This window comes from Mycobacterium appelbergii (genome assembly GCF_032883035.1).
In the GTDB taxonomy this organism is placed as follows: Bacteria; Actinomycetota; Actinomycetes; order Mycobacteriales; family Mycobacteriaceae; genus Mycobacterium; species Mycobacterium appelbergii.
The window spans coordinates 1-170,927 of sequence record NZ_JAMQTH010000019.1 but is presented as its reverse complement, the minus strand read 5'-3'; the positions used below and the strand labels follow the sequence as shown (position 1 = coordinate 170,927).

158 protein-coding genes, 1 tRNA gene and 1 pseudogene are annotated in these 170,927 nt (G+C 66.8%); 67 read left to right on the top strand and 93 right to left on the bottom strand.

Annotation, left to right across the window (positions count from 1 at the left end; genetic code table 11):
* Window positions 1–296 precede the first annotated feature (296 nt).
* Together tyrS and M1247_RS33020 are read right to left on the bottom strand one after the other, a co-directional pair.
* A complete protein-coding gene (gene tyrS, locus M1247_RS33025; protein WP_317160651.1) occupies window positions 297–1,580 on the bottom strand; it encodes a tyrosine--tRNA ligase in 1,284 nt (427 codons plus the stop codon).
* 36 nt (window positions 1,581–1,616) lie between these two features.
* The gene (locus M1247_RS33020; protein ID WP_317160650.1) at window positions 1,617–2,228 is read right to left on the bottom strand and encodes a DNA-3-methyladenine glycosylase; all 612 of its coding nucleotides are present in this window, start codon (window positions 2,226–2,228) and stop codon (window positions 1,617–1,619) included.
* A gap of 68 nt (window positions 2,229–2,296) precedes the next feature.
* Here M1247_RS33020 and M1247_RS33015 point away from each other — a divergent pair, with 68 nt between their 5' ends.
* The 3 genes from M1247_RS33015 to M1247_RS33005 are packed head-to-tail and all read left to right on the top strand — an operon-like array spanning window position 2,297 to window position 4,465.
* On the top strand, window positions 2,297–3,070 hold the full coding sequence (locus M1247_RS33015) for an ABC transporter ATP-binding protein (protein WP_317160649.1): 774 nt from the start codon (window positions 2,297–2,299) through the stop codon (window positions 3,068–3,070).
* Entirely contained in the window at window positions 2,995–3,822 is an 828-nt protein-coding gene (locus M1247_RS33010; RefSeq protein WP_317160648.1) for an ABC transporter permease, read from the top strand. The genes M1247_RS33015 and M1247_RS33010 overlap by 76 nt, the downstream gene beginning before the upstream one ends.
* A gap of 7 nt (window positions 3,823–3,829) precedes the next feature.
* Window positions 3,830–4,465 carry a TetR/AcrR family transcriptional regulator gene (locus M1247_RS33005; RefSeq protein ID WP_317160647.1) on the top strand — a complete coding sequence of 212 codons (636 nt, stop codon included), beginning with the start codon at window positions 3,830–3,832 and terminating at the stop codon, window positions 4,463–4,465.
* Here the strand turns inward: M1247_RS33005 and M1247_RS33000 are convergent.
* From M1247_RS33000 to M1247_RS32935, 14 genes are all read right to left on the bottom strand, one after another.
* On the bottom strand, window positions 4,439–4,648 hold the full coding sequence (locus M1247_RS33000) for a Trm112 family protein (protein WP_317160646.1): 210 nt from the start codon (window positions 4,646–4,648) through the stop codon (window positions 4,439–4,441). The genes M1247_RS33005 and M1247_RS33000 overlap by 27 nt on opposite strands.
* A gap of 9 nt (window positions 4,649–4,657) precedes the next feature.
* A complete protein-coding gene (locus M1247_RS32995) occupies window positions 4,658–5,152 on the bottom strand; it encodes a hypothetical protein (protein WP_317160645.1) in 495 nt (164 codons plus the stop codon).
* 66 nt (window positions 5,153–5,218) lie between these two features.
* The gene (locus tag M1247_RS32990; protein WP_317160644.1) at window positions 5,219–8,206 is read right to left on the bottom strand and encodes an acyl-CoA synthetase; all 2,988 of its coding nucleotides are present in this window, start codon (window positions 8,204–8,206) and stop codon (window positions 5,219–5,221) included.
* Between the two features lie 73 nt (window positions 8,207–8,279).
* Window positions 8,280–9,470 (bottom strand): alpha-D-ribose 1-methylphosphonate 5-triphosphate diphosphatase, encoded by a 1,191-nt coding sequence (locus tag M1247_RS32985; protein ID WP_317160643.1) that lies wholly within the window; start codon window positions 9,468–9,470, stop codon window positions 8,280–8,282.
* Entirely contained in the window at window positions 9,455–10,117 is a 663-nt protein-coding gene (locus tag M1247_RS32980; protein WP_317160642.1) for an ATP-binding cassette domain-containing protein, read from the bottom strand. Before M1247_RS32980 ends, M1247_RS32985 begins: the two co-directional genes overlap by 16 nt.
* Window positions 10,114–10,989, bottom strand: coding sequence for an ATP-binding cassette domain-containing protein (locus tag M1247_RS32975; RefSeq protein ID WP_317160641.1), 876 nt, complete (start codon window positions 10,987–10,989; stop codon window positions 10,114–10,116). Before M1247_RS32975 ends, M1247_RS32980 begins: the two co-directional genes overlap by 4 nt.
* Complete coding sequence (locus M1247_RS32970; protein WP_317160640.1) at window positions 10,986–11,867, bottom strand: alpha-D-ribose 1-methylphosphonate 5-phosphate C-P-lyase PhnJ; 882 nt, start codon at window positions 11,865–11,867, stop codon at window positions 10,986–10,988. Before M1247_RS32970 ends, M1247_RS32975 begins: the two co-directional genes overlap by 4 nt.
* Window positions 11,864–12,877 carry a carbon-phosphorus lyase complex subunit PhnI gene (locus tag M1247_RS32965; protein ID WP_317160639.1) on the bottom strand — a complete coding sequence of 338 codons (1,014 nt, stop codon included), beginning with the start codon at window positions 12,875–12,877 and terminating at the stop codon, window positions 11,864–11,866. Before M1247_RS32965 ends, M1247_RS32970 begins: the two co-directional genes overlap by 4 nt.
* Entirely contained in the window at window positions 12,877–13,440 is a 564-nt protein-coding gene (locus M1247_RS32960) for a phosphonate C-P lyase system protein PhnH (protein WP_317160638.1), read from the bottom strand. Before M1247_RS32960 ends, M1247_RS32965 begins: the two co-directional genes overlap by 1 nt.
* Window positions 13,437–13,853 carry a phosphonate C-P lyase system protein PhnG gene (locus M1247_RS32955; RefSeq protein ID WP_317160637.1) on the bottom strand — a complete coding sequence of 139 codons (417 nt, stop codon included), beginning with the start codon at window positions 13,851–13,853 and terminating at the stop codon, window positions 13,437–13,439. Before M1247_RS32955 ends, M1247_RS32960 begins: the two co-directional genes overlap by 4 nt.
* Window positions 13,850–14,584, bottom strand: coding sequence for a GntR family transcriptional regulator (locus M1247_RS32950; protein ID WP_317160636.1), 735 nt, complete (start codon window positions 14,582–14,584; stop codon window positions 13,850–13,852). Before M1247_RS32950 ends, M1247_RS32955 begins: the two co-directional genes overlap by 4 nt.
* Window positions 14,577–15,407, bottom strand: coding sequence for a phosphonate ABC transporter, permease protein PhnE (phnE, locus tag M1247_RS32945; RefSeq protein ID WP_317160635.1), 831 nt, complete (start codon window positions 15,405–15,407; stop codon window positions 14,577–14,579). Before phnE ends, M1247_RS32950 begins: the two co-directional genes overlap by 8 nt.
* Entirely contained in the window at window positions 15,404–16,240 is an 837-nt protein-coding gene (phnC, locus tag M1247_RS32940) for a phosphonate ABC transporter ATP-binding protein (RefSeq protein ID WP_317160634.1), read from the bottom strand. Before phnC ends, phnE begins: the two co-directional genes overlap by 4 nt.
* Window positions 16,212–17,093 carry a phosphate/phosphite/phosphonate ABC transporter substrate-binding protein gene (locus M1247_RS32935; RefSeq protein WP_317160633.1) on the bottom strand — a complete coding sequence of 294 codons (882 nt, stop codon included), beginning with the start codon at window positions 17,091–17,093 and terminating at the stop codon, window positions 16,212–16,214. The genes phnC and M1247_RS32935 overlap by 29 nt, the downstream gene beginning before the upstream one ends.
* A gap of 148 nt (window positions 17,094–17,241) precedes the next feature.
* Between M1247_RS32935 and M1247_RS32930 the strand changes: the two genes are divergently transcribed.
* Window positions 17,242–19,014 carry an ABC-F family ATP-binding cassette domain-containing protein gene (locus tag M1247_RS32930; protein WP_317160632.1) on the top strand — a complete coding sequence of 591 codons (1,773 nt, stop codon included), beginning with the start codon at window positions 17,242–17,244 and terminating at the stop codon, window positions 19,012–19,014.
* Window positions 19,015–19,061: 47 nt separating this feature from the next.
* Here the strand turns inward: M1247_RS32930 and M1247_RS32925 are convergent, their stop codons facing one another.
* From M1247_RS32925 to M1247_RS32880, 10 genes are all read right to left on the bottom strand, one after another.
* Entirely contained in the window at window positions 19,062–19,925 is an 864-nt protein-coding gene (locus tag M1247_RS32925; protein WP_317160631.1) for an EamA family transporter, read from the bottom strand.
* Between the two features lie 96 nt (window positions 19,926–20,021).
* Window positions 20,022–21,431 (bottom strand): argininosuccinate lyase, encoded by a 1,410-nt coding sequence (argH, locus tag M1247_RS32920; RefSeq protein ID WP_317160630.1) that lies wholly within the window; start codon window positions 21,429–21,431, stop codon window positions 20,022–20,024.
* Window positions 21,432–21,444: 13 nt separating this feature from the next.
* Complete coding sequence (locus tag M1247_RS32915; RefSeq protein ID WP_317160629.1) at window positions 21,445–22,644, bottom strand: argininosuccinate synthase; 1,200 nt, start codon at window positions 22,642–22,644, stop codon at window positions 21,445–21,447.
* Complete coding sequence (locus M1247_RS32910; protein WP_317160628.1) at window positions 22,644–23,135, bottom strand: arginine repressor; 492 nt, start codon at window positions 23,133–23,135, stop codon at window positions 22,644–22,646. The genes M1247_RS32915 and M1247_RS32910 overlap by 1 nt, the downstream gene beginning before the upstream one ends.
* Window positions 23,132–24,055, bottom strand: a complete 924-nt coding sequence (gene argF, locus M1247_RS32905) for an ornithine carbamoyltransferase (protein WP_317160627.1) — start codon at window positions 24,053–24,055, stop codon at window positions 23,132–23,134. Before argF ends, M1247_RS32910 begins: the two co-directional genes overlap by 4 nt.
* A complete protein-coding gene (locus tag M1247_RS32900) occupies window positions 24,052–25,212 on the bottom strand; it encodes an acetylornithine transaminase (protein WP_317160626.1) in 1,161 nt (386 codons plus the stop codon). The genes argF and M1247_RS32900 overlap by 4 nt, the downstream gene beginning before the upstream one ends.
* Window positions 25,209–26,090 carry an acetylglutamate kinase gene (argB, locus tag M1247_RS32895; protein ID WP_317160625.1) on the bottom strand — a complete coding sequence of 294 codons (882 nt, stop codon included), beginning with the start codon at window positions 26,088–26,090 and terminating at the stop codon, window positions 25,209–25,211. The genes M1247_RS32900 and argB overlap by 4 nt, the downstream gene beginning before the upstream one ends.
* On the bottom strand, window positions 26,087–27,304 hold the full coding sequence (gene argJ, locus M1247_RS32890; protein WP_317160624.1) for a bifunctional glutamate N-acetyltransferase/amino-acid acetyltransferase ArgJ: 1,218 nt from the start codon (window positions 27,302–27,304) through the stop codon (window positions 26,087–26,089). The genes argB and argJ overlap by 4 nt, the downstream gene beginning before the upstream one ends.
* Window positions 27,301–28,335, bottom strand: a complete 1,035-nt coding sequence (gene argC, locus M1247_RS32885) for an N-acetyl-gamma-glutamyl-phosphate reductase (protein ID WP_317160623.1) — start codon at window positions 28,333–28,335, stop codon at window positions 27,301–27,303. Before argC ends, argJ begins: the two co-directional genes overlap by 4 nt.
* Before the next feature lie 184 nt (window positions 28,336–28,519).
* Window positions 28,520–29,359 carry an IclR family transcriptional regulator gene (locus M1247_RS32880; protein WP_317160622.1) on the bottom strand — a complete coding sequence of 280 codons (840 nt, stop codon included), beginning with the start codon at window positions 29,357–29,359 and terminating at the stop codon, window positions 28,520–28,522.
* 144 nt (window positions 29,360–29,503) lie between these two features.
* Here M1247_RS32880 and M1247_RS32875 point away from each other — a divergent pair, with 144 nt between their 5' ends.
* Genes M1247_RS32875 through M1247_RS32820 form a run of 12 tightly spaced genes read left to right on the top strand, consistent with a single transcriptional unit; the run spans window position 29,504 to window position 40,595 of the window.
* Window positions 29,504–30,727: a CaiB/BaiF CoA transferase family protein gene (locus tag M1247_RS32875; RefSeq protein WP_317160621.1), complete on the top strand. Its 1,224-nt coding sequence runs from the start codon at window positions 29,504–29,506 to the stop codon at window positions 30,725–30,727.
* On the top strand, window positions 30,724–31,545 hold the full coding sequence (locus tag M1247_RS32870; protein ID WP_317160620.1) for an enoyl-CoA hydratase-related protein: 822 nt from the start codon (window positions 30,724–30,726) through the stop codon (window positions 31,543–31,545). The genes M1247_RS32875 and M1247_RS32870 overlap by 4 nt, the downstream gene beginning before the upstream one ends.
* Window positions 31,542–32,006, top strand: coding sequence for a PaaI family thioesterase (locus tag M1247_RS32865; protein ID WP_317160619.1), 465 nt, complete (start codon window positions 31,542–31,544; stop codon window positions 32,004–32,006). Before M1247_RS32870 ends, M1247_RS32865 begins: the two co-directional genes overlap by 4 nt.
* Before the next feature lie 10 nt (window positions 32,007–32,016).
* Window positions 32,017–33,009, top strand: a complete 993-nt coding sequence (locus M1247_RS32860) for a Bug family tripartite tricarboxylate transporter substrate binding protein (RefSeq protein ID WP_317160618.1) — start codon at window positions 32,017–32,019, stop codon at window positions 33,007–33,009.
* The gene (locus M1247_RS32855) at window positions 33,006–33,587 is read left to right on the top strand and encodes a tripartite tricarboxylate transporter TctB family protein (RefSeq protein ID WP_317160617.1); all 582 of its coding nucleotides are present in this window, start codon (window positions 33,006–33,008) and stop codon (window positions 33,585–33,587) included. Before M1247_RS32860 ends, M1247_RS32855 begins: the two co-directional genes overlap by 4 nt.
* Before the next feature lie 8 nt (window positions 33,588–33,595).
* The gene (locus M1247_RS32850; protein WP_317160616.1) at window positions 33,596–35,170 is read left to right on the top strand and encodes a tripartite tricarboxylate transporter permease; all 1,575 of its coding nucleotides are present in this window, start codon (window positions 33,596–33,598) and stop codon (window positions 35,168–35,170) included.
* Entirely contained in the window at window positions 35,170–35,670 is a 501-nt protein-coding gene (locus M1247_RS32845) for an AbrB family transcriptional regulator (RefSeq protein ID WP_317160615.1), read from the top strand. The genes M1247_RS32850 and M1247_RS32845 overlap by 1 nt, the downstream gene beginning before the upstream one ends.
* Window positions 35,667–36,830, top strand: a complete 1,164-nt coding sequence (locus tag M1247_RS32840) for a CaiB/BaiF CoA transferase family protein (RefSeq protein WP_317160614.1) — start codon at window positions 35,667–35,669, stop codon at window positions 36,828–36,830. Before M1247_RS32845 ends, M1247_RS32840 begins: the two co-directional genes overlap by 4 nt.
* Window positions 36,827–38,038, top strand: coding sequence for an L-2-hydroxyglutarate dehydrogenase (lhgO, locus tag M1247_RS32835; RefSeq protein WP_317160613.1), 1,212 nt, complete (start codon window positions 36,827–36,829; stop codon window positions 38,036–38,038). The genes M1247_RS32840 and lhgO overlap by 4 nt, the downstream gene beginning before the upstream one ends.
* Window positions 38,035–38,916 (top strand): dihydrodipicolinate synthase family protein, encoded by an 882-nt coding sequence (locus tag M1247_RS32830; RefSeq protein ID WP_317160612.1) that lies wholly within the window; start codon window positions 38,035–38,037, stop codon window positions 38,914–38,916. The genes lhgO and M1247_RS32830 overlap by 4 nt, the downstream gene beginning before the upstream one ends.
* 15 nt (window positions 38,917–38,931) lie before the next feature.
* The gene (locus tag M1247_RS32825; protein ID WP_317160611.1) at window positions 38,932–39,720 is read left to right on the top strand and encodes an SDR family oxidoreductase; all 789 of its coding nucleotides are present in this window, start codon (window positions 38,932–38,934) and stop codon (window positions 39,718–39,720) included.
* 29 nt (window positions 39,721–39,749) lie between these two features.
* Complete coding sequence (locus M1247_RS32820; RefSeq protein ID WP_317160610.1) at window positions 39,750–40,595, top strand: fumarylacetoacetate hydrolase family protein; 846 nt, start codon at window positions 39,750–39,752, stop codon at window positions 40,593–40,595.
* A gap of 2 nt (window positions 40,596–40,597) precedes the next feature.
* Here M1247_RS32820 and pheT read toward each other — a convergent pair whose 3' ends face one another.
* The 4 genes from pheT to M1247_RS32800 are packed head-to-tail and all read right to left on the bottom strand — an operon-like array spanning window position 40,598 to window position 45,910.
* On the bottom strand, window positions 40,598–43,078 hold the full coding sequence (gene pheT, locus M1247_RS32815; RefSeq protein WP_317160609.1) for a phenylalanine--tRNA ligase subunit beta: 2,481 nt from the start codon (window positions 43,076–43,078) through the stop codon (window positions 40,598–40,600).
* Window positions 43,078–44,115, bottom strand: a complete 1,038-nt coding sequence (gene pheS / locus M1247_RS32810) for a phenylalanine--tRNA ligase subunit alpha (RefSeq protein ID WP_317160664.1) — start codon at window positions 44,113–44,115, stop codon at window positions 43,078–43,080. The genes pheT and pheS overlap by 1 nt, the downstream gene beginning before the upstream one ends.
* Complete coding sequence (locus M1247_RS32805; RefSeq protein WP_317160608.1) at window positions 44,112–45,014, bottom strand: rhomboid-like protein; 903 nt, start codon at window positions 45,012–45,014, stop codon at window positions 44,112–44,114. The genes pheS and M1247_RS32805 overlap by 4 nt, the downstream gene beginning before the upstream one ends.
* Before the next feature lie 8 nt (window positions 45,015–45,022).
* On the bottom strand, window positions 45,023–45,910 hold the full coding sequence (locus tag M1247_RS32800) for an adenylate/guanylate cyclase domain-containing protein (RefSeq protein WP_410506982.1): 888 nt from the start codon (window positions 45,908–45,910) through the stop codon (window positions 45,023–45,025).
* A gap of 169 nt (window positions 45,911–46,079) precedes the next feature.
* Between M1247_RS32800 and M1247_RS32795 the strand changes: the two genes are divergently transcribed.
* A complete protein-coding gene (locus M1247_RS32795; RefSeq protein WP_317160607.1) occupies window positions 46,080–47,117 on the top strand; it encodes an oxygenase MpaB family protein in 1,038 nt (345 codons plus the stop codon).
* A gap of 9 nt (window positions 47,118–47,126) precedes the next feature.
* Entirely contained in the window at window positions 47,127–48,380 is a 1,254-nt protein-coding gene (locus M1247_RS32790; RefSeq protein ID WP_317160606.1) for an acyl-CoA dehydrogenase family protein, read from the top strand.
* Here M1247_RS32790 and M1247_RS32785 read toward each other — a convergent pair.
* From M1247_RS32785 to M1247_RS32775, 3 genes are read right to left on the bottom strand one after another with little or no spacing between them, the layout of a single operon-like run.
* Complete coding sequence (locus M1247_RS32785; RefSeq protein ID WP_317160605.1) at window positions 48,363–48,767, bottom strand: RidA family protein; 405 nt, start codon at window positions 48,765–48,767, stop codon at window positions 48,363–48,365. The genes M1247_RS32790 and M1247_RS32785 overlap by 18 nt on opposite strands.
* A 36-nt stretch (window positions 48,768–48,803) precedes the next feature.
* Window positions 48,804–49,553 carry an IclR family transcriptional regulator gene (locus tag M1247_RS32780; protein ID WP_317160604.1) on the bottom strand — a complete coding sequence of 250 codons (750 nt, stop codon included), beginning with the start codon at window positions 49,551–49,553 and terminating at the stop codon, window positions 48,804–48,806.
* A gap of 3 nt (window positions 49,554–49,556) precedes the next feature.
* Window positions 49,557–50,594: a sugar kinase gene (locus tag M1247_RS32775; protein ID WP_410506985.1), complete on the bottom strand. Its 1,038-nt coding sequence runs from the start codon at window positions 50,592–50,594 to the stop codon at window positions 49,557–49,559.
* Between the two features lie 134 nt (window positions 50,595–50,728).
* Here M1247_RS32775 and M1247_RS32770 point away from each other — a divergent pair, with 134 nt between their 5' ends.
* The 4 genes from M1247_RS32770 to M1247_RS32755 are packed head-to-tail and all read left to right on the top strand — an operon-like array spanning window position 50,729 to window position 55,680.
* Entirely contained in the window at window positions 50,729–52,018 is a 1,290-nt protein-coding gene (locus tag M1247_RS32770; protein ID WP_317160602.1) for an amino acid deaminase, read from the top strand.
* Between the two features lie 11 nt (window positions 52,019–52,029).
* Window positions 52,030–53,637 carry an N-acyl-D-amino-acid deacylase family protein gene (locus M1247_RS32765; protein ID WP_317160601.1) on the top strand — a complete coding sequence of 536 codons (1,608 nt, stop codon included), beginning with the start codon at window positions 52,030–52,032 and terminating at the stop codon, window positions 53,635–53,637.
* Window positions 53,634–54,263, top strand: a complete 630-nt coding sequence (locus M1247_RS32760; RefSeq protein WP_317160600.1) for a bifunctional 4-hydroxy-2-oxoglutarate aldolase/2-dehydro-3-deoxy-phosphogluconate aldolase — start codon at window positions 53,634–53,636, stop codon at window positions 54,261–54,263. The genes M1247_RS32765 and M1247_RS32760 overlap by 4 nt, the downstream gene beginning before the upstream one ends.
* A 25-nt stretch (window positions 54,264–54,288) precedes the next feature.
* Window positions 54,289–55,680: a GntP family permease gene (locus M1247_RS32755; protein ID WP_317160599.1), complete on the top strand. Its 1,392-nt coding sequence runs from the start codon at window positions 54,289–54,291 to the stop codon at window positions 55,678–55,680.
* Between the two features lie 68 nt (window positions 55,681–55,748).
* Here the strand turns inward: M1247_RS32755 and M1247_RS32750 are convergent, their stop codons facing one another.
* The 4 genes from M1247_RS32750 to infC form a co-directional block, all read right to left on the bottom strand.
* Window positions 55,749–56,510, bottom strand: a complete 762-nt coding sequence (locus tag M1247_RS32750; protein ID WP_317160662.1) for a TrmH family RNA methyltransferase — start codon at window positions 56,508–56,510, stop codon at window positions 55,749–55,751.
* 62 nt (window positions 56,511–56,572) lie between these two features.
* Window positions 56,573–56,962 carry a 50S ribosomal protein L20 gene (rplT, locus tag M1247_RS32745; protein WP_317160598.1) on the bottom strand — a complete coding sequence of 130 codons (390 nt, stop codon included), beginning with the start codon at window positions 56,960–56,962 and terminating at the stop codon, window positions 56,573–56,575.
* A 42-nt stretch (window positions 56,963–57,004) separates the two neighbouring features.
* Complete coding sequence (gene rpmI, locus M1247_RS32740) at window positions 57,005–57,199, bottom strand: 50S ribosomal protein L35 (protein ID WP_317160597.1); 195 nt, start codon at window positions 57,197–57,199, stop codon at window positions 57,005–57,007.
* A gap of 28 nt (window positions 57,200–57,227) precedes the next feature.
* A complete protein-coding gene (gene infC, locus M1247_RS32735) occupies window positions 57,228–57,839 on the bottom strand; it encodes a translation initiation factor IF-3 (RefSeq protein WP_458695275.1) in 612 nt (203 codons plus the stop codon).
* Between the two features lie 242 nt (window positions 57,840–58,081).
* Between infC and M1247_RS32730 the strand changes: the two genes are divergently transcribed.
* The 3 genes from M1247_RS32730 (at window position 58,082) to M1247_RS32720 (ending at window position 63,185) form a co-directional block, all read left to right on the top strand.
* Window positions 58,082–58,441, top strand: a complete 360-nt coding sequence (locus tag M1247_RS32730) for a DUF1844 domain-containing protein (protein ID WP_317160596.1) — start codon at window positions 58,082–58,084, stop codon at window positions 58,439–58,441.
* A gap of 44 nt (window positions 58,442–58,485) precedes the next feature.
* Window positions 58,486–61,782 (top strand): bifunctional lysylphosphatidylglycerol synthetase/lysine--tRNA ligase LysX, encoded by a 3,297-nt coding sequence (gene lysX, locus M1247_RS32725; protein ID WP_317160595.1) that lies wholly within the window; start codon window positions 58,486–58,488, stop codon window positions 61,780–61,782.
* Between the two features lie 86 nt (window positions 61,783–61,868).
* Window positions 61,869–63,185: an alpha/beta hydrolase gene (locus M1247_RS32720; protein WP_317160660.1), complete on the top strand. Its 1,317-nt coding sequence runs from the start codon at window positions 61,869–61,871 to the stop codon at window positions 63,183–63,185.
* Between the two features lies 1 nt (window position 63,186).
* Here M1247_RS32720 and M1247_RS32715 read toward each other — a convergent pair whose 3' ends face one another.
* Entirely contained in the window at window positions 63,187–64,275 is a 1,089-nt protein-coding gene (locus M1247_RS32715) for a hypothetical protein (protein WP_317160659.1), read from the bottom strand.
* Window positions 64,276–64,280: 5 nt separating this feature from the next.
* Window positions 64,281–65,609 (bottom strand): hypothetical protein, encoded by a 1,329-nt coding sequence (locus M1247_RS32710; protein WP_317160594.1) that lies wholly within the window; start codon window positions 65,607–65,609, stop codon window positions 64,281–64,283.
* Between the two features lie 72 nt (window positions 65,610–65,681).
* On the opposite strand from M1247_RS32710, the gene M1247_RS32705 reads away from it, so the two are divergent.
* Together M1247_RS32705 and M1247_RS32700 are read left to right on the top strand one after the other, a co-directional pair.
* Window positions 65,682–66,134 (top strand): hypothetical protein, encoded by a 453-nt coding sequence (locus M1247_RS32705; RefSeq protein WP_317160593.1) that lies wholly within the window; start codon window positions 65,682–65,684, stop codon window positions 66,132–66,134.
* 125 nt (window positions 66,135–66,259) lie between these two features.
* A complete protein-coding gene (locus M1247_RS32700; protein WP_317160592.1) occupies window positions 66,260–67,222 on the top strand; it encodes a LacI family DNA-binding transcriptional regulator in 963 nt (320 codons plus the stop codon).
* Window positions 67,223–67,248: 26 nt separating this feature from the next.
* Here M1247_RS32700 and M1247_RS32695 read toward each other — a convergent pair whose 3' ends face one another.
* The 7 genes from M1247_RS32695 to M1247_RS32665 form a co-directional block, all read right to left on the bottom strand.
* The gene (locus M1247_RS32695; RefSeq protein ID WP_317160591.1) at window positions 67,249–67,971 is read right to left on the bottom strand and encodes an SDR family oxidoreductase; all 723 of its coding nucleotides are present in this window, start codon (window positions 67,969–67,971) and stop codon (window positions 67,249–67,251) included.
* Between the two features lie 68 nt (window positions 67,972–68,039).
* Window positions 68,040–68,834: an HpcH/HpaI aldolase family protein gene (locus M1247_RS32690; RefSeq protein WP_317160590.1), complete on the bottom strand. Its 795-nt coding sequence runs from the start codon at window positions 68,832–68,834 to the stop codon at window positions 68,040–68,042.
* Window positions 68,831–69,694 carry a dihydrodipicolinate synthase family protein gene (locus M1247_RS32685; RefSeq protein ID WP_317160589.1) on the bottom strand — a complete coding sequence of 288 codons (864 nt, stop codon included), beginning with the start codon at window positions 69,692–69,694 and terminating at the stop codon, window positions 68,831–68,833. Before M1247_RS32685 ends, M1247_RS32690 begins: the two co-directional genes overlap by 4 nt.
* 60 nt (window positions 69,695–69,754) lie before the next feature.
* The gene (locus M1247_RS32680; RefSeq protein WP_317160588.1) at window positions 69,755–71,092 is read right to left on the bottom strand and encodes an MFS transporter; all 1,338 of its coding nucleotides are present in this window, start codon (window positions 71,090–71,092) and stop codon (window positions 69,755–69,757) included.
* Between the two features lie 212 nt (window positions 71,093–71,304).
* Window positions 71,305–72,510 (bottom strand): CHAT domain-containing protein, encoded by a 1,206-nt coding sequence (locus tag M1247_RS32675; protein ID WP_317160658.1) that lies wholly within the window; start codon window positions 72,508–72,510, stop codon window positions 71,305–71,307.
* Window positions 72,507–74,243, bottom strand: coding sequence for a hypothetical protein (locus M1247_RS32670; RefSeq protein WP_317160587.1), 1,737 nt, complete (start codon window positions 74,241–74,243; stop codon window positions 72,507–72,509). Before M1247_RS32670 ends, M1247_RS32675 begins: the two co-directional genes overlap by 4 nt.
* 59 nt (window positions 74,244–74,302) lie before the next feature.
* Window positions 74,303–74,812 carry a lipoprotein LpqH gene (locus M1247_RS32665; RefSeq protein WP_317160657.1) on the bottom strand — a complete coding sequence of 170 codons (510 nt, stop codon included), beginning with the start codon at window positions 74,810–74,812 and terminating at the stop codon, window positions 74,303–74,305.
* A 112-nt stretch (window positions 74,813–74,924) separates the two neighbouring features.
* Between M1247_RS32665 and M1247_RS32660 the strand changes: the two genes are divergently transcribed.
* Entirely contained in the window at window positions 74,925–75,170 is a 246-nt protein-coding gene (locus tag M1247_RS32660) for a hypothetical protein (protein WP_317160586.1), read from the top strand.
* A 3-nt stretch (window positions 75,171–75,173) separates the two neighbouring features.
* Window positions 75,174–76,349, top strand: a complete 1,176-nt coding sequence (locus tag M1247_RS32655; protein ID WP_317160585.1) for a winged helix DNA-binding domain-containing protein — start codon at window positions 75,174–75,176, stop codon at window positions 76,347–76,349.
* Here M1247_RS32655 and uvrA read toward each other — a convergent pair.
* On the bottom strand, window positions 76,346–79,243 hold the full coding sequence (uvrA, locus tag M1247_RS32650) for an excinuclease ABC subunit UvrA (protein ID WP_317160656.1): 2,898 nt from the start codon (window positions 79,241–79,243) through the stop codon (window positions 76,346–76,348). The genes M1247_RS32655 and uvrA overlap by 4 nt on opposite strands.
* A gap of 72 nt (window positions 79,244–79,315) precedes the next feature.
* Here uvrA and M1247_RS32645 point away from each other — a divergent pair, with 72 nt between their 5' ends.
* Window positions 79,316–79,996, top strand: a complete 681-nt coding sequence (locus tag M1247_RS32645) for an MBL fold metallo-hydrolase (protein ID WP_317160584.1) — start codon at window positions 79,316–79,318, stop codon at window positions 79,994–79,996.
* Between the two features lie 3 nt (window positions 79,997–79,999).
* Here M1247_RS32645 and M1247_RS32640 read toward each other — a convergent pair whose 3' ends face one another.
* The 5 genes from M1247_RS32640 to M1247_RS32620 form a co-directional block, all read right to left on the bottom strand.
* Window positions 80,000–80,443: a universal stress protein gene (locus tag M1247_RS32640; protein WP_317160583.1), complete on the bottom strand. Its 444-nt coding sequence runs from the start codon at window positions 80,441–80,443 to the stop codon at window positions 80,000–80,002.
* A 260-nt stretch (window positions 80,444–80,703) separates the two neighbouring features.
* Window positions 80,704–81,564, bottom strand: a complete 861-nt coding sequence (locus tag M1247_RS32635) for an acyl-CoA thioesterase (RefSeq protein ID WP_317160582.1) — start codon at window positions 81,562–81,564, stop codon at window positions 80,704–80,706.
* A gap of 64 nt (window positions 81,565–81,628) precedes the next feature.
* Window positions 81,629–81,699 (bottom strand) — tRNA-Cys (locus tag M1247_RS32630).
* 61 nt (window positions 81,700–81,760) lie between these two features.
* Window positions 81,761–82,519, bottom strand: a complete 759-nt coding sequence (locus M1247_RS32625; protein ID WP_317160581.1) for a DUF899 domain-containing protein — start codon at window positions 82,517–82,519, stop codon at window positions 81,761–81,763.
* Between the two features lie 59 nt (window positions 82,520–82,578).
* Window positions 82,579–83,796, bottom strand: coding sequence for a PucR family transcriptional regulator (locus tag M1247_RS32620; RefSeq protein WP_317160580.1), 1,218 nt, complete (start codon window positions 83,794–83,796; stop codon window positions 82,579–82,581).
* Between the two features lie 216 nt (window positions 83,797–84,012).
* Between M1247_RS32620 and hydA the strand changes: the two genes are divergently transcribed.
* The 4 genes from hydA (at window position 84,013) to M1247_RS32600 (ending at window position 89,208) form a co-directional block, all read left to right on the top strand.
* Entirely contained in the window at window positions 84,013–85,422 is a 1,410-nt protein-coding gene (gene hydA / locus M1247_RS32615) for a dihydropyrimidinase (protein WP_317160579.1), read from the top strand.
* A 26-nt stretch (window positions 85,423–85,448) separates the two neighbouring features.
* Window positions 85,449–86,468: a TIGR03842 family LLM class F420-dependent oxidoreductase gene (locus M1247_RS32610; RefSeq protein ID WP_317160578.1), complete on the top strand. Its 1,020-nt coding sequence runs from the start codon at window positions 85,449–85,451 to the stop codon at window positions 86,466–86,468.
* 31 nt (window positions 86,469–86,499) lie between these two features.
* Entirely contained in the window at window positions 86,500–87,348 is an 849-nt protein-coding gene (locus M1247_RS32605) for a nitrilase-related carbon-nitrogen hydrolase (RefSeq protein ID WP_317160577.1), read from the top strand.
* Between the two features lie 252 nt (window positions 87,349–87,600).
* Complete coding sequence (locus M1247_RS32600; RefSeq protein WP_317160576.1) at window positions 87,601–89,208, top strand: NCS1 family nucleobase:cation symporter-1; 1,608 nt, start codon at window positions 87,601–87,603, stop codon at window positions 89,206–89,208.
* 31 nt (window positions 89,209–89,239) lie between these two features.
* On the opposite strand, the gene M1247_RS32595 is transcribed toward M1247_RS32600, so the two are convergent.
* Both M1247_RS32595 and uvrB read right to left on the bottom strand, forming a co-directional pair.
* Window positions 89,240–90,634 carry an MFS transporter gene (locus M1247_RS32595; protein WP_317160575.1) on the bottom strand — a complete coding sequence of 465 codons (1,395 nt, stop codon included), beginning with the start codon at window positions 90,632–90,634 and terminating at the stop codon, window positions 89,240–89,242.
* 45 nt (window positions 90,635–90,679) lie between these two features.
* Window positions 90,680–92,839, bottom strand: coding sequence for an excinuclease ABC subunit UvrB (uvrB, locus tag M1247_RS32590; protein ID WP_317160574.1), 2,160 nt, complete (start codon window positions 92,837–92,839; stop codon window positions 90,680–90,682).
* A gap of 59 nt (window positions 92,840–92,898) precedes the next feature.
* On the opposite strand from uvrB, the gene M1247_RS32585 reads away from it, so the two are divergent.
* On the top strand, window positions 92,899–93,420 hold the full coding sequence (locus M1247_RS32585) for a ribonuclease FAU-1 family protein (protein WP_317160655.1): 522 nt from the start codon (window positions 92,899–92,901) through the stop codon (window positions 93,418–93,420).
* A complete protein-coding gene (locus tag M1247_RS32580) occupies window positions 93,417–93,956 on the top strand; it encodes a hypothetical protein (protein WP_317160573.1) in 540 nt (179 codons plus the stop codon). Before M1247_RS32585 ends, M1247_RS32580 begins: the two co-directional genes overlap by 4 nt.
* Here the strand turns inward: M1247_RS32580 and glsA (M1247_RS32575) are convergent.
* Window positions 93,953–94,858: a glutaminase A gene (gene glsA / locus M1247_RS32575; protein ID WP_317160572.1), complete on the bottom strand. Its 906-nt coding sequence runs from the start codon at window positions 94,856–94,858 to the stop codon at window positions 93,953–93,955. The genes M1247_RS32580 and glsA (M1247_RS32575) overlap by 4 nt on opposite strands.
* A 203-nt stretch (window positions 94,859–95,061) precedes the next feature.
* Here glsA (M1247_RS32575) and M1247_RS32570 point away from each other — a divergent pair, with 203 nt between their 5' ends.
* Window positions 95,062–96,597, top strand: a complete 1,536-nt coding sequence (locus tag M1247_RS32570) for an APC family permease (protein ID WP_317160654.1) — start codon at window positions 95,062–95,064, stop codon at window positions 96,595–96,597.
* A gap of 91 nt (window positions 96,598–96,688) precedes the next feature.
* Here the strand turns inward: M1247_RS32570 and M1247_RS32565 are convergent, their stop codons facing one another.
* Window positions 96,689–97,420, bottom strand: coding sequence for a FadR/GntR family transcriptional regulator (locus M1247_RS32565; RefSeq protein WP_317160571.1), 732 nt, complete (start codon window positions 97,418–97,420; stop codon window positions 96,689–96,691).
* 172 nt (window positions 97,421–97,592) lie between these two features.
* On the opposite strand from M1247_RS32565, the gene M1247_RS32560 reads away from it, so the two are divergent.
* The 9 genes from M1247_RS32560 to M1247_RS32520 all read left to right on the top strand — a co-directional run bounded on the left by M1247_RS32560 (window position 97,593) and on the right by M1247_RS32520 (window position 107,351).
* On the top strand, window positions 97,593–98,324 hold the full coding sequence (locus tag M1247_RS32560) for an SDR family NAD(P)-dependent oxidoreductase (RefSeq protein ID WP_317160570.1): 732 nt from the start codon (window positions 97,593–97,595) through the stop codon (window positions 98,322–98,324).
* A complete protein-coding gene (locus tag M1247_RS32555) occupies window positions 98,321–99,604 on the top strand; it encodes a YlbE family protein (RefSeq protein WP_317160569.1) in 1,284 nt (427 codons plus the stop codon). The genes M1247_RS32560 and M1247_RS32555 overlap by 4 nt, the downstream gene beginning before the upstream one ends.
* Window positions 99,601–100,368 (top strand): SDR family NAD(P)-dependent oxidoreductase, encoded by a 768-nt coding sequence (locus M1247_RS32550; RefSeq protein ID WP_317160568.1) that lies wholly within the window; start codon window positions 99,601–99,603, stop codon window positions 100,366–100,368. The genes M1247_RS32555 and M1247_RS32550 overlap by 4 nt, the downstream gene beginning before the upstream one ends.
* The gene (locus M1247_RS32545; RefSeq protein WP_317160567.1) at window positions 100,365–101,423 is read left to right on the top strand and encodes a hypothetical protein; all 1,059 of its coding nucleotides are present in this window, start codon (window positions 100,365–100,367) and stop codon (window positions 101,421–101,423) included. The genes M1247_RS32550 and M1247_RS32545 overlap by 4 nt, the downstream gene beginning before the upstream one ends.
* Before the next feature lie 2 nt (window positions 101,424–101,425).
* Window positions 101,426–102,718, top strand: coding sequence for a type I glutamate--ammonia ligase (locus tag M1247_RS32540; protein ID WP_317160566.1), 1,293 nt, complete (start codon window positions 101,426–101,428; stop codon window positions 102,716–102,718).
* Complete coding sequence (locus tag M1247_RS32535; RefSeq protein ID WP_317160565.1) at window positions 102,715–104,097, top strand: glutamine synthetase family protein; 1,383 nt, start codon at window positions 102,715–102,717, stop codon at window positions 104,095–104,097. The genes M1247_RS32540 and M1247_RS32535 overlap by 4 nt, the downstream gene beginning before the upstream one ends.
* A 31-nt stretch (window positions 104,098–104,128) precedes the next feature.
* Window positions 104,129–105,073, top strand: a complete 945-nt coding sequence (locus M1247_RS32530) for an alpha/beta hydrolase (protein WP_317160564.1) — start codon at window positions 104,129–104,131, stop codon at window positions 105,071–105,073.
* Window positions 105,070–105,798: an SDR family NAD(P)-dependent oxidoreductase gene (locus tag M1247_RS32525; protein WP_317160563.1), complete on the top strand. Its 729-nt coding sequence runs from the start codon at window positions 105,070–105,072 to the stop codon at window positions 105,796–105,798. Before M1247_RS32530 ends, M1247_RS32525 begins: the two co-directional genes overlap by 4 nt.
* A gap of 89 nt (window positions 105,799–105,887) precedes the next feature.
* Window positions 105,888–107,351 carry a flavin-containing monooxygenase gene (locus M1247_RS32520; protein WP_317160562.1) on the top strand — a complete coding sequence of 488 codons (1,464 nt, stop codon included), beginning with the start codon at window positions 105,888–105,890 and terminating at the stop codon, window positions 107,349–107,351.
* Here the strand turns inward: M1247_RS32520 and coaE are convergent.
* Window positions 107,348–108,475, bottom strand: a complete 1,128-nt coding sequence (gene coaE / locus M1247_RS32515; RefSeq protein ID WP_317160561.1) for a dephospho-CoA kinase — start codon at window positions 108,473–108,475, stop codon at window positions 107,348–107,350. The two genes, M1247_RS32520 and coaE, sit on opposite strands and share 4 nt — an antisense overlap.
* 103 nt (window positions 108,476–108,578) lie before the next feature.
* Entirely contained in the window at window positions 108,579–110,033 is a 1,455-nt protein-coding gene (gene rpsA, locus M1247_RS32510; RefSeq protein ID WP_317160560.1) for a 30S ribosomal protein S1, read from the bottom strand.
* A gap of 246 nt (window positions 110,034–110,279) precedes the next feature.
* Here rpsA and M1247_RS32505 point away from each other — a divergent pair, with 246 nt between their 5' ends.
* The 6 genes from M1247_RS32505 (at window position 110,280) to M1247_RS32480 (ending at window position 118,094) form a co-directional block, all read left to right on the top strand.
* On the top strand, window positions 110,280–111,245 hold the full coding sequence (locus M1247_RS32505; protein WP_317160559.1) for a LacI family DNA-binding transcriptional regulator: 966 nt from the start codon (window positions 110,280–110,282) through the stop codon (window positions 111,243–111,245).
* 121 nt (window positions 111,246–111,366) lie between these two features.
* Window positions 111,367–112,686 (top strand): oxamate carbamoyltransferase subunit AllG family protein, encoded by a 1,320-nt coding sequence (locus M1247_RS32500; protein ID WP_317160558.1) that lies wholly within the window; start codon window positions 111,367–111,369, stop codon window positions 112,684–112,686.
* A gap of 147 nt (window positions 112,687–112,833) precedes the next feature.
* Window positions 112,834–114,399 carry a purine-cytosine permease family protein gene (locus M1247_RS32495; RefSeq protein WP_317160557.1) on the top strand — a complete coding sequence of 522 codons (1,566 nt, stop codon included), beginning with the start codon at window positions 112,834–112,836 and terminating at the stop codon, window positions 114,397–114,399.
* Between the two features lie 105 nt (window positions 114,400–114,504).
* Window positions 114,505–115,875, top strand: coding sequence for a glutamine synthetase family protein (locus M1247_RS32490; RefSeq protein ID WP_317160556.1), 1,371 nt, complete (start codon window positions 114,505–114,507; stop codon window positions 115,873–115,875).
* 88 nt (window positions 115,876–115,963) lie between these two features.
* On the top strand, window positions 115,964–116,941 hold the full coding sequence (gene glsA, locus M1247_RS32485) for a glutaminase A (protein WP_317160555.1): 978 nt from the start codon (window positions 115,964–115,966) through the stop codon (window positions 116,939–116,941).
* A gap of 40 nt (window positions 116,942–116,981) precedes the next feature.
* A complete protein-coding gene (locus M1247_RS32480) occupies window positions 116,982–118,094 on the top strand; it encodes a PrsW family intramembrane metalloprotease (RefSeq protein WP_317160554.1) in 1,113 nt (370 codons plus the stop codon).
* Here the strand turns inward: M1247_RS32480 and polA are convergent.
* Complete coding sequence (gene polA / locus M1247_RS32475; RefSeq protein WP_458695274.1) at window positions 118,091–120,823, bottom strand: DNA polymerase I; 2,733 nt, start codon at window positions 120,821–120,823, stop codon at window positions 118,091–118,093. The genes M1247_RS32480 and polA overlap by 4 nt on opposite strands.
* An 11-nt stretch (window positions 120,824–120,834) precedes the next feature.
* Window positions 120,835–121,725 (bottom strand): LysR substrate-binding domain-containing protein, encoded by an 891-nt coding sequence (locus M1247_RS32470; protein ID WP_317160553.1) that lies wholly within the window; start codon window positions 121,723–121,725, stop codon window positions 120,835–120,837.
* Window positions 121,726–121,795: 70 nt separating this feature from the next.
* Between M1247_RS32470 and M1247_RS32465 the strand changes: the two genes are divergently transcribed.
* From M1247_RS32465 to M1247_RS32450, 4 genes are all read left to right on the top strand, one after another.
* The gene (locus M1247_RS32465) at window positions 121,796–122,926 is read left to right on the top strand and encodes an FAD-dependent monooxygenase (protein WP_317160552.1); all 1,131 of its coding nucleotides are present in this window, start codon (window positions 121,796–121,798) and stop codon (window positions 122,924–122,926) included.
* Window positions 122,927–123,074: 148 nt separating this feature from the next.
* A complete protein-coding gene (locus M1247_RS32460; protein WP_317160551.1) occupies window positions 123,075–123,515 on the top strand; it encodes a Zn-ribbon domain-containing OB-fold protein in 441 nt (146 codons plus the stop codon).
* Window positions 123,512–124,714: a lipid-transfer protein gene (locus M1247_RS32455; protein WP_317160550.1), complete on the top strand. Its 1,203-nt coding sequence runs from the start codon at window positions 123,512–123,514 to the stop codon at window positions 124,712–124,714. Before M1247_RS32460 ends, M1247_RS32455 begins: the two co-directional genes overlap by 4 nt.
* 9 nt (window positions 124,715–124,723) lie before the next feature.
* A complete protein-coding gene (locus tag M1247_RS32450; protein ID WP_317160549.1) occupies window positions 124,724–124,951 on the top strand; it encodes a DUF167 domain-containing protein in 228 nt (75 codons plus the stop codon).
* A 6-nt stretch (window positions 124,952–124,957) separates the two neighbouring features.
* Here the strand turns inward: M1247_RS32450 and M1247_RS32445 are convergent, their stop codons facing one another.
* The 3 genes from M1247_RS32445 to M1247_RS32435 are packed head-to-tail and all read right to left on the bottom strand — an operon-like array spanning window position 124,958 to window position 130,489.
* Window positions 124,958–126,952, bottom strand: coding sequence for a DUF7064 domain-containing protein (locus tag M1247_RS32445; protein ID WP_317160548.1), 1,995 nt, complete (start codon window positions 126,950–126,952; stop codon window positions 124,958–124,960).
* A gap of 45 nt (window positions 126,953–126,997) precedes the next feature.
* Window positions 126,998–128,935 carry a primary-amine oxidase gene (locus M1247_RS32440; protein ID WP_410506981.1) on the bottom strand — a complete coding sequence of 646 codons (1,938 nt, stop codon included), beginning with the start codon at window positions 128,933–128,935 and terminating at the stop codon, window positions 126,998–127,000.
* Between the two features lie 48 nt (window positions 128,936–128,983).
* On the bottom strand, window positions 128,984–130,489 hold the full coding sequence (locus M1247_RS32435) for a carboxylesterase/lipase family protein (protein ID WP_317160546.1): 1,506 nt from the start codon (window positions 130,487–130,489) through the stop codon (window positions 128,984–128,986).
* 76 nt (window positions 130,490–130,565) lie between these two features.
* Between M1247_RS32435 and M1247_RS32430 the strand changes: the two genes are divergently transcribed.
* Window positions 130,566–131,264, top strand: a complete 699-nt coding sequence (locus M1247_RS32430; protein WP_317160545.1) for a hypothetical protein — start codon at window positions 130,566–130,568, stop codon at window positions 131,262–131,264.
* Here the strand turns inward: M1247_RS32430 and M1247_RS32425 are convergent.
* From M1247_RS32425 to M1247_RS32405, 5 genes are all read right to left on the bottom strand, one after another.
* Window positions 131,261–132,373, bottom strand: a complete 1,113-nt coding sequence (locus M1247_RS32425; protein WP_317160544.1) for an LLM class flavin-dependent oxidoreductase — start codon at window positions 132,371–132,373, stop codon at window positions 131,261–131,263. The genes M1247_RS32430 and M1247_RS32425 overlap by 4 nt on opposite strands.
* Before the next feature lie 11 nt (window positions 132,374–132,384).
* The gene (locus M1247_RS32420; protein WP_410506984.1) at window positions 132,385–133,407 is read right to left on the bottom strand and encodes an ABC transporter substrate-binding protein; all 1,023 of its coding nucleotides are present in this window, start codon (window positions 133,405–133,407) and stop codon (window positions 132,385–132,387) included.
* A 35-nt stretch (window positions 133,408–133,442) separates the two neighbouring features.
* Window positions 133,443–134,180: an ABC transporter ATP-binding protein gene (locus M1247_RS32415; protein ID WP_317160542.1), complete on the bottom strand. Its 738-nt coding sequence runs from the start codon at window positions 134,178–134,180 to the stop codon at window positions 133,443–133,445.
* Window positions 134,177–134,998, bottom strand: a complete 822-nt coding sequence (locus tag M1247_RS32410) for an ABC transporter permease (protein ID WP_410506980.1) — start codon at window positions 134,996–134,998, stop codon at window positions 134,177–134,179. Before M1247_RS32410 ends, M1247_RS32415 begins: the two co-directional genes overlap by 4 nt.
* An 80-nt stretch (window positions 134,999–135,078) precedes the next feature.
* Window positions 135,079–135,420, bottom strand: a complete 342-nt coding sequence (locus M1247_RS32405; RefSeq protein ID WP_317160541.1) for a hypothetical protein — start codon at window positions 135,418–135,420, stop codon at window positions 135,079–135,081.
* 125 nt (window positions 135,421–135,545) lie between these two features.
* Between M1247_RS32405 and M1247_RS32400 the strand changes: the two genes are divergently transcribed.
* Window positions 135,546–135,890, top strand: a complete 345-nt coding sequence (locus M1247_RS32400) for an RNA polymerase-binding protein RbpA (RefSeq protein WP_317160540.1) — start codon at window positions 135,546–135,548, stop codon at window positions 135,888–135,890.
* 12 nt (window positions 135,891–135,902) lie between these two features.
* Here the strand turns inward: M1247_RS32400 and M1247_RS32395 are convergent, their stop codons facing one another.
* The 10 genes from M1247_RS32395 to M1247_RS32350 all read right to left on the bottom strand — a co-directional run bounded on the left by M1247_RS32395 (window position 135,903) and on the right by M1247_RS32350 (window position 145,470).
* Window positions 135,903–136,697, bottom strand: coding sequence for a polyprenol monophosphomannose synthase (locus M1247_RS32395; RefSeq protein WP_317160539.1), 795 nt, complete (start codon window positions 136,695–136,697; stop codon window positions 135,903–135,905).
* Window positions 136,694–138,574: an apolipoprotein N-acyltransferase gene (lnt, locus tag M1247_RS32390; protein WP_317160538.1), complete on the bottom strand. Its 1,881-nt coding sequence runs from the start codon at window positions 138,572–138,574 to the stop codon at window positions 136,694–136,696. The genes M1247_RS32395 and lnt overlap by 4 nt, the downstream gene beginning before the upstream one ends.
* Window positions 138,567–140,156: an amidohydrolase gene (locus tag M1247_RS32385; protein WP_317160537.1), complete on the bottom strand. Its 1,590-nt coding sequence runs from the start codon at window positions 140,154–140,156 to the stop codon at window positions 138,567–138,569. Before M1247_RS32385 ends, lnt begins: the two co-directional genes overlap by 8 nt.
* 18 nt (window positions 140,157–140,174) lie before the next feature.
* Window positions 140,175–140,672 carry an FxsA family protein gene (locus tag M1247_RS32380; protein WP_317160536.1) on the bottom strand — a complete coding sequence of 166 codons (498 nt, stop codon included), beginning with the start codon at window positions 140,670–140,672 and terminating at the stop codon, window positions 140,175–140,177.
* A gap of 6 nt (window positions 140,673–140,678) precedes the next feature.
* Window positions 140,679–141,068 carry a PPOX class F420-dependent oxidoreductase gene (locus M1247_RS32375; protein ID WP_317160535.1) on the bottom strand — a complete coding sequence of 130 codons (390 nt, stop codon included), beginning with the start codon at window positions 141,066–141,068 and terminating at the stop codon, window positions 140,679–140,681.
* Window positions 141,069–141,334: 266 nt separating this feature from the next.
* A complete protein-coding gene (locus M1247_RS32370) occupies window positions 141,335–141,811 on the bottom strand; it encodes a hypothetical protein (protein ID WP_317160534.1) in 477 nt (158 codons plus the stop codon).
* 3 nt (window positions 141,812–141,814) lie between these two features.
* Window positions 141,815–143,068, bottom strand: coding sequence for a DUF58 domain-containing protein (locus tag M1247_RS32365; RefSeq protein WP_317160533.1), 1,254 nt, complete (start codon window positions 143,066–143,068; stop codon window positions 141,815–141,817).
* Entirely contained in the window at window positions 143,061–144,038 is a 978-nt protein-coding gene (locus tag M1247_RS32360) for an AAA family ATPase (protein ID WP_317160532.1), read from the bottom strand. The genes M1247_RS32365 and M1247_RS32360 overlap by 8 nt, the downstream gene beginning before the upstream one ends.
* Complete coding sequence (locus M1247_RS32355) at window positions 144,035–144,535, bottom strand: hypothetical protein (RefSeq protein WP_317160531.1); 501 nt, start codon at window positions 144,533–144,535, stop codon at window positions 144,035–144,037. Before M1247_RS32355 ends, M1247_RS32360 begins: the two co-directional genes overlap by 4 nt.
* On the bottom strand, window positions 144,532–145,470 hold the full coding sequence (locus M1247_RS32350) for a DUF4129 domain-containing protein (protein ID WP_317160530.1): 939 nt from the start codon (window positions 145,468–145,470) through the stop codon (window positions 144,532–144,534). The genes M1247_RS32355 and M1247_RS32350 overlap by 4 nt, the downstream gene beginning before the upstream one ends.
* Window positions 145,471–145,533: 63 nt before the next feature.
* On the opposite strand from M1247_RS32350, the gene cobG reads away from it, so the two are divergent.
* The 5 genes from cobG (at window position 145,534) to M1247_RS32325 (ending at window position 150,592) form a co-directional block, all read left to right on the top strand.
* Window positions 145,534–146,667 (top strand): precorrin-3B synthase, encoded by a 1,134-nt coding sequence (gene cobG / locus M1247_RS32345; RefSeq protein WP_317160529.1) that lies wholly within the window; start codon window positions 145,534–145,536, stop codon window positions 146,665–146,667.
* 4 nt (window positions 146,668–146,671) lie between these two features.
* A complete protein-coding gene (locus M1247_RS32340) occupies window positions 146,672–147,298 on the top strand; it encodes a precorrin-8X methylmutase (protein ID WP_317160528.1) in 627 nt (208 codons plus the stop codon).
* Entirely contained in the window at window positions 147,295–148,794 is a 1,500-nt protein-coding gene (locus M1247_RS32335; RefSeq protein ID WP_317160527.1) for a precorrin-2 C(20)-methyltransferase, read from the top strand. Before M1247_RS32340 ends, M1247_RS32335 begins: the two co-directional genes overlap by 4 nt.
* An 86-nt stretch (window positions 148,795–148,880) precedes the next feature.
* Window positions 148,881–149,531, top strand: a complete 651-nt coding sequence (locus tag M1247_RS32330) for a TetR/AcrR family transcriptional regulator (RefSeq protein ID WP_317160526.1) — start codon at window positions 148,881–148,883, stop codon at window positions 149,529–149,531.
* Window positions 149,528–150,592, top strand: coding sequence for a phosphotransferase family protein (locus M1247_RS32325; RefSeq protein ID WP_317160652.1), 1,065 nt, complete (start codon window positions 149,528–149,530; stop codon window positions 150,590–150,592). The genes M1247_RS32330 and M1247_RS32325 overlap by 4 nt, the downstream gene beginning before the upstream one ends.
* Here the strand turns inward: M1247_RS32325 and M1247_RS32320 are convergent.
* Window positions 150,582–151,340 (bottom strand): SDR family NAD(P)-dependent oxidoreductase, encoded by a 759-nt coding sequence (locus M1247_RS32320; RefSeq protein ID WP_317160525.1) that lies wholly within the window; start codon window positions 151,338–151,340, stop codon window positions 150,582–150,584. The two genes, M1247_RS32325 and M1247_RS32320, sit on opposite strands and share 11 nt — an antisense overlap.
* 35 nt (window positions 151,341–151,375) lie before the next feature.
* Between M1247_RS32320 and M1247_RS32315 the strand changes: the two genes are divergently transcribed.
* Window positions 151,376–151,801 (top strand): F420-dependent biliverdin reductase, encoded by a 426-nt coding sequence (locus tag M1247_RS32315; RefSeq protein WP_317160524.1) that lies wholly within the window; start codon window positions 151,376–151,378, stop codon window positions 151,799–151,801.
* Here M1247_RS32315 and M1247_RS32310 read toward each other — a convergent pair.
* Complete coding sequence (locus M1247_RS32310; RefSeq protein WP_317160523.1) at window positions 151,798–152,943, bottom strand: M24 family metallopeptidase; 1,146 nt, start codon at window positions 152,941–152,943, stop codon at window positions 151,798–151,800. The two genes, M1247_RS32315 and M1247_RS32310, sit on opposite strands and share 4 nt — an antisense overlap.
* A gap of 72 nt (window positions 152,944–153,015) precedes the next feature.
* Here M1247_RS32310 and M1247_RS32305 point away from each other — a divergent pair, with 72 nt between their 5' ends.
* Together M1247_RS32305 and M1247_RS32300 are read left to right on the top strand one after the other, a co-directional pair.
* A complete protein-coding gene (locus M1247_RS32305) occupies window positions 153,016–153,876 on the top strand; it encodes a hypothetical protein (protein ID WP_317160522.1) in 861 nt (286 codons plus the stop codon).
* A complete protein-coding gene (locus M1247_RS32300; RefSeq protein WP_317160521.1) occupies window positions 153,873–154,829 on the top strand; it encodes a 5'-3' exonuclease in 957 nt (318 codons plus the stop codon). The genes M1247_RS32305 and M1247_RS32300 overlap by 4 nt, the downstream gene beginning before the upstream one ends.
* Before the next feature lie 2 nt (window positions 154,830–154,831).
* Here the strand turns inward: M1247_RS32300 and M1247_RS32295 are convergent, their stop codons facing one another.
* The 9 genes from M1247_RS32295 to M1247_RS32255 form a co-directional block, all read right to left on the bottom strand.
* Window positions 154,832–155,638 (bottom strand): DUF4333 domain-containing protein, encoded by an 807-nt coding sequence (locus M1247_RS32295; RefSeq protein ID WP_317160520.1) that lies wholly within the window; start codon window positions 155,636–155,638, stop codon window positions 154,832–154,834.
* Between the two features lie 83 nt (window positions 155,639–155,721).
* The gene (tnpB, locus tag M1247_RS32290; RefSeq protein WP_317160519.1) at window positions 155,722–157,176 is read right to left on the bottom strand and encodes an IS607 family element RNA-guided endonuclease TnpB; all 1,455 of its coding nucleotides are present in this window, start codon (window positions 157,174–157,176) and stop codon (window positions 155,722–155,724) included.
* 141 nt (window positions 157,177–157,317) lie between these two features.
* Window positions 157,318–160,071, bottom strand: coding sequence for a DEAD/DEAH box helicase (locus M1247_RS32285; protein ID WP_317160518.1), 2,754 nt, complete (start codon window positions 160,069–160,071; stop codon window positions 157,318–157,320).
* Complete coding sequence (gene tatC, locus M1247_RS32280; protein WP_317160517.1) at window positions 160,061–161,011, bottom strand: twin-arginine translocase subunit TatC; 951 nt, start codon at window positions 161,009–161,011, stop codon at window positions 160,061–160,063. Before tatC ends, M1247_RS32285 begins: the two co-directional genes overlap by 11 nt.
* An 88-nt stretch (window positions 161,012–161,099) precedes the next feature.
* A complete protein-coding gene (gene tatA, locus M1247_RS32275; protein WP_317160516.1) occupies window positions 161,100–161,372 on the bottom strand; it encodes a Sec-independent protein translocase subunit TatA in 273 nt (90 codons plus the stop codon).
* Between the two features lie 30 nt (window positions 161,373–161,402).
* Window positions 161,403–162,359, bottom strand: coding sequence for a helix-turn-helix transcriptional regulator (locus M1247_RS32270; RefSeq protein WP_317160515.1), 957 nt, complete (start codon window positions 162,357–162,359; stop codon window positions 161,403–161,405).
* Window positions 162,356–163,351, bottom strand: a complete 996-nt coding sequence (locus M1247_RS32265) for a helix-turn-helix transcriptional regulator (RefSeq protein ID WP_317160514.1) — start codon at window positions 163,349–163,351, stop codon at window positions 162,356–162,358. Before M1247_RS32265 ends, M1247_RS32270 begins: the two co-directional genes overlap by 4 nt.
* Window positions 163,352–163,367: 16 nt before the next feature.
* Window positions 163,368–164,726 carry a Pup--protein ligase gene (gene pafA / locus M1247_RS32260; RefSeq protein WP_317160513.1) on the bottom strand — a complete coding sequence of 453 codons (1,359 nt, stop codon included), beginning with the start codon at window positions 164,724–164,726 and terminating at the stop codon, window positions 163,368–163,370.
* 70 nt (window positions 164,727–164,796) lie between these two features.
* The gene (locus M1247_RS32255) at window positions 164,797–165,456 is read right to left on the bottom strand and encodes a TetR/AcrR family transcriptional regulator (protein WP_317160512.1); all 660 of its coding nucleotides are present in this window, start codon (window positions 165,454–165,456) and stop codon (window positions 164,797–164,799) included.
* An 83-nt stretch (window positions 165,457–165,539) separates the two neighbouring features.
* Between M1247_RS32255 and M1247_RS32250 the strand changes: the two genes are divergently transcribed.
* A complete protein-coding gene (locus tag M1247_RS32250) occupies window positions 165,540–165,974 on the top strand; it encodes a hypothetical protein (RefSeq protein ID WP_317160511.1) in 435 nt (144 codons plus the stop codon).
* On the opposite strand, the gene M1247_RS32245 is transcribed toward M1247_RS32250, so the two are convergent.
* The 4 genes and pseudogenes from M1247_RS32245 to M1247_RS32230 all read right to left on the bottom strand — a co-directional run.
* On the bottom strand, window positions 165,971–166,759 hold the full coding sequence (locus M1247_RS32245) for an IclR family transcriptional regulator (RefSeq protein WP_317160510.1): 789 nt from the start codon (window positions 166,757–166,759) through the stop codon (window positions 165,971–165,973). The genes M1247_RS32250 and M1247_RS32245 overlap by 4 nt on opposite strands.
* Before the next feature lie 25 nt (window positions 166,760–166,784).
* Complete coding sequence (locus M1247_RS32240; RefSeq protein WP_317160509.1) at window positions 166,785–168,341, bottom strand: GMC family oxidoreductase; 1,557 nt, start codon at window positions 168,339–168,341, stop codon at window positions 166,785–166,787.
* Window positions 168,334–169,857: an APC family permease gene (locus tag M1247_RS32235; protein WP_317160508.1), complete on the bottom strand. Its 1,524-nt coding sequence runs from the start codon at window positions 169,855–169,857 to the stop codon at window positions 168,334–168,336. Before M1247_RS32235 ends, M1247_RS32240 begins: the two co-directional genes overlap by 8 nt.
* A 10-nt stretch (window positions 169,858–169,867) precedes the next feature.
* Window positions 169,868–170,863: pseudogene (locus M1247_RS32230) on the bottom strand (aldehyde dehydrogenase family protein); the annotation flags it as partial.
* Between the last annotated feature and the right edge of the window lie 64 nt (window positions 170,864–170,927).

Genomic DNA, 170,927 nt, shown 5'->3' with positions numbered 1-170,927 from the left:
CCCTAAACGGGAAAAAGAATGTGGCCAAAAACAACAAACAAAAACCACCAAACACACTATTGAGTTCTCAAACAACACGCCCGAGCTGACCGCGCAAAAATCCAGCGGCTAAAAGCCGCTGCTAGTTACTGCGGGCAGTGAGGTAGACCCACCTAAGCGGGATTCTCTCTCGGATTTTGTCTTCGCTCTCCGGCTGGGCCGTGTCGCTCTGACCTGGAATAAGTTACGGCAGGGAAAACTTGGAGTCAAATCCCCAGGTGGCTGCGACGTTTTACCTGGTCAGCGCGCCCCACGCACTAGCCCACAGCGGCGACGCGTTCGACGCCGGCAATGTTGCGCTTGCCACGTCGCAACACGAGCCATCGCTCATGCAGAAAATCCGACGGCTGTGGTATCCACTCGTCGCTTTCAATCCGCACATTGTTGACGTAGACGCCGCCCTCGGCGACGGTGCGCCGGGCCGCGCCTTTACTGGCCGACAGCCCGGTCGCGACCAGGAGATCGGTGATTCCGTCGGCGCCGCCCGGTTTCAACTCGGCGACCGAGGCCTCCCGCAGCGCCGCGGCCAGCGTGGAGAGGTCGAGTTCGCCCAGCTCCGCCCTGCCGAACAGGGCCTGGCTGGCATGTTCGACGGCCTTGGTCGCACCGTCCCCGTGCACCAGGGTGGTGAGCTCGCGGGCCAGCCGCCGCTGCGCGGCCCGTTCGTGTGGCCGGGTCCGCGTTGCGTCGTCGAGTTCGGCGAGTTCGTCGGCGGACAGGAAGGTGAACCACCGCAGGTAGCCGATGACATCGGCATCGGCGGTGTTCACGAAGTACTGGTACCAGGCATATGGGCTGGTCATCTCGGGGTCGAGCCAGAGATTTCCGCCGCCGGTGGACTTGCCGAACTTCTTGCCCTCGGAGTCCGTCACCAGCGGAGTCGTCATCGCGTGCACGGTGGCGCCGAGTTTCTGGCGCACCAACCGGGCGCCTGCGACGATGTTTCCCCACTGGTCGGAGCCGCCGATCTGCAGTGCGCACCCATGCCGTTGATGCAGTTCCACGTAGTCGTTCGCCTGCAACAGCATGTAGCTGAACTCCGTGTAGGAGATGCCGTCACCGTCGAGGCGTCGTCGTACAGTGTCGCGATCGAGCATCACGTTGACCGAGAAGTACTTGCCGACGTCGCGCAGAAACTCGATCGCCGACAGCTCCCCCGTCCAAGACAGGTTGTTCTCGATGATGGCCCCGGTCGGAGTGTCGTCGAACTCGACGAACCGTTCGAGCTGGCCACGGATCCGCGAAGCCCAGTCGGCGACGGTGTCGGCAGTGTTCAGGGTCCGCTCACCGGTGTCGCGCGGATCGCCGATCATTCCGGTCGCCCCGCCGGCGAGCACGATCGGCCGGTGTCCGGCCTGTTGAAACCGCCGCAAGGTCAGTAGTGGCACCAGGTGGCCGGCATGCAGGCTCGGCGCTGTGGGGTCGAAGCCCGAGTAGAGGGTCATGGGTCCCGTGGCGAGGTCTGCCGCCAACGCGTCCCGGTCGGTGGATTGTGCGATCAGCCCACGCCAGTCCAGCTCGTCGAGGATGCCTGTTGCCATGACGACGATCATGCCGCATCGGCAGATCACCGCTGATCAGTCACTGCGGCCGGGCGACGGCGCCCGTGGGCTGCGCCGGTAGGCCGACACTTCCCGTCGATCGGCCAGCCACAACCGCCAACGCCGATCGGCCGCCTTGCTGACTCCCACGCGCGGGCCATCGACGGCGGCGCCGGGCTCGCCGAGCCGCAGCCGGATCGGACTGTCGGCCGCGAAGAGGTCGATTCCGTTGTCCTCCATCGAAATTCCGAGGGCCGAGCACAGATTGCCCGGGCCGCGGGCCAGCGCCCGCGGCAGCACCGTCGGCCCGCGTCGCTGTTGAGCGCGGTCACACCCGTCCACCACCGCCGCGGCACGCAGCAGCACCGCGCCCGCGACGCCGTCGTAGCCGCACACCACGTTGGCGCAGACATGGATCCCGTGACTGCGATAGGTGTAGAGCCGTCCCGGCGGACCGAACATCACCTCGTTGCGCCCACCGGGACCACGGAACGAATGCGACGCGGCGTCCGGCCACGGGCCGTCGACGGGACCGCCGTACGCCTCGACTTCGACGATGGCGGCCCGGACCCCGCGACCCACGAGCTCGGCCCCCAACAACCGGCGGGCCGCCACCAGCGGATCCCCCGTCAGCAGCTCAGCGCCCATCCGAGCGATTGTGCCCGCCACGGTGTCAGCCATTGACACCGGTGGGCAGCGCGCGCAGTATTCATCATATGATGACTTCATCACGCGATGAATTGCCATGGCCATCCGGTGAACCGGCCATCGCCATCGATGGGCTGCGCGTGGTCCGCGGCAGCCGCGTCGCGGTGCGCGATGTGAGTGTGCAGATCGCACGCGGCACCATCACCGGGCTGCTGGGTCCTTCGGGCTGTGGAAAGACCACGTTGATGCGCGCCATCGTGGGCACCCAGATCGTCGCGGCCGGCACGGTCACCGTGCTGGGACATCCCGCCGGTTCGGCGCCGTTGCGCAGCAGGGTCGGCTATGTCACGCAGGATCCGACCATCTACGACGACCTCCGGGTGATCGACAACGTCCGCTATTTCGCGTCGCTGTACGGCACCTCGGGCGAGTCTGCGGTGAGCGCCGTGCGTGCGGTCGGACTCGACGAGCACCAGAGGGCCTACTGCGGCAATCTCTCCGGTGGTCAGCGCACCCGCGTCTCGCTGGCCTGCGCGTTGGTCGCCGAACCGGATCTGCTCGTGCTGGACGAACCGACCGTCGGTCTCGACCCGGTGTTGCGCGTCGACTTGTGGGAGCAGTTCGGGGAGCTGTCACGGCGCGGGGTCACGCTGCTGGTCTCCAGCCATGTCATGGACGAGGCCGACCATTGCGGCGATCTGCTGCTGATGCGCGAAGGAGACCTGCTCGCGCACACCACCCCGGAGAAGCTACGAGAGGACACGGCATGCACATCCCTGGAGGAAGCGTTTCTGACCGTCATCCGGCACAGCACCACCACCCCGGACAGCGAAGCCGGCTGAACCCGCAGGCCTACCTGGCCACCACCGGCCGCATCCTGCGGCAACTGGCGGCCGACCACCGCAGCGTGGCGATGATCCTGGTGGTGCCGAGCCTGATCATCACGCTCATGTATTTCATGTTCCAAAACGCGCCGCACGCCCCGGGCGGACCGACACCGTTCAACAGTGCCTGCCTGATCATGCTCGGCGTCTTCCCGCTCGTCGTGATGTTCCTCATCACGTCGATAACCATGCAACGCGAACGTGTTTCGGGAACCCTCGAGCGCATTCTCACCACGCCGCTGCGCCGGTTCGACCTGCTCGCGGCGTACGGGACCGCGTTCTCGATCGCCGCGGCCGCACAAGCCAGCCTCGCCTGCATGGTGGCGTTCTGGCTCCTCGGGTTCGACACCGCCGGCAGTCCGTCGCTGGTGTTCCTCATCGCGATCATCAACGCCGTGCTCGGGGTCGGACTGGGCCTGCTGTGCAGTGCGTTCGCCCGCACCGAGTTCCAGGCCGTGCAGTTCATGCCGGTCGTGATCGTCCCGCAGTTGCTGCTGTGCGGCATCATCGTCCCGCGCTCCGCGCTGCCCGAGTGGCTGCAGTGGATCAGCAATGTGCTGCCGGCCAGCTACGCGCTGGAAGCCCTGCAACAGGTCGGCGCCTATCCTGATCCGACGGCCATCGCGGTTCGCGACATCGCGGTGGTGATGGGTTTCGCGGTGCTGGCACTGTGCCTGGCCGCTGCGACGCTGAGACGACGGACACCCTAGGGGCACCTTGACCACCAACGCTGATCCTCCCCGTGAGCGCAAACGGCCCGGCAGACCGCCGGGCCAGTCCGACACCCGGGACCGCATCCTCGTCTGCGCACGAGAATTGTTCGCCCGCAACGGTATCGACAAGACATCGATTCGGGCGATCGCGGGTGCCGCAGGTGTGGATCCGGCCCTGGTGCATCACTACTTCGGCACCAAAACGCAACTGTTCGCCGCCGCCATTCACATCCCTATCGACCCCATGGCGGTCATCGGCCCGCTGCGGGAAGTACCGGTCGACGAGATCGGCTATACGCTGCCGTCAATCCTGTTGCCGCTGTGGGATTCCGAGATGGGCAAGGGCTTCATCGCCACGCTGCGCTCGATCCTGGCCGGCAGCGAAGTCTCGTTGGTGCGGACATTCCTGCAAGAGGTGATCACCGTCGAGGTGGGCTCACGCGTCGACAATCCCCCCGGCAGCGGCAAGATCCGCGTGCAGTTCGTGGCCTCGCAACTGGTGGGTGTGGTGATGGCGCGCTACATCCTGGAACTCGAGCCGTTCAGTTCGCTGCCGGTCGATCAGATCGCCGCGACCATCGCGCCGAATCTGCAGCGCTACCTCACCGGTGAGCTACCCGGACTCGGCCCGGTCCAGTAGCCGCTGGTGCTCGGCATCGTCGTCGATGGCCACGGCTTCGTCGACGAGAAGCACCGGGATGCCATCTTCGATGCGATACGCGCGCCGCAACCGGGGGTTGTAGAGCCACTCATCACGCACCAGCAGTAGCGGCCCGCGATCCTGCGGACAGACCAGGATGCTCAGCAGTTTGGTGTCGACCACGAGGCGACGCTAACCGACTGGCAGCACGATGCCGCCGCCGCCATTCGGCCCGCCGAAGATGCCGCCGCCCCCGGGATAGGGCACCTGCCCCGGTGCGTTCTGGTTGATACCGATGGTGCCCCCGCCGCCGCCGCCACCGCCTGCCTGCGACTGAGCCTGGATCTTGCGCTGGTAGGCGACGGTTTCCTTGAGCGCCTCGACCAGCGGAGTCTGGTTGGGCTTGTACTTCAATGAGCTCTGGAGGTCTTCGATGTTGCCCTTGGAGGGTTTGAAGCCGAGCGCGCGCAGCTGCATCGACTCCTTCGCCCAGTTCGACACCTGACCGCCGCCTGCGCCGGTGGCGTACTCCGAGTACACGTCGTCGAGCACGTCAGCATGCGCCGTGGCCGAACCGAACCCCACCAGCAGCCCCAGCGCCAGTGCGCTGCCCGCCACCGAGCCGGTCACCGCGCGACGCCAGCCGGAGCGGTCCCTGCTCGCCTGCATCCCAGAACGCGAAGTCATCCATCCTCCAGTCACTAGCCGCCAGCGGGAGCCTAACAGCGCAGGCGCCCCCCGGCACGGTCGTCGTTATCCCTGCGGAGCGGGCGGCGCCAGCAGTTCGGTACGCACTGCCGCGGTCAGTCTCTTGTACGTATTCGTATCGGCATCGAGGTACCAGGAGTTACGTCGAGACGGCTTCGGGACGCCCGCCGCCCGCAGCGGGGTGATCAGTGGGCGATAGGCGGGGCCGAGATCCATGTCGGCCACCACGTGCACGATGTCCGGCGGGCCGCCCACCGGCAGGTCGACGAGCGCATTGGACAGATCGGCAGTCGGGACGCTGCCGCCGGGGCGCAGCGCCAGGGCTGTCACCGCGAGCTGCCGTCCGCCCGCCTCCACCCCGTAGGTCACCGCCATGTCGACCGAACCGAGGCGCCCGACCGCATCGTTGACCGTGGTGGCGAACACCGGGCCGCGCTCGGTGCGGATGACCGCGCTGCGGTTGTCCACCAGCCAGTAATCGCCGTCCTCGTCGCGGCGGAACAGGAACTCCGTGGACACCCAGGTGTCGGCGGGGGCGAACACGCCCCTTTTCACCGACGCGGTCGGATCGACCGGACCACGCGGATGGGCCAGCAGCACCCCGACCTCGTTGGCCTCGGCCCTGCGGACGAATCCCTGGTCGTCTTCCAGGATCAGATCGTCCTCGGTGTCGTAGGCGGCCAGTTCGATCTGACCGCCGCCGGGCAGCGGGCGGCCCTTGCTGCCGATCTTGGCTCCCGCCACGTTGGCGAGAACGGCCTGGCCGTCGGTGGTGGTGAAGAACTCGACCACCTGGGCCGGCTCGAACACGTCGAGCACCCGTTTCCACAGTCCGGCGGGCATTCCCGATCCGATGAACAGGCGCACCGGATGGCTGCCGGTCAGCGAGAAGGACGGATCGTCGATGACCTCGCGCAGCATCGTCCACGTGTAGGACACCACTGTGACGCCGTACTGGCGGATTTCCTGCAGGAACCGGTCCGGCTGCAGCCCGCGGGACAACGCGATGCGGGCGCCGCCGACGACGGCGCCGCCAAGGCTGACCAGCAGGCCGGACTGGTGATGCAGCGGGGTGAGGCAGTACACGGTGTCCCCGCGGCCCAGGTTGGCCGCCGACGCGGTACCGAAGGCCGACAACGCCCAGCGGTAGTTGGTGATCTGTCGGGCCACCAGTTCCCCACCGACGTTGCTGAATGCGATAAACGCCAGGTCGCGGGCCAGCCCCGGATTGGGCCGGTACCAGCCGGACAGTTCGACCACGTCGGGGTCGATCTGCTCCATATCGACAACAGATGCGACGTCGTCGAACTGCTCCACGTCGAGGTTGCGGCTCTCGCCGCCACCGAGGACCAGGACGCGGGTCCCGAGCCCGCGGGCTGCGGACAGATGGCTCGGGTCGGCGATGATCTCCGATACCCGGCCGAGCCGGGCAGCCTCGGGAAGGTCGACGTCGGGCGGCATCAGTACCGCCACCGCTCCGAGTCGCGACAACGCGGCGATGGCGACAAGTGCGCTCGGCCGGGTATCCATCAGGACACCGACATGCGCGCCCTGGCGCACCCCGACGTCGATGAGCCCGCGCACCACATTGTTGATGCGCCGGTCCACCGCCTCGTAGGTGTGGACGCGACCGTCGAACAACAGCGCTTCGCCGTTGGGCGCGCTGCGCGCCTGCTCACTCATGATGCGGCCGAGGGAGATCCGCGTGTGGTCGTTGACCTGGCCGAGCCGGGCCAGCCTCGGCAGGGTGCGCGCGGTCTCGACCACCAGCGTCCGCGCCGACTTGTTGGCGGCCACGAGCGTGTCGGCGGCCGTTCTGGCCACCCCGAACGCCATCTCGGTGGCGGCGGTCGCGCCGTGCGCGACCCGGGACGTCAGCGAAACGCCGCCCTCGGGGTGATCGGCCGGCTGCAGCTCCATGGGGGTGACGCCTTCGGGCATCTCGGCGCCACTGTCGAGCCATTTCACCCACTGCCCCACCGTCGGCCAGGTCTGGTTGGACGCCTTGGATCCCACGACGAGACCGAAATGGCCTGCCCTGATGAGGTATTCGTAAGTATCTGCCTTCGGGGCAGCCCGCTTGATGCCGCGGACCGCCGCAGGCTGGCCGATATCGTCCACCTCCCCGACCACCGCGAGCACCGGGCAGTCGATGTCGGAGAGGGTGACCAGGTCACCGTGGATGGAGAAGCCGCCGCTCATCATCCGGTTGTGCGAGATGAACTGCTTGAGCAGCTCGGCGATGGCGGGACCCGACCAGGCGATCCAGCCGTCCGAGGCCAGAAACCGCCGCTGCTGCTCACGGGGCAGCAGCGCCTCGCGGTCATGCAGCTGGCGCAGGAAGTCCAGTCGCGATTGGGCCGTCTTGATCGGGTCGAGCATCTGGAATCCGGTGCGGGCCAGCCAACCGGGGATATCGATCCGGCTGAAGACGTGGTCGGCCATGAAATCCGCGGCGCCGGCGGCGATCCCGGCGGGCAGGTTCATCGGCAGCGCGGCCAGGGTGTCCACCGGCGCTCCGAATGCGACGATGCTGGCCAGGTCTTTCGAGCGCCGGTAGGCCGCGGTCTGGTAGGCGAACATGCCGCCCTGCGAATAGCCGGCGAGGTGGACGTCCCGGCCGGTGACTTCCTTGACCGTGTCGATGGCTTCGGACAGTGCCACCACGTGGTCGGCGAGGTTGCGCTGCATACCGCCCTCGACCTTGTCCGGCGAGCCGAAGTCGATCACCCATGGATCGATACCGGCGCGGTGCAGAATGCCCACGGCACCGTCATCGCGGGTCACGTCCCACATGTCGGCCGACATCATCATCGGGTGCACCATCAGCACGGGCGGCCCCGCGGCGACCGCACCCGGCCTGGCATCGGGCGGGAAGTACCGCCGCAATCGGTACATCGGAACGCTCTGGATGATCTGGAATGGTGACGGCACGGCGCCGGTCTCCAGACCGCCGTACCGCAGCACTTCCAAACCATTCTGTGCAGTCGCCAGCAACCGCTCCACCGGTTTGGTCATCGCCGAGAAATCCACCAACGCCCTCTCCCCTACATGACGACTTCCAATCCCCCGATTGTCGAGGTCATCATGGCACGCCCGGTGTTGGTTAACGTCGCGCGAGGCAAAACCGACCCGTGAGTTCGCGGCCGAAGACCAGGCGGCCGTCACGCCACAGGGCCATCCCCAGCTGCGCATCGGGTCCGGACAGTTCGCACTCGACGGACCGCATCCGTCTCAGCGACGCGGTCAGCGCCTTGCCGACCTCGATGGTTGCCCCCGGCAGACCCAACACGGCCGCAGGATTGGTGGAGATCAGGTCGATACCGTCGACCAGGCCGATTCCGTGGTCGCGATCCAGCACCACCGGCGCGGATTGCAGCGCTGACGGCAGGTAGTCCGAGCACAGCACGTCACAAACTCCAGCAGCGACCGCATCGGCGGCCAGCACGTTGCCCGAAGATGTGGACCGGCCGCGTACGGCGTTGGGAGCGCCGAGAACCACATGCATGCCGAGTTCATGTGCCCGCACTGCGGCGGCCATCGTCAGCGGGAACTCGGCGACCCGGGCACCGAGCGCGTAGCCCTCCTCGACGTGTTCGGCGGTTCTGTCGTCGTGGGTGGCGAGCACGATGCCACCCGCCGCTGCGAGTGCGGCCACCTGCTTGCGCCGTTCGGCGATGCGGCCGATCTGGTCGGCATCGACGGTGAACACCTCCTCAACTTCTGCCTCGGTCACTCCCCAGTCCTGCGCGTAGAACGTCCGGGTCTCTGCCAGTGATGCGAATCTGCTGCGCTGGACCGATGTTTCGATCATCGAGATCAAGGCGACCCGCGAAGATGCGGCCAGCACCTCTTGCAGGGCGTCCACCGATCCGTCGTCGGTCAATTCCACCCTGGCGTGAATACGCCAGTCACAGCACAGGTCTGACGCCAGCGCCTCCACCACGCCGGCCAGCACCGGGGCGTCGGCGATCGCGATGCCCTTCCTGGGCGAATCCTCGCAACGGGCCGCCAGGCAGACGGTTCCGATTCCCGCGGCCGCACACTCGGCGTCGAGTACCGCGAGCACTCCGGCGTGGTCGAGGGACACCGTTGCACGAGGTCGGCGTCGCTGTTGCAGGTTGTCCAGATGCAGGTCGACCGCGGCGGGCACCAGGAACAAATCCCCTGCCGCAGCGGCATCGGGTCGGATCTCGCTGACGCATCCGCCGTCGTCGAGAACTACAACGGCATCCGGGATCGCCGGCCGTTGCCCTCCCGGTATCACTGTCACGCCCTCGATCACGGTGTGTGCCATACGATCCTTCCTTTGTGTAGTTCGCCGGTGGTCGCAGCGATGGCGCTCAGTGCGCACCCCGGCGGTCCGGTCGCCACGACTGCGGCTCCGGCTTCAGTGGCGCGCCTCACCGAGCGCGTCAGCTGGTCTGTGCCGACGATCCACCGGCCAGGGTCGTCGAGCACGACGATCGGGCGCTGCGCAAGCAACGCGGCGGCCAGCGCGACCGTCATCCGGTCGGCGGTGCGTAACCGTCCGATGGGCACCGTGGCGAGATGCGCCACGTTCAGGCGGTCCAGCCCGACAGCGGCCGAGGCACGACTGCACCCGGCCGACCGTGCGATGGCCACCGCCGCGGGTAGTCGGGGTGGTGCTGCCAGCGGCCCGTCGAAAGAGGCGATGTGCTGACCGCGCAACCACGCGACCACCCGCGGGCCCGCATCGCAGAGACTCACCTCCGCATTGCCGCCCAAGCGCACGATCACCTCACCCGTATCGGGTCGGTACACCCCCGTCAGGCACCGGAGCAACGTCGACAGACCTGCACCGGGCTCCCCGGTGACCAATGTGAGTGTGCCCCCGACCGCGTTCAACTCCACGTCGCAAAGCACAGGATCTGCGCCGGGGAACCGCTTCGACACGCCGCCGACGCGGATGGCGGCCGTCACGACAACCTCGATGACACCAGCAGCTGGGTGTAGGGATGCTGGGGATCCTCGAGGATCTGCTCGGTGACGCCGTGTTCGACGATTCGGCCGTGGTGCAGCACCAGGATGCGCGAAGCCAGGATCCGCACCGCGGCCAGGTCGTGGGTGACGACGACGGTCGCCGAGTCCAGCGTCTGGGTCACCCGCTGCAGGACGTCGAGCAGGTCCGCCTGAACCGACGGATCGAGTCCGGTGGTTGGCTCGTCGAGCAGAAGCAGCTGAGGTGGGTCGACGAGTGCCCTGGCCAACTGAACCCGTTGTTGCATGCCACCGGAAAACGTGTGCAAGGCGTCGGTATGCCGCTCGGCACGCAAGCCCAGCTCTTCGAGCAGTTCGGCTGTCCTGCTGCGGATATCGGCGAAGTTCCGCAGGCCTCCACCGAGCAACCGTTCAGCCACGTTCGTGGTTGCGGCCAGCCGCGGGTACAGGCCCGCGGCAAGGGCATTCTGATGCACCATCACGATGATCGACCGTTTGAATGCGTTGCTGCCGCCGCCGGTTCGGAACAGATCGCCGATGCCCGCAACCGTCATCGACCCGGCGTCGGGCGTCAGATCCAGGTGCAGACAGCGCAGCAGCGTGGTTTTCCCCGAGCCCGACTCGCCGACGATGCCGATGACTTCCCCCGGGCCGAGCTCGAATGACGCGTCGTGCACCGCGACAACCGATCCGCATGCCGCGCACCGGTTCGTGCCGGACCGCTCACCGGTGAGGTCGACACACCGGCCGCAGCCCGGGCCGAACCGGTGCGACAAGCCTGCCACGCATACCACGGGCTCTGGCGGGACGAGGTCCGGTCTGATGGTCCCGTCGGTGACCGCGTCGGCCGTCATGATCCTCCCGCCTGGAGCCTGCTACGGCAGGCGTCGACGTCGCTGCAGCACCAGACCCGAGTTGCCGCAGCACCTTCCGTGGGTACCCGGTACGAGGTCGTAGAACCGCACCGCTCGCACGGTCCGCCGGCCCGCTCCGGTTCGAGCGAGCTGTCATCGAAGGCCAGCGGTTGGACCGACGTGTACGGCGGTAGTGCGGTCACCCGTGCCCGCCGACCGGCGCCGAGCAGGATCGGGTGAGGCCGCCGGCTCAGCCGCAGGACGTCATGGCGCGGTATCGGGCTCGGGCTCATCAGCCGCGAACCATCCACCAGCACAGGATGATCAGCGCCGGTGAGAGCGCCGCCGAACCGCGCGTGTGCGTCATAGAGATCCAGCCACGCCGGGGTGTAGTCACGTTGGGCGTGACACGCGAGCGCCGCCACCTCGCCGGACACCACGCGGCGCAGCGGCTCCGGGTGCGGCACCTGGAGCACCAGGAGCTGGTCGTGCCGCAGGTCGAGCTCCGGGATCCGGTGACGGCTCTGGATGATGGTGGCCTCGGTGGTGCTGGTGGTGGCACCGCATCGCGCCGATGTGCTGATCAGCGTGCGCATTCCGACCGCGTTGACCGACTGGTCGTCACCCTGGTCGATCACCTTGACCACATCGCCAGGACCGACCAGGGACAAGGTCACCTGCAACCCACCACTGCCCCAACCTCGTGCCACCGGCATCTCCCGCGAAGCGAACGGAACCTGCCAACCCGGGATGGCCAAGGCCTTCAGGATCGCTCGCCGCACATTGCGTTTGGAATCCTCGTCGAGGTAGGCGTAAGCCTCCGGGCTGCCGTGGGCGGCCGCGAGCGCGGCGACCGTCGGCGCGGGCGTAGATGTCATACTCTTTCCTTCGCAACGGTCTGAGCAAGGTACGCGGTGAAGCTGGCGTAGTGCGGAAGCCTGAGATGCTCGACGAACCCGTTGGTGGCCGGTCCGTCGGTGGCGGCGATGACAGTCTGTTCGTCGAGTAGCAGGGGCTCCGCCAACTCGCCGTCAGCCTGGATGGCGGCATCAAGTAGCGCCAGGGCGATCGCCCGCCGCTCCACGGTGCCCACGGTTGCCCCCCAACCCATCACCAGGCCCGGGCGCCCATCGACGTGTGTGTCGAGCACGACCTCGACGTCCGTGATCGGCACGTCGGCGACTGCGCACGCCACACCGGTTCGGGGATGCGGAATCCGTACCGTGGCCAGATTGACGCTCAGTTCGACCAACACGGCTTCCTGTCTGCGCCCCAAGATCAAGGCGGCCAGCGCCACCAACGCACCCGTCTCGCCGCGGGCGAGCATCGCCAGCCGATTCGCCCGGTGCAGCGGCGGTGTCAGAACGGTGTCCGCCGGATCGTCTCCTTCGCCGTCCTGGGGTGGGTCCACCAGCGGTACGTCGTCGATGAGATCCCGTACCCGGGGCACCTCGGTGCGCCGCGGCGCCTCGTCGGCCGGCGACTGTGGTGCTGAGGCCGGAGCAGGTTCGGGTGCCGGGCGTTCAGACCAGTCCAATTGGCGGGCACGGAGTTCCGGCGCAAACCCGAGCCACTGGCCGCCGGGAACCTGAGGGAAGGCCGAGGACAGCCGTCTGATCAGCACGGTGTCTTCGAATCTGATCGCCGGTGCCCCAAGGTGTGGTTGGGTGGCCGCCCAGACCCGCAGCATCGACACCGCGTGTGCAGTGTCGCCGTGTGCCTGGTCCAGCGCCCGGCGGGCGGCGGCCGGCTCCCACAATCCTGCTTCGGCACATACCTGCTGTTCCAGCAGCGCGATGTTGACCCCGCCACCCTGCCCGTCCGGAACCGCGTGGGCGATCACCCGGGCCGCTTCGAGAGCATCGTTGTGGTGCATGCTTGCGTACATCAGCGGACTCCGTGGATGGCGACGCTGCGGGGTAGCCCGATCACCGATCGACCGCTGACCACCAGAAGATCCACGCCCGCAGGCGGTTGCGCGTTGACCGTGGTGAACGCCTGTGCCGCCACCGCGTCCAGCGCTACGAATGCCGTTGTGGTCCCGGATATCCCCGGACCGGACAGACTCATCGGTTGGGCGTCGCCGGATGCCGCGATCACCAGGGTGGCACCTCGCTCGGGTGTGAGCGGACCTCCGCGGCGTGCCCGCGCAATCGCTTCGGCAGCAGGGCCGTGAACCAACACCCAGTCAGCGTCGGCGACGTCACCGAATTCGGCGCCGGTTCTGCCTGCGACCACTGCGGCCACCCGGTTGGCGGCGCCGTCACCGGCGACACCGAGTTCAAGCCCACGGTCGAGCAGTGCCAGCAGAACAGCGGCCGCCCCATCGAGCTCGGTGTCCTCATTCAGCATCGGCACGTCGGGCAATTCGATCGGTGTGCCAGGCGCACACAGTGCCCGCATGCAGGCCAGAAAGGCTGTGCGCCCGCCGTGCACGGGATCCCAGTTCATGACTGCTCCAGCCGTGTGGTGGCCACCAATCGGGCCCGGTCCCGGCCGCGTTGATCCCGCGCTTGCATTGCGTTGTGGCACAGTGCTTCTACTCGATCGGACAGCGGCCCGCGCCGGTGACACTCGGCGTCACAGATCGCCGCGGCGACAGCGCCGGCAAGGTCGTATCCGGTTCGCACCCCGTCACCCCTGCTGCCACCCAGGATGACGGTGCACCTGGTGAGCGAAACATGCCCGAGGACCACCGACGTGTCTTCGGTGCCTGGCACCGGGACTCTGATCGGCGCGCTGACCGACTCCGGTCCCGCCGTCACCGACACCTCGGACCCGCTCTTCAGGATCTCGTCGGCAAGCAGTTCCAACTCGTCCGGATCAGCGCACGCGAGCGCCTCCAACCGCAGTTCGGCGGTCACCGCAGGTCTACCGTGAACTTGACTCGGTCGCCGCGGAACCGGTGTGCGACAACAGCTACCGGCACCCCGCGCTGGTCGACGTTGAGACCCCGCATCTCCAGGATCGGGGCGCCCACCCGTAGGTGCAGCTGCTCGGCTTCCGCCGGTTCTGCCAGGGTGGCGACGAACGTCCGGTAAGCGCGTTGCATTCGCACTCCGTGGGTGTCGAGCAGGAAATCGAACAGTGAGGTGTCACCGGCCCACTGTTCGGTCAGTCCGGGAAATCTCCCGGTCTGGATCGAGGTGACCGAGACCGACCACGGCTCGTCATCCACCAGCCGCAAAGTGGTCGCCACCAAGACCGGCCCGGCAGTGTCCAGTTCGGCCTGCAACTCGCCATCCTCGATGATGTTGCACGCGAGAAGCTCAATGCCGACGCGGTGGCCGAGGTCGCGCATGCTCCTGGTGAAGCTGGCGTCGCGACCGGCGGACACGTCGTAACGCAGCCGCGGCTCCGCGACGAACGATCCCTTCCCCCGCACCGTCTCGATCAGGCCCCGCTGGTTGAGCTCGTCGAGCGCGCGCCGCACGGTCAGCCGGTTGACATCGAATTCCTGCGACAGCTCGGCCTCGCTCGGCAAGCGGTCGCCGGGCGAGGACTGGGTCGCCAGTCGGGTCTCCAGAAGATCGCTCAGTTGCCGGTAGATCGGCCTCCCGCCGTAGCGGTTTATCAGCTGCAGCCGGTTACCCACCTACCCCACCCCCAACTCCCAGGACGCGCCGACGGATGGCAGACGAAACCCGTTCGAAGACAACGACAACACCGAGGATGGCCAGAATGATGGTCGCCGCCTCGTCATAACGCAGCAGCGTCATCGATGTGGCAAGCTCTATCCCGATCCCACCCGCGCCCACCAGCCCGAGCACCACCGAGGATCGCGCCGAGGACTCCATCGCGAACATCGACGTTGTCACAAACGACGGGATGCAGGCCGGGATGACGCCGCCGGCAAGCACACCGAACCGAGGTGCTCCGACCGCACGCAGGCCTTCGATGCGGCCCGGGTCGATGTCCTCGATGCTCTCGGCGAAGAACCGTCCACAGAAGCCCATCACATCGACGGCGATCGCCAGCACCCCCGCCTCGGGCCCCAACCCGACGGCAATCACGAAGATCAAACCCCACACCAGGTCGGGAACCGTCCGGCTGACCGTGATGACGCCGCGGCTCATCGCATACAGCGACCAATGCCCAGTGGTGTTGCGGGCCGCCAGCACGGCAAGCGGCAGGCTGAGCACGACTCCGATAATCGTTCCGAGCAGCGCCATTTCGACGGTCACGAGCAGTGCCGCCAGAATCGGACCCAGCCGGCTGACATCGGGTGGGACGGCGTCGGAGACGAACCCACCCAACCGCAGTGCCCCGGTGACCAACGAGTCTGGCCGCACTGCGGCGCCCTGGGTCCAGCCATGGACGAGCAGCCCACCGACGACCAGCACGATCACCAGGGTCAACATGCTGGGGCGCCGGAACCGTGGCGGCTGCTCGGCGGCGCGGGTCAGCACCGGCGTCACGGCGTGGCTCCGGCATAGATCGGATTCAGTTGCCGGGCATCGCAACCCGATGATGGCCGGTCGAACTCCACCGCGCCGTTGCGAAGGCCGACCACCCTGTCTGCGTATTGCAGCGCCAGGTCGATCTGGTGCAGGGCCATGACAACGGTGACACCGCGTTCGGCGGCGATCGAAGACAGCAGTTCCATGACGGCGTTGGCCGATACCGGATCCAGACTGGCCACCGGCTCGTCTGCCAGCACGATGCGCGGGCGCTGCATCAGCATGCGTCCGATCGCGACCCGCTGCTGCTGTCCACCCGAGAGGGTGTCCACCCGACGGTCTGCGTGTTCAGCGAGGCCGACCCGCTCCAGGCATTGCATGGCCTCACGCCGAACCTCACGGGGGCTTGTCAGCGGCCAGGCGCACCGGGAACCGTTCCGGCCCATCGCGCCGTGCACCACGTTGTGGAAGGCGCTCAGTCGCGGGATGAGGTGGAACCGTTGGAAGACGAAGCCGACGTCCCGCCGTATTCCGCGCAACGCGCTGCGCGACGCGCCCGTCACCTCGGTCCCGGCGATCGTGATGGTGCCATCGGCGGGTTCGATCAACCGGACCAGACACCGCAGCAGCGTGGACTTCCCGGCGCCGTTGGTTCCGATGAGCGCCACGGATTCCCCGTAGCCGATGCTCAGATCGAGACCTGACAAGGCGTCGGCATCGCGCCGTCGGTAACGCACCCGAAGATCTTTGACCTCGATCGCGGTGGGCCCCTGGGCCTTACCCGGCTGTCGGTATGTGGCTTGCGCGGTGGTCAACCCCATGTCAGTGGCCCAGGAACTGCGAGAAGTCATTGACGCCGACAGCCTGGTACATCGCCCGGACCTCGTCGTAGTCCTTGTCCGACACCGAAACCAGCTTCGCGTTCTCGTATTTCGCGTTGTCCTTCCCCTCCAACATCGCCGTCAGAAGCTCGTCGAAGTGTTCGGTGAAGGTGTCAGCGATCGTGGTACGCGTGGCCTCGTCGATGCCTGCCCTCCCCACCAGCAGATCCGGCGGCAGCACCGGGCCCTCGGCGACCAGCCGGAACTGGGCGGGGTCATCGCCGGCCATGAACTCCTCGTAGTCGTGGCAGCCGATGCCGACAGCATCGACATCTCCGCGTTTGAGCGCTTCGTGCACGGCATCCCCGACGGTCAGCACCTGCACATCCGTCGTCGGCTGCAGTCCGGCGTCGACCAGCATTTGCGACGGTCCGAGGTGACCACTGGTCGACCCGACATCGGACATCGCGACCTTCTTGCCGCGCAGCTGCGGCAGTGCGGTGACCTCACTGTCGGCGCGGGTGTAGACACAGGACCGGTAGCCGTCCCGTTCGATCGCGACGATCGGTTCGGCACCGGTCCGGTCGTGGATCACGACATATTCGGCGGGTCCGGTGAACACCACGTCAACGCGGTCGGCCTGCAGCGCAGCGGCGGCGGCCGATCGATCGGTGACCGCGAAGAACTCCATGTTCAGCCCGGACTGCTTCTCGAATGTCTCCTGGAAAGCCCCGTATTCGCGCTGCAGTTCCTCCAGACCCTGCAGATCTGTGACAGCCATCCGGACAGTGCCGGGGTCCGCATCCGTCGAAGCACTGCTGCACCCGACCGCGGCCGTACACAACAACGCGACAGCTCCCGCCAGCACCTTGAGTCCGTACATCGGTGATCCCGTCTCTCGCGTATTCCTGGACAGCTACATATCTAGACAGGCAGGACCAACTGCGGGTTAACGGTTGTGAATGACAGACGCAACGTCTGATGTCAGGCACCGGCAGCCCCATTCCCGGTACGCGCTAAGGTCGGCGGCGATGGCACACCTGCTCGGGGGCGAGACCCTGCATCTGGAGTACCCCACCGGGGTGGTTTTCGACTCCGTCACCGTCGGCATCAACGAAGGCGCACGGATCGGCATCGTGGGCCGCAACGGCGACGGTAAATCGACCCTGCTGGGCCTGCTGACCGGCCGGATCGCGCCGCATTCGGGCCGCGTCACGCGGCGCGGCGGATTGCGCGTCGGCTCACTCGACCAGGCCGACACGCTGGATTCCGGCCACACCGTGGGCTGGTCGCTGGTCGGCGACCGTGCCGACCACGAGTGGGCAGGCGATCCGCGGGTGCGCGACGTCATCGGCGGGCTGGTGGCCGATATCGCGTTCGACACTCCTATCGGGACGCTCTCGGGTGGCCAGCGCCGCCGGGTGCAACTCGCGGCGCTGCTGATCGGCGACTGGGACGTGATCGCGCTCGACGAGCCCACCAACCATCTCGACATCGAGGGCATCACCTGGCTGGCGGCCCACCTCAGGCAACGCTGGGCCCGCGGCACCGGCGGACTGATGGTGGTCACCCACGATCGCTGGTTCCTCGACGAGGTGGCGACCACGACGTGGGAGGTGCACGACGGCATCGTCGAGCCGTTCGAGGGTGGCTACGCGGCCTACGTGCTGCAGCGGTTGGAACGCGACCGTCAGGCGGCGGCCGCGGAAGCCAAGCGGCAGAACCTGTTACGGAAGGAACTGGCGTGGCTGCGCCGTGGCCCGCCTGCCCGCACCTCCAAGCCCAGGTTCCGCATCGACGCGGCCAACGCCTTGATCTCGGATGTGCCGCCGTTACGCAACACCGTCGAGCTGTCCCGGTTGGCGACCGCCCGGCTCGGCAAGGACGTCATCGACCTGCTCGACGTGTCGGTCGCCTATGACGGTCGCGAGGTGCTGCGCGATATCGAGTGGCGTATCGGGCCCGGTGAGCGGACCGGGATTGTCGGCGCCAACGGCGCGGGCAAGTCGACGCTGCTCGGGCTGATCGCCGGGACCGTCGCACCGACGTCGGGTCGGGTGAAACGCGGAAAGACCGTGCGGCTGGCGATTTTGGATCAACAGTCCACCGAGCTGGACGAGATTGCCGGGGACATGGTCCGCGAGGTGCTCGGACGGCTGCAGACCACGTATCAGATCGACGGCAAGGACCTCACCCCCGCGCAGCTGCTGGAACGGTTGGGGTTTGACCGGGACCAGCTCTCGGCCCGCGTCGGCGAACTGTCCGGTGGGCAGCGTCGGCGCCTGCAGTTGCTGTTGGTGGTGTTGTCGGAGCCGAACGTGCTGGTGCTCGACGAGCCGACGAACGACGTCGACACCGATATGCTCACCGCCACCGAGGATCTGCTCGATTCCTGGCCGGGCACGCTGATCGTGGTCTCCCACGACCGGTACCTGCTGGAGCGGGTGACCGATCAGCAGTACGCCATCCTCGACAGCCGGCTGCGGCACCTGCCCGGTGGTGTCGACGAGTATCTGAAGCTGGCGGCGCAACGACCCACGAGGTCGGCGCCGAGAGCCGAAACCTCTCCTGCCCAAGGCATGTCGGGCGCCGAGTTGCGAAACGTCGAAAAGGAGATCTCGTCGATCGACCGGTCCCTGGCAAAACTAGCTGACCGCATCTCGGCCAAGCACGACGAACTGGCCGCCCATGACCAGTCGGATCATGTGGGGCTCGGCCGGCTCACCGGTCAGTTGCGTGAGCTGGAAAACCAGGTGGCCGAGCTGGAGTCACGCTGGATGGAGTTGTCCGAGCAACTGGAGTGAGACTGCGCGGGAACCGTTTCGACGCAGCAGGCCCCGCATTCCCACCGTCATGCGGCGAGCAGCGCGATGGCCGCCCCCGCCCCGACCACACCTGCCGCCTGTCGGCGACTGAGGCGTTCGTGGAGCACGGTGATCCCGAGAATCACAGGAATAACCGGGTACAGCGACGACAGCACCACCGCGATGGCCGTGATCTGATGGTGGGTCGCCACCAGATATGCCGCGAGTGCGGCCGCCGCCGTCACGCCCGCGGCCGTCGCCAGGGCGAACGGGGTCGCCGGCATCCGCAACTGAGCCGTCCCAACTCGGTCATCCGTTCGGCGTAACGCGAGTACCAGAAAGAGCGTGAAAAGAACACCGACAGCACTGACCCGCCCAGTGGCGACCGGCCAGAGTCCAGCGGCAGACGAAGCGTGCGCGAGCGCCAGATACTGGACTGCGATTCCGATACCGGCGATCAAACCGTCGCCGACTCCACCACTGCTGCTGCCCGTACGGGACAGACTGCCGGAAACCAGCCACAATGCCGGGACCGCGAGTGCGATACCGGCCCACGCAGGCACGGAGGGACGTTCGTGCTCTACGACGACACCGACGAGCACCGGCAGCAGTATGCCGGTCACCGCGCTGGTGGGAACAATCACGGACATCGCTCCGCGGCTGAGACCGCGAAACAGAAACACCATGCCTGCCGCGGTGCCCAGCCCCGACAGCGCTCCCCACCAGAGATCGGCGTGGGAGGGTGACTGCGCTTTGATCAGCGGGCCGGCTGCGGCGGAAACCAGCAGTCCCGCGCATTGTCCGAGCAGAGCTACGACGACGAAGTGCGCGCGCCGGGAAGCCAGGCCGCCGACGAAATCGGACACGCCGTACAGCACGGCCGAGCCCAACCCGCACAACCACCCGATCACGGGTTCCCCAACCGCTGTCCACGCATGAGGTACCCATACCCAACTTGTGCATCACGCCAACCGCTCACGTCGCGGGTCGGCCGCGCCGGAATCGTGTCAGCGCAGGCCGGCCCGCAGTCTGTCCGCCGTCTCGCGGACCACACCGAGCTGCTTGGCCACCTGGGTCGGGGCCGTCCCGCCTCTGGCGTCGCGCGAGTTCACCGAGCCGTCCACGGTCAGCACCTCGCGTACCTCGGCGGTGAGCTCAGGATGAATGCCGGCAAGTTCGGCGTCCTCGAGATCCTCCAATCCGACCCCACGGGCCTCGGCGGCCCGCACCGCCGCGCCCGCGGCCTCGTGCGCGACGCGGAACGGTACCCCGCGCCGGACCAGCCATTCGGCGACGTCGGTGGCCAGGGTGTAGCCCAACGGCGCCAGTTCGGCCATGCGGTCGGTGTCGAAGGTCAGCGTGCCGACCAAGCCTGCCATCGCCGGGAGCAGCAGCTCGAGCTGCGCCACCGAATCGAAGACGGGTTCCTTGTCTTCCTGCAGATCCCGGTTGTAGGCCAGCGGCTGGGCCTTGAGTGTGGCCAGCAGCCCGGTGAGGTTACCGATCAGCCGACCCGATTTGCCGCGCGCCAGCTCGGCGATGTCGGGGTTCTTCTTCTGCGGCATGATCGAGCTGCCGGTAGACCACGAGTCGTGCAACGTGGCATAGCCGAATTCGGTTGTGCTCCAGAGGATGATGTCCTCGGACAAGCGGGACAGGTCGACGCCGATCATCGCGAGCACGAAGGCCGCCTCGGCTGCGAAATCCCGGGCTGCGGTGGCGTCGACGGAGTTGTCGGCCGCGGCAGTGAACCCCAGTTCGGCGGCGATGGCGTCGGGATCGAGTCCCAGCGACGAACCGGCGAGGGCCCCCGAACCGTACGGCGAGACCGCGGCACGGTCGTCGAAATCGATGAGCCGGTCCACGTCGCGCAGCAGCGGATGGGCATGCGCCAGCAGATGATGCGCCAACAGGATCGGCTGCGCCGACTGCAGGTGGGTCTTGCCGGGCAGGATGGCCGCCGGATGCGCGGCGGCCTGGGTGGCCAGCGCATCGACCACCTCGAGCGCACCGAGGGCCACGCGGCGCACGGCGTCGCGCAGCCACATCCGGAACAGCGTCGCCACCTGGTCGTTGCGCGACCGGCCCGCCCGCAACCGGCCGCCGAGTTCCGGGCCGACCCGGTCGATCAGGCCGCGTTCCAGCGCCCCGTGCACGTCCTCGTCGGTGACCAACGGTCCGAAGCTGCCGTCCGCGACATCGGAGCCGAGACTGTCCAGCCCGGCCAGCAGCCCGTCGCGCTGCTCGTCGGTGAGCAGCCCGGCGCGGTGCAGCACCCTGGCGTGCGCCTTGGACGCCGTGACGTCGTACGGCGCCAGCACCCAGTCGAAGTGTGTGGACTTGCTCAGGGCGGCAAGGGCTTCCGAGGGCCCGTCAGCGAATCGACCGCCCCATAGTGAACCTTCGTTGGTACTCATGTCACCCTCACTGTTAGAGGCCCAGGTCGCGCTTCGCCGAGATCTTGGAACTCAGCCCGTGCACGTGTACGAATCCCTTGGCACTCGACTGGTCGAACGTGTCGCCCTCGTCGTAGGTGGCCAGGTTGAAGTCGTACAGCGACTCGGCGCTGCGGCGTCCGTTGACCGCGATGTGCCCACCGTGCAGCACCAGCCGGATCTCCCCGGTCACATGCTCCTGGGTGTTGGCGACGAACGACTCCAGCGCGGTCTTGAGCGGCGAGTACCACAGCCCGTCGTACACCAGCTCACCCCACTTCTGGTCGGTGTGCCGCTTGAACCGGCCCAGCTCACGCTCGAGGGTGACGTGTTCGAGCTCGGTGTGCGCGGTGATGAGCACCATGGCGCCGGGAGCCTCGTAGATCTCGCGGCTCTTGATGCCGACCAGCCGGTCCTCCACCACGTCGAGGCGGCCGACGCCCTGGGCACCGGCGCGCCGGTTGAGTTCCTCGATGGCCTGCAGCACGCTGACCGGCCGACCGTCGATCGATACCGGAACACCCTTGTCGAAGCCGACGATGACCTCATCGGGGGTGCTCCAGTTGACCGTCGGGTCTTCGGTGTAGTCGTAGACATCCTTCGTGGGGGCGTTCCACAGGTGCTCGAGGAACCCGGTTTCCACCGCGCGGCCCCACACGTTCTGGTCGATCGAGAAGGGTGAACGCTTGGTCACGTTGATCGGGATCGCGTTCTCCTCGGCGAAGGCGATCGCCTTCTCTCGCGTCCAGGCATAGTCCCGCACCGGGGCCAGCACCTCCAGATCCGGTGCCAGCGAGGCGAACCCGACCTCGAAACGCACCTGATCGTTGCCCTTGCCGGTGCAGCCGTGGGCGACGATGCCGCCCTTGTGTTCCCGTGCGGCGGCCACCAGATGCTTGACGATCAACGGCCGGCTGATCGCCGACACCAGCGGATAGCGGTCCATGTAGAGGGCATTGGACTGGATGGTCGGCAGGCAGTACTCGTCGGCGAACTCGTCACGGGCATCGACCACGACCGCCTCGACGGCACCGCAGTCCAGCGCGCGCTGCCGCACGATCTCCATATCCTCGCCGCCCTGGCCCAGATCAATTGCCACGGCGACGACTTCACGGCCCGTTTCCTTGCCGATCCAGCTGATCGCGACCGAGGTGTCCAGGCCGCCGGAATACGCCAGAATGACGCGCTCGGACATTAACTGATCTCCTTTTGTTGAACGTTCTCGAAGGTGGCCGCGAGCTCGGCACCGGTCATCGGTTCGCGGGCCAGTACGAAGATGGTGTCATCACCGGCGATCGTGCCGACGACGTGGGGTAACGCAGCCCGGTCGATCGCGCTGGCCAGGTAGTGCGCGCCACCGGGCGGGGTGCGCAGCACGGCAAGGTTAGCGCTGGCGTCGGTGGACACCAGCAACTCCCCCAACAACCGGGTCATCCGCTCCGTGCCGCCCGAGACTCCCCGCACGGGGCTGCCGTCCTCGGGCACCACGTAGACGCCGACCCCGCCGTCGGCGCCACGCAGTTTGACCGCGCCGAGTTCCTCCAGGTCCCGCGACAGCGTGGCCTGGGTGACCTCGATGCCATCGGCAGCCAGCATGGCCGCCAACTCGCTCTGACTGCTCACCGCATTCGATGACAGCAGGGCGATGATGCGGGCCTGCCTGCCGACACGGGTCGGAGTGCTCATGCGCGTTCCAGCAACCAGGCCAGCAGCGCCTTCTGGGCATGCAGCCGGTTCTCGGCCTCGTCGAACACCGCGCTCTGTGGGCCGTCGATGACCTCGTCGGTGATCTCGTGACCGCGGTGAGCCGGAAGGCAGTGCAGCACAACGGCTTCGGGGTCCGCAATGCCGAGCAGCTCGGAGTTGAGCTGGAACGGCCGGAACGGCCGCACCCGGTCCAGCCCGTCGTTCTCCTGACCCATCGACGTCCAGGTGTCGGTGACCAGAACGTCGACGCCGTCAGCGGCGGCGCGCGGGTCACCGGTGACCGTCACGGTGGCGCCGGTCTCGGCGGCACGGCGCTTGGCGGCGTCGACGAACTGCGGGGCGGGTTCGAAACCGGTGGGCGCGGCGATCGTGACGTGGATCCCCGCGGTCGCCCCGCCCAGCATGAGCGAGTGCGCCATGTTGTTGGCACCGTCACCGAAGTAGGTCATGTGCAGGCCGGCCAGCTTGCCCCGGCGCTCGGCCAGCGTCTGCAGGTCGGCGAGCACCTGGCAGGGGTGGAACTCATCGGACAGGGCGTTGACGATGGGCACCGTCGAGCCGGAGGCCATGGCGGCCAGCCGTTCCTGGGCGAAGGTCCGCCAAACGATCGCATCGACGTAGCGCGACAGCACCGCACCGGTGTCCTCCAACGTCTCCTCACGGCCCAGCTGGGTGCTGCGGCCGTCGACGACGACGGCATGGCCGCCGAGTTGGGCGATGCCCATCTCGAACGAGAACCGGGTGCGGGTGGAGTTCTTCTCGAAGATGACCGCGACGCCGCGCGGGCCTTCGAGCGGGCGGCGCGAGAACGGGTCCTTCTTGAGCTCGGCGGCCAGGGCCAGCACCTCAGCCTGTTCATCGGGCGACAGGTCGTCGTCGCGCAGGAAATGTCGTGTCATGGGAGCTCCAGAATTCTGGGGAGAGCGGCGAGGAGATCATCGATCTGGGATTCGGTGATGATCAGCGGCGGAGCGAGCCGCACCACGTCGGGTGCGGCGGCATTGACCAGGAATCCGGCGTCGCGGGCTGCGGCTTCGACGGCCTTGGCGCTCGGCGCGGTCAGCACCACCCCCTGCAGCAGGCCTTTGCCGCGGACATGGTCGACGAGCGGGTGGTGCAGTTCCTCGATGCCGTGGCTCAGCGTCTTGCCGAGCACTCCGGCGCGGCTGATCAGATCCCCGTCCGAGAGCGCCTTGAGCACTGCCAAACCGGCCGCGGTGCACACCGGGTTGCCACCGAAGGTGCTGCCGTGCAGCCCAGGCGTCAGCAGGTCACCGGCGTCGCCGATGGCCAGGCACGCCCCGATCGGCAGACCGCCGCCCAGCCCCTTGGCCAGGGTCACGACATCCGGTGTGATGCCGTCGTGCTGGTGGGCGTAGAACGCGCCGGTGCGCCCCACCCCGGTCTGCACCTCGTCGAGCACCAGCAGCGCACCGTGTCGGGCGGTGATCTCGCGGGCCGCGGCCAGGTAGCCGGCCGGCGGGACGACGACGCCGCCCTCCCCCATGATCGGTTCCAGGAACACTGCCGCGGTCGTATCGTCGACCGCTGATTCCAGCGCCTGGACGTCGCCGTACGGCACATGGGTGACGTTGCCCGGCAGCGGCTCGAACGGGGCCTGCTTGGTGGGCTGACCGGTCAACGCGAGCGAACCCATCGTGCGGCCGTGGAATGCGCCTTCGGCGGCAACGAGGTTCGTGCGCCCGGTGAGTCGGCTGATCTTGAAGGCGACCTCGTTGGCCTCGGTGCCGGAATTGCAGAAGAACACCCTGGCCTGCGAGCCGAGATGGCTGACGAGTGCCTCGGCGAGCGCGATGCCCGGCTCCGTGGCGTACAGGTTCGAGGTGTGACCGAGCGTGTTGAGCTGGGTGGTGACGGCGTCAATGACCGCCGGATGCCGGTGTCCCAGCAGGTTGACGGCGATACCACCGAGCAGGTCCAGATAGTCCTTGCCGTCGGAATCGGTGACAACGGCACCGTTTCCGCTGACCAGTGCCAGCGGCGGAGTGCCGTAGTTGTTCATCATCACCGCATCCCAGCGGTCTTGCAGGCTCATGATTCGACCACCTTCGTTCCAGTCCCCTCGTCGGTGAAAAGTTCAACCAGCACACAGTGTTCGACCCGGCCGTCGATGACGTGCGCGCTGGGCACCCCACCGGTCACCGCACGCAGGCAGGCCTCGATCTTGGGCACCATGCCCGCTTCCAGGGAAGGCAGCAGTTGTGTCAGTGCACCCGTATCGATCTCGCTGACCAGCGAGTTGCGGTCGGGCCAGTTGGTGTACAGCCCTTCGACATCGGTCAGCATCACCAACTTCTCCGCGCCCAGAGCCTCGGCCAGGGCGGCCGCGGCCGTGTCGGCGTTGATGTTGTGCACCACCCCGTCGACATCGGGGGCGATGGTCGAAACCACCGGAATCCGGCCCGCAGCAATGAGGTCCAGCAGCGATCCGGCGTTGACCTGTTCGACGTCGCCGACCAGGCCGATGTCGGTGGCCACCCCGTCCACGGTGACGCTGCGCCGCACCGCGGTGAACAGCTGGGCGTCCTCACCGGTGACACCGACCGCATACGGCCCGTGGGCGTTGATCAGGTTGACCAGTTCGCGTCCCACCTGACCGAACAGCACCATCCGGGCGACGTCGAGCACCTCGGGGGTGGTGACCCGGAACCCGCCCTTGAAATCGCCTGCGATGCCGAGCCTTTTGAGCATCGCGCTGATCTGTGGACCACCGCCGTGCACCACCACCGGATGGATCCCACAATTGCGCAGGAACACCATGTCCGCGGCGAATGCGGCTTTGAGCGTGTCGTCGGTCATGGCATTTCCGCCGTACTTGACCACGACGATCTTGCCGTGCAGTTGCTTGAGCCACGGCAGCGCCGCTGCGAGTACGCCGGCGCTGACCCCGCGCTCGACGGCCGGGGTGCTCATGAGCTGTAGGCCGAATTCTCTTCGACGTACGCGTGCGACAGGTCGGTGGTCCGGATGGCCGCCGACGCACCGCCCACCGCCAGGTCGACGACCACGTCGATGTCCTCGGCGGAAAGATCCACCTCACGTGCACCCGGAGCGCCCGCACCGTCGACACAGACCGGTGATCCGTTGAACGACACACTGATTCGTTCGGGATCGAGCTTCACCGGGGCGATCCCGACGGCGGCCAGCACGCGGCCCCAGTTGGCGTCGGAGCCGAACAGTGCGGTCTTGACCAGGCTGTCGCGGGCAATCGTTCTGGCGGCTACCAGCGCGTCGTCCTCGCTCGCGGCGCCGGTCACGGTGACCGTGATGCGTTTGGTGACACCCTCGGCGTCGGCCTGCAGTTGAGCGCACAGATCGTCACATACCCGCAGCACCGCGTCGTCGAGATCCTGTTGTGTCGGCGTGATCTCGCTGGCGCCCGACGCCAGCAACAGCACGGTGTCGTTGGTCGAGCAGCTGCCGTCGACATCGAGCCGGTCGAAGGTCTGCGCGGCAGCCCGGCGCAGCGCCCGGTCCAGGGCCGCCGCGTCAGCGACGGCATCGGTGGTGAGCACCACGAGCATGGTGGCCAGTGACGGGGCGAGCATCCCGGCGCCCTTGGCCATCCCGCCGACCGTCCAGTTCTCCTCTGATTCCGGGGAATGATGCAGGGCAACCTGTTTGGGCACCGTATCGGTGGTCATGATGGCCCGTGCGGCATCCTCACCGCCGGCCAGGCCGCCGGCCAACTCGTGCACGATCTCAGTCACGCCGGCCTTCACCTTGTCCATCGGCAGCCGGTCACCGATCAGGCCGGTGGAGCAGACCGCGACCTCCACGGCCCCGGTGTCGGTGCCCCAGTCGCTCAACGCAGCGGCCACCGCTTCGGCGGTCGCGTGGGTGTCCTGGAACCCCAGTGGGCCGGTACACGCGTTGGCCCCACCCGAGTTGAGAACCACCGCACGAAGCCGGCCGGTGGTCAGCACCTGCTTGGTCCACTGCACCGGTGCGGCCTTGATCTGGTTGCGGGTCAACACGCCCGCGGCGGCATGGTCGGGGCCTTCGTTGAACACCAGCGCAAGATCCGGTGCGCCCGAGGCCTTGATCCCGGCGGCGATCCCGGCGGCGCGAAACCCGGCCGGCGCCGTGACGCCTTGGGTGCGCAGCAGTTTGGTTGTCTCGTTCACGGCGCCACTCCCACGATCGACAGTCCTTCGGTCTCCTGCCAGCCCAGCGCCAGGTTCATCGACTGCACCGCAGCGCCGCCGGTGCCCTTCACCAGATTGTCGATCGCGGCGATCGCCACCAGCGTCTGCGCCTCCACGTCAACGGCGACCGCGATCTGGGCGGCGTTGCTGCCGATCACCGATCCGGTCTTGGGAAGCTGCCCTTCGGGCAGGAGATGAATGAACGGCTCGGCGTCATATGCCTTTTCATAGGCAGCGCGGATCACCGATTCCGGTGCCGTGGTGCGCGCGGTGCAGGTGGCCAGGATGCCGCGTGAGGTCGGAATCAGCACCGGCGTGAAGGAGACGGTGACGTTCTTACCGGCGACCGCGCGCAGTCCCTGTGCGATCTCGGGGGTGTGCCGATGCTTACCCGCGATGTTGTAGGCACGTGCCGACCCGATGACCTCAGACCCGAGCAGGTCCACCTTGGCGGATCTGCCCGCACCCGAGGTGCCGCTGACCGCGACGACGGTCACCGCGGGCTCAACCAGGTCGGCAGCCACCGCGGGCAGCAATGCCAGCAGCGCCGCGGTCGGATAGCAACCCGGCACCGCGATCCGTTTCGCCCCGCGCAGCTGCTCACGGCCGCCGGGCAGTTCGGGCAGACCGTACGGCCAGCTTCCGGCGTGCTGCGAGCCGTAGAACTTCTCCCAGTCCACCGGATCGGTCAACCGGAAGTCCGCGCCGCAATCGATGATCAGCGTGTCGGGTCCGAGCTGTTCGGCCAGCGCCGCCGAGTGCCCGTGTGGTAGCCCGAGGAACACCACATCGTGGCCGGCCAGGATCCCCGGTTCGGTGTTTTCCAGCACCCGGGATGCCAGCGGCAGCAGGTGCGGATGATGTTCAGCCAGACTGGTCCCGGCACTGGATGCGGCCGTCAGAGCACCGATGGTGAGCCGTCCGTCGGCGTAGGCGGGGTGACCGAGAAGTAAGCGCAGGATCTCTCCACCCGCGTAGCCGCTGGCACCGGCCACCGCTACAGAAGTCATCCCCCGATTCTGCATGGTTATGCAGGCGGGTGCAAATTCATTTACCGCGAGCAGACGCGCCGGTACCCTAGAACGCGCCTCACCGGGTACCAAAGTGTCTGCTCGCCGGGAGAAATCAGCCCCGCTGCCCCGCCTCAGCGGAGAAGGGGCGGCGATTTTGGCCGGTTCGTGATCGGCCGACTCGTCAGCCCAACGCGATATCCGGCACGATCGCATGCACTCCATCCTCGGTCGCACCCAACGCGGTGGACAGCTGCCAGGCCACTTCCCTGAGGCGGCAGCCGATTTCGGCCGCGCGCTCCGGGTTCATGCGGACCGCGGGAACCGAGGCGCCGAGGGCGCCGATGACTCGTTGGGTGTGATCGAAAACCGGTGCGACCACCGCCCAGATGCCGACCGTCCGTTGCCCGTTGGACTCGGCATAGCCACGAACCCGCGCCTCCGCCAGTTCACGCTCGATTGCGACCGGGTCGACGACCGTGCTGGGCGTCACCGCATCGATCGGTTCAGCGAGGAAGTGGGCCCGCTCCCCTTGGGTCATCGCGCACATGATCGCCTTGCCCGGCCCGCCGTGTGTCAGCAGGATCGGCACCCCGATGTCGGTGTAGGTGCGGCGCAGTTCCTGGTGGCTCTCGACCTGGGCGGCCACGATCCGCTGACCGGTCTGCAGCAGCTCATGCAGGCCGATGGTCTCGTCGAACTCGTCGCGCAGTTCGGTCATGAACGGCAGCGCGGCCTCGCGCAATGTACGCGGCATCGCACCCGAGTTTGCCAACTGCAGCAGGAACGACCCAAGGCCGTAGCGCTTGGCACCCGTCTGTCGGACCAGATGGTTCGCCTGCATCGCCCCGAGCAACCGGTGCACAGTGCTGGTGGAAAGACCTGTTGCCCTCGATAATTCGCTGATACCGAGCTCGGGCCTGCGCCCGTCGAAGCATCGCAGTATCGCGACCGCGCGGTCAATCGACTGCACACCGTTACGCCGCGCCTCTGACCTGCCCTCACCCGTTTCCACGCTGGACATCTTCCACTCCTCCCACGGTGCGCCGAGAGGCGCTTCACGATTTGCGCGGTGACCCACATCGCATATCGGGGTTGACGTGACTCCGATCACGGACTTAGTGTTTCCGCATTGCGTAAACCATATCCCACAATGCGGGAAGGATCAATGAGACCACTCAGCGGATTCCGGGTACTGGATCTGACCAGATTCCTATCGGGCCCCTACTGCACGATGGTGCTGGCCGAGCTCGGCGCGGACGTCATCAAGATCGAGCAGCCGGGCACCGGCGACGATTCACGCCGCATGGCGCCGAAGGTGAACGGCGAGAGCTATCCGTTCGCGATGCCGAACCGCAGCAAGCGTTCGGTGTCCGTGGACCTCAAGTCGGACCGCGGGCGGGAACTGTTCCTCGAGCTGGCCGCCGAGGCCGACCTGATCATCGAGAACTTCCGGCCCGGTGTCACCAGCCGCCTCGGCATCGATTACGACGCGGTCCGAGCTGTGCGGAACGACGTCCTGTACTGCTCCATCAGCGGCTTCGGCCAAACCGGTCCATATCGTGACCGTCCGGGGTTCGACATCATGGCCCAGGGCATCGGCGGCTTCCTGCGGATGACGGGTCAGCCCGACGGCAAGCCGACCAAGGTCGGGATCGCGATCAACGACATCGCCGCGGGCGCCACCGCGATCTACTCGATCCTGGGCGCCGAACTCCATCGCCGGCAGACCGGCGCCGGCCAGTACATCGACATCTCACTGATCGACGCCGGCCTGGCATGGACGGTGTGGGAGTCAGGCGCGTACTTCGGTGACGGAGAGATGCCCGCGCAGACCGGAACCCGGCACCGCCGCTCGGCGCCCTACCAGGCCTACCGGACCGCCGACGGCTACGTCACGATCGGCGCCAACACCGACCGACTGTGGTCCCGCCTCATCAGCGACGTGCTCAAGCGACCCGACTGGGCTGACGATCCACGCTTCACAGACCTGCCCTCCCGGATGGCCAACATCGACGACCTGGAAAAGGAGATCGAGGCCATCACCACGACCCTGCCGACCAGCACCTGGGTCGACCTGCTCGATTCGGCGGGTGTGCCCGGCGGACCGGTGCTGACATACGACGAAACACTCGACGATCCGCACGTGCAGGCCCGCGGCATGATCGTCGACCTCAATCACCCGATCATCGGCCCGATGCGGACCATCGCGCCTCCGACGAGGTTCTCCGACCTCGAATTCAGCGTCCGCTCACCGGCGCCCTGGTTGGGCCAGCACACCGCGTCGGTACTGGCGGAGCTGGGCATCGACCGCGCCGAGATCGACCGTCTGTTCAGCGACGGCACCCTCTACGACGCCCACCCGGAACTACAGGAAGGACGCAGTGCATGAGCGACGCTTGCGAGCGAATCACCGATATGAGCGGGCACATCCTGGTCGAACGCGACGACGAGGGCACCGGCATCGCCACCGTCGTGCTCAACAAGCCCGACAGTCACAACGCGATCTCGTTGGCCATGTACCGACGCATCCCCGAGGTGATCACCGAGCTCGATGCCGACCCGGCCGTCAAGACGATCGTGGTGCGGGGCGCGGGCACCCGCAGTTTCGCGTCGGGCGCCGATATCAGCGAGTTCGAACAGGTTCGCGGCAACAGCGAATCCGCCAAGGCCTACAACGAGCAGGTCGCTGCGGCCGAGCACGCCGTGGAGGGGTGCGCCAAACCCACCATCGCGATGGTGCACGGCTACTGCATCGGCGGCGGCTGCGGCTTGGCGCTGGCCTGCGATCTGCGCTTCGCCGACGAACGCTCGCGGTTCGGGATCACGCCGGCCAAGCTCGGCCTGGTCTACAGCCTCGAGTCGACGAAGCGGCTCGTCGACGTGGTCGGCCCGTCCCGGGCGAAGTGGATCCTGTTCTCCGGTCAGCACGTGTACGCCGAGGACGCGCTGCGCCTCGGACTGATCGACGAGCTGGTTCCGGCCGACGATCTGGAGAAACACACCTACGAGTTCGCCCGCCTCGTCGCGACCCGCGCGCAGTTCAGCGTCCGGTCGTCGAAGCGGATCGTCGATCTCGTGCTGGGCGGCCAGACAGTCGATGACGACGTCACCGTCGAGATCCGCAATTCGTCTTTCGACACCGACGACTACGCGGAGGGCGTGCGATCGTTCCTCGAAAAGCGCCCCCCGAGGTTCACCTGGTCATGACCACCACCAATCACGCCCGTGGCGCCGATCGCGCTGCCGACGATCCGGTCGAGGCCGCCCGCCACGCCGCCGAAGTCTCCGAGCCGGAGTTCGGGCGGTACTTCCTGATCCACTTCCTCGGACTGTCGATCGCCTATGACGACGACGAGCAGACCTGCACCGTGCAGCTGCCGTTCGCCGAGCACTTGTGCAATGCCGGTGGAGGTGTGCACGGCGGCGTGCTGTCCACCGTGCTCGACATCTCGATGGGTCACGCCTGCCGGCGCTACCTGTCTGCGGGTTCGACCATCGAGATGCAGATGCGGTTTGTGCGCCCGGTCCGCACCGACGTGACGTGCACCGGCCGGATCATCCACGGCGGCAGGCGCGTCGTTCAGCTGGAGTCGCGCATGTACGACGACTCAGCGCAGCTCGTCGCCGTCGCGAACGGTTCCTGGTTCCGCCACCCCACCACTCGATGAGGAGAACACCATGCGTCTGAAGAGTCGGCCGACAAGCATTCTCACCGTGCTGGTCGCCATCACCGCTCTGGTCCTGTCGGCCTGCAGCGGCGCGGGGAACACCGGCGGATCCGCCGAGGACTACCCGTCCAAGAACCTCGACTGGACAATCGCATTCGGCCCCGGCGGCGGAAACGACCTGATGGCGCGCAAGCTGGTCCAGATCATCGGCGAGGAGAAGCTCTACCCGGCCGACATCGCGGTGGAGAACCGCGAAGGTGGTAGTGGAGCGACAGGGTGGGGCTACCTGCTGAGCAAGCGCGGCAGCGGCTACGACGTCTCGACCACGTCGGGTTCGTTCCTGACCACACCGCTGCAGGCCAATCCCGGCTGGACCTACAAGGACTTCACCCACGTCGGCCTGCTCGCCACCGACGACGCGCTGTTGCTCGTCGACGGCAGCAAGAACATCAAGAACTTCGACGACTGGGTCGGCTACGCCAAGAACAAGGGCAGCGTGGTCGTCGGCGGCATCGGCACGGTGAACGTCGATTTCATCCTGCAGTCCATCATCGCCGAGCACGCCGGCTATGAGATCGAGTATGTGCCCTACAACGAAGAGGGCCAGGTGCAGACCTCGCTGTTGTCCGGAGCGCTCGACGCGATGATCTCGAACCCGGGTTCGATCCTGGGTCAGGTCGAATCGGGTGACATGACACCACTGCTGTTCACCGGCAAGGAGCGGCTCGCGGCGCTGCCCGACGTGCCGACCGGTGAGGAGAAAGGCATGCCCGGACTGCCCTCGATGCCACGCGGATTCATCCTGCCTCCCGACGCACCGGACTACGCCCGCGACTGGTGGATCAAGACGATGCAGCAGGTGGTGAAGAGCGATCAGTGGGGCAAGTTCCTCGAGGACAACTACCTCACCCGCGACGAGCGCTGGGGCGCCGACTTCACCACCTACCTCGACGAGACCACCGCTGAGTTCGAATCCACTCTCAAAGAGCAGGGGGCACTGTGACTTCGACGTCTCCGGCGGCAAGCCCCGCGAAAGTGGCAGTGAACGTGGCGGCATCGGCAGTCCCGGTCTCGCGGCCCGAGCGAAACATCAGCTGGCCCAAGGTCACCTTCCTGGGGGTGGTGTTACTGGTCTTCGCCGGCTACACCGAGATCGCGATGGGCATGGAGTGGCGCACCGTGGCCGGCCGCATCGGTCCGGGTTTCTTTCCCCGGATTCTCGGCTTCACCGCCATGGCCGTGACCGTGCTCATCCTCGCCCGTGAATTCATGATGCGGCCGAGCGACAAGCCGGTCGACCAGGTCGAAGCGGCCGAGGAGGCTGCCGAACCCGATCTCGGGAGGCACCCAGTCGCACTGGCCACTTTCCTCGTGGCCGCTACAGCATTCGTCGCGCTGTTCGGCATTCTGGGCGCTGCACTGGCGGGCGTGCTGTTCCTCGGTGCCACCCTGTGGTTCCTCGACCGTGAACATCACATCCGTGGATTGATCATCGCGGTCACGGTCCCCATCCTGTTGTACCTGGCCTTCGAGACCGGCCTCAACGCCGGTCTGCCACAGGGCATCCTGCCGATCGGCTGAGGAGCATCATGACGCAACTGTTGGACGGCATCGCCACCATACTCACGATGCAGAACCTCCTGCTCCTCATGGGCGGAGTGATGATCGGCATGATCGTCGGGGTCATCCCCGGCGTTGGCCCGTCAGCCGGCCTGGCGATCCTGTTGCCGCTGACATTCGGACTCGACCCCACGGGTGCGATCGTGATGCTGGCAGCCGTCTATTACGGCTCCATGTACGGCGGCACCATCACCTCGGTACTCATCAACACCCCGGGCGAATCGGCCACGGTGGCAAGCACGTTCGACGGCTACCCGCTCGCAAAGCAGGGCCGGGCCGGGCCCGCGCTCGTGATGGCGGCGCTCGCCTCGTTCGTCGCGGGCACCATCGGGGCGATCCTGCTGACCTTCGCCGCGCCGATCACCGCCGACTTCGCCAAGACGTTCGGTCCGCCGGAGTACTTCCTGATCGTCATCGCCGGACTGCTCACGGTCATCGTGATCCTGCGCGGCAACAAGCTGCTCGGCGCCTTGTCGGCATTGATCGGCTTCGCGATCGGCACCGTCGGAATCGACATCGGCGGCGGTGAACAGCGCTACACATTCGGGTCGGTCGACCTCATCAACGGTGTCGACTTCATCCCCGTCGCGATCGGACTGTTCGCGGTCGGCGAAGTACTGCACACCCTGTGGCAGGGTGGACATCTCGAGAAGCTGGACTTTTTCGGGGTATCGGCGCGCCAGCGCGGATTCTGGCCGACCCGCCAGGACTACCGCGAATCCATCGGTCCCTCACTGCGCGGCTCGTTCCTCGGGTTCGGTGTCGGCGTCACCCCCGGCGCGGGCGCGACGATCGCCTCGCTGATGGCCTACAACGTCGAGAAATCGATCTCCCGTACGCCCCAGAAATTCGGTAAGGGCGCGCTGCCCGGACTCGTCGGCCCCGAGGCCGCCAACAACGCGGCCTCCTCGGGCGCGATGGTGCCGCTGCTCACGTTGGGTATCCCCGGCGGCGGTGCGACCGCAGTGCTGCTGGGTGGCTTCTTGATGTGGGGCCTTCAGCCGGGACCGTTGCTCATGCAGCAGAACCCCGAGTTCGCCTGGGGTCTCATCGCCAGCATGTTCCTGGGCAACGTGATGCTGTTGCTGGTCAACGTCTTCTGCATCCCCGGCTTCGCCAGCATCGCGCGGGTGCCGTTCCGGATCCTCGGCCCGATCGTCATCGTGCTGTGTGTCCTGGGTACCTTCGCCGTCAACAAGAGCCTGCTCGACGTCCAGATCATGCTCGCGTGCGGGGTGCTCGGTTTCTTCATGCGCCAATACGGTCTCTCCCCCGCCGCGCTGGTCATCGCACTCGTCCTGGGACCACTGGCAGAAGAATCGTTGCGCCAGACCATGGTGATCTCCCACGGCAGCCTCGACGTCTTCCTGCAGCGCGGCACCTCGCTCGCCATCCTGTGCTTCATCGTATTCCTCTTCGCGATCCCGTTCATCAAGGATCCACTGCGACGGGCCGGCCAGAGTGCGCTGCAATTGGTTTCGACCCGCACCCGGGGAGCCAGAGCCGAGGACGTGCGTGACGACAACGATCGCGAGCAGGTGTGATGAACCTCAGCACCCTGTTACTCACCGCCCTCGCGGCAGTGGCCGGTGCCGCGGTCGCCACGCTGCTGCACCTGCCCGCCGCACCGCTGCTGGGGGCGATGGTCGGTGTGGCGCTGCTGAACATCCTGAGCACCTCCGCCTTCGAGATCCCGGCCGCAGGCAAGTGGATCGTCTACGTGTGCGTCGGCTGGCTGCTGGGCACCGGCGTCACCCACGAGACGTTGACCCAGTTGCGGGCCGCGGTCGTGCCTATCGTGGTGACGGTGGTGGCTTTCCTGGTATTCGGATTGGTTGCGGCACTGCTGTTGTGGAAATTCACATCGTTCGACTCGACAACCGCGCTCCTGGCCACCGCTCCCGGCGGCATCGCCCAGATGGGCGCACTGTCCGCCGGTGCGGGCGCCAATGTTCCGATCGTGCTGACCGTGCACGTGCTGCGGATCACCTCGGTGATCGTGCTCATGTCGGTCGGCCTGAAAATGATGGGAGGCCGCGGATGACCAAGCGTCGACCGCTTGCCGATATCCGCGTCGTCGACCTCAGCCGGGCGCTGGCCGGCCCGTACGCGACGATGATGATGGCCGATGCCGGAGCCGAGGTGATCAAGGTGGAGCCGCCTGGCGGCGATGACAGCCGCGGCTGGCTGCCCTACGTCGAACGCAACGGCCACCGGGAGTCCGCGTACTACATGAGCACCAACCGGAACAAGCAATCTGTGGTGCTGGACCTCAAGGCAGCCGCAGACGTCGACCGGTTGCGGTGGCTCGTCGCGCAGGCCGACGTGGTCGTCGAGAACTACCGCCCCGGTGTCCTGGACCGGTTGGGGCTTGGCCTGGAGCACCTACGTGAGCTCAACCCGCGGCTGGTCACGTTGTCCATCACCGGATTCGGCAAGGGCGGCCCCGACGGCGAACGGCCCGGCTTCGATCAGATCGTGCAGGCCGAGGGCGGCCTCATGTCGCTGACCGGCAGGCCCGGCGGGCCACCGCAACGAGTGGGCCTTCCGATCGCCGACATCCTCGCCGGCCTGTTCGGCGCGTTCGGCGTGATGACCGCGCTGCGGGCTCGTGAACGCACCGGCGTCGGACAACACGTCGAAACCTCCCTGCTCGCCGCCGTCGTCGGGGTGCACGTCTTCCACGGCGTCGGCTGGCTGGCCGCCGGTGTCGAACCGGTGCTCACCGGTAACCGACATCCGTCGATCGCGCCGTACGGCGTATTCGGCTGCGCCGACGCCGATATCGTGATCGCTGTCGGGTCGGAAGCGTTGTGGCGCAAGTTCGCTCCGATCGTGGGGCTCGACGCCGACCGGGCCGACATCGCCACCAATATCGAGCGGGTCGGTCGGGCCGATGAGCTGCAGAAGGAGATCGACACGCTGCTCGCGGAGCGATCTGCCGATGAAGTGCTGGCAGCCTTGGGCGCGGCCGGCGTGCCCGCAGGGCGGATCCGTACGGTGCCGGAAGTCTATGACTGGGAACAGGTTCGTGCCTCGATGGTGACGACGTTGCCACATCCCACGCTGGGCGAGGTTGACGTTCCCGCGTCACCGCTGCGCCTGTCCGAGCAGGACGAACCGCGCGGCGAGGCGCCGCCTGCTCTCGGAGCGGATCAGGATGTGGTGTTCGCCGATTACGCCCCTGCCGGCGGTGGCCGATGACCCGACGGATCGCGGTGATCGGTGGCGGAATTGTCGGGGTGGCCGTGGCACGGGAACTCCTGCAACGTGAACCCGACGCCGAGGTGACGGTGTTCGAGAAGGAGGATCGGCTCGCCGCACATCAGACCGGCCGCAACAGCGGGGTCGTGCACGCCGGGCTGTACTACCAGCCGGGTTCGGCGAAGGCGTTGTTGTGCAGGCGCGGCGTCGGCCTGTTGGAGGACTACTGCGCGCAACGCGCAATCCCCCGGATCGCGTGCGGCAAGGTGCTTGTCGCCCTCGACGAGGCCGAACGCGCCCGCCTCGGCGAGATCGAGAACCGCGCCCGCGCCAACGGGGTACCGGGGATCCGCCTCATCGGGGCCGGCGAACTGCGCGAACTCGAGCCGCACGTGCGCGGTATCGCGGCATTGCATTCACCGTCGACGTCAATCGTCGATTTCGCCGAGGTGACCCAGGCGCTGGCCGGTGATGCCGTGGGCGCCGGGGCGAAGATCCTGCTGGGCCATGAGGTCATCGGGATGCGTACCACGACCGCCGAGGTCGTGATCACCGTGCGAACCGGGGGCAGCAGCACCACGACGGCTGCCTTCGACCAGGCGATCGCGTGCGGCGGTCTGCAGAGTGACCGGTTAGCCGAGATGGCAGGCGACGGACCCGATCCGGTGATCATGCCGTTCCGCGGCGAGTACTACGCCCTCAAACCTGAGCGTCGGGATCTGGTCAACGGCCTGGTATACCCGGTGCCCGATCCGCGCTACCCGTTCCTGGGCGTGCACGTCACCCCCCGGGTCGACGGCGAAGTGCTGATCGGTCCGAACGCTGTCCTGGCTCTCGCGCGGGAGGGCTACAGCTGGAAGAACATCTCCGTTTCGGACCTGCTCGGCGTGGCCCGTACGCCCGCATTCTGGCGGTTCGCGCGCCAACACTGGCGTACCGGTATCACGGAGATGTACGGCTCGCTGAGCAAACGGCGGTTTGTCGCGGCCGCGCGGGCCTACGTGCCGGAACTCGACGACGACGACGTGGTGGCAGGTAACGCCGGGATCCGGGCACAGGCGCTGGACGCCGACGGTGGACTCGTCGACGATTTCCGGATCAGCATGCGCCACCGGATCGTGGTGCTGCGCAATGCGCCCTCCCCGGCAGCCACCTCCGCGCTCGCGATCGCAGAACATGTCGTCGCCACGATCGCAGACGAAACGTGAACGACATTCTCGGCCAGGGCCTTTGGGGAGTACTGGCCACCCCGTTCGATGAGCACCTCGACCTCGACCTCGACTCGCTGCGCAATGAGGTGACGTCGTTCGCCGGCGACGGTTGCGACGGTCTTGTCGCGCTCGGCGTGTTCGGTGAGGCGGCATCGTTGCGGCCGCACGAGGCTGACGCGGTGGCGGCGACTGTCGCGGCGTCGACTGACCTGCCCTACGTACTCGGGCTCTCCGAACGCGAACCGGACGCCGTGGTGGCGCAGGCACAGCGCCTGCTCGCCGCGGTGCCGCGCCTCCCGGCAGCGTTGATGGCCCAGATCGGTGATGTGGATCCGGCCGTGGCCGCCGAGTCCCTGGGCCGTCTGCACGCGGCGACCGGAATCGGCGTCCTCGTCCAGGACTACCCCGTCGCATCCGGCGTCCGCGTCACCGATGAGCAGGTCATGGCGCTCATGGGTGCCTGTCCCTTCGCGGCCGGGGTGAAGTCCGAGACACCACCCACCTCGTCAGCGATCGCGTCCCTGGCTCCCCACCTCGACGTGCCGGTGTTCGGTGGCCTCGGTGGTGTCGGGTTGCTCGACGAGTTGGCCGCCGGTTCGGCGGGGGCGATGACGGGTTTCAGCCACCCGGCGGCGCTGGCCGCGGTGCTGCAGGCCTACCGCGACGGCGGATTTCGGGCCGCACGGGCGGTCTGGGCGCCGTGGCTGCCCCTGGCCAATTTCGAGGGGCAGGCGCGCATCGGACTGGCCATCCGCAAGGAGATACTGAGTCGGCGCGGGGTGATCGGGTCCGGCCGGGTCCGGCCGCCCGCACTGCCACTACCCGATTCGATGGTGCCACTGTTGGATCAGCACCTCGCGACCATTCCCGTCTGAAGGAGACAACAACCCATGGATCTCGGAATCGCCGGACGCACCGCACTCGTGCTCGGGGCCAGCGGTGGACTGGGTGGCGCGATCGCCGTGCGACTCGCCCAGGAGGGCGCCAACGTCGCCGTCGCGGGCCGGTCGGCCGAAGCACTCGATGTCGCCGGACGCCACATAAAGCAGGCGGGCACGACGGCGCTGCCGCTGATATGGGACCTCGGTGACCCGGACGGGATGGAGCCCAGCGTCGCCGAGGTGGAACGGACCCTCGGTCCCGTCGACATCCTGGTCAACAACACCGGCGGACCACCACCGACTCCGGTCGCCGGGCAGGACGGCGCCACCTGGCGCGACAGCTTCGAGAAGATGGTGCTGGCCGTGATCGCACTCACCGACCGCGTCGTGCCCGGTATGCGCGAACGTGGTTGGGGCCGCATCCTCACCTCGACGTCTTCAGGTGCGCTCAGCCCGATCCCGAACCTCGGGCTGTCGAACACCCTCCGCGCGAGCCTGCACGCCTGGTCGAAAACCCTGGCCGACGAAGTCGGCCGTGACGGAGTCACGAGCAACGTGATCGTGCCCGGCCGGATCGCCACCGACCGCACCCGCTTCCTCGACGAGCGACGGGCCGAGCGCGAACACCGCAGCGTCGATGAGGTCGCGCGTGCCAGCGCCGCCACGATGGCGCTGGGCCGCTACGGCACGCCCGACGAATACGCCGATGCCGCGGCATTCCTGTGCAGCGACCGGGCCTCCTATATCACCGGCACCGTGCTGCGGGTCGACGGTGGCCTGATCCGCAGCGTCGTCTGACCCGAACCTTCTACCCGACAAGGAGTTCCATGCGTCTTCGTACTGTTGAACTGGACGGCCGAGCGATCGCGTGCGTCGCGCTGGCGGACGGCCGGCTCGCCCGGGTCGACAAGGTGATGCCCGGTGCGCCTACCGCGCTGATGGCGCTGCTGGAGGCCGACGGGCTCCGCGCGCTCGATACCGCGGTCACGGCAGGAGTCGCCGACGATGCGTGCGTGCCGTCCGACGCGCCGATACTCGCACCGTGGACACGTCCGCGCAAGATCCTCGGGATCGGCTTGAACTACGGCGCCCACGCAGGCGATCTCGGTGAACAGGCACCGCGAACCACGCCGGCATCGTTCATCAAGGGCGACCACACCGTCGTCGGCCCCGGTGAACCGATCGTGGTACCGCAGCGCATCGGCAAGGTCACCTCAGAGGCCGAACTGGGCCTGGTGATCGGAAAGCCTTGCTATCAGGTGAATGTCGAGGATGCCATGTCCTACGTCGCCGGTGTGGTGGCAGTGCTCGACCAGACCGCCGAGAGTGTGCTCCTGGAAAATCCGCGTTATCTGACCCGCGTCAAGAATTACCCGGGCTTCTTCGCCTTCGGTCCGGACCTCATCACCCTCGACGAGGTGCTCACGCACGGACCGCTGGACGACCTACGGGTGGCCACCATCCACAACGGCGCGGTGCACCGCAAGGACACCGTGGCCGGGATGACGTTCTCCCCTGCCGAACTGCTGAGCTTCCACAGCCAGGTGATGCCGTTTTATCCGGGCGACATCCTCTCGACCGGCACGCCTGGGGCGGTCGGCATCGAACCGGGTGACATCGTCAGCTGCGAACTGGGTGACGGGCTGGCCACGCTGACCAATCCCGTGAGCTGACGCTAGCCCCGCTGCACGGCCCCGACCCGGTCGGCCGCCGCCGCCACGGCAGCCGCACGCGCCGCGCTGGCCTCGTCCTCGGTCAGCGTCCGGTCGACGGCGCGGAACCGCAGCGCCAGGGTGAGCGACTTGCGCCCCTCGCCGATCTGCGGACCGGTGTACACGTCGAACAGCCGGACATCCTCGAGCAGTTCACCGGCGCCGTCACGCACCGCGTCGATGACGCTCTGCGCCGCGGTGTCGGCATCGACGATCACGCTGACGTCCTGGAACACCGCGGGGAACGGTGACACCGACGGCGCAGGCAGCGCCTCGACAATCGGTAACGCATCGAGGTCCAGTTCGACCGCGCAGGTGCCCTTCGGCAGCCCGGTGCGCTCGATGACGGCCGGATGCAACTGCCCGGCATGACCCACCACCGTCCCGCCGAGCAACACCTCAGCGCACCGACCCGGGTGCCAGGGCAGCTGCTGTGCGGCACGCAGAGTCAGGTCGACACCGGCCGCACGAGCGATCACCCGTACCGCCTCGAACGCATCGGCGGCTTCCACCGAACGCCCCGGTCCCCATGGACCCGCGGGCTCCCGCAGCCCCGCCAGCACCGCACCGACGTGCTGGGGTTGCCGCGGCAGCGACGCATCCAGCATGGCGATCTCGTCGGCGGTGGGGCGCCGGTCGGTCGGGATGCGCTCGACCGCGCGAGTCTGCTCCGTCGGCTCCACCACCTGTGCGATGGCGAACAACGCGACGTCAACAGTGCCGCGGGAAACATTGCGCGCCATGGCTTCCAACAACCCGGGCAGCAACGTGCTGGCCAACTGCGGCCGGTCGGCCTCCAGCGGGTTGAGCACAGAGGTGACGCGTCGACGTTCATCGTCGGCGTCCAGTCCCCAGGTGTCGAACACCCCGGCAGGCAGGAACGGACTGGGCAGTATCTCCACAAATCCCGCGAGCGCCAGGGACTTTCCGATGGCGCGGCGCCGCTTCTGGACACCCGAGAGCCCGCGCCCGGCCGGTGCCGTCGGGAGCACCGAGGGAATGATCTCCAAGCCCTCCAGCCGCAGCACTTCCTCGACCAGGTCTGCGGGCTGGCGAATGTCGGGACGCCAGCTCGGCGGGGTCACGGTCAACGGGTCCTGACCCGTCACGACGGCGCCGATCTGGGTCAGCCGGCGGGCTGTGGTGCCTGGGGCATACTCGACACCCGCGATGCGGTCCGGCAGGTCGACCGCAATCTCGATCGGGGGCTGGCTCCACTCGGTACGGTCGTCCGCGCGCCAATCGGTGAGCTTCGGTTGCACTGTGCCACCGGCGATTTCGGCCAGCAACGTCGCGCAGCGATCCAGCGCGGCCACCGAGATCGCGGGGTCGACCGAACGTTCGTAGCGGCGGCCGGCCTCGCTGGCCAGGTGTAGACGCCGCTGGGTCCGCGACACCGCGGCCGGATCCCAGACCGCGGCCTCCAGCAGCACATCGGTGGTGCTCTCGCGTACCTCGGTGGTGCCCGCACCCATCACGCCACCGATCGCGGCGGTCGCGACCTCGTCGACGATGAGCACGTCGCCCGAGTTGAGCGTGCGCTCCACATCGTCGAGGGTGACCACGGTTTCCCCGTCGCGGGCGAACCGCACATCGAAGCCGCCGGTGATCAGGCTGCTGTCGTGCGCGTGCATCGGGTGACCGAGCTCGAGCATGACGTAATTGGTCACGTCGACGGCAGGCGAAATGGCGCGGATACCGCTCAGCAGCAGTCGGCGCTGCATCCACCACGGCGACACCGCGACCGGGTCGATCCCGGTGACCGGGCGCAGCCCGAACCGCTGCACCCCGGTGCCGGGTTGCACGGTCAGCGGCCAGGCCTCTCCCTCGGCGGGCAGCGGCGCGACGTCAGCCGGATCGACATAGTCGAGGTCATAGGCACACGCGATCTCGCGGGCCAGCCCGCGCACCGACAGGCAGTAGCCGCGGTCCGGGGTGATCGCCAGGTGGAACACGACGTCGTCCAGCCCCAGCACCTCGGCTGCCGCCGCACCCGGTTCGGCAGTGCCCGGCGGCAACACCAGAATGCCGGAATGGTCGACGCCGAGGTTCATCTCGGCCGACGAGCAGATCATGCCGTCCGACACCCGACCGTAGGTCTTACGTGCGGCGATGGTGAAGTCCCCAGGCAGCACCGTTCCGGGCAGGGCCGCCACCACCAGGTCACCGACCGCGAAGTTGGTTGCCCCGCAGACGATGTCGCGATGTTCGGGCTCGCCGACGTCGACTTTGCAGGCTCGGATGGGCTTCTTGAACTCGGTGAGTTCCTCGATCTCGACGACCCGACCCACGGTGAGCGGCCCGCTCACCGGTCCGATCGGGATGATCTCCTCGACCTCATGGCCGATTCGGATGAAGGTCTGCTCGAGCTCGTCAGCGGACGCCTCCCAGTCCGGCACACCGGCCCGGACGATTTCGCGCAGCCAGGTGTAGGGAATACGCATCAGGCGCCGACTCCGAAGGGCAGGGAGAAGCGGACGTCGCCCTCGACCATGTCACGCATATCAGGAATCCCGTTGCGGAACTGCAGGGTTCGCTCCAATCCCATACCGAAGGCAAATCCGGAGTAGATCTCCGGGTCGATTCCACAGGCCCGCAAGACATTCGGGTTGACCATGCCGCAGCCTCCCCATTCGACCCAGCCGGGGCCGCCCTTCTTGTCGGGGAACCAGATGTCCACCTCGGCCGACGGCTCGGTGAACGGAAAGAAGTGGGGCCGGAACCGGGTACGTCCCTCGGGGCCGAACTGTGCGCGTGCGAACGCGTCCAGGGTGCCCCGCAGATGCGCCATGGTCAGGCCCTTGTCCACCGCCAGGCCCTCGACCTGGTGGAACACCGGGGTGTGGGTGGAGTCGAGTTCGTCGGTGCGGAAGGTACGCCCGATCGAGATGATGTAGACGGGCAGCTCGCGCTCGAGCAGCGCCCGGATCTGCACCGGTGAGGTGTGGGTGCGCAGCACCTGGCGGGATCCGACCTGGGCGGGCGAAGCGTCGGGAGAGGACACCGGAGCGATCTGGAAGGTGTCCTGCTCGCTGCGGGCGGGATGGTCGGGCGGAAAGTTCAGTGCGTCGAAGTTGAACTGCTCGGTCTCGACCTCGGGCCCTTCGGCCAGCTCCCAGCCCATTGCCACGAACGTGTCGGCCACGTTCTCGGCCAAGATCGTGATCGGGTGCCGCGCGCCGAGTGGTTGCCGCGTCGAGGGCAGTGTGACGTCGATCCGTTCGGATACCAGCACCGCGGCGTCACGCTCGGCGCGGAGCACGGCCAGGCGCTCGTCATAGGCGCGCTGGGCGTCGGAGCGGGCAACGTTGACGCGCTTGCCTGCGTCGGCCCGCTCGGCCTTGGGAAGCGACGCCAATGCCTGGCGGGCCAGCGCGATCGTGGCCCGGTCACCGAGATGCTCGGTCCGCGCGTGCGCCAGCGCATCAAGGTCACCGGCCAGTTCAAAAGCATGCCGGGCCGCACTGACGGCTTTTGTCAGGGCTTCTTCGGAGAGATCACTGGGCTGCTCAGCGCCCGTCTGTCCTCCTCGCGTGCGGGCGCCTGTTTCTCCTCGCGTGCGGGCACCTGTTTCTCCTCGCGTGCGAACCACCCGGCGATCATAAGCGATGGGTTGGTCGCGCTTCGAATCCGTTTACCAGCGGCGACCCCGGCCACTGCGCCGAGTGCGCCCACGCCGAGCATGACGGGCATCATGGGACCACTGCCGGCGAACAGCATGAGCCCGAACAGTGCCGCCACGGCCAGCAGCGCCACGTATCCGCGGGGCAGGCGATCGGGGCGGTTCAGGCGAGTCGACACCACCATGCCCAGCAGCAGCGCGATGAGGTGTCCGGTGGCCGTGAAGTCACGGCTCAGCGCGGCCGCGGTCAACCCGGCCGCCAACCACCACCCGACCCAGGCCGGGAGCCGACGCAGTGGGATCGCGGCGGTGAGCGCACCCAGTACGGCCGCCGCGCCGTAACTCATGCCGACGTCGATGTCGCGACCGACCGAGGCCGGCACCCATCCGAGCTTCACTTCGACGGCCAGGCCCGCCGCGACCAACAGGGTCGCACCGATATGGCCGACGGTGAATGTCAGCACCAGCGGTCGGCTGCGCCACAGCAGTTCGGCGAGCGCCAGCAGACACACCAGGCCGGGCAGCCACGCGTACACACCGTCCGACTCGGTGACGAACGCACTTGCCAACAGCGTGCCGAAGTGCCCGTGTCGCAAGTTGTGCAGGTTGGTACTGGCCGCGGCGGCGATCCGATCGGAGACCGACGGGTCCAGCCTCGACAGCGCGGTGGTGACCGCCGTCAGGACGGCGGCGTAGCACAGCGTGACCCGGATGCGGGCCACGCTGATCAGCACTGCCGAAACACCACGTGGGAGCACTGTGCCAACTATCCGCTCGACATACCCTCGTCGCGCGGTTGCACGCCTGGCAACTGACTGAGAGTTTTCACCCGGTACATCACCAGATCGTCCGGCACACCTTCGGGTTTGGTGGAGAACACCTGTCGCCGTTGCCTTTTGGCAATCGCCCCCAGCGCTGCCAGCTCATCGTCACCGATGCGTTCCAGCGTGGTGTGCGACACCATCAGGCCGCCCCTGGTGGCGCGTTCCATCACCCGCGCGGTGATGTTGACGTCGACCCCGAGCCAGTCCGACCCGATCCGCTGTGGACGGCCGGTGTGCATACCGACCCGCATCCGGGGCGTATATCCGTCCATGTCAATTGATTTCACCGCGGTGAGTGCGGTGATGACAGCACCGATCGCGGTAACCGGGTCGGCGAAGACCGCCATCGTCCCGTCACCCATGCGTTTGACGATGTGGCCGCCCGCCTCCAACAACGGCGGCTCGAACACCTGGGCCACCCGTCGGAGCAGCCGCAGGGTGGCCTCGTCACCCACCCGGAGCGACCACGAGGAGAATCCCACGAGGTCGGTGAAGACCAGCGTCACCTCGGGGTTGGCCGGGGTCCCGGAGACCCGTTCGGTCAGCGCCTGCCATACCTGCAATGCGCCGAGGCTCACCTCGCGCGATGCCGCGTAACGGTCGAGTAGCCGGTCGGCCACTCGCGCGGCCGCACGCGGGCCGCCCTCACCTGCCGCGGAGAGCGGATCGCCGAAGTCGGGATCGCCGGGTAGTGCGCGACGCATGCGCCTGACCATGGCAATCACCGCAGGGCTGTGGTTGGTTCGATACAGCCACCCGAGCGGTCCGGGCAGGCCCTGGTCGATTTGCTCTGAGGGGCCGGATCGTTCATCGAACGATTCGCCATCCACCGCGCAAGAGTATCGCTACACGCCCGGTCACACCTGTGCGGCAGGGTGATTGCCGCCCGGTAACACCTGTCAAGAGTGCGGCGCGCGCTGATAGACAACGTATGTTGTCACTACTATCGTGGAACTCAGACCGTGAGGTTTGCAGTCATTCAATGTCGATGGAGACGCGATGACCACGAGATCGGCGACCACCGCAGTCCGGGATCCGTTGGGCCCGGACTCCCTGACCTGGAAATACTTCGGCGATCTTCGTACCGGAATGCTCGGCGTCTGGATCGGCGCGATCCAGAATATGTATCCAGAACTGGGCGCGGGCGTCGAGGAGCACTCGGTTTTGCTGCGGGAGCCGTTGCAACGGGTGGCACGGTCGGTGTACCCGATCATGGGGGTGGTCTATGACGGCGACCGGGCCGCGGAGACCGGCGCCCAGATCAAGGGCTTCCACAACACGATCAAGGGTGTCGACAGCCAGGGCAGGCGCTACCACGCGTTGAACCCCGAGACCTTCTACTGGGCGCACGCGACCTTCTTCATGCTCATCATCAAGACGGCCGAGTACTTCTGCGGCGGCCTCACCGAGGCCGAAAAGCGCCAACTTTTCGACGAACACGTGCAGTGGTACCGGATGTACGGCATGAGCATGCGCCCGGTTCCCGCGACCTGGGAGGAATTCCAGGAGTACTGGGATGCGAAGTGCCGCGACGAACTGGAGATCAATCGCGCCACGCTCGACATCTTCACCATCCGCATACCCAAGCCCTGGTTCGTGCTGATGCCGACACCGATCTGGGATCAGCTGTTCAAACCGCTCGTGGGTGCGCAGCGCTGGATTGCCGCGGGCCTCTTCGACCCGGCGGTACGCGAAAAAGCCGGAATGCATTGGACACCCGGCGACGAGGTGTTGCTGCGGATCTTCGGGAAAATGGTCGAACTGGCCTTCGTCGCGGTACCCGATGAGATCCGGCTGCATCCCCGGGCACTGTCGGCCTACCGCCGCGCCTCCGGCCGGCTGCCTGCCGACGCACCACTGGTCGAGGCACCCGGATTCATGGCTCCCCCGCGCGACCGGCGCGGCCTGCCCATGCACTACCTGCCGAGGCGTAAGACGCTGCTGGACCGGGCGGGCGCGTTGGTGCACACCACGTTCTCGCTGCCTGCCCTGCGGCCGGCTCGACGGCCGGCACAACGCGCCGAGCCCGCGGCCTAGGCTGTCGGGATGCTTGAGTGGTCTGACGTCGACCTTGCCGTGCGCGACGCCGTGCGCGAGTTCGTCGACAAGGAAATCCGCCCCCATCTCGACGCGCTGGAAAGCGGTGAGATGGAGCCCTACCCCATCGTCCGGAAGTTGTTCGCGACGTTCGGAATCGATGTGATGGCCAAGGAGGCGCTCGACAAGCGGCTGGCCCGGTTGCGCGACGGCGCCAATGGTGACGCGAAACCGTCGGGCTCCGGCTCGGGCGGCATGTTCGGGGGCGGCAGCGCCTCGGCCGGCATGGGATTCGTCGTGGTCAGCGAGCTGTGCCGGGTATCGATGGGCCTGGTCACCGGCATGGGCGTGAGTCTGGGCCTGACGGTACCGACCATCCAGAGCCGGGGCACCCTGGCGCAGCAGGAACGCTGGCTGCCCGGGCTCGTGACCTACGAGAAGGTCGGTGCCTGGGCGATCACCGAACCCGATTCGGGCTCGGATGCGTTCGGCGGCATGAAGTCCTATGTGACCCGGGACGGTGAGGACTACATCCTCAACGGCCAGAAGACGTTCATCACCAACGGCCCCGACGCCGATGTGGTGGTGGTCTACGCCAAGTTGGATGAGGGTCAGGAAGTCGACAAGCGGGACCGCAAGGTGCTGACGTTCGTGCTCGACCGCGGCATGGAGGGCTTCGTGCAGTCGAAGCCGTTCCACAAGATGGGCATCCACAGCTCACGCACCGGTGAACTGTTCTTCAACAACGTGCGGTTGGGCCGGGACCGGCTACTCGGCGAAACCGAACACAATGACGCGGGTGATGGCAGGGACAGCGCACGGTCGAGCTTCTCCACCGAACGTATCGGCGTGGCGGCGATGGCCCTCGGGGTCATCGAGGAGTGCCTGCGGTTGAGCGTGGAATACGCCAAGAGCCGGACCCTGTGGGGGCAGGAGATCGGCCAGTTCCAGCTGATCCAGTTGAAGCTGGCCAACATGGAAGTGGCCCGGATGAACGTGCGCAACATGCTGTTCCGCGTCATCGAGTCCGCTCAGGAAGGCAAGTCGATATCGCTTGCCGAGGCTTCGGCCATCAAGTGGTACTGCTCGCAGGCAGCCACCGACGTCGCGATGGACGCGGTGCAGTTGTTCGGCGGCAACGGCTACATGACCGAGTACCGGGTGGAGCAGTTGGCCCGCGATGCCAAGTCACTGATGATCTATGCCGGCAGCAACGAGGTTCAGATCACCCACGTGGCGCGCGGGCTACTCAACGGCGGCTAGCGCATCGATCTCGACCAGCATGACCTCATGTGGCAGGTCTACGAACACCGTTGTCCGGCACGGTAGTTCGCCCGATGGCACGTTTTCGGCGATGAACTGGCCGTACACCTCGTTCATGGCGGCGAAATCCTCGCGCTTGGTGAGGTAGACGCGGAACATCAGCACGTCATCCACACCGGCGCCACCGGCGGTCAGGATTGCCTTCACATTCTCCAGCGTCCGCCGGGTTTGGGCCCCGACATCCCCCTCGCCGATATAGGTGTTCGTCGAGGGGTCCATCGGGCCCTGTCCGGACACCTGCAGCAGACCGCCCTTCCGGATGCCCTGGCTGAAGGTGTGCGCGGGTGCGGGTGCGGCGTCGGTACGGATCACCTGGGACTTCGACACGTTGGACTCCTTTTGTGTGGTGGGTTTCTCGGTGGATCAGGCCTGCGGCCGGTAGCCGCAGTCGCGCGAAATGTTCTCGCCGACGGCGAGCAGTGGTTCGAGCAGGGCGACAACTTGGTCGAACGGCAGCACCACGTCGGGCACCGACACCGACACGGCGGCGACGACGCGTCCGGAGGCGCCCCGGATAGGCACGCCGAGGCAGTTGATCGACGGCTCGTTCTCCTCGCGGTCCCGGGCCCAGCCCTGGGCCCGTACCGTCTCGATCTCGCGGAGATAAGCGTCGCGGGTCGTGATGGTATTGGGGGTGCGCCGGGTGAAATCCATTGCGGCGACGATGGTGTGCAACTCGGAATCCGGCAGGTCGGCCAGGATGACCTTGGCCACCGCGGTCGAGTTCAGGTTCGCACTCAATCCGATCCGCGAGAACATCCGGATCTGGTCATGTGATTCCAGCTTGTCGATATAGACCACCTCGCCGCCCTCCATCGCCGCGAGGTGAGTGGTACGGCCATAGGTGCGATTGAACTCAACGAGATGAGGCGAGGCGATCCGGCGGATTTCTCGTTGATCGGTACCCTGTGCCGCCAGTTCGAAGATCCGCGAGCCCAGGTGGTAGCGGTTGCTGTGGTCCCGAAATGTGAAGCGCTCGTCGGACAGTGTGCGTAAGAGCCGCAGCACGGTGGTCTTGTGCACGCCGGCCGATTCCGCGAGTTCGTCCAGGCTCGCCGGCCCCTTCCCGAGGTGAATCAACAGCTGCAGCGCACGTGCGACACTCTGACTCATCGCTCAGTTCCCTTCTGGCGGCGCGAAACCCGCGGCAGTCACGACCGTCGCCGACCAGCTGCGTTCTGAGCAGCGCAGCAATCCATCCAGCACGGCGTCCGGCGGTGGCGGCGCCCAGTCCGAGGCTACGGTGAGCGTTGCGGCCGCACCGATGTGGCCACGCCGCAGGCAGGTCGCGACATCGTCGCCCCGCACCAGGCCACTGAGATATCCCGCGGCGAAGGCGTCGCCTGCACCAACCGGTTCGACCACCTCGACGCGTAGTGCGGGTACCACGGTTGTCCGGCCGTCGGCGTCGATGGCCGTGGCGCGCCGGGCTCCGTCCTTGACCACGACCGTCGCGGGGAGCGGCAGGATCCGTCGCAGCTCGACCGGATCGTCGGTGCCCATGACGCGGAGTGCTTCGTCGGCGCCCACGAGGACCAGGTCGGCCTGGTTCGCCAACTCGACCACGACGCTGGGATCACCGTCCGGCCATAACTGCTCCCGCCAGTTCACATCGAAGCTCATCACCCCGGCGATTCCGGGCCGATCGGTCAGCAGGCGGCGCATCAACGCCCGGCAGGAGTCCGACAGCGCCGCGGTGATTCCGCTGCAGTGCACCACCGCTGCCCTCCCGAGTGCGGCTGCGACCGAGGGGGTTTCGAGGAATTCCGGCCCCATCGCCGAGGCGGCCGATCCTGAGCGCCGGTAGCGGCTCGTCGTCCTGGGCTCCCCTGCGTGATCGGTCGCGGTGTGCTTCGAGTAATGCCCGGTGGGCCGTGTTGCGTCGATCTCGACAGCGGAGACATCCACACCCCGCGCCCGAAGTTCCGAAGCGACGAGGGCTCCGTACTCGTCATCTCCGAGCCTGCCGATCCATGCCGCGGGCACTCCGAGGGCGGTGAGGCCGGCAGCGACGTTGGCTTCCGCACCGGCCAGGTGCAATTCAGCCGGAGCACCGGCCAGGTGCAATTCAGCCGGAGCACCGGCCAGGTGCAATTCAGCGGCGCTTTCGAGCACCAGCGCCTCCCCGAGACACGCGACAGAGCGGGTGCACATAGGTGTTTCCTGCACTGCCCTCCTTCAGGTGCGGGTATTGACGTGGTGCCGGTGTCATGTTAAACAGATCACAACATATTTTGCAACCTAGATTGCACTAGACGCAACATAGCAGATAGAACGTGGAGAAGAGCGTGACGACGACAACGGAAATCCTTCGCGCCGAGCGCCTGTCCGAACTGGACAAGGCCCTGCCGGCCGGGGCTGACGGTCTGACGACGGCGGAGTTCCTCGCCACCAAGCCCCGCCTGTCGTCGTTCAGCACGCCCGTCATGACGTTGGACAACTCGGCCATCGACCACAACCTCGCAGCGATGGCGTCGTGGTGTACGGCGCACGGCGTGGAACTGGCACCACACGGCAAGACGACCATGTCACCGACTTTGTGGGAGCGTCAGCTCCACAGCGGGGCGACGGCGATCACGCTGGCCACCTTCAGCCAGGTACGCGTCGCGGTGCGGTTCGGTATCGACAAGATCCATCTGGCCAACGCGCTGGTCGACCCTGCCGCGCTGCGCTGGCTGGGCCAGAAGATCACTGAGCACCCCGACCTGGAGGTACTCACCTGGGCCGACTCAACCGACACGGTGGACGCCATGGTGGCGGCGCTCGCCCACACACCGATGGCGCGGCCGATCCCGGTGCTGGTCGAACTCGGCGCACCCGGCGGACGGACCGGCGCTCGGTCGATATCCGAGGCGATGACCGTGGCCGCACGGATTGCTGCGAGCGAGAAGCTGCGCCTGACGGGCGTGTCCGGCTATGAAGGCGCCTTGGCGCACGACGCGACCGGGCAGTCGTTGTCGCGGGTCCGGACATACCTCGAACAGCTGGCCGAGCTGCACCACCGGATCCGGTCGGAGGACCTCTACCCCACCGACGGCGATGTAGTGGTAACTGCCGGTGGCAGTGCGTATTTCGACGTGGTGGCCGACGTCCTGGCCCCGCTGTCCGACCAGCGCACCCGCGTCGTCATCCGCGCAGGCGCCTACCTCATCCACGACGACGGGTTCTACACCGGTATCACGCCGTTCGGCCGTGACGAGTCCGGTCAACAGACCGGCGGGCTTCGCTCGGCCATGCACACCTGGGCGCGGGTGGTTTCGCGGCCGGAGCCGGGCCTGGCCCTGCTGGACGCCGGTAAGCGCGATGTGCCGTACGACGAGGGACTGCCGACGCCGCAACGTGCCGCCGCGCAACTCGGCTCGCCTGCGCGTCCGCTGGCCGACGCGCAGATCACCGCGGTCAACGACCAGCACGCTTTCATGACCATTCCGCCCGACAGCGATCTGCGGGTGGGCGACGTGGTGAGGCTTGGCCTTTCCCACCCGTGCACGGCTTTCGACAAGTGGCGCGCCATCCCGCTGGTCGACGGCGACGGGGATGATCCGCTCGTCGTCGATGTGATCCGCACCTACTTCTGATCGGTACCGGCATGCGCACCCTGATCCGCTCCGCCACCGTCGTCGACGGTACCGAGACCCCGCGCTACCGTGCCGATGTACTGGTCGACGGTGACCGCATCACCGAAATCCACACCGATGCGGCGGATTCGCCCTCAGCTGACCGGGTGATCGACGCCGACGGTCTCGTGCTCGCACCCGGATTCATCGACATGCACGCGCATTCGGACCTCCAGATCCTGCTCAATCCGACGCATCCGTCCCGGCTCACCCAAGGTGTCACCACCGAGGTGCTCGGGCAGGACGGGTTGTCCTACGCGCCGGTCACCGATGACGTGCTGTCGCACGTGCGACGCAAGATCGCCGGCTGGAATTCCGATCCGGAGGATTTCGATTTCGACTGGCGCTCGGTCGGCGAATACCTGGACCGACTCGACCGCGGAATCGCCACCAATGCAGCCTATCTGGTGCCACACGGGGTGGTCCGCGCACTGGTTGTCGGATGGGACGAGGTGGCGGCGAACCCCGCGCAGATCGCCGAGATGCAGCGCATCGTGGGCCGGGGCATGGCCGAGGGAGCGGTCGGCCTCTCCGCCGGATTGACGTACACGCCCGGGATGTATGCCGACAACGAGGAGCTGCTCGCACTGTGCCGCACCGTCGCCGGGCACGGCGGCTACTTCTCCCCGCACCACCGCTCCTACGGTGCGGGAGCGCTGCAGGCGTATGCGGAGATGGTCGATCTCGCAGTCCGCTCGGGCTGTGCGCTGCACCTGGCCCATGCCACGCTCAACTTCGGCCCGAACAAAGGGCGGGCGCCGGAACTGTTGGCGCTGTTGGATTCTGCGATCGAAGCGGGCGCCGACATCAGCCTCGACACCTACCCCTACCTGCCCGGGGCCACCACCCTGTCGGCGATCCTGCCGAGCTGGTCCTCGGCAGGAAGTACCGAGGAGACACTGGCCCGCCTCGTCGATCCCGTGGCACTCTCGCGGATCCGTGAGCAGCTGGACGTCACCGGCTCCGACGGCTGTCACGGCGTCACCGCCGAATGGCACACCATCGAGATCAGCGGTGTACAGAACCACGGGCTCGACCAGTACGTGGGACGGACCATCGCCGAGATCGCGACCGCCGAGAATCGCGACCCGTTCGAGGTGTGCATCGACATCCTGCTGCGGGACCAACTGGGCAGCGGAATCCTCCAACACGTCGGACACGAGGAGAACGTGCAGGCCATCATGCGACACCCCAAACACACCGGCGGCAGCGACGGGCTCCTGATCGGGGCGAAACCCCATCCCCGCGGCTGGGGTACGTTCGCCCGCTATCTCGGTCATTACACCCGCAAGCTCGGCTTGATGTCGCTCGAGGAATGTGTCGGCCACCTCAGCGGGCGGGCAGCTCACCGTCTGCGACTGGCCGACCGCGGCTTCATCCGGCCCGGGTTCGCCGCCGATCTCGTGTTGTTCGACCCCGACACCGTGGCCGACACCGCCACCTACGATCACCCCCGCCGGGCCGCGACAGGGTTCACCCACGTGTTCGTCCGCGGCCAATTGGCACTCGACGACGGCGAACTCACCGGGGTGACCGCCGGCCGGTCGCTACGGCGCGACGCGGACGGAGCGGTGCGATGAGCGGCCTCGCCGTGTTGCGGTCCGACCGGGTGCTCAGTGTCGTCCGCGCCGACGACATCCCCGACGCCACCGATCTGTGTCACGCGCTGGCAGCTGGCGGAATCCGCACTGTGGAACTGACGTTCACCACGCCCAATGTTCTCGACCACGTTCGATCGTGTGCTGACGCGGTCTCGCGGTCGGGCGTGGTGCTCGGCGTCGGCACGGTGCAGACCGCGGACCAGGCCACTGCGGCGATCGATGCCGGTGCGCAGTTCCTGGTCACACCGGGGCTACGGCCCGAGGTGGCCGCTGTCGCGGTGGCCAATGGGGTGCCGGTCTTCCTCGGCGCCCTCACCCCGACCGAGGTGGCAACAGCGGTCGATCTCGGATCCGCGGCGGTGAAGATCTTCCCGGCCCACAGCATGGGCCCGAAGTATCTGTCCGATCTGCACGGGCCATATCCCGAAGTGGAGCTCCTACCCTCGGGCGGCATCAACCCCGACAACGCCCGTGCCTACCTCGACGCCGGCGCGCTCGCGGTCTGCGCAGGCACCGGAGTCGTCCCACCCGCCGCGGTAGCCGCGGGGAACTGGGAGGAAATCACCGCTCGTGCACGAACTTTCGTCACCGCTCTGACGTCCTGATTCCCCGCCTCCCCCTGGAGCTGCTATGACCTCGTTTGTCGCCTGGCTGCAACACGACACAGCCGGACTGTTGGCCCTGGCCGCGGTGTCTATCGCAATCCTGTTGTTGCTGATCATCAAACTCAAGGTGGAGCCGTTCATCGCGTTGATCGTGGTGAGCGTGGCCGTCGCGCTCGTCGCCGGGATCCCGGTCGCCGAACTGGTGGGCACGCCCACCAAAGCCTCAGAATCGCTCTTGGAAAAGGGATTCGGCGGAATCCTCGGCCACATCACCGTGATCATCGGCCTCGGCACGGTGCTGGGCGCGATGCTGGAGCGCTCGGGTGGGGCCGATGTTCTCACCACCCGGTTGTTGAACCTGTTCGGGCCCAGGGGCGCACCGCTGGCGATGGGCGTGACCGGTCTGGTGCTGGGTATCCCCGTCTTCTTCGACATCGGCATCTTCATCCTGGCACCGCTGGTCTACGTGGCAGCCAAACGCGGCGGGAAATCCCTGGTGCTGTATGCGATGCCGATGCTCGCCGGCCTGTCGATGACGCATGCCTTCCTGCCCCCGCACCCCGGGCCGGTCGCCGCGGCCGGACTGCTGAGCGTCAGCCTCGGCTGGATCATCATCATGGGGCTGGCATGTGGCATCCCGGCGTGGTTGGTCAGCGGCGTGGTGTGGGGATCGTGGATCGGCAAGCGTATCCAGGTCGAGGTACCCGAGGAGTTCGTCCCCGAGGAGGACGAGGCCGACACCGCCAATCCGCCCGCACTCAGCCTGATCGCGTTCATCATCCTGGCGCCGATGCTGCTGATTCTGGCCGCCACCATCGCCGACGTGGTGCTCGACGGGGGTGCGCTGCTGTCCGTGCTGACCCTCGTCGGCAATCCGGCCATCGCCCTGACCATCGCGGTGATGCTGGCCCTGTATCTACTCGGTATCCGGCGCGGCATTTCGGCTCAGGAGCTCGCCAAGATCTCCGGGGTGTCGCTGCGCCCGGTGGGGATGATTCTGTTGGTCGTGGGTGCGGGCGCGTTCTTCGGAGCGGTGTTGCGCGCCACCGGGATCGGGGATGCGCTGGCCGATTCGATGGCCGCGATCGGGCTGCCGGTGATCGTGTCGGCATATCTGATCAGCTGCGCGTTGCGGGTCGCCCAGGGCTCGGCGACGGTGGCCATCGTGACCACGGCCGGCATCATCCAGGCCTCGGTGGCCGAAGGAAACTACTCACCCGCCCAGGTCGCCCTGATCGTGGTGGCGGTGTCGGCCGGTTCCATCATCGCCAGCCATGTCAACGACGGCGGATTCTGGATCGTCTCGCGCTACTTCAACATGTCGGTCAAGGACACCCTGAAAACCTGGACCGTGCTGGAGACCATCCTGTCGGTCGTCGGGTTCGCGATGGCCGGGCTGATCTGGCTGGCCGTTTGACCCGCGAGCAGACACTTATGCACCCGAAAATGGGCGTTATCGGGTACCGGCGCGTCTGCTCGCGGTGATTAGTTGGCAGGACTGCGGTGGGCCGTGGCGCTCTGATACAGGCAGATCGAGGCGGCCGCGGCGATGTTGAGGCTTTCGGCGTTCCCCCGCATCGGGATGTGGACCCGATGATCGGCCTTGGCGGCCAGCTCCACAGGCAGACCGTGGGCTTCCGGCCCGAACAGCCATGCGGTCGGCGCGGCCAGGTCAGCGGCGTCGAGACTGACTTCGCCGTCCACGGTGGCCGCCAGCACCTGCAACCCGGCGGCCTGCAGTCTGTCGACCACGCCGGCGGAATCGGGCTCGCTGACCACCGGGATGGCGAAGATGCTGCCTGCCGAGGCCCGTAGGCACTTGCTGTTGTACGGGTCGACGCTGTGCCCGGCCAGCACCACGGCCACGGCGCCCATCGCGTCGGCAGCGCGGATCAACGTGCCGGCGTTGCCTGGCTCGGACATCGCCACCGCGACGGCGATCAGCCCCGGCGGGGTGGGCGTATCCGCCAGTACGTCATCCAGGGTGGTCTCCGGCAGGCTGCACACCGCCACCAGGCCGACCGGGGTCACGGTGTCCGACAGGGCTTTTGCCGCGCGCTCGGTGACCAGCTGCACGGGGACGTCGGCCAGTAGCGACCGGAACCGCTCCAGCGCGGCTTCGGTCGCGAACACCTCGGAGACAACACCGCGCCGCAGCGCTGCCTCGACAAGGTTGTGCCCCTCGGCGAGGAAGCGCGCGGCGCGGCGACGCCCGACATGACGGTGCAGCTTGACCGCTGCGGTCACCCGGGCAGAGCGCTCGGTGAGCGGCGACATTTCTTCAGTGGTCGCTTCGCTCCGGCTTTCCGTCAGGCAGCCTCGCCGGCAGGCGCATTCACGTCGGCAGGCAGAGCGGCCTTGGCCACCTCGGCCAGCGCGGTGAACGCGGCCGGGTCACTCACGGCGATCTCCGCGAGGTTCTTACGGTCCACCTCGACACCGGCGGCCTTCAGACCCTGGATCAGGCGGTTGTAGGTGATGTCATTGGCGCGGGCCGCGGCATTGATACGCGAGATCCACAGCTTGCGGAACTCGCCCTTGCGGGCGCGACGGTCCCGGTAGGCATAGGTCAGCGAATGCAGCTGCTGCTCTTTGGCTTTGCGGTACAGCCTGGACCGCTGACCGCGGTAGCCCTTGGAGGCCTTGAGTACGGTGCGCCGCTTCTTCTGGGCGTTGACTGCGCGCTTCACGCGTGCCATGGGATGTTCCTATTCTCGATCGGGTTCGGGGAGCGGGCTGTACTAGCCGTTGAGCAGCTTCTTCACGCGGGCGGTGTCGTTCGCCGCCACCACGGTGCGGCCGTCGAGCCTGCGGGTGCGCTTGGTGGGCTTGTGCTCCATAAGGTGGCGGCGGTTCGCCTTCTGCCGCACGATCTTTCCGGTACCGGTGCGGCGGAACCGCTTGGAGGCACCGCTGTGGGTCTTCGCCTTGGGCATGAGTCCTCAGTTCTGTCTTGATCTGGTACTACGTATTGGGTTCTTCGGGGGCGGCTGGCGGCCCGCCGGGGCGCTCGGCCTGCTCTGCCGCCTTGGCGCGGGTCTTCGCGCCGCGGTGCGGTGCCAACACCATCGTCATGTTGCGGCCGTCCTGCTTGGCGGACGTCTCGACGAAGCCGTACTCGGCCACGTCGGCGCCCAGCCGCTGCAACAGCCGGTAGCCCAGTTCGGGCCGCGACTGCTCGCGTCCGCGGAACATGATCGTCACCTTGACCTTCGATCCGGCTTCGAGGAAGCGGACGACGTGACCCTTCTTGGTCTCATAGTCGTGCGGATCGATCTTTGGTCGCAGCTTCTGTTCCTTGACGACGGTCTGCTGCTGGTTCTTGCGAGACTCGCGCTCCTTGAGAGCCGTCTCGTACTTGAACTTGCCGTAGTCCATGATCTTGCAAACCGGGGGTTTGGCGTCAGGGGCTACTTCAACGAGGTCGAGATCGGCGTCTGCGGCGACGCGGAGTGCGTCTTCGATACGCACAATGCCTACCTGCTCACCACCTGGTCCAATCAGGCGGACTTCGGGTACGCGGATGCGCTCGTTGACACGGGTCTCAGTGCTGATGGGGCCTCCTATGTTGTCCATTTACGGAGACCCACGCCATCAGCGCTCTGCCCTGAAGAGCAGAAAAGCCCTGCTCAAAGCAGGGCCCGATGCCGACCGATCACGGCTTTCAGCCGCCTGCAGCCCGGTGTCGGGCGCAGAACCGGCATCCGTAGGATGCCGGTGACCGGACCGTTGATCCGGTGTGGTCAACGGTGGGAGCGGGACTCCACTTACTGTCCCTGGCATACGCCGGGACGGTCGCGCATGACAGTCTAGCAGGCATGTCCGATCCGACTGTAACGCCAGATGCAGGTCAGCCGCCGGTACGCGATCTCGCCGAGGTTCCTGCGGTCGAGGTGATCACCCGGGCCGCGGTCATGTTGATGAGCGCCGCGGCCGAGAAGATCGGGTTGTCGGCCCCGGACCCCGAGGACAGCCCGCACCGTGACCTCGACGAGGCCCGACGGTTGATCACCGCACTGGCCGGTCTGGTGAACGCATCGGCGGAATATCTGGGCCCGCACGCCGGGCCGGTGCGTGACGGGCTCAAGAGCCTGCAGCTGGCATTCCGCGAAGCGAGTGCGGCACCGGACGAGCCGGGTAAAGGGCCAGGCGAGAAGTACACCGGCCCGGTCTGGTAATTCATCCACCACATTGGCGGGTTGAGGGCCTATTCTCCGGCCCTATGACCGTTGTGAGCCGCACCGTCGCGCGGCAGACCGGCTTCTCCTGGGTCCCTGCGGCGGCGGGCTGGACCGTCGGCATCATCGCGACCCTGTCCCTCATCGCCAGTGTGTCGCCGCTGGTGCGCTGGATCATCAGGGTGCCCCGCGAATTCGTCAACGACTACATCTTCAATTTCCCCGATACCAGCTTCGCGTGGGCGTTCGTGCTGGCGTTGCTCGCGGCCGCGCTCGCGGCCCGCAAGCGCATCGCCTGGTGGATCCTGGTGCTCTACCTGGTGGGCGCCGTCGGCTGGAACCTGGGCGACCTGGTCACCGGCGGCGAGCCGGTGGCCGAGGACATCGGCGAAACCATCGGCATGGCGTTCCACCTCGCCGGGATCGCATGCCTGGTGCTGGCCCGCAAGCAGTTCTGGGCCAAGGTCCGACGTGGCGCCCTGCTCAAGTCCGCACTGGTCCTGGTGGCCGGCATGGCGGTCGGCATCCTGGCCGCCTGGGGCCTGCTGACCCTGTTTCCCGGCACCCTGGAGCCCGACTGGCGGCTGCCCTATGCGATCAACCGGGTGAGCGGGTTCGCAACGGTGCCCACCGAGGTCTTCGAGGGCTACTCACACCCATTCCTCAACGCCATCTTCGGCTTGTTCGGCGCCCTGGCCCTGATCATCGCGGCGATCGTGCTCTTCCAGTCCCAGCGCGCCACCAACGCGCTGACCGGTGAAGATGAATCCGCGATCCGGGGACTGCTGGAGCTGTACGGCAAGAACGATTCGCTGGGCTACTTCGCCACCCGTCGCGACAAGTCCGTGGTGTTCGCGCCGAACGGTCGCGCGGCGATCACCTACCGCGTGGAGATCGGCGTCTGCCTGGCCAGCGGCGACCCGCTCGGCGATCCCAAGGCGTGGCCGCAGGCCATCGAGGCGTGGCTGCAGCTGTGCCAACGGTACGGGTGGGCGCCGGGGGTGATGGGTGCCAGTTCGGGCGGCGCCGAGGCGTTCCGCGCCGCGGGGCTCAACGCACTGCAACTCGGTGATGAGGCGATCCTGCACCCGGACCGCTTCCGGCTGTCCGGTCCCGATATGCGCGCGGTGCGCCAGGCCGTCACCCGGGCGCGGCGGGCCGGCGCCACGGTCCGTATCCGGCGCCACCGCGAACTGTCCGAATCCGAGATGACCGAGGTGGTCCGGCACGCCGACGCCTGGCGGGACACGGACACCGAACGCGGATTCTCCATGGCGTTGGGCAGGCTCGGCGACCCCGCCGACAGCGACTGTCTCCTGGTCGAAGCGGTCCAGGACGAAACCGTTGTCGCGATGCTCTCGCTGGTGCCGTGGGGCACCAACGGTGTGTCGCTGGATGTGATGCGGCGTTCCCCACAATCGCCCAACGGCACCATCGAGCTGATGGTCAGCGAACTGTGCATGCAGGCCGAAGGCATTGGGGTCAGCCGCATTTCGCTCAACTTCGCAATGTTCCGCTCGGCGTTCGAGCAGGGTTCGCAACTGGGCGCGGGACCGGTGGCCCGGCTCTGGCGTGCCCTGCTGGTGTTCTTCTCACGCTGGTGGCAGCTGGAGACCCTGTACCGGTCGAACATGAAGTACCAGCCCGAGTGGGTGCCCCGGTATGCGTGCTACGAGGACGCCCGGCTGGTGCCACGGGTCGGGGTGGCCTCGGTCATCGCCGAAGGCTTCCTGGTACTGCCGTTCTCGCGACGCAACAAGCAGCACACCGGCGCGCGGGTGGCCGCTCCGGCCAGCCTTCTCGACAGTGGGCGGTTACACCGCGACGGCAGCGCCCCGGACCTGACCGGGATGTCGACGCAGCTGGCCGCCGATGATCAACCGCGACTGCCTGAGCAGGTCAGGGTGCGGATGGCGAAGCTCAAGGCGCTGCAGGACAACGGGGTTGACGCCTACCCGGTCGGCCAGGCACCCAGCCACACCGTCGCGGCTGCCCTGGAAACCGAAGGCGCCCAACCGGTGACCGTCGCGGGCCGGGTGATGCGGATCCGCGACTACGGCGGCGTGCTGTTCGCCCAACTGCGGGACTGGTCCGGCGAAGTCCAGCTGCTGCTCGACGAGTCGACACTCGCCGCAGGCAGCACCGTGGATTTCACCGCGACCATCGATCTGGGCGACCTGGTCGAGGTGACGGGCGCCATGGGGCTCAGCCGCAATGGCACGCACTCGCTGCTGGTCGGCCAATGGCGCCTGATCGGGAAATGCCTGCGGCCGCTGCCGGACAAGTGGAAAGGGCTGACCGACCAGGAAGCCCGGGTGCGGGCCCGTTACGTGGACCTCGCCGTCAACACCGAGGCCCGTGACCTGATCCGGGCCCGCAGCGCCGCCCTGCACGCCATCCGGGAAACCCTGTACGGCAAGGGCTTTCTCGAAGTCGAAACCCCGATCCTGCAGCAGATCCACGGCGGCGCCAATGCCAGGCCGTTTCTGACCCACATCAATGCCTACGATCTGGATCTGTATCTTCGGATCGCTCCCGAGCTCTATCTCAAACGGTTGTGCGTCGGCGGGGTGGAGCGCGTGTTCGAGCTGGGACGCGCGTTCCGCAACGAGGGTGTGGATTTCAGCCACAACCCGGAGTTCACGCTGTTGGAGGCGTATCAGGCGCACGCCGACTACAACGTCTGGATCGACGGCTGCCGCGAACTCATCCAGAACGCCGCCCAAGCCGCCAATGGCGCACACGTCTTCATGCGGCCCCGCGCGGACGGTGTGCTGGAGCCGGTCGACATCTCCGGGCAGTGGGCGGTCAAAACCGTGCACGACGCGGTGTCGGAGGCACTCGGCGAACACATCACCGCCGACACCGACATGAAAACCCTGCGCCGGCTGTGTGATTCGGCCGAGATCCCGTATCTGACGCACTGGGACGCCGGCGCGGTGGTGCTGGAGATGTATGAACACCTGGTCGAAGACCGCACCACCGCACCCACCTTCTACAAGGATTTCCCGACCTCGGTGTCACCGCTGACCCGCCCGCACCGCAGCATCGCCGGGGTGGCCGAGCGTTGGGACCTGGTCGCCTGGGGCGTCGAACTCGGCACTGCGTACAGCGAGCTCACCGACCCCGTCGAGCAGCGCAGGCGTTTGCAGGAACAGTCGTTGCTGGCCGCAGGCGGCGATCCGGAGGCGATGGAGCTCGACGAGGATTTCCTGCAGGCCATGGAGTACGCCATGCCGCCGACGGGCGGCCTCGGCATGGGCGTGGACCGCGTGGTCATGTTGATCACCGGACGCAGCATTCGCGAGACCCTGCCGTTTCCGTTGGCCAAACCGCGTTAGCAGCGCTTTCACAGCGGATCACAAGGATCGGCGGCCACGATGAAGCGGTGAGCTTCGCCGAGGCCCTTCGCCACCACCTGTCGTTGATGCACGGCTGGATTCCGATCACCGTACAGCTGCTCACCGCGGCGGTGGTGATCGCGGCGGTCGGCTGGCGCACCCGGCGCTGGCGGTTGCTGTGGCTGCCGTGGGCAGCGCTCGTCGGTGCGGCGTTGGCGGCGTGCGTCTACTGGTACGTCGACGCACAGGGACTCGCCGGAAACCCTGCTCCCAACTCACTGTGGGTGTGGGTCGCGCTCTTCGGCGCCTCGGCGGCGGTGTTGGTGGCCGGCTGGCGGCGCAACCCGTGGTGGCGGCGTGGCGCGTCACTGCTTGCGGTGCCGATGTGTCTGTTGTGCGCCGCGTTGGCGCTGAATCTGTGGGTGGGCTATTTCCCCACCGTGCTGACCGCCTGGAATCAACTGACCGCCGGCCCGCTGCCCGATCAGGTTGACGCGGTGACCATCACCGCCATGCAGAAGCAGGGCCGGATACCGGTCAAGGGCACGGTGGTTCCCGTCCAGATCGCGAACTCGGCGTCCGGGTTCCGCCACCGCGAGGAACTCGTCTATCTGCCGCCCGCCTGGTACGCGACCAATCCCCCACCGCACCTGCCGACGGTGATGATGGTCGGCGGCGAGTTCAACACCCCGGCGGACTGGGCGCGCACCGGAAATGCGATCAAGATCGTCGACGACTTCGCTGCAGCGCACCACGGGAACGCTCCGGTGCTCGTGTTCGTCGACCCGGGCGGGACCTTCAACAACGACACCGAATGCGTCAACGGCAGCCGTGGAAATTCGGCCGACCACCTCACCAAAGATGTGGTGCCCTACATGGAGTCGCACTTCGGGGTCAGCCCGGCGGCGGCGAACTGGGGCATCGTCGGCTGGTCGATGGGCGGCACCTGCGCGGTGGATCTCACTGTCATGCACCCGGAACTGTTCAGTGCCTTCGAGGACATCGCAGGCGATCTCACCCCCAATTCGGGTAACAAGGCCCAGACCATCAGCCGCTTGTTCGGCGGCAGTACTGCGGCGTGGGACTCGTTCGACCCGACCACGGTGATCAACCGGCACGGCCCGTACCGTGGCGTGGCGGGGTGGTTCGACGTCAACGGGACGGGCACCGCGCCCAATGAACAGGCGGCCGCGGCGAACTCGTTGTGTGCGCTCGGCTCGGCCAAGGGCATCTCGTGCGCGGTGGTGAGCCAACCCGGCAAGCATGACTGGCCGTTCGCCACCCAGGCATTCAGTGCGGCCCTACCGTGGCTGGCCGGACAGATCGGGACACCTTCGGCGCCGGTCACCGGTCTCCCGACGGCGCCGACGTCGGCTGCCTACATCCAGACCGCGGCGAAATGAATCAGTAATCCGATTCTGCAGCCAGCACTTCGGCGAGGTAGGCATCCTCGCCGGGGGTGGCCAGGCGGGCACGGGCCAATTCCCTCACCCGGGTCCGCGTGTGCTCTGACTCGCCTGCCCCGGAAACCCCGACGGAAACCACTGCCGCCGACCAATCCTGGTTCCACGCCGGGGTCTCATCGAGTGGCTGCCCGCCGGCATCGAGGACCTGAAACACCGCGCGACCCGCGGCATCGAGAACGGCGGCGCCGTGATATTCGCCGCAGCGCAGGTTCACTGCGATGCCATCGGGCTGACCGGGGCCTGCCAGGGCGACCTGCACGTGGGCATTGACCGCCGACCCGGCCGGGACGACAGTCCAGCCGACGGTGTCCTCGGCCGCGTCGAAGACCCCCGGCGGCACCGCCGACCAGTTGACGGTCGCCACTCCCCGACCGATGACGGCATCTGCGACCGATGCGTCAGCCGCACCGGCCGCGAGTGCATAGTCTGCCCGCCGGGGTGCCCGCGCCGATTCCGTCCAGGCCAACCCTATCTCGTCGGCCAGCTCCCGGCAGCGCTCCACCAGCTCGGTGATACGTGGGTCGCCTTCGGCGGCAAGCGTATTCAGCGTCGCGACATGGGGAAGCAGCAGGCCGTGAACATCGGAGTCGATGGTGTCGTCGGAGAAGTAGTCCTCGGCGCCCACGGTCAGCAGGGCGATTTCGGCGTCGAGCACCGCGCGGTCGAGGGCGAGGATCCCGTCACGTTCACTGGCCGGCCACCATCGGCGCAACCAGTGTCCCATCGCCAGCCGCCGCAACGCGGCCACCGGCACCGGCAGCGTTGCCACCCCGGCCATTTCGACCGGCTGCTTCGAATCGCGCTGGGCCAGCGCCTCGACGACGGCCACGTGCCCGGCCTCCCCGACAACCCGCCACAGCCAGTCGGCGCGCCGGTGATCGGTGAACGTGATGACCGGATCCCCGGTTCCGGGGTCGCCGACGGGCCACGCCAACACCGCGCCGCTGACCTCGAGCACCGCCACCAGCGGGGGCGGCGCGGTGAGGGAACCGGTGCTCCACAAGCCGGATTCGGCGGTCAGTTTCATCCCGGTCATCCGGCGGCCTGCACTTCCAACATCGCCTTGATCCGCTGCCGGTGATCAAGGCTCACCGACCGCGCCACGCCCTCGAGCAGAGCGCGCACATCTTCGACGTCGACACACGGTTCCTGCCAGACGTCGCGTCCGTGCAGCCGAGCCCACAGTCGGCTGAGGTAGGGCCGGGAGAAGGCAGCGAGATCGGCGACGACCTGTTCTTGCCTGGGATGGATCGGCCCGCCGTCGGCCAGATACCTCCTGGCGTGCAGCACGTAGGCCTCTTTGGCCAGACGGGCCTGCATGCGGGCGGTCAGTTCATAACGCGCCTGCGCCGAATCGGCCAGCGGGCACAGATCGGTGGCCACCTCGATGCCGGCCAGCAGGCCGGCCTGCTTGTCCTCGGCGAGGAGCCCCCATGGCGCACAGGCCCGGTCGACCTCCTCTGCACAGAGCAGCGGGACGTCGGGCAGTTCGTCGCGGTCCAGCGCCCGCCGCAACGTCGCCCGCACGCGGTCCACCACGCTGCGGTCCAACGGCCGGTCACCGCCGGCCGCCTCGTTGACGGTGGGTGGCTGCTGGGGCGCAACGGAACTCAGCCCGAGGTCGACGATGGACCACGGTAGCTCGGCGGACGGCGTACGGGCTTTGGCGCCGAGGTTGTAGGGGGTGGCATCGGCGATCAGCGCCGACCACACCCGCTGGCGGGCCATCTGCGCACCATGGCTGTCCGCAGGGCCGAGCACGGTGGCCAGTCCGGCGAAGAACGGGCCGGTGATGGTGTCGGCCGGGCGCACGTCATGCCAGCTGTGCTCGAGCTGCCGGGTCAGCTTGACCACCACCGCGGTGTCGTCGACGTACCGGTTGAGCACCTCGATCGCCGTGCGGTCACGACCATGGTGAATGTCGTGCAACACGGTCGCCGCCGCCTGGTGGTCATCGGGTCGCGGTGCACCCTTGGTCACCGCCAGCTCGAAACAGACCGGGAAGTAGAGTTCCTGGGCGTTGCCGGTGGTGATGCGTGCTCGTCGCCGCTCGGCTTTGAGCAGCACGAACCAGGCTGCCGCGGCACGCAATTGCGGCGCCTGCGCGAGGATCGCGTCGTGCGCCGCCCCGGCCACCTCGGCGGTCAGGACCACGGCAGAGAACTGGGTGTTGTTGCGCAGCCGCAGTACCAGAGGATCGATGATCCGCTTCACCGTGCGGCGCAGCGGCCCACCGTCCTCCCCGCTGAACACCTCGACGCCGGGCCCGATCGCCCGCCACGCGCGGTCGATGACCGCACGGCGTGGCTGAGCCGATTCGACGCCGGCGCCCGCCGTCGCTGTCTCAGACCCGATGCTCACCGGCACCAGGATAGAGAGCCGCGCAACACAAAGTTGGGTTCGGTAGCGATCGGCCGCGCGGACCCTTGTCCAATGACCGCTGCCCTGACCCTCACCGTCGTCGGCTTCATCTGCGGTGGCGCCCTCGGGGCAGTGCTGACGTACCGCCGTCCCAGGCGGCTGGGCCCGGACCACGATGAAGCCAGCGAACGCCTGGTCACGATCGAGGAACTGGTGGCCGAGTTCGACCACATGCTGATCCGCAAGGGGCTGATGACTGGTGCACAGCTGGCGCTGATCCGCCACGGCACCCGGTCGCGCGGGGTGGTCACCGGCATGCGCACCACCGGTGGGCAACGTGAGGACTTTCGTGAAGTCGAGCTCGATCTGATGGTCAGCAGGCGAGGCGGCGGGCAGTTCCCTGCCCGCGAAACCGCGTTGATCCCGGCGTCCTCGCTGGCGAAGGTGACACCGGGCAGCGTCATCGACGCCTACTACCGGCCGGGCGACGAGACCACCATCGCGGTGTGCGTCTCGCCGGCCTGATTCGATCCCGACGACGGTGTCGCGGGTCGTGGACCAGATCCGTTGGGCCGGTATGATCAAGTCTCCGCAACCGCAACCGGTCACGACCCAGGAGACGATGACGCTCAATGGTCCGCCCGGCACGTGTGACGATCCAACAGGTCGCCGATGCGGCTGGGGTGTCGACCGCCACCGTGTCCCGTACCCTCGCCGGGCTCCCGGGTGCCGGCGCCGAGGTACGCGACCGGGTGATCCGCACCGCTGACTCCCTGGGCTACCGGGTCGACCCGATCGCCCGATCGCTGCGCAGCCAGCGCTCGGGCATGGTGGGCCTGGTGGTGCCCGACATCGTGAACCCTTTCTTCCCAGCGCTGTTGCGCGAACTCGAGGATTCCCTGCAAGGCGCCGGCACCGGGATCCTGATCGGGGACGCGCAAGGGTCCGCGGAGGTCGAGCGGTTGCGGGTGCAGGCCCTGTTGGAGCGTCGCGTGGACGCGCTCGTGATCAGCCCGGTGCACACCCGAAAGTCCCGCAGGACAGTGCAGGACGCGGCCATCGACACCAAAGTGGTGCAGGTGGACCGACGCGCCAGCACCAGACTGCCCTACGTGGGTGCCGACCATCACGGTGCGATGGTGGCGGTGTATGAGCTTCTGCGGCAACGCGACTGCCGTCGTTTCGCCTTCCTCGGCTACGACGACGGGGTGTCCACTTCGGCCGAACGACTCAAGGCGTTCGAGGCCGTGACAAAGGACGTCGATCCTGGGGCGGCCGGTCGCACGTTGCACGAGACCCAGTTGGCCGCAGCCGAAGTGTCGTCGGAGTGGCTCGATGCGCACATCCGAGACGTGGACGCGGTGGTCACCACCAGCGACCTGCTCGCCGTGTCCTTGCAACTGGCCCTCACCGAACGGGGACTCCTCGTCCCCGACGACGTCGCGATCGTGTCTTTCGACAACACCCGGTTGGCCGCCGTGGCGGGCCTGACCAGCATCCAGCAACCGCTGCCCGAGATGGCCAGGCTCGTCACCCAGTTGGTCCACGACCCCGACGACGTACGCCACCACGACGAACTGCCCTGCACGCTGGTGCGGAGGGCATCAGCGTGAGGGCAGTACGTCACTGATCGGGGCGATCAGCCCCAGCTGGCCTCACTCATCGGGCGCAGCGCCACCTCGAGAATGCGGTAATGCTTCGGACGGGTGAGCACGAACTCGGTGAGGTCGGCGATGTCCTCGGCCTGCATCATCTGCTGCAGGGCCTCCGACCCCTCCTCGCGTCCCCGTCCGTCGCCGACCGCGAACGCGGTGGCCACGCCACCGGGGCACAGGTTGGTGACTCGGATCCCCTCCTCGCGGAGTTCGTTGTCCAGTCCCTTGAAGAGGCCGACCTGGCCGAACTTCGAGCCGCTGTAGGCGGCTTCGCCGGGGAGTCCGCGACGCCCGGCCTCGGACGCGATCGCCACCAGGTCACCACCGTTGCCTGCTGCCCGGACGTGCGGCAGGGTGGCGCGCACGGTGTTCACGGTGCCGGTGAAGTTCGTGTCGATCATCTCCTGGACCCGATCCTCCGGGACGTCCAGGAAGTTGCCGTAGTGGCCCACTCCGGCGTTCGCGATCACGATGTCGATGGTGCCGAACCTCTCCACGGTCGTATCCGCGAAGCTCTTGGTCTGCGCAAGGTCTCGGACATCTACCTTCTGGACGTGGGACCCCTCGATCCCCAGGTCGGTCGCGTTGCGCGACCCCAGGGCCAGCTTGACGCCGTGATCGGCCAGCCGGGTGGCGATGGCCCGACCGATTCCGGACGATGCGCCGGTGATCAGGGCCACCTTGCCGGACAGGACTTGTGCAGGCATGTAGTCAGTTCTCCTCTTGGTTGTCGATCAGGTTGTCGATCATTCGGTTTCGTAGCTCACTTCCGCGTTCACTTCCGCGCGAGCGCCCGGAAGGCGTCGATGCCACCGCGCAGGGCTGCCTGGAAGACCTTCACGTCGTTGCCGAAGGCGAGGACCCGGTAGCCCCGGTTGAGCATGTCCTCGGCCACGGCGGGATCCGCCGTGGTGAACCCGGCGGCCTTGCCTGCCGTGGCCGCTGCCGCGGCGACCCGGTCGAGGGCGGCGAGATAGACGGGGTGTGCAAAGTCGCCGGCCACACCGAGGGAGGCCGCCAGGTCGTTGTCCCCCACCCACAGCACGTCGATCCCGTCGACTGCGGCGATCTGCTCGACCCGGTCGAGCCCGCGGGCCGTCTCGATCTGGACGAACACCACCACATCGTCGTTGGCCGCCTCGAGTTCGGCGGCCGCGTCCGTGGGCGGTCGGAAGTCATCCCAACCGAAGTTGAAGGTCACCGGACGGATGCCGTCCGGGGTCGTCGCGGTGGGATACCGGGTCGCACGGACGATCTCGGCCGCGGTCTCGGGCGACTCGACCGCCGGGACCATGATCAAACTGGCTCCGGCGTCCAGTGCCTGGCCGATCAGCCACGGCACCGCCTGGGGCACCCGAACCCCTGCTGCGATGGCGCGGCCGTGGACGGCTGCGATCCCCGGAGCGACCTCGGCCGTGGACCAACCGGTGTGCTGGAGGTCCCAGAACACGAATTGCGAACCAGCACTGTCGGCGAGTCGGGCCACCCCGGGGGTGGCGAACTCCATCAGGAAAGTCCCGAATACTGCAGTGCCGTCTTTCAGGCCGGTCCGGACCGGGTTCGGCCTCACTTGGGGCTCCGCCACGGAGCGGTGAGTTTCCCGTTGCCGAACCCGTCAGCGGCGAGGCGGCGCTTCACCGCCCCGATGAACTCACCTTCGTTGGTTGCGGCCGCGGTGCCGACCTCGACCAGGTAGTCGTTCACCGCGGCCTGCTTCTTCCACGCCGCAGGTACGTCGCCCGCCTTGGCGGTGTTGATGAGATCGACGAACAGGGCGGGGTTGGACGCGCTGACCACGGACACGATGGAGGTGACCCCCACCAGGATGCTGGCGGCGATCAACTCCTCCTGGCCCTGGAAGACGATGAAGTCGTCCGGGGTGTCCCACACCAGCCGCTGGGTCTCGGCGATCGAGGTGGTGGAGTCCTTGGTGCCGGCGATCCCTTCGGTGTTCGCCAAGGTGATCATCGTGTCGATCGACAAGCGGTTCTTGGTGAAAAAGGGGTTGTGGTACGGGAACACCGGCTTCTGGGTGAGGTCGACCATCGAGACGAAGTAGTCGATCAACTCGTCCTGGGAGTATCCGTAGTACGTGGGCGGAACAGCGAAGGTGCCCTTGATCGGCAGGTCCGCGATCGGGCGGAACCGCTCCATCGCGCGGGCCGTGCCCTCGGCGCTGATCCCGGCCAGCACCGGGAAGTCGGCGCCGAGTTCGTCGAACAGCACCTCCAGCGCCCGGCGCCGTACGTCATCGGTGAGGGTGAGGCCCTCTCCCCCGGAGCCGAACATCCAGAAGCCGGAAGCCCCGGCGTCCGCGTTGGCCCGGTAGAGCGCCCGCTGGGCGGGCTCGTCCAACTTCTCGCCGTCGGTGATCAAGGTCGGGCAGGCAGGGAACAGGCCGTGGAAGTCGGCCGGGTTGTGGGTGACCATGGGATTCTCCTTCTACATTCGAAAACGATGGGCTACACGTGATTCGCGGATGGCCGCCAGTCAGCAGGTCTCGGTGAGTTCGGCGGACGCCCCCTTCCGGTCGCGGCCGGACCTGTCGCCCAGGACGCGCCGGGCGAGCAGGGCCATCACGGCGGCGAACACCAGCCAAGCGGCCAGGAACCACATTGCCGGGGTGATCGAACCGGTCGCGTCAGTGATGGCGCCGACGGCATACGGTCCGATGAAGCCGCCCAGGTTGCCGACCGAGTTCACGCAGGCGATCCCGACCGCCATGGACGAGGCGGCGAGCACCTTGGTCGGCATCGAGAGCAGGATCGGCTGACCGGCCATCAGGCCGACCGCGGCGAGCGAGATCAGAGCCATCTGAATGACCGGGTTGCTGGTGGTACCGATCAGCAGGAAGGCGACCGCGCCGAGCAGCGGCGGAATCGCCATGTGCCAGTACAGTTCCTGCTTGCGCTGGGAGCGCCGCGGCCAGTACCACAGCGCCAGCACAACGAAGACGTACGGGATCGCGGTGATCACGCCGGTCATGGTGTTACCGGTGCCGAAGTTGCTGACGATGGTGGGCAGCCACAATTGCAGGCCCAGGGTCGCAACGGGGAAGGCCAGCCAGAAGGCGGCCAGGAAGAGAACGCGCTTGTCCCGCAGGGCCGAAAGGGGATTCCTGTGCTCGGTGGTTTCGGCCTGACTCCCCGCCACTGCGGCCAGCACCTGGTCCCGCTCCTGCGGTGTGAGCCAGCGTGCGTCGGCAGGCCCGTCGGGCAGGACCTTGAGCACAACGAGTGCGAGCACTACCGCGGGCAGTCCGGTGAGGATGAACATCCACTGCCAGCCAGCGAGGCCGAAGGCGCCGTCCGTGGCATCGATGATCCAACCGGAGACGGGTGCACCGATGATCACCGCCATCGGGTTGCCGAACATCAGCAGACCGATCATGCGGGACCGGTGCTGGAACGGGAACCACGAAGCCAGGTAGAAGATCAAGCCGGGCATCAGGCCTGCCTCGGCGACACCGAGCAGAAAGCGGAAGGTGTAGAACATCCACTCGTTGGTCGTGAGGAAGGTGAGGATCAGCACCACTCCCCAGGTGATCATGATGCGGGCGAACCATTTACGAGCACCGAACTTGACGACCATCAGGTTCGACGGCACCTCGAACAGGAAGTAGCCGATGAAGAAGACGCCTGCGCCGAATCCGTACGCGGCATTCGACAGATCCAGATCGGGTTGCATGGTCAGCTTGGCCACGCCGACGTTGCTGCGATCGATGTAGGCGACCAGGTAGATCACCACCAGGAACGGGATCAGCCGCCAGGTGATCTTGCGGAGCAGATTCGGGTCCAGGCCCTGCGCGGAGTTCGCGGTGTCAGCCACAGCTCCCCTTCCCTGTCTCGTCGCCGGTGACGCGCTGTTCCATGTTGCTACCTCCTCGTAGTCCCGACGGAACGCATATCGGAGTGCGGTGTGACGATCGACACCCAACGTAATCGATTACGTAGTTGTGCACAAGGGATCAGAAGGATCTACCCCCTGCAGAAGGCAGATCCCTTGGTTGCAGCGATAATTGGAGCGTGCGCCGGCCTGATTCAGCGGGCGCCGTCGACCGCGAAGGTAGCCAGCGCGGCCCAGTACACCGGGCTGGCCGTGGTGTCACCGTCGCGCCAGCGACGCATCTGGACGCGCTGCCAACGGTTCACCGCGCATCCCGCGTCGGCTTCTCGGTGCGCGAGGTCCACGCCGATGACGGTGTCGGCCATCGGGTCGTGAGCCAGATCCGTTGGCCCGGGGGTGAATCGACGGTAGCCCGCGGTCGTCGGCAACGGCCACAGCGTCGCGGTGACCAATTGGGCCCCACCGAGCACCATGGCGGCGACCAGCCCCGTGGCCTCGTCGAATCGATAGTCGCCGCCGGAGGCACAGGCCAGCAGCGCCACCCGCGGCGGGACCGCCAGCCCGGCGGCCATGATGTCGGCCGCGGTCAAGGGCCGGTCCTCGGCCAGGTGCAGCGCGGCCCGGTCGGCATGTCCGACACCGTCTTCGGCGGCGCTGGCGTGCCCGACGTAGAGCAACCGGGCCGGGCCGCCGGCACACGCCTCGGCCAGCCAGTGCCGGTCGGTGTCGGTGCGCCGGAACAGCTCCTCGGGCGCGGCGGCCGCGGGCAGCACCTGCCCGGCTGCCAGTGGCTCCGCGAAATGGCGCGCCAGCGGGGTCTGCGGTGACGGGCGGCCCAGCACCGAGCCCAGGGCCGAGTCCGGGCGCTGGCCGGGGATGCGCGGATCGAGTACGGCCACCGAGGCGGCGTGCGGATGGTCCGACCAGCTCCTCGCGGGCCGCGGCGAGTGCACGATGTTGGGTGGCACGGCCATCAGCACGTCGACCATCTCCATCAACCGGAACTTGTGCAGGCCCGGCATGGCCAGCTGACCCCACGGCACCCGGCCCAGCTTCGGACTCGGCGTGATGAACAATGTGGCCCGCGGTGATGCCACACAATCGGCCAGCAGATCCCAGCCATCCGGCCCGATCAGCCGGACGCCGAGTTCCCGTGCCAGCTCCAGCTCACGTTTCGGCGTGGCGAAAGGCCCTGCGGTCAAGGCCCTTTCGATGGCGTCGGCGGGGGTTTCGGCTGCCCGCGGGTCCGGCAGGGCGTTGTCCAGTGCATCGTAGATCTGCTGCAGGAAGGGTTCTTCGATCACCCAGCTGACCGAGCGGGTCGGCTGACCCACCACCCGCAGGCTGGCGTAGGTCACGATGCCGACGTCGGCGAAGCGCAGCACCAACGTTTCGGTCATGGCCAGGTCGTCCATTCCGGCTCCGCCGAGGTGACCTCGCGGCCGTAGCGTTGCAGGGCCAGTTCGCGGTATCGGCTCAGGATCGGCGTGGTCTGCGGATCCATCCGCAGCGGCGGCAGCGGGCCCAGCCGGGTCAATCCACCCGCACCGACCGGTGGCCCGGCGGCGGCCACGGCCAATTCGGGGGCAAGTTCGGCCTCCACCGGGACCGGCGCGGTGGCCGTGTCGGTCCAGTCGCCTGCCCCCTGAGTAACCGGCTCGGCGCTGAACGTTCCTCTGGCGCTGTGATACTCGACCAGTTCACAGATCAGCTCGGTGTTGTCCCACTCCCACGCCACGGCGAAGGCACCGGCCAGCATCGGCGCGGAGACACAGTTGGCCCAACGGGTCCGGGCACCGGCGTCGTCGATCGTGTAGCGGACCGAGTCCACGGCAAGCGCTGCAGGCACCTTGAGATCGGCAGCCTGCTCCAGCTTCGCCATTCCGCGCAGGTACTCCGGACTCCCGGGGCGGCAGTTGAAGACCCCTTGGCCCGAGGCGTGCGCGGCCTCGACCTCCTCCCAGCTCTGCTCGGGCCGGCCGAAGCCGTCAAACCCCATCTCGGCCAATCCCTCGGCCCGCCGGATGCTGCCCAGGTGAGCGTCGAGCCGCGCGTACTGCAGCCAGCTGTGCCGGGGCGAGGAGTCCAGCAGTTCCCGCGCCTCGGCGACCCGCTGCGCGGCGTCGTCGAACGCCCCGCGGAACACCGAAAGCCAGCTGCGCTGCAACAGGATCCGATGGATGTGCAGCGGCTTGCCCAGCTCGCGCCAGTGCCGTTCGGCATGCTCCCAGCACTGGTCGGCCTCTTGTAACCGACCGAGGCCCAACCGGATCAGGCCGAAGTACAACCAGCTCCTGGACACGTCGTGGGCGCGGGCGTGCTCGGCGATCACCGGGTACGCCTCGGTGACCAGATCCTGGGTCTCGGCGTATTCGCCGGCCGTCCAACAGGCCGCGGCCCGTTCCAGCTGGGTACGGGCACGGGGCAGGGGCCACCCGCGGGCCTCGGCGCGGGCTCCGGCCCGGCGCAACCACGGTTGCGCCTCGTCCAGCCGTCCGGACTCCACGCAGAACCGGCCGTAGCCCAGCGCACCCGCGACAAACAGGTGATCATCCTCGGCGTCGGCACCGGCCGGCCCGGCCTCGGTCAGGGCTTCGACGACCGTGTCCCACAGCGAGGCCGACCGGGCATACAGGTCGTCGTCACAGAGGCCTGTGGCGACCAGAATGCGTGCGTGGGTGATCAGGCGGGCATGCTCCAAGTCGAGATCGGCTGGGCCGTGCTCGAGTTCGGTGAGCGTCTGCAGATGCGCCGCGGCCTCGTCGTGGTCGCCTCGTGCCGCCGCCAGTCCGGCCCTGAGAAATTCCGCGCGCCTGCCGTAACGGCAGATCATCCGGTCGATGTCGTCGTCGGACATGGTGACCTGGGTTGCGGCCTCGGGCTTGTTGCCGGCGCGGATCGCGGTGTAGATCGCCAGGCAGTCATCGATGCGCTGAATGCCTTCCACGGTGCCCTCGTAGGCACTGCGGACCAGATACATCTCGCCCAGCTGGGCGAACACCTCAAGGGCGTAATCGTCGCGGTCGGCCTGCTCGATACGGGGCATCAGCGCAACCAGCAGTTGGTGCGCGGCCTCCTCGTCGGCGGCCAACGCCAGGTGACGGGCGCGGTCGAGCTCCTCCACGATCGTCACCCCAGCATCATAGGAAAGCGGCGGGCGTCATCGTGACGCCCGCCGCCGTTCGGGGATTCTCAACTGCAGGTCACCGTGATCGTGAACGGCTTGTTGATCATCCCGGCCGCCGGGTTGGCCATATCGGCGCCGGAGGCCTCGCCGGTGATCGTGTAGGTGTCGCCGTCGACCGTGACCTCGGCAGATCCGACTTTCATGCCCATGCTCTCGCTGACCGCCAGGGCACTGCCGTCGACCACCAGGCCCAGCGACTCGACCTTCGGCGTGGCCTCATCGGTCATCACCACGCCGAGGCCCTGCTGGCCGCCGATCGCGGCGCTGCCGACGTTGATCTTGCCGGCCTGCTTGACGCAGGTCACCGAGTTCAGGTCCAGCCCGGCCAGATCCTTGCCGTCCACCTTGACCGTGGTGTTGCCGCCGGTGCTGACCTCGGCATCGGCCGCTGCGGCCGGCTGCTCGGCCGAAGCAGCGGGTTTGTCGTCGGAAGCGGCGGGCTTGTCTTCCGAGCAGCCCACCAGCACCGTGCCGACCGCGAGCAGTCCCACGGCGCCTGCGATAACTCGATTCATCATCTTCCCCTTTGTCCGCGTCGCCCCGATGGCTCCGTCGTGTCCACAGTCAAAGGCGTCCTGGCCGCTACCGATCCCAAGAACTGTCGGTCGTCGCAGGTACGGTGGGTGCATGACGGAGCAGTCCGATCAGCCCGAAGAGTCCGGCTATACATCCGAGGGCGTGCCGACGTTCGATTCGGTGCGCGAGAAGATCGAGACGCGGTTCGGCACCGCGGTCGGGGCTTCCGAGCTCGCCGGTGAGACGCCCGAGGGGCGAGCCGCCGAGGAGCAGTACGAGCAGCGCCAGCAGTCGGCGGCGGACCGACTCAAGGAAATCCGTGAAGCCATGCGCGACGAGAAGAATGACAACTCCTGACCGGTGCGGAGTTTTACTGTCGAGCAGCGACGGGCCCGGCTGGCGCGACGGCATTTTCTGAGCCGGCCGGCCTCCTCGGTCGCCGAAACCACAGCCGCCTTCGTCGGCCTGCACGCCACCGACCCGTCCACGCCGTATCTGTCGCTGCAGGCCCGGATCCCGGGGTTCACCGTCGCCGATCTCGACACACAGCTGTACGACCGGCGCACCGTGATCAAGCACCTCGCCATGCGCCGCACGCTGTGGCTGGTGCGCACCGCGGATCTTCCACTGGTCCAGTCCGCAGCCAGCGAACGGGTAGCGGACAACGAACGCCGCAAGCTGATCAGCGACGCGCAGAAGTCGGCGGTCGCCGCCGATGCCGAGAAATGGTTGGAGGCAGCGTGCGCAGCGGTGCTGGGCCACCTCAAGGCGAACGGCCCCACCAGCGCCAAGGATCTGCGCGCCGCGCTGCCGGAGTTGGCGGGTCGCCACGACCCCGCCCCGGGTAAGCGCTGGGGTGGCGAAACACCTTTGGCACCAAGGGTTTTGACGGTACTCGCGGTGCGCGGTGACATCGTCCGCGGCACCAACGAGGGTGCCTGGACCACCTCGCGGCCCCGCTGGGCGAGCATGGCGGACTGGCTGCCCGCGGCGCCGGACACCGTGGCGCCCGAGGTTGCGCGCGCCGAACTCGTCGGGACCTGGCTGCGCACCTTCGGGCCCGCCACGATCACCGACATCAAGTGGTGGTTCGGCAATACCCTCACCTGGGCGCGGCATGCGGTGCGTGACATCGGCGCGGTCGAGGTCGAGTTGTCCGGATCGACGGGAGCCGCCGCCGTCGGCTATGTCCTGCCCGACGATCTCGAACCGGAATCCGATGTCGAGCCCTGGGCCGCGCTGTTGCCCGGCCTCGATGTCACCACGATGGGCTGGTATGACCGGGACTGGTACCTCGCCCCGCATCGCGGCCGGGTGTTCGACACCAACGGCAACGGCGGCCCGACCGCATGGTGGAACGGCCGCATCGTGGGTGGGTGGCGTCAGGACCAGGACGGCCGCGTGGTGCTGCACCTCCTCGAAGAGGTCGGCCGCGATGCCACCCGGGCACTGCAGCGTCGGGCCGACGAACTCACCGAATGGCTGGCCGGTGTGCGCGCCAACCCCAGATTCCCGTCGCCGCTGTCGAAGGGTTAGGCGCTGACCTTGCGCCGTTTGCGCCGCGGTTTCGGCACCACCTCCAGCAGTTCAGCGAGGAACTGCCCGGTGTAGCTGTCCGGGTTGGCCGCCACATCTTCGGGGGTGCCTTCGGCCACCACCGTGCCGCCACCGGCCCCGCCCTCAGGTCCCATGTCGACGATCCAGTCCGAGGTCTTGATCACGTCGAGGTTGTGCTCGATGACGATCACCGTATTGCCTTTGTCGACAAGGCCGTTGATGACCTTGAGCAGCTTGCGGATGTCCTCGAAATGCAGGCCTGTGGTGGGCTCGTCGAGGATGTATACCGTGCGCCCGGTGGAACGCTTCTGCAGTTCGGCAGCGAGCTTGACGCGCTGCGCCTCACCGCCGGACAGCGTCGGCGCGGGTTGCCCCAGCCGCACGTAGCCCAGGCCGACATCCACCAAAGTCTTCAGATACCGGTGAATCGAGCTGATCGGTTCGAAGAACTCGGTCGCGTCCTCGATGGACATGTCGAGCACCTCGGCGATGGTTTTACCCTTGTAATGCACCTCGAGCGTCTCCCGGTTGTACCGGGCCCCATGGCACACCTCGCACGGCACATACACGTCGGGCAGGAAGTTCATCTCGATCTTGATGGTGCCGTCACCCGAACAGGCTTCGCACCGACCGCCTTTGACGTTGAACGAGAAGCGGCCGGGCTGGTAGCCGCGCACCTTGGCCTCGGTGGTGGCTGCGAACAGCGAGCGGATCTTGTCGAACACCCCGGTGTAGGTGGCCGCATTGGACCGCGGAGTACGCCCGATCGGCGACTGGTCGACCCGCACCAATTTGTCGAGCTGATCCAGGCCGTTGACCCGGGTGTGCCGGCCGGGCACCTGCCGGGCCTTGTTGAGCTTGTTGGCCATGACCGACGCGAGGATGTCGTTGACCAGGGTCGACTTCCCTGACCCGGACACCCCGGTCACCGAGGTGAGCACGCCGAGCGGAAAAGCGACGTCGATCTCGCGCAGGTTGTTCTCCCTGGCCCCGACGATCGTGACCTGACGACGCCGGTCCGTGGGCCGCCGGATCGCCGGAATCTCGATACTCTCTTTACCGGAAACGTAAGCACCGGTGAGTGATTCGGGGTTGAGCAACAAATCGTCGTACGAACCGCTGTGCACGATGCGGCCGCCGTGTTCGCCGGCCGCCGGACCGATGTCGACGATCCAGTCGGCGTGCGCGATGGTGTCCAGATCATGTTCGACGACGATCAGCGTGTTGCCCAGATCGCGCAACCGCACCAGCGTGTCGATGAGCCGGCGATTGTCGCGCTGGTGCAGGCCGATCGACGGCTCGTCGAGAACGTACAGCACGCCGACCAGCCCGGAGCCGATCTGCGTCGCCAACCGGATACGTTGCGCCTCGCCACCCGAAAGCGTCGCCGCCGCACGTGACAGCGACAGGTAGTCCAGCCCGACATCGAGCAGAAATCCGAGCCGTGACTGGATCTCCTTGAGCACCTGGCCGGCAATGGCCTTCTCGCGCGGACCCAACGTGAGCGCGTTGAGGAAATCGGCACAGTCGGCGATGGACAACTCGGCCACTTGCGCGATCGACTTGGAGCCGGACTGTCCGGCGGCCATGGTGACCGCCAGGATTTCCGGCTTGAGCCGGGTGCCGTTGCATTCCGGGCACGGAATGTCACGCATGAACCCCTCGTAGCGTTCCTTCATCTGCTCCGAGTCGGTCTGCTCCATACGACGCTGCAGGAAGGCCATCACGCCTTCGAACTCCGCGTAGTAGGACCTCGTACGCCCGTACCGGTTCTTGTAGCGGACGTGCACCTGCTCGTCGCACCCCTCCAGAATCGCCCGGCGGGCCTTGACCGGCAGCTTCTTCCACGGGGTGTCGACATCGAAGCCGAGGGCATCGCCCAACCCGGACAGCATCCGGGTGAAGTACTCCGCGGTCTGGCCCATCGACCACGGCGCGATCGCGCCCTCGGCCAGGGTCAGGTCCGGGTCGGGAATGACCAGATCGGGGTCGACCTCTTTGCGGATACCCAGGCCGGTGCACTCCGGGCAGGCCCCGTACGGCGAGTTGAAGGAGAACGACCGTGGCTCCAGGTCATCGACCGCCAGTGGATGACCGTTCGGGCAGGCCAGCTTCTCGGAGAAGCGCTGCTCACGGTGCGGATGATCATCCTCCCGGTCGACGAACTCGAGCACCACGATGCCGTCGGCGAGGTTCAACGCGGTTTCCACCGAGTCGGTGAGCCGCTGTTTCGCGGTGGCCTTGACCGTCAACCGGTCCACCACCACCTCGATGTCGTGCTTCTCCTGCTTCTTGAGCTTCGGCGGATCGGTCAGCGGATGCACCACCCCGTCCACCCGGACGCGGCTGTAGCCCTGGGTGTTGAGCTTGTCGAACAGGTCGACGAACTCCCCCTTGCGGGTCCGCACCACCGGCGCGAGGACCTGGAACCGCAGCCCCTCGTCCATCGCCAGCACCTGGTCGACGATCTGCTGCGGTGTCTGGCGGGCGATCCGCTCACCACACACCGGGCAGTGCGGGGTGCCGGCCCGGGCATACAGCAGGCGCAGGTAGTCGTACACCTCGGTGATGGTGCCGACCGTTGACCGCGGGTTGCGGTTCGTGGACTTCTGGTCGATCGACACCGCAGGCGACAGGCCTTCGATGAAGTCGACGTCAGGTTTGTCCATCTGCCCCAGGAACTGGCGCGCATACGCCGACAGCGACTCGACATAGCGACGCTGTCCCTCGGCGAATATGGTGTCGAACGCCAGCGAGGACTTGCCCGAGCCGGACAATCCGGTGAACACGATCAACGCATCGCGCGGCAGGTCGAGGTCAACACCTCGCAGGTTGTGCTCGCGAGCACCCTTGACAATCAGCCGGTCAGCCAACATTTTCCTTCCAGGTCGGCCCATCGTCCCCATGCTATGCGCCGGTACCGACAAGCCCGTTACCGTGGCGATATGACAACCGTCGCAGACACCTACACCGGCCACGTCGAGCCGGGGACCGCAGCCAGGCGCACTGTCGCCGGAGCATCGATCATCAAAACGTCGGTGGGCCCGATGGACAACAATTGCTATCTGGTGACCTGCACGTCAACCGGCGAGACTCTGCTCATCGATGCTGCCAACGACGCCGAGATCCTGCTCGAGCTCATCGCCCAACAGGCGCCGAAGCTGTCCTTGATCGTCACCAGCCATCAGCACTTCGACCACTGGCAGGCGCTGTCCGCTGTGGCAGAGACCACAGGCGCCCCGACCGCGGCGCACGCGCTCGACGCGGAGCCGCTGCCGGTCACCCCGAACCGCATCCTGGCCGACGGCGACACCATCAGGGTCGGCGAGCTGTCATTCGACGTCATCCACCTGCGTGGGCACACCCCCGGATCGGTGGCGCTGGCGCTGGCCGTGCCCGACGGGGACAGCACCACCACGCACCTGTTCACCGGCGACTGCCTGTTCCCGGGGGGTGTCGGCAAAACCTGGCAGCCCGGCGACTTCGAACGACTGCTCGGCGATGTGAGCAGCAAGGTGTTCGACGTCTACGCGGACACCACGATCGTGTACCCGGGCCACGGCGACGACACCACGCTCGGCGCGGAGCGGCCCAACCTGCCCGAGTGGCGCGAACGCGGCTGGTAGGCGCTAGCTGGTGTGGACGATGAGCACGTCGGTCTTGGACCGACGAGCCACGTTGGCGGGGACCGATCCGAGCAACCGACCCGCAATCGTGCTCAGGCCCACGTTGCCGACGACCAGCAGGTCGGCATTGACGTCGCCGGCCAGCTCGACGAGCGCGTCGACCGGGGCGCCGACGATCGGGCGCTCCTCGATGTCTGTTGCGCCTGCCTCCCGCGCGCGGTCGCTGGCCTCCCGCAAGATGGCGTAGATCGGGGCATTGCCCGCCATCTTGTAGCCCTCGTCCTTGAGGACGTCAGCGGCACGTTGGTCTTCACTTTGAGGGAAGTACGCGGTCGCCACGATCAGCTTCGCGTTCGACCCGGCGGCAATCTGACCGGCGCGGTCTACTGCACGCAATGACGAATCAGATCCGTCCGTGCCGACCACCACGGTTCGATAGGCGCTCATCCATACCCTCCCACTGTCAGTTGCAACGCCACCGAGACAGTAACCCCTCGCCAACTGACCAGTGGGGTGATTGACGACACCCGCACATTCAGCCGGCAAAAGAGTCCACATTCCCGGACGGCGTCTACCGCGACTGATGGTAACCGCCACAGCATTCAAATCGGTCGCATCCGTGATGGACGTGACGCCGGCGGCGTGATCCAGCTCATCACGCCCGGCGGCACCCGCTCAAAAACCGTCCGGAACGGAACCTTTCGCGGTCACCGATCGGAGCGGCGGTCACGACCGAAGTAAATCTCCTGTGTGGCCGTACAGGCCAGCTCCCCGGATCGGTTGTACATGGTGGCACTGGCCAGACCGCGACCGTGAATCCCACTGGGCGACACCTGATCGGTCAGCACCCAGTCGGACAGGTCCGCCGGCCGGTGGAACCAGAGCGCATGGTCGATCAACGCCGAGAATGCACTGATCTGGGTGGCCCGCCGCATCGTCACCGCGGTCTCCAGCATGGTGGTGCCCGAGACATACGTGAGAAGACAACTGTTCACGATCAGGTCGGCGACCACCGGTTCGATTGGGCGCCACCACATCCGGGTGCGTTCCGGGGGCGCCGGCAGGTCCTGGGCCAGCCGCGGTGGAGCATCGACATACCGCCGCTCGATCCACTGCGGGCGTACCCAGAACCCTTGGTGCTCATCGGCGTACGGCCGCAGCAACTCGCCAACCGTCGGCAGCGTATCCGGGGCAGGCACATCGGGAATCGGCTGGTGGTAATCAACGGCATCCAACGGCGCGCTGAGCGAGACCAGCGCCTCCAACAACACCTCGTCACCTTGACGGGCGATCACGCGCCGGGTGGACAGTGCGCCACCGTCCCGCAGGTTCGTCACTTCCATGTCCACGGGATGCCGGGCATCACCGGCCCGTAGCAGATAGACGTGCACACTGTGCGGCAACCGGCCCGCCGCCGTCCGACTCGCCGCCATCAACGCCTGCGCGGCGATGTGCCCACCGATGATGTGGTGCGCGGCATTGTCGATTTGGGTGGCGACGAACGTGTTGTCGCCGGTCTGCTCGATGTCGAGGGTGGTCAGGATGTCAGCGATTTGCGGCAGGGGCACCGCCGCATTATTCGGGGTCAGCCACGGCGCGCAAAATCGACTGCGCGCCGTGGGCGTTCACCCGAGCGAGTGACGGGATTCGAACCCGTGTAAACGGCTTTGCAGGCCGGTGCCTAGCCACTCAGCCACACCCGCGTCAGGTGTAGACCTTGCCAGCAGCGCGGACCCCCGCCCAGTATTTCGATCGCGGTGATCGCTACTGCTCGACGGGCATCCCGGCGGCCGCCCCGCCCTGGGGCCACCCCGCGGGCGAATCCTCCCAGGGCTCCTGGCGTCCGTACGGGGTCAGGTCCAGGAACGGATATCCGACAGCGGAGTGGTCCAAACCGCGCGCGTAGGCCGAGTAGGTGTGGAACACCTCGTCGCCGCGCCGCAGGAACACGCTGGCGCCGGGCCAGTCACCTCGCAGATCGTCATCGGTGAAACCCGCAGCGCGCAGCTCGTCGACGGACTGGTAGTTGTACTCGATCGGGGCCCGGTCAGGATTCAGTGTCACGTGGTAGTCGTACGTGAAGTCGCCGTCACGCGAGGAGTACCAGGGAAACGTCCAACCGTGCTCGTCGCGGTAGCGCGCGATGCTGGCATACGGTGCCCGCGATACGCAGGCGAAGGTGACATCTTTGCCTTCCAGCAGTGCCCGATCTTGTTGAGTGAACGTGAGATCCGCCGCGGCGGTGCAGCTCGGGCAGCCTGCATCGATGGCGTCGATCCACATGAAGTGGTGGATGTAGAGCTGGCTTCGACCTTCGAACATGTCGAGCAGCCGGGTTTCGCCGGCGGGGCCGTCGAAAACATAGTCCTTCTCGACTTTCACCATCGGCAGCCGACGCCGCTCTGCGTTGACTGCGTCGCGCAGGTGGGTGACCTCCCGTTCGCGGGCCAGCAGCTTCTTGCGGGCGGCGAGCCACTCGTCGCGGGTGGCGATGTCGGGATAAGCGGTGGGATGGGCGGACATGTGTTCCCTCCTCGTCGGAAATGGGTCTCACACATTCCGACTCGTTCACTCCCCGGAATTCATCGCACCCGCCCCCGGTCGGCCTCGACGGCCGCCAACTCCGACGCCAGCACCACCAGGACGCGGGCGGAGTCCCTGGGCACAGTCATGTCCAGCCCGGTGAGCTCCTTCAGCCTGCGGATCCGCTTCATCACCGTGTTGCGGTGGCAGAACAGCTGGGCCGCAGTCGCACTCGCATCGCCATTGTCGGCGAAAACCTTGATGGTCTCGATCAACGCGGCCAACTCGGCCGGCCGACACCCGCGCAACGGGCCGCGTACCGACTCCTCCAATGCGGGCATCCGCGTTTGGAGGGCGGCTCCGGCGACCAGCGGCCAGACGTCAGCGATCGTCGCCGGTCCCACGTGTTCGGGATGCATCGACAACGCGATCTCGCAGGCGACTTCGGCGGCCGAGCGCAACTGCGAGACACCCCGGTACAGCGGCGAAACGCCGCACCGCACCGATTGCAGATCGGCATACTCCGGACTCGACGTGACGCCATCGAGCCCGGCATCGTCAACGCCGGACACCCACACCACCACGATGCACTCCCCCATCGCAAAGGTGTAGGCCGAGCGGCCGCGACGACGCAGACTCTCGGCGAACTGCTGCAGAGGTATCCCCTCGGGAATCAACGCCGCGGCCACCCAGATGCCGTCGGTCTCGCGGATCGAAAGCGCCTGCCCGGCGCGGGCGATGAAGGTCACCGACGGGTATTCGTCGGTGATCAACTGCGCCAGCAACGATTGCACGCCCAGCGACCGCTCCTGGGCGATCGCAATCATTTCGTCGACGTAGGCGGCGTGGATACTTCCCGCAAAACGGTCGACGACCCGCCACACGTCTTCCGCGTGCACTGCCAACACCGCGGCATCGTCGTCTTCGGACGACTCCAGGAACGCAGCCCACAGGACCGAGAAATCTCGATGTATGGCGGCCGTGAGCTTCTCCGACTTCACGCCCTGACGGGCACGTCGCACCCCGAGCTCGCGGGTGATGCGGAGGTCCTCTTCGCTGAGACGTGAACCACCCAGCTGCCTGAGCAGCATCGTGAATGCCGTGTGCGCACTGGCCCGCAGATCGGCGGTCTCCACGCGCGATTCGTAGAAGCGGCGTCCGCCGTCGATCTGGGCCATGTACGCATCGACAAGACGTTCCCGCTGACCGGTGACGTCATCGATCAACTCCATCCAGCGGACGTGCGACCACTGGCCCGGCTCCGACGCCTTGCGCATGACCGTCACGGTAGTCACCTGTGGCGCCGCACACACATCGAGGGTGTGCACATGCACACCGATATCGGGGTTTTTCGGTGCGTCACGTGCTGGTTCCGTGCCACTTCGTCACCTACATTTTGATTGTGACCCGGGCCACAACAGGAGCGTTCAGGCGCAACATGGCCCTGTGAGAATCACAGGCATCACGCCACAACGAGAGTGAATGAATTGCCAATGAGCAGAACCCTGATCACCGGCGGCACGATCGTCAACGCCACGGGCACGTGTACCGCAGACGTCCTGGTCGACGATGAGCGGATCGTGGCCGTCCTCGACCCCCACACGTCGCTGGGTGACGGCATGACCGCGGACCGCACGATCGACGCGACCGGCAAGTACGTCATCCCGGGCGGCGTCGACGCCCACACCCACATGGAGATGCCGTTCGGCGGGACCAGCGCGTCGGACACGTTCGAAACGGGAACGCGGGCCGCCGCATGGGGTGGCACCACGACGATCGTCGACTTCGTCGTGCAGAAGTCCGGCGAGAATCCGCTCACGCAGTACGAACTGTGGCATGAGAAGGCCGGCGGCAACTGCGCCATCGATTACGGATTCCACCAGATCCTCAGCGACGTCAACGACGCCTCGCTCGACGCCATGGACGAACTCATCCACGAGGGCGTGACAAGTTTCAAGTTCTTTATGGCCTACAAAGGCGTCTTCTTGTCCGACGATGGTCAGATCTTGCAAGGAATGCAGAGGGCGAGCGACAACGGCGCGTTGATCATGATGCACGCCGAGAACGGCAGCGTCATCGATGTGCTGGTCCAGCAATCCATCGCCCGCGGCGACACCACGCCCTACCACCACGGGCTGACCCGTCCGTGGCAGGCCGAAGCCGAGGCCACCCACCGCGCCATCATGCTCGCCGACCTCACCGGCGCGCCGCTCTACATCGTGCACGTCAGCGCCAAACAGACCGTCGACCAGATCGCCGCCGCGCGTGACAACGGGCGCAACGTCTTTGCCGAGACGTGCCCGCAGTACCTGTACCTGTCCCTGGAGGAGCATCTCGGGGCGCCCGGTTTCGAGGGCGCCAAGTGGGTGTGTTCGACGCCCCTGCGCGCACGCGCCGAAGGCCACCAGCAGCACATGTGGCAAGGGCTGCGAACCAACGACCTGCAGGTCGTCTCGACCGATCACTGCCCGTTCTGCATGAAGGGCCAGAAAGAGTTGGGGCTCGACGATTTCTCCAAGATTCCCAACGGAATCGGTTCGGTCGAGCATCGGATGGACCTGCTCTATCAAGGCGTCGTACTGGGCGAGATCTCACTGCCCCGGTGGGTGGAGATCTGCTCGACGACACCGGCACGAATGTTCGGAATGTACGGCAAGAAGGGCGTGATCCAGCCCGGCGCCGACGCCGACATCGTCGTGTACGACCCGAACGGCAAAACAAGCATCAGCGCCGAGACCCACCACATGAACCTCGATTACTCGGCATGGGAGGGCTTCGAGATCGACGGCCACGTCGACACGGTGATGTCCCGGGGGCAGGTGGTCATCGACCGAGGTTCCTTCCACGGCAGGACGGGCCACGGCCAGTACATCAAGCGCAGTCTCAGCCAGTACCTCATCTAGTCCCGCCGCAAACGAAAGGTCTATCAATGGATTTCGGCATCGTGCTGCAGCCCAATCCGCCAGCTTCGCGCGTGGTGGAGTTGGCGGTCGCCGCAGAGAACAGAGGGTTCGACTACGTCTGGACGTTCGACTCGCACGTGCTGTGGCAGGAGCCCTACGTCATCTACAGCCAGATTCTGGCGGCCACCCGCAAGGTCATCGTCGGCCCCATGGTCACCAACCCCGTCAGCCGCGATGCGACGCTGACCGCGTCGTCGTACGCGACGTTGAACTCGATGTTCGGCAACCGGACGGTGTGCTCGATCGGCCGCGGTGACAGCGCCGTGCGGACGCTGTCCGGAAAGCCCGCGACGCTGGCCACTCTGCGGTCGGCGGTCAAGGTGATCTCCGATCTGGCCAACGGACGCTCCACCGAGGTCAATGGAACCACCGTGCGCCTGCCGTGGGCGTCGAAGTCCACACTCGACGTCTACGTCGGCGCCTACGGCCCGAAAGCTCTCGACCTGTGCGGTCAGGTCGCCGATGGATTCCTGCTGCAGCTGGCTGATCCCGACATCACCAAATGGATGATCGAACGGGTCAAGAACGCGGCGGCCGACGCCGGACGTAACCCCGACGACATCAAGGTCTGTCTCGGAGCACCGGCGTACATCGGCGACAACCTCGACCACCAACGCGATCAATGCCGCTGGTTCGGCGGAATGGTCGGCAACCACGTCGCCGACATCGTCGCGAGGTACGGAAACAGCGGCGCGGTACCCCAGGCGCTCACCGACTACATCCTGGGCCGCGAAGGTTACGACTACAACGAACACGGACGCGCAGGCAACTCACACTCGGACTTCGTGCCCGACGAGATCGTCGACCGCTTCTGCATCCTCGGGCCCGCCGAAGCTCACATCGCCAAACTGCAGGAACTGCAGAAGCTCGGCGTCGACCAGTTCGCGATCTACCTCCAGCACGACGACCAGGACCACACACTGGCCGAATACGGCAACCGGATCATCCCGGCGATCAACCGCGCCGGCGACGCCGTGCTGGCCTGACAACATCATTCAACGAGAAAGGCACCACCCAATGACCACCATCAAGGCAGCCATCACCCAGGTGGCATGGACCGGAGACGAAGAGTCGATGGTCGCCAAGCACGAGGACCTTGCCAGACGCGCCGCCGGCGCCGGCGCGCAGATCATCTGCTTTCAGGAGCTCTTCCACGGACCCTACTTCGGCATCGTGCAGGACCAGAAGTACTACGAGTACGCACAAGCGGTTCCCGGTCCCCTCACCGAACGGTTCTCAGTACTCGCCAAGGAACTCGGTGTCGTACTCATCCTGCCGATCTATGAAGAGGAGATGGCAGGCGTCTACTACAACACCGCGGCTGTGATCGATTCCGACGGAAGCTATCTCGGCAAGTACCGCAAGAACCACATCCCCAACCTCGATCGATTCTGGGAAAAGTTCTACTTCCGGCCCGGCAATCTCGGTTACCCGGTCTTCGACACCGCAGTGGGCAGAGTGGGCGTGTACATCTGCTACGACCGCCACTTCCCTGAAGGTTGGCGCGAATTCGGCCTCGCCGGCGCCGAACTGGTCTTCAACCCGTCGGCCACCAAACCCGGCCTGTCCAATCGACTCTGGGAGATCGAACAGCCGGCGGCCGCCGCCAACAATCAGTACTTCGTGGCGGCAAACAACCGAATCGGCACCGAGACCGGCGAATTCGGCGAGCAGGCCGTCACCTTCTACGGAAGCTCCTACTTTGTCGATCCACGCGGCAACTACGTCGGCGACGTGGCATCCGAAGACGGCGAGGAAATCGTCCTACGCGACCTCGATCTGTCCCTGGTACGCGCCGCCCGCAACGACTGGCAGTTCTACCGCGACCGCCGCCCCGAGTCCTACGAGGCCATCCCCGCCCGATAGATCGCACGTGGCGTCCCCGCCGCACGGCGCGAGTGTGCAGGTGCACTATATGTCGCGGAAATATGGTTGCATCCTGCCATCGCCGCCGGAACGTCAGCGGCCTAATATGGGCAACCAGCACACAGTGGGCGACGTCACATCTCGCGGGCAATCGTTACCTGTGCCACCGACCACGCTCCACGAACCGATCCGGCCGGCACCCGACCCAATACGCCACCTCGATCACGATCCCGCTCACAGATGGAGTCGCCAATGCGCTCGAAGGCACCTGAAATCCCGACTGCGGCCGAGTCGCCGTCGATTCCGCTGGATGCGCACGGACACACCCTCGAAGCCGCGCTCTACAACGAGGACCTGCGGCCCATTCATCCCCGCATGCGTACCTGGAAGAGCCGCGTCTATCTGACGCTGTGGGTGGCGATGTGCATGAACCCCGCCACGTGGACGCTGGCCGCGTCCCTCATTGCGTTGGGCATGAACTGGATTCAGGCGCTCTTCACGATCGTGCTGGCCAACCTGATCGTGCTCATCCCGATGCTGCTCAACAGCCACGCCGGCGCCAAGCACGGGATCAGTTTCCCCGTGTTTGCCAGGGCAGCCTACGGTGTGCGCGGCGCGAATCTGCCCGCGGTGATGCGCGGACTCGTCGCCTGCGGCTGGTTCGGCATTCAAACGTGGTTCGGCGGTCTGGGCCTCAACCTCGCACTGGGCGCGGCGATCGGACCGTCCTGGTCGCAGGTTCAGCCGGTCGATCTCGGCCTGATCGGGATGGTGCCGATAACCACCTTGGCCTGCTACGCCGTCGTGCTCGCCATTCAGGTGGCGGTCATCTACAAGGGCTTCGAATCCCTGCGCCGCTTTCAGACCATCGCTGCGCCGACCATGGTGGGCGCCGTGGTGATTCTCATCGTCGTACTCCTGTTCAAGACCGGCGGGGATCTCGGACCGGTGGTGTCGCAGCCCTCGGCGCTGGGGTGGGGATCGCACTTCTGGCTGGCGGTGTTCCCGATCAGCCTCATGGCCAATATCGCGTTCTGGTCGACCCTGTCGCTCAACATGCCCGACTTCACCAGGTTCGCCGAGAACCAGCAGGCGCAGCGCCGGGGCCAGGCGTGGGGTCTGCCGGTGACCATGCTTGTCGTGTCCCTGATGGCGATCCTCGCCACATCGCTTGCCGCACAACATTACGGCGTGCCGCCCGGCGAGCTGTGGAATCCCGATGTCCTGGTGTCCCATTTCGGTAGTCGGGTCGCGGTTTTCGTCGGCGCCCTGGCCATCGTGATCTCCAGCGTGCAGACCAACATGGCGGCCAACCTCGTCAGCCCCGCGTTGGATTTCGCCAACGCGTTGCCCAAGTTCATCAACTTCCGTCGAGGCGTGCTGGTTTCGGTGGCGCTCGGCACGCTGGTACTGCCGTGGAAGCTGCTGGCCAGCCCCGAGACCTATGTGTTCGTGTGGCTGGGATTCTATGGCGGCGTGATGGGCGCCGTGGGCGGTGTCATCGTGGCCGACTATTGGCTGGCCCGCAGAACCGAACTGCGGGTCCCTGAGCTGTTCACGTTCGGCGGCCATTACTACTTCACCAAGGGGTGGAATGTCCGGGCGGTGATCGCCACGGCCGTCGGAGCGTTCGTCGGGGTGGGCGGAGCCTATTCGGCGGTCGGAGCCGACGGAGTCAAGAGCGGCCCCTTCCCCGCCGACGGCGTCGTCCCGCTACTGCGGCCGCTGTACGACTACAACTGGGTGGTGGCGTTCTTCGTCGCGATGGCCACCTTCTGGGTGTTGGCGTCGCATCGACGGCACAGCCACGAAACGGTCCCCTTCGACGCGACGGCGGCACCGGCACCAGCGGGCGCATGATGCCGGTGCCGCACGGGCGTGGCGCGCAACGCTAGGGGCGGCCCGAACGGAACGACGCGACCGCACCGACCACCGCCAGCCCCGCGAAGACCCCGAAGAGCCAGGGCGTCGCGGCGGCGCCACCGGTGTCGCTCAGGTTGACGACGACACCGGCCAGGCCCGCGCCGAAGGCCCCGCAGATCAGCTGCACGGTGTTGATCGCCGCGGCCGCTGCCGGGCCCTCCGCCGGATCGTTCACATTGGTCATCGCCCACGCGGACAGGTGAGGCCACGCGATGCCGATCCCTGCGCCGGTGATCAACAGGGCCAGCGCCCACAGCGCCACCAACCACAGCGGCATGCCGTCGCGCACCAACACCGCGCCCGCCGCCAGCCCGATCGCCATCACCAGCGGTGCCACCGCCACGGTTCGCACGATCACCCGACGGCTCTGCACCGATGCGCTGACGATCTCCCCGACGGTCCAGCCGACCGACAGCACCGCCCCGAAGAAGCCGGCCGCCACCGGCGTCATGTGCGCGAGCCGCTGCCCGAACAGCGGCACGTACATGTCGACCATGGTGGCGGCCATCAGCACACCGAGCGTCAGGTAGATCCATTTGAGGGGGCCGGGACCGAATGTGCTGGGCGGCAACACCGATGCGGGTACGCGACGGTCGACCATGACGAACACGGCCACCAGCACGACGCCGAGGGCCAGTAGTGCGGCCGTGGCCCGCGGATCGTGCGGTATGCCCGCGACACTGACGGTCATCGCTGCCGCTCCCAGCAGCATCAGGGACCACACCGGTATGGCAGGCGGCGACCCCCGGTGCGCGGCGCCGTCACGGCCCGGCAGCGCGATCGGCACCAGCACGGCCATCGCCACGGTCAGCACCACCAGCACTCCGAAGGCCCAACGCCATTGCCCGAACTGCGCGAACAGTCCACCCGCCGCCGGACCCACCAGCGTGCCAACCCCCCACATCGCCGACACCAGAGCAGATGCCTTGGTCCACAAGGTGTTCGGAAGCGCAGTGTTGATCACGGCGTAACCCAGCCCGGCCAACAATCCGCCCGCGAAACCCTGCACGAGGCGCCCGACCAGCAGAACCTCCATGCTCGGCGCCAGGGCACAGCCGAGGCTTCCGGCACCGAAAACCGTGAGCCCACACAGATAAGCCAGCCGCGGACCCAGACGCATCAGCACGGAGTGCACGGTGGTGGCGGCGACCACCGAGGCAACCAGGTAGACCGCGGTGACCCAGGCGTAGAACCGCTGACCGCCGATGTCGGCAACAGCGGTGGGCAGCAGGCTGATTGTCAGGAATTCGTTGGTGGCATACAGCAGGATTCCGCCGGCCAACACGGTCGACGCACCGAGGTGTGCCGGACCAAGTAGCTGGCGCCAGGTTCCCGTGGCATCGGACGTCGCGGTGTCGGTCACGACGGTGACGCTAAGTCCTCAACAGCAGTTGAGGTCAAGGCCGGCTCACTTGAGCCCGGCGGCATCCATGCCACGTAGTTCCTTCTTCAGATCGGCGACCTCGTCGCGGATCCTTGCCGCCAGTTCGAACTGCAGATCTCGGGCTGCGGTCATCATCTGCTCGGTCAAATCCTTGATGAGGTCGGCCAACTCGGCCCTGGGCATGTTCGCGGTGTCACGGCCCTCGACGATGCCCGCACTGACCGCGCGGCCCGGCTCGCCCTGCGCGCGACGCCCCCGCGACGCGTTGCGACCCGACCCGCCGATGTCGACGGTCTCGGTATCGTCGGCCTCCCGGTACACCTGGTCGAGGATGTCGGCGATCTTCTTGCGCAACGGCGTCGGGTCGATACCGTTGGCCTCGTTGTAGGCGATCTGCTTGGCGCGCCGCCGCTCGGTCTCGTCGATGGCCTGACGCATCGAATCGGTGATTTTGTCGGCGTACATGTGCACCTCACCCGAGACGTTCCGGGCGGCGCGGCCGATGGTCTGGATCAGGCTTCGGGTCGAGCGCAGGAAGCCTTCCTTGTCGGCATCGAGGATCGAGACCAGTGAGACCTCGGGCAGGTCCAGACCCTCGCGCAGCAGGTTGATGCCGACCAGCACGTCGTACTCTCCGAGCCGCAGCTGCCGGAGCAGTTCGACGCGGCGCAGCGTGTCCACCTCGGAGTGCAGGTAGCGCACCCGGATCCCGAGTTCGAGCAGATAGTCGGTGAGGTCTTCGGCCATCTTCTTGGTCAGCGTGGTGACCAGGACCCGCTCGTCCCGCTCAGTGCGCTTGCGGATCTCGCCGATCAGATCGTCGATCTGGCCCTTCGTCGGCTTGACCACCACCTGCGGGTCCACCAGGCCCGTCGGCCGGATCACCTGCTCGACGAACTCACCGCCGGCCTGGCTCAGCTCGAATGCCCCCGGCGTGGCCGACAGGTACACCGTCTGGCCGATCCGGTCGGCGAACTCCTCCCAGGTCAGCGGCCGGTTGTCGACCGCCGATGGCAACCGGAACCCGAAGTCCACGAGGTTGCGCTTGCGGGACATGTCGCCCTCGTACATCCCGCCGATCTGTGGAACGGTGACGTGGGACTCGTCGATCACCAGGAGGAAGTCCTCCGGGAAGTAGTCGATCAGGGTGGCCGGGGCAGTGCCCGGGCCCCGTCCGTCGATGTGCCGGGAGTAATTCTCGATACCCGAGCAGAAGCCGACCTGCTTCATCATCTCGAGGTCGTAGTTGGTGCGCATCCGCAGCCGCTGCGCCTCCAGCAGCTTGCCCTGACCCTCGAGTTCGGCCAGCCGCTCCTCAAGCTCGGCCTCGATGCTCGAGATCGCCTGTGCCATCCGCTCGGGGCCCGCGACATAGTGGGTGGCCGGGAAGACCCGCAGCGAGTCGACCTTGCGGACCACGTCCCCGGTCAGGGGGTGCATGTAGTACAACGCCTCGATCTCATCGCCGAAGTACTCGATGCGCACCGCGAGTTCCTCGTAGGACGGGATGATCTCGACGGTGTCGCCGCGCACCCGGAACGATCCGCGGGTGAACGCCATGTCGTTGCGGTTGTACTGGACATCGACCAACAGCCGCAGCAGGCTGTCGCGCGGCACCTCGTCGCCCACGTTCAGCTCGACCGAGCGGTCCAGGTAGGACTGCGGTGTGCCGAGACCGTAGATGCACGACACCGAGGCCACCACCACCACATCGCGGCGTGACAGCAGACTCGACGTGGCGGAGTGCCGCAGCCGCTCGACATCGTCGTTGATCGAGCTGTCCTTCTCGATGTAGGTGTCGGTCTGGGCGATGTAAGCCTCGGGCTGGTAATAGTCGTAGTACGACACGAAGTACTCGACAGCGTTGTGCGGCAACATTTCCCGCAACTCATTGGCCAGCTGGGCGGCAAGGGTCTTGTTCGGGGCCATCACCAGCGTCGGCCGCTGCAGCCGCTCGATCAACCATGCGGTGCTCGCCGACTTGCCGGTGCCCGTGGCGCCCAGCAGCACCACATCGCGCTCGCCGGCGTTGATCCGCTGCTCCAGCTCGGCGATCGCCGTGGGCTGATCACCGGCAGGCTCGTACTCACTGACCACCTCGAAGCGGCCGCCGACACGAACGATGTCGTCGACAGCCCGATACTCCGAATGCGCAAGAACCGGGTGTTCGGTCGCGAAGGCCATGGTCACCAGGGTAGAACTGCATCCCGACAAGTTCTCTTCCCGCGCGTTAGGCTGACCCCATCCACGCACCCAAACACGAAACGTTTGACCTGCTCACCTGCACGAATACCGATCCGAAAGGGATCGTGCGGGAAGTTGACGTCTACACGGTCGAGCCTTGGGGCCTGTACATGGCGCGACCGACACCGGGCCGAGCCCAGTTCCACTACCTGGAGTCCTGGTTGCTGCCGTCGCTCAATCTGCGCGTGAGCGTGTTCCATTTCAACCCCGGCCACGAGCGCGACCAGGACTACTACCTGGACATCGGGCGGTTCACCGCGGGAACGACGGCCTGGCATTCCGAGGATCACTATCTGGATCTGGTGGTGCGGACCGGGGCCGGGGTGGAGTTGTGCGATGTGGACGAGCTGCTCACCGCGGTGCGCCACGGCCTGTTGCCCCCGGAGACCGGCGAGCAGGCCGTGCACACCGCCGTCGATGCGATCGACGGGCTCGCCCGGCACGACTACGACCTCCACCGCTGGCTGGCTGGCAACGGCATGGCCCTCGCGTGGAGAGGGGCGTATGGTCACCAATCATGAGCCCTACTAAGCACATGGCGATGGCGGCTGCCGTGCTGGCTGGTCTGCTCTCCAGCGCCCAGCTCATGCCCGCCACTGCGCTGGCCGAGCCCGAGACTCCGCCCGAGCCCCAGGTCGAGGCCCAACCGATCCAGCAACTGCACAACGTCATCTACCGGGCACGCATCGACGGGGTTTCCCGCAACGCGAGGATCACCTACAAGATCGACGACAGCCAGCTCAACACCGCCGATCCCACCATGCTGCCGGGCCGCACGTTCGAGGCCACCGGCGTGGTGACCGATCCCCAGATGGCCGGCATGACCGTGAGCATCGACTGGCCGTACTCGGCGAACCTGCACTGCGAGATCCTCGTCGACGATCAGATCACCGCCCAGGCGGACACGTTCGTCGCCCCGCGCCTTACCCGGCAGGACAACGACCCCGGTTACGGCAGCCTGCCCTGTGGTGCGGCACCGGCCGACGGCGCGGCACCGGCCGCTGTGTTGCCCGCCGATCCGGCGCTCCCTGCCGGACCCGAGGCACCTGCGGCTTAGAAGACCGACCAGCCCGCCAGCCGGGCGAACTCCTCGATGGCAGCGACACCGCCCGCGGAATTGCCGTCGGCGTCCAGCGGCGGGCTCCATACGCATACGGTGCCCCGGCCCGGCATGACGGCCAGCACCCCGCCCCCGATACCGCTTTTGGCCGGTAGCCCGATGCGGTAGGCGATGTCACCCGCGGCTCCGTACATGCCCGAGGTGAGCAGGACCGCGTTGACCCGACGGACGGTCGCGGCCTCCAGCGCGCTGCGGTTGCCGTGGCGGTCGGCCAGGAACAGCGCGGCCCTCGCGATGGTCCGCACCGACGCGGTGATCGCGCACTGTGCGAAGTACTGGCCAAGCACCTGGTCGATGGGGTTCATCAGCCTGCCGTGCTCGGCGAGGACATGCGCGATCGCGCGGTTGCGGTGGTCGGTCAGCGTTTCGGACCGGGCCACCTGCGGATCGGAGTACACGGACCCCGCCTCGCCGGATCCGGCGTCGCACGCCCGGAGCAACTGGACGTTCGCCTGCACCGCATCACCGGTGTGCTGCAACAACCGGTCGGTGACGACGAGCGCTCCCGAGTTGACAAACGGGTTGCGAGGCCGCCCATGGTTGCGCTCCAGATCGGCAACAGATCCGTATCCGGCATCGGTGGGGTCCCAGCCCACATGAGCCCACGCGTCCGGATCGTGCTGCAGCAACGCGCACAGCGCGAAGAGTTTGGACAGGCTCTGGATGGAGAACCCCAGCGTGGCGTCACCGATGTCGGCCAGCCCGCCGTCAACGGTGGCCACCGCCATCGCAAACCTGGTGGCGGGCACCCCCGCCAGCGCGGGCACCTGCCGACTCACCTGCCCGCTGCGGGCGGCGCAGCGCCCGGCAATCTCAGCGGACCGCAGGTGACCCTGCATGTGAACCCTCCCGCACGACTCCTGTCGGGCCCGGCCCGAATCCAAATTCATCTAAAACCACTAGCCAATAGACCAAATCGACCCGCATTCAAACCTGTTCGTGTAAACGTTATGTCACGCGTCAATCCGTTAGGACTAAGGGTCTTGTCTTTAGACCTTTACCCACTTAGGCTCGCGGAAACCCAAATGGAAGGCAGGTGGCGATGGCAATCGACTACGTCCCGGGGACCGGCGCGGAAAGACCCGCGCAGGGTGAACGGCAAGCCACCCTGAAACGCGGTGCGATCGGCTTGGCCGGCGTGGTGTTCATGGTGGTCGCATTCTCGGCACCGATCACCGCGATGACCGGCAACCTTCCTGTCGCAGTGGGCTTCGGCAACGGCCTCGGCGCCCCCGGTGGCTTCGTCATCGCCACCATCGTGCTCACCATCTTCAGCATCGGCTTCGTGGCGCTGGCCCGCCACATCACCGCGGCTGGTGCGTTCTACACCTTCGTCTCCCGGGCCTGGTCGAGAGTCCCCGGCCTGGCCGCCGGTGTCCTACCGATGATCACCTACATGACGATGGAAGCCGGCCTCATCGGCATCTTCTCGGCGTTCGCCGACCAGGCCTTCACCGCACAGTTCGGACTCGATCTGCCGTGGGAGATCTATGCCGCCATCGGCCTGGTTGTCATCGCCGCACTGTCACACTTCGACATCTCGGTGGCCGCGAAGGTCCTCGGCGTCGTTCTGGTCAGCGAGATCGCCATGCTCTCGGTCACCGCGGTCGCCGGCCTGCTCAACCATCCGGACGGGATGAGCTTCACGTCACTGAATCCGCTGACCGCACTAAACACCAACGGTGTCGCCGGCGGCGTGGTCGGGCTGGGCCTGCTGATGGCGTTCTGGTCGTGGGTGGGCTTCGAGTCGACGGCGATCTACGGCGAGGAGTCGAAGGATCCCAAGCGCATCGTGCCGAGGGCCACGCTGATAGCGGTGATCGGCATCGGGGTGTTCTACACCTTCGTCTCCTGGGGCGTGGTGGTCGGCAACGGGCCCACCAGGGCCGTCGAACTCGCATCGGGTCCGACACCGTTCGACCTGCTGTACGCCCCCACGGCTCAATACGTAGGCCCGTGGGCGGTAACGGTTTTCGAGTGGCTGGTGGTCGGAGGTTCGTTCGCCTGCGCGTTGGCGATCCACAATTCCGCGGCCCGTTACCTGTTCGCGTTCGGCCGTGACGGCCTGCTCTGGCGCCGCCTCGGCGAAGCACACCGCAAGCACGCGTCCCCCTGGATCGCATCGTTGACCCAGACCGTGATCGCCGCCATCCTGGTGGCTGTCTGTTCGCTGACGCGTTCGGATCCCTACGCCGATCTGTTCGTACTGGTCGCGATCCTGGCGACACTGCTGCTGTTGATCGTGCAGACCATGTGCTCGATGGCCACCGTGATCTACTTCCACGTCAAGAAGGAGCATCCCGAGACCGCATCCTGGTGGCGCACCCTGCTGGCCCCCATCGTCGGCGGTGCAGGCATGGTCTACGTCATCTACCTGATGGCGTCCAATATGCAGGCGGCAGCGGGCGCCGCCTCGGACACGTTGTTCTTCAAGGCAATTCCGTACCTGGTGGTCGGGCTGTCCGTCGGCTCGATCGCGGTCGCGCTGTACTGGCGCAGTTCCAGGCCGGATCTGTACCAGCGCATCGGCAGCACGATCTTCGATGACCACGAGCCTGCCCGCGAGCCGGTCAACTGACCCGGCACCGCCGGGCACGCGTCCGGTGCGATCCCCAACCCCCCAAGGGTCGCACCGGACGCATCCCGATGTTGAAGTCCAGAGAAACGGATCAGCGCTTGAGCCAGGATTCGATCGTCTGCCGGGTGTCGTTGATGTGCTCTTCCATCCGGGCCGCGGCAAGCTCCGGTTCGCGGTTCTCGATCGCCTCCAGGATCGCCTCGTGATAGTCGTTCGCGTTGGGCTCGAGGCGACCGAAAATCGCGCCGACCGGCAGCCACATCCGTCGGCGTGCGTCAGCCACCGCGTCCAACAGGCGATCGTTCTGCGCGGCTTGGGCGATACCGAGATGGAACGCCGAATCCAGCGTCTGGAAGTCCGTGGTGTGCTGGGGCGACTGATCATCCAACGCGGTGTGCAGCGCGGCGTCCATTCCGGTCAGCAGCTTGTGCAGCTCCGCCAGTTCGGCCGCGCGACGCCGCTCGGCGGCCAGTCGGGTGGCGCCGGTCTCGACGATGATCCGGTAGTCGAAGGCATCGCGGATGTCGCGCTTGTTGCGCCGCATCTCGCGTCGCATCTCGGCCGCGTCGTACACCGGGGCCTGAACCGTGAACCCACCGCCGCGACCCCGGCGCACCGCGATCAGCCCTTCGCGTTCCAGCACCGCCACCGCGGTGCGTACCGTCGTCCGGGACACGTCAAGCATGTCGGAGAGCTCACGCTCGGTGGGAAGCCGATCACCCGGGCGGAACCGGCCCAGATCCAGGGCGCGTCGCATCTGGTCGACAACCAATTCATGCGCCGGGATCTGCCGGACCGGAACCAATGCCGGTTTCGCTGACATGCCAACCCCCCCTTCCAAAGTGCCCACAGGCTACCGCACACCCCCTGCAATTTGGATTTGCCTTGCCCAATAGACCATACAGAAATTAAAGTCCTAAAAACTTGACCTATAGCCCTTTCGAGACGAAACTTGGTGGAGTCCAGGGCAGCTGAGCACGCGAAGGGATCGTGGATTGAGTAACAAGGTGATCGTGACGGGCGGCGCCGGGGTCATCGGCCAGGCGATCTGCCGACGCCTACTGGCCAGTGACTACACCCCGGTGGCGGCGGATCTGAAACCCGCAGTCGATGCGCTGGACCTGGAGCAGGCCGGCCTGACGGGCGCGCTCGCGGTGGCGATGGATGTGTCGGATCTGGAGAGTGTGCGGGGTGCGGTGGGTTCGGTGGTTGGTGAGGGTGAGTTGTTGGCGGGGTTGGTCAACTGTGCTGGTGTGTTGCGGGATTCGTTTCTCGGTGAGCTTGATGAGGCGAAGGTGGAGTTGATGTTTCAGGTCAATATCGCCGGGATGGCCCGGGTCACCGACACTGTGGCACCCCGGCTCGCCGAGGGGGCGGCGATTGTCAATATCGGCAGTCTGACCGGGCATTTCGGCCGGTTCCGCGGTGCGTCGGTCTACGGTGCCACCAAGGCCGGGATCGCCGCCTACACCCGGTATCTGGCCGAGGAACTGGCCCCACGCGGGATCCGGGTCAACAACATCGCCCCCGGGGTCATCCGGGCCCCGATGAGCCCCTCGATGGCCCGGGTCTCCGGCGGCGAAGAACGCAGCGCCGGCTACGCGATGCTCAACCGGATCGGTGAACCCGAAGAAGTCGCCGAAGCCGTGGAATTCATGCTGTCGCCGCGGGCATCGTTCATCACCGCACAAACCCTGCTCGTCGACGGCGGCGTGGTGGCCTGGTGAACACCAAACTTCATACCCCCGCCGGCACCCCCACCACCATCGATGTGGAGGCCGCCAACACCGCCGCGTTCACCCGCCTCGATCAGGCCGACCCGTGGGTGATCGACGTGGCCCCGGCCGGTGAGGTCCTGCCCGGCTACCGCGACAACCTGGTACTGACCTCGGGAGCACCGATGGGCTGGGCGGACTACACCGGCGGACAACGCGACGCCCTGATCGGCGGGGCCCTGTTCGAAGGCCTGGCCACCAGCCGCGAGGACGCCATCACCAAATTCGCCACCGGACTCATCGAGATCGGGGCCTGTCACGACTACGGCGCGGTGGGCTCGCTGGCCGGCATCTACACCGCCTCCATGCCGGTGTTCGTGGTGGCCAACCGCACCCACGGCAACCTCGGATTCTGCAACTTCTACGAAGGCAAAGAACCCCGCCGACTCAACTACGGCTGCTACGACGACGGCGTCCGCGACCGCCTGCACCACGTCAACACCGTGCTGGCCCCGGTCATCGGTGAGGCCATCCGCCGCCAGGGCGGCATCGCCCTCAAACCCCTGATCGCACGCGCCCTGCGCATGGGCGATGAAGTGCACAGCCGCAACACGGCCGCCTCGATGCTGTTCAACCGGGCCATCCTGCCCGCCATCCTGGACATGACCGAGGAGAAGGTGGCCGGGGTGCGCGAGACCATGCTGCATCTGGCCGACAACGACTATTTTTTCCTGCGCCTGTCCATGGCCGCAGCCAAGGCCTCCGCCGACGCCATGACCGTGCCCGGCTCCACCCTGGTCTCGGCCATGGCGTTTTCCTGCCGCGGGTTCGCCATCAAACTCGCCGGCCTCGGCGACCAATGGTTCCACGGCCCACCCCCGATCCACGAGGGCAAACTGTTCGCCGGGCACACCGACGACGAAATCACCTGGATGGGCGGAGAATCCCCGATCACCGAAACCATCGGCCTGGGCGGCTTCGCCCAAGCCTGCGCCCTGTCACTGCAGGAATACCAGGGCGGCTCCCCCGAGGTGATGATCGCACGCAACCAAGAGATGTATGCCATCACCCACGCAGAAAACAACACCTACCGCATCCCACTGTTCTCCTTCGCCGGCACCCCCACCGCCATCGACGCCCGCAAAGTCCTGGACACCGGCATCCTGCCCGTCATGGACGTCGGCCTGGCCGGCCGCGACGGCGGCCAGATCGGCGCAGGCATCATCCGCGCACCCCGAGAATGCTTCCACCACGCCATCACCGAACACACCCACCAATACCGGCCCTCATGACCACCCGAACCACACCACTGACCTACACCGGCACCCACGCCCTCATCACCGGCGCCGCATCCGGCATCGGCGCCGCCACCGCGGCCGCCTTGATGTCCGCCGGGATCCGCACCATCCGGCTGGACATCCGCGAACCCGAGCCCGACGCGCGGTACGGGGCCGACCTGCAGGTGTGCTGCGCCGCCGACGTTCGCGATCCGGCCTTACCGGCCGTGCTGCGTGACCATGGCGTCGGCACCGAGGAGATCAGCTATCTGGTCAACTGCGCGGGCGTCATCGAGCACACCGGATTCAGCGACGTCAGCCGGGAGCAGTGGTTGCGATGCCTGGAGATCAACCTGGTCGGCGCCTACCACGTGCTCGACGCCCTGACACCGGCGTTGCGGAAGGCCGAGACCGCCGCCGTCGTGAACATCACCTCCATCGAGGCCAGCCGGGTCATCGCACTCACCAACCCCGACCCCACCCCGCAGTACGCAGCGTCCAAGGCCGGTCTGCAGATGCTCACCCAGAGCGCCGCGCGTGCCCTCGCGGTCCACGGGGTGCGGGTGAACAGCATCGCGCCGGGATTCGTCGCCACCCCGATGGCGGCCACACACGGTGACACCAGCAGCCTGCCACCGGCGCTTGCCGCGCGCGTACCCGCGCGGCGATTCGCCCAGCCAAGTGAAATCGCTTCTGCGGCAGCATTTCTACTCAGTGATCAGGCCGCCTACATCACCGGCGCCGAATTGCGCGTCGACGGGGGGTTCGCGCTGACATGACCGTCAACCCCAGTCCGGCCGTGGTGGCGTTCGAACCCTCCCTGGGACGCAACGCCCGCACCGGCGATTGGCTCCAGCTGGCGTGTGGAACATTCCGTACCGCCGCTGAGCGGGCGCGCAGTCACGAATGGGAGGCGGCCGCACAGCTGGTCGAGGTGTCGGTGCTGGAGGCCGATGAACTCCGGGAGATCTACGACCACTGGCCGGAGTCGACGCTGGAGTGGATCAGCGCACATGACGTCAGCCGGGCCGATCTGGACGCCGCGGTGCAGCGTCTCACCGATCTCGTCGGTACCCAGGCGATGGCAGGCATCGGCGCCGAATGGCCGGACTACACCGCCTCCGTCGGCCGCGCCGCGCGCGCCTGCCGGGATCAGAACCCCGCCGCTCCCGAGCTGATCGAGTCGGCACGGCTGGTGTGGCAGCACATCCACGACCGGGCAGTCGACCGGGTGGCCGGACTCATCGACGTGGCGGTCACCCTCGTCGGCGAGTCGGCGCTCGGTGAACTCTGGGATTTCCTGATGGGCGACTGGTACGAGATCCACGCCCGCCGTTACTCATTGGACAACCAACCGTGGACCGAATCGGCACATCAACTGATGATCGCCATCGTCGACGGGTTCCACGCGCACCTGACCGGAACCGGCCGTCAAGGCGACATCGAACTGATCCACGAACCCGGCCGCACCGGATTCCGTTTCGCACCGTGCGGGTCCGGCGGCAGGTCGTTGGACGCCCGTATCACCGGTGGGGCACCGCGCGCCGGTGCACCATTCGGATTCGCCGTCACCACCGAGCCTCACGACTGGGCGTGGAACACCGTCGGCATCTGCTCCTACTGCGTGCACTGCTGTCAGCTCAACGAGGTCATGCCGATCGATCGGCTGGGCTATCCGACCCGCGTGATCGACCCGCCCACCTGGACCGCGGAGGACCCCACCACAGCCTGCACGTGGTGGGTCTACGACGACCCCGCCGATGTGCCCGACCGCGTCTACCGCCGGGTCGGGCGCGACCCCGCCCGCCGCCCGCGCAAGAACCAGGAGAACTGAGCATGGCAGACACTGTGGCGATGACCCAGCTCGAAGTGGCCGATTACGACCTCGGTTTGCGCGGCAAGCTCGTCCGGTCCGAGAAGACCCACGGGGACACCAGCCTGGCATTCTGCACGATCGTCTACGGCCTGTCACTGACCGACGACGTCACCGACACCCCGTTCAGCAGCGCCGCAAACGGCTACCCCGACGCGCTGCTGATCCCCGACGAGAGCACTCGCATCCCGCTGCCCTGGCGCCCAGGAACCGACGCCGTCATCGCCGAACTCGTCGACGCAGACCGGCGACCGCTGGATCTGTCACCGCGCGCCGTGCTGCACACCCTGACCGACCGCTACGACGCCCTGGGGCTGGCCCCCGTATTGGGGTACGAGTATGAGATGTGGATCTTTGCCGCTGACGGTGCCGCGCCGGCCGGAGTGCTTTCCGGCCACGCCCCGCACGGCCGGACCGAGAACGCCTACAGCCTGACCCGATGTGCCGAGATCAACGGCCTGGCAACCGAGTTCGTCAACCGGATGGACCAGATCGGCATCGAGGTCGAGATGTTCCATGCCGAACTGGGACCCGGCTTCTTCGAGTTCACCCTGGCACCGGCACCGGCGGTGCAGGCCGCCGACAACGCGGTCCGGGCTCGGCAGTACCTGCGCGACCTGTGTGCCGAACGCGGTCTGCACGCAAGTTTCATGGCCAAACCCTTCGCCGCCAAGTCCGGGGCCGGCGGGCACGTGCACTCCAGCCTCAACCGGGACGGGGCCAACGTGTTCGCCGATCACACCGGTGCCCTCTCCGCCGACGGCAGCCACTACCTGGCCGGCCTGCTGGAGGCCATGGCCGACACCGTGCTGATGCTCAACCCGAACGTCAACTCCTACAAGCGCATCGACCCGGCGATGTTCACTCCCGGAACCGCCACCTGGGGTTACGACGACCGGGGCGCCGCGGCCCGCGTGATTCTCACCGACCGCCGATCGGCGCGCGTCGAACACCGCAGACCTGGAGCCGACGCCAATCCGTACATCGTCGCGGCGGCGCTGCTGGCAGGCGGCCTGCACGGGCTCCTCGAGAAGCTGCCACTGCCCGACGCCGATGCCGACGCGAGCGAGCTGCCCGGCGACCTGAGCACCGCGCTCGCCCAGTTCGAGAGCTCGATCTGGCTGGCCGACCTGCTCGGCAAGCCGTTCTGCACCTCCTTCGCGGCCACCCGCAGAGGCGAGCTGCAACGCTATGAGCAGTGGTTGCGAAACACCATCACCGACTGGGAACTGCATCGACACCTGGAGCACCAATGAGCACCACATCCACTCTGCTTGATCTCGACCGATTCGAGGAACTGGCCCGTGCGGGTGAGATCACCACGGTGATCTGCGCCGCCCCCGATCCGTACGGGCGGCTGGTCGGCAAGCGGCTGACCATCGGCGGGTTCCGCACGCTGGCGCTGCAGGGCAGCGGCGTCAATGCCAGCAGCTTCATCTTCGCCGTGGACCTCGAGATGAATCCTCTTGATCTACCGGTCTCCAACGCGGCCAACGGGTGGGTGGACATCCGCCTCGTGCCGGACCTGTCGACCATGCGCCGGGTCCCGTGGGAGCCGACCGCGGCCCTGGTCATCTGCGACGCCTACCACATGGACTCCGACGAACCGCTGGCCGTGGCGCCCCGCACCATCCTGCGGACCCAGCTCGACCGGGCCGCGCAGCGTGGACTGAGCTTCAAGTTCGCCTCGGAGCTGGAGTTCTATCTGGCCGCCACCCCGCCACGCGAAGCCTGGGAGCTGGGATACCAGAACCTCAAGATGCTGTCGGATTACCGCTCGGACTATCAGATGGTCCAATCCGCCCGCGACGACTGGTTCATCGAGCAGATCCGGAACCAGATGCCGGAGTTCGGAGTGCCCGTCGAATCCTCCAAGCCCGAATGGGGTTTGGGGCAGCAGGAGGTGACGTTGGACTACTGCGACACCTTGGAGATGGCCGACCGCCACGTGCTGTTCAAGTACGGCGTCAAGCAACTGGCCCACAACGCCGATCTCACGGTCACCTTCATGGCGAAACCGAAGATCGACGAGGTCGGGTCGTCCTGTCACCTGCATGTCAGCATGTGGTCGGCCGGCGCTGCCTCCGAACCCCTGTGCTGGTCACCCGAAACACAAGGGATGTCGGAGCAGTTCGGGTCGTTTGTCGCGGGACAGCTGCGCCACGCCACCGATATCAGCCTGCTGTTCGCGCCGACGATCAACTCCTACAAACGGTTCCAGCCCGACCAGTTCGCCGGAACGGCGATCGCCCTCGGCAACGACAATCGGTCCTGCGCGTTCCGCCTGGTGGGCACCGGCCCGTCGTTCCGGGTGGAGAACCGCATCCCCGGGGCCGATGTGAACCCCTACTACGCCTATGCCGCCACAATTGCCGCCGGACTCGATGGCATCGAGCACGAGTTGAGCGTGCCGGACGTCTTCGAAGGCAACGCCTGGACCGGAGACGACATCTCGATCGTGCCCACCTCGTTACATCGGTCACTGGACCTGTTCGCCGAATCCAAGATGGCTCGCACCGCATTCGGCGACGACGTATTCGAGCATCTACTTGCCTCCGCGCGCAGCGAACTGGAGGCCTTCGACTCCCACACCGTCACCGACTGGGAGTCCCGCCGTTACTACGAGCGCGTCTGAGCGCCAACCCGATCCACGAAGGAGAAGTCGTATGCCCATCGACCCCACAGCTCAGAAGATGCTGGATGACGCGAAGGCGTCGGGCCGCCCGAACGCACATCTGCTGCCGGTGCCCACCGCACGGCAGAACTTCGAGGACACCCTCGCCGCGCTGGCCAAACCGGCGATGCACCGGGTCGTCGACGTCACCATCGGAACCCGTGACGGCGCAGGCCTTCCCGGGCGGCTGTACCTGCCTGGCGACCGTGAGGATCTGCCGTTGACGGTGTACTACCACGGCGGCGGCTGGCTTCTTGGCAGCATCGATTCCCACGATGTCACCACCCGGTTGCTCGCCAACGCCTCCGGTGGCGCGGTGCTGTCGGTCGGCTACCGCCGCGGGCCCGAGGCACGCTTCCCCACTGCGGTCAACGATGCGCTCGACGCGCTCGACTGGGCACGAAATCCCGCCTCGGGGCTTGGTGTAGACGTCAGCCGTATCGCGGTGGCCGGCGACAGCGCCGGCGGAAATCTCGCCGCCGCGGTGGCGCTGCACCTGCGCGACTCCAACGACCGGGTGCTGTGCCATCAGCTGCTCGTTTACCCGGTCACCACCACCGATCTCAGTCGCGGGATGGATCCCGAGTATGACGGCGTGATGCTGGAACGTGATGAGCTGCAATGGCACCAGGACAACTATCTGCCGGGTCCCGAAGCCGCCACCGATCCTCGTGTCAACGTCCTCGACGCCGAACTCGCCGGGCTGCCCCAGACCACGGTGATCCTCGCCGAATGCGATCCGGTCCGCCCCCAGGGTGAGCTGTACGCCGAGGCGTTGCAGGCGGCCGGCGTCGAGGTGGCCATCCATCGGACACCGGGGATGGTGCACGGGTTCTTCGGGCTGGACGAGGTGTTCCCCACCGCCACCGCAGCAATGACATTCGCCGGTGCGCGCCTCGCTGCGGCACTGGCCCCGAGCGGGCAGCCGGTCCGATGACCCGCACCGCGTTGGTGACCGGCGCCGGCGGCGGCATCGGATCGGCCACGGTGCAGCGCCTGGTGAAAGACGGTGTGCACGTCATCGCCACCGATGTCGGCGCGCGGGCCGAAACCCTGCCGTCGGAGGCCGAGTACGTCGCGTTCGATCTGTGCGACGGTGACCCGGCCGACCTGTTCGGCCTGCTGGGCGGGCGGGGGCTCGACTACCTGGTCAACGCTGCCGGGGTGGCCCTGTTCGACCGCGACGGGTCGATGTTCGACACCGAGGAATCGGTCTGGGATCTCACCCTGGGGGTGAACCTGCACGGCCTTCGGAGGCTCATCACGGCCGCGGTGGATCACCTGCGCCGCGGCGACGGTAAGAGCATTGTCAATGTCGCCAGCACGGCGGGCATCCGGGGCATGGACTCCCCGCTGGACGCGTACCAGGTGAGCAAGGCGGCGGTGGTCTCGCTGACGCGGACCCTGGCCCTGCAACTGGCGCCGGAGGGCATCCGGGCCAACACCGTGTGCCCCGGTGCGATCCTCACCCCGATGATCGACCACCTCTATGTCGACAATCCGGCGCGGCGGGCAGACATGGAGAATCGGACACCGCTGCGCCGCCTGGGCATGCCGGATGAAATCGCCAATGCCATAGCGTTTTTACTCTCCGATGACGCATCCTTCGTCACCGCCACCGACTTGGTGGTGGATGGCGGCTGGACCGCACAGATCAAGTAGCGCTCCCCCAGCTTCGGCTCACCGGGGGTGTTGACAACCTCATTTTTGGTCTAAATAATTGACCTATAGTTCTTTAGATGGGAGACAGGATGAGCGGGCCATCGAAGCCGCGAATCGCCATCATCGGTTCCGGATTCAGCGGTATTGCCGCAGCAATCGCGTTGCGCAGGAGGGGCATCGAGGACTTCGTCATCTTCGAGCAGGCGCCGGCGCTCGGCGGCACCTGGTGGCACAACCGCTACCCGGGTGCCGAGGTCGATCTGGAATCCCACATCTACTCGTTCTCCTATGAGCGGTACGACTGGACCCGCACGCACGCCGGGTGGCAGGAACTCCAGAACTACCTGAACCACGTCGCGGCAAAGTGGGATCTGCCCCGCCGGATCAGGTTCAACGAAAAGGTCGACGATGTCACCTGGTCGGACACCGACCACACCTACACCGTCAGCACCGAATCCGGCGTCGACTACGACCCGTTCACCGCGGTGATCAGTGCCGTGGGCTTTCTGAACGTCCCGCTGATACCGCCGTTCGCCCGGGAGCAGACCGACTTTGCCGGCGCCATCTGCCACACCTCGCGGTGGATCGACGGACTGGACCTGACCGGCAAGTCAATCGGCGTTGTGGGCACCGGCTCGTCTGCGGTGCAGATCGTCACCGAAGCCGAACGGGTCGGCAAGGACGTCAAGGTCTTCCAGATCGAGCCGAACTGGATACTGCCGAAGAAAAGCCACGATTTCACTCCGGTCCAACGTCGGCTCAACCGGTTCGCACCGGTGTACGCCTGGCGTCGCCTCAAGCTGTACGTGAATTACGATCTGCGCCAGTACCGCTCCAGCCATGCCAAGGTCACCGGCTGGACGAACCGCAGAAAACGCGCAGCCGCCGTCGAATACCTCAACCGTGAACTCGGCGACCGTCCTGATCTGCTCGAGCTGGCAACCCCGTCATTCCCGTTCGAAGGCCGCCGCACGGTCGTCAGCGACACCTACTACGCCTCGCTGTGCAGCCCGAAGGTGACCCTGGTGCCGCACGCGGTGAAGGGACTGTCCCGCACCGGGGCGCTCGACGCCAACGGTGACGAGCACGAACTCGACGTCATCGTGCTGGCAACGGGTTTCGACGCCGCCAACTATCTCGGTAACTACCGTGTGCACGGTCGCGGTGGCGCAGAACTGCACGAGCAGTGGCAGGGCGAGCCCGAGGCCTTCCTCGGCATGATGGTCCCGAAGTTCCCCAACTTCTTCATCATGTACGGTCCCAACACCAACGCGAGTCCCTTGGTGTCCTTCTACGAAGCGCAGGCGAGCTTCGCCGCCGGGCTCATCGCGCGGGCCGCCGACACCGGTGCCCGCACCATCGAGGTCCGACGCTCGGCCTTCGCCATCTACAACGAATGGGTGCAGACTCAGCTGTCGAGAACAGTGTGGGCACAAGTCAACAGCTACTTCCAGGCCGGCAGCGGGCGGATCGTATCGCAGTGGCCGTTCGGCGCGACACCGTACATTCTGGCCACCAAGCTGCTCCGCCGGATCGCGGTGCGGCTGAGCTAGGGTCGCCAGCCCGTCGCGTCCGCCCATTCCCAGGCCAGGCGGTAGGCGCCTGCAGTGTCGGCGCCCGGGTTGGCCCGCAGCCAGTCGGTGAACAACAGCGCGTACTGCTGATTCGGCCAACCGGCCACCCGCAGATGAACATTGGTGGGCCGGCCCGGATCCGCCGATGCGTGCAATCGGCTGCGCCACAGCGCCGCATCGTCGGAATGGTCGAACTGTCCGACCGTGCTACGGGCATCCGGCTCGACCGCATCGATGCCGTCGGCAAGCGGCAGGTAGCCGACGGACTGTAACGCGTCGGCGAGTTCGTCGGCAACATCGAGGGATTCGACCGTGACCTGGACATCGATGACGTCGGGTGCATCGGTGCCGGGCACGGCGGTGAGCCCGACATGGTCGACCCGCACGACGCGATGACCGCAGGCGGTCTGCAACCGCGCCACGATCCGGTGCGCCTCGTCGGCCCAACCGGCGTCATACGCCACCGGTTGCAGCGGTGCGGCCACCGCCTCGCCGCTCTGGAGATTGCGCGCGAACGGCAGGATGCGGTTGAACCACAACTGCTGAGCCCGCTCCACGAGGTCGGCCTGACTGCCCGAGTTGTCCAACCACACGTCGGCCACCGCGCGGCGCTGCTCATCGGTGGCTTGGGCGGAGATCCTGGCCCGCGCGTCGGACTCGGTGAAACCGCGGTGTTCGATCAGCCGCGCCACCCGCAGGTTCTCAGCGGCATGGACGATCACCACCAACGGAAACAGCGGCGCCATCTGGGATTCCACGAGCAACGGGATGTCCTCGACGATCACCGCATCCGGCGCGGCCGCCTCGATCAGCTCCGCACGACGCTGCCCGACCAGCGGATGCACGATCCCGTTCAGCGTGGCCCGTTTCTCCTCGTCACTGAACGCGACGGCCGCCAGCGCGGGCCGGTTCAGAGCGCCGTCCGGCAGCAGGATCTCGGGGCCGAAGGCCTCCACCAGACCCGCCAGCCCGTCGGTGCCGGGTTCGACCACCTCACGGGCGATGACGTCACCGTCAACGATGATGCCGCCGCATTCCGCGAACGTCGCCGACACCGTTGATTTACCGGCGCCGATACCGCCGGTCAGTCCGATACGCAACACCCGCCCAGTCTCTCAGGAGCCGCAGACACGAGGAGCAGGGCCCGTCCTGAAACGCCGAATGCCCCGGCTCTGTGTGCCGGGGCATTCGGAGTGCGATCTGTTGTCAGGCGTTGCCGGCGAGCTTCTCCCGCAAGGCCGCGAGCTGCGCATCGCTGGCCAGCGTGCCACCCGAGGAGGACTCCTCGGAGCGCGACGATGACGACGACGAGCCGTTGGACACCGGAGCGTTGGCCGCCTCGGCCTCGGCTGCGGCGAACTTCTCGATCTGCGCGGTGTGCATCTTGTGGCGGCGCTCGGCCTCGGCGTACCGGGCCTCCCACTCGTCACGCTGCTTCTCGAAGCCCTCGAGCCATTCGTTGGTCTCGGCGTCGAAGCCCTCGGGGAAGATGTAGTTGCCCGCTTCGTCGTAGCTGTCGGCCATGCCGTACTTCGACGGGTCGAACTCCTCGGTGTAGTCCTCGTTGGCCTGCTTGAGGCTCAGCGAGATTCGGCGACGCTCCAGATCGATGTCGATGACCTTGACCATCGCGTCGTCGCCGACCTGGACCACCTGATCGGGGACCTCGACATGGCGCTCCGACAGCTCGGAGATGTGCACCAGACCTTCGATGCCCTCCTCGACGCGGACGAACGCACCGAACGGCACCAGCTTGGTGACCTTGCCCGGCACGATCTGACCGATCGCGTGGGTACGGGCGAAGTGACGCCACGGGTCTTCCTGGGTGGCCTTGAGCGACAACGACACCCGCTCGCGGTCCATGTCGACGTCCAGCACCTCGACGGTGACCTCGTCGCCCACCTGGACCACCTCGGACGGGTGATCGATGTGCTTCCACGACAGCTCGGAGACGTGCACCAGGCCGTCCACGCCGCCGAGATCGACGAACGCGCCGAAGTTGACGATCGAGGACACGACACCCTTGCGGATGGCGCCCTTCTGAAGCTGGTTGAGGAACTCGCTGCGCACCTCGGACTGGGTCTGCTCCAGCCAGGCGCGGCGGCTCAGCACCACGTTGTTGCGGTTCTTGTCGAGCTCGATGATCTTGGCCTCGATCTCCTTGCCGATGTACGGCTGCAGATCGCGGACACGACGCATCTCGACCAGAGACGCGGGCAGGAAGCCGCGCAGGCCGATGTCGAGGATCAGGCCGCCCTTGACGACCTCGATGACGGTGCCCTTGACGGCCTCGTCCTTCTCTTTGAGCTCCTCGATCGTGCCCCAGGCGCGCTCGTACTGCGCACGCTTCTTGGACAGGATCAGGCGACCTTCCTTGTCCTCCTTGGTGAGGACAAGGGCCTCGACCTCATCGCCGACGGAAACGACCTCGTTGGGGTCGACATCGTGCTTGATGGAGAGTTCGCGGGAGGGGATGACGCCTTCGGTCTTGTAACCGATATCGAGCAGGACTTCGTCACGGTCAACCTTGACGATCGTCCCTTCGACGATGTCGCCATCGTTGAAGTATTTGATGGTTTTGTCGATGGCGGCGAGAAAGTCCTCAGCCGAGCCGATGTCGTTGACGGCTACTTGCGGCGAGGTGACGGAGGGACTTGGCATGTGGTGGGTTGCTCCGGACAGGTTTGCTCGTAGGGACAGGAAAACTTGGGTTGTGTCGTTGCCTGCAGCAGTAGAATCCAAAAACCACAGACAGGTACGTGTAGAGGTTACTCGACTGACCACACGCTGGACAAACCCGGTACTCACGCATTCACCTATTTGCGGAATCGCAGCCCAATGCCTTAACCCCTGGTCGCTATCGTGAGACGGTCCCACAGGGAGGTGGCGGTGGTAAGCATCAGAGACGTGGCCGCAGCGGCCGGGGTGTCTCCGACGACCGTCTCTCATGCGTTGAACAACCGGGGACGTATTGCCGAGGAAACCCGTGTCAGGGTTCTGACGGCCGCGCGCGAACTGGGCTACCAGGCAAACGTTCATGCACAACAGCTCGTGACCCGACGAAGCCGGATCATCGCCATCCAGATGCCGGCCCTCGAAGTTTCCCAAGGACCCGCGTTACCCCACTCGGCATATTTCCTGGATCTGATCAATGGCGCCGCCGCTGCGGCAGACAGCGCCAGATACGCACTGGTGGTCACGCCGTCGGGCGGCAAAGCCGACATCTTCGGCAGTTTTGCCATTGATGGAGCCATAATCGTTGACCCACAGGGCAATGAACCCATCTTCAGCGCGGGCGCACCCATCGTCACGGTGGGCGTCGCCCTATGCGAGACACATGACGTCCTGGCGGTCGACAACGATCACGCGACAGCAGCCCGAATCGTCCTCGACCACTTTGCCGAGAATGGTTATTCGCGCCCGGCGATGGTTGCCGATGACACCCGCCGCTCGTACGTGGACGACGTGTTGTCCGGCTACCGCAGCTGGGTGCGCGAGCGAAGCGCTCAGGAGATGATCGTCATGGCTTCACCGGACCAGAATGCCATGGACCATGTCATCAGGAGATTGCGCGACGGACGCGCCGATGCGGTGTATGCCAGCTCGGATGACCTGGCGCTTGCCATGCTCGACGCAGCATTACGGGCCGGCATACGCGTGCCGCACGACCTGGCCATCGCGGCCGCGGTGGACAGCAGTTCACTCACCTTGACCTCGCCGCAGATTTCCGCGACAAACCTTTTCCCATTCAGTACCGGCGGGACGGCAGCGCATCTGCTGATCGAACGACTTGAGAACGTATCTCTGGCAGCCGATACGCGCCTCATTCCCACACAATTCATCCCTCGGGCCTCCAGCGCCACCTCGGTGTGACCAACCCGCTCTCGCTCGCCGAAGCAGGCGTGGCGGCATGGCGTGATGCCCTTGACACCCCAGCCGAGTTGTGATTAGTCTCACTCCGCAACGGACGCCAAAACCATTTGGCTGCCCACGTATGCCACCGCAAGTCAGCGTAATCCTTGGTTATCGAAAAGCTGCCAACCAGCAATTTTGGATGCCAAAACGTTTTGTCAGGAGCTTGAATATGACCCGTCTGCGCGAACGAGCCAACCTAGCGGCGATCGAGGGCCTCCTCGTTTCAGACCCGGTGCTGACAGGGATCGAGAGCGCTGAGCAAGCGATGGGCCTACCACGATCTACGGTGCTCACGTCCGGCCCGACAATGCCGTTCCGTTCCTATACCGGAGGTCAGCGGGCAGCGATCATCGGCGGTGCGCTGTATGAGGGATTGGCATCCGACGAGATTGCGGCTGCCGCCGCATTCGACCGCGGGGATATCGCCGTTCGTGGTTGCCAGGAGTTCGGCTGTGTCGGCTCGCTCGCCGGCGTGACCACGGCATCCATGCCGGTCCTGGTGGTGGCAGACAGCCGTACCGGCGAACAGGCTTACTGCACCCTCTATGAAGGCGACAGCGTCGACCGACTGAACTACGGCACCTACACCGAGGCCACCAGGAACAACCTGGAGGATTTACGCCTCCGCATCGCTCCCGCACTGAACTCGCTGATCGATGCACAGACAGAGCCGCTACGGCTGAAACCGATCATGTCCAGGTCATTGACGATGGGCGACGAACTCCACAGCCGAAATGCCGCCGCAACCCTGCTGTTCCTCAGGCGACTTCTGACGGGCGCCAAACAAGTTGGTCCCGAACTGGTTACCGCACTGGAGTCTTTGTGCGACGACTACTTCTTCCTCCGGCTGTCCATGGCGGCCAGCAAAGTGATGTCGAATGCGATGCGCGGCTACGACGACTCCAGTGTGGTCACCGCCATGGCGTTCTCCTGCGCCGAATTCGGCATCCAGACATCCGGTACCGGCGACGCATGGTTCACCGGGCCTCTGCCCACCTTCGACGACTACCGGTTAGAGCCGGGATACGACGCCGACGACATCGAGTTCATGGGCGGCGAAAGCATCATCACCGAGGTGGTCGGACTCGGTGGCCTCGCGCAGGCCGCGGGCTTACCGCTGCATCGCTCGAGCGGCCGGGACGTCTCTCTGATGATCGCGCGTACCACCGCGATGTACGAGGTCACGGTGACCGAGAGCCCCGATTTCCTGATCCCGGTCTTGAACTACCGGGGCACACCACTGGGTCTGGACGTCGAAAAGATCGTTGAACGACCCGATCACACACCGTTTCTCGACATCGGCATTGCCGGTCGATCAGGACGACAGATCGGAGGTGGAGTCGCCCGAGCACCCCTGGCACCCTTCAGAAAAGCATGCGACGCGTTGAACTCGACGTAAATCGAGTCTTGCATCGGACTGTGCCTGGATCCGGTTTCGGCAGTCCAGCCATCCTTCGGTACGGCCTACGGTGACGCCGCGTTGCCGCGCGATCACCAAGAGTCGACACACCTTTCGGAATTTCGGTTCAATCCAAGGATTTACAGTATGAAGAATTTGGCAGAGCAGAACGAAGTCGATCGGCCCCCAACCAGAGTCGACGCCGTCGGAAAAGTGGAGAGCTACGGGATCGAGTACATCCCGGACGCCGACAGACATTCCCGCCCCCGGAATCTGTTGTGGATTCTGTTCGGCGGGAGTATGACGTTCGGGATCATCGTGATCGGGTGGGTCCCGGTATCGCTGGGTCTCGGCTGGTGGGCGTCCGCGAGTGCCATCGTCGTAGGCTCGGCAATCGGCGCGACATTGATGGCCCCGATGTCGTTGCTGGGCTTGAGAAGCGGCAGCAACAACCCGGTCGCCAGTGGCGCGCACTTCGGCGCGCTCGGACGGATGATCGGCTCGGCCCTCGGCATAACCGCGGACATCGTTTTTGCCGCACTGTGCATCTGGGCGGCCGGCGAAGTTCTGGCGCGCAGCGTAGTTCGGATCTTCGGCATCGAGAGCCAGACGACGACCGTTGCACTGCTGATCCTTGCCTACACGGTCGTAGCCGTGGTCATGACGGTGATCGCGGTGCTGGGTCACGCCAACATGGTGACGTTCACGAAGTGGATGGTGCCCACTGCGGGCAGCATCATGATCCTGTACGTGTTCGTTGCTGCTCCGAACTTCGATCCCGGATATGCCGGCGGAGATTACGTGTTGGGAAGCTTCTGGCCGACGTGGATCCTGGGAATGCTCGCCTGTGCGGGCACGATCAACTCGTACGGACCCTATGTCGGTGACTGGACACGTCACATATCCACCAAGAAGTTCGCTCCTCGCCACTCCGTTGCGGCGGCGTGGTTCGGCGGGTTCTTCGGCATGGGCGGCGCCTTCATGTTCGGCGCGTACACCGCGGTGACATTCAAAGACCCGATCAATGCATATGCCACTGAATTCGCCAACAATGTGCCGTACTGGTTCTTGTTCTTCGCACTGTATCTGGCATTTATCCCGGGCACCGCCCAAGCGGTCATCAACATCTACAATATGGGCCTCGATTTCTCGTCGATCGTGCCAGGATTGAGCCGGGTCAAGGCCACCATATATCTGTCGATCGTGTCGACTCTGCTCGTATTCGTCGGGGCGTTCTACCAACAGCTGTCAGCAATTGTGAGTTCTTATCTGGCAATCCTTATTGTGCTCGGTGCGCCGTGGAGCATCATCAACCTCATCGGCTATTTCAACAACCGGGGATTCTATGATCCCGATTCCCTCCAGGTGTACAACCGTGGACAGATGGGCGGTCTGTATTGGTCGTCGATCGGTCTCAATCACCGTGCGGTGATCGCCTGGATTGCAGCCGTTGTCATCGGAATGCTGTTCGTCAACACGGGGTGGTATGCCGGCCCGGGAACGGCACTGTTCAATGGTGCCGACCTCGGCTTCATCGTGTCCACGATCGTCGGCGCCACCGTCTACCTGGCGTTCCTCAAATGGAATCCGGAACCGGCGTACACCTTCGGCCCTGCGGGTGCACGCATTGCCAGCGCCCCGCCGTCACGATATGGCGAATTCATGCCCATCCAGGAGATGGACATGACCAAAGTCCGATGGCGAGTCGGATGATTTTCCCTTCGGGGAATCACAAAATTTCAGAGGTGGTGATCGCCACGCCCTATCCCTACAGCTGAGAAATCGACCAACCTACACAGAAGGAAGCAGCCACAACAAATGGATACGCTCCGCGCACTCAACCCCGCGCACTCCGAAAACGCAAAGCAGTTGGCCGATGCCGGCGTACGTTACGTCACGGCGTCGTGGGTGGATATCTTCGGCCGGGCCAGGGGGAAAAGTCATCCCGTCGATCGCCTCCCGGAGTTGATGGCGGGATTCGCCCGCTACACGCCCCGGGGAATCAACGGCATTGGACAAATGGATCCGGTGGAGGAAGAGGTCACCGCGCTCCCTGACCTCGACACGCTTACGGTCCTGCCGTGGGACAAGCGCTTCGCCTGGATGGCTTCGGATATGTGGTCCGACAAGGGCGAACCGTTCTCCCTGTGCCCAAGATCAATCCTGAAAAGGCAGATCGAGCGGGCAACAGAGCAGGGTTATCGCTGCACGCTGGGGATCGAACCAGAGTTCTATCTCTATCGTCCCGAAGACCTGACCTCGGACGGGTTCGGCGACCTGACCGCCACTGGGGGCATCGACCCCAGCCCCGCGTACGACGTCGAGACGATGTACGACGTGTCGGAGTTTCTCGACGAAGTCGTCGTGACGATGAAGGACATCGGCCTCGAGGCTTTCGCCATGGGAGCAGAAGGCGGTGTCGGGCAGTTCGAGATCGACTTCTACTACAAGGATCTGCTGGAGATGGCTGACCGGGTCACGCTGTTCCGACTCATGGTCCATCAGGTGGCCAAGCGGCACGGACTGGCTGTCAGCTTCATGCCAAAACCTTTTGCCAACCTGTGGGGTTCTGGTGCGCACTTCAACCTGGGGCTGTACGCCCTGGACGGAAGTGACGACAGCGTGCTTCGACTCGGTGGTTCCAATGTTCAGGGTGAGGACGAGTGGTCCAAAGAATCCTTGTACTTCGTCGGCGGGCTACTCAAGCACGCACGCGCACTCACCGCCATCACCAACCCGCTCGTGAACTCCTACAAGCGGTTGACGCCGAGGCTGGTTGACGGATCGGTGTCGTGGGCGCCGATCAAGATCGCCTACGGGCCCAACAACCGCTCGTGCATGATCCGCATGCCGGAGAACCGCCCGGCAATCGAGGTGCGCAACCCGGACGCATCGGCCAACGTTTACCTGTCCGGCGCGTTTCTGCTGGCGGCCGGCCTCGACGGAATTGCCAACGAGATCGATCCCGGCCCTGCGATGACCGGCCTCGCGTCCGAACGCGAGGAGATCTCCCGGTTGCCGCGGACGCTTCTCGAGGCGATCGAGGCCTTCGAAGACGACGAACTGAGCCACGAGGTATTCGGTGCAGATTTCATCAAGGACTACACCGAAACGAAGCGCGAAGAGTGGGAGCAAGATCATCTACCGGTGAATGACGATGAGCGCGCACGGCATCTGGTGTACTTCTAGATCGCACTCTGAATAATGCGGCGGGTATCCGCCGGCAGCACATAAAAGGTGATTCTGGCCGGGCTTGGCGACGCGACACAAATGGCTGGTGGGTCGCCAAGCCTGGCCGGTGTGCACCACGGAAGATTTCAGCACGAAATGGTGGAACTCGACAGTGATTGCAACGGAATCGCTAGATGCGCTGATAGACCAGGTGAGACCATTCCTCAGCCGGGGCGAGGTATCGAATTATCTGCCTGAATTGAGCCAGGCCCGTAGCGACGAACTGGCTGTCGCTGTTGACCTCGGCGCGAACGGCGTGATAACTGCCGGCGACAATGGTGCCACTTTCACCATGCAAAGCGTGGTGAAAGTTTTCACCCTCTTGTTGGCACTGAATTATCGCGGCAAAGAATACGTGTTCGAACGCGTAGGCCGAGATCAGGCGGTGGGTTCCTACAATTCCCTCGAAACATTCATCAGAGACTCGGGTGTGCCGGTCAACCCTTTCGTCAACGCCGGTGCGTTGGTCATTGTCGATATGCTACCCGGACACGACCCTGACAGCCGGGCAGCCCATGTCCTCGAATTCATCCGAGCGCTGACCGGAAATGCCGAGATCAGCATGAATATCGATACTGCGCGATCGGAATTGCTGCTCGCCGACCAGAATCGGGCACTCGGCTACTGTCTGCGCAGCCGCGGCCTGATCTCGACAGGGGTCGAAGAACTGCTGTGGGCGTATTGCCAGATGTGTGCAATCGAAGTCGACGTCGTGGACCTGGCGCACGCGAGCCGCGTCCTCGCCGGCGGTTCGGACGTTCACGTCATGGGACAGGTGCTGCGCGCATCACAACTCCGACTGGTGCGCCGTCTGATGTTGTACACCGGCATGTATGAAGCGTCCGGCCACTATGCCTGCGATGTGGGCATCCCGGCTAAATGTGGGATCTCCGGCGCGATGATCGGTGTGGTGCGCCACCATCAGGGAATCGGGATCTACGGCCCAGCCCTGGACAAGTCCGCCAACAGCATTGGTGGCCTGCGGCTGATGCAGTTGATATCTGCGACGCTCGACATCGACTGACGCTCGGCCCCGAGCATGGTGGTCCCGCTAACCTTCGATGGTGGCGTACCCCTCAACAGCGCTGCCGAGACCGGTGCGCAAGGTCGGCGCTCCCCTCGGCGCGATCATCACCTTGGGCATTCTCACAGGTCTGCTGGTCCTGCTGTTCACCGCGCTCAACCCGGTCGGCGCCATCGTCGGCTTCGTGCTGTCGAGCATCGCGATGACGGGCGTGGTGGGCGCCTACCTGTGGCTGGACCGTTGGGAGCCCGAGCCACCCCGGCTGCTGCTGCTTGCCTTCGGCTGGGGTGCGTCGATCGCGGTGCTGCTGTCCATCCTGGTGAGCCTGCTGGGCGACGCGGTCTTCGTGCCCAGCACCGGGCTGCCCGCCGGCTTCGATTCGACCGCGATCCGGGCGCCGCTGATCGAGGAGGCCGCCAAAGGGCTGTTTCTGCTGATCATGATGACGGGCCGACGCCGCAACGAACTCAACTCGTTGACCGACTGCCTGGTGTACGCCGGAATGGTCGGCGTCGGCTTCGCCTGGTTGGAAGACATCATGTACATCGCCAGTGCGGAATCGCTCGCAGGCTCGTTGGTGACCGCAGCCATGCGCCTGATCATGGCGCCGTTCGCCCATCCGCTGTTCACCACGATGACCGCGATCGGCGTCTATTTCGCCTTGCAGAAACGCGGCCCAGCCGCCAAAGCGTTCTGCATTCTGCTCGGCTACGCCGCGGCGGTGCTGATGCACGGACTGTGGAACGGCTCGTCGCTGCTCGGCCTGCACGCCTACTTCACCGTCTACGCGGTGTGGATGGTGCCGATCTTCGCCCTGATGATCGGCGTCGCCGTCGCCAGCCGGCGTCGGGAACAGCACATCGTGGCCACCAAACTGCCCGGCATGATCGCCGCCGGCCTGATCACCCCGAACGAGGCGACCTGGCTGGGATCGCTGAAAACCCGTCGCGCGGCGATCGCGGAGGCGGCCCGCACCGGCGGCCGCCCCGCAGGCAAAGCCGTTGCGGGCTTCGCCGCCGCCGTCGTCGAATTGGCCTTCGTCCGGGACCGCATCGACCGCGGCTTCGGTGACGAGCGCGTGTATGCCCTGCTCAACGAGGAAGTGCAATCCCTGTACGCAGCCCGCGCGGCCGCTCCCCTGATGCGCCGCTAGTGCGCGGCGGCATCCCAGCTGCGGCCGTACCCCACCGACACCTCAAGCGGCACGTCGAGGGGGTAGGCGTTGCCCATGTGCTCGCGCACCAGGGTCTCCAGCGCGTCGCGCTCCCCCTCGGCCACTTCGAACAGCAACTCGTCGTGCACCTGCAACAGCATCCGTGAGCGCAGACCGGCGTCCTTGATCGCCTGATCGACGTTGATCATCGCGACCTTGATGATGTCAGCGGCGCTGCCCTGGATGGGCGCGTTGAGCGCGGCCCGTTCGGCGGCCTCGCGCACGTTGCGGTTACTGCTGTCCAACTCGGGCAGGTACCGACGCCTGCCCAGCACGGTCGAGGTGTAGCCGTCCTTGCGTGCCTGGTCGACGACGTCGCGCAGATAGTCGCGCACCCCGCCGAACCGGTCGAAGTACTGCTCCATCTGGACCTTGGCTTCTTCGGTAGAGATCTTCAGCTGCGAGGCCAGACCGTAGGCACTGAGCCCGTAGGCCAACCCGTAGGACATCGCCTTCACCCGACGGCGCAGTTCGGGGGTCACCTCGTCGATGGGGACGCTGAACGCGCGGGATGCCACGAAGGAGTGCAGATCCTCCCCCGTGTTGAACGCTTCGATCAGACCCTCGTCGCGGGAGAGATGCGCCATGATCCGCATCTCGATCTGGCTGTAATCCGCCGTCATCAGCTCGGCGAACGGACCGTCCGGGCCCGCCCCGACCACGAAGGCGTCGCGGATCCGGCGGCCCGCTTCGGTGCGGATGGGGATGTTCTGCAGGTTCGGCTCGGTCGACGACAACCGCCCGGTCGCGGCGATCGTCTGATTGAACGTGGTGTGAATCCGGCCGTCGGAGGCCACCGCGTTGAGCAGCCCGTCCACGGTGACCTTGAGCCGGGTCGCGTCCCGGTGGGCCAGCATGTGTTGCAGGAACGGATGCCCGGTCTTGTCCAGCAGTGTTTGGAGCGCATCGGCATCGGTGGTGTAGCCGGTCTTGGTGCGCTTGGTCTTGGGCATCTCCAACTCGTCGAACAGCACCACCTGCAGCTGCTTGGGAGATCCCAGATTGATCTGCTTACCGATCACCGCGTAGGCCGCCTCGGCGGCGTCGCGGATCTGATCGGCGAACTCACTCTGCAGCTCCTGCAGCCGGTCCAGGTCGACGGCGATGCCGGTGGTCTCCAACTCGGCCAGCACCCGCTGAACCGGCAATTCCATCCGGCCCAGCAGCGATGAGGAGTCGATACGGGCCAGCTCCTCGTCCAGCGCGTCGGCGAGATCGAGTACCGCACCGGCCCGCAGGATGACCGTCTGCACGGCCTGCTCGTCGACGCCGTCCGAGTCATCCAGCAACGAGAGTTGTTGCTGTTCAGGTGCTTCCGCCCGAAGTTCGCGACGCAGATACCGCACCGACAGATCATCGAGAGCGAAGCTGCGCTGGCCTGGCCGCACCAGGTAGGCGGCCAGCGCGGTGTCGGAGGTGACCCCGGCAAGTTTCCAGCCCCGGCCCTCCAGATCGTGCATGGCGAGCTTGGCCTCGTGCAGCGCCTTGGGCGGGCCGGGATCGGCCAGCCACGACGCCAGCGCGGCCTCGTCATCGGGATGCAGGGTGGCGGTGTCGATATAGCGACCGTCGCCGTCGGCGGCCACGATCGCCAGGGCGGTCGCATCGGAGTCGAAAGCCAGGTGCGTACCCACCACCGCCAGACCGAAGCGGTTGCCCAAGCTGTGCTCGGACAACCAGGCCGCCAACTCACCCTGCTCCAGCATCCCGCCGCGTACGTCAAAGCCCTGATCCACCTCGGGATCGGCCGAGGCCAGCGTGTCGAACAGCCGGTCCCGCAGCACCCGGAACTCCAGGTCGTCGAACAGCCGGTGGATCTGGTCCCGGTCCCAGGGCAGCATCCGCAGGGTGTCCGGGGTCTGGGCCAGCGGCACCGTCTTGACCAGCTCGGTGAGCTCACGGTTGAGGACCACGCTGGACAGGTTCGCCCGCAGCGAGTCACCCACCTTGCCCTTGACCGCGTCGACATTGTCGACCAGGCCCTGCAACGACCCGTGCTCGACGATCCACTTGGTCGCGGTCTTCTCCCCCACCCCGGGAATGCCCGGCAGGTTGTCACTCGGATCACCGCGCAGCGCGGCGAAGTCGGGGTACTGGGCGGGCGTCAGCCCGTACTTGGCGGCCACAGCCTCCGGGGTGAACCTGGTCAGCTCACTCACCCCCTTGACCGGGTACAGGACGGTGACGTCGTCGCTCACCAGCTGCAGTGCGTCCCGGTCGCCGGTGACCGCCAGCACCCGGTAGCCGGCCTGCTCGGCCTGGGTGGCCAGAGTGGCGATGATGTCGTCGGCCTCGAAGCCCGGCTCGGCGAGCACGGTGATACCCAACGCCCCGAGCACTTCCTTGGTGATGTCGATCTGGCCGCGGAACTCGTCCGGCGTGGCCGACCGCCCCTCCTTGTACTCGGGGTACTTCTCCTTGCGGAAGGTCTGCCGGGACACGTCGAACGCCGCGGCGATATGGCTGGGCTGCTCATCGCGAAGCAGGTTGATCAGCATCGCGGTGAATCCGTACACCGCATTGGTGGTGAGACCACCCTGGGTCTTGAAGTTCTCCGCGGGCAGCGCATAGAACGCCCGGAACGCCAGCGAATTGCCGTCCAGCAGCATCAATGTGGGCTTGTCGGTCGACAGCGTTCCGGATTTGGTGTCAGTCGCAGCGGGCGTCACGGCTCCTAACTCTAGGCATCCGCTCCGACAGCCAGTAACCGCCGCGCCATCTTCACCAGCACCCGCGCCGCCGGACTCATCGGACCGCGCGACCGCCACGCCAGTACCAACCGGGCCCGCATCGGCGGGTCGATGGTCAGAGCCCGGAGGCTCTCGCGGCCGCGGGCGACGGAACTTGGCAGGATCGCGATGCCCAGGCCGCGCTCGGCCAAATCAGCCAGCGCCACCGGGGTGCTGGCCTCAAAGGCGACCCGCGGGGTGAACCCGGCACGTGCGCACGCCACGTCGAACTGCTGTCGGATGCCCGCCCCGGGCGGGAGCGCGATGATCGGCCGGTCGCGCAGTTGCGCCAATCCGACCGCAGACCGGGTGGCGAGTTCATCGCTGTGACACACCGCGGCCTCGATCGCCTGATCGGTGACGACGACGGTGCCTATGCCCTCGCGGTGCTCACCGGGTCCCATCGACACCAGTGCGAGATCGAGCCGCCCGGTCTGTAACTGTTCGAGCAGGACATCGGAGTTGTCGGCGCCCAGAGTGATCTCCACCGCCGGGTGGGTGGTGTGGAACTCCTGCAGCAGACCCGGGATGTCGACGCTGTGCGCCGTCACCGTGCCGATCGCCACACTGCCGCGCACCAGGTTGGCGAGTTCGTCCACGGCGGTGCGGGCGTCGGCGATGGCCGTCAGCGCGGCCCGCGCGTACGGCAGCACCGCCTCACCGGCCGCGGTCAACCGAACCGCCCGCCGGGAACGGTCGAGCAGCGGCTGGCCGAGCTCCCGCTCGAGGCGCTGAATCTGTGCGCTGACCGCGGGCTGCGCGACGTGGACGCGCTGTGCGGCACGGGTGAAATTCGCCTCGTCGGCCACCGCGACGAAGTACTCCAACTGCCGCAACTCCATAAGCAATCACTATAGTTTCTCGTCCGAATATGTATTGGACTTATCATTTGTGCGCGCCGAACCTGGAGTCATGACACACGTACTGATTGCGGGCGGCGGGATCGGCGGACTGGCGGCCGCGCTCACGCTGCATGACCGCGGCATCGAATCGACGGTGATCGAGCGTGCCGATCAGCTCCGCGCCCTCGGCGTCGGAATCAACCTGCTCCCGCATGCGGTCCGCGAGCTGCACGAGCTCGGCCTCGGTGACGCCCTGACACAGATCGCCGTGGCACCTGCGGCCATCACGTACTACGACACCGCGGGCGAACTGCTGTTCTGCGAACCCCGCGGCATCGACGGCGGATACGGATATCCCCAGTACTCGGTGCACCGCGGGCGGTTGCAGATGCTGCTGGCCGCCGCCGTCCGCGACCGGCTCGGCGCGGGCTCGGTGCGGACCGGCACCTCACTGCTCGGCTTCGCCGAGGACAGGGACGCAGTGGCGGTGCAGACGTCGGCCGGTGACCTGGTGGCCGATGTGCTGGTGGGGGCTGACGGCATTCACTCGCTGGTGCGGACGACACTGCACCCCGGCCCCGACCCACTGCTGTGGTCGGGGGTGCGCATGTTCCGCGGCGCCACCCCCGGCGAGCCGTTCCTCGACGGCCGCACCATGGCCATCGTCAAAGGCGCCGACGGCGTCGAGTTGGTCGTGTACCGGATCGGCGGCGGACTGATCAACTGGGTGGTGTTGCTACCCGAATCCGATCCCGGCCCCTTGCCCGGTGACGCCCGGTGGAATCAGCCGGGCGATCGGTTCGAGGTCGCGCACCGGTTGCGCAACTGGAGGCTGGGCTGGCTGGATGCCGCCGACCTGGTGCGCCGCACCGAGACCGTGCTCGAGTACCCGATGGTCGACCGTGACCCGCTGCCGTGGTGGGGACGCGGGCCGGTGACACTGCTCGGCGACGCGGCGCATCCGATGTATCCCGTTGGCGCCAACGGTGGTTCGCAGGCCGTCCTCGATGCCCGCGTGCTTGCAGAGGAACTCGCCGCCGGACGCGGACCCGCAGGCTATGAGGCCCGCCGGATCCCCGAGACCACCGCGGTGGTGCGCGCCAACCGGGAGATGCACGCCCACGACGCCGCACAGCCCGACGAATTGGCCCGTGTCACCACTGAATACCGCAGAAACACCTTCGCAGACAGGAGCGTCTGATGACCACATTCGTGCTGATTCCCGGTGCATGCCACGGCGGCTGGTGCTACGACGATCTGCTCCGCATCCTGCTCGACATGGCCGACCAGCCCGTGACGTAACTGGAACACGTTTCAGTTTTGGCGTCAGACTCGGTACGCTGGGCCGCGTGCCAGCAGCATCCACACAGCCCGCGATCGAAGGGTGGTTCGCCACCGACGAGTCCGGCGACACCCACCTCATCGGCGGAAAGTGCACCCAGTGCGCGACGTACGTCTTCCCGCCGCGGGCCAACAACTGCCCGAACCCGGCCTGCGACAGCGACGTCCTCGATCTGGTGCCGTTGTCGCGACGAGGCAAGGTCTGGAGTTACACCGAGAACCGCTATCCCCCGCCTGCACCGTATCCGGCGCCTGATCCGTTCGAGCCGTTCGCCATCGCCGCGGTGCAGTTGGCCGACGAGGGCCTGATCGTGCTCGGCAAGGTCGTCGATGGCACCCTGGCCGCCGATCTGAAAGTCGGCATGGAGATGGAGCTGACCACGATGCCGCTGTACACCGACGATGACGGCGTGCAACGCAGCACCTATGCCTGGAGGATCCCCCGATGAGCACTCCGGAACCGCTCTACATCCTCGGCGCAGGCATGCACCCCTGGGGTAAATGGGGGCGTGACTTCACCGAGTACGGCGTCGTCGCGGCCCGGGCCGCGCTGGCCGAGGCCGGTCTGGACTGGCGGCAGATCCAGCTGGTCTCGGGCGCGGACACGATCCGCAACGGGTATCCGGGTTTCATCGCCGGCTCGACGTTCGCCCAGAAGCTGGGCTGGAACGGCGTCCCGGTGTCGTCGAGTTACGCGGCCTGCGCCAGCGGCTCACAGGCCCTGCAGAGTGCGCGGGCCCAGATCCTGGCCGGATTCTGCGATGTGGCGCTGGTGATCGGCGCCGACACCACACCCAAGGGCGCATTCGCACCCGTCGGCGGTGAGCGCAAGAACGACCCGGACTGGCAGCGGTTCCACCTGATCGGTGCGATGAACCCCGTCTACTTCGCATTGTTGGCCCGCCGCCGGATGGACCTCTACGGCGCAACCGCCGAGGATTTCGCCCAGGTCAAGGTCAAGAACTCTCGCCACGGACTGCAGAACCCGAATGCGCGCTACCGCAAGGAAACGGCGGTCGACGACGTGCTGGCCAGCCCGGTGGTCTCCGACCCGTTGCGGCAGCTGGACATCTGCGCGACCTCCGACGGCGCCGCCGCGTTGATCGTGGCCAGCAAGTCCTTCGCCGAGAAGCACCTCGGATCGCTGGAGGGGGTGCCGTCGGTTCGCGCGATCTCGACGGTCACCCCGCGTTACCCGCAGCATCTGCCCGAATTGCCCGATATCGCAACCGATTCCACCGCGGTCGCCGAGGCGCCGGAGCGGGTGTTCAAGGATCAGATCCTTGATGCGGCCTATGCCGAAGCCGGTATCAGTCCCGAGGACGTCAGCCTGGCCGAGGTCTATGACCTGTCCACCGCGCTCGAGCTGGACTGGTATGAGCACCTGGGCCTGTGCGCCAAAGGCGAGGCCGAACAGTTGTTGCGCAGCGGCGCGACGACGATCGGCGGCCGCGTTCCGGTCAACCCCTCAGGCGGCCTGGCGTGCTTCGGCGAAGCCATTCCCGCGCAGGCGATCGCGCAGGTGTGCGAGTTGACCTGGCAGCTCAAGGGACAGGCCACCGGCCGACAGGTCGAGGGCGCCCGCGTCGGCGTCACCGCGAACCAGGGCTTGTTCGGTCACGGCTCGTCGGTGATCGTCGCGCGGTAGTTCGATTGCGTGAGCGAAACCGTCGTCGTCCGCGTCAAACCCGGCAGCCGCAAAGGGCCCCTGGTCGAAGTAGGCGACGACGGTGCGCTGACCATCTACGTGCCCGAGCGTGCCGTCGACGGCAAGGCGAACGAAGCCGTCACGAAACTGCTTGCCGCACATCTCGGCGTGCCGCGCAGCAGGGTGGAATTGATCGCCGGTGCGACGGCGCGGCTCAAGCGGTTTCGGGTGCCCTGAGCGGGACTACCCCAGATTGCGGTTCCATTCCAGCCAGCCGACTCCGGAACGACCGTCGACGGTGCGCACTGCAGCCCAGGCGCGGGGAAACTGGCTGACCCGGCCATCCGGCGCCGTGAGCAACACCGGCGCGTGGGCTTTGATGTCGACCGTCACCTCGATGTCGCCTGGTTGTAGTGACAGCGTGGTCGTGACCGGTAGATCGTCCTCGCCGAGTCGCTGCTGCGCGGTGACCGATTGCAATTCTACGAGCGACTCACCCTCGCGCTGCGCGTAGCCGATGCCGATCGGCGGCATCCCCGGGATACGGATGTCCACGCCGTGCAGATGGGTGCCGTCGTCGAGATGCAGTGCACTCCAGACCCAGTTCATCGACCACCAGTCCCGCACATCCCAGGAATGGTCCCGCTGCCCCGGCACCGCGGCGATGTTGAACTGCCGCTCCCCGACCGTCACGGTGCCCGATACCGTGCACGGCAATTCGTAGCGTGGCGTGATGCGGTATTGGTACGGCGTACCGCAGGTGGTCCACGTCAAGTCCATCGACACCTCGACGGGCCGGCCCGATTCCCCGCGCAGGAGCGCCGCCGGATCGTCATAGGACTGCCCGGAACCCGAGGCGGTCACCCGGTAGGTGTGCAGCGGCTCGATCGCATGCAAGCCGAGTTCCATTGAACTGCCTCGCACCTCGGCCACGCCGACCGGTAGGGCGGCGTGGAAGTCGTTCAGTGCGATCGTCGGCATGTCGGGTCCGCAGAACATGACATTGATCCAGGCGGTGTCCTGGTTGGGCACCAGACCCAGCCGCACCCATCCGCCGAAACCTGCGGCGGCGTCGACGAAATCGAAGTACCAGCTTTCGTTCCACAGCGCCTCGTCGGTGGGGGCATGTGCGCCATCGTCCTCGCGCGCCGGGACCAGCGGTACCGGGACAGCTGGTGGCGCAAGGACATCCAGGGCACCCGTGTCCAGGACATGGGTGCAGTGCCGGTCCAGCATGGTCATGAACATCTGATCGCCGCGCTCGGTGCGTTCGACCAGCATCGAGGAGATGATCGCCATCATCACGCCGAAGAAGCTCTGCCGCCGCACGCCGTCACGGACCTGGTCCAGGCTCAGCGGCGCGTCCGGGCCGAGTGCGTCGTGATAGGCGCGCAGCAGCGTGTCGTAATGGTCACGGCGCTGCGAAACCGGCAGGGCACAACCCAGGAAATACGCGAGATCGGTCAGCGCCGGACCCCAGGTGACGGTCTGCCAGTCCACCACGGTCAGCGGCCGGTCGGCGCCCGGCTCACCGAAGAGCATGTTGTCCAGCCGGTAGTCGCCGTGCACCAGGCCCATCGGGCGGCCGGGTTCTGCTTCCGCGGCGAGATACGCATCGAAGCTCTCGACCAGCCGCTCACACACCCGACGGTGTTCCGGGGTGATCAGTGCGTCATACCGATCGGCGAACCCCGCATAGAGGCCGGCTATCAGCGCCTGGTTCACCGGGGCGTCGCGGTTGAGCCACTGCGCCTGCGCCAGCGCCGCGTCACCGAGGACCGGGCCGTGCAGCCGCCCGAGCTCGGCCAGCGCGAGTGTGGCCTGCTCGACTGTCGCACCGCGGATCTCGTCACCGACCACCGCGGGCTCGGCATCCCCGAGCAGCAGATCGAACGCCCCGCTGTCGGCGTCGTAGGCGGCGTGATGGCAGGCAGCGACGGGGCCGTGCAGGCCCGGTGCCACCTCGGTGTAGAACAGCACCTCGCGTTCGTAGAGACCCAGCGCCAATCCGGTCTGGCGGCTGCTGGGATCGGTGGCCGCAACCTTGAGCACAACCGACGCAGGGCCCGACGCGCCGTCGGCATAGTCGAGCGTCACCCGGTAGCACTCACTCATCTGCCCGGTACCGATCCGTTCGAAGCTGAACCCGGTGACGGGGCCCGCGCCGATCGCGGCGGTGAGCCAGTCGCAGGTCAGATCGTCGGGTCGGTCGAGAACGGCGTTCTGAGTCGGATGCACACAGGCAACTTAGCAGTGGCCCCGATCACACCTGACGGGTGTCAACTAATGGTGCGCGGCCTTGGCCCCGGTGTGCGCGCATCCCTCGGGCGGCGTCGCAGTCACATCCAGTGCCGGGTTGCGGTCGAAGAACCCGTACGGCTTCAGCCAGAACGACACCACGTCGACAGGCATCACCGGCCAGTCCTCCGGCCGGGTGATGTGGTGGATCCCGAAGACGTACCACAGCACCACATCGGTGTTCTCGATGGACCGGTTGGCCTTGGTCCATTCCCCCAACCCGGTGTCCACTGTCGATTGGTTGACGAATTCCCCTGCCGGCCAGCGCTCGTCGGCATGGTTGGGCGTCACCCACAGGGTATGGGCGATGACGTTGGCGCGCTGCAGGACCGGCGACGCCGGATCCAACATCGGCGGTATCGCCCCGGTCGGCACCAACTTGTACGACGGATGGGTGCCGAGCCCGTTGACGACGTTGGTGTTGACCACTTTCCAGGCCCGCTGGGTCGCGAAATTGACGTCTTGTCTGCCCTCGGCCTCGGTGGTCAGCGCCTGGTTGCGCACCACGAGCGAGAGTCCGTACGGGTTGTCGGGCCCGATCGGCTCGGCGTAGGACTCGGTCATGTACACGGTGTTGTCGCTGCCGTCGACATCCAGATCGAGCCGGGCGATCAGAAAGTGTTGGTGGAACGGCGCATACGTGCGCTCGTCGACAAGAGTGCCGTTCGGGTGCGGCTGCCCCGGCGCCAGCGGCGTCGTCACCATGATTCCGGTAGCGCGCACCTCACATTCGATGTTGCCGTCCTGGTAGAACCGCCAGTACGCCAGGTACTCGTAATTGGCCACGGTGACATGGAAAGACAGGGTCAACCGACGCATCCGGCGTACCTCGGCGCCGGCGTCGTGATCGACGTGCTTCCACAACACCGCATTGTCTTCTTCGTGGATGCAGACGGCATTGGTGATCGTGTACGGCTCGCCCGTGCTGTCGTGCAGCACGGCGTCCAGGTAACGGATCTCGCCCAGACAGTCACAACCCAGTTCCAGCGAGGTGGTCATGAAACCCAGCCCCCACTCACCGATGTCGAACGCGGTGCGGCGATAGTGATCGACCGAGGGATCGCGATAGGGCACCACCATCTCGGCGAACGACATCCGGTGCGCCACAGACCTGTCCGTGTCACCGTCGCGGTATCGCACGGTGTGTAGCGTCATCCCCTCACGGTGATTGAACCCGACCCGCAGCGACCAGTTCTGCCACGTCACCAGATTGCCGTCGAGGGTGAACGACGGTCCATCGGGTTGCGTGACGTGTAACGGCTTGAGTGGTTCCCGTCGCGAGGCCGACCGGATGCGATCCGGAATATGGTGAGGCACATACTCACCCATCACATCGGGCTTCTCGGCGGTCCCGTCGTCCTCGACGCGCAGCACCTCCATGCTGTTGAGGTCGATGACGCAGTGCAGCCCGCTGACCGGGTGCGCATACGGGTTGGCGCCGGGCGCCCGCTTGTACCAGGTGTCCGACCAGCCGAGGCGCCGGTCGCGGTATTCGGGCGGGGCGACCGCGCCACCGTACGTCCAGGTGTCCATGAAGACGTTGTCCATGTCGGTGATGCCCCGCCGGGCCAGCGCGGCGATCACCTCGGGGTGGTTGCGCAGCACCTCATCGCACTCGACGAACTCATCGACGGTGAAGTTGGCCTGCACCCCGGGCACGTGACCGAACGTCTCCACGCCGTCGTCCGAGAGCGACACCACGCCCTTGTAGATGGCATTCTCCGACCGGTTGAGGCAGATCACAGCAGCTCGGCGGGCCGGACTCGGACCACCGCTGTCGAACGCGGACAACTCAGTTTTCGTTGGTTCGACAAGCTCCACCGAGGCAATCCGCCAGCCCTCGCCGACACCCTGTTCACGCCGCAATATCGCTGCCACCGCGGTGAACTCGTCGGCCGACAGCGGATCCAGAGGGTAGCCCACGAGATCACGCAATCACATCCGGCAGCACCGCGCAGCGGATCGCCCAAGTCAGCGCTCGGCGAGCGAGAACCCTTCCCAGGCCTGTCGGCGCGCCGCGGCCGGGTCATACTCGACCCGCGATCTGCGGTCGAACACCAACACCGCACGATCGTCGGCGGTGTAGGCCGGCCACCCCCGGCCGGGCACGCCGGTACGGCTGAAGCCGCGCCACCGCGATTGCACGTCGCGGCTGACGGCGCGGGCCGATCCCCGGTCCGCGACCGCGGTCAGCATCGCGCCGTATCTGGTTCGGTACGTGTCGAATACGGCCAGCAATTCCATCGCGTGCGTGGCGCCCAGCCCCGCCCAGCGCAAGGCGCGCGGCGCGTAGTCGTAGCGGTACACATAGGTGGGCGCATGCCTGCTGTGTGCCTCGGAGATCTGCCAGGTCGCCGAGCCGAACGCGAAGTCACCGCCCAGGCGCACGCAGGCCGCACTGCCCGGGTACCCCGGGTAGGCGGCGATGATCCGCTCCCGGTGCTGCGGGGCGCCGTCGGCGAACAACTTCTCGATCATCGGCTCATTGGTCGGCAACAGCGGCATGAAGCGCGTGAACAACCGCCCCTCGTCGGCGTTGTTCCCGATGATCAGCGGCAGCCGGTGCGCCGTCCCGTCCGCCATCGCGGCCACCGGGTCGGCAGGCAGGAACTCGGTGCCGTACGTCGGGCCCACCGGAAAGGCCCCTGGCATGTCGGTCATGCCGCCCGCGATGAGTCGGCTCAGTGCCCGGCCCAGTTCGGCGGGCCGGCTGGAGGTGACCGCCGCGGCGGGGTCGCCCGGGCCGAGCAGTTCGGCGAACTGGGTGGCGAGTCGGGCCGCCGTCGCCCTCGAGCTGACCATCCCACTGGCCGGGCTCTCCGAAATCACCCTGGCGAACAAGCCCTCGGCCTGCGGGACCGCGAGCAGCGTGGCGACGGCCTGGGCTCCCGCGCTCTCACCGAAGATGGTCACGTTGTCGGGGTCGCCACCGAACACCGCAGCGTTGTCGCGCACCCATTGCAGCGCCAGTACCAGGTCGCGCAGGAACAGGTTGTCCTCGATCGGATGTTCCGGCGTCGACAGCGACGAGAGCTCCATGCAGCCCAGCGCGCCGAGCCGGTAGTTGACCGAGATGTAGACGCAGCCCCGGCGGGCCAGCGCGGCACCGTCGTAAATCGGTGTCGCCGAACTGCCCATGATGTAGCCGCCACCGTGCACGAAGAACATCACCGGCAGCGGACCGTCGGTGACGGGCTTCTCGGGAGCCACCACATTCAGTGTCAGGCAGTCCTCGCTCATCGGCTGGTATTTGCCGACGCCGACGAGCGTGTACCGGCGCTGTTGGGGCGCGCAGTATCCGAATCCGTGGCAGTAGCGCACGCCGGGCCATGGTTCGGCCGGCTGCGGGGCCCGTAGTCGCAGCGGCCCTACCGGCGGTCGGGCATACGGAATGGAACGCCAGCGATGTACGCCGTCGCGCGTGAAGCCCTCGATGATTCCGGTGCCGATGGTTGCGCGGACGGTCCGTTCGTGCATTCGCTGACCGTATCGAACATCGCCGCACCGGCCACGCCTGGGCGGCGGCGTGGCGCGGGCAGCTAGCCTGGCGGGTATGCGGATTGCTGTGATGATCGCGGCGTCTGTGCTGTTGGCAGGGTGCACAACCGGTGGCCAGGAGGCCGAGCCGTCTTCACCGCCCCGATTGTCTGCACCTGCCAGTACACCGCACAAGACGAGCGCCAAGCCCACGCCGACGACCACCCCGGTACCCACCAAGGCGCCTGCGGCCGGAACGCCGATGGCACAGGTGATCAGGTGGGTCGAGGCCGGGACCGCTGCTGACGCGGCCAATTTCCACACCGCGACGCGCGACGGCAAGCCCACCGACCTGGGTGAGGACATCGCCTTCGTCGCCTCCTCGGCCGATACCCGCTGCGCAACCGACAAACTGGCCAACGGCCAGTTGTCCTGCCTGGTCAAGTCGGCGGACCTACCCGACAAACCGTCGGACGTCGAGGGAAACTGGATCGCCGGATGGGTGGACTTCGAGGGCCAGACGGTGGATATCGGCTCACTTCACGGCGATCCGGGCCGCTTCACCTACGGCGACGGCGCTGCGCTGCCCGAGGGACAGTCGCTGGCGTTCGGCGACTATCGCTGCCGTGCCGACGCGACCGCACTGATCTGCATCAACTACGCCCATCAGTCGGGCATCCGGATCAGCCAGGCCGCAGTCGAACCACTCGGCTGTCTGCAGCCGGTCACTCCGCCGGTAGGGGTGGGCAAGCAGCTCAGCTGCGAACCGACTTAGGCGAGGCCCTTGCGCTTCAAGATCGGCAGTACTCCCTCGGCAAACCAGTACGCCTCTTCCAGGTGCGGATAACCCGACAGGATGAACTCGTCGAAGCCCACCGAATGGTATTCGTAAATGAGGTTGGCGACTTCCTCATGACTACCGACCAACGCGGTGCCCGCCCCGCCACGCACCAATCCGACGCCGGCCCACAGGTTGGGATAGATCTCCAGTTGGTCGAGCGCTCCGCCGTGCAGCGCCGTCATCCGGCGCTGGCCTTCCGACTCGGACTTGGCGTGCAGTGCAGTCGCTTTCGCGATCTGCTCCGGATCCAGCCCGGCCAGCAGTTCCTCGGCCACCGCCCAGGCGGCGGCCGAGGTGTCCCGCGAGATCGTATGCAGGCGGATCCCGAATCGCATGGTCCGGCCGCGTTCCTCGGCAAGCTTGCGGACCCGATCGATCTTGGCCGCGGCGGCCTGCGGTGGCTCGCCCCAGGTGAGGTACACGTCGACATGCTCGGCCGCGATCGGTAACGCGGCGGCCGAGGAACCGCCGAAGTAGACCTGCGGCAACGGATCCGGCGGCGCCGACACCCTGGCGTCGGCCACCTGATAGTGCTCGCCGGTGAAGTCCAGCGACTCGTCGCCGCCCTGACGCCACAGGGTGTTGACGATGTGCAGGAACTCACCGGTGCGCGAATACCGTTCGTCGTGGCTGAGCCAATCGCCGAACCGGCGCTGCTCCAGGTCATCGCCGCCACTGACCACGTTGAGCAGAACCCGACCCTCGGAGAATCGCTGCAATGTGGCGGCCTGCTGCGCCGCCAGCGTCGGCGGCACCAGACCGGGCCGGAACGCCACCAGGAACTTGAGCCGCTCGGTTTCGGCCAGCAACGCCGACGTGGTCAACCAGGCGTCCTCACACCAGGTTCCGGTCGGGGTGAGCACCCCCTCGTACCCCAACCGGTCCGCCGCGCGAGCCACCTCTGCCAGATACCGACGCGTGGGCGCCCGGTAGTTGTCCGGGACCGATCGCTGCGAAGACGCGTGCGAGGAACCGACGATCGACCGGCCGTCACCGGCGGTCGGGAGAAACCAGAAGAACTTGGCCTGCGGTTGGGTTGTCAAGACACACCTTCCTAGTTGCGGTTGAGGTAAAGAGGCGCCAGCTCGTCGCGGTAACGGCGGTCCACCCATCCGGCGAAGTCGGGTGCCGAAGCGATCTGCCCCGACGCCGCGAACAAGTCGGCCATCTCCTGCTCGGAGGCGACCAGTTGATCGGACAGCTCCGTGGGTAGTCGCAGGCTGCGACCCTGCGCAACGGTGGCCACCGCCGGGTCCAGCCCGACCTCGGCCGCGTAGCGCTTCACCCAGTCCGCACGATGGTCGTTGGCCCACTTCACCGCCTTGGCATAACGCTGCAACAGGTCGGCCAGTGCGGTGTTGCGCAACGGATCGGCCAGAGTCGCGTCGGAGGCCACCCCGAACCCCGCACCATTCGTGATGCCCGTCGCCCGGGCAATACTGCGCACCGGGAGTTCCTGCTCGGCCTGAGCTGTGTAGGGATCCCAGACCGCCCAGGCATCGACGCGGTGCTGGGTGAACGCCGTCAGGGCGTCGGCGGGTTGCAGGAACACCAACGTGACGTCGGTCGGGCTGAGATCCGCGCGGTTCAGCTGAACCAGGATATGACCATGCGCCGAACTGCCTTTCGCGATGGCGATGCTCTTGCCACGCAAATCGGTGATGGACCGGATCGGCGAGTCGGCAGGCACCAGGACCTGGTCGCCGAAACCGCCGCCGTCATAGGCGGAAACCACTTTCACCCTGGCATTGGAGGCCGCGCCGAAGATGGGCGGGGTATTGCCGGTGATCGCGAAGTCGATCTTGCCTGCGGTGGCGGCCTCGATCTGCGGCGGTCCTGATGTGAAGGTGGAGAACGCCACCTGATACGGCAGGTTCTCGAGCGCGCCTGCCGCTCGCAACAACGCCTGGGTGCCGCCCTTCTGGTCGCCGATCTGCAGTGTCACGCCGGACAGCTCGGACAGTGCGACCGTCTCCGGGGCCGCCTGGGGTACCGAATTATCCTGGCGTGTAACGCAACCCGAGAGCAGCCCGGCAACGAGGAGTAGCGCCGCCAGTCGCCGCCCCGATGTGAACATTCCTGTCATGACCCTCATTTCGCGTGCATCCCCGCTCAGAGTTGGACACCGAGGTGCTCGAGCAACTCGGCGCGGTGCCGTTCGGTGTTCGCCGCATTTTCGCCCGGCGGGCGCCGGGCCTCCTCGATCTCCAGGGTGTGCACCACCCTGCCGGCGTCGAGGACCAGCACCCGGTCGGCGAGCGCGACCGCTTCGTCCACGTCGTGGGTGACCAGCAGCACGCCGAATCCGTGCTCGCGCCAGAGATCGAGCAGCAGTGTGCGCATGGTGAGCCGGGTCAGGGCGTCGAGCGCGCCGAACGGCTCATCGAGCAACAACAGCTGCGGCTCGGCGACCAACGCGCGGGCCAGCGAAACCCGTTGCGCCTGACCGCCGGACAATGTCAACGGCCACACGTCACCGCGATCTGCCAACCCGACGTCGGCGAGTGCCTGCTCGGCACGGGCCAGTGCCTGACCACGGGACAGCCGGCTGCGGGTCAGCCCGTAGGCCACGTTGGTGCGGACGTCACGCCACGGAAAGAGCCGCGGCTCCTGGAAAGCCAGCGCCGGCGCCCCGGATACCACACAGTCCCCCGTGTGATCGGTCGACAATCCCGACAGCACCCGCAGCACCGTGGACTTTCCGGAACCGCTACGCCCGATCAGCGCGACGATCTCACCGCTGCCGATCCGAATCGACACATCGTTGAGCACGTGATGACTGCCGTACCACTTGTCCACCCCGCGCAATTCGCCTGCGGTGGTGGTCGCGCGCTCCGAAATCACGGTCATGAGCGGTACCTCAGGGCTCGACGTTCCAACATGCGGACTGCTGCGTCGGTGCCGATGCCCAGTAGCGCGTAGACAACCAGCCCGAAGATGATGATGTCGACGCGAAGAAAGTCACGGGCGTTGTTGATCAGGAACCCGATCCCCTTGTCCGCGTTGATCTGCTCGGCGACGATCAGGGTCAGCCAGGCGATCGCCAGCGACTGCCGGAAGCCGACCAGCACCTGCGGCGCCGCGCTGGGCACGATGATGGTGCGAAACCGCTGCCAGAACGAAAACCCGAGCACCTGGGCGGTTTCGAACAGTTTGGGGTCGACCTGACGGATGGCCGAGAATGTGTTCAGGTAGAGCGGAAAACTCACGCCCAGCGCCACCAGCAGCACCTTGGGCAGTTCACCGATGCCGAACCACAGGATGAACAACGGGATCAGGCCCAGGTGCGGCAACGCCCGGATCATCTGCATCGGCGGGTCGAGGGTGGCCTCCAGCCAGTGGGACAGCCCGACGGCCGTGCCCAGCGCGACCCCGATGACACCGCCCAGCAGCAGCCCGGCGATCACCCGGGCCCCCGATACCTGCAGCGCGTCGGCCAGCTGGCCGTTGCCGATGAGCTCGATGCCTGCTTCCAGGATCAGCGACGGGGCGGGCAGCACATCCTGCGAAATCAGGCCCAAGGCACTGCCCGCCTGCCACAGGGCCAGCAGCACCACCGGCGAGAGCAATCGGACAATGCCCCACTTGCGTTGACCGGAAAGGTATTTGGCAGCGCGAACCCGTGGGGCAGGCTCGGCAGGTGCCGTCGGCGCGGTGGGACTGGTCACGGTGAGTCGACGTTACGGTCGGCCCATTTTGCCGGTAAGGGTTGGAATCGAGCTGAGCTAAACGAAAACGAAAGTGTGGCCTACCGCCAGCCGTCGGCCGCTTTGGCGGCTTGCATCAATGCGTCACACAGTTGCCGCAACTCGTCGGGTGTGGCGCCCTCGTCGACAGCGGTGGCGAGGTCTTCGGCGGCGCACCGGACCTGGTACACCCGGTCGGACAGTTGGGACGCCTCCTCGGCGGTGAGCACCACCGAGTCCGGCGCCAGCGATGTGCCCTTGACGATCGCGCGCTGCTCATAGGCTCGTTGCCGGCAGGACTGCCTGCAATACTGACGTTTGCGTCCCATTTGCGCGTCGGGAACCTCGCGTCCGCACCACCGACACGGTTGCGAACGGCTCCGTCTGGCAGTTGCGGTGGCCATGGATCCCGACTGTAGACGGCCCCGCCCGGTGATCCGCGTATCATGAAGGGTCGAGTCGGGAACTTGACAGCGCCGCGAAGCGTTGACGCATCCGGACAAAATCGCGCGAATGAGGAGTGTTGACGATGGCTGATCGTGTCCTGAGAGGCAGTCGCCTCGGAGCTGTGAGCTACGAGACCGACCGCAACCATGACCTGGCCCCGCGTCAGGTCGCCCGGTACCGCACCGACAACGGTGAAGAGTTTGACGTTCCGTTCGCTGACGACGCCGAGATCCCCGGTACCTGGCCGTGCAAAAACGGCATGGAAGGCACCCTGATCGATGGTGACGCGCCCGAGCCCAAGAAGGTCAAGCCGCCGCGCACCCACTGGGACATGCTGCTGGAGCGCCGCTCGGTCGAGGAACTCGAGGAATTGCTCAAGGAGCGCCTCGACCTGATCAAGACCAAGCGACGCGGTAGCAGCAGCTGACGCCCGGGTTAGCTAGCGCACGACGCCGCGGGCGCGATCCAGGCGCCCGCGGATTCCCCATTCGGCGACCTTGAACATCGCCTCGCGGATGTTCGACCCGCTCATCTTGGACACTCCGAGCTCGCGTTCGGTGAACGTGATCGGGACCTCCACCACGCTGAACCCGTTGTTGATCGCCCGCCAGGTCAGATCGATCTGGAAGCAGTACCCCTTGGAGTCCACCGCCGACAGGTCGATCTTCTCCAACACCTCGCGCCGGTAGGCGCGGTAACCGGCGGTGATGTCGTGGATGTTGACACCCAGCAGGAACCGCGAATACGTGTTCGCGGTCTTGGACAGCGCGAGCCGCCGCCACGGCCAGTTGCGAACCGTGCCGCCCGGGACGTACCGCGACCCGATGGCCAGATCGGCCCCCGTGTCGACCGCATCGAGCAGCCGCTTCAGTTCCTCGGGCGCATGGCTGCCGTCGGCGTCCATTTCCACCAGCACCGAGTAGCCACGGCCCAGCCCCCAGTCGAAGCCGGCCAGATACGCCGCGCCCAGCCCGGCCTTGCTGGTGCGGTGCATGACATGGACACGGTCGGTGTCGGCCAGAGCCAACTCGTCGGCGAGGTCCCCGGTTCCGTCGGGGCTGCCGTCATCGACGATCAGGATGTGGACGTCCGGGCGCGCATCGTGCACGCGGCCGACGATCAAGGGCAGATTCTCGCGCTCGTTGTATGTCGGGATGATGACCAGGGTGCGCCGACTCGGGCGTGGGCTGGCTGAGCTCTCCCCTTCTCGCTGTGGTTCTCCAGGGACGCTCATGTTGCTCCTTTATCGTCGCCGGCGGGCGCCGGGCGGCTTCTAAGTCTGGCTGGCACCAGCGCTCTATTCTGCAGTATCGCGGCGATCAGCACCGCAGCGGCGGCCAGGAAACCCGCCAGGACCAGCACGCCTTGCACGATGGGACCCCAGCGGGTGGCCGGAGTGAGGTCCGACTTCAGCCGAATCTGGGTGTCGAGATAGGCGGGCTGGAACCACTCGGTGCGGGCCAGTTCACGCCCGTCGGGTGCGATCACCGCGCTGATTCCGGTGGTGCCGGCGACGACGACGTAGCGGTCGTGTTCGACGGCCCGAAGCTTGGCGAATGCCAGTTGCTGCACACTCATCGCCTCGTCGAAGGTCGCGTTGTTCGACGGCACTGCCAGCAACTGCGCGCCGCTGAGGACTGATTCCCTGGCGGCCCGGTCGAAGATCACTTCCCAGCAGGTGGTGACGCCGATGGGCACGCCTGCGGCGTGCACCACGCCGTCGCCGGTGCCTGGCACGAAATAGCCGGCCCGGTCGGCATAGGACGACAGATGCCGGAAGAAGCCACGCCAGGGCAGGTACTCCCCGAACGGCTGCACGATCTTCTTGTCGTGTCGGTCACCGGGTCCGTCTGCCGGCCCCCACACGATCACCGAGTTGGTCGCCACGGGGTGCTCCGGGGTGTAGTCGTCGGCCTTGACCACGCCACCGACCAGGATCGGCGCATCGATCGCCTCGGCGGCCGCGCTGATCTGCGCGGCCGCATCCGGATTGGCCAGCGGGTCGATGTCGGAGGAATTCTCGGGCCAGATGACGAACATCGGTTGTGCGGCCCGGCCCGCGCGGACGTCGTCGGCCAGGCGCTGCGTTTCCCGGACGTGGTTGTCCAGCACCGCGCGCCGCTGCGCATTGAACTCCAGCCCCAGCCGGGGCACGTTGCCCTGGATCGCCGCCACGGTGACGGACTGTTCATCGCCTGCCCCGACACCGGAATGCCGTACCTGGGGCCACACCAGCGCGGCGCCCAAGAGGACAACGGCGATACTCACCCCCGGCAACACCACCGCGGGTGCGGGTATCCCCGGCTTGTGTCCGTGCCGCCACCAGTGGGCGATCTCGATCGCCACCAACGTCATGCTGAACCCGGCCAGCACCACCGCGAACGAGAGCAAAGGCGCCCCGCCGAGCCGCGCGATCGGCAGCAGGGGTCCGTTCGCCTGACTGAAACCAACGACACCCCAAGGGAATCCGCCGAACGGGACCGTTGATTTGAGCCATTCCGCAGCGGCCCACACCGCCGCGAACCACAACGGCCACCCCGGCAGCCGCCGGACTCCGACCGCACCAAGACCGAACAGGCCGCAGAACACCGCCTGCAATGCAGCCAGCGCCAGCCAGGGGAACGGTCCGACCAGTCCGCTGATCCACGGCAGCAGCGGCACGTAGAACGCCAGCCCGAACAGGAAACCGTATCCGGCCCCGCCGGCAAGGGTGGTGGAGCTGCGGGTGAGCACCCACGCGAGCAACGCAAACGCGCCGAAGGCGCTGAACCACCAACCGATCGGCGGGAAACTCGTCCACAGGAGCAATCCACCGCCGATCGCCGCGCTCAGCTGTGCCCACCTGACCTGGATCGCGCGTCCGAATCGACCGGCCCACGCCGTCACCGAGGCCAGCCGGTCGGTTCCTGCTCGCGCCGGGTCCTCCGAGTCCGGGTCGGGGTCGGGATCCGGGTCAAGGTCTAGGTCCGCGTCGGCAAAATCGTCGTCGGGTTCCTCGTCGACATCCATGTCGTCCCCGTCGACGATCGCCGGGATGACCTCGGTGATGTCATGGGGGCGTGCCCGCGGGCCGTCGAACCTGCGCTCGAATCTGGACCGGTCGTCACCCATGGATCACGACGCCCCGGTGCACGGTTTGGCGGCAGCGCGGCAGTTCGCCTGTCCCGAGGCGCGGCAGGGCAGGCACCCGGGACCGCGGATCGGTGGACCAGCGCTGCACGGCGTTTGCCGGTGCGCTGACTTCGAGCTCCTCGGCATCCCACACCGCATAGCTGGCCGCGGCCCCGGGAATCAGGGTGCCGGTGACGCCGTCACGAACTCCGCCTGCCCGCCAGCCACCGCGGGTGGCGGCAGCGAACGCCGCCCGCGCCGACAATGCCGATCCCGCCGTCCGGTGACCGACGGCGGCGCGCACCGTCTCCCATGGATTCATGCCGGTGACCGGACTGTCGGAGCCGAACGCTAGGGGCACGCCTTCGGATGCTAACAGCGCGAGCGGGTTCAGCCGGTGGACTCGATCAGGCCCGAGACGCTGGGCATACATTCGGTCGGCACCTCCCCACAACGCGTCGAAGTTCGGCTGCATGCTGGCCATCACGCCCCACGATCCGAGCTGGGCGGCCTGGGCGGCACTCACCATCTCCAGGTGCTCCAGCCGGTGGCCGCAACGCGCCACGGCGGGTGCGCCCAGTCTGTCGACGACGGTTGCCAGGGCGCCGACGACGGCGGTGACGGCGGCATCGCCGATCACGTGGAATCCGGCGGTGATCCCGGCCTCGGTGCAGGCCTGCAGATGGGCGGTGATCGACCCCGCATCCAGATAGCTGTTGCCGCAGGTGTGGGGCGCATCGCTGTATGGAGCCTGCAGCCACGCGGTGCGGGATCCGAGGGCGCCATCGACGAACAGATCGCCGGCCAGACCACGCGCGCCGGTCTCGGCGATCAGTGTTCGGGCATGGTCGGCGTCGCGCGCGGCTTCGCCCCAGTAACCGATGACCTCGACGCCGTGTTCGAGACGGCGCAGATCGTGGAAGTCCTCGAGCCCGCCGATGTCCGGACCCGCGCATTCGTGGACCGCGGCAATGCCGAGTCCGGCCGCGTGATCCAGCGCCGCGACACGGGCGTCGCGGCGTTGTTGCGCCGTCAGACGATCCCGGGCCGCCGCGCGCACCAGGTGGTGCGCATGGGCGCGCAGCGGCAGCTGCGGTGCGTATCCGGCGGCATCGATGAGTCCGGGGACCAGCCGACGCAGTGCGCTGGTGGCCGCGGCCGAGTGCACGTCCACCCGGGCCAGATAGCCGGGCCGGTCCCCCAGCACCGCGTCCAGATTCTCGGTGCTCGGCGGAGTGCGCTCGGGCCAGCCCGACTCGTCCCAACCATGTCCCCAGACGGGTCCGGTGCGGTGGCGCTGCACATGGTCTGCGATCAACTGAAGGCAGTGCTGCAGCGACGTGGCACCGCGCAGGTCCAACCCGCCGAGGTTAAGCCCCGTGGCAGTGAGATGGACGTGACTGTCGACGAATGCCGGTGCCACAAACCCGCCGTCGAGGTCGACGAGGCGGGCGTCGGGGAACTGCAGCCTGCCGACATCATCACTGCCCAGCCACGCAATCACGCCGTCGCGGACCGCGAACGCGGTGGCGTCGGGATTGGCGGGACTGTGTATCCGCCCGTTGATCAGTAGTGTTGTCAAGCTGTTCAGGTGTGCCGGCTAGGCCTGGGGTGGCAGGCGATGCGGATCGACGTCGTCAAAGTCGGTGACGTCGATGACTTCGCCGTCAATGTAGTCGCCGCGCGGTGCGCGATCGGCAGGGGTCCCCGTCGGCCAGCCGAAACCGGGTGCGGCCGAGGTGAGGAGCGGGGCCCGCCTGGCTGCCATCGCGGTGAAGACCGGCCGTGCCGCTGCCCGGGTCGGTGGCAGCAGTAGCAGTGCCCCGAGCACCGAGCTGGCGATGCCGGGGATCACGACCAGTACCGCGCCCAACGCCACGAGCACGCTGTCGGTGACCGCCCCGCGGGCGGTGGCCCCGGTGAGCCCAGTCTGCAACCGGTGCAGATGCCGCTTGAGCTGCGAGCCTGCCAGCGCAACGCCCACCACGAACGTTGCCAGTAACAGCAGGACCGTCCAGCCGAAGCCGATCGTGGACGCGAGCGCCACGATCACTGCCAGCTCGATGACGGCGTAGACGAGGAACAGCCGGATAGCCATGTCTGTTCAACGCTGGCGGGCGGCCCGCAGTTCCAGGCCCACGTTGTTCTGCATGCCACCGCGCAGCTTGCTGAAGAAGTTGAACGCCTTACCCACCAGCCCGTAGCGCTTGCCGATCGCGTCGTAGATCGCGCCATTGTGGGACTTATCGAGGATGGCCGCGGTCGCCTCCACCGGCTCGCTCTTCGGGTTACCCCGCACATCACACGCCGCGATGGTGACGCGCGGGGTGTTACGGATGCGCTTGACCTTCCACGCGTCGCCCACGGTGATCACCAACAACCGCTCGCCGTCGGGCGCCGCCCAGATCGCGGTCGGCTTGGGCCTGCCGTCCTTGGTGAATGTGGTCAGCAGCACATATCTGGCTTTGGCGACATCGGCGAAAGTGGGGGCCATGGCGTCAAACCTAGCGTCAGCCGAGATCAGGGCTGGGTCTCGCCGAAGCGGTCATGCCATGACTGGCGGTACGGCCGGCCGGCCGCCGCAACGAGCACCAATACGAAGGCGGCAAACGCCCCGAATGCAATCATGGTGGTCCTCCCTCAGATCCGTTCGAATACCGGTACCGGTGGTCCCGGGTATAACCGAGACCGTACGTCCGATCGCGGCAGAAGTGATCAATCTGTAAGGGACGAAACAGCTTTACCATTCAGTGACGCACGTCACAATTGCCGGGAACTGCCGACTTCCCAACGCCGGACGTCGACGTACGGTCGCACGGCGAGCACAAGGGCAGCCGCCGCTGCCACGGGGGCCAGCAACGGCAGCCACGGCAGCGTGGCAGGCACGGCGACCGCAGCCAACCCGACCGCGGTGAAGCCGACCGCACACAGGATCGTGGGCCGGGTAGTCGTGACGACGTCGGGTGTGCCGACCGCATGCCGGATCACCAGGTAGGCGGTTGCGGACAACCCTGACAGTGCGGAGAACAACGGGGCCGGTTCGGCCAGCGCCAATGCTGCGACCGCGGCCAGCACCGCGGCCGTGGCAAAAGGCCGGGCAGCCAGGCCGGCCAGCACGCACACCCCCGCTGTCGCGGCGGCCGCCAGAGCAGGTCCGTCCGCCGGTGCCGCGGTCGCGGCGGCCATCAGCAGCCCGAACATGGTCGAGAAGGTCCTCGGTGCCGGCTGCCGTGGCATGGTTCACAACCGCCGGTGTAGGTGACGGTGGCGGCCGGGGGCCGACCGCATCGCGTCCTGCAACCCCAGCCCTTCTCGCCAGTGCACCACGTCGATGCCGATGGTGCTCATGTCGCGGTACATGGCCGAACGCTGCAGTTCCCACATCCTCCGGATCAGCGGATCCAGCTCCCCCTCGAACGGCGCGTCTTGCAGGACGTCGACTGCGACCACGGTGTGGCCACGCTTGCACAGTTCGATCAGGGCAAGGGCGAACTCGGTGTTGAGCAGCGTCGAGAATGCCACCACGATGGCGCCCGGGGGCACCGCCGCGCGCGGCGCCAGTGTTCCCGTGGTGGCCTCGAAACCTCCGCCGACTCCCAGCACGGCGTCGAGCACCCGGTAGAACTGCCGCCGCCCGATGTCCACACCGAGCCAGCGCGGCCGCCGACCCCCGAGGGCGACGATCCCCGCGCGATCGCCGTTGCGCAGGGCACTCTGCACCACCTGGGCCGCTCCACGGGCGGTGTACTCGGTGGCGGCGGTGGCAGGCCCGGGAGCCTGGTCGTGGGTGTCGATCAGTACCACCACATCCGCGCCGCGGTCGGTCAACCGTTCCGTGACGTGCAGACGCCCGCGCCGGGCGCTGACCGGCCAGTTGACGGTCCGCAGATGATCGCCGGGCACGTAAGGGCGGACGTCGGCGTACTCGACACCCGGCCCGGTGTGCCGGGTCAGATGTGCCCCGAGCCGGTCCGGCAGCTCGGTGCGCGGGATCGCCGTCACCTGCGGAGCGGCCAGCGGGAAGACGTACAACTCGGCCACCTCGGCGGTGGCGTCGGCAATCATCAGCCCGCCAGGAGCCGTCACCTCGACCCGGGCCCGCAGTGGATAGCGGCCCCAGCGCGCGGCGGTGCCGGTGACCGTCAGCCGGTGCCGCGAGGCGCGCTCATGCATCGTCAACTGCATGCCCTCGGCCGCGGTGACCGTCAGCGCGCAATCAGTCCCGCCGCCACCGGATGTCGGCACCGTGACCCACACGGACACGTGCGCGGTCTCGCCCTCGAAGCAGCGGGTGGTGGCGGGTTCGCCGTGGACCTGGATTTTCGCCGGGGCGCGCTGCCAGTACAGCGAGCACAGCACCCCGAAGACCGGTGCCACGAAAACCAGTAACTGCCAACGGGTCCCGATCACCGCGACCGCCAGCGCGACGGCCGCCGCGGTGGCCAGCGCCCCGGTCAGCGGCGACGCCCGCCAGTGCGGTTGGGCATCAACCATGGTTGGTCCGCGGTACGGGCAGCCGGCGCAGCAATTCTGCCATCACGTCCGAGCCATGGATGCTGCGGACCCACATCTCGGGCCGCAGCGTGATGCGGTGCGCCATCGCGGTCACCGCAAGCGATTTGATGTCCTCCGGGATGACGAAGTCCCGGCCGAGCAGCATCGCCTGTGCCCGGGCGAGTTGCACCAGGTCCAGTTCGGCGCGCGGGCTCGCCCCGACGGCAACCTGCGGGTGATGGCGCGTCGCCGCGGCCAGGGCCACCACATAGTGCAGCACATCGTCATGCACGGTCACCCGCTCGACCGCCTCGCGCATCGCGACGAACTGCGGTCCGTCGATCACCCGGTTCACGACGCCCTCGACCGATCCCCGATCCAGCCGCCGCCGCAACATGGCTGTCTCGTCCTGCTCGGAAAGATATTTGAGCTCAAGCCGTACCGCGAACCGATCCAGCTGCGCCTCCGGCAACGGATAGGTGCCCTCGTACTCGATGGGGTTGTCGGTGGCCAACACGACGAACGGCACAGGCAGACGGTGAGTTTGGCCGTCGATGCTCACCTGCCCCTCCGCCATCGCCTCCAGCAGCGCGGCCTGGGTCTTGGGCGGGGTGCGGTTGATCTCGTCGGCCAGGAGCAGGTTGGTGAAGATCGGCCCCGGCCGGAATTCGAAACGGCCCGACTGCATGTCGTACACGGTGGAACCGAGCAGGTCCGCGGGCAGCAGGTCCGGGGTGAACTGCACCCTGGTGAACTTCAAACCGAGTGCGGCGGCGAAGGACCGTGCGATCAACGTCTTGCCAAGGCCCGGAAGGTCTTCGATCAACACGTGTCCCCGCGCCAGCAGAGTGGTGAGAATCAGCGTAAGCGCCGCGCGCTTCCCGACCACCACCTGCTCGATCTCATCGAGCACGGCGTGTGCGGTACCGGCCGTCTGCGACGGATCGGACACGGGCAGCCCTGGCGTCATAACCGCTCCAATCGTTGCAGGATCTCGCCGAGAACCTCCCGGCCCGGTCCCGGGGTGTCCCCGCCCGCGGTCTCGACCCCCGCATAGGTGACGTTGTCAGGGTCCACCCATTGCCACAGATCCGGCCCGAAGAGCATGCGACCGGTGGCCTTGAACGCCACGGAATCGCCGGTCTGGCGGTGTCCGGTTGCCGCGGCGAACTCCCTGGCCAGCCTCGGACGCAGGTGCCTGTCCCACTGAGCACGGGTGGAATCGGCCCGACCGACCAGGGTCTCAGTCTGAGACATCCACTGTGCCAGCAGTTCTGCCGCGTCGTCCTGTTCGGTCAGCGCGGTGTCCGGACGGCCTTCGTGATGCAGTGACCAGCGCACCGCGGCCAGCAGTACCGCCACCATCGCGCCGGCTGCCCACGCCACCACGCGGCGGTCGGCAAGGGTGACGGCGTAGGCCTCGACCAGCACCATCAACAGGAAAACCGCCGCCACGGTGCGTTTCACGACACCCCCCGCAGGTCGGCGAGGACCCGGTGCAACGCCGCCACCGCGGTGTCGCGGTGCTGCTCGCTCATCACATGCGGGCTGAAGCGCGCCTCGGTGAACAGCTCGACCAGTTCGGTTGCGCTGCCTGGAGACAACGCGTGGTGACGCACGGCACGAGCGAGCACTTCCGATGGCGTGTCGGAATCCTGCGGCACCGCACCGGGAGCCTGCGCCAGGCCAAGCTCCATCGCGGCATAGCACGCGATGATCGCCGCCCGCGGCTCACGGCTGGAGTCACCGATCTCCGCCAGCCCGAGTTCGGTTGCGTGCACCAGCGTTTCGGAGCGACTCGGCGCAGCGGGTCGCCCAGCGGGCACAGCGTCGTCAGGCTGAGCCGCCGCGCGCGTCCTTCTGGCGTGAACCACGGTGCCCAACGCCAGGATCAGAAGCGTGACCACTGTCGCCGCGGCCAGATACCCGAATGCGCTGTGTGATGAACCCGTGGGCTCCGGGGGCCGCGGTTCGGTCGAACCCGGCGGGGGCGGAACCGGCGTCGACGCCGGTGCGCCGGACGCCGGAACCCCCGGATCCGGTGGCGCGGTCAGACGGGCGATCAGCACGAGGGCGAACAGCCAGCAGAGCAGTACGGCCAGTGCCCCCACCACCCATCGCCAGCGAAGGTGTACCTGCAGTCCGCGCCGCTCGAGGATTCCGTTGTCGTCCCCGCCGGGGGCGGCGGCCTTTCGCGGTGCGGTGATCACCGCGAAAGCGAAACCGGCCAGCGCCACGGTGAGCAGCGCGATGACCGCGATCACGCTGGCCGGCGAATCGGTGGGTGCTCTGGCCGGCGCGGGTGCGCCACCGGGCAGGTATCCGCGCAACGCGATGGCAGCCACCACCAGGAGCACGAGCACTATGGCCACGCGCCCTGCCGCCTTATCGATACCGGGCATCGCCTGGACAATCGTCGCACGGATTCGTGCCACAGCCAGCGCGTTCCTACAATGAACGCAGATATGGCCAGGACCCGTGACCACGACGCGTGTCCCGGTGCGCTGACTGTGCACCGGGCCGCTGACGGTGCGCTGGTGCGGATCCGGTTGGCCGGAGGCAGGATCACCGCGGCACAACTCGCCGCGCTTGCCGAGGTTGTGGCCCAATTCGGCTCTTCGGCAATGGAGTTGACGTCCCGCGGCAATATCCAGTTGCGGGCCCTCACCGATACCGTCGCGGTGGGCGAAGCGGTGACCGCCGCCGGGCTGGTGCCGTCACCGACACACGAACGGGTCCGCAACATCGTGGCCTCACCACTCACCGGCCGCGCCGACGGCATCGCCGATGTCGGTGCCCTTATCGGCGACCTCGACCTGGCGATCCAGGCCGACCCGGCGCTGGCCGCCCTGCCCGGCCGGTTCTGGTTCAGCCTGGACGACGGCCGCGGTGACGTCTCCGGATCCGGTGCCGATGCCGGTATCCATATGCTCGACGCCGACACCGCGGCGGTGCTGCTGGCCGGCCGCGATACCGGGGTGCGGCTGCCGATCGCCGACGCCGTCGAAACGCTGGTGACGGTGGCCTCCCGATTCCTCGACATCCGGGAAAAATCCTGGCGGGTAACCGAACTCGATGATGTGACACCGCTCATCGCTCACCTGCCCGTCAGCGCCCCCGCGGGCAGGCAGTGGCCGCCGACCGTGAAGCCTCCGGTCGGCTGGATCGATCAGCGGGACGGCCGCGTCGCGCTGGGCGCGGCGCTACCGCTGGGTGTGCTGGGGGCCGAAGTCGCGCAGTACCTCGCGGCGGTCGAAGCGCCGCTGGTGATCACCCCGTGGCGCTCGGTGCTGCTGTGCGACCTCGACGAGGGCGTCGCCGATGCGGCGCTACGGGTGCTGGCGCCACTGGGTTTGGTGTTCGACGAGAACTCGCCATGGCTCGACGTCAGCGCCTGCACCGGCAGCCCCGGCTGCGCCCAGTCCACCGCGGACGTCCGGGCCGACGCGGCACGCGCGGTGGCCGACGGCCCGGGCCGACCGTCGGCCACGCACCGGCATTTCGTCGGCTGCGAACGGGCCTGCGGCAGCCCGGCTGTCGGTGAGGTGCTGGTGGCGACCGACGACGGATATCAGCTCCGCGTCACCCCCGTAAGGTGATCGGGTGCTCGACTACATCCGCGACGCCGCCGAGATCTACCGGCAGTCTTTTGCAACGATTCGTGCGGAGGCGGACCTGGCACGCTTCCCCGGCGACGTGGCGCATGTGGTGGTGCGGCTGATCCATACCTGCGGACAGGTCGACGTCGGTGACCACGTCGCGTTCAGTGCTGACGTCGTCAGCAGGGCGCACGCCGCGCTCGTCGCGGGTGCGCCGATTCTCTGTGATTCGTCGATGGTGGCGGCAGGCATCACCAGATCGCGGTTGCCCGCGGACAACGAGGTGGTTTCACTGGTCGCCGACGAGCGGGCTTCCGAGTTGGCCGCCCGGCTGGGCTGCACGCGTTCCGCGGCCGCGGTCGAGTTGTGGGCCGACCGGCTCGAGGGCGCGGTGGTGGCGATCGGCAACGCACCGACCGCGCTGTTCCGGCTGCTGGAGCTGGTCGACGAGGGTGCGCCGACTCCTGTAGCCGTATTGGGCGGGCCGGTGGGCTTCGTCGGGTCGGCACAGTCCAAGCAGGAGTTGATCGAGCGTCCGCGGGAGATGTCCTATCTGGTGGTGACCGGCAGGCGCGGCGGCAGCGCGATGGCCGCCGCGGCCGTCAATGCGATTGCGAGTGAGCGCGAATGAGGGGAACCCTGTACGGCGTCGGGCTCGGGCCTGGCGATCCGGAGTTGGTGACGGTCAAGGCCGCACGGTTGATCGGCGAGGCCGATGTCGTCGCCTACCACAGCGCCAGGCACGGTCACAGCATCGCCAGAAGCATCGCCGAACCGTATCTGCGCCCAGGCCAACTCGAGGAACACCTGGTTTACCCGGTGACCACCGAGACCGTCGACCATCCCGGCGGGTATGCCGGGGCGATGGAGGACTTCTACGCCGAGTCCGCCGAACGCATCGCCGGGCACCTCGAGGCCGGACGCAGCGTCGCGCTGCTGGCCGAGGGCGATCCACTGTTCTACAGCTCCTATATGCACATGCACACCCGGCTCACTTCTCGGTTCGACGCCGTCATCGTTCCCGGTGTGACCTCGGTCAGCGCGGCCTCCGCCGCCACGGGCACGCCACTGGTGCAGGGCGACGAGGTGCTGACCATCCTGCCCGGCACCCTGCCTGCCGACGAACTCAAACGTCGCCTCGCCGACACCGACGCCGCGGTCGTGATCAAGTTGGGCCGCTCGTATGACCGTGTGCGCGAAGCACTCTCGTCGACCGGTCGACTCGACGAGGCCTACTACGTGGAGCGGGCCAGCACCCAGCGACAACGCGTGTCACCTGCCGGGGACGTCGACGCGACGAAGGTGCCCTATTTCTCGCTGGCGATGGTGCCCGGCAATGGCATGCGACGCGCCGAGGCGGGCGGCAGCGTGGTGGTCGTGGGACTCGGGCCCGGTGATTCCGACTGGATGACCCCGCAGAGTCGTCGTGAACTCGCCGCCGCGACCGATCTCATCGGCTACGGCCCGTACCTCGACCGGGTCGGCACCCGGGCCGGTCAGGACCATCACCCCAGCGACAACACCGACGAGCCCGAACGGGCCCGGCTGGCCTGCACGCTGGCCCAGCAGGGCCGCGTGGTCGCGGTCGTCTCCTCCGGGGATCCCGGGGTGTTCGCCATGGCCACCGCGGTGCTCGAGGAAGCCAAGCAGTGGCCCGGCGTCAAGGTGCGGGTGGTGCCCGCGATGACTGCGGCGCAGGCGGTCGCCAGCCGGGCCGGTGCTCCTCTCGGCCACGACTACGCAGTGATCTCACTGTCCGACCGGCTCAAACCGTGGGATGTGATCGCCGACCGGCTCACCGCGGCCGCCGAGGCCGATCTGGTGCTCGCGATCTACAACCCGGCCTCGAGATCCCGAACCTGGCAGGTGGGCGCGATGCGCGAATTGCTCCTGGAACATCGCGATCCGAACACCCCGGTGATCATCGGCCGCAGCGTGTCGGGTGCCGAACCGGGCCCAGACGAGAGCGTCAGGGTGGTGCGGTTGGGTGATCTGGATCCGGCCGAGGTGGACATGCGCTGCCTGCTGATCATCGGATCCACCCAGACGCAGTGGTACACCGACTCCGTCGGGCCGCACACCGCGGATCGGGTGTTCACCCCGCGCAACTATCCCGAGCGGCTGTGACCGCAATCTGACAAACGTCGAAGTTTATTGACTGCTGTCAGAATCCCGATTAGTGTCCGGCGTCACACCTGTTCGATGGGAGGCGCGTGGCGCAACAAGTTGCACCGGTACGGTCGCCGGTCGATCGTCGTCAGCCGCAGCGCAGTGATCAGCGGCGCTCCGCGATCCTGGAGGCCCTCAACCAGCACTTGATGGACACCGGATTCGACTCGCTCAACATCGCCGAGGTCGCCCGGCAGGCAGGTGTCGGCCGATCGGCCTTCTATTTCTATTTCGAGAACAAGGCCGCGGCTGTCGCCGCACTGCTCGAACCGATGCACGACGCCCTGTTCGCCGCCAACAACTTTCTGGCCAATACCGCCGAGCGGCCGCGTACCCGCATCCACCGGACGATCGACGCGATACTGCGTACCGCCGAGGACCACCGCTACCTGTTCCAGGCCATGTTGGAGGCCCGCGGCGTGAGCGGCGCAGTCCGCGACATGTGGGATGACGCGCGAGAGTCCTTCGTACCGATGGTCGCCGCGGTGATCAGCGCCGAGCGGGCGAGCGGCCGCGCGCCTGCGGGCGTGGATGCGCGTGTGCTGGCGAGCCTGCTGATGGAGTTCAACGACCGCCTGCTGGAGCGGTACATCATCGGTGGGCGACTGACCCGCCAACAACTCTCAGAAGGTGCGGAGGCCATGTGGATGGGCGCGATCTACGGCACGACGAACGACATCGGCACGGCACCGTGACCGCGGCAGTATCAATACCGGGCAAGCCTGCCGAGGTGACCGCCGCGTGGCTGTCTACGGTGCTGGGCGTCGAGGTGCGCACCGTGGAGACGACACCGATCGGCACCGGGCAGACGGGCGCCACCTACCGCGTGTCGGTCGGCTACGGCGACGGCGTCACCGGCTTTCCCGCCACGTTCGCGATCAAATTGCCGTCCCAGGATGACACCGTGCGGGACCGGGTCAGCATCGGATACCGCTCCGAGCACGCCTTCTACACCAATGTCGCTGCGCACGTGCAGATTCCGGTGCCAGTTTGCCATCACTGCGAAATCGACGGTGACGGCGCTGATTTCGTGCTGCTGCTGGCGGACATGGCCCCTGCGGTACAGGGCGATCAGATCGCCGGCTGCACAGCTGAGGAAGCCATGCTGGCGGTGCGCGCACTGGCCGCGCTGCACGGCCCGACGTGGCGGGACCCGCAGTGGGCCGATTTTCCCGGCATCGCGATGCCCAAACCGGAGCCGGACTCGGCGAAGGGATTCGGCGATATCGCGCGGATGGCCACCGACATCACGCTCGATAAACTCGGCGACCGCATGTCGGCCGAGAATCGTGAAACGCTGCGCACCGCAATGTCGGTGGTGACGCCGTGGCTGCTGACCGAACCGGACCGGTTCGCGGTGCTGCACGGTGACTACCGACTGGACAACATGCTGTTCGATCCCGACCGGACCCGCATCACCGTGGTGGACTGGCAGACCCTGGGCTCCGGGCTTCCCGCGCGTGACCTGTCCTATTTCACCGCGACCAGCCTCCGTCCGGAGACCAGAGCGGCGGTCGAAGAGGACCTCGTCGCGGAGTACCACCGCGCATTGGTGTGCCACGGTGTCAGCGGCTATGACCGCGAAACCTGCTGGCGGGACTACCGATTGGGCATGCTGCAGGCTCCGTTGATCACAGTGCTCGGCTGCGCGTTCGCCACCTCCACCGAACGAGGTGACGACATGATGGTGGTGATGGCAGAGCGCGGTGCGGTGGCGATCCGGGAACTCGGCACGATGGATCTGATCAGCGCCTGATCCTGCGCCAGACGAACTGCGGCACGAACCGCGTCACGAAGATCATCGGACGGATCGCCCACGGCACCCACACCGCGCGTTTGCCGCGGGCAAGTGCGCCGGCGACCGCGGCGGCCACCTGCGGTGGTGTGCTCGAAAACGGCGCGGGATCCATGCCCTCGGTCATCCGGCCGATGACGAAACCCGGACGCACGATCAGCAGTTGCACGCCCGAGCCGTGCAGTGCGTCGGCCAGGCCGCTGGCGAAGCTGTCCAGGCCCGCCTTGGCCGACCCGTACACATAGTTGGCGCGGCGGGCCCTGGCCCCGGCGATCGAGGAGAACACCACCAGCCGGCCACGGCCCGAGGCCCGCATGCGCTGCGCCAGCACCGTCAGCAGGCTTACCTGGGCGACATAGTCGGTGTGCACGACGGCGACGGCGTGGGCAACGTCGGACTCGGCGCGCACCTGATCGCCGAGCACACCGAACGCCAGCACCGCCGTATCGATCGGGCCGTGTTCGGATTCGATCGACGCGACCACGCCGGCGTGCCCCGGGAGATCGTCGGCGTCGAATTCGCGGGTGTGAACGGCCTGCGCGCCCGCCGCCTCCACGGCTGTGACCTGCTCGGCGAGCCCCTCGGCGCCGCGGGCGGCGAGCACCACGGTGGCGCCCGGGGCCAGTCGGACCGCCAGTTCGGTCCCGATCTCGCTGCGCCCGCCGAAAATAACCACGAGGCGGCGGGTCGTGTCAGCCGTGTCATCCATGGCAGCGATTATGTCCTGCGCTAGCGTGGACCCCGATGGCTACATCTCGTGGCAAGGCGACCACCAGGCTCACCAATGACGCGTTGGCGTTTCTCACCGAACGCCACCTGGCGATGCTGACCACCCTGCGGTCGGACAATTCACCGCATGTCGTGGCGGTCGGTTTCACGTTCGATCCCAAGACGCACATCGCGCGGGTCATCACCACCGGCGGGTCGCAGAAGGCGGTCAATGCCCACGAGCGGGGCGTCGCGGTGCTGAGCCAGGTCGACGGCGCACGCTGGTTGTCGTTGGAGGGCAAATCCACGGTGAGCACCGAGGCCGACGCCGTCCGCGACGCGGAACTGCGCTACGCCCAGCGGTACCGCACCCCGCGGATCAATCCGCGGCGCGTGGTGATCGAGGTCCGCATCGAACGCGTGCTGGGCTCCTCGGAACTGCTGGACCGCGGCGAGGTCTAATCGACCGGCACCACGACCAGCTCGTGCGGCTGGTTGTTGACCGACTCGGCACCGTCCTCGGTCACGATCACGATGTCCTCGATGCGGGCACCCCACTGCCCCGGGAAGTACACCCCGGGCTCCACACTGAACGCCATGCCTGCCTCAAGCGGTAGCTCGTTGCCCGCCACGATGTAGGGCTCCTCGTGCACTGACAGCCCGATTCCGTGGCCGGTGCGATGTACGAAGGCCTCCGCCAGCCCCTCGGCCGCGATGACGTCGCGGGCGGCGGCATCGACCTGTTCGGCGGTGATCCCGGGCCGCACCGCCGCGACGGCGGCCCGCTGGGCACGCTGCAGGACGGCGTAACGACGCGCCACCTCGGGATCGGGCTCTCCCAGGCTGTAGGTGCGGGTGGAATCGGAGTTGTAGCCGGGCTGGTAGGGCCCGCCGATGTCGACGACAACGATGTCGCCGGCCTGCAATTCCCGGTCGGAGCACTCATGGTGCGGATCGGCACCGTGCGGGCCGGAGCCGACGATGATGAACGCGACCTCCGAATGCCCCTCGGCGACAATCGCTTCGGCAATGTCAGCCGCGACGTCGGCCTCGGTGCGGCCGGGCGCGAGGAACTCCGGCACCCGCGCATGCACGCGGTCGATCGCCGCGCCGGCCTTGCGAAGTGCATCGATCTCGGCGGCGTCCTTGATCATCCGCAGCCGCCGCAGCACATCGGTCGCGAGCACCGGCACCGTGCCAAGCAGCTTGGTCAGGGGTAGCAGGTGGAGGGCGGGCATGGAGTCGGTGACGGCGGCGAGCCGCCCATCCAGCCCGGCGGCGAGCCGCCCATCCAGCGCATCCGCGACCAGCCGGTAGGGATCCTCGCCGTCCACCCAATCGGTCACCGTCACACCGAGTTCGGTCACCGCCGACTCTTTGAGCGCGGCCAGCTCCAGGCGCGGCACCACCATGACGGGGTCGCCTTTCGCGGGCAGAACCAGCGCTGTCAGCCGTTCGAAGGTCTGCGCGCGGGATCCGACCAGATAACGCAGGTCGTAGCCGGGCGTGATGACCAGTCCGGCAAGCCCGGCATCCGCGGCCGCGGCCGCTGCCGCGGCAATCCGGTGGGCGTAGACATCGGTGCTGAATCGACTGACGGTCATGGTTCGAAGGCTAATCGCTGCAGTGTCTCGGCGTCGGTGCCGGGGGCGGTGCGGCACGATACTGTCACTGCCATGCTGCGCGACATCCGGGATCTCACCGACGAACCCGAAGCGTATGCCGCCGAATTGCGGCGCCGCTGGGGCGGCCTGCTGAGCTACCGGTACCTCGGCCGCACCTACTCGTCGATGGATCTGGGCACGGCCGACGACACGGTCACACTGCGCCGCGACATGCGCAATTCGACTGGTGGGCTTCTACTCGCGGTGCTCGGCATCTCCTCGCCCGAAGGTGGCGGCATGTCGGATCTGGAAGCGGTGCCCAATCCGGTCATCCACTCGTGTCAGCTCCTCGATCCCGGCCGCGACGTGGACCGCATCCGGATCGACACCGACGTCCTCAAGCGCGGCAGGCAGATGGGTTACAGCCGCTCGGTCATCGTGGACGCCGACCGGCCCGACCGCGTACTCGCGGTAACCGAGGGGCAGGGCATCGCGATCGGCACTCCCCCTGCCGGTCTGGCGAAGATGCCGGTCGAGACCATCGAGATCGTCGACGGGCCCGATCTGCCGCCGCTGTGGCAGGTGTTCGGCGGCCTGCGCCGTCCCGACGGACACTGGTCACTGCCGGAGTTGACCGTCGAAGTAGCCTCGCCGGATGCCGCCCTGCACATCGGACCGCAGTTCGTGATCCTGGAGACCGCCGCAGCCGAGAACGCCGAAACCGTCGCCGATGCTGCGGCGCTGCAAGGCGTCTCGTCGCACGTGATGTTTCTGGCACGGGGCAAGACGGGCCCCTTCCGGGTGGATACCGAGGCGTTCGCGGGAGCCGACGGGACCGTCGTGGTCAGAGCCACGCTGCACGATGAGGGCGCGGACGGCAAGGCCGTCACCGCGGCCTCCTACCAATTCCGACAGATGGATGGGCACCGATGAATCCTCCGATACTGCTGCTCGACGGCGCCAGCATGTGGTTCCGATCGTTCTTCGGCGTCCCGTCGTCGATCAAGGCGCCCGACGGCAGGCCGGTCAACGCGGTGCGCGGATTCCTCGACGCGGTGGCCACCCTCGTCGCCCGGGAGCGGCCGACCCGGCTGGTGGTATGCCGCGACGACGACTGGCGGCCGCAGTGGCGCGTCGATCTCATCCCGTCGTACAAGGCGCACCGCGTCGCCCAACCCGAACCCGACGGCGTCCCGGACATCGAGGAAGTTCCCGACGACCTCACCCCGCAGGTCGACATGATCTTGGAGTTGCTCGACGCCTTCGGCATCGCGACCGCGGGCGCACCCGGATTCGAGGCCGACGACGTGCTCGGCACGCTGGCCACCCGCGAGCAGCGAGACCCGGTGGTGGTGGTCAGCGGCGATCGCGACCTGCTGCAACTGGTACGCGACGAGCCGGTGGAAGTCCGGGTGCTCTATCTCGGGCGGGGCCTGGCCAAGGCCACGAAATTCGGGCCTGCCGAGGTCGCCGAGCAGTACGCGGTGCCGCTCGACCGGGCGGGCGCGGCGTATGCCGAGTTGGCGCTGCTGCGCGGCGACCCGTCCGACGGGCTGCCCGGGGTCGCCGGTATCGGCGAGAAGACGGCCGCCACATTGCTGGCGCAGCACGGCTCGCTCGCAGGGATCCAGGCCGCGGCCGCAGACCCCAAGTCCACGATGCCCAAGGCCCAGCGGACCAAGTTGCTGGGCGCCGCCGACTATCTCGCGGCAGCTGAGCCGGTGGTGCGGGTGGCCACCGATGCGCCGGTCACCTTCTCGACACCGTCGGATGTGCTGCCCCTGAGTGCCGGCGACCCGGCCAGAGTCGCGAAACTGGCCGGGTCGTATGGGGTGAGCTCCTCGATCAGTCGGTTACAGGCGGCGCTGGACCAACTGCCGGGCTGAGGTTACTTGGGCCTGCCGACCTCGTAGGTGCCGTCGTCGTTCTGGAACGTCACGGTGACCTTGCGCTTGGTGCCGTCGATACTGACCTCGCAGTCGAAGGTGTCGCCCTTCTTCACCGTGGGGTTCTGACCGTCGTTGCACTTGACGTCTTTGACGTTCTTGGCGCCGTAGCCGTTGGTCTCATCCGACAGGATCTGCTGCACACCCGTCTGCGCCTTGTCGATGTCGAGCTTCGTCGTCATGGCCCAGCCGGGCAGCCAGAAGGCTGTGACAGCGAGCACGATGAGCAGTAGGGCCACCAGACCGCCGACGATGCCGCCGATGGCCGCCATCGACCGCTTGGAACCGTCCTCGCCGCCGGGCGGCGTGTACTGCCCGTACTGACCGAACTGACCTGGTTGCTGGCCGAACTGCGGCGGCGCGCCGTAACCCGGCTGTTGGCCGTATTGGGGCTGACCGTATTGGCCGGGTTGACCGTACTGGCCCGGCTGACCCGGCTGCTGCGGGTACTGGCCCGGCTGGCCGTAGCCCTGCTGCTGACCGAATTGCTCGGTCGGCGGGTACTGCTGCTGCGGTTGCTGGGGATACCCCGGCTGTTGCGGCTGCTGATACTGCGGATACTGCTGCTGCGGCTGTTGCGGTTGCTGCGTGTACGCCGGAGGCTGCCATGCCGGAGTATGAGTGGTCGCGTCATCGGAGGCGGATGCAGACGGCTGCCACGCCTCGGTGCCTTGCGGCTGATCGCTACCGGGCTCGGGCTGCTGACCGGGCCACGGCTGCGCCGGATCAGATCCCTGCGGTCCGCTCATGCTTCTCCTTGATTTTGTTCGCTATCACCGTCAAAACACCCTACCGTTACCTGACTACACCAGCGTCTGTATGACTAGGCGTTTCAGGCAGCCTCTCCTTTGGGGGAGGCACTCCCACCGTCATCAGCATGGTCGCCTACTTCGGTACGGGTTCGGGTTTCACTGCCACCGGCTTCACTGCGAGGTGAAGACTTACGATCGGCTCCGCCCGTGATGAACCCGGTACTCGGGTCCGTTTGTTGTTGAGCGTAACGTGCCAGGTTGACTGCTGCATTGAGGTCCCGGTCGATGACCAAACCGCAGCAGTCGCATTTATATGTCCGCTCGGCAAGGTGCAGCTTGGCTTTCACCACACCACAGCCGGAGCACATTTTCGAACTGGGAAACCACCGATCTGCCTTCACCATCTGTGATCCATACCAGCCGGTCTTGTACGCAAGTTGGCGGAACAGCTCCCCCAGGCCCGCGTCGCCGAAGGCACGGTTGAGTCCACGTTTACGCGACCCACCGCGAGCCATCATGTTCCTCACCGTCAGCGTCTCGCCACCGATCACCCCGTGTTTCTGACTGAGCTGGGTGGTGAGTTTGTGAAGACGGTCCGCTCGCAATTGGGCCACGCGTGCATGCACCCGAGCGATATCGCGTTGCGTGCGCTCCCAACCTCGTGAAGGCCGGCGCTTCGTAAACGTTGACGTGTCCCAAGGGCCAACCTGGCGTGCTGCTTTACGCTGCATCGCTCGCAACTTTTGGTGCGCTCGCCTGAGCTCCCGCGGCGCCCGATGACGCGCCAACTCATTGCCATCGGGGTCAGCCACGACGATCAGATCCTTCACACCGGCGTCGATCCCCACCACGGCTGCACCGGATTTCACATGCGCCGGGCGGCCCGAGCCTCGTCGCACCAGGCAGGTAAACGAGACCTGCCAGCGGCCTCGCTCGAACCGTACCGTCGCTTTGAGAACGCGGGCTACGCCCGCGTCCATGCGGCGTGCCAGCTTGCGTGTGCTCTCGTGTGTCCTGATCGTGCCCAATCGCGGCAAGGTCACATGCCTGCGGTCGGGTTCAACCCGTATAGCACCCGTGGTAAACGAAAACTTATTAGCTGCAGCGGCTTTCGTTTTAAATCGGGGGAACCGCATCCGCTGACCACCGCGTATACCCCGACGCGAAGCAGACCAGTTCGACAGTGCGTCAGCCAACCCACGACACGCATTTGCGTATACCTCTTTAGAGTTCTCAGTCCACCAGGGAGTGCCATCGGCTCGTACCGCGACTTTGTGTTTTCGGCGGTTGAAGTCGTTGCGCAGCGACTGAAACGACCATTCCATCAGGGGCGTCAGGTCATCCTCCCTGACCCCGTAAGAACGCTCTGCGGCTCGCTGGTCCAAGTTGGCCTTCACTGCCGCCAGCATTACGTTGTAGGCGAACCGCGCTCCACCGGCATGCGATCTAAATGCCTCGACCTGCATTGGAGTCGGATCGAGAACGAACCGGTACGCCTGCGCGGTCCATTCATCGGAAATCTCATATCGCGCCATCACTGCCACCAGCGTTCGAAGGTGCCCACCAAACGAGCCCGATGCTCCACGACAGTCACAGTGGCACATAGGTCTGACAACGACTATCAAGCGGCCCTTTTGCTCACAACCCCTTCACCAACATGTGTATCCGGATGAGCACTACCCCGCATCAACTGCCACGACGCCGCGTCGAACGTCGCCGATCGCACGTTTTGCGGTATTGCGCAATGCTGATGTGGGCGCGGCATTGCGCACCTGATCGAGCAGATCCAGCACCTGGCGGCACCATCGCACGAAATCGCCGGCCGACAACGAGGAACCCGATCCCGCCGCGTCGGACGCGGCCAGTGCCGAGGCCAGATCGCCGGTGGTGGACCATCGGTACACCGCCGCGACGAAGCCGTCGTCGGGTTCCCGGCTCGGCGTGATGCGGTGCCGCTGTTCATCGGCGCGCAGGTCGACCGACAGCCGCCGTGTCCGCGCCAGGGCGCGACGCAGGCCCGGGGTCGGCGCGTCCACACCCGGTGCCACACCGGCGGCGTCGCCACGGGATTCGAAGAGTACCGCCGACAGCACACCGGCAAGTTCGGCCGGCTGCAGACCTTCCCAGTGACCGCCGCGCAGACATTCGGCGACCAGTAGGTCACTTTCGCTGTAGATGCGGGCCAGCAGTCTGCCGGCATCGGTGACGGCCGGGGGCGCGGCCGGTTCGGCGTCGTCCCGCTCGATGAATCCCCGTTCGCTCAGCAGCGCCACGATCCGGTCGAACGTGCGCGCCAGCGAGTTCGTCGCCGCGGCCACTTTCTGCTGGATCTGGGCGTTGTCGCGTTCGATCCGCAGATAACGCTCAGCGATCCGGGCTTTGACGTCACGGTCGGGCAGCTCGTGAGCGGGGTGTTCGCGCAGCCGCGCCCGCAGCCCGGCGAGCTCAGGGTCGACGTCGCGCTCGGGTGCGGCAGCACCTCGTTTCGGCCTACCGGAGGGCACGGTGAGCCCGGCTGCCGCGGACCTCAGCGCCGACGCCAGGTCGCGACGCACCCTCGGCTGCCGATGCTCGACCCGCTTGGGCAGAGTCATCGACCCCAATGCCGCGGATGCACCCGAGTAGTCGGCCGAGGAGATCCGTCCTGCCCAGCGGTGTTCGGTCAGCACCAGCGGTCGGGGATCGTCGCTGTCCCGGTCGGCTTCGAGCACCACGGCCAGCCCGCCACGGCGTCCATGGGTGATGCTGATGATGTCGCCACGGCGCAGGCCGGCCAAGGCGTCGGTGGCGGCTCTGCGCCGGTGCAACCGCGATGCGCGCGATTGGGCGCGTTCGCGCTCAGCGATTTTCGCCCGCAGCCGCGTGTAGTCGAGGATCGGCGAGTCCTTGCCTCCCAGTTCGGCGGCCAACTCGTCGAGCATCCGTTCACCGCGCGTGATCCCCCGCACCAGCCCGACCACTGACCGGTCGGCCTGGTACTGCGCGAACGATCGCTCGAGCAGCTTGTGCGCCTGCTCGGGACCCATCTGCTGCACCAGGTTGATGGTCATGTTGTAGCTCGGGGCGAACGAACTGCGCAGCGGGAAGGTGCGGGTGGATGCCAGGCCCGCGACCTCGGCCGGCTCGGCGGTGCTGTCATCGGGACGCCACAGCACCACGGCGTGGCCCTCGACATCGATGCCGCGGCGCCCGGCCCGGCCGGTGAGCTGCGTGTACTCCCCCGGCGTCAGCGGCATGTGTTGCTCACCGTTGAACTTCACCAGCCGCTCCAACACCACCGTGCGGGCAGGCATGTTGATCCCCAAAGCCAGTGTCTCCGTGGCGAACACCGCCTTCACCAGGCCCGCGGTGAACAGCTCCTCCACGGTGTGGCGGAAGATCGGCAGCATTCCGGCGTGATGTGCGGCCAACCCGCGGAGCAGGCCCTCACGCCATTCGTGATAGTCGAGCACGATCAGGTCCGATTCGGCCAGATCCGCGCAGCGCCGGTCGACCACCTCCGCGATGCGAGCCCGTTCTTCGTTGGTGGTGAGCCGCAGCGGGGCACGCAGACACTGCTTGACCGCAGCATCGCAGCCGGCGCGGGAGAACACGAACGTGATCGCGGGCAGCAGGCCCGCACCGTCCAGCGCGGCGATCACGTCGGGACGGCTCGGCGGCCGGTACAGATGCGGCCGTGCCCTGCCACGCCCGCGCGGCTGCCAGTCGGCCAAGCGGTCGGCTTCGGCGCGATGGACGATGTGACGCAACAGGTCCGGGGCGACCAGGCTGCTGTCGGCACCCTCGAACAGGTCGAAGAGTCGCTTGCCGACCAGCATGTGCTGGGACAGCGGCACCGGCCTGTGCTCGTCGACGACGACGGTGGTGTCACCGCGGACCGTCTTGATCCAGCCACCGAACTCCTCGGCGTTGCTGACCGTGGCCGACAGGCTGACCAGCAGCACGTCCTCCGGCAGATGCAGGATGACCTCTTCCCACACCGCCCCGCGCATCCGGTCGGCCAGGAAGTGCACCTCGTCCATCACCACATAGGAAAGCCCATGCAGCGACGACGAATTGGCGTACAGCATGTTGCGCAGCACTTCGGTGGTCATCACCACCACATCGGCGTTGCCGTTGATCGACTGGTCACCGGTGAGTAACCCGATCTTGTCCGCGCCGTAGCGGGCCACCAGGTCGTTGTGTTTCTGGTTGCTCAGCGCCTTGATCGGTGTGGTGTAGAAGCATTTTCCGCCGGCCGCCAGCGCGAGGTGTACGGCGAACTCGCCGACGACGGTCTTGCCTGCACCGGTCGGTGCGCAGACCAGCACGCCGTGGCCGTTTTCCAGCGCCCGGCAGGCGCGCAGCTGGAAATCGTCGAGGGTGAAGGGCAATTGCGCAGTGAATCCGACGAGTTCACGGCCCGGTCCGTCACCCGTCTCAGGTGGCATCGTCGTCGATGGTGAACCGTGAGGGTGTGGGTACGGCCGTGGGCGCGTCTACCGGTTGGACGTCCCCGATCGGGGCGGCCGCGTCGTCGGCGACCTCGGCCAGGGCCGCCCGCCTTGCTTTGCGTGCGTCATTGAGCCGGGCAATCTGGATGGCCATCTCCAGCAGCACGGTCAGAGCGCACGCCAACGCCAGCATCGAGAACGGGTCGGAGCCCGGGGTGGCGAACGCGGCGAAGACGAACAGCCCGAAAATCATTCCGCGGCGCCAGGATTTGAGCCGCTCGTAGGGCAGCATGCCGATCAGGTTGAGCATGATGATCAGCAGTGGGAACTCGAAGCTGATGCCGAACACCAGCAGCAGGTTGATCAGGAACCCGAAGTACTGGTCACCGGAAAGGGCCGTGACCTGGACGTCGCTGCCGACGGTCAGCAGGAAACTCAAGGCTTTGGCCAGCACCACGTAGGCCAGGATCGCGCCGCCGATGAACAGCAGCGCCCCGAAACTGACGAACGCCATCGCGAAACGGCGTTCTTTCTTGTACAGGCCGGGCGTGATGAACGCCCACAACTGATACAGCCAAACCGGGCAGGCCATCACGAGCCCGGCCGCCAGGCCGACCTTGAGGCGCAGCATGAACTGGTCGAACGGAGCGGTGGCCAGCAGGCGACAGCCCCCGTCCGCGGTGATGTCGGCGCGGGCGTAGCTCGGCAGGGCGCAGTATGGGCCGCGCAGCCAGTCCCCGAGGCTGGGCAGACCGAAGATGCCGTGGCTGTACCAGAAGAACCCGGCGATCGTGGTGAGCAGGATCGCCCCCACCGAGATCAGCAGGCGGTTGCGTAGTTCGTGGAGGTGATCGACCAACGACATGGTGCCGTCCGGGTTGACCCGCGAACGGCGGCGGCGAGGATCGAATTTCTGGAAAAGACCGGGGGTCTGCACGGGCTTGCTTCAGGGCCTTGTTCTTTAGGGGCCTTGTTGAAGGCGCGACCTGATGACGCGGTGTGGACCGCGGTCAGGTCGAACCGTTTCAGGCCGTGTGTCGGTCCGGCGACTGCTCGGGAGCAGGAGCGGCAGTGTCGACCCGCTCCGAGGCGATCGGCGTGGCCGGCGGGGCCACCCGCTCCGCATCGGGCGTTGCCTCGCCAGACTTGGACTCCGACTGCATCTCTTTGATCTCGGACTTGAATATCCGCATCGACTTACCGAGCGACCGCGCCGCATCCGGCAGCTTCTTGGCACCGAAGAGCAGCACGAACACAGCGATGACGATGACCCAGTGCCACGGTTGTAAACCGCCCAATTTGGTTACCTCCAGACGTCTGGGCCGAGTCTACCCGCCATCGGCGATCGCGTCGTAGGCGTGGAGCGCCTCGGTCGCCGCGACCCGCACCCGCTGCGCCAACGCGTCGGGGGCCAACACCCGCACCGCTGAGCCGAATCCGAGGACGAACCTGGCCATCCAATCGGCGGAGGCGTAGGTCATCACCGCTTCGCAGGCGCCGTCGGGCAATTCGTTGGTCACCTGCAGCGGGTAGTAGTCGAACATCCACGCCGCGGTCGGTTCGATCAGCAACGTCGCCGACGGCAGCGAGGGGTCCGCGTCGAACAGCGAGGTGTCCGGCCCGGCCTGCACCGCAGGCGGCGGCGGCACCGACGGCTCGTCGAGCAGCTTCGCCTCGACGATGCGGTCGAACCGGAACAGTCGCACCGCTTCGGCACTGCGACACCACGCCTCGAGATAGCTGTTGTCCCCGACCAGGGCGATCCGGATGGGATCCACGATCCTGGTGGTCAGTGAATCCCGTGACGCCGAGTAGTACTCCAGGGTCACCGCGCGGCCGTCCCGCACGGCTGCGCGGACCGCCGCGGCAGCGCCTGCCTCGGCCGGGACGGATTCTTCGACCACTGCGCGCTGGCTGCCCGCCGCGGATTCGATCTTGGCGATGGCGCTGCGCGCGGCCTCCGGATCCACCATGCCCGGCACGTCGACCAGCGCCCGCAACGCCACCAGGACACCCGTGGCTTCGGTCGAGGTCAACCGCAGCGGATGGTCGACACCGGCGGAGAACGTCACCTCGATCGTGTCCCCGACGAAGTCGAAGTCGATGAGGTCGCCCGGGCTGTAGCCGGGCAGGCCACACATCCACAGCTGGTCGAGATCGGCGTCGAGCTGTTTGTCCGAGACCCCGAGGGCGGCCGCAGCATCGGCGCGGGTGACCTTCGGATTGGCCTGGAAATACGGGACCATGTTAAGCAGCCGGACCAGGCGGTTCGACACCTGGCTCATGAGGTGAGCTCCCCCGCCTGCGCACGCAGCCGCGCCAGCACGTCATCACGCAGCGCCGGTGGTTCCAGCGCCAGCGCGTCACCGCCGTAACTGGCGATCTCCCGTGCCAGCCGGTCCGACATCCCGATGTCGACGGTGATCTCCTCGCCCGCGCGGCCGCCGAGCGTGCGGGGCGTACTGGCGACGGCCTCACGGCGCAGTGCGGTAGCGCGCCCGTCGGCGACCCACACCCGCGCCTGCTCACCGGTGGGCACGTCGGCGACCACGCGCTGCACGATCTCCCTCAGGTTCACGCCGTCGGGCTTGCTCACCGCACCGGGCGGACCGACGGCGGTGACGCCGTCGTTGATGCGGGACAGCCGGAATGTGCGGGTGTCATCGCGGTCGCGGTCGTGTCCGACGAGATACCACCGGCCGCGGTGGGTGACGACGCCCCACGGCTCCACAATGCGGGTGGTGTACTCGGCGCTGCGCGACGGCCGGTGGTCGAACCGCACGGCCGTTCCGGAGTCGATGGCCGACATCAGTATTCGCAGTACCTCCTCGGAGCCCCGCAGGCCGGGCAGCACGGCGGTGGAGGCGATCGCGACACCGGCCGCGTCGGCGTCCACGTCAACGCCTGCGGCACGCAGTTTCAACAACGCGCCCTGGGTCGCGGTGACCAGTTCCGGCGACTGCCACAGCTGGGTGGCCACCGCGACGGCCGCGGCTTCGTCGGCGGTCAACTGCACGGGCGGAAGGGCGTAGGAATCGCGATTGATCCGGTAGCCCTCGGTCGGGTCGAATTTGGACAGCCGACCCGTTTCCAGGGGAATGCCGAGGTCGCGCAGTTCGTTCTTGTCCCGTTCGAACATGCGGGAGAACGCCTCGTCGCTGGGACTGTCGGTGTATCCGGCGACACTGGTGCGAATCTTCTCGGCAGGCAGGAACGTTCTGGTGGAAAGAAGCGCGATAACCAGGTTCATCAACCGCTCGACTTTGGAAACCGCCACCAGGAGAGCTTAAGGCTCACATACTGGCGATCAACCGCTTGACTCGCTCGTCGACCGAGCGGAACGGGTCCTTGCACAACACGGTGCGCTGCGCCTGGTCGTTGAGCTTGAGGTGCACCCAGTCGACGGTGAAATCCCGACCGGCCTCCTGCGCGGCGGTGATGAACTCACCGCGCAGCTTGGCCCGGGTGGTCTGCGGCGGGGTGTTGACCGCGGCATCGATCTCTTCGTCGGTGGTGATGCGGGTCGCCAGACCTTTGCGCTGCAGCAGATCGAACACCCCGCGGCCGCGTTTGATGTCGTGATAGGCCAGGTCGAGCTGGCTGATCTTGGGATCTGACAATTCCATGTTGTAGCGGTCCTGGTAGCGCTGGAACAGCTTGCGCTTGATCACCCAGTCGATCTCGGTGTCGACCTTCGCGAAGTCCTGGCTCTCAACCGCGTCGAGCTGGCGCCCCCACAGGTCCACCACCTGTTCGATCTGGGTGTTGGGTTCGCGGGTCTGCAGGTATTCCACAGCCCGGCTGTAGTACTCCCGCTGGATGTCGAGCGCACTGGCCTGCCTGCCGCCGGCCAGCCGCACCGAGCGTCGGCCGGTCAAGTCGTGACTGACCTCCCGGATGGCCCGGATGGGGTTGTCCAGCGAGAAGTCGCGGAACGGCACGCCTGCCTCGATCATCTCCAGCACCAGCGACGCGCTGCCCACCTTGAGCATGGTGGTGGCTTCGCACATGTTGGAGTCACCGACGATGACATGCAGCCGCCGGTACTTCTCGGCGTCGGCGTGGGGCTCGTCGCGGGTGTTGATGATCGGTCGGGACCTGGTGGTCGCGCTGGACACGCCCTCCCAGATGTGTTCTGCGCGCTGGCTCAGGCAGAAGGTCGCCGCCTTCGGCGTCTGCAACACCTTGCCTGCGCCGCAGATCAGCTGACGGGTGACCAGGAAAGGCAACAACACGTCGGAGATCCGGGAGAACTCGCCGGCCCGCACGATCAGGTAGTTCTCGTGGCAGCCGTAGGAGTTGCCCGCGGAGTCGGTGTTGTTCTTGAACAGGTAGATGTCGCCGCCGATGCCCTCGTCGGCCAGCCGCTGCTCGGCGTCGATCAGCAGGTCCTCCAGGACGCGCTCACCGGCGCGGTCGTGGGTGACCAACTGGATCAGGTTGTCGCATTCGGCGGTGGCGTATTCGGGGTGGCTGCCCACGTCCAGATACAACCGTGCGCCATTGCGGAGGAAGACATTGGAACTGCGGCCCCACGACACCACCCGCCGGAACAGATACCGGGCGACCTCGTCCGGACTGAGCCGCCGATGGCCATGGAACGTGCAGGTCACACCGAATTCCGTCTCGATGCCCATGATTCGTCGCTGCACGCTATCGAGCTTACGGGGTGGTTCACAGTAACGGTGGGCAAGGCGCGGTTTGCGCGCCGTCCGAATCCGGTCAACGCGGCGGAGTCAGCGAGCCCGGTGCCACACCGAGAATGCGTTCGAGCACCTGTAGATAACCGCCGAGCACGCGCTGAGCGCGTGGACCGCTGATGTCGATCCCGCTCAGCCCGTCCTCTTCTATCGCGACTGCGAAGGCGTCCGCGAGGACGCCGTCCATACCTGCGATGAACATCGCCGTCTCGTGCGGGAACCCGGTATCGAAGACACCTTCGTCACAGCCTTGCCGGATGATCGCCTCGAGCATGGGCACCGTGGTGCGCATCGACTCCTGGGCGAGTTTCTGCCGAAACAGCGCGTTCTCGTCGCGCCACAAATGCATGAGGGTCGTCACGGCGGCCGGGTTGCCGGCTTTCCACGCGGCGGTTGCGTCGAAATATGCGTGCAGCTTGTCGATCGCAGCAAGGCCCGCATCGTCGACCACTGCCCGCAGTGGGCGCGACGCGCTCTCCGCAATCGCGTCGGCGGCCCCTTCCAAGAGGGCCTGTTTCGACCCGAAATAGTGATAGAGCGCGCCTTTGGACATTCGCACCTTCGCGAGGACGTCCTCGATGGTCATCTTTTCGTAGCCCTTGTCGTGCATGAGCTGCAGTGCGGCATCGAGGATCTCGCGCCGGCGGGCGGCGTACTCCTCGGGCTTCACCCGGCGGGCCACGGCACATCCCTCCCATTGACGATTGCTCCGGTCAGAGCCTAGCGTAAAAATAGACCGTCCGTCGGTTTATTGATTGGAGTCTCATGCCGAAGGCAACACCCGAAGCCCTGCAACGCACCCGTGCCTTCGCCCGCGTGCTCGGCCCGTTCGTCGCGACCGCGACGCTCATCATCGCGATCCGCCTGCCCGACCTGACGGGCCTGCTCGGTGGCCTGTTCGACAATGCCGTCCTACCGTGGATTCTCGGCGCGGCGATGCTGATGATGGGCCTGATCGTGATCGCGTTCCACCAGTACTGGTACAGCGTGACCGCCGCCCTGATCTCGGTTTTCGGCTGGTTCGTGGCGCTACGCGGGGTGGCCATGATGGCGATCCCCTCGGCGATCGATTCCGGTGCGAGCGCGGCCGTCACCAGCCCGGGATTGCTGATCGCGGCGCGGATCTTCTTCCTGCTGCTCACCGCGATGGGGCTCTGGTTCACCTACGTCGGCTGGGGCCGGCGCCCCGCCGACAGTTAGCCGTCGGCGGGCTCCACCCAGCCGAGTCGCCTGCTGATCCCGTCGGCGGCGGCCTGAGTGAGTTTTGCCACCTCCTCGAAACGGTCCGCGCCCAGACGGTACGACGGTCCCGAAACACTCAGTGCCGCAACGACTTGCAGGTCCGCATCGTAAACCGGCGCGCCCACGGCGTTCAGGCCGACTTCGAGTTCCTCAGTGACGCTGGCCCAGCCGCGTTCGCGCACGGTCGCGAGCTCGGCGGACAGCTCGGCGATCGTGACGATGGTGTTGGGGGTGAACGACTCCAGCGTGGTGGGCAGCCGGTCGCGGACGTCATCGACGTCCAGGCCCGCGAGCAGCACCTTGCCGCTCGACGTGGCGTGCGGCGGGCAGGTCTGGCCGACCCAGGTGCGCAGTGTGATCTCCGCGGGCCCGATCGACTCCACGATGTTGATCACCCGGTCCCCGTCGAGGATCGCCACATTGGCGGTCTCCCCCACATCGTCGGTGAGGCCGTCGCAGAAGTCCTGGCTGAGTTTGGCCAGATCCAACTGCCCGCTGCTGGCCTTGGCCAGCCGTGCGATCGAGAAGCCCAATCGGTATTTGCCCCGGCCGGATACCTGTTCAACGTAGCCACGGGACTCCAGTACGGCGATCAGCCGGGACACGGTCGACTTGTGGACGTCCAGTTCGGCGGCGATTTCGGTGACACCGGCCTGGCCCAGGCTCGCCAGGATCTCGAGGACGAGTAACGCACGGTCCACGGACTGCACCGCCGCTGCCGGTCTCTCGTCACCTTTCGCCATGGGCTCCCAGCCTATACAGCCGGGATCAGCGTTTTCGGATCAGGTCAACACACTTCTCCGCCATCGTCATCACGGTGATGTTGGGGTTGACGGCGGGCAGCTTCGGCATCGCCGACGCGTCGACGACCCGTAACCGTGACACTCCCTTGACCCGCAACTCCGGATCCAGCACAGCCATCGGGTCGGTGGCCGCACCCATCCGGGCGGTCGCCGCAGGGTGATAGACGGTGTTGTGACACTGGTGGATGTAGTCCAGCAGCTCGTCGTCGGTGACTGCGTCGGGTCCCGGTGCCAGCTCACGCGCCACCCAGGGCTTCAGCGCCGCCTGTTCGGCGATCTTGCGGGCCAGTCGCACACCGGCGAGCATGATGCGCTCGTCGTATCCCTCGGGATCGGTGAAGTAGCGCGGGTCGACCCTGGCCCGGTCACGGAAATCGCGGCTCCGCAGCCGGATGGTGCCCCGTGAGCGGCCCTGAGTCACGTTGGGCGTCAGGCAGAACCCGTTGTCGGTGGTCGGGTAGCCGCGGCGCAGCGTGTTCATATCGAACGGCACGCTGCCGTAATGCATCATGAGATCGGGTGGGGCCGGGGAGTCCTTGGGGAAGTCGTCGATCCTGGTGAACAGCCCGATCTCCCACCATTGCGTCGATGTCGTGACCATCGGCCGCGACGCCTCCCAGAACACCAGGCCCTCGACGTGGTCATCGAGGTTCGCGCCGACACCGGGCGAGTCGACGCGCACCGGGATTCCCAGCTCCCGCAGATGCGCGGTCGGCCCGATTCCCGAGAGCATCAACAGCTTCGGGGTATCGATGGCACCGGCGCACACGATCACCTCCCGCCGCGCCGAGACCACGTCGTATCCGGTCAGGTCGGGACGCTGGTAGCGGATGCCCGTGGCGCCCAATGCCCCGTCGAACAGGATCTCGGCGATCCAGCAGTCGGTGCGCACCTCGAGGTTGTGCCGGGTGTCGAGGATCGGGTGCAGGTAAGCGTGCGAACTCGACATCCGGGTGCCGTCCTGCGCAGCGTTGATCTGGAACCATCCGGCCCCGTTGCGGACGGTCTGGCCGCGGTTGAACGCGACGGTCGGCAGGCCGACCATCGCGGCAGCTTCCAGGACCGCGGCTCCGCACGGATCCTCGGGCGGGACGTCGCGCAGATGCACCGTGTCTTTCAATCGTGCCGTCAGCGGCAGGATCTCGGCAGCGCTCCACCCCGCCGCACCCATCTCGACCCACTCGTCGAGACACTCGGCGGGCGGCAGGAACGCGATGCAGGAGTTGTGTGAGGAACAGCCACCGAGCACCTTGGCACGGGCGTGCCGCATGAACGAGTTACCGCGCTCCTGTGGTTCGACGGGATAGTCCCAGTCGTAGCCGGAATCGAGCAGATGCATCCACTCCGAGAGCACCAGGATGTTGTCGTCGCCGACGTCGGACGGTCCGGCCTCGACCAGACACACCGTCACGTCCGGGTCTTCTGACAGCCGTGCGGCCAGCGCGCAACCTGCGCTGCCGCCGCCTGCGATGACATAGTCGAATGTGCCCCGGACGCGAGGAGGATGTTGAGATTCAGGCATCGGTCCTCGCAGCGTGAGATTCCAGACAGCCGATGTGGTTGCGGCCCTTGAGGAAATACCACAACAGGCCGGCGCCGAGGATCACGCCGATGTAGACGAATGCTCCCCAGGTGTTGTACCAGGGTTCGCCGTAGACGGCCGGGCGCGGCCAGGCCAGGTTCAGCGCCATCCCGATACCCCACACCACCGCGACAATGTTGACCAGCAGCCCCCACCGTCCCATGGTGAAGTAGCCGCCCTCGGCGAGATCGGCAGGCGGCCACTCGCCCTTGAGCCGCTTCTTGAGCATCGGCCCGGTCACCATCAGGTACGCCAGGTAGATCATGATGATCGCGATCGACGTGAGCACCGTGAAAATCTTGGGTTGGCCGATGTTGATCACCAGGATCACGACGGCGATCACACCGATGGTGACCGCAGGGACGATCGGGGTCTGCGTCCTGGGATTGACGGTGGCAAGCCTCTCCCCGAACGGCAACGCGTTGTCACGGGCCATCGCGAACGTCAGCCGGATGGCCGCGGTGTGCACGGCCAGCGTGCACACGGTGACGGCGATGACGATGCAGATGAGGAAGATCGTGCCGAGCGGACCCCACATGACCTGCTCGACGATGTACTGAAGACCTCCCGAGCTCTCACCGAGTTGCGGATCCTGCAGATCCGGTGCGGCCATGACCGCGAAGACCAGGATGGCGCCGCCGATCACGAACGAGGCCAGGATCGCCCTCGCGATCGCCTTGGGTGCGGTGCGCCGCGGTTCGACGGTCTCCTCCCCCAGCGAGCTGGCGGTGTCGAAGCCGTACATCACATAGCCCGACGCCAGCGACGCCACCAGGAAGGCACCGAGATACCCCATGCTCTCCCCGACCCCATAACCGTTGCTGGAGAAGAACACGTCAGGACCGCGGTTGATGTTGATGGCGAGCAGGAACGCGATCAACACGGCAGCGATGAGTTCGATGAACACTCCGGTGCTGTTGATCCGGGACATCAGCTTCACCCCGAGGGCGTTGACCAGTGTGGTGAACGCGATGAGCACCGTACCGAGGAGGACGGCGTTGGCGGCATAGTCGTACTCACCGGTCCCGTCCCCGACGATCTGGAATCCGCTCCACACCCGGGGCAGGTTGAGCTGGTAGGCCAGCGCCACCGCCGAGATCGTCACGATCGACGCGGTGAGCATCAACCACCCGGAGATCCATCCGACCAGCCGGCTGGCCAACTTCTTGCTCCAGTTGTAGACCGAGCCCGCCACCGGATACTTCGCCGCGAGTTCCATGAAGCACAGCGCCACGGCCATCTGCCCGACGAACACGATCGGCCACGACCACAGATAGGCCGGCCCCGCGGTACCGAACCCGAAGTAGAAAAGCTGGAACGTGCCGGTCAGGATGGAGATGTAGCTGACGCCCGCCGCGAAGCTGGCGAACTTGCCGATGCTGCGGTCCAACGACTCCCGGTAACCGAAGTCCTCCATGCCGCTGTCGGCCTGCGGAACGCCTTTCTCGACCACCATGTCCAGCCCCTCAGCCCTTGAACCAGCCGGCGGGTGCCGGTGCGGTGTTGTGCCAGATGTGCTTGATCTCCTGGTACTCCGCAAGCCCGGTCGGCCCGAGTTCGCGTCCATTGCCGGACTTTCCGAAGCCGCCCCACTCCGCCGCAGCGGTGTAGTAGCCGAAGTCGTTGAGCCAGACTGTTCCGTGCCGCAATGCCCGCACGACTCGTTCACCGCGCGCCGGATCGGATGTTCGAACACCGGCCGCCAGACCGTATTCCGTGTCGTTGCCCAGTCGTATCGCCTCGGCCTCATCGGTGAATCGCTCGACCGTGAGGATCGGTCCGAAGGTTTCCTCCTGGACGATCCGCATCGTCCGGTCGCAGCCGTCAAATATGGTCGGCAGGTAGAAGCTGCCGTCGGCCAGTGCCGGATCGCTCGGCCTGGCCCCGCCGGTGACCAGCCGTGCTCCTTCGGAGATGCCCTGGGCGACATACGCTTCCACCTTGGCCCGGTGCTGCTCGGAAACCAGCGGCCCGGTCTCGCTGTCCGGGTCCGTGCCGGGCCCGATGCGGATCCGTTCGGCGCGCCCGGCGAGCGCGGCGACGAAGTCGTCGGCGATGGACTCCTCGACGATCAGCCGGGTGCCTGCCGAGCACACCTGCCCGGAGTGCAGGAACACGCCGGTCAGCACGTGATCGACGGCCGCGGCCCAGCCGTTTCCGTCGCCAGCCTCGCGAACGTCGGCGAACACGATGTGCGGGTTCTTACCGCCGAGTTCGACCGCGACCTTGGTGACGTTGGCTGCCGCCATCTTCGAGATGACGGTGCCGGTCGCCAGCCCCCCGGTGAACGAGATGAAGTCGACGCGGGAATCCGCGGTCAGCGCCTCACCGAGCACCGCGCCGCTACCCTGCACCAGATTGACAACGCCGGGCGGCGCTGAGAACTCTCGCAAAGCCTCCTGGAGCAGGTGGACGAACGCGATCGTCGACAGCGGCGTCACCTCGCTGGGCTTGCTTACAAGTCGTTAGTACATCCCCTAGGTTTGACCCGTTGCGTGGACATCCTGATGGCTGGCTTTGTGCTGG

What these genes read in the sequence shown, in the direction of transcription:
- tyrS (WP_317160651.1), bottom strand. Translation starts at nt 1,580, where the DNA reads ATGGCAACAGGCATCCTCGACGAGCTGGACTGGCGTGGGCTGATCGCA.
- M1247_RS33020 (WP_317160650.1), bottom strand. Translation starts at nt 2,228, where the DNA reads ATGGGCGCTGAGCTGCTGACGGGGGATCCGCTGGTGGCGGCCCGCCGG.
- M1247_RS33015 (WP_317160649.1), top strand. Translation starts at nt 2,297, where the DNA reads ATGATGACTTCATCACGCGATGAATTGCCATGGCCATCCGGTGAACCG.
- M1247_RS33010 (WP_317160648.1), top strand. Translation starts at nt 2,995, where the DNA reads ATGCACATCCCTGGAGGAAGCGTTTCTGACCGTCATCCGGCACAGCAC.
- M1247_RS32995 (WP_317160645.1), bottom strand. Translation starts at nt 5,152, where the DNA reads ATGACTTCGCGTTCTGGGATGCAGGCGAGCAGGGACCGCTCCGGCTGG.
- M1247_RS32985 (WP_317160643.1), bottom strand. Translation starts at nt 9,470, where the DNA reads ATGGCACACACCGTGATCGAGGGCGTGACAGTGATACCGGGAGGGCAA.
- M1247_RS32975 (WP_317160641.1), bottom strand. Translation starts at nt 10,989, where the DNA reads ATGACGGCCGACGCGGTCACCGACGGGACCATCAGACCGGACCTCGTC.
- M1247_RS32970 (WP_317160640.1), bottom strand. Translation starts at nt 11,867, where the DNA reads ATGACATCTACGCCCGCGCCGACGGTCGCCGCGCTCGCGGCCGCCCAC.
- M1247_RS32965 (WP_317160639.1), bottom strand. Translation starts at nt 12,877, where the DNA reads ATGTACGCAAGCATGCACCACAACGATGCTCTCGAAGCGGCCCGGGTG.
- M1247_RS32960 (WP_317160638.1), bottom strand. Translation starts at nt 13,440, where the DNA reads ATGAACTGGGATCCCGTGCACGGCGGGCGCACAGCCTTTCTGGCCTGC.
- phnC (WP_317160634.1), bottom strand. Translation starts at nt 16,240, where the DNA reads ATGACTTCTCGCAGTTCCTGGGCCACTGACATGGGGTTGACCACCGCG.
- M1247_RS32935 (WP_317160633.1), bottom strand. Translation starts at nt 17,093, where the DNA reads ATGTACGGACTCAAGGTGCTGGCGGGAGCTGTCGCGTTGTTGTGTACG.
- M1247_RS32930 (WP_317160632.1), top strand. Translation starts at nt 17,242, where the DNA reads ATGGCACACCTGCTCGGGGGCGAGACCCTGCATCTGGAGTACCCCACC.
- argH (WP_317160630.1), bottom strand. Translation starts at nt 21,431, where the DNA reads ATGAGTACCAACGAAGGTTCACTATGGGGCGGTCGATTCGCTGACGGG.
- M1247_RS32915 (WP_317160629.1), bottom strand. Translation starts at nt 22,644, where the DNA reads ATGTCCGAGCGCGTCATTCTGGCGTATTCCGGCGGCCTGGACACCTCG.
- M1247_RS32910 (WP_317160628.1), bottom strand. Translation starts at nt 23,135, where the DNA reads ATGAGCACTCCGACCCGTGTCGGCAGGCAGGCCCGCATCATCGCCCTG.
- argF (WP_317160627.1), bottom strand. Translation starts at nt 24,055, where the DNA reads ATGACACGACATTTCCTGCGCGACGACGACCTGTCGCCCGATGAACAG.
- M1247_RS32900 (WP_317160626.1), bottom strand. Translation starts at nt 25,212, where the DNA reads ATGAGCCTGCAAGACCGCTGGGATGCGGTGATGATGAACAACTACGGC.
- argB (WP_317160625.1), bottom strand. Translation starts at nt 26,090, where the DNA reads ATGAGCACCCCGGCCGTCGAGCGCGGGGTCAGCGCCGGCGTACTCGCA.
- argC (WP_317160623.1), bottom strand. Translation starts at nt 28,335, where the DNA reads ATGACTTCTGTAGCGGTGGCCGGTGCCAGCGGCTACGCGGGTGGAGAG.
- M1247_RS32880 (WP_317160622.1), bottom strand. Translation starts at nt 29,359, where the DNA reads ATGTCCAGCGTGGAAACGGGTGAGGGCAGGTCAGAGGCGCGGCGTAAC.
- M1247_RS32875 (WP_317160621.1), top strand. Translation starts at nt 29,504, where the DNA reads ATGAGACCACTCAGCGGATTCCGGGTACTGGATCTGACCAGATTCCTA.
- M1247_RS32870 (WP_317160620.1), top strand. Translation starts at nt 30,724, where the DNA reads ATGAGCGACGCTTGCGAGCGAATCACCGATATGAGCGGGCACATCCTG.
- M1247_RS32865 (WP_317160619.1), top strand. Translation starts at nt 31,542, where the DNA reads ATGACCACCACCAATCACGCCCGTGGCGCCGATCGCGCTGCCGACGAT.
- M1247_RS32860 (WP_317160618.1), top strand. Translation starts at nt 32,017, where the DNA reads ATGCGTCTGAAGAGTCGGCCGACAAGCATTCTCACCGTGCTGGTCGCC.
- M1247_RS32850 (WP_317160616.1), top strand. Translation starts at nt 33,596, where the DNA reads ATGACGCAACTGTTGGACGGCATCGCCACCATACTCACGATGCAGAAC.
- M1247_RS32845 (WP_317160615.1), top strand. Translation starts at nt 35,170, where the DNA reads ATGAACCTCAGCACCCTGTTACTCACCGCCCTCGCGGCAGTGGCCGGT.
- M1247_RS32840 (WP_317160614.1), top strand. Translation starts at nt 35,667, where the DNA reads ATGACCAAGCGTCGACCGCTTGCCGATATCCGCGTCGTCGACCTCAGC.
- lhgO (WP_317160613.1), top strand. Translation starts at nt 36,827, where the DNA reads ATGACCCGACGGATCGCGGTGATCGGTGGCGGAATTGTCGGGGTGGCC.
- M1247_RS32825 (WP_317160611.1), top strand. Translation starts at nt 38,932, where the DNA reads ATGGATCTCGGAATCGCCGGACGCACCGCACTCGTGCTCGGGGCCAGC.
- M1247_RS32820 (WP_317160610.1), top strand. Translation starts at nt 39,750, where the DNA reads ATGCGTCTTCGTACTGTTGAACTGGACGGCCGAGCGATCGCGTGCGTC.
- pheT (WP_317160609.1), bottom strand. Translation starts at nt 43,078, where the DNA reads ATGCGTATTCCCTACACCTGGCTGCGCGAAATCGTCCGGGCCGGTGTG.
- M1247_RS32795 (WP_317160607.1), top strand. Translation starts at nt 46,080, where the DNA reads ATGACCACGAGATCGGCGACCACCGCAGTCCGGGATCCGTTGGGCCCG.
- M1247_RS32790 (WP_317160606.1), top strand. Translation starts at nt 47,127, where the DNA reads ATGCTTGAGTGGTCTGACGTCGACCTTGCCGTGCGCGACGCCGTGCGC.
- M1247_RS32780 (WP_317160604.1), bottom strand. Translation starts at nt 49,553, where the DNA reads ATGAGTCAGAGTGTCGCACGTGCGCTGCAGCTGTTGATTCACCTCGGG.
- M1247_RS32775 (WP_410506985.1), bottom strand. Translation starts at nt 50,594, where the DNA reads ATGTGCACCCGCTCTGTCGCGTGTCTCGGGGAGGCGCTGGTGCTCGAA.
- M1247_RS32765 (WP_317160601.1), top strand. Translation starts at nt 52,030, where the DNA reads ATGCGCACCCTGATCCGCTCCGCCACCGTCGTCGACGGTACCGAGACC.
- M1247_RS32760 (WP_317160600.1), top strand. Translation starts at nt 53,634, where the DNA reads ATGAGCGGCCTCGCCGTGTTGCGGTCCGACCGGGTGCTCAGTGTCGTC.
- M1247_RS32755 (WP_317160599.1), top strand. Translation starts at nt 54,289, where the DNA reads ATGACCTCGTTTGTCGCCTGGCTGCAACACGACACAGCCGGACTGTTG.
- rplT (WP_317160598.1), bottom strand. Translation starts at nt 56,962, where the DNA reads ATGGCACGCGTGAAGCGCGCAGTCAACGCCCAGAAGAAGCGGCGCACC.
- rpmI (WP_317160597.1), bottom strand. Translation starts at nt 57,199, where the DNA reads ATGCCCAAGGCGAAGACCCACAGCGGTGCCTCCAAGCGGTTCCGCCGC.
- infC (WP_458695275.1), bottom strand. Translation starts at nt 57,839, where the DNA reads ATGGACAACATAGGAGGCCCCATCAGCACTGAGACCCGTGTCAACGAG.
- M1247_RS32730 (WP_317160596.1), top strand. Translation starts at nt 58,082, where the DNA reads ATGTCCGATCCGACTGTAACGCCAGATGCAGGTCAGCCGCCGGTACGC.
- lysX (WP_317160595.1), top strand. Translation starts at nt 58,486, where the DNA reads ATGACCGTTGTGAGCCGCACCGTCGCGCGGCAGACCGGCTTCTCCTGG.
- M1247_RS32720 (WP_317160660.1), top strand. Translation starts at nt 61,869, where the DNA reads ATGCACGGCTGGATTCCGATCACCGTACAGCTGCTCACCGCGGCGGTG.
- M1247_RS32715 (WP_317160659.1), bottom strand. Translation starts at nt 64,275, where the DNA reads ATGAAACTGACCGCCGAATCCGGCTTGTGGAGCACCGGTTCCCTCACC.
- M1247_RS32705 (WP_317160593.1), top strand. Translation starts at nt 65,682, where the DNA reads ATGACCGCTGCCCTGACCCTCACCGTCGTCGGCTTCATCTGCGGTGGC.
- M1247_RS32695 (WP_317160591.1), bottom strand. Translation starts at nt 67,971, where the DNA reads ATGCCTGCACAAGTCCTGTCCGGCAAGGTGGCCCTGATCACCGGCGCA.
- M1247_RS32685 (WP_317160589.1), bottom strand. Translation starts at nt 69,694, where the DNA reads ATGGTCACCCACAACCCGGCCGACTTCCACGGCCTGTTCCCTGCCTGC.
- M1247_RS32675 (WP_317160658.1), bottom strand. Translation starts at nt 72,510, where the DNA reads ATGACCGAAACGTTGGTGCTGCGCTTCGCCGACGTCGGCATCGTGACC.
- M1247_RS32665 (WP_317160657.1), bottom strand. Translation starts at nt 74,812, where the DNA reads ATGAATCGAGTTATCGCAGGCGCCGTGGGACTGCTCGCGGTCGGCACG.
- M1247_RS32660 (WP_317160586.1), top strand. Translation starts at nt 74,925, where the DNA reads ATGACGGAGCAGTCCGATCAGCCCGAAGAGTCCGGCTATACATCCGAG.
- M1247_RS32645 (WP_317160584.1), top strand. Translation starts at nt 79,316, where the DNA reads ATGACAACCGTCGCAGACACCTACACCGGCCACGTCGAGCCGGGGACC.
- M1247_RS32640 (WP_317160583.1), bottom strand. Translation starts at nt 80,443, where the DNA reads ATGAGCGCCTATCGAACCGTGGTGGTCGGCACGGACGGATCTGATTCG.
- M1247_RS32625 (WP_317160581.1), bottom strand. Translation starts at nt 82,519, where the DNA reads ATGTCCGCCCATCCCACCGCTTATCCCGACATCGCCACCCGCGACGAG.
- M1247_RS32620 (WP_317160580.1), bottom strand. Translation starts at nt 83,796, where the DNA reads ATGCGCAAGGCGTCGGAGCCGGGCCAGTGGTCGCACGTCCGCTGGATG.
- hydA (WP_317160579.1), top strand. Translation starts at nt 84,013, where the DNA reads ATGAGCAGAACCCTGATCACCGGCGGCACGATCGTCAACGCCACGGGC.
- M1247_RS32610 (WP_317160578.1), top strand. Translation starts at nt 85,449, where the DNA reads ATGGATTTCGGCATCGTGCTGCAGCCCAATCCGCCAGCTTCGCGCGTG.
- M1247_RS32605 (WP_317160577.1), top strand. Translation starts at nt 86,500, where the DNA reads ATGACCACCATCAAGGCAGCCATCACCCAGGTGGCATGGACCGGAGAC.
- M1247_RS32600 (WP_317160576.1), top strand. Translation starts at nt 87,601, where the DNA reads ATGCGCTCGAAGGCACCTGAAATCCCGACTGCGGCCGAGTCGCCGTCG.
- uvrB (WP_317160574.1), bottom strand. Translation starts at nt 92,839, where the DNA reads ATGGCCTTCGCGACCGAACACCCGGTTCTTGCGCATTCGGAGTATCGG.
- M1247_RS32580 (WP_317160573.1), top strand. Translation starts at nt 93,417, where the DNA reads ATGAGCCCTACTAAGCACATGGCGATGGCGGCTGCCGTGCTGGCTGGT.
- glsA (WP_317160572.1), bottom strand. Translation starts at nt 94,858, where the DNA reads ATGCAGGGTCACCTGCGGTCCGCTGAGATTGCCGGGCGCTGCGCCGCC.
- M1247_RS32570 (WP_317160654.1), top strand. Translation starts at nt 95,062, where the DNA reads ATGGCAATCGACTACGTCCCGGGGACCGGCGCGGAAAGACCCGCGCAG.
- M1247_RS32565 (WP_317160571.1), bottom strand. Translation starts at nt 97,420, where the DNA reads ATGTCAGCGAAACCGGCATTGGTTCCGGTCCGGCAGATCCCGGCGCAT.
- M1247_RS32550 (WP_317160568.1), top strand. Translation starts at nt 99,601, where the DNA reads ATGACCACCCGAACCACACCACTGACCTACACCGGCACCCACGCCCTC.
- M1247_RS32545 (WP_317160567.1), top strand. Translation starts at nt 100,365, where the DNA reads ATGACCGTCAACCCCAGTCCGGCCGTGGTGGCGTTCGAACCCTCCCTG.
- M1247_RS32540 (WP_317160566.1), top strand. Translation starts at nt 101,426, where the DNA reads ATGGCAGACACTGTGGCGATGACCCAGCTCGAAGTGGCCGATTACGAC.
- M1247_RS32535 (WP_317160565.1), top strand. Translation starts at nt 102,715, where the DNA reads ATGAGCACCACATCCACTCTGCTTGATCTCGACCGATTCGAGGAACTG.
- M1247_RS32530 (WP_317160564.1), top strand. Translation starts at nt 104,129, where the DNA reads ATGCCCATCGACCCCACAGCTCAGAAGATGCTGGATGACGCGAAGGCG.
- M1247_RS32525 (WP_317160563.1), top strand. Translation starts at nt 105,070, where the DNA reads ATGACCCGCACCGCGTTGGTGACCGGCGCCGGCGGCGGCATCGGATCG.
- M1247_RS32520 (WP_317160562.1), top strand. Translation starts at nt 105,888, where the DNA reads ATGAGCGGGCCATCGAAGCCGCGAATCGCCATCATCGGTTCCGGATTC.
- rpsA (WP_317160560.1), bottom strand. Translation starts at nt 110,033, where the DNA reads ATGCCAAGTCCCTCCGTCACCTCGCCGCAAGTAGCCGTCAACGACATC.
- M1247_RS32500 (WP_317160558.1), top strand. Translation starts at nt 111,367, where the DNA reads ATGCCACCGCAAGTCAGCGTAATCCTTGGTTATCGAAAAGCTGCCAAC.
- M1247_RS32495 (WP_317160557.1), top strand. Translation starts at nt 112,834, where the DNA reads ATGAAGAATTTGGCAGAGCAGAACGAAGTCGATCGGCCCCCAACCAGA.
- M1247_RS32490 (WP_317160556.1), top strand. Translation starts at nt 114,505, where the DNA reads ATGGATACGCTCCGCGCACTCAACCCCGCGCACTCCGAAAACGCAAAG.
- M1247_RS32470 (WP_317160553.1), bottom strand. Translation starts at nt 121,725, where the DNA reads ATGGAGTTGCGGCAGTTGGAGTACTTCGTCGCGGTGGCCGACGAGGCG.
- M1247_RS32465 (WP_317160552.1), top strand. Translation starts at nt 121,796, where the DNA reads ATGACACACGTACTGATTGCGGGCGGCGGGATCGGCGGACTGGCGGCC.
- M1247_RS32455 (WP_317160550.1), top strand. Translation starts at nt 123,512, where the DNA reads ATGAGCACTCCGGAACCGCTCTACATCCTCGGCGCAGGCATGCACCCC.
- M1247_RS32435 (WP_317160546.1), bottom strand. Translation starts at nt 130,489, where the DNA reads ATGCACGAACGGACCGTCCGCGCAACCATCGGCACCGGAATCATCGAG.
- M1247_RS32430 (WP_317160545.1), top strand. Translation starts at nt 130,566, where the DNA reads ATGCGGATTGCTGTGATGATCGCGGCGTCTGTGCTGTTGGCAGGGTGC.
- M1247_RS32420 (WP_410506984.1), bottom strand. Translation starts at nt 133,407, where the DNA reads ATGTTCACATCGGGGCGGCGACTGGCGGCGCTACTCCTCGTTGCCGGG.
- M1247_RS32415 (WP_317160542.1), bottom strand. Translation starts at nt 134,180, where the DNA reads ATGACCGTGATTTCGGAGCGCGCGACCACCACCGCAGGCGAATTGCGC.
- M1247_RS32405 (WP_317160541.1), bottom strand. Translation starts at nt 135,420, where the DNA reads ATGGCCACCGCAACTGCCAGACGGAGCCGTTCGCAACCGTGTCGGTGG.
- M1247_RS32400 (WP_317160540.1), top strand. Translation starts at nt 135,546, where the DNA reads ATGGCTGATCGTGTCCTGAGAGGCAGTCGCCTCGGAGCTGTGAGCTAC.
- M1247_RS32395 (WP_317160539.1), bottom strand. Translation starts at nt 136,697, where the DNA reads ATGAGCGTCCCTGGAGAACCACAGCGAGAAGGGGAGAGCTCAGCCAGC.
- lnt (WP_317160538.1), bottom strand. Translation starts at nt 138,574, where the DNA reads ATGGGTGACGACCGGTCCAGATTCGAGCGCAGGTTCGACGGCCCGCGG.
- M1247_RS32380 (WP_317160536.1), bottom strand. Translation starts at nt 140,672, where the DNA reads ATGGCTATCCGGCTGTTCCTCGTCTACGCCGTCATCGAGCTGGCAGTG.
- M1247_RS32375 (WP_317160535.1), bottom strand. Translation starts at nt 141,068, where the DNA reads ATGGCCCCCACTTTCGCCGATGTCGCCAAAGCCAGATATGTGCTGCTG.
- M1247_RS32370 (WP_317160534.1), bottom strand. Translation starts at nt 141,811, where the DNA reads ATGCCACGGCAGCCGGCACCGAGGACCTTCTCGACCATGTTCGGGCTG.
- M1247_RS32365 (WP_317160533.1), bottom strand. Translation starts at nt 143,068, where the DNA reads ATGGTTGATGCCCAACCGCACTGGCGGGCGTCGCCGCTGACCGGGGCG.
- M1247_RS32360 (WP_317160532.1), bottom strand. Translation starts at nt 144,038, where the DNA reads ATGACGCCAGGGCTGCCCGTGTCCGATCCGTCGCAGACGGCCGGTACC.
- M1247_RS32350 (WP_317160530.1), bottom strand. Translation starts at nt 145,470, where the DNA reads ATGCCCGGTATCGATAAGGCGGCAGGGCGCGTGGCCATAGTGCTCGTG.
- cobG (WP_317160529.1), top strand. Translation starts at nt 145,534, where the DNA reads ATGGCCAGGACCCGTGACCACGACGCGTGTCCCGGTGCGCTGACTGTG.
- M1247_RS32335 (WP_317160527.1), top strand. Translation starts at nt 147,295, where the DNA reads ATGAGGGGAACCCTGTACGGCGTCGGGCTCGGGCCTGGCGATCCGGAG.
- M1247_RS32320 (WP_317160525.1), bottom strand. Translation starts at nt 151,340, where the DNA reads ATGGATGACACGGCTGACACGACCCGCCGCCTCGTGGTTATTTTCGGC.
- M1247_RS32315 (WP_317160524.1), top strand. Translation starts at nt 151,376, where the DNA reads ATGGCTACATCTCGTGGCAAGGCGACCACCAGGCTCACCAATGACGCG.
- M1247_RS32310 (WP_317160523.1), bottom strand. Translation starts at nt 152,943, where the DNA reads ATGACCGTCAGTCGATTCAGCACCGATGTCTACGCCCACCGGATTGCC.
- M1247_RS32305 (WP_317160522.1), top strand. Translation starts at nt 153,016, where the DNA reads ATGCTGCGCGACATCCGGGATCTCACCGACGAACCCGAAGCGTATGCC.
- M1247_RS32300 (WP_317160521.1), top strand. Translation starts at nt 153,873, where the DNA reads ATGAATCCTCCGATACTGCTGCTCGACGGCGCCAGCATGTGGTTCCGA.
- M1247_RS32295 (WP_317160520.1), bottom strand. Translation starts at nt 155,638, where the DNA reads ATGAGCGGACCGCAGGGATCTGATCCGGCGCAGCCGTGGCCCGGTCAG.
- tnpB (WP_317160519.1), bottom strand. Translation starts at nt 157,176, where the DNA reads ATGGCGCGATATGAGATTTCCGATGAATGGACCGCGCAGGCGTACCGG.
- M1247_RS32285 (WP_317160518.1), bottom strand. Translation starts at nt 160,071, where the DNA reads ATGCCACCTGAGACGGGTGACGGACCGGGCCGTGAACTCGTCGGATTC.
- M1247_RS32270 (WP_317160515.1), bottom strand. Translation starts at nt 162,359, where the DNA reads ATGAGCCAGGTGTCGAACCGCCTGGTCCGGCTGCTTAACATGGTCCCG.
- M1247_RS32250 (WP_317160511.1), top strand. Translation starts at nt 165,540, where the DNA reads ATGCCGAAGGCAACACCCGAAGCCCTGCAACGCACCCGTGCCTTCGCC.
- M1247_RS32245 (WP_317160510.1), bottom strand. Translation starts at nt 166,759, where the DNA reads ATGGCGAAAGGTGACGAGAGACCGGCAGCGGCGGTGCAGTCCGTGGAC.
- M1247_RS32240 (WP_317160509.1), bottom strand. Translation starts at nt 168,341, where the DNA reads ATGCCTGAATCTCAACATCCTCCTCGCGTCCGGGGCACATTCGACTAT.
- M1247_RS32235 (WP_317160508.1), bottom strand. Translation starts at nt 169,857, where the DNA reads ATGGTGGTCGAGAAAGGCGTTCCGCAGGCCGACAGCGGCATGGAGGAC.